The 230,686-nt window shown below is 36.3% G+C and carries 241 protein-coding genes, 2 tRNA genes, 8 pseudogenes and 8 other annotated features (2 of these 259 cut by a window edge); of the genes and pseudogenes, 191 read left to right on the top strand and 60 right to left on the bottom strand.

Annotated elements, in window-relative coordinates:
- Positions 1-3, bottom strand: the 5' portion of a protein-coding gene (locus DN389_RS18885; protein WP_000414140.1) for a PadR family transcriptional regulator. Its footprint begins 342 nt before the window's first position; 3 of the gene's 345 nt are visible here — the first part of the coding sequence; its start codon is at positions 1-3; the stop codon falls past the left edge of the window.
- Positions 4-149: 146 nt separating this feature from the next.
- Here DN389_RS18885 and DN389_RS18880 point away from each other — a divergent pair, with 146 nt between their 5' ends.
- The 5 genes from DN389_RS18880 to DN389_RS18860 all read left to right on the top strand — a co-directional run bounded on the left by DN389_RS18880 (position 150) and on the right by DN389_RS18860 (position 2,297).
- Positions 150-698, top strand: a complete 549-nt coding sequence (locus DN389_RS18880) for a GNAT family N-acetyltransferase (protein WP_060486601.1) — start codon at positions 150-152, stop codon at positions 696-698.
- On the top strand, positions 695-1,186 hold the full coding sequence (locus DN389_RS18875) for a GNAT family N-acetyltransferase (protein WP_097856820.1): 492 nt from the start codon (positions 695-697) through the stop codon (positions 1,184-1,186). Before DN389_RS18880 ends, DN389_RS18875 begins: the two co-directional genes overlap by 4 nt.
- A 77-nt stretch (positions 1,187-1,263) precedes the next feature.
- A complete protein-coding gene (locus DN389_RS18870) occupies positions 1,264-1,668 on the top strand; it encodes a PH domain-containing protein (RefSeq protein ID WP_088123540.1) in 405 nt (134 codons plus the stop codon).
- On the top strand, positions 1,665-1,847 hold the full coding sequence (locus DN389_RS18865; protein WP_088123539.1) for a hypothetical protein: 183 nt from the start codon (positions 1,665-1,667) through the stop codon (positions 1,845-1,847). The genes DN389_RS18870 and DN389_RS18865 overlap by 4 nt, the downstream gene beginning before the upstream one ends.
- Positions 1,848-1,862: 15 nt before the next feature.
- Complete coding sequence (locus tag DN389_RS18860) at positions 1,863-2,297, top strand: hypothetical protein (RefSeq protein ID WP_149237462.1); 435 nt, start codon at positions 1,863-1,865, stop codon at positions 2,295-2,297.
- Positions 2,298-2,337: 40 nt separating this feature from the next.
- Here the strand turns inward: DN389_RS18860 and DN389_RS18855 are convergent, their stop codons facing one another.
- Positions 2,338-3,453, bottom strand: a complete 1,116-nt coding sequence (locus DN389_RS18855) for an aminopeptidase (RefSeq protein WP_098190994.1) — start codon at positions 3,451-3,453, stop codon at positions 2,338-2,340.
- Between the two features lie 187 nt (positions 3,454-3,640).
- On the opposite strand from DN389_RS18855, the gene DN389_RS18850 reads away from it, so the two are divergent.
- The 5 genes and pseudogenes from DN389_RS18850 to ccpA all read left to right on the top strand — a co-directional run bounded on the left by DN389_RS18850 (position 3,641) and on the right by ccpA (position 7,198).
- Positions 3,641-4,153, top strand: coding sequence for a DUF948 domain-containing protein (locus tag DN389_RS18850; protein ID WP_001197725.1), 513 nt, complete (start codon positions 3,641-3,643; stop codon positions 4,151-4,153).
- Positions 4,153-4,479: a bacillithiol system redox-active protein YtxJ gene (ytxJ, locus tag DN389_RS18845; RefSeq protein WP_046956174.1), complete on the top strand. Its 327-nt coding sequence runs from the start codon at positions 4,153-4,155 to the stop codon at positions 4,477-4,479. Before DN389_RS18850 ends, ytxJ begins: the two co-directional genes overlap by 1 nt.
- A 117-nt stretch (positions 4,480-4,596) precedes the next feature.
- Complete coding sequence (locus DN389_RS18840; protein ID WP_088123537.1) at positions 4,597-5,613, top strand: CamS family sex pheromone protein; 1,017 nt, start codon at positions 4,597-4,599, stop codon at positions 5,611-5,613.
- A gap of 53 nt (positions 5,614-5,666) precedes the next feature.
- Positions 5,667-5,774 (top strand): annotated as a pseudogene (locus DN389_RS28860) (bifunctional 3-deoxy-7-phosphoheptulonate synthase/chorismate mutase); the annotation flags it as partial.
- A 425-nt stretch (positions 5,775-6,199) separates the two neighbouring features.
- Complete coding sequence (gene ccpA, locus DN389_RS18825) at positions 6,200-7,198, top strand: catabolite control protein A (RefSeq protein WP_098190993.1); 999 nt, start codon at positions 6,200-6,202, stop codon at positions 7,196-7,198.
- 34 nt (positions 7,199-7,232) lie between these two features.
- On the opposite strand, the gene DN389_RS18820 is transcribed toward ccpA, so the two are convergent.
- The 3 genes and pseudogenes from DN389_RS18820 to dhp61 form a co-directional block, all read right to left on the bottom strand.
- Complete coding sequence (locus DN389_RS18820) at positions 7,233-7,595, bottom strand: DUF4288 domain-containing protein (protein WP_137012498.1); 363 nt, start codon at positions 7,593-7,595, stop codon at positions 7,233-7,235.
- Position 7,596: 1 nt separating this feature from the next.
- On the bottom strand, positions 7,597-7,833 hold the full coding sequence (locus DN389_RS18815) for a DUF3949 domain-containing protein (protein WP_088064585.1): 237 nt from the start codon (positions 7,831-7,833) through the stop codon (positions 7,597-7,599).
- A gap of 79 nt (positions 7,834-7,912) precedes the next feature.
- Positions 7,913-8,211 (bottom strand): annotated as a pseudogene (dhp61, locus tag DN389_RS18810) (protein Dhp61).
- A gap of 148 nt (positions 8,212-8,359) precedes the next feature.
- On the opposite strand from dhp61, the gene DN389_RS18805 reads away from it, so the two are divergent.
- Complete coding sequence (locus tag DN389_RS18805) at positions 8,360-8,632, top strand: DUF3917 domain-containing protein (RefSeq protein WP_000636592.1); 273 nt, start codon at positions 8,360-8,362, stop codon at positions 8,630-8,632.
- Between the two features lie 48 nt (positions 8,633-8,680).
- Here the strand turns inward: DN389_RS18805 and mscL are convergent, their stop codons facing one another.
- The 4 genes and pseudogenes from mscL to DN389_RS18785 form a co-directional block, all read right to left on the bottom strand.
- Positions 8,681-9,082 carry a large conductance mechanosensitive channel protein MscL gene (mscL, locus tag DN389_RS18800; protein ID WP_000267007.1) on the bottom strand — a complete coding sequence of 134 codons (402 nt, stop codon included), beginning with the start codon at positions 9,080-9,082 and terminating at the stop codon, positions 8,681-8,683.
- Positions 9,083-9,210: 128 nt separating this feature from the next.
- Positions 9,211-10,137, bottom strand: a complete 927-nt coding sequence (locus DN389_RS18795) for a Gfo/Idh/MocA family protein (protein WP_149237461.1) — start codon at positions 10,135-10,137, stop codon at positions 9,211-9,213.
- 154 nt (positions 10,138-10,291) lie between these two features.
- Positions 10,292-11,422, bottom strand: coding sequence for an RNA-guided endonuclease InsQ/TnpB family protein (locus DN389_RS18790; protein WP_149237460.1), 1,131 nt, complete (start codon positions 11,420-11,422; stop codon positions 10,292-10,294).
- A gap of 755 nt (positions 11,423-12,177) precedes the next feature.
- Positions 12,178-12,381 (bottom strand): annotated as a pseudogene (locus DN389_RS18785) (ankyrin repeat domain-containing protein); the annotation flags it as partial.
- A 149-nt stretch (positions 12,382-12,530) separates the two neighbouring features.
- On the opposite strand from DN389_RS18785, the gene DN389_RS18780 reads away from it, so the two are divergent.
- From DN389_RS18780 to DN389_RS18770, 3 genes are all read left to right on the top strand, one after another.
- On the top strand, positions 12,531-13,985 hold the full coding sequence (locus tag DN389_RS18780; RefSeq protein WP_098803041.1) for a sensor histidine kinase: 1,455 nt from the start codon (positions 12,531-12,533) through the stop codon (positions 13,983-13,985).
- A 1-nt stretch (position 13,986) separates the two neighbouring features.
- Positions 13,987-14,676: a response regulator transcription factor gene (locus tag DN389_RS18775; protein ID WP_088123531.1), complete on the top strand. Its 690-nt coding sequence runs from the start codon at positions 13,987-13,989 to the stop codon at positions 14,674-14,676.
- A gap of 113 nt (positions 14,677-14,789) precedes the next feature.
- On the top strand, positions 14,790-15,038 hold the full coding sequence (locus DN389_RS18770) for a hypothetical protein (protein WP_149237458.1): 249 nt from the start codon (positions 14,790-14,792) through the stop codon (positions 15,036-15,038).
- Positions 15,039-15,103: 65 nt separating this feature from the next.
- On the opposite strand, the gene DN389_RS18765 is transcribed toward DN389_RS18770, so the two are convergent.
- From DN389_RS18765 to acuA, 4 genes are all read right to left on the bottom strand, one after another.
- Positions 15,104-15,964: an alpha/beta fold hydrolase gene (locus DN389_RS18765; protein ID WP_149237457.1), complete on the bottom strand. Its 861-nt coding sequence runs from the start codon at positions 15,962-15,964 to the stop codon at positions 15,104-15,106.
- 214 nt (positions 15,965-16,178) lie between these two features.
- Complete coding sequence (acuC, locus tag DN389_RS18760; RefSeq protein WP_000092828.1) at positions 16,179-17,345, bottom strand: acetoin utilization protein AcuC; 1,167 nt, start codon at positions 17,343-17,345, stop codon at positions 16,179-16,181.
- On the bottom strand, positions 17,342-17,986 hold the full coding sequence (locus DN389_RS18755) for an acetoin utilization AcuB family protein (protein ID WP_000634566.1): 645 nt from the start codon (positions 17,984-17,986) through the stop codon (positions 17,342-17,344). Before DN389_RS18755 ends, acuC begins: the two co-directional genes overlap by 4 nt.
- 17 nt (positions 17,987-18,003) lie before the next feature.
- Complete coding sequence (gene acuA / locus DN389_RS18750; protein WP_063222474.1) at positions 18,004-18,636, bottom strand: acetoin utilization protein acetyltransferase AcuA; 633 nt, start codon at positions 18,634-18,636, stop codon at positions 18,004-18,006.
- A gap of 176 nt (positions 18,637-18,812) precedes the next feature.
- Here acuA and acsA point away from each other — a divergent pair, with 176 nt between their 5' ends.
- The 6 genes from acsA (at position 18,813) to tyrS (ending at position 24,081) form a co-directional block, all read left to right on the top strand.
- Positions 18,813-20,531 (top strand): acetate--CoA ligase, encoded by a 1,719-nt coding sequence (acsA, locus tag DN389_RS18745; protein WP_046956190.1) that lies wholly within the window; start codon positions 18,813-18,815, stop codon positions 20,529-20,531.
- An 84-nt stretch (positions 20,532-20,615) separates the two neighbouring features.
- Positions 20,616-21,173, top strand: coding sequence for a maltose acetyltransferase domain-containing protein (locus DN389_RS18740; RefSeq protein WP_000845594.1), 558 nt, complete (start codon positions 20,616-20,618; stop codon positions 21,171-21,173).
- A 66-nt stretch (positions 21,174-21,239) separates the two neighbouring features.
- Positions 21,240-21,695 carry a hypothetical protein gene (locus DN389_RS18735; RefSeq protein ID WP_060486584.1) on the top strand — a complete coding sequence of 152 codons (456 nt, stop codon included), beginning with the start codon at positions 21,240-21,242 and terminating at the stop codon, positions 21,693-21,695.
- Entirely contained in the window at positions 21,676-22,221 is a 546-nt protein-coding gene (locus tag DN389_RS18730) for an RNA polymerase sigma factor (RefSeq protein WP_000057187.1), read from the top strand. The genes DN389_RS18735 and DN389_RS18730 overlap by 20 nt, the downstream gene beginning before the upstream one ends.
- Entirely contained in the window at positions 22,202-22,447 is a 246-nt protein-coding gene (locus tag DN389_RS18725; RefSeq protein ID WP_060486583.1) for a hypothetical protein, read from the top strand. Before DN389_RS18730 ends, DN389_RS18725 begins: the two co-directional genes overlap by 20 nt.
- A 77-nt stretch (positions 22,448-22,524) precedes the next feature.
- Positions 22,525-22,754, top strand: a binding site (T-box leader).
- A 70-nt stretch (positions 22,755-22,824) separates the two neighbouring features.
- Positions 22,825-24,081, top strand: coding sequence for a tyrosine--tRNA ligase (tyrS, locus tag DN389_RS18720; RefSeq protein ID WP_098190988.1), 1,257 nt, complete (start codon positions 22,825-22,827; stop codon positions 24,079-24,081).
- Positions 24,082-24,162: 81 nt separating this feature from the next.
- Here the strand turns inward: tyrS and DN389_RS18715 are convergent, their stop codons facing one another.
- Positions 24,163-24,465 carry a YjdJ family protein gene (locus tag DN389_RS18715; protein ID WP_149237456.1) on the bottom strand — a complete coding sequence of 101 codons (303 nt, stop codon included), beginning with the start codon at positions 24,463-24,465 and terminating at the stop codon, positions 24,163-24,165.
- A 150-nt stretch (positions 24,466-24,615) separates the two neighbouring features.
- Between DN389_RS18715 and DN389_RS18710 the strand changes: the two genes are divergently transcribed.
- Positions 24,616-24,744 (top strand): hypothetical protein, encoded by a 129-nt coding sequence (locus DN389_RS18710; RefSeq protein WP_000050944.1) that lies wholly within the window; start codon positions 24,616-24,618, stop codon positions 24,742-24,744.
- 66 nt (positions 24,745-24,810) lie between these two features.
- Here the strand turns inward: DN389_RS18710 and DN389_RS18705 are convergent, their stop codons facing one another.
- From DN389_RS18705 to rpsD, 5 genes are all read right to left on the bottom strand, one after another.
- Positions 24,811-25,275, bottom strand: a complete 465-nt coding sequence (locus DN389_RS18705; RefSeq protein WP_060486581.1) for a hypothetical protein — start codon at positions 25,273-25,275, stop codon at positions 24,811-24,813.
- Between the two features lie 122 nt (positions 25,276-25,397).
- On the bottom strand, positions 25,398-25,928 hold the full coding sequence (locus DN389_RS18700; RefSeq protein ID WP_075313162.1) for an SMI1/KNR4 family protein: 531 nt from the start codon (positions 25,926-25,928) through the stop codon (positions 25,398-25,400).
- 127 nt (positions 25,929-26,055) lie between these two features.
- The gene (locus tag DN389_RS18695; RefSeq protein ID WP_088123525.1) at positions 26,056-26,520 is read right to left on the bottom strand and encodes a hypothetical protein; all 465 of its coding nucleotides are present in this window, start codon (positions 26,518-26,520) and stop codon (positions 26,056-26,058) included.
- Between the two features lie 3 nt (positions 26,521-26,523).
- Positions 26,524-28,140 (bottom strand): T7SS effector LXG polymorphic toxin, encoded by a 1,617-nt coding sequence (locus tag DN389_RS18690; protein ID WP_149237455.1) that lies wholly within the window; start codon positions 28,138-28,140, stop codon positions 26,524-26,526.
- Positions 28,141-28,633: 493 nt separating this feature from the next.
- Positions 28,634-29,236 (bottom strand): 30S ribosomal protein S4, encoded by a 603-nt coding sequence (gene rpsD / locus DN389_RS18685; protein ID WP_000135322.1) that lies wholly within the window; start codon positions 29,234-29,236, stop codon positions 28,634-28,636.
- A 400-nt stretch (positions 29,237-29,636) separates the two neighbouring features.
- Here rpsD and megL point away from each other — a divergent pair, with 400 nt between their 5' ends.
- Positions 29,637-30,815 (top strand): methionine gamma-lyase, encoded by a 1,179-nt coding sequence (gene megL, locus DN389_RS18680; protein WP_098681323.1) that lies wholly within the window; start codon positions 29,637-29,639, stop codon positions 30,813-30,815.
- A gap of 62 nt (positions 30,816-30,877) precedes the next feature.
- Here megL and DN389_RS18675 read toward each other — a convergent pair whose 3' ends face one another.
- Positions 30,878-31,357, bottom strand: a complete 480-nt coding sequence (locus DN389_RS18675; protein WP_098189861.1) for a GAF domain-containing protein — start codon at positions 31,355-31,357, stop codon at positions 30,878-30,880.
- A gap of 147 nt (positions 31,358-31,504) precedes the next feature.
- On the opposite strand from DN389_RS18675, the gene refZ reads away from it, so the two are divergent.
- Positions 31,505-32,143, top strand: a complete 639-nt coding sequence (gene refZ, locus DN389_RS18670; RefSeq protein WP_087985414.1) for a forespore capture DNA-binding protein RefZ — start codon at positions 31,505-31,507, stop codon at positions 32,141-32,143.
- Between the two features lie 11 nt (positions 32,144-32,154).
- Here the strand turns inward: refZ and DN389_RS18665 are convergent, their stop codons facing one another.
- Positions 32,155-33,099 (bottom strand): DMT family transporter, encoded by a 945-nt coding sequence (locus tag DN389_RS18665; protein ID WP_087985413.1) that lies wholly within the window; start codon positions 33,097-33,099, stop codon positions 32,155-32,157.
- A 124-nt stretch (positions 33,100-33,223) separates the two neighbouring features.
- Here DN389_RS18665 and DN389_RS18660 point away from each other — a divergent pair, with 124 nt between their 5' ends.
- The 8 genes from DN389_RS18660 to DN389_RS18625 all read left to right on the top strand — a co-directional run bounded on the left by DN389_RS18660 (position 33,224) and on the right by DN389_RS18625 (position 42,811).
- Entirely contained in the window at positions 33,224-34,066 is an 843-nt protein-coding gene (locus tag DN389_RS18660; RefSeq protein ID WP_149237454.1) for a LysR family transcriptional regulator, read from the top strand.
- A gap of 207 nt (positions 34,067-34,273) precedes the next feature.
- Complete coding sequence (ezrA, locus tag DN389_RS18655; protein ID WP_075313138.1) at positions 34,274-35,986, top strand: septation ring formation regulator EzrA; 1,713 nt, start codon at positions 34,274-34,276, stop codon at positions 35,984-35,986.
- Between the two features lie 228 nt (positions 35,987-36,214).
- Positions 36,215-37,357: a cysteine desulfurase family protein gene (locus tag DN389_RS18650; RefSeq protein WP_098189858.1), complete on the top strand. Its 1,143-nt coding sequence runs from the start codon at positions 36,215-36,217 to the stop codon at positions 37,355-37,357.
- A gap of 6 nt (positions 37,358-37,363) precedes the next feature.
- The gene (thiI, locus tag DN389_RS18645) at positions 37,364-38,578 is read left to right on the top strand and encodes a tRNA uracil 4-sulfurtransferase ThiI (protein WP_060486566.1); all 1,215 of its coding nucleotides are present in this window, start codon (positions 37,364-37,366) and stop codon (positions 38,576-38,578) included.
- Positions 38,579-38,658: 80 nt separating this feature from the next.
- Positions 38,659-38,856, top strand: a complete 198-nt coding sequence (locus DN389_RS18640; protein ID WP_000091640.1) for an alpha/beta-type small acid-soluble spore protein — start codon at positions 38,659-38,661, stop codon at positions 38,854-38,856.
- A gap of 176 nt (positions 38,857-39,032) precedes the next feature.
- Positions 39,033-40,619 carry an acyl-CoA synthetase MbcS gene (mbcS, locus tag DN389_RS18635; protein ID WP_087985410.1) on the top strand — a complete coding sequence of 529 codons (1,587 nt, stop codon included), beginning with the start codon at positions 39,033-39,035 and terminating at the stop codon, positions 40,617-40,619.
- Positions 40,620-40,722: 103 nt separating this feature from the next.
- Positions 40,723-41,154, top strand: a complete 432-nt coding sequence (locus DN389_RS18630) for a VOC family protein (RefSeq protein ID WP_048544430.1) — start codon at positions 40,723-40,725, stop codon at positions 41,152-41,154.
- An 88-nt stretch (positions 41,155-41,242) separates the two neighbouring features.
- Positions 41,243-42,811, top strand: coding sequence for an amidohydrolase (locus tag DN389_RS18625; RefSeq protein ID WP_149237453.1), 1,569 nt, complete (start codon positions 41,243-41,245; stop codon positions 42,809-42,811).
- A 232-nt stretch (positions 42,812-43,043) separates the two neighbouring features.
- Here the strand turns inward: DN389_RS18625 and DN389_RS18620 are convergent, their stop codons facing one another.
- Complete coding sequence (locus DN389_RS18620) at positions 43,044-43,847, bottom strand: NAD kinase (protein ID WP_000785181.1); 804 nt, start codon at positions 43,845-43,847, stop codon at positions 43,044-43,046.
- Positions 43,848-44,051: 204 nt separating this feature from the next.
- Between DN389_RS18620 and DN389_RS18615 the strand changes: the two genes are divergently transcribed.
- From DN389_RS18615 to ackA, 5 genes are all read left to right on the top strand, one after another.
- Positions 44,052-44,690 (top strand): DUF2953 domain-containing protein, encoded by a 639-nt coding sequence (locus tag DN389_RS18615; protein ID WP_098189855.1) that lies wholly within the window; start codon positions 44,052-44,054, stop codon positions 44,688-44,690.
- A 12-nt stretch (positions 44,691-44,702) separates the two neighbouring features.
- Positions 44,703-45,098: a GerW family sporulation protein gene (gene ytfJ / locus DN389_RS18610; protein ID WP_000350005.1), complete on the top strand. Its 396-nt coding sequence runs from the start codon at positions 44,703-44,705 to the stop codon at positions 45,096-45,098.
- 134 nt (positions 45,099-45,232) lie between these two features.
- Entirely contained in the window at positions 45,233-45,733 is a 501-nt protein-coding gene (gene tpx / locus DN389_RS18605; RefSeq protein ID WP_046956210.1) for a thiol peroxidase, read from the top strand.
- A gap of 199 nt (positions 45,734-45,932) precedes the next feature.
- Positions 45,933-46,919, top strand: a complete 987-nt coding sequence (locus tag DN389_RS18600) for a class I SAM-dependent methyltransferase (RefSeq protein ID WP_000084362.1) — start codon at positions 45,933-45,935, stop codon at positions 46,917-46,919.
- 299 nt (positions 46,920-47,218) lie between these two features.
- Positions 47,219-48,412: an acetate kinase gene (ackA, locus tag DN389_RS18595; protein WP_000034572.1), complete on the top strand. Its 1,194-nt coding sequence runs from the start codon at positions 47,219-47,221 to the stop codon at positions 48,410-48,412.
- 28 nt (positions 48,413-48,440) lie between these two features.
- On the opposite strand, the gene DN389_RS18590 is transcribed toward ackA, so the two are convergent.
- Both DN389_RS18590 and DN389_RS18585 read right to left on the bottom strand, forming a co-directional pair.
- Positions 48,441-48,875, bottom strand: a complete 435-nt coding sequence (locus DN389_RS18590) for an NUDIX hydrolase (protein ID WP_000283494.1) — start codon at positions 48,873-48,875, stop codon at positions 48,441-48,443.
- Between the two features lie 71 nt (positions 48,876-48,946).
- On the bottom strand, positions 48,947-49,582 hold the full coding sequence (locus DN389_RS18585) for a DUF1796 family putative cysteine peptidase (protein ID WP_061673025.1): 636 nt from the start codon (positions 49,580-49,582) through the stop codon (positions 48,947-48,949).
- A gap of 137 nt (positions 49,583-49,719) precedes the next feature.
- Between DN389_RS18585 and DN389_RS18580 the strand changes: the two genes are divergently transcribed.
- A complete protein-coding gene (locus DN389_RS18580) occupies positions 49,720-50,553 on the top strand; it encodes an EcsC family protein (RefSeq protein WP_001256871.1) in 834 nt (277 codons plus the stop codon).
- Between the two features lie 31 nt (positions 50,554-50,584).
- On the opposite strand, the gene DN389_RS18575 is transcribed toward DN389_RS18580, so the two are convergent.
- A complete protein-coding gene (locus DN389_RS18575) occupies positions 50,585-51,247 on the bottom strand; it encodes a YitT family protein (RefSeq protein ID WP_001244523.1) in 663 nt (220 codons plus the stop codon).
- 855 nt (positions 51,248-52,102) lie between these two features.
- Here DN389_RS18575 and DN389_RS18565 point away from each other — a divergent pair.
- Entirely contained in the window at positions 52,103-52,297 is a 195-nt protein-coding gene (locus tag DN389_RS18565; RefSeq protein ID WP_000910278.1) for a hypothetical protein, read from the top strand.
- Between the two features lie 28 nt (positions 52,298-52,325).
- On the opposite strand, the gene DN389_RS18560 is transcribed toward DN389_RS18565, so the two are convergent.
- A complete protein-coding gene (locus DN389_RS18560; RefSeq protein WP_000417209.1) occupies positions 52,326-52,643 on the bottom strand; it encodes a hypothetical protein in 318 nt (105 codons plus the stop codon).
- 166 nt (positions 52,644-52,809) lie between these two features.
- Here DN389_RS18560 and DN389_RS18555 point away from each other — a divergent pair, with 166 nt between their 5' ends.
- Together DN389_RS18555 and argH are read left to right on the top strand one after the other, a co-directional pair.
- Positions 52,810-54,015 (top strand): argininosuccinate synthase, encoded by a 1,206-nt coding sequence (locus DN389_RS18555; RefSeq protein WP_000412317.1) that lies wholly within the window; start codon positions 52,810-52,812, stop codon positions 54,013-54,015.
- Positions 54,012-55,400: an argininosuccinate lyase gene (gene argH, locus DN389_RS18550; RefSeq protein WP_149237452.1), complete on the top strand. Its 1,389-nt coding sequence runs from the start codon at positions 54,012-54,014 to the stop codon at positions 55,398-55,400. The genes DN389_RS18555 and argH overlap by 4 nt, the downstream gene beginning before the upstream one ends.
- Positions 55,401-55,476: 76 nt before the next feature.
- Here the strand turns inward: argH and DN389_RS18545 are convergent, their stop codons facing one another.
- Positions 55,477-55,656: a hypothetical protein gene (locus tag DN389_RS18545; protein ID WP_046956214.1), complete on the bottom strand. Its 180-nt coding sequence runs from the start codon at positions 55,654-55,656 to the stop codon at positions 55,477-55,479.
- 94 nt (positions 55,657-55,750) lie between these two features.
- Here DN389_RS18545 and DN389_RS18540 point away from each other — a divergent pair.
- Positions 55,751-56,366 (top strand): annotated as a pseudogene (locus tag DN389_RS18540) (hypothetical protein).
- A 42-nt stretch (positions 56,367-56,408) separates the two neighbouring features.
- Here DN389_RS18540 and DN389_RS18535 read toward each other — a convergent pair.
- Entirely contained in the window at positions 56,409-56,867 is a 459-nt protein-coding gene (locus DN389_RS18535; protein ID WP_001066681.1) for a universal stress protein, read from the bottom strand.
- Positions 56,868-57,014: 147 nt separating this feature from the next.
- On the opposite strand from DN389_RS18535, the gene DN389_RS18530 reads away from it, so the two are divergent.
- Positions 57,015-57,806: an SDR family oxidoreductase gene (locus DN389_RS18530; RefSeq protein WP_098802789.1), complete on the top strand. Its 792-nt coding sequence runs from the start codon at positions 57,015-57,017 to the stop codon at positions 57,804-57,806.
- Between the two features lie 213 nt (positions 57,807-58,019).
- Complete coding sequence (gene ald, locus DN389_RS18525) at positions 58,020-59,153, top strand: alanine dehydrogenase (protein WP_001219390.1); 1,134 nt, start codon at positions 58,020-58,022, stop codon at positions 59,151-59,153.
- 51 nt (positions 59,154-59,204) lie between these two features.
- Here the strand turns inward: ald and DN389_RS18520 are convergent, their stop codons facing one another.
- Both DN389_RS18520 and DN389_RS18515 read right to left on the bottom strand, forming a co-directional pair.
- Positions 59,205-59,630 carry a hypothetical protein gene (locus DN389_RS18520; RefSeq protein ID WP_087985399.1) on the bottom strand — a complete coding sequence of 142 codons (426 nt, stop codon included), beginning with the start codon at positions 59,628-59,630 and terminating at the stop codon, positions 59,205-59,207.
- On the bottom strand, positions 59,627-59,842 hold the full coding sequence (locus DN389_RS18515) for a helix-turn-helix transcriptional regulator (RefSeq protein WP_000594566.1): 216 nt from the start codon (positions 59,840-59,842) through the stop codon (positions 59,627-59,629). Before DN389_RS18515 ends, DN389_RS18520 begins: the two co-directional genes overlap by 4 nt.
- A gap of 178 nt (positions 59,843-60,020) precedes the next feature.
- Between DN389_RS18515 and DN389_RS18510 the strand changes: the two genes are divergently transcribed.
- The 7 genes and pseudogenes from DN389_RS18510 (at position 60,021) to DN389_RS18480 (ending at position 63,085) form a co-directional block, all read left to right on the top strand.
- Complete coding sequence (locus DN389_RS18510; RefSeq protein ID WP_088064561.1) at positions 60,021-60,449, top strand: hypothetical protein; 429 nt, start codon at positions 60,021-60,023, stop codon at positions 60,447-60,449.
- Between the two features lie 44 nt (positions 60,450-60,493).
- A complete protein-coding gene (locus tag DN389_RS18505; protein WP_000450954.1) occupies positions 60,494-60,826 on the top strand; it encodes a cupin domain-containing protein in 333 nt (110 codons plus the stop codon).
- Positions 60,823-61,611: pseudogene (locus DN389_RS18500) on the top strand (GNAT family N-acetyltransferase). The gene DN389_RS18505 and the pseudogene DN389_RS18500 overlap by 4 nt, the downstream one beginning before the upstream one ends.
- A 2-nt stretch (positions 61,612-61,613) precedes the next feature.
- Positions 61,614-61,958 carry a DUF6176 family protein gene (locus tag DN389_RS18495; protein ID WP_088609296.1) on the top strand — a complete coding sequence of 115 codons (345 nt, stop codon included), beginning with the start codon at positions 61,614-61,616 and terminating at the stop codon, positions 61,956-61,958.
- Positions 61,959-62,030: 72 nt separating this feature from the next.
- Positions 62,031-62,486, top strand: coding sequence for a GNAT family N-acetyltransferase (locus DN389_RS18490; protein ID WP_149237451.1), 456 nt, complete (start codon positions 62,031-62,033; stop codon positions 62,484-62,486).
- Positions 62,487-62,624: 138 nt separating this feature from the next.
- Positions 62,625-62,815: pseudogene (locus tag DN389_RS18485) on the top strand (anti sigma factor C-terminal domain-containing protein); the annotation flags it as partial.
- 63 nt (positions 62,816-62,878) lie between these two features.
- Positions 62,879-63,085 (top strand): hypothetical protein, encoded by a 207-nt coding sequence (locus tag DN389_RS18480; RefSeq protein WP_001248904.1) that lies wholly within the window; start codon positions 62,879-62,881, stop codon positions 63,083-63,085.
- Positions 63,086-63,098: 13 nt separating this feature from the next.
- Here DN389_RS18480 and DN389_RS18475 read toward each other — a convergent pair whose 3' ends face one another.
- Entirely contained in the window at positions 63,099-63,926 is an 828-nt protein-coding gene (locus tag DN389_RS18475) for a DUF2785 domain-containing protein (RefSeq protein ID WP_149237450.1), read from the bottom strand.
- A gap of 93 nt (positions 63,927-64,019) precedes the next feature.
- Between DN389_RS18475 and DN389_RS18470 the strand changes: the two genes are divergently transcribed.
- Both DN389_RS18470 and DN389_RS18465 read left to right on the top strand, forming a co-directional pair.
- On the top strand, positions 64,020-64,394 hold the full coding sequence (locus DN389_RS18470) for a hypothetical protein (protein WP_179955899.1): 375 nt from the start codon (positions 64,020-64,022) through the stop codon (positions 64,392-64,394).
- 20 nt (positions 64,395-64,414) lie between these two features.
- Complete coding sequence (locus DN389_RS18465) at positions 64,415-64,780, top strand: DUF3221 domain-containing protein (protein WP_046958838.1); 366 nt, start codon at positions 64,415-64,417, stop codon at positions 64,778-64,780.
- A gap of 29 nt (positions 64,781-64,809) precedes the next feature.
- Here the strand turns inward: DN389_RS18465 and pepQ are convergent, their stop codons facing one another.
- A complete protein-coding gene (pepQ, locus tag DN389_RS18460) occupies positions 64,810-65,907 on the bottom strand; it encodes a Xaa-Pro dipeptidase (protein WP_000994030.1) in 1,098 nt (365 codons plus the stop codon).
- A gap of 149 nt (positions 65,908-66,056) precedes the next feature.
- Between pepQ and DN389_RS18455 the strand changes: the two genes are divergently transcribed.
- Positions 66,057-66,740: a metal-dependent hydrolase gene (locus DN389_RS18455; protein ID WP_073516700.1), complete on the top strand. Its 684-nt coding sequence runs from the start codon at positions 66,057-66,059 to the stop codon at positions 66,738-66,740.
- Between the two features lie 40 nt (positions 66,741-66,780).
- Here DN389_RS18455 and DN389_RS28480 read toward each other — a convergent pair whose 3' ends face one another.
- Positions 66,781-66,942 carry a hypothetical protein gene (locus tag DN389_RS28480; RefSeq protein ID WP_048544377.1) on the bottom strand — a complete coding sequence of 54 codons (162 nt, stop codon included), beginning with the start codon at positions 66,940-66,942 and terminating at the stop codon, positions 66,781-66,783.
- Positions 66,943-67,186: 244 nt separating this feature from the next.
- Here DN389_RS28480 and DN389_RS18450 point away from each other — a divergent pair, with 244 nt between their 5' ends.
- The 4 genes from DN389_RS18450 (at position 67,187) to DN389_RS18435 (ending at position 70,444) form a co-directional block, all read left to right on the top strand.
- Complete coding sequence (locus tag DN389_RS18450; protein WP_000201566.1) at positions 67,187-68,500, top strand: CBS domain-containing protein; 1,314 nt, start codon at positions 67,187-67,189, stop codon at positions 68,498-68,500.
- Between the two features lie 198 nt (positions 68,501-68,698).
- A complete protein-coding gene (locus DN389_RS18445; protein WP_064449248.1) occupies positions 68,699-69,022 on the top strand; it encodes a hypothetical protein in 324 nt (107 codons plus the stop codon).
- 127 nt (positions 69,023-69,149) lie between these two features.
- Positions 69,150-70,091 carry a phosphotransferase enzyme family protein gene (locus DN389_RS18440; RefSeq protein WP_149237448.1) on the top strand — a complete coding sequence of 314 codons (942 nt, stop codon included), beginning with the start codon at positions 69,150-69,152 and terminating at the stop codon, positions 70,089-70,091.
- 89 nt (positions 70,092-70,180) lie between these two features.
- Entirely contained in the window at positions 70,181-70,444 is a 264-nt protein-coding gene (locus DN389_RS18435) for a DUF3949 domain-containing protein (protein ID WP_142954177.1), read from the top strand.
- 17 nt (positions 70,445-70,461) lie between these two features.
- Here the strand turns inward: DN389_RS18435 and DN389_RS18430 are convergent, their stop codons facing one another.
- Positions 70,462-70,758, bottom strand: a complete 297-nt coding sequence (locus DN389_RS18430) for a YtpI family protein (RefSeq protein WP_149237447.1) — start codon at positions 70,756-70,758, stop codon at positions 70,462-70,464.
- Positions 70,759-70,995: 237 nt separating this feature from the next.
- On the opposite strand from DN389_RS18430, the gene DN389_RS18420 reads away from it, so the two are divergent.
- Positions 70,996-71,928: a DHH family phosphoesterase gene (locus DN389_RS18420; RefSeq protein ID WP_218943859.1), complete on the top strand. Its 933-nt coding sequence runs from the start codon at positions 70,996-70,998 to the stop codon at positions 71,926-71,928.
- A gap of 51 nt (positions 71,929-71,979) precedes the next feature.
- On the opposite strand, the gene ytrI is transcribed toward DN389_RS18420, so the two are convergent.
- Both ytrI and ytrH read right to left on the bottom strand, forming a co-directional pair.
- On the bottom strand, positions 71,980-72,483 hold the full coding sequence (gene ytrI / locus DN389_RS18415) for a sporulation membrane protein YtrI (protein WP_046958744.1): 504 nt from the start codon (positions 72,481-72,483) through the stop codon (positions 71,980-71,982).
- Positions 72,480-72,893: a sporulation membrane protein YtrH gene (gene ytrH / locus DN389_RS18410; protein ID WP_073516695.1), complete on the bottom strand. Its 414-nt coding sequence runs from the start codon at positions 72,891-72,893 to the stop codon at positions 72,480-72,482. The genes ytrI and ytrH overlap by 4 nt, the downstream gene beginning before the upstream one ends.
- Positions 72,894-72,935: 42 nt before the next feature.
- Here ytrH and dnaE point away from each other — a divergent pair, with 42 nt between their 5' ends.
- The 8 genes from dnaE (at position 72,936) to DN389_RS18370 (ending at position 83,764) form a co-directional block, all read left to right on the top strand.
- Positions 72,936-76,262, top strand: coding sequence for a DNA polymerase III subunit alpha (gene dnaE, locus DN389_RS18405; RefSeq protein ID WP_149237444.1), 3,327 nt, complete (start codon positions 72,936-72,938; stop codon positions 76,260-76,262).
- 133 nt (positions 76,263-76,395) lie between these two features.
- A complete protein-coding gene (gene ystJ / locus DN389_RS18400; protein WP_161796084.1) occupies positions 76,396-77,604 on the top strand; it encodes an NADP-dependent malic enzyme in 1,209 nt (402 codons plus the stop codon).
- Positions 77,605-77,618: 14 nt separating this feature from the next.
- Positions 77,619-78,263, top strand: a complete 645-nt coding sequence (locus DN389_RS18395; RefSeq protein WP_000204434.1) for a FadR/GntR family transcriptional regulator — start codon at positions 77,619-77,621, stop codon at positions 78,261-78,263.
- A gap of 185 nt (positions 78,264-78,448) precedes the next feature.
- Positions 78,449-79,318 carry an acetyl-CoA carboxylase, carboxyltransferase subunit beta gene (gene accD / locus DN389_RS18390; RefSeq protein WP_000942866.1) on the top strand — a complete coding sequence of 290 codons (870 nt, stop codon included), beginning with the start codon at positions 78,449-78,451 and terminating at the stop codon, positions 79,316-79,318.
- Positions 79,306-80,280, top strand: a complete 975-nt coding sequence (gene accA, locus DN389_RS18385) for an acetyl-CoA carboxylase carboxyl transferase subunit alpha (protein ID WP_000818786.1) — start codon at positions 79,306-79,308, stop codon at positions 80,278-80,280. The genes accD and accA overlap by 13 nt, the downstream gene beginning before the upstream one ends.
- Before the next feature lie 128 nt (positions 80,281-80,408).
- Complete coding sequence (gene pfkA / locus DN389_RS18380; protein ID WP_000821162.1) at positions 80,409-81,368, top strand: 6-phosphofructokinase; 960 nt, start codon at positions 80,409-80,411, stop codon at positions 81,366-81,368.
- A gap of 53 nt (positions 81,369-81,421) precedes the next feature.
- Entirely contained in the window at positions 81,422-83,179 is a 1,758-nt protein-coding gene (gene pyk, locus DN389_RS18375) for a pyruvate kinase (RefSeq protein WP_001232679.1), read from the top strand.
- A gap of 195 nt (positions 83,180-83,374) precedes the next feature.
- Positions 83,375-83,764: an FxsA family protein gene (locus tag DN389_RS18370; RefSeq protein ID WP_000871635.1), complete on the top strand. Its 390-nt coding sequence runs from the start codon at positions 83,375-83,377 to the stop codon at positions 83,762-83,764.
- 629 nt (positions 83,765-84,393) lie between these two features.
- Here the strand turns inward: DN389_RS18370 and ytvI are convergent.
- Positions 84,394-85,512 (bottom strand): sporulation integral membrane protein YtvI, encoded by a 1,119-nt coding sequence (ytvI, locus tag DN389_RS18365; RefSeq protein ID WP_149237443.1) that lies wholly within the window; start codon positions 85,510-85,512, stop codon positions 84,394-84,396.
- 419 nt (positions 85,513-85,931) lie between these two features.
- On the opposite strand from ytvI, the gene DN389_RS18360 reads away from it, so the two are divergent.
- The 5 genes from DN389_RS18360 (at position 85,932) to DN389_RS18335 (ending at position 91,030) form a co-directional block, all read left to right on the top strand.
- Positions 85,932-86,393 (top strand): DUF441 domain-containing protein, encoded by a 462-nt coding sequence (locus DN389_RS18360; protein WP_000625511.1) that lies wholly within the window; start codon positions 85,932-85,934, stop codon positions 86,391-86,393.
- Between the two features lie 387 nt (positions 86,394-86,780).
- Positions 86,781-87,929 (top strand): citrate synthase, encoded by a 1,149-nt coding sequence (citZ, locus tag DN389_RS18350; protein ID WP_000503659.1) that lies wholly within the window; start codon positions 86,781-86,783, stop codon positions 87,927-87,929.
- A 160-nt stretch (positions 87,930-88,089) separates the two neighbouring features.
- Positions 88,090-89,382, top strand: a complete 1,293-nt coding sequence (gene icd, locus DN389_RS18345) for an NADP-dependent isocitrate dehydrogenase (RefSeq protein WP_000206896.1) — start codon at positions 88,090-88,092, stop codon at positions 89,380-89,382.
- A gap of 19 nt (positions 89,383-89,401) precedes the next feature.
- Positions 89,402-90,340 carry a malate dehydrogenase gene (gene mdh, locus DN389_RS18340; RefSeq protein WP_098189835.1) on the top strand — a complete coding sequence of 313 codons (939 nt, stop codon included), beginning with the start codon at positions 89,402-89,404 and terminating at the stop codon, positions 90,338-90,340.
- Between the two features lie 216 nt (positions 90,341-90,556).
- Positions 90,557-91,030, top strand: a complete 474-nt coding sequence (locus DN389_RS18335) for a MaoC family dehydratase (protein WP_000914190.1) — start codon at positions 90,557-90,559, stop codon at positions 91,028-91,030.
- 56 nt (positions 91,031-91,086) lie between these two features.
- Here the strand turns inward: DN389_RS18335 and DN389_RS28855 are convergent, their stop codons facing one another.
- Positions 91,087-91,218, bottom strand: coding sequence for a hypothetical protein (locus tag DN389_RS28855; RefSeq protein WP_081252558.1), 132 nt, complete (start codon positions 91,216-91,218; stop codon positions 91,087-91,089).
- Between the two features lie 88 nt (positions 91,219-91,306).
- Between DN389_RS28855 and DN389_RS18330 the strand changes: the two genes are divergently transcribed.
- The 19 genes from DN389_RS18330 to DN389_RS18240 all read left to right on the top strand — a co-directional run bounded on the left by DN389_RS18330 (position 91,307) and on the right by DN389_RS18240 (position 111,524).
- Positions 91,307-91,552, top strand: a complete 246-nt coding sequence (locus DN389_RS18330) for a hypothetical protein (RefSeq protein ID WP_098189834.1) — start codon at positions 91,307-91,309, stop codon at positions 91,550-91,552.
- A 154-nt stretch (positions 91,553-91,706) separates the two neighbouring features.
- On the top strand, positions 91,707-92,426 hold the full coding sequence (gene phoP / locus DN389_RS18325) for a two-component system response regulator PhoP (protein ID WP_001065223.1): 720 nt from the start codon (positions 91,707-91,709) through the stop codon (positions 92,424-92,426).
- Positions 92,419-94,182 (top strand): sensory box histidine kinase PhoR, encoded by a 1,764-nt coding sequence (phoR, locus tag DN389_RS18320; protein ID WP_149237442.1) that lies wholly within the window; start codon positions 92,419-92,421, stop codon positions 94,180-94,182. Before phoP ends, phoR begins: the two co-directional genes overlap by 8 nt.
- Before the next feature lie 282 nt (positions 94,183-94,464).
- The gene (gene polA, locus DN389_RS18315) at positions 94,465-97,098 is read left to right on the top strand and encodes a DNA polymerase I (RefSeq protein ID WP_149237441.1); all 2,634 of its coding nucleotides are present in this window, start codon (positions 94,465-94,467) and stop codon (positions 97,096-97,098) included.
- A 12-nt stretch (positions 97,099-97,110) separates the two neighbouring features.
- On the top strand, positions 97,111-97,941 hold the full coding sequence (mutM, locus tag DN389_RS18310; protein WP_001114486.1) for a DNA-formamidopyrimidine glycosylase: 831 nt from the start codon (positions 97,111-97,113) through the stop codon (positions 97,939-97,941).
- Positions 97,942-98,013: 72 nt separating this feature from the next.
- Positions 98,014-98,646 (top strand): sporulation membrane protein YtaF, encoded by a 633-nt coding sequence (gene ytaF / locus DN389_RS18305; protein ID WP_000281738.1) that lies wholly within the window; start codon positions 98,014-98,016, stop codon positions 98,644-98,646.
- Between the two features lie 53 nt (positions 98,647-98,699).
- Positions 98,700-99,302 (top strand): dephospho-CoA kinase, encoded by a 603-nt coding sequence (gene coaE, locus DN389_RS18300; protein WP_075313676.1) that lies wholly within the window; start codon positions 98,700-98,702, stop codon positions 99,300-99,302.
- Between the two features lie 109 nt (positions 99,303-99,411).
- A complete protein-coding gene (locus DN389_RS18295) occupies positions 99,412-100,440 on the top strand; it encodes a glyceraldehyde-3-phosphate dehydrogenase (protein ID WP_000198966.1) in 1,029 nt (342 codons plus the stop codon).
- Between the two features lie 387 nt (positions 100,441-100,827).
- Complete coding sequence (speD, locus tag DN389_RS18290; RefSeq protein ID WP_002003660.1) at positions 100,828-101,211, top strand: adenosylmethionine decarboxylase; 384 nt, start codon at positions 100,828-100,830, stop codon at positions 101,209-101,211.
- A 285-nt stretch (positions 101,212-101,496) separates the two neighbouring features.
- Entirely contained in the window at positions 101,497-101,958 is a 462-nt protein-coding gene (gene nrdR, locus DN389_RS18285) for a transcriptional regulator NrdR (protein ID WP_001203687.1), read from the top strand.
- Positions 101,959-102,110: 152 nt separating this feature from the next.
- Entirely contained in the window at positions 102,111-103,517 is a 1,407-nt protein-coding gene (locus DN389_RS18280; protein WP_000415024.1) for a replication initiation and membrane attachment family protein, read from the top strand.
- 33 nt (positions 103,518-103,550) lie between these two features.
- On the top strand, positions 103,551-104,489 hold the full coding sequence (gene dnaI / locus DN389_RS18275; RefSeq protein ID WP_000400115.1) for a primosomal protein DnaI: 939 nt from the start codon (positions 103,551-103,553) through the stop codon (positions 104,487-104,489).
- A gap of 277 nt (positions 104,490-104,766) precedes the next feature.
- On the top strand, positions 104,767-105,648 hold the full coding sequence (gene ytxC / locus DN389_RS18270) for a putative sporulation protein YtxC (protein WP_000569617.1): 882 nt from the start codon (positions 104,767-104,769) through the stop codon (positions 105,646-105,648).
- Positions 105,649-105,679: 31 nt separating this feature from the next.
- Positions 105,680-105,909, top strand: a binding site (T-box leader).
- 47 nt (positions 105,910-105,956) lie between these two features.
- Entirely contained in the window at positions 105,957-107,894 is a 1,938-nt protein-coding gene (gene thrS / locus DN389_RS18265) for a threonine--tRNA ligase (protein ID WP_000786074.1), read from the top strand.
- Positions 107,895-108,104: 210 nt separating this feature from the next.
- Positions 108,105-108,225 (top strand) — a sequence feature (ribosomal protein L20 leader region).
- A gap of 62 nt (positions 108,226-108,287) precedes the next feature.
- Positions 108,288-108,791: a translation initiation factor IF-3 gene (gene infC / locus DN389_RS18260; protein ID WP_000973214.1), complete on the top strand. Its 504-nt coding sequence runs from the start codon at positions 108,288-108,290 to the stop codon at positions 108,789-108,791.
- 21 nt (positions 108,792-108,812) lie between these two features.
- Entirely contained in the window at positions 108,813-109,013 is a 201-nt protein-coding gene (gene rpmI / locus DN389_RS18255; protein ID WP_001125946.1) for a 50S ribosomal protein L35, read from the top strand.
- Between the two features lie 37 nt (positions 109,014-109,050).
- Positions 109,051-109,407: a 50S ribosomal protein L20 gene (gene rplT / locus DN389_RS18250; protein WP_001138364.1), complete on the top strand. Its 357-nt coding sequence runs from the start codon at positions 109,051-109,053 to the stop codon at positions 109,405-109,407.
- A gap of 470 nt (positions 109,408-109,877) precedes the next feature.
- Positions 109,878-110,369: a dUTP diphosphatase gene (locus DN389_RS18245; RefSeq protein ID WP_000365057.1), complete on the top strand. Its 492-nt coding sequence runs from the start codon at positions 109,878-109,880 to the stop codon at positions 110,367-110,369.
- Positions 110,370-110,438: 69 nt separating this feature from the next.
- Positions 110,439-111,524: a M42 family metallopeptidase gene (locus DN389_RS18240; RefSeq protein WP_000163550.1), complete on the top strand. Its 1,086-nt coding sequence runs from the start codon at positions 110,439-110,441 to the stop codon at positions 111,522-111,524.
- 40 nt (positions 111,525-111,564) lie between these two features.
- Here DN389_RS18240 and DN389_RS18235 read toward each other — a convergent pair whose 3' ends face one another.
- Entirely contained in the window at positions 111,565-112,182 is a 618-nt protein-coding gene (locus DN389_RS18235) for a TetR/AcrR family transcriptional regulator (protein ID WP_000023655.1), read from the bottom strand.
- A gap of 297 nt (positions 112,183-112,479) precedes the next feature.
- Between DN389_RS18235 and DN389_RS18230 the strand changes: the two genes are divergently transcribed.
- Both DN389_RS18230 and DN389_RS18225 read left to right on the top strand, forming a co-directional pair.
- A complete protein-coding gene (locus DN389_RS18230; RefSeq protein WP_001071411.1) occupies positions 112,480-113,133 on the top strand; it encodes an HlyD family secretion protein in 654 nt (217 codons plus the stop codon).
- Between the two features lie 12 nt (positions 113,134-113,145).
- Positions 113,146-114,945, top strand: a complete 1,800-nt coding sequence (locus tag DN389_RS18225; protein WP_000094768.1) for a DHA2 family efflux MFS transporter permease subunit — start codon at positions 113,146-113,148, stop codon at positions 114,943-114,945.
- 40 nt (positions 114,946-114,985) lie between these two features.
- On the opposite strand, the gene DN389_RS18220 is transcribed toward DN389_RS18225, so the two are convergent.
- Positions 114,986-115,363, bottom strand: a complete 378-nt coding sequence (locus DN389_RS18220; RefSeq protein WP_000558271.1) for a hypothetical protein — start codon at positions 115,361-115,363, stop codon at positions 114,986-114,988.
- Between the two features lie 145 nt (positions 115,364-115,508).
- On the opposite strand from DN389_RS18220, the gene DN389_RS18215 reads away from it, so the two are divergent.
- Complete coding sequence (locus tag DN389_RS18215) at positions 115,509-116,051, top strand: sigma-70 family RNA polymerase sigma factor (RefSeq protein ID WP_000704586.1); 543 nt, start codon at positions 115,509-115,511, stop codon at positions 116,049-116,051.
- Positions 116,052-116,072: 21 nt separating this feature from the next.
- On the top strand, positions 116,073-117,098 hold the full coding sequence (locus tag DN389_RS18210; RefSeq protein ID WP_149237440.1) for a DUF4179 domain-containing protein: 1,026 nt from the start codon (positions 116,073-116,075) through the stop codon (positions 117,096-117,098).
- 27 nt (positions 117,099-117,125) lie between these two features.
- Here DN389_RS18210 and DN389_RS18205 read toward each other — a convergent pair whose 3' ends face one another.
- From DN389_RS18205 to sspI, 3 genes are all read right to left on the bottom strand, one after another.
- Entirely contained in the window at positions 117,126-117,839 is a 714-nt protein-coding gene (locus DN389_RS18205; RefSeq protein WP_061673009.1) for a CPBP family intramembrane glutamic endopeptidase, read from the bottom strand.
- Between the two features lie 139 nt (positions 117,840-117,978).
- Positions 117,979-118,536 (bottom strand): HD domain-containing protein, encoded by a 558-nt coding sequence (locus tag DN389_RS18200; RefSeq protein ID WP_000554785.1) that lies wholly within the window; start codon positions 118,534-118,536, stop codon positions 117,979-117,981.
- 178 nt (positions 118,537-118,714) lie between these two features.
- Positions 118,715-118,924: a small acid-soluble spore protein SspI gene (gene sspI / locus DN389_RS18195; protein ID WP_000009511.1), complete on the bottom strand. Its 210-nt coding sequence runs from the start codon at positions 118,922-118,924 to the stop codon at positions 118,715-118,717.
- An 82-nt stretch (positions 118,925-119,006) separates the two neighbouring features.
- Between sspI and DN389_RS18190 the strand changes: the two genes are divergently transcribed.
- From DN389_RS18190 to DN389_RS18170, 5 genes are all read left to right on the top strand, one after another.
- Entirely contained in the window at positions 119,007-119,804 is a 798-nt protein-coding gene (locus tag DN389_RS18190; RefSeq protein ID WP_002107601.1) for a TrmH family RNA methyltransferase, read from the top strand.
- Positions 119,805-119,852: 48 nt separating this feature from the next.
- Positions 119,853-120,081 (top strand) — a binding site (T-box leader).
- Positions 120,082-120,124: 43 nt separating this feature from the next.
- Positions 120,125-121,159: a phenylalanine--tRNA ligase subunit alpha gene (gene pheS / locus DN389_RS18185; RefSeq protein ID WP_000388217.1), complete on the top strand. Its 1,035-nt coding sequence runs from the start codon at positions 120,125-120,127 to the stop codon at positions 121,157-121,159.
- An 18-nt stretch (positions 121,160-121,177) separates the two neighbouring features.
- Positions 121,178-123,598: a phenylalanine--tRNA ligase subunit beta gene (gene pheT / locus DN389_RS18180; protein ID WP_048565762.1), complete on the top strand. Its 2,421-nt coding sequence runs from the start codon at positions 121,178-121,180 to the stop codon at positions 123,596-123,598.
- A 184-nt stretch (positions 123,599-123,782) separates the two neighbouring features.
- Positions 123,783-124,034 (top strand) — a binding site (T-box leader).
- A 52-nt stretch (positions 124,035-124,086) separates the two neighbouring features.
- The gene (gene asnS, locus DN389_RS18175) at positions 124,087-125,478 is read left to right on the top strand and encodes an asparagine--tRNA ligase (RefSeq protein ID WP_088091796.1); all 1,392 of its coding nucleotides are present in this window, start codon (positions 124,087-124,089) and stop codon (positions 125,476-125,478) included.
- Between the two features lie 161 nt (positions 125,479-125,639).
- Entirely contained in the window at positions 125,640-125,774 is a 135-nt protein-coding gene (locus DN389_RS18170; protein ID WP_000039594.1) for a YuzL family protein, read from the top strand.
- A 44-nt stretch (positions 125,775-125,818) separates the two neighbouring features.
- Here the strand turns inward: DN389_RS18170 and DN389_RS18165 are convergent, their stop codons facing one another.
- A complete protein-coding gene (locus tag DN389_RS18165) occupies positions 125,819-126,070 on the bottom strand; it encodes a hypothetical protein (protein ID WP_000994750.1) in 252 nt (83 codons plus the stop codon).
- Positions 126,067-126,336 carry a hypothetical protein gene (locus tag DN389_RS18160; RefSeq protein WP_149237439.1) on the bottom strand — a complete coding sequence of 90 codons (270 nt, stop codon included), beginning with the start codon at positions 126,334-126,336 and terminating at the stop codon, positions 126,067-126,069. Before DN389_RS18160 ends, DN389_RS18165 begins: the two co-directional genes overlap by 4 nt.
- A gap of 458 nt (positions 126,337-126,794) precedes the next feature.
- Between DN389_RS18160 and DN389_RS18155 the strand changes: the two genes are divergently transcribed.
- The 5 genes from DN389_RS18155 (at position 126,795) to DN389_RS18135 (ending at position 133,201) form a co-directional block, all read left to right on the top strand.
- Entirely contained in the window at positions 126,795-128,195 is a 1,401-nt protein-coding gene (locus DN389_RS18155) for an AAA family ATPase (protein ID WP_255450706.1), read from the top strand.
- 117 nt (positions 128,196-128,312) lie between these two features.
- Complete coding sequence (grpE, locus tag DN389_RS18150) at positions 128,313-129,035, top strand: nucleotide exchange factor GrpE (protein ID WP_255450705.1); 723 nt, start codon at positions 128,313-128,315, stop codon at positions 129,033-129,035.
- 21 nt (positions 129,036-129,056) lie between these two features.
- The gene (locus DN389_RS18145; RefSeq protein WP_097889212.1) at positions 129,057-130,793 is read left to right on the top strand and encodes an Hsp70 family protein; all 1,737 of its coding nucleotides are present in this window, start codon (positions 129,057-129,059) and stop codon (positions 130,791-130,793) included.
- A gap of 19 nt (positions 130,794-130,812) precedes the next feature.
- The gene (locus DN389_RS18140) at positions 130,813-132,027 is read left to right on the top strand and encodes a tetratricopeptide repeat protein (RefSeq protein WP_149237437.1); all 1,215 of its coding nucleotides are present in this window, start codon (positions 130,813-130,815) and stop codon (positions 132,025-132,027) included.
- Between the two features lies 1 nt (position 132,028).
- Positions 132,029-133,201 carry a tetratricopeptide repeat protein gene (locus DN389_RS18135; protein ID WP_149237436.1) on the top strand — a complete coding sequence of 391 codons (1,173 nt, stop codon included), beginning with the start codon at positions 132,029-132,031 and terminating at the stop codon, positions 133,199-133,201.
- Positions 133,202-133,322: 121 nt separating this feature from the next.
- Here the strand turns inward: DN389_RS18135 and rnhC are convergent, their stop codons facing one another.
- Positions 133,323-134,261, bottom strand: a complete 939-nt coding sequence (rnhC, locus tag DN389_RS18130) for a ribonuclease HIII (RefSeq protein WP_149237435.1) — start codon at positions 134,259-134,261, stop codon at positions 133,323-133,325.
- Between the two features lie 124 nt (positions 134,262-134,385).
- Between rnhC and zapA the strand changes: the two genes are divergently transcribed.
- The 13 genes from zapA (at position 134,386) to srtB (ending at position 150,544) form a co-directional block, all read left to right on the top strand.
- Positions 134,386-134,655 (top strand): cell division protein ZapA, encoded by a 270-nt coding sequence (zapA, locus tag DN389_RS18125; RefSeq protein ID WP_000082701.1) that lies wholly within the window; start codon positions 134,386-134,388, stop codon positions 134,653-134,655.
- Position 134,656: 1 nt separating this feature from the next.
- Positions 134,657-135,196: a CvpA family protein gene (locus tag DN389_RS18120; RefSeq protein WP_000565411.1), complete on the top strand. Its 540-nt coding sequence runs from the start codon at positions 134,657-134,659 to the stop codon at positions 135,194-135,196.
- 55 nt (positions 135,197-135,251) lie between these two features.
- Entirely contained in the window at positions 135,252-136,970 is a 1,719-nt protein-coding gene (gene polX, locus DN389_RS18115; protein ID WP_000867527.1) for a DNA polymerase/3'-5' exonuclease PolX, read from the top strand.
- A 19-nt stretch (positions 136,971-136,989) separates the two neighbouring features.
- Positions 136,990-139,350, top strand: a complete 2,361-nt coding sequence (locus tag DN389_RS18110) for an endonuclease MutS2 (RefSeq protein ID WP_088091795.1) — start codon at positions 136,990-136,992, stop codon at positions 139,348-139,350.
- A gap of 194 nt (positions 139,351-139,544) precedes the next feature.
- Positions 139,545-140,234, top strand: a complete 690-nt coding sequence (locus tag DN389_RS18105) for a 23S rRNA pseudouridine(2604) synthase RluF (protein WP_000700742.1) — start codon at positions 139,545-139,547, stop codon at positions 140,232-140,234.
- A gap of 108 nt (positions 140,235-140,342) precedes the next feature.
- Positions 140,343-140,593: a binding site (T-box leader), on the top strand.
- A gap of 117 nt (positions 140,594-140,710) precedes the next feature.
- The gene (gene brnQ6, locus DN389_RS18100; RefSeq protein WP_149237434.1) at positions 140,711-142,036 is read left to right on the top strand and encodes a branched-chain amino acid transport system II carrier protein BrnQ6; all 1,326 of its coding nucleotides are present in this window, start codon (positions 140,711-140,713) and stop codon (positions 142,034-142,036) included.
- Between the two features lie 498 nt (positions 142,037-142,534).
- Entirely contained in the window at positions 142,535-143,245 is a 711-nt protein-coding gene (isdC, locus tag DN389_RS18095) for a heme uptake protein IsdC (RefSeq protein ID WP_149237433.1), read from the top strand.
- 23 nt (positions 143,246-143,268) lie between these two features.
- Positions 143,269-143,727, top strand: coding sequence for an NEAT domain-containing protein (locus tag DN389_RS18090; protein ID WP_149237432.1), 459 nt, complete (start codon positions 143,269-143,271; stop codon positions 143,725-143,727).
- 32 nt (positions 143,728-143,759) lie between these two features.
- Positions 143,760-147,026, top strand: coding sequence for an NEAT domain-containing protein (locus DN389_RS18085; RefSeq protein WP_149237431.1), 3,267 nt, complete (start codon positions 143,760-143,762; stop codon positions 147,024-147,026).
- A gap of 69 nt (positions 147,027-147,095) precedes the next feature.
- On the top strand, positions 147,096-147,977 hold the full coding sequence (isdE, locus tag DN389_RS18080; RefSeq protein WP_149237430.1) for a heme ABC transporter substrate-binding protein IsdE: 882 nt from the start codon (positions 147,096-147,098) through the stop codon (positions 147,975-147,977).
- A gap of 27 nt (positions 147,978-148,004) precedes the next feature.
- Positions 148,005-148,988, top strand: a complete 984-nt coding sequence (locus DN389_RS18075; protein ID WP_001036828.1) for a FecCD family ABC transporter permease — start codon at positions 148,005-148,007, stop codon at positions 148,986-148,988.
- Positions 148,978-149,748, top strand: a complete 771-nt coding sequence (locus DN389_RS18070; protein WP_000403736.1) for an ABC transporter ATP-binding protein — start codon at positions 148,978-148,980, stop codon at positions 149,746-149,748. The genes DN389_RS18075 and DN389_RS18070 overlap by 11 nt, the downstream gene beginning before the upstream one ends.
- Positions 149,749-149,779: 31 nt before the next feature.
- Positions 149,780-150,544 carry a class B sortase gene (srtB, locus tag DN389_RS18065; protein ID WP_064469304.1) on the top strand — a complete coding sequence of 255 codons (765 nt, stop codon included), beginning with the start codon at positions 149,780-149,782 and terminating at the stop codon, positions 150,542-150,544.
- A 65-nt stretch (positions 150,545-150,609) separates the two neighbouring features.
- On the opposite strand, the gene isdG is transcribed toward srtB, so the two are convergent.
- On the bottom strand, positions 150,610-150,933 hold the full coding sequence (gene isdG / locus DN389_RS18060) for a heme oxygenase (protein ID WP_000587823.1): 324 nt from the start codon (positions 150,931-150,933) through the stop codon (positions 150,610-150,612).
- 295 nt (positions 150,934-151,228) lie between these two features.
- Here isdG and DN389_RS18055 point away from each other — a divergent pair, with 295 nt between their 5' ends.
- A complete protein-coding gene (locus DN389_RS18055) occupies positions 151,229-152,428 on the top strand; it encodes a class I SAM-dependent rRNA methyltransferase (protein ID WP_048565759.1) in 1,200 nt (399 codons plus the stop codon).
- A 39-nt stretch (positions 152,429-152,467) separates the two neighbouring features.
- Here the strand turns inward: DN389_RS18055 and DN389_RS18050 are convergent, their stop codons facing one another.
- Positions 152,468-152,662 (bottom strand): YwbE family protein, encoded by a 195-nt coding sequence (locus tag DN389_RS18050; RefSeq protein WP_001014319.1) that lies wholly within the window; start codon positions 152,660-152,662, stop codon positions 152,468-152,470.
- Entirely contained in the window at positions 152,663-152,836 is a 174-nt protein-coding gene (locus DN389_RS28475) for a hypothetical protein (protein WP_001293585.1), read from the bottom strand.
- 169 nt (positions 152,837-153,005) lie between these two features.
- Between DN389_RS28475 and DN389_RS18045 the strand changes: the two genes are divergently transcribed.
- The 7 genes from DN389_RS18045 to DN389_RS18020 all read left to right on the top strand — a co-directional run bounded on the left by DN389_RS18045 (position 153,006) and on the right by DN389_RS18020 (position 158,205).
- Positions 153,006-153,698, top strand: coding sequence for a response regulator transcription factor (locus DN389_RS18045; protein WP_064056518.1), 693 nt, complete (start codon positions 153,006-153,008; stop codon positions 153,696-153,698).
- 1 nt (position 153,699) lies between these two features.
- Complete coding sequence (locus tag DN389_RS18040) at positions 153,700-154,635, top strand: HAMP domain-containing histidine kinase (RefSeq protein ID WP_060486515.1); 936 nt, start codon at positions 153,700-153,702, stop codon at positions 154,633-154,635.
- A 126-nt stretch (positions 154,636-154,761) separates the two neighbouring features.
- Positions 154,762-155,685 carry an ABC transporter ATP-binding protein gene (locus tag DN389_RS18035; RefSeq protein ID WP_000221100.1) on the top strand — a complete coding sequence of 308 codons (924 nt, stop codon included), beginning with the start codon at positions 154,762-154,764 and terminating at the stop codon, positions 155,683-155,685.
- Positions 155,678-155,839: a hypothetical protein gene (locus DN389_RS28470; RefSeq protein ID WP_000931777.1), complete on the top strand. Its 162-nt coding sequence runs from the start codon at positions 155,678-155,680 to the stop codon at positions 155,837-155,839. The genes DN389_RS18035 and DN389_RS28470 overlap by 8 nt, the downstream gene beginning before the upstream one ends.
- 34 nt (positions 155,840-155,873) lie before the next feature.
- Positions 155,874-156,578: an ABC transporter permease gene (locus DN389_RS18030; RefSeq protein ID WP_098802734.1), complete on the top strand. Its 705-nt coding sequence runs from the start codon at positions 155,874-155,876 to the stop codon at positions 156,576-156,578.
- A 37-nt stretch (positions 156,579-156,615) separates the two neighbouring features.
- Entirely contained in the window at positions 156,616-157,485 is an 870-nt protein-coding gene (locus DN389_RS18025) for a DUF4097 family beta strand repeat-containing protein (protein ID WP_088082316.1), read from the top strand.
- 24 nt (positions 157,486-157,509) lie between these two features.
- On the top strand, positions 157,510-158,205 hold the full coding sequence (locus tag DN389_RS18020; RefSeq protein ID WP_046956256.1) for an ABC transporter permease: 696 nt from the start codon (positions 157,510-157,512) through the stop codon (positions 158,203-158,205).
- A gap of 62 nt (positions 158,206-158,267) precedes the next feature.
- On the opposite strand, the gene DN389_RS18015 is transcribed toward DN389_RS18020, so the two are convergent.
- Together DN389_RS18015 and DN389_RS18010 are read right to left on the bottom strand one after the other, a co-directional pair.
- On the bottom strand, positions 158,268-158,564 hold the full coding sequence (locus DN389_RS18015) for a YfjL-like protein (protein WP_088082317.1): 297 nt from the start codon (positions 158,562-158,564) through the stop codon (positions 158,268-158,270).
- A 64-nt stretch (positions 158,565-158,628) separates the two neighbouring features.
- Entirely contained in the window at positions 158,629-159,132 is a 504-nt protein-coding gene (locus DN389_RS18010) for a DinB family protein (protein WP_098189820.1), read from the bottom strand.
- A gap of 552 nt (positions 159,133-159,684) precedes the next feature.
- Here DN389_RS18010 and DN389_RS18000 point away from each other — a divergent pair.
- The 8 genes from DN389_RS18000 (at position 159,685) to uvrC (ending at position 168,299) form a co-directional block, all read left to right on the top strand.
- A complete protein-coding gene (locus DN389_RS18000) occupies positions 159,685-160,620 on the top strand; it encodes a BclA C-terminal domain-containing protein (RefSeq protein WP_149237428.1) in 936 nt (311 codons plus the stop codon).
- Positions 160,621-160,808: 188 nt separating this feature from the next.
- Positions 160,809-162,494, top strand: coding sequence for a long-chain-fatty-acid--CoA ligase (locus tag DN389_RS17995; protein ID WP_060488184.1), 1,686 nt, complete (start codon positions 160,809-160,811; stop codon positions 162,492-162,494).
- Between the two features lie 106 nt (positions 162,495-162,600).
- Positions 162,601-163,188, top strand: coding sequence for a TetR/AcrR family transcriptional regulator (locus DN389_RS17990; RefSeq protein WP_472926201.1), 588 nt, complete (start codon positions 162,601-162,603; stop codon positions 163,186-163,188).
- Positions 163,189-163,199: 11 nt separating this feature from the next.
- Positions 163,200-163,976, top strand: a complete 777-nt coding sequence (locus DN389_RS17985) for an enoyl-CoA hydratase (RefSeq protein WP_000911294.1) — start codon at positions 163,200-163,202, stop codon at positions 163,974-163,976.
- A gap of 78 nt (positions 163,977-164,054) precedes the next feature.
- The gene (etfB, locus tag DN389_RS17980; RefSeq protein ID WP_001029035.1) at positions 164,055-164,828 is read left to right on the top strand and encodes an electron transfer flavoprotein subunit beta; all 774 of its coding nucleotides are present in this window, start codon (positions 164,055-164,057) and stop codon (positions 164,826-164,828) included.
- Positions 164,829-164,864: 36 nt separating this feature from the next.
- The gene (gene etfA / locus DN389_RS17975) at positions 164,865-165,842 is read left to right on the top strand and encodes an electron transfer flavoprotein subunit alpha (RefSeq protein WP_149237426.1); all 978 of its coding nucleotides are present in this window, start codon (positions 164,865-164,867) and stop codon (positions 165,840-165,842) included.
- A 210-nt stretch (positions 165,843-166,052) separates the two neighbouring features.
- Entirely contained in the window at positions 166,053-166,367 is a 315-nt protein-coding gene (gene trxA, locus DN389_RS17970) for a thioredoxin (RefSeq protein WP_001018944.1), read from the top strand.
- A 147-nt stretch (positions 166,368-166,514) separates the two neighbouring features.
- A complete protein-coding gene (gene uvrC, locus DN389_RS17965; RefSeq protein ID WP_000544269.1) occupies positions 166,515-168,299 on the top strand; it encodes an excinuclease ABC subunit C in 1,785 nt (594 codons plus the stop codon).
- A gap of 114 nt (positions 168,300-168,413) precedes the next feature.
- Here uvrC and DN389_RS17960 read toward each other — a convergent pair whose 3' ends face one another.
- A complete protein-coding gene (locus DN389_RS17960) occupies positions 168,414-168,863 on the bottom strand; it encodes a YslB family protein (RefSeq protein ID WP_000042225.1) in 450 nt (149 codons plus the stop codon).
- Positions 168,864-169,162: 299 nt separating this feature from the next.
- On the opposite strand from DN389_RS17960, the gene sdhC reads away from it, so the two are divergent.
- The 4 genes from sdhC (at position 169,163) to DN389_RS17940 (ending at position 172,890) form a co-directional block, all read left to right on the top strand.
- Complete coding sequence (gene sdhC / locus DN389_RS17955) at positions 169,163-169,789, top strand: succinate dehydrogenase cytochrome B558 (protein WP_000678354.1); 627 nt, start codon at positions 169,163-169,165, stop codon at positions 169,787-169,789.
- A 13-nt stretch (positions 169,790-169,802) separates the two neighbouring features.
- The gene (gene sdhA, locus DN389_RS17950; protein WP_149237425.1) at positions 169,803-171,596 is read left to right on the top strand and encodes a succinate dehydrogenase flavoprotein subunit; all 1,794 of its coding nucleotides are present in this window, start codon (positions 169,803-169,805) and stop codon (positions 171,594-171,596) included.
- Positions 171,589-172,350: a succinate dehydrogenase iron-sulfur subunit gene (sdhB, locus tag DN389_RS17945; protein ID WP_001291830.1), complete on the top strand. Its 762-nt coding sequence runs from the start codon at positions 171,589-171,591 to the stop codon at positions 172,348-172,350. The genes sdhA and sdhB overlap by 8 nt, the downstream gene beginning before the upstream one ends.
- 93 nt (positions 172,351-172,443) lie before the next feature.
- Positions 172,444-172,890, top strand: a complete 447-nt coding sequence (locus tag DN389_RS17940; RefSeq protein WP_098189815.1) for an acyl-CoA thioesterase — start codon at positions 172,444-172,446, stop codon at positions 172,888-172,890.
- Positions 172,891-172,926: 36 nt separating this feature from the next.
- Here the strand turns inward: DN389_RS17940 and DN389_RS17935 are convergent, their stop codons facing one another.
- Positions 172,927-173,706, bottom strand: coding sequence for a M15 family metallopeptidase (locus tag DN389_RS17935; RefSeq protein ID WP_000720206.1), 780 nt, complete (start codon positions 173,704-173,706; stop codon positions 172,927-172,929).
- A 264-nt stretch (positions 173,707-173,970) separates the two neighbouring features.
- Between DN389_RS17935 and motA the strand changes: the two genes are divergently transcribed.
- Both motA and motB read left to right on the top strand, forming a co-directional pair.
- The gene (motA, locus tag DN389_RS17930) at positions 173,971-174,765 is read left to right on the top strand and encodes a flagellar motor stator protein MotA (protein WP_000344855.1); all 795 of its coding nucleotides are present in this window, start codon (positions 173,971-173,973) and stop codon (positions 174,763-174,765) included.
- Positions 174,755-175,543, top strand: a complete 789-nt coding sequence (gene motB / locus DN389_RS17925) for a flagellar motor protein MotB (RefSeq protein WP_001256743.1) — start codon at positions 174,755-174,757, stop codon at positions 175,541-175,543. The genes motA and motB overlap by 11 nt, the downstream gene beginning before the upstream one ends.
- A 24-nt stretch (positions 175,544-175,567) precedes the next feature.
- Here the strand turns inward: motB and DN389_RS17920 are convergent, their stop codons facing one another.
- Positions 175,568-176,395, bottom strand: a complete 828-nt coding sequence (locus tag DN389_RS17920) for a 5'-nucleotidase, lipoprotein e(P4) family (protein WP_097856878.1) — start codon at positions 176,393-176,395, stop codon at positions 175,568-175,570.
- A 343-nt stretch (positions 176,396-176,738) separates the two neighbouring features.
- Here DN389_RS17920 and DN389_RS17915 point away from each other — a divergent pair, with 343 nt between their 5' ends.
- The 3 genes from DN389_RS17915 to DN389_RS17905 all read left to right on the top strand — a co-directional run bounded on the left by DN389_RS17915 (position 176,739) and on the right by DN389_RS17905 (position 179,396).
- Positions 176,739-177,623, top strand: a complete 885-nt coding sequence (locus DN389_RS17915; protein ID WP_060488189.1) for an ABC transporter ATP-binding protein — start codon at positions 176,739-176,741, stop codon at positions 177,621-177,623.
- A gap of 2 nt (positions 177,624-177,625) precedes the next feature.
- Positions 177,626-178,846: an ABC transporter permease gene (locus DN389_RS17910; protein WP_060488190.1), complete on the top strand. Its 1,221-nt coding sequence runs from the start codon at positions 177,626-177,628 to the stop codon at positions 178,844-178,846.
- A gap of 118 nt (positions 178,847-178,964) precedes the next feature.
- Positions 178,965-179,396, top strand: a complete 432-nt coding sequence (locus DN389_RS17905) for an Rrf2 family transcriptional regulator (protein WP_000512998.1) — start codon at positions 178,965-178,967, stop codon at positions 179,394-179,396.
- Positions 179,397-179,456: 60 nt separating this feature from the next.
- Here DN389_RS17905 and DN389_RS17900 read toward each other — a convergent pair whose 3' ends face one another.
- Complete coding sequence (locus DN389_RS17900) at positions 179,457-180,122, bottom strand: MIP/aquaporin family protein (RefSeq protein WP_000913204.1); 666 nt, start codon at positions 180,120-180,122, stop codon at positions 179,457-179,459.
- Positions 180,123-180,265: 143 nt separating this feature from the next.
- On the bottom strand, positions 180,266-181,231 hold the full coding sequence (locus DN389_RS17895; protein ID WP_088123466.1) for a DMT family transporter: 966 nt from the start codon (positions 181,229-181,231) through the stop codon (positions 180,266-180,268).
- A 100-nt stretch (positions 181,232-181,331) separates the two neighbouring features.
- On the opposite strand from DN389_RS17895, the gene DN389_RS17890 reads away from it, so the two are divergent.
- A complete protein-coding gene (locus DN389_RS17890) occupies positions 181,332-181,904 on the top strand; it encodes a helix-turn-helix domain-containing protein (RefSeq protein ID WP_046958785.1) in 573 nt (190 codons plus the stop codon).
- Between the two features lie 70 nt (positions 181,905-181,974).
- Here DN389_RS17890 and DN389_RS17885 read toward each other — a convergent pair whose 3' ends face one another.
- Positions 181,975-182,160, bottom strand: coding sequence for a PspC domain-containing protein (locus tag DN389_RS17885; protein WP_002129290.1), 186 nt, complete (start codon positions 182,158-182,160; stop codon positions 181,975-181,977).
- A gap of 339 nt (positions 182,161-182,499) precedes the next feature.
- Here DN389_RS17885 and DN389_RS17875 point away from each other — a divergent pair, with 339 nt between their 5' ends.
- The 13 genes from DN389_RS17875 to DN389_RS17815 all read left to right on the top strand — a co-directional run bounded on the left by DN389_RS17875 (position 182,500) and on the right by DN389_RS17815 (position 192,025).
- Positions 182,500-183,741 (top strand): amidohydrolase family protein, encoded by a 1,242-nt coding sequence (locus DN389_RS17875; protein ID WP_098814929.1) that lies wholly within the window; start codon positions 182,500-182,502, stop codon positions 183,739-183,741.
- 98 nt (positions 183,742-183,839) lie between these two features.
- Positions 183,840-185,135: a purine/pyrimidine permease gene (locus tag DN389_RS17870; RefSeq protein WP_060488193.1), complete on the top strand. Its 1,296-nt coding sequence runs from the start codon at positions 183,840-183,842 to the stop codon at positions 185,133-185,135.
- Between the two features lie 165 nt (positions 185,136-185,300).
- Complete coding sequence (gerE, locus tag DN389_RS17865; RefSeq protein ID WP_000659484.1) at positions 185,301-185,525, top strand: spore germination transcription factor GerE; 225 nt, start codon at positions 185,301-185,303, stop codon at positions 185,523-185,525.
- A 186-nt stretch (positions 185,526-185,711) separates the two neighbouring features.
- The gene (locus tag DN389_RS17860) at positions 185,712-185,999 is read left to right on the top strand and encodes a hypothetical protein (RefSeq protein WP_097856882.1); all 288 of its coding nucleotides are present in this window, start codon (positions 185,712-185,714) and stop codon (positions 185,997-185,999) included.
- 157 nt (positions 186,000-186,156) lie between these two features.
- The gene (locus DN389_RS17855) at positions 186,157-186,819 is read left to right on the top strand and encodes a type 1 glutamine amidotransferase domain-containing protein (RefSeq protein ID WP_149237424.1); all 663 of its coding nucleotides are present in this window, start codon (positions 186,157-186,159) and stop codon (positions 186,817-186,819) included.
- A 290-nt stretch (positions 186,820-187,109) separates the two neighbouring features.
- Positions 187,110-187,919 (top strand): glutamate racemase, encoded by an 810-nt coding sequence (racE, locus tag DN389_RS17850; RefSeq protein WP_000774000.1) that lies wholly within the window; start codon positions 187,110-187,112, stop codon positions 187,917-187,919.
- Positions 187,920-188,101: 182 nt separating this feature from the next.
- The gene (gene gerM, locus DN389_RS17845; protein ID WP_098190933.1) at positions 188,102-189,151 is read left to right on the top strand and encodes a spore germination protein GerM; all 1,050 of its coding nucleotides are present in this window, start codon (positions 188,102-188,104) and stop codon (positions 189,149-189,151) included.
- Between the two features lie 128 nt (positions 189,152-189,279).
- Positions 189,280-190,017, top strand: a complete 738-nt coding sequence (rph, locus tag DN389_RS17840; protein ID WP_001261765.1) for a ribonuclease PH — start codon at positions 189,280-189,282, stop codon at positions 190,015-190,017.
- Positions 190,018-190,028: 11 nt separating this feature from the next.
- The gene (locus DN389_RS17835; RefSeq protein ID WP_142343653.1) at positions 190,029-190,637 is read left to right on the top strand and encodes an XTP/dITP diphosphatase; all 609 of its coding nucleotides are present in this window, start codon (positions 190,029-190,031) and stop codon (positions 190,635-190,637) included.
- 13 nt (positions 190,638-190,650) lie between these two features.
- Positions 190,651-191,154 carry a metallophosphoesterase gene (locus DN389_RS17830; RefSeq protein ID WP_098190931.1) on the top strand — a complete coding sequence of 168 codons (504 nt, stop codon included), beginning with the start codon at positions 190,651-190,653 and terminating at the stop codon, positions 191,152-191,154.
- Positions 191,155-191,263: 109 nt separating this feature from the next.
- Positions 191,264-191,337: transfer RNA gene (locus tag DN389_RS17825), tRNA-Gly, on the top strand.
- A gap of 1 nt (position 191,338) precedes the next feature.
- Positions 191,339-191,412: transfer RNA gene (locus DN389_RS17820), tRNA-Arg, on the top strand.
- Positions 191,413-191,824: 412 nt separating this feature from the next.
- Entirely contained in the window at positions 191,825-192,025 is a 201-nt protein-coding gene (locus DN389_RS17815) for a hypothetical protein (protein ID WP_000124458.1), read from the top strand.
- A gap of 85 nt (positions 192,026-192,110) precedes the next feature.
- On the opposite strand, the gene DN389_RS17810 is transcribed toward DN389_RS17815, so the two are convergent.
- Positions 192,111-192,725, bottom strand: coding sequence for a PH domain-containing protein (locus DN389_RS17810; RefSeq protein ID WP_000473869.1), 615 nt, complete (start codon positions 192,723-192,725; stop codon positions 192,111-192,113).
- 518 nt (positions 192,726-193,243) lie between these two features.
- On the opposite strand from DN389_RS17810, the gene DN389_RS17805 reads away from it, so the two are divergent.
- The 7 genes from DN389_RS17805 (at position 193,244) to ysxC (ending at position 202,684) form a co-directional block, all read left to right on the top strand.
- Positions 193,244-193,492, top strand: coding sequence for a hypothetical protein (locus DN389_RS17805; RefSeq protein WP_001983650.1), 249 nt, complete (start codon positions 193,244-193,246; stop codon positions 193,490-193,492).
- Positions 193,493-193,689: 197 nt separating this feature from the next.
- A complete protein-coding gene (locus DN389_RS17800) occupies positions 193,690-194,688 on the top strand; it encodes a hypothetical protein (RefSeq protein ID WP_149237423.1) in 999 nt (332 codons plus the stop codon).
- 309 nt (positions 194,689-194,997) lie between these two features.
- Complete coding sequence (tig, locus tag DN389_RS17795) at positions 194,998-196,275, top strand: trigger factor (RefSeq protein ID WP_000729261.1); 1,278 nt, start codon at positions 194,998-195,000, stop codon at positions 196,273-196,275.
- Positions 196,276-196,539: 264 nt separating this feature from the next.
- Entirely contained in the window at positions 196,540-197,799 is a 1,260-nt protein-coding gene (clpX, locus tag DN389_RS17790) for an ATP-dependent protease ATP-binding subunit ClpX (RefSeq protein WP_000472285.1), read from the top strand.
- 106 nt (positions 197,800-197,905) lie between these two features.
- Positions 197,906-199,576 carry an ATP-dependent protease LonB gene (gene lonB / locus DN389_RS17785; protein WP_149237422.1) on the top strand — a complete coding sequence of 557 codons (1,671 nt, stop codon included), beginning with the start codon at positions 197,906-197,908 and terminating at the stop codon, positions 199,574-199,576.
- A 184-nt stretch (positions 199,577-199,760) separates the two neighbouring features.
- Positions 199,761-202,091 (top strand): endopeptidase La, encoded by a 2,331-nt coding sequence (gene lon / locus DN389_RS17780; protein ID WP_000097312.1) that lies wholly within the window; start codon positions 199,761-199,763, stop codon positions 202,089-202,091.
- Positions 202,088-202,684, top strand: a complete 597-nt coding sequence (gene ysxC, locus DN389_RS17775) for a ribosome biogenesis GTP-binding protein YsxC (protein WP_000869124.1) — start codon at positions 202,088-202,090, stop codon at positions 202,682-202,684. Before lon ends, ysxC begins: the two co-directional genes overlap by 4 nt.
- Before the next feature lie 37 nt (positions 202,685-202,721).
- On the opposite strand, the gene DN389_RS17770 is transcribed toward ysxC, so the two are convergent.
- Positions 202,722-203,138 carry an organic hydroperoxide resistance protein gene (locus DN389_RS17770; RefSeq protein ID WP_046956275.1) on the bottom strand — a complete coding sequence of 139 codons (417 nt, stop codon included), beginning with the start codon at positions 203,136-203,138 and terminating at the stop codon, positions 202,722-202,724.
- Positions 203,139-203,140: 2 nt separating this feature from the next.
- Positions 203,141-203,593, bottom strand: a complete 453-nt coding sequence (locus DN389_RS17765) for a MarR family winged helix-turn-helix transcriptional regulator (protein WP_000138543.1) — start codon at positions 203,591-203,593, stop codon at positions 203,141-203,143.
- Between the two features lie 415 nt (positions 203,594-204,008).
- On the opposite strand from DN389_RS17765, the gene hemA reads away from it, so the two are divergent.
- From hemA to obgE, 28 genes and pseudogenes are all read left to right on the top strand, one after another.
- Positions 204,009-205,343: a glutamyl-tRNA reductase gene (gene hemA, locus DN389_RS17760; RefSeq protein WP_000547847.1), complete on the top strand. Its 1,335-nt coding sequence runs from the start codon at positions 204,009-204,011 to the stop codon at positions 205,341-205,343.
- 17 nt (positions 205,344-205,360) lie between these two features.
- Complete coding sequence (locus tag DN389_RS17755; protein WP_000008998.1) at positions 205,361-206,194, top strand: cytochrome c biogenesis protein; 834 nt, start codon at positions 205,361-205,363, stop codon at positions 206,192-206,194.
- A 15-nt stretch (positions 206,195-206,209) separates the two neighbouring features.
- Complete coding sequence (hemC, locus tag DN389_RS17750; RefSeq protein WP_149237421.1) at positions 206,210-207,139, top strand: hydroxymethylbilane synthase; 930 nt, start codon at positions 206,210-206,212, stop codon at positions 207,137-207,139.
- Positions 207,140-207,141: 2 nt separating this feature from the next.
- A pseudogene (locus DN389_RS17745) lies at positions 207,142-207,741 on the top strand (uroporphyrinogen-III synthase); the annotation flags it as partial.
- A 674-nt stretch (positions 207,742-208,415) separates the two neighbouring features.
- A complete protein-coding gene (locus tag DN389_RS17740) occupies positions 208,416-209,546 on the top strand; it encodes an RNA-guided endonuclease InsQ/TnpB family protein (protein WP_149237419.1) in 1,131 nt (376 codons plus the stop codon).
- Positions 209,547-209,687: 141 nt separating this feature from the next.
- Positions 209,688-209,843 (top strand): annotated as a pseudogene (locus DN389_RS17735) (uroporphyrinogen-III synthase); the annotation flags it as partial.
- Positions 209,844-209,863: 20 nt separating this feature from the next.
- Complete coding sequence (gene hemB, locus DN389_RS17730) at positions 209,864-210,853, top strand: porphobilinogen synthase (RefSeq protein ID WP_046958800.1); 990 nt, start codon at positions 209,864-209,866, stop codon at positions 210,851-210,853.
- Complete coding sequence (gene hemL / locus DN389_RS17725; RefSeq protein ID WP_048541355.1) at positions 210,853-212,142, top strand: glutamate-1-semialdehyde 2,1-aminomutase; 1,290 nt, start codon at positions 210,853-210,855, stop codon at positions 212,140-212,142. Before hemB ends, hemL begins: the two co-directional genes overlap by 1 nt.
- 79 nt (positions 212,143-212,221) lie before the next feature.
- Positions 212,222-213,226, top strand: coding sequence for a stage VI sporulation protein D (spoVID, locus tag DN389_RS17720; protein ID WP_098092652.1), 1,005 nt, complete (start codon positions 212,222-212,224; stop codon positions 213,224-213,226).
- A gap of 49 nt (positions 213,227-213,275) precedes the next feature.
- On the top strand, positions 213,276-214,301 hold the full coding sequence (gene ysxE / locus DN389_RS17715) for a spore coat protein YsxE (RefSeq protein ID WP_048541358.1): 1,026 nt from the start codon (positions 213,276-213,278) through the stop codon (positions 214,299-214,301).
- 171 nt (positions 214,302-214,472) lie between these two features.
- Positions 214,473-214,705, top strand: a binding site (T-box leader).
- Between the two features lie 37 nt (positions 214,706-214,742).
- Positions 214,743-217,388, top strand: a complete 2,646-nt coding sequence (locus tag DN389_RS17710) for a valine--tRNA ligase (protein WP_149237418.1) — start codon at positions 214,743-214,745, stop codon at positions 217,386-217,388.
- 91 nt (positions 217,389-217,479) lie between these two features.
- Positions 217,480-218,781, top strand: coding sequence for a bifunctional folylpolyglutamate synthase/dihydrofolate synthase (locus tag DN389_RS17705; RefSeq protein ID WP_098190926.1), 1,302 nt, complete (start codon positions 217,480-217,482; stop codon positions 218,779-218,781).
- A gap of 165 nt (positions 218,782-218,946) precedes the next feature.
- Positions 218,947-219,909, top strand: coding sequence for a stage II sporulation protein B (locus tag DN389_RS17700; protein WP_098190925.1), 963 nt, complete (start codon positions 218,947-218,949; stop codon positions 219,907-219,909).
- A gap of 221 nt (positions 219,910-220,130) precedes the next feature.
- Entirely contained in the window at positions 220,131-220,706 is a 576-nt protein-coding gene (locus DN389_RS17695; protein WP_097889236.1) for a Maf family protein, read from the top strand.
- A gap of 47 nt (positions 220,707-220,753) precedes the next feature.
- Positions 220,754-221,431, top strand: coding sequence for a DNA repair protein RadC (gene radC / locus DN389_RS17690; RefSeq protein ID WP_087957065.1), 678 nt, complete (start codon positions 220,754-220,756; stop codon positions 221,429-221,431).
- A 157-nt stretch (positions 221,432-221,588) separates the two neighbouring features.
- Positions 221,589-222,608: a cell shape-determining protein MreB gene (gene mreB, locus DN389_RS17685; RefSeq protein WP_000466737.1), complete on the top strand. Its 1,020-nt coding sequence runs from the start codon at positions 221,589-221,591 to the stop codon at positions 222,606-222,608.
- 41 nt (positions 222,609-222,649) lie between these two features.
- Positions 222,650-223,501, top strand: coding sequence for a rod shape-determining protein MreC (gene mreC / locus DN389_RS17680; protein ID WP_001135496.1), 852 nt, complete (start codon positions 222,650-222,652; stop codon positions 223,499-223,501).
- Between the two features lie 14 nt (positions 223,502-223,515).
- On the top strand, positions 223,516-224,061 hold the full coding sequence (mreD, locus tag DN389_RS17675; protein ID WP_000975755.1) for a rod shape-determining protein MreD: 546 nt from the start codon (positions 223,516-223,518) through the stop codon (positions 224,059-224,061).
- 35 nt (positions 224,062-224,096) lie between these two features.
- Positions 224,097-224,783 carry a septum site-determining protein MinC gene (gene minC, locus DN389_RS17670; RefSeq protein ID WP_000391511.1) on the top strand — a complete coding sequence of 229 codons (687 nt, stop codon included), beginning with the start codon at positions 224,097-224,099 and terminating at the stop codon, positions 224,781-224,783.
- 2 nt (positions 224,784-224,785) lie between these two features.
- Complete coding sequence (gene minD, locus DN389_RS17665) at positions 224,786-225,583, top strand: septum site-determining protein MinD (protein WP_000503312.1); 798 nt, start codon at positions 224,786-224,788, stop codon at positions 225,581-225,583.
- 133 nt (positions 225,584-225,716) lie between these two features.
- Positions 225,717-226,463: a stage IV sporulation protein SpoIVFA gene (gene spoIVFA / locus DN389_RS17660; RefSeq protein ID WP_060488212.1), complete on the top strand. Its 747-nt coding sequence runs from the start codon at positions 225,717-225,719 to the stop codon at positions 226,461-226,463.
- Entirely contained in the window at positions 226,456-227,316 is an 861-nt protein-coding gene (spoIVFB, locus tag DN389_RS17655; RefSeq protein ID WP_000599080.1) for a stage IV sporulation intramembrane metalloprotease SpoIVFB, read from the top strand. Before spoIVFA ends, spoIVFB begins: the two co-directional genes overlap by 8 nt.
- Before the next feature lie 67 nt (positions 227,317-227,383).
- Complete coding sequence (locus DN389_RS17650) at positions 227,384-228,772, top strand: Rne/Rng family ribonuclease (RefSeq protein ID WP_149237417.1); 1,389 nt, start codon at positions 227,384-227,386, stop codon at positions 228,770-228,772.
- Positions 228,773-228,849: 77 nt separating this feature from the next.
- Positions 228,850-228,927, top strand: a sequence feature (ribosomal protein L21 leader region).
- Between the two features lie 14 nt (positions 228,928-228,941).
- On the top strand, positions 228,942-229,250 hold the full coding sequence (gene rplU / locus DN389_RS17645; RefSeq protein ID WP_000270907.1) for a 50S ribosomal protein L21: 309 nt from the start codon (positions 228,942-228,944) through the stop codon (positions 229,248-229,250).
- Between the two features lie 11 nt (positions 229,251-229,261).
- Positions 229,262-229,606: a ribosomal-processing cysteine protease Prp gene (locus tag DN389_RS17640; protein ID WP_002008596.1), complete on the top strand. Its 345-nt coding sequence runs from the start codon at positions 229,262-229,264 to the stop codon at positions 229,604-229,606.
- A 3-nt stretch (positions 229,607-229,609) separates the two neighbouring features.
- Positions 229,610-229,900: a 50S ribosomal protein L27 gene (gene rpmA / locus DN389_RS17635; RefSeq protein ID WP_000944957.1), complete on the top strand. Its 291-nt coding sequence runs from the start codon at positions 229,610-229,612 to the stop codon at positions 229,898-229,900.
- Positions 229,901-229,963: 63 nt separating this feature from the next.
- Entirely contained in the window at positions 229,964-230,512 is a 549-nt protein-coding gene (locus DN389_RS17630; RefSeq protein ID WP_001003576.1) for a sporulation initiation phosphotransferase B, read from the top strand.
- Positions 230,512-230,686, top strand: partial view of a GTPase ObgE gene (obgE, locus tag DN389_RS17625; RefSeq protein WP_046958810.1) — the start only. The gene runs 1,109 nt beyond the window's last position; only the first 175 of its 1,284 coding nucleotides appear in the window; it begins with the start codon at positions 230,512-230,514; its stop codon lies off the right edge, out of view. Before DN389_RS17630 ends, obgE begins: the two co-directional genes overlap by 1 nt.

Genomic DNA, 230,686 nt, shown 5'->3' with positions numbered 1-230,686 from the left:
CATACTTTAACTATATATGATTCATATCTAGATATCAATCATATATAGTTGTTATTCTTATATAAAACCGAAAAAAGTGTGAATATTTAACATTTTATACCTGGAAATGTTAGAATAATAAGAAAAATAAAAAGGGGGGACGAAAAAAAATGTTCACACTCCGAGTAGACGACGAAATCGAATTACAGTTATTAGAGAAGCATCATAAAGAGGAACTATATCAATTAATAGACCAAAACCGTAATCATTTACGAAGATGGCTTCCTTGGGTAGATGGGATGAAATCTGCTGGTGCGTATGATGAAATTTGTCCGATGTGGTTAAAGAAGTTTGCAGAGGGAGACGGTTTTGAAAGTGGTATACGTTACAAAGGAAAGCTCGTTGGGATGGTAGGTATTCATCCAGTAAGTTGGGGGAAGAAAGCGGCCAGTCTCGGATATTACCTGGCAGAAGATGCTGGTGGGACAGGTATTATGACGCGTAGCGTGAAAGCTGTACTTCACTATGCATTTGAAAATTTAAAATTAAATAAAATAGAAATTAGATGCGGTGTTGAAAATGTGAAAAGCCGCGCTATTCCAGAGCGTTTAGGTTTTAAGTTAGATGGTATTTTAAGAGATGATGAATGGCTATATGATCATTTTCACGATATCGCTGTATATAGTTTACTAGCTTCAGAGTGGAAGGAGATTCGATGAACGAGAAAATACGCATTATTCCGTATGAAAGTACGTTTCAAGATGAAGTAGTAGATCTTATCGTTCATATTCAGCAAAAAGAGTACAATGTCCCCATTACGAAAGAAGAGCAGCCAGACCTGCTTGAAATAGAAACATTTTATCAAAGGAATCATGGAAACTTTTGGGTAGCAACTTATGATGATAAAGTAGTTGGAACAGTAGCTTTATTAGATATTGAGAATCAGCAAGTAGCGTTAAGAAAAATGTTCGTAAAAAAAGAATTTCGCGGAAAAGAGTGGGGCGCATCATATAAGTTGCTCCAAACAGCAATTTCGTGGGCTGAGAATAAAAAGCTGAAAGATATTTACTTAGGAACGACAGTGAAATTTTTAGCAGCACATCGCTTTTATGAAAAGAATGGTTTTCAAAGTGTGGATATAGAAGATTTGCCAAAAAGTTTTCCAGTGTTACAGGTGGATAAGAAATTCTATAGATATATTGTTTAAGAAGGTCATGTAGAAATGGCCTTTTTTTATGAACTAAAATGGAAAAAGTGGTATAATTTGGGGTAGGGGGTGCGTGTATGAACATTCCGATTCAAAGAAGTAAATCGGTAGTAATTTTCGTTTGTCTCACGTTAGTTTTTATGTTCGTATATCCGCTTGTCATGATTATCTCAAATAAAGAGCAGTGGATGTCAGCGTTAATTGGAATGGGTTTATGTTTCCTTGTAAATGTACCACTCGTTTGGGAAGTATTTATTAAAAAGCATAAAGTAGAAAATGGTGTATTAAAGTACGGTATTTTAAATGATGATATCGTATTGAAAGAGATAAGAATCATTCGTCAAGTTGGTAAATATCTTGAAATAACGACGAATGCATACAAAGTACATATGGTGGCGATGCCGCAACATATGAATGAATTTTTGGCGCTTATTGAGAAAGAGAACCCAAAGGTAAAAATAGAAATGGTAGGTAAGATATGAAATATGTAAAACCATTGTTTTGTTTGGAAATTTTGTTTGTGCTTGTTGGCTGCACTAGAGTATATATGAAATGGGATTTGCCTCTATATGTACCAATATTAATAGGTACTATCGCAGTGGCGCTTTTATATTATTTTCATTTTCAGCAAACAAAAAACGAAAAAAGTAGCTCTATGTAATTAGGAGGATTAGAAATGAAAAAAGTCCTTATGTTATTTTTACTTCTGCTAACCGCATCCGTTCTTTTAATAGGGTGTGGTGCGAAGAAGGAAAAGGCTGATATGAACTTTGATAAGGCACAAAAGGTTGAGATTGAATTACTTACGGATTCAAGTGATAAAAAAGTAATTACTGATAAGAAAGAAATTGAAAAGCTGTTTGAAGTCATGAAAATGGATAAGTGGGAAATGCAGTCGGCTCCTTTAGATACTCCGCAAGGGAAAACATTTAAAATGTACCAAGAGGATACCAAAAAATTATCGGAGTCGAGTAATGATAAAAAAGAGTTACATGAAATTGGTACGATGACAGTATATAAAGATGTCCCTTATGTCGAAGTTGAAATGAAAAATAAGAAAATGAGTTTTAAAGTGCCAGAAGATGTGGCGAAAGATTTATTAAATTATTAATAAAAAAACGCTCGGAGAAAATTCCGAGCGTTTTTATTTATTATTTTAAGTTCTCTGGATTTAAAGCTTCTAGTTCAGATACAACGAAGCGTCCGTCTTTACGGATTAGTACGTCGTCGAAGTAAATTTCGCCGCCGCCGTATTCAGGGCGTTGGATGCATACTAGATCCCAGTGAATGTTCGAGTTGTTACCGTTCCATGCATCGTCGTAAGCTTGTCCAGGAGTGAAGTGGAAGCTGCCATCGATTTTTTCATCGAATAGGATGTCTCCCATTGGATGTAAGATGTATGGGTTTACGCCAATTGCGAACTCACCAACGAAGCGTGCGCCTTCGTCTGTATCGAAGATTTTGTTAATGCGCTCCGTATCGTTTGCAGTTGCTTCAACGATTTGACCGTTCTCAAATTTAAGTTGTACATTTTCAAATGTATAACCGTTGTAAGGAGATGGTGTGTTGTAAGAAACTGTACCGTTAACAGAATCGCGAACTGGTGCAGAGTATACTTCACCGTCTGGAATGTTTAAATGACCTGAGCATTTAATAGCTGGAATGTCTTTAATAGAGAATGTTAAGTCAGTTCCAGGTCCAGTTAGGCGAACTTTATCTGTTTTATTCATTAATGTAACAAGGCTATCCATCGCCTTATCCATTTTACCGTAGTCTAAGTTACAAACTTCGAAGTAGAAGTCTTCGAAAGCTTCTGTGCTCATTTTAGCAAGCTGCGCCATAGAAGCATTTGGGTAGCGAAGAACAACCCAACGCGTTTTCGGAACGCGGATGTCTCTATGAACTTTCTTACCAACTGTTTGACCGTGAATTTGCATTCTTTCACTTGGCACGTCAGCTTGTTCGTTAATGTTATCGCCAGAGCGAAGACCGATATAAGCGTCCATATCTTTCATTACGCGTGCTTCATATGCAGCGATTTGTTCAAAATGTTCTTCAGTAGCACCCATTAATAAAGAGCGATCTACTTGATGATCTTTTAAAGAAACGAATGGGAAACCACCAGCTGCATATGCTTCTTTTACAAGTGCAGTTACAAGTTCTTTTTGTAAGCCAAAGTTTTCAATTAATACTTTTTCCCCTTTTTGTAAGCGGATAGAGTAGTTAATCAAATTGTATGCTAACTTTTCAATGCGTGGATCTTTCATATGTAAAGCCTCCCTACTAATTATGTATCCTCTCCTATTGTAACCTACTTAGTGGAATTTGTTGAATCATTTATGTTAAAGTTAACGAATAAGTATGAAAATTCTAATGAAAAGATAGGGATTAGAACGAAACGGAAAATGATTGTATAATAGGAGAAAGTATGAAAAAGATAAAGGAAGTGATGAAATGCAAGTTCTTTTATATGTAAGTGCGGCTATTATCGCGGTTGCTTTCGCTGTATTAGTAGTATATGTATGCAGAACGTTGTTATCGGTTCAAAAGACGTTAGAAAACGTTGCAAGCACGTTAGAAGGTTTAGAAAAGCAAATGCAAGGGATTAGCGTAGAGACGGAGCAATTATTACATAAAACAAATGCGTTAGCTGATGACATTCAACAGAAGTCACAATCATTAAATAAAGTAGTATCGGGTGTAGATGGAATTGGAACGACAATCCATTCTTTAAATACGAAACTTCGTAATGTATCAGATTCTGTTACGGACGAAATTGAAAATAATGCCGATAAAGTAGCGCAAGTTGTACAGTGGAGTAGCGCAGCAATTGAAGTATACAATCATTATCGTGCGACAAGACAAGAGAAAAAGGTTGAAAAAGAAGAGCGTAAATTAGAAAGACTTGAGAAAAAAGCTGAAAAGAAAGAAAAGCGCTCTAGACTTCGTATGAGAGGTGAATCGTGATGAATATGACAAAAATTGAAGCAATTGAAGAACTTGAAGTATTAGTAGAAAAAAATGAGCCGTATGTTCTTTTTAAACATAGTACAACATGTCCGATTAGTCACGGTGCATATACAGAATTTCAAGCGTATTGTAGTGAAGAAAGAGCAGTACCAGCGTATTACTTATACGTACAAGATGCGAGAGATGTTTCGAATCGTGTTGCAGAACAGTACAGCATTAAACATGAATCTCCGCAAGTGTTATACATAAAAGATGGGATGGTAGTATGGAATACGTCTCATTGGAACATTAAAAAAGACGCTTTAGAAGAGAATATTAAGTAAAAAGAAGCAAGCTAAAGGTGCTTGCTTCTTTTTTTTGTTTTTGTTGAAATATATTTAATGGTACACTGTTAATAGTTCAAATTAAATAACTAGATTGTTGAAAGTAGGTTTTAAGTAATGAAGAAAATGGCATTATCCTTCGCGGTCGTAAGTTTATTACTGGGAGCTTGTAGTAATAATACGATTAGTAAGAAGGATGAAGTTATACAGAAGGATACGAAAGAAAAAAGCATGATCCCGAGAACTGCTGTTTCGAAAGATTATTATAGAACTGTAATTCCTTTAAAAGAACAAAAGGTTATAAATACAGCTAATATAAAAACAAATTCTAAATTAGATTTAGCAGAGTATGAAAATGGTTTAATGAATATTGCAGCGCAGCAATTTGATACAGAAAATCATGTACTACAATTAAATCAGTATATTCCAGAGAAGTTAGTTGATGAACTAGTCGCAAAAGTAGAAGCGCCAGTTTTGACGAATATTATAGAACAAGACTATTTCGGAAAACAGAATTCAAACGAACTAAGTTTATCTGGTGTTATGATCGGTTTAGCCATGTCTTCAAGTGTATCGAATGAAGAAGCTATGTCTAAGGGTACTGAAGTTGCCAAGCAACTTATTGAAGCGATTAATAAAAATGACAAGTATAATAAGTCTCCAATTACGTTTGCTATCTTTAAGCAAGAAAGTACAAGTTCTTTAAAAAATGGGACGTATATTGCTAGTGCTACCGTTCAAAAGAATGATACGAACCTTGGGAATTGGAGTACGATCGATGAACAAGCGTATTCATATCCTTCTGATGAATTTAAACAAGCACATGGAGAAGATAATACAAAAATAACTGAATTTGCTGATGCGATGAAAGGTTTTTCTACTGGAGACTTTATCCCAGTAAATGCTAAGGTTTCTTATAAGAAAAATCAAATGGATACATTAAATATGAATATTGTTATTAAATATAACGGTAAAACAGAATTAATGGCTCTTACCCAACTGGCTGCTCAAAGTATGTTAGAAAAATTACCTAAAGATGCGAAAGTACAATTGCAGATAAAGTCCGAGAGTAAAATTGAGGCAATTATTATAAAAGAGAAAAACAGCGAAAAACCGTTTGTTTCCTTCTTATAAAAAAAAGACAGTGTTTAAACTGTCTTTTTTTTATTGTAAGTGAAAAGGTACGATGGGAAGGAGCGCCGCGTAATACGCTTCCTATATCCGCTGCGCCGATTTTAAAGAAAGCAACACATTTACCTGTCGTTGCCGATGTAACGCATTCTACAGGGCGCCGCACACCTCCAAATCCAGCGCATCAAATGACTACCATTGTCGTTTTCTGTCGGTAAGTCGATATATTTAAAAAATTGCTGATATAATTGGAGTTGTGGTCGATATGTTTGGAAAATCGCCGATATAAATTTCATTTACTATCTACTATCGTATTGCTTAAAATAAGGTTTCTACGTATTGGATATCTATTTTTTTACAAAAAATGCCCTTTTTTTCATAAAAAATACGAAAATACGAGAAAAGAAGCGAATTTTTTCGAAACTTTTGCGGGAAAATATTGTATGAGCCTGCGTTTTTATCGTATCATTAGTAAAAGGAAGAACTCGGGACGATTGGTGGCATCTGCAAATAGAGTTGATGTCTTTTTTTCATTCAAGTAACCGATACATAAAAATAGATAACAAAAATAGAAGGAGTGTGCGATGAGATGAACGTAACAATTTATGATGTAGCGCGTGAAGCAAACGTTTCAATGGCTACCGTATCTCGTGTAGTGAACGGTAATCCAAATGTAAAGCCTACAACAAGAAAGAAAGTATTAGAAGCAATTGATCGTTTAGGGTACCGCCCAAATGCGGTAGCACGTGGACTAGCAAGTAAGAAGACAACTACAGTAGGTGTTATTATTCCTGATATCTCAAATACGTTTTATGCAGAACTTGCTCGTGGAATTGAAGATATCGCAACAATGTACAAATATAACATCATTTTAAGTAACTCTGACCAAAACAAAGAGAAAGAGTTCCATTTATTAAATACGATGCTTGGAAAACAAGTGGACGGAATTGTTTTCATGGGTGAAGATATTACAGACCTTCACATTGAAGAATTCAAAAAGTCTCCAGTACCAATCGTATTAGCAGCGTCATTTGATGAGCAAAATGAAACGCCATCAGTAAATATTGATTATACGCAAGCAGCTTACGACGCAATGAAGCACTTTATTGAGCAAGGGCATACGCGTATCGGTTTCGTCTCTGGTCCTTTCATTAATAAAGCGGGAAGCGCGAAGAAGTTACAAGGTTATAAAAAAGCTTTAGAAGAAGCAGGTATTTCATATGATGAAAATCTTATAATCGATGGAGATTACACATATGATTCAGGTATCGAAGCATTCGAAAAGCTTTGGAGCAGTGATGAAAAGCCAACAGCAATCTTCGTATCTTCTGACGAAATGGCACTAGGTGTAATCCATGCAGCACAAGACGCTGGATTAAACGTACCAACTGATGTAGAAGTACTTGGTTTCGATAATACACGCCTTGCATTAATGGTTCGTCCGCAACTTTCAACAGTTGTACAACCAATGTATGATATCGGTGCAGTAGCAATGCGTCTATTAACAAAGTATATGAACAAAGAAAAAGTGGAAGATCACACTGTTATCTTACCTCACCGCATCCAATTTAGAGATTCAACGAAATAAGTATAAAAAAGCTCACAGCAATTGCTGTGAGCTTTTATTCGTATTCAGGGTAGTATGTTTTAACTATTGTATCTACCGTTTCATTTTTTTTAACGTGTAAAAATCTTGCGTACAACTCTGTTCCTGTTTCAAATGAAGTATCATTTAATTCAAATACATGTAGCACTTTTCGAAACTTCCATGTGACTTGTTCACCGTACACATTATCGTACGATTCTTCAGAGTGTATAGCTATTTTTTTGCCTAATTCGTGAGCTTCCTCTAGGTCGTTTGCTTTAACGAGGATAATACTTTCTTCAAAAAGCTTATCGTGATTTTCTTCATAATGCTCATCCACTTTCGTAGGATGAGGCTCACCAGAATGAACAGATTCAAATAATAATTTTACAGCGTACATATTATGCTGCATGTTTCACCTTATAAATAATACTTGCGACAAGCGAAGCAGGTATTGTAAATACGTTGCTTTGATAATGATAGTGTATTTGGGATTCTTCATAAGACATGTTGTCATATAGTTCGTTTTGTGACACGTTCATTTTTTTCTGTTTTTTCTTTAATATCTTAATATAGTTATACTGTATTGGGACGAGAATGATGAAATAGGCTAATACGATTAGTGAAATCCAAATCATTATGAACACTCCCTTGTAAAGAATATTTATATATGGTAATTATATCGATTTATATAAAAAATATCCATTTTTTTGGTGGTCAATTTTCTTTCCAAAATGCAAAAAGTTCTTCAGGACTTCGTAAATTATGTTCCAGGCATGTTTGTGTGCAGTGCGTTTAAAACTTTGTATTAATTGTTCTAACCTAGAAGGATTATATTGTTTTACATTGCCAGCAATAATAATTCCATCTTTGTCTAAGTTAAGTGATAATTTTAGTAAAGTTATATTTGTTTCTAATTGTACAACTTTGATGTAAAAAAACTTTTTGTCTAAGTCGATTGTAATATAATCGAATCGCTCTACTTGTTTAAAGTATCCTACAATATCATCTTCCAATTGAAATCCTCCTGAGTATATGGCCTATTGGTGACTTCGCTACAAAATGGTATTGTTCCTTGTTATATGTCACATAAGTGCAAATTTAACTATTATAGGGCAATGTCATGTATAATAGAAAGAAAAGGCTTGTGAGGGGGGAGAAGAGATGATCGTTCTTTGGATAATTACGCTTTGTATGACTGCTATTTTTGCATATATGACGTTAAAACAAAATGGCTTAAAGCGATTTGTTCCAGGAAGTATTCTTGCAGGAATTGCCCTTATCACGTATGTAATTTCTATTTTTATTGAAAGTGTATCAGTGGACATGAGCACAAGTTTAATGTTCATGGGTATTACACTATTTGCAGGTAGTATTATGGTACTTATGGTTGCAGGTATTATTTTATTTATTCATATGAATTCGGAAACGTTATAGCATATAGAAAAGGCATGTCCCGAGGGGCATGCCTTTTTATCCGTTCAATTATGCTCTATCTTTAGAAGAATTTTGTTGTTTTAATAAGTCGCGAATTTCGCTAAGAAGAACTTCTTCTTTTGTTGGTTCTGGAATTTCTTCTGTCTTTTCTTCTTCTTCTCTTTTAGATGTTAGTTTGTTGAACACTTTAACGAACATAAAGATAGAAGCTGCAATAATTAAGAAATCAAAAATAGTTTGGATGAAGTTACCATACATAACAGCAGATTTACCATATCCAAAATGTAAATCTGTAAAGTTAACGCCACCTAATACCATACCAAGTAATGGTGTGATAATATCTTTTACTAAAGAACTAACGATTTTACCAAATGCAGCACCGATTACAACCCCGACAGCTAAATCGATTACATTCCCTTTGAATGCGAATTTTTTAAACTCGTTCCACATGTGTTAATCCCATCCTTTCCACGATTCAATATGAAATTTATAATTCCTATCAACATATTCTATAGAAATTTGCGAGAGAAATAAAGAGGAAATGGGAATGAAAGTAAATTCTGAAAAATGTATCCGTTTTAATTTTTGTTTACATTCTCCAGTAGAGATTGCAGCAGTTGCTGCGTTTTTAATCCTTCTAATCCATCTACAACAGGCTTTGTATCTCCTTGTACACATTCGATAAAATGATGAACAGCGTCTTCAAAACCGCGCTGTTTTAACGTTGTATCCCATGATGGAGAACCGCTTTGTGAAACAGAGTTTTCCTGCTCAACTTCAAATGTGTTCATATTTTTTACACGAATGATTTTCCCTGTCGTTACAAGTTCAATTTGTTCTAAATTTGTACCGGCATGGCGATGCATTGCGGTAGAAAGTAACAGTCCACTTGGCGTTGTATATGTGTGATGTCCGTAAAGAAGTTCATTCTTTTCATTTATTTGCATCATATTATGAACGACGTTAAGATCATCATTAGCTAACCAGCGAGCAGTATCTACAATATGTAAGTAATCATCTAACATAGTGAAGTCGTACGTATATGGCCCCACTTTATTTGTGCGGTGTTTTTCAACTCGAACCCATGAAATATTATGAGCTTGCTCTTTTGCAGCAACATACATAGGAACGAATCGGCGATTAAATCCGACCATTAACTTTCTGTTATGCTTTTCGCTCAACTCGACTAGTTGCTCAGCTTGTTCCACTGTAGCTGCTAGCGGCTTATCAACATAAACGTCAATTCCTTTTTTCAGAAGTTCAGAAACGATTTCATAATGTGTAGCAGTTGAACTATGGACGAAGATTGCATCGCATTCCGAAGCTAACGTTTCAATAGAATGAAAGTCTTGAATACGGTATTGCTGGCAAACTTGTTTCCTTTTCTCTGCGTTAGGTGTAAACGCCCCTACAAAATTCCAATCTGTTTCTTTTGTAAGTGTTGGAAGATAGGCTTTTTGCGCAATACTTCCAAGTCCAATCATCCCAATTTTAGGTTTGTTCATGTTTATTCCCACCGATACGATAAACTTAACTAAATCTATACAATTCAATCAAATTTACACAAGTTAGTGCTTCATCGTGTTCTCGCAGCCCCAAAGGGACGAGGGGTATAACACTCCACACGAGGCAGTATCGTTACCTCCTATTATCAAGCATTTATTTTACCCATCTTGATAAATTTATCGACGCATTTACATCCCTATCGTGATGGCTATTGCACCCAACACAACACCACTCACGTATTTTTAAACTCCACTGTCCTTCCGGTTGAAATGAATGGTCGTATTTTACTCCGCAACATGAACAAATCTTGCTTGAGGCGAACCATTTATCAGCTTTTACATACGCAATGCCGTACTTCTCGCACTTGTATGACAAACATTCAAAGAAGAAGTTTAATTTTTGAAAGGAAAGTGCCTTCGATAGTTTTTTGTTTTTTAACAGGTTTGAGATAGGTAAGTCTTCCACAACAATTCTCCTTGGTTTGGTTTTCACCAATTTAGCTGTTGCTTGATGGATATGGTTATTTCGGATATTCGTAATTTTCCTAGATAACCGCAGGTGCTCAGTTTTAGCTTTTTCATATCCGGCAGATTGAATTTTTACACCTTTTTTAAATCTCCTAGACATATCTCTTTGCGCTGACTTTTTCCTTCTCAAAAGTTTTTTAACCTTGGCATCTTTGTTTATATTTCGTTCTTTCGTACCATTAGAAGCTACAAACAGCTCTTTTAAACCAACATCCACACCAATCGACTCATTGGTTAGTTCTTGGGATTCAAAGTTTTCTTGGAACCCTACACTCATCCACCAGTGACGACCATCAAAGGTAACTCTTGGATTGGATGGTTTTTTGTTTCGTGGTAGTTGTTGGCTTGTTTTCACTTCTCCAATAGACTGAATATAAACTACTTTCTTTCCTATAATCAGTCTTTCATAATTGGCATAAAATCCTTGGATTAAATCTTTTTTGGATTTATAAGAAGTGTGATAACCATTTTTGTACTTTTTGAACGAATGTTTCCTCGCCGTATCAAAATCTTTTGAAGCCTGTTTAGGAACTTGTGCATTAATGTCTTTTAACCACTCATATCTCTTTCGCTTCTTGATCTTTGTAAATCGTTTCTGTAAAGCTAACTGTGAAACAGATTTTCCAAATAGCTTATAATATCTATCACTCATTCTTTTACAATAGTTATAAGCAAATCTTGCAGCACCAGCATGGTTTCTAAGCACTTGTTCTTGTTCAGGCGTTGGAATCAGTCTGACTTTCTTCGCCAATATCATCAGAATGTAACTCCTTGACTGTGCGAATATTCGAGCACTTATCTTTTAGATAACGAAAGATTGATTCTTCTGAATGGCAGCGTGTTCCACCAGCATTCTCCTGAGATTACTCGGATACAAACCTGTTAATTCCGATACTTGACTAACTCGTGAAAATTTCATTATTATTCTCACCTCATTGAATCTAACATAGCACATACGTTCGACAAGTTCAATGAAGTTTGATAGATTCAATAAAATTTATCTTGTTCAACTAAGGGCGCAATTCCTTAGCCAGTTCTCTTATGAACTTCTCATGTTTTCACATGAGCGCAGACTATATGTTTATCTCTTTAGAGATAGAGGATTTTTCCACCACCATAGGCTTGTGGTGTACTCTCGTCAGTTATACGAGATAGTCGTTGAACGTTCATCTTATCACTTTTGACTTAGATGATTCGAGGCGGAAGACCCATTGTTCTAGTGTTTAGGATTTAACCTTGCACCATCTGATTGATTTTTTCTGCTTTCGCAACATTCACGCTCACCATTTCTAGCCACGTTGTAGTTCAATCAGCTTTAGTGATTGCCCGCAGTTAACCCTCACTACTAGCCAATCACTTGACTAGCAGGGCTTACTGATATATTTAATTAACTTTGGTTATAATTTGTTAAATAAATCGTAACAGTTAGTTACCCTATTAATATTGATGTAACGGCTTAAATGTAGCATAGGATGGGAGAGGAAGGCAAAAATTAGCTTTTTACTTACGTCCTTCTAACAAAATCTTCTCTATCTCTTCAAAGTTATGAGCGCGAGCATGCTCTAACGGGGTAACACCATCGTTGCCTGGAATATTTACATCACCACCGTGTAGCGCTGTCTCCATGCTTGTCATCTCCTTTTTAACTTCTTGTTCTTGTGAGCAACCTTGTAAAAAAATTACGCAACATATCATGCTTAATGTTTTTTTGAACATGGAATTTCAACCTCCTCGTTTCAAATGTAAAAGAAGAACATTAAATTTTTATAAACTGACGCTAAAATTACTATAAAATCGCTTGAGTATTTGAACATATATTTTTATGCTTATGAATAACATGGTTTGTTAAAGTGAGGATGTAACATATGTCTATTAAAACAAGATTTTTATTCTCTTATATGGCTGTTATTCTCGTTTCCATCACGCTCATATTAGTCGCGGGATTTTTAATTGTTTTTTCTATAACAGGAGACTTGGAATCAGTGAAAAATTTCTATAAAAGTTCCTATATTCAAAAGCCGCTTACGCCAGAAGAAGAGAATACGTATATTGAATTGAAATTAGTGGCAAAGAAAAATCAATCACAACTATTAGATGAATCGTTCGTTTCATCACTTGAAAAAGAAGGGGTGAAAATAGTTGTAAGAAAGGGAGAAACCATTTCTTATGCTACAAAAATATTTGAAGGTGTATCTTTAAAAGAAGCCATTCCGAAATTTGAATCAGCAAATATTAATAGTCGTGGTACAACAGAACTAGGCGATACATTTTATCGATATGTAAAATTTGATTTTTATTTTCCCGGAGATGAAGAAGGGAGTATATTTGTACTAAAAAGGCAAAGTTCATTTGTAGATCTTACACAAAAATTATTTCCAATTTTATTCGTAGCACTTTTACTGTTAGCGATATTACTCATTGGATTAGTAAGTTATTTCGTCTCAAGAAGTGTGATAAAACCAATTTTTGTGTTGAAAGATGCGACTGGGAGAATTAAAGAAGGGAATTTAGATTTTCAAATTCCAGTTACATCCCATGATGAAATCGGGCAATTAAATCAAGGGTTTGAGGAAATGAGAAAGAAATTAAAAGAGTCGATAGAGATGCAAACGCAGTATGAAGAAAATCGAAAAGAGCTCATTTCCAATATATCTCATGATTTAAAAACACCGATCACATCTATTATCGGATATGTAGAAGGCATAAAAGATGGAGTCGCAAATACGCCAGAGAAAATGGATAAGTATTTAACGACTATTCATACGAAAGCAAGACATATGGATACACTCATTGATGAATTATTTTTATTCTCAAAGCTCGATTTGAATCGAGTTCCCTTTCAGTTTGAAACGGTTGAATTAAATATGTTTATGCAAGAATTAATAGAAGAGATGCAGATGGATTTAAGTAAAGAAGGTATAGAAGTTAACTTACAATTACACCCATCACCACTATATGTAACGGCTGATTGCGAAAAGATAAATAGAGTGATATCAAATTTAATTCATAATAGTGTGAAATACATGGATAAAGAAGAGAAGAAAATTACTGTAACAGTATTGAGTGATAACAATAAAGTTATTGTGAAAGTGATGGACAATGGGGCAGGTATAGAAGCTGATACGCTGCCGTATATATTTGAGCGGTTTTATCGTGCAGAGCAATCGCGAAATTCTAGCACAGGTGGAAGTGGACTTGGCTTAGCGATAGCGAAACAAATTGTTGAAGAACATGGCGGAGAAATTTGGGCGGAAAGTAAGCTTGGGGAAGGTACAAGTATTTTCTTCTCATTGAAAAAAGTACAGGAATGTGGTGAGTAGAATGAAGAGAATTTTACTAGTAGAAGATGAAATAAGTATTGCAGAATTACAGCGAGATTATTTAGAAATTAGTGATTTTCAAGTCGATGTAGAACATTCAGGAGAAGTAGGTCTACAAATGGCTCTTCAGGAAGACTATGATTTAATTATTTTAGATATTATGCTTCCGAAAATGAATGGTTTTGAAATTTGTAAACAAATACGTGCTATAAAAGACATTCCGATTTTACTTGTTTCAGCAAAGAAGGAAGATATAGATAAAATTCGGGGACTCGGTTTAGGAGCGGATGATTATATAACGAAACCGTTTAGCCCGAGTGAATTAGTAGCAAGAGTAAAGGCGCATATTTCTCGTTATGAAAGATTATCAGGAAATGTGAGTAAGCAACGTGATACGTTATACATTCACGGAATTTCTATTGATCAGCGAGCGAGAAAAGTTTTTATAAACAATGAAGAAATTTCGTTTACAACGAAGGAATTTGATTTATTAACATTCTTTGTAACGCATCCAAACCAAGTATTAAATAAAGAACAGTTATTTGAACGTATTTGGGGACTAGACTCAGCTGGCGATTTAGCCACTGTCGTTGTTCACATTAGAAAGCTACGTGAAAAAATTGAAAGAGATCCTGCTCACCCGCAATATATTGAAACCGTGTGGGGAGCTGGTTATCGCTTTAACGTGTAATGCACCTGCCGAGTAATTGGCAGGTTTTTTATGTTATTTGAACGAAAAGGGAATAATAGGTAATTCATGTTAAAATATAAAGAGAGATAAAACATAGGAGAGCATGAGAGGGCGTGCTACATAACAAGGCTTTAAAGATTGGAACGAATATCATACTTATCTTATTAATTATCGGTGCAATACAAATGTTTTATGATGGAGATTCTACGAATGATCATTTCGGTTGGTTATTTATGATGGTCTTTTTCGGAATTAAAATAATTTCTAGTTTTATGATAAGTTTAAAAGAAGGAGATAAAAAGGCAGTATTATTTGATGTAGGTTTAATGATTTTTTTGTTCTTCTTGTTGTTTCTAGTGTGAAATATTTCTTTTGAAAAAGCTCATAGTCTTATAGAGACTGTGAGCTTTCCTTAATAATAGCGGTACTAGTGTAACGATTTATAAAATGTTTGAGTAGTAGAAGTAAACTGAGCAGATTCTTCTAAAAAAGGATAATGGTTACTCTCCTCAAATGTCACAAAGATAGAATTACGTATACCCTCATGCATCTCGATAGAATATTGGATCGGGCACTGTACATCGTGTCTTCCGCAAATAATTAGCGTTTTTATGTTGATAGAAGGTAAGTAATTTCTTAAATCAAATGAAGGATATTCGTGAGAGAAAGCGTTCATCCGGCTAGCAGACATTGTTTTTTTGATTGGTTTACAAAAATAAGAGTTGTAGTTTTCAGGTTTATACAATGATAATTTTGTCCTCTTAGTAGATAGTTCTTTCCGTTCTTCACTTGTAAGGTGAGGGCTTTTTAAGTTTTCGACGAGCTGTTGCATATAATGAAACTGAGGATGTGCTGGGTGATAAATGCAAAATGGTGTTTCGGTATAATTACTTGCTGCAGCTCCGGCCACGACTAATGATTGTAAGGAATTTGGATATGTAATTGCATATAAAAGGCCAAGCATACCACCTGTTGAATGACCGGCGAAATGCCATGTTGGGAGTTGTAAAGCTTCTCGTATTGCTTCTAAGTCGTGAACTGTTTCAATCATACTTAATTCTTTTTCTGAATTGGCTTTTGCTGAGTTACCAGCGTTTCGTAAATTAATGAGGAATACACGATGCGTAGAAGTGAAAACATCTGCAAAGTAATCACCATTTTCATTAAATTGTGAATAGTGATGTGTAATGCAAAGCGGTTCGCCATTTCCTTTTGTAAAGATTTCAAATGTGCCACGTTTCGTGTTGATTATTTGTTGTGTCCACATAATATCACTACCTTTTCTTATACGAGTTGGGCCACTTAATTATGAAATAAAATATATCAGCGATTTTCGAAATATATCGGCGGTTATTAAAATATATCAGCGAATCTCAAGATATATCGGCGATTCTTGAAATATATCAGCGATTATCAAAATATATCGACTTACCGACAGAAACCGACAATAATAGCAAGCTATAAATAAAAGGAGGCTATTCAAAAACGAGCCTCCTTTTCGTTTAGTACAAAGATTTTGTCATATTATTCCGAATGATTTCAAGAGATTTCGTTACAGTTAATGCATTCTTTTCTTCAATTTCTGGTTTACGGGGGATCGGTTTATACATGTTGTCTGGATCTTCCCATGTGAGGGGAAGTTCTGTTTCAGCTTGTCCTTTCCAAGCGTCAATCCATTCTGGAGGGAGATAACCTGAGATGTTTTGGATGTTGTTCATTTCGAGCCAAATGAGTGCCCAAGCTCTTGGGACGACGCGCCAATGGTCATAGCCACCGCCGCCGACAGCGATCCAGCGACCTTCGCAATATTCATTAGCGATTTCGCGAGCGAGCTTCGGTATTTCACGGTAAATATTCATCGTTGCGCAAAGGTGTGTAAGTGGGTCGTAATAATGTGCGTCAGCGCCGTTTTGCGTTAAAATAATATCCGGTTTAAAGTATGCGGCAACTTCTTTTACGACAGTGCGATATGAATTTAAAAACGATTCGTCTTCTGTAAAGGCATCGAGTGGAACGTTAAAAGAATAACTATAGCCATTACCTTGTCCGCGCTCATTTACAGCGCCAGTTCCAGGGAATAAATAACGCCCAGTTTCATGTAGTGAAATGGTGCATACGTTAGGATCGTCGTAAAAAGACCACTGTACACCATCACCGTGATGAGCATCTGTATCAATATATAAAACACGTAAACCGTATTTTTTCTGTATATATTTCATTGCGATGGAACTATCGTTATAAATACAAAAGCCAGATGCCTTACCACGGAAGCCGTGATGTAAGCCGCCGCCTAAATTAAGCGCGTGTTTTACTTTTCCGGAAAGAACAGCATCGACAGCAGTTAACGTACCGCCAACGAGTAATGCGCTTGCTTCGTGCATATTTGGAAACATCGGTGTATCTTCTGTTCCGAGTCCATATGTCATCGCAATTGATTTTTCTAACTTACCTTCTCCAGCACGTTTTACCGCATTTATGTACTCCTCTGTATGAACGTAGGCGATCTCTTCATCTGTAGCCATCCGTGGTGAGATGATTTGGGAGGGAGAGATAAAACCGCCCTTTTGTAATAAATCATACGTAAGTGTGACGCGTAGTTGGTTAAAAGGATGATCAGGGCTAAACGAATAGCCCCGAAAGTCATCCGAATAAATAAACGCGCTACTCATGCTTGCATCCCCATAATGTTCGGCCATAATACGCGGTAGCCTTCTGCTTCAAGTGCATCAATCACTTTTAGCGGATTCATCGTTTGAATGCGGAAAACGAGTACTTTATCATTCTCATCTTTTGCTGGATAGACGAGAACGCTCACGATATTGATTTGCAAATCACTAAAAATAGCAACGACTTTTCCAAGAATACCAGGTTCGTTTTTTACTTGAATTTCAATTTGTGAACTTGGTTGATGTGCTCCTGTTAATTTCACTAACGTGTGCAGTACAGTAGATTCAGAAATGATTCCAACTAGCTTGCCAGCCTTTGTAACAGGGAGACAGCCAATTTTATTTTCAAAAAATAAAGTAGCAATTTCTTCAACGAAATCGAGAGGATGGCAAGTCATTACAGGATGTTTCATAATAAGTTCAAGTGGTTGCTTCAGCATATCGAGTGAAACTTGTTCATCTAAAATAGACGGACTTGCATCTCTTACATCCCGATCAGAAATAATGCCTACGACATGATTATTTTGATCGACAATTGGAATGTGCCGAATGCCTTTCGTGCGTATCGTTCGGATTGCTGTTTCGATTGTATCGTTTGGATGTAGTGTCACCACATCTTGATTCATAATTTCTTCTACAATCATTCCAGTTGCCCCCTTTATTAATACATAAAACGATTGTGAAAACGTAGACGATCAAATGCTTGAATAGAATCCGTATCAACGCGTTTACCGATGCGGACCATTAAACAGTTAGCAGGATGTGAACAAATTTCAGGATCATCTGTAGCCATCCATTGTAAGCCACCAGCATTCATCATCTTTTCCATTACTTTTCGGTACTCCCAAACATTTAAGCCTGTTTGTTTTAAATCCCAGTGCCAATAATATTCAGTCGTCAATATAATGTAATCTTCCATATAATCGTCCATCATTGAAACTTCTAATAAGTTCTTTCCGACAGCGCAACCGCGGAAGGCGGGGACAACTTCAATTGCCCCGAGTTCAATTAAGTTTTCAATCTTTCCTTCTGACCATCGTTCGAGCGGATCAGGATATAGGTATGTAACATATCCAACAATCGTTTGGTCATGTCTTGCAATAATGAGACGAGCTTCTGGTAATTTAGAAATTTCGACAATTGCTTTATATTGCTGCTCGGCAGGACGAAACGCAACTAAATCGGGATGAAATTCATACATTTCTAAGTTATGTGTAGAGACAGGACCTTCAATAATTAAAGTGCCTTTCGCTGTTTTTAAGTTTCTAGCATTATATATTTTTTTATGAATCAATGTATTACTCACCACCTTGAGGGTTTGTGAATCTATTAATATCGTACTTTATAATATATGCGATGTGAATCGAAATTTGTCATTAAAAATTTGTCTAAAAATCAACAAATATACTGAAAATTTTAAATAATATCATTATAATAGATAATAGAATACATAGGAGGGGGATGTAAAGTATGAAAGTAGAAACGCTTCCTGTCATTAAAGGAGAAAATAATTTGCCGAATTATGATGAGGCATACGCGAATTTTAACTGGGAAGAGGTTAATAAAAACTTTACTTGGAATGAAACAGGCCGAGTAAATATGGCGTATGAGGCAATTGATAAGCATGCGAAATCCGATCGTAAAAATAAAGTAGCCCTTTATTATCAAGATGGATCGCGAAAAGAGAAATATACATTTAAGGAAATGAAGGATTTTTCTAATAAAGCAGGAAACGTCCTGAAAAATTATGGCGATGTAGAAAAAGGCGATCGCGTTTTTATTTTTATGCCGCGTTCTCCAGAATTATATTTTGCACTTTTAGGTGCAGTGAAATTAGGAGCAATCGTTGGTCCGCTATTTGAAGCATTTATGGAAGGCGCAGTTCGCGATCGTTTAGAAGATAGCGAAGCGAAGGTGTTAATTACAACTCCTGAATTGTTAGAGCGCGTACCATTAAATGATTTACCTGCTTTAAAAACAGTCTTCCTTGTTGGAGATAATGTAGAAGAAGGCGGTAAAACGGTAGCGTTCAATCCTTTATTTGAACAAGCTTCAAAAGAATTACATATCGAATGGTTAGGCCGTGAAGACGGTTTGATTCTACATTACACATCTGGTTCTACTGGTAAACCAAAAGGTGTTCTTCATGCGCAGAACGCAATGGTTCAGCACTATCAAACGGCGAAATGGGTATTAGATTTAAAAGAAGATGATGTATATTGGTGTACAGCTGACCCAGGCTGGGTAACTGGAACGGCTTACGGTATTTTCGCACCGTGGTTAGTTGGAGCATCCAATGTTATTTTAGGTGGACGCTTTAGCCCAGAAGCGTGGTATGAAGCACTGCAAGATTACGGTGTAACAGTTTGGTATAGTGCACCAACAGCATTCCGTATGTTAATGGGAGCTGGACAAGACGCAATTAAAAAATATGATTTATCACAAGTTCGTCACGTATTAAGCGTTGGTGAACCGTTAAATCCAGAAGTAATTCGCTGGGGTATGAACGCATTTGGACTTCGTATTCATGATACGTGGTGGATGACAGAAACAGGTGGGCAGGTTATTTGTAACTACCCTTGTATGGAAATCCGTCCAGGTTCAATGGGTAAACCAATTCCAGGTGTGAAAGCAGCGATTGTTGATAATGAAGGAAATGAAGTTCCTCCATACACAATGGGTAACTTAGCAATTGGTAAAGGTTGGCCAGCGATGATGCGTGGAATCTGGAATAACCAGCAAAAGTATGAATCTTACTTTATGCCGGGAGATTGGTACGTATCAGGTGACTCTGCTTATATGGATGAAGATGGATACTTCTGGTTCCAAGGGCGTATTGATGATGTAATTATGACGTCAGGTGAGCGAGTTGGTCCGTTTGAAGTAGAAAGCAAATTAATCGAGCATGCTGCTGTTGCAGAGGCTGGTGTAATTGGTATTCCTGACCCAGTGCGCGGAGAAATCATTAAAGCATTTATCGCGCTTCGAGCAGGATACGAACCATCTGATGAATTAAAAGAAGAGATTCGTCAATTTGTAAAGAAAGGCCTAGCAGCACATGCAGCGCCAAGACAAATTGAATTTAGAGATAAATTACCGAAAACGAGAAGTGGTAAAATTATGCGCCGCGTATTAAAAGCGTGGGAATTAAACTTACCAACAGGTGACTTATCAACGATGGAAGATTAAGAGAGGAAGGTCTGAACGAAATAACGTTCAGACCTTTTTTTATGTTATTATAAACTTATATATATAAGTTAAAGGGGTAATAAAATGAAAACAGAAAAAGAAAAGATGATACTAGGAGAAATGTACATACCAGCTGATCCAGTTTTAGTTCAAGAGAGGGAGCAAGCTCGTATATTAACGAGAAAATTAAATGAAACGCCAGAAGTACAATTAAAAGAGCGTAGCGAAATCGTAAAAGAACTATTCGGAACGACTGGAGATAACATTCATCTTGAATCTTCTTTTAGATGTGATTATGGCTATAACATTCACGTTGGCGAAAATTTTTACGCGAACTTTGACTGTACCATTTTAGACGTATGCCCGGTGACAATCGGAGTGAACTGTATGTTAGCTCCAGGAGTTCACATTTATACAGCAACACACCCGCTTGATCCAGTAGAGCGCATAAGCGGATCAGAATACGGAAAACCAGTTACAATTGGTGATAACGTATGGATTGGCGGAAGAGCGATTATTAATCCTGGTGTAACAATTGGAGATAATGCGGTGATTGCATCTGGCGCTGTTGTAACGAAAGATGTGCCGGACAATGTAGTAGTTGGCGGAAATCCTGCGAAGATTATTAAAAAAATAAAATAATATTTGAACGAAGTGCCTTCCTCGTCTGTATACATTTATGAAAGAATAGATGAGGGAGGCTTTTTTATGTCTAATAAATTACTTCTTGCTTTTGCTTTAATTGGAATTATAGTCGTATTTTCTTGTGGTCTTTTCTTACCGATACCAATTGGATATAGAGTATCAATGCTTACAGCTGGAGTTATAATGAGTGTTATGTTTTCAATCATTATTCCATTTGATAGAAAACATATAGTAAGGAAAAATGGATATAAAATTGATTTTACAAAAACAAAAGTGTATTTTCGCTGGAATGTATTTGACACTATTTCTGTCTGCCTTGCGTTGTATGCATGCATATGTGTGCAAGCGTTAAATACTTTAGTTGCAATGGGATTTACGATTCAAAACCCATATGTTCAATTTTTTACAAATCAATCACAATTGTGGGTTTTCATTGCAATTGCATATTTAATTTCCCGTATTTCATTAACGTTAAAAGGAATAAAGGAGATCAAAAATCATGGCGCAGATTGGGATTGAGGAGGAACTCATGCTTGCGTATCAAAGTGGAGATAAACAGGCGGGAGAAAAACTATATGTTTTAATCAAACCAGCGCTATACACATTTTTGTATCGATTTAACCGAGATGAACAATTAAGTATCGACCTTGTGCAAGATACGTTTTTGACGTTAGAGCGTAAGAAACATATGTATGAACTTGAAAAAGGTAAAATAAAAACGTATTTATTTCAAATTGGTTATCGTCTTATGATTAATAAATTAAATAGAAGAAAAAAGTGGCGTACGCTTTTGCCGTTTTTAGTGCCGATCCAGGAAAAAGAATTTTCTCACGAAGATCGGCTCACAGTAAGAGAAGCAATTTTGAAAGTTCCGGAAGAGCAGCGGGCTGTCCTTATTCTTTCTTATTATCATGATATGCAGCAAAAAGAGATTGCGGAGATATTAAACATTCCGATTGGAACAGTGAAATCGAGACTCCATAACGGGATAAAGAAATTGAAACAATTGCTGGAGGTGGATGAAATTGAGCGAAAATCCCTTTAAGAGTGAATATAAATTAAGACAGCATTTAGATAGTGACCATGTAGAAGTACCGGACTTTCCAAAAACGGTAAGTCGCTTCGATCGATTAATCGGATTTCTTGGTTCTCCAGCGAAAGATCCTGTGGAGGCGACGATTGGGAATGATTTATCTGTTGTGTTTCATGTATCGTTATTAGTTGGAGTTCCAATTCTTTCTCTTATTACGATACTCTTTGCGACGTTGTAAAGGATTGGCAAGAAGAGAAACCGGGCCTCTATTTGACACGCCTATATAAATGATGGTATAAAGAAAAGTATATGAATAATTGAGCGTGGAAAGGGAGAAGTAGTGATCATTTCCCTGTTTTAGAGAGCTGATGGCCGGTGAAAATCAGCACATAGATGATCGCGAATTACGCCCCTAGAGCATCTTTTTTCGATTGAATTGTATTCAAAAGGGAAAAGACGGTGCTAAGCCGTTATGTAAATAAGGTGGTAGGCTTTTTTTTGCCTGCAACTAGGGTGGTAACGCGATAATCAAAATCGTCCCTTATTTAAAGGGGCGATTTTTTTATGTTTTCAACCTTCACGCCAGTAATGAACTTAAAGGAGAGTATGTAGGATATGGGTATTTTACAAGATCTTGAATTTCGCGGTCTAATTAATCAGCAAACAGATGCTGAGGGACTTGAGCAATTATTAGAAAAAGAAAGCGTTAAATTATACTGTGGTTTCGATCCGACAGCGGATAGCTTACACATCGGTCATATGTTACCAGTATTAATGTTACGTCGTTTCCAATTAGCTGGTCACCAACCAATCGCACTTGTTGGCGGTGGTACTGGTATGATCGGTGACCCAAGTGGTAAAAAAGCAGAGCGTACATTAAATACGAAAGATACAGTTGCTTACTATACAGAAAGCATTAAAAACCAACTTTCAAACTTCTTAGAGTTCGAAAACGTGGACAACCCAGCAACGATGGCTAATAACTATGATTGGCTTGGTAACTTAGATGTAATTTCATTCTTACGCGATATCGGTAAAAACTTTGGTTTAAACTATATGTTAGCAAAAGATACAGTAGCATCTCGTTTAGATACTGGTATTTCATTCACTGAGTTTAGTTACATGATTTTACAATCATACGACTTCTTAAACTTATACCAAAACCATAATTGCCGCTTGCAAATCGGTGGTAGTGACCAATGGGGTAACATTACAGCTGGTCTTGAATTAATCCGTAAATCAGAAGAAGATGCGAAAGCCTTCGGTTTAACAATTCCACTAGTTACGAAATCTGACGGTACGAAGTTTGGTAAAACAGAAGGCGGCGCAATTTGGTTAGACCCAGAAAAAACAACTCCTTACGAGTTCTACCAATTCTGGATTAACACAGATGACCGCGACGTTGTTAAATACTTAAAATACTTCACATTCTTATCTCATAAAGAAATTCTTGAGCTCGAGAAGCAAGTAGCTGAAGCACCAGAAAAACGTGCAGCACAAAAAGCATTAGGTGCTGAAATGACAAAACTTGTTCACGGCGAAGAAGCATTAGAGCAAGCGATTAAAATTTCAGCTGCATTATTCAGCGGTTCTGTAGCAGAACTGACTGCAAGCGAAATCGAACAAGGATTTAAAGACGTACCATCTGTAGAACGTACTGCAGAAGATACAGTATTAATCGACTTACTTGTAGAAAGCAAAATCTCTCCATCAAAACGTCAAGCACGTGAAGATGTAACGAACGGCGCAATCTACGTAAACGGTGAACGTACCCAAGCATTAGACTACGTTGTAACAGAAAACGACCGCATCGAAGGTAAATTCACAATCATTCGCCGCGGTAAAAAGAAATATTTCTTAATTCGTTACTAATCAGAAACGAATATAAAACAAATAGTACCCCGAATTGTAGGCTGAAAAGTTTTCTATGATTCGGGGTTTTTATGTATGGATTTAAATTGCCGGATCTTTTCTTTTAAATAGAATATAAAGAATTAATATGAGCATATAAAGTAAACTAATGAGCATAACGATAAATGCCACGGGATAAAATTTTGCTGCATATATAAAGAAATCGATTTGATAAATATCTTGGTAATTTGAAACGGTGCCTTTAAAGTAATTCGTAAACTTAGCGCTATATTTCCATTCATCAGGATCGTCTATCAAATTACGTCCCTGATACCAATTAATAAGCGCGGAAGTAATAAACAACATACATGCACTACCCAATTGAACCATTTGATTTATTGTCAAAATGAATTACCCTCCTATTTTATGGTTATTATAGCGTGCATTCATATTCCTGTAACCTTTTTGTTGTAATCTCCTTTTCGAGTTCATACGGAAATCACATGTAAGCGGTATGATAAATGTATAACAACTAGAAAGGAGTGGTAAAACGAAATGTCACTAGAAGCGCTCATTATTTTTTCTTTGCTAAATGCGGGTCAGCTTGCAGAGAATTCGAAGGTGGATGTACATAAAGAGCAGAAAGATGCTTATGTATATGTTCAAAAAGAGGAAAATAAATAATTTTAATATATATAAATAAAAGCTACTCGAAGTAACTGTTTTAGTTGTCTTCGGTAGCTTTTTACATTATGAATAAATAGGAATTAATTCTCGTTTAAAATCTTCGTACATTTCAAAGGCAATTTTCATGATTTCTTTGAGTTCATCGTAACTGTGGAAGCATACTGCCGGCAATCTTTCAGAACCATTGGATAATACTTTTACAAACATATCCCATGAATTCCTAACTCTAACTTCACCATTATACCTTGCAGACCAAATGAACTCAACAAGCCCATATTTTAAGCTGATATTGAATCTGAAAGTATAGAAATCCTTGTTCTTTACTTCACCAACAATAAAAAAGTTTTCTTTTTTCATAAAACGGGCTTTATAGCCAAGAGACTCAAATACTGCAATTACTTTTTCGTTTTCATAGTTTTCAAATGTATTTTCCCTATCAGAAAACTTTTCTGATAGGGCTTTATATCTCTTAATAAAATCAATTTTTGCAAGACTGGCTTGTATTTCAGGTTTTAATGAATAAGACAAAAGTTATTCCTCCTAAAATATTAAGTCTATCCTTATTTTTGGGTCATTACTTCATATATCTTTAAGGTGAAATCATGAATAAATAGGAATTAATTCTTGTGGCTCCACTTTTACTATTCATGTTAAAAGTCTAAATCTTTTTCATTACCATCATAATCTACTAGTAATGATCCTTCGTCTAAGGTATCCATTAACCATTCCACCAAACCATTCCATGATCTAGAAACGCTGTGAATCTCCCTATCCCATTGTATTACCGTTGCATCGTATCCATTGCTTGATTCTAAGTCTATACATATCGAGTCACCATAGTTTAAATCTGCGATGATTAAATACGTGTCTGGCATCTTTGTCGGTCTTCGTTCTTTTTTAAACGAATCATTTAGATAAGAGCCACCACGCTGTTTTGGACCCTGAGCAGCTGTATGAATTTCTGACAGGATTGTTCCAGGTATAAATAATTCTCCACCATTACACACTTGGAGAAAATCTTTATATATATCAGGAATTTGAATGTTAAGTTCATTTTGAAGGCTTGTTATATCTTCTAAGCTGATTCCATTATTTAGGTTATGAATACCATCTACATATTTATTAACTTCCTCAAAAAATGGTTGTAAATGATTGTTTTTTGAATAATATTTTCTTAGCATAAGACCATCTCCCTCTATTCATGTTTCCAAGGCGCAACGTCTCAAGTTTAGATACATAAAGAAATCCGGCTCTTGTGAGTCGGATTTCTTTATGTATAGGATAAGATTGCCTTTCTTATATATAAAATTATGAATAGATAGGAATTAATTCTTGTTTAAAATCTTCGTACATTTCAAAGGCGATTTTCATGATTTCTTTGAGTTCATCGTAACTGTGGAAATATAGCACGGGTACTTTTTCCGTGTCATTTGATAACAATCTTATAAATATGTCCCAAGGGTCTCCAGCTCTAACTTCACCATTATGCCATGCTTCCCAAATCAATTCAGCAACACCATATTTTAAGCTGATGTTGAATCTAAAGGTGTAGACATCTTTGTTTTTTACTTCTCCTACAATAAAAAAGTCTTCTTTTTTATTGTAACGAGCTTTATAGCCAAGAGACTTGAATACTTCAATAGCTTTTTCATTTTCATAGTTTTCAAATGTATTTGTTCTATCGGAAAATTTTTCTGATAAGGATTTATATCTTTCTACAAATTCAATTTTCTCAAGTACCTCTTTTATTTCAAGTTCTAAATCATATGCCATCAATTATTCCTCCCTAAACCTAATATCAATATCATATTTTTCTTTTGCTAATTTTATATATTCCTCTATTCGTTCAAAATTTTTATTAGATGCTGGAATCTCTAAAATTTGTTTTCCTTCTAGTGATTTTCCATCTATTCTTCTATATTTATTTGAACGAATCTTGGTTCCAATAGCATACTTATCTTTCATTTCTTTCAAATGTTTTTCAAAAGTTTTAATATCAATATCCGCTAGATCTGTAGCTTTTCTGGAAACTATTTCCCCTTTAATTGGGTCATATGAATCTAATCTTTTACCATTACTTAAATGTACCTCATTATTCGGATACCATCTATTTTTTTCTGCAGTTTGATTAAAACGATTTCCTCTTGCCATAGGTGAATCTTTTGTCCAATAATCACTTGCTTCTTTCCAGTTCAATCTATCTTTAGGTACTTTACCGTCTTTTGCTTTTCTAACGCAATATTCCGCATATTTTAATTCTAAATCAGATTCGACAAACTTACCATCTTTTAAAAGATTTTTAGAGGAACCTCCAGAAGAAGACTGAAACCTTTGCAAAGTATCAATACTATTTTGAACGGTATTATACCATACAAATGTACCATGTGTAGCAACACCTGCTCCAACGGTTGTAAGAGCTAAATCAGCTGGGATAACAATTGGTGATGCTGCCCCGAAAGTTACTCCTTCTAACAATACGGTTCCAACATTTGATCCTGTTACAATAGCTATACCGCCCAAAATTTCAAAAATAGATCCTACCCCTGATACAAAATTCCCCACAAGATTTCCGGCTTGAAAGGTTGTTTTGTTTTCTAATTCATTGCCCATTGGTAATTCCACGCCTGTAAAGTTTTCAGCAGCTGAATTACAAATTCCTTGGAAGAATTCCCAAGCGCCAATAGCTGTTTTTTGGTACCACGGTCTATTAGCTTCTTGTTCCTGCAAAGCCATTTTTTCTTCAATTTCTTTTTTTATTTCGGCTTCTTGAACTCTTTCCTCTGCAATTTTTTGAATAGAGGCTATCCATTCCATATTCAACCTTTGTGTACTAAATGTACCACTTACCGGACTAAAACCTTTCCCGCTTTGGACTTCCGCTAAACCCATAGCAATACTAGCTGCTAGTTGAAGGGCCGTGCTGTAGTTATTACTGGATGTATAATCGAATTCATGTAGACGCTCTAGTTTTTCATCATGCTTTTTTCTCATCGCAATTAAAACAGCCACAATTGAGTCTACTCCAGGCATTGGTGTAAGTACCTCTATTGCTTCTATACTTGCAATGGTTTGATTGATTTCTTGGATTTGTTCTCTTATTTCTTGTTCGATAACATCTGTAGAAGCTACCTGTGATTGAAAGTCTCTTGGAAAAGCATCATTTTGACGGATTAATTCTTCGCATAAGTAAATGATTCCTTGTGCTAACGGACGAAAGGTTTGTAAGAAATATGCTTTTGCACTACTATATGTTTGTCCTTGTAGAACAGTATCCAATGCAAAAGCGTCAATAGAATGAATAATTTGTTCCATTCCTTGAATAGTAGCGTTACAGAAAGCGTTCATACTTTCTGTTTGAGCTTGTACTTCACCGAGATACATATTTAAAGACATGAACTTTCCCTCCCCTTACAAGAAAATAATACCAATTTAAGGAAGTTGTTGTAAATGTAATATTCTGATTATTAAGCGAAAAAGTTGCTTGTTCATTAAGTTTTTAATCTCATTCGGATGCTCTGGTGATGAAGAGGTTTTTAAGGTTGAATGTAAATAGAAAAAGGAAGGTATAGATTACGTACAAATAGATACGTTGTAAAAATAATGTTAACGGAAGGAGAGTATAGCAAAGGGAAATGAGTTATGGGGTAGAATGTAGTGTTTTTAAGTGTTAGAAGAAGGGGAGGTTTTTATTAATGTGGATAAAAGATGGATGGAATTCTAGAGGGAGGGGGAAGGTTTATTAACTATAGACTTACAGTTCTTTTTTATTTTGTTACATTGTTCCGGTTCTATACATATACCGGCTATATTCAATAAAAAAAGCCCAGGCCCCTTGATAAATAAGGTTCCTAAGGCTTTTAATACTACTCTTTTCAGAGTACCGAGATTAACGAGAGTAGAACTCTACGATTAATGCTTCGTTGATTTCAGCTGCTAACTCAGAACGCTCAGCGTGACGAGTGTAAGTAGCTTCTAATTTATCAGCATCGAAAGTTAAGTATTCTGGTACGAAGTTGTTAACTTCGATCGCTTCTTTAACAACAACAAGGCTGTTAGATTTTTCGCGAACGCTGATTGTTTGACCAGGTTTTACACGGTAAGATGGGATATCTACGCGAGATCCATCAACTGTGATGTGACCGTGGTTTACTAATTGGCGAGCTGCACGACGAGTGCGAGCTAAGCCCATACGGTAAACTAAGTTGTCAAGACGAGCTTCAAGAAGGATCATGAAGTTTTCGCCGTGCTTACCAGGCATTTTACCTGCTTGGTCAAATGTGCGACGGAATTGACGCTCAGTCATGCCGTACATGTGACGAAGTTTTTGTTTCTCTTGTAATTGTAAACCGTATTCTGAAAGTTTCTTACGTTGGTTAGGACCGTGAGGACCTGGTGCGTAAGGGCGTTTTTCTAATTCTTTTCCTGTGCCGCTTAGAGAGATTCCAAGACGACGAGACAGTTTCCAAGCTGGACCTGTATAACGAGCCATAGTTGACTCCTCCTTTAAAAATGTTTTTATTTACGTAAAATAAAAACAGACGTAATCGATATTTACGGGCATTTTGTTTTCATGTACCTTCGCTCCAGCAGCAGGGAGTTACGAGATACACCTCCGTAGAGGAACAAAATACAAACGATAAACTCACATTACAAGGCTGCCTTTTTATTTTACACAAACGCTATTATATCTTTTACCCAGAGTTTCGTCAAGCCACTCCCTTTTTGTTTTATGCATATAAATTTTGGAAATTAATATAAGAAGGAATTTAAAACAATATAAAAGAAGAGATAGAAACACAAATAAAACGCTTACATAAAATGTAGTAAAAACGTTCATCAGTTTTTACTGGTGAATATGCGGCAATAAAAACATAAAAGGGGATGTTTTTATGAAAAAGAAGCATATGGAGACAGCGTTAATTCATCACGGGTATACATCTGAGGAACATAAAGGAAGTTTAACACCACCGTTATTTCAAACGTCTACATTTACATTTGAGACTGCGCAGCAAGGAGAGGCGAGTTTTGCGGGAGTGGATCCATCTTATATTTACTCAAGACTTGGAAATCCAACTGTAAAATTATTTGAAGAACGTATGGCGGTGTTAGAAGGAGGAGAAGAAGCACTTGCTTTCGGATCAGGAATGGCAGCTATTTCAGCAACGTTAATTGGCTTTCTAAAAGCTGGAGATCATATTATTTGTTCAAATGGATTATACGGGTGCACGTACGGTTTTTTAGAAGTGTTAGAAGAGAAATTTATGATTACGCATTCGTTTTGTGATATGGAGACAGAGGATGATGTCGAAAATAAAATCCGTCCAAATACAAAGGTTATTTTCGTTGAAACACCGATTAATCCAACGATGAAATTAATCGATTTAAAACAAGTTATTCGGGTTGCGAAGCGAAATGGCTTACTTGTGGTTGTTGATAATACATTCTGTTCACCGTATTTACAAAGACCGCTTGAACTTGGTTGTGACGCGGTTGTTCATAGTGCGACAAAATATATTGGCGGTCATGGTGATGTTGTGGCGGGTGTAACGATTTGTAAAACGAAAGCATTAGCTGAAAAAATTCGCCCGATGCGAAAAGATATCGGCGGTATTATGGCGCCGTTTGATGCGTGGTTATTGTTACGTGGATTAAAGACGTTAGCGGTAAGGATGGACCGTCATTGTGATAATGCAGAAAAAATTGTATCGTTCCTGAAAAATCATGATGCGGTAGAAGGTGTTTGGTATCCAGAAGGAGAGTTAGCATCTCGCCAAATGAAACGGGGCGGTGGTGTGATTTCTTTTTCAATTAAAGGCGGAAAAGAAGAGACGCAAGCGTTTATCAATGACCTTCACTTTATTACAATTGCCGTAAGTTTAGGGGATACAGAAACGTTAATTCAGCACCCAGCAACGATGACACACGCTGCGATTCCAGCTGAGCTAAGACAAGAAATGGGTATTTACGATAATTTAATACGTTTATCTGTCGGTTTAGAATCATGGGAAGATATCGTTTCTGATTTAGAACAGGCACTAAAGAAAATATCTACTGTTAGTAATCAATAAAAAAGAGTGAGCTATCGGTTTCGTACGTGATGTACGCAATCGATAACTCACTCTTTTCTTTTTTAAATATGTTTTAGGAGTGTTTCCACAAACTTTTCTAAATAGCGCTGATCTACTTCATCAAAACGATTTTTTTCAGGGCTATCAATATCAAGTACACCGATGATAGTTCCTTCTTTCACGATCGGTACAACGATTTCTGAATTCGAAGCACTGTCGCAAGCGATATGTCCTGGAAATTGGTGAACGTCTGCTACAAGCTGCGTTGTTTTTGTTTCAGCTGCAACGCCGCAAACGCCTCGTCCAAATGGAATGCGCACGCAAGCAGGCATTCCTTGGAAAGGTCCAAGAACAAGCTGATTTCCGTCTGTTACATAAAAGCCAACCCAATTCACACGATCTAAAAATTGATTTAATAATGCGGACGCATTTGATAAGTTTGCGACTAAGTTCGGTTCGCCAGTTAATAATGCATCCAGTTGTTTAATTACTGTCTCGTATTGCTCTTCACGAGAACCTGCATAACTTTCTTTTGTAAACATGGAAACAACTCCCTTTTTATCGAGATGTGTAAAATATTAGCAAAATACGATGTATTTCACATGACTTTGTCGATAGAAAATTAAAGGAATTTGTCTTAAAAGTCAAGAAATTTAAACTATAGCTGTTCAGTGAGAGGAAGTGAGCGCATGAAACAGACGAAACAAAAAGTAATTGATGCGGCAATATCGTTGTTTAACACGAAAGGTTATGATGGAACGTCGGTGCGAGAAATTGCAAAGCGAGCGGATGTGAATGTAGCGAATATTTCATATTATTTTGCTGGAAAGCAAGGTTTATTAGAACAGCTTATTACTGACTTTTTAGAAGGATATATTCATGTGATTGAAATGTCGTTCGAACAGAGAGAATATTTGTCGGCTAAAGATGTGATGGTGCAAATGGTGCGCGAGATTTTACGATATCAATTTGAAAATAGGGAACTGACACGTTTCTTCTACCGAGAGCTTTCACTTGATACGACATTAATTCGCGAAGTGATGACCATTTACTTTTCTAAAGAAAGATATTATATAGAGCAAATGATTAGACAGGGACAAATGAAGCAAGAGTTTAAAAAGGTATCTTTTACAATGTTTATGACGCAATTAAAAGGCATGATGAATATGCCGTTTTTATATCCACAATATATATCAGAAGTGCTGCATTCTTTTCCGTCTGAGACATTTTTCATAGAAATGTACACGAAAGAAATTGAACAATGGATGGAGCAAACATTATGTATAACGAATATGTACTATGAATTGCCAAGAGCTGTTCATATGTGAAAAATCCCCACCTAACGGACTGAGGTGGGGATTTTTGTGCTTTCTTTCCTTTGCCATACATTGTTGCATAATAGCGCGATAATTGTTAATGAGGCTCCGGCAATTTCAATTTTGTCGACTGTATAACCTCGAAAGATGGAACCGATAAGTGCAAGTACAGGAACTAGATTCATAAATAATATGCCGTTAATAGATGAAATATAGCGATTTCCTGTGTTCCAGCAAAATACAGCGATAACACCTGCAACAATCGACATATACAAGAGTTCAAAACGAACGCTCATAATGGTACGAAGTGACGGCATAGTAACGATGTTTGTGTACGTGAAGAAAGTGACAATAACGATGAGTGAAATGGAGCCGAATAAACAAGTTAACGTCGTATATCGAAGTGGTGACCAAGATTGAAAACGAGCACCACCGTTCGTGTAAATGACCCAGCAAGTAACGCCGCATAGCATAAGTATATTTGTTGAGAGATGACTGGCAGCTCCAAATAATAAGTGAATATTTCCTTTTGAAATGACGAGCATAACACCGAGCAATGCAACGAACATACAAAGGAATGTGTAGTTTTGTGGGCGTTTGTTTTTTGTTATCCACTGCAATAATAAAGCGATGAGTGGCATAAGAGACTGAATCATCGCAGCATGAATGGCCCCAGAAGGCCCAGCAAGTTGTTGGCCGTAAAAAATGAGAAAACCATATCCAGCGAAACCGACTGTTCCGTAAAAGAATAACGAAAGTGTTCTTTTCTCTAAGCGGAGTGAAGTTTTTCCTTCAGTAATGAATAGCAAAATAAGAAAAATAATAGCTGCTGATCCGTATCGGATAGTTGTGAAGAAGAACGGATCAATAAACTGCAGGGCATTTGCCATGACAGGAAACATAAATCCCCAAGCCGTTACGGCAAGTAAGCATAGGAGGGATCCGAGTAGCATTTGTTTTTTGTCCAAGAGTATCTTTCCCCTTTACATTTCGTTATAGTAAGTTGATGAAATAAGTATAAAGAGTAATTGTTTATAGAAGGAAATATCGATTTTTTATGACAGTTATAACTTTTTGTTAGAGGTGTGTACGATGGATTTAGAAGCAGTACGATCGTTTATTGAAGTAAAGAATACGCGAAGTTTATCAAAGGCGAGTAAGCTTTTACATATTTCTCAACCGGCGCTTAGTAAACAAATTCAAAGGTTAGAAGCGGATTTAGAGGTTACTTTACTGAAGCGTTCCGCGCAAGGAGTGGAGTTAACAGAGGCTGGAGAGTTATTTATAACAAGAATGTTACCGATTTTGGAACACATATATGAAGTGAAAGCCGAAATGAAGAATTTTCAAGAGAAGCAGAAAATTTCTATAGGCATATTGCCAAGTTTAGCAGCGCATTATATATCAAAATATAAGGATGTATTAGGTGGAGGATTCGAAGTAGAATGGAAAATTGAGCATACGAAAGTACTAATGGGACTCTTTAAAGAGCGGAAGATTGAAGCGATGTTCGTTGATTCAGTAGTAGAAGACGTTACGTGTGTAAAAGAAGTGCGAGAAGAAAAAGTTGTTTGTGTCGTTTCAAATGATCATCTTTATAAAGAGAAAACAGTAATTCGAATGGAAGATTTGCAAAATGAAAAGTTAATCGTATATCCAGAAATTTGTGATGTAAGAAAAATGATTACGAATATGTTTCATGGGATAGGTGCAAAACCAATCATTGCATTTGAAACTTCTTATGCAGAACCGATGCTTGCGATGGTCGGTGCCGGACTTGGTATTACGTTACTTCCAGAAATGTCAGTAGAGCAAGCGGTAAAGCAAGGAAATGTGCATGCGATTTCTATTGAGCCACCACTTGTGCGCAAAATTTATTTCGCATCTCATATGGAAGAGTACCTATTATTACAATCATTTGACGATGAGAGGTAATCCAAACCGAATATTGAGAAAGATTACAATTGCATTGAAAGAAACATGAAATTTTAAAAAAAACTAGGTCAAAAACATGCCATTACATGGTATGATTAGTACATTGTTAGTTGTTAAATATAGGGGAATTCCCTTTTTATACATAATGCCTTCCATTTCATAAACGGAACGGACTAAAAAAGAGATATAACTAGGAGGCTTTTTTGCATGGATTCTATCCTGACGATCGTTATCATTGTAGTAAGCTCTATTCTAGTGCTGCTCATGATAGAGCTTGTGATAAGAAATCGTTCATATAAAGATATTGAAGCACTGGAGCAGTGGAAACAAGAGATAAAAGATAAGCCTGTGGCAGATGAACTCAAACGGGTGAAAGACTTAAATATGACAGGTCAAACAGAAGAACTGTTTGGTAAATGGCGTGAAGAATGGGATGAGATTGTATCAACAACCCTTCCGAAAGCAGACAAAGATTTAGCGCAAGCGCGAAAATTCGCCTCGCAATTCTCCTTCCGAAAAGCAAAGCATGCGATGAATGAATCCATAAGTGGTTTAGATGACGCTGATAATCGTATTACAGACATTTTAAATGAATTACAGCAATTGTTAGAAAGCCATGAAAAAAATAGCTCGGAAATTGAAGGGTTACGTGATACATATCGTAGTATGAAGAAGAGTGTTCTTGCTCATAGGCATATGTATGGAGCAGCAGAGCAGAAAATCGAAGAAATGCTAGACGCTGAATCTAATAAGTTTAAAAGCTTTGAAGAGGCAACAGATAATGGCGACTACTTAAAAGCGAGAGAAATTGTTATTAGTTTAGAAGAAGGTTTAGCAAACTTAGAAATCATTATTCACCAAATTCCAGATTTACTGGTAGAGTGTCAAGCGACGTTACCAGTTCAGTTGGAAGATTTATTACACGGACATAATGATATGGTAAGACAAGGTTATGTATTAGAGTATTTGGAAGTCCCTAAAGAAGTTCGTGATATGACGACACAACTACAAACATGTTTAATGGATATACAGGAGCTGCATATAACGGAAGCAGCTGAAAAAGTAGAAAACTTAAAAACACGTTTAGATGGCTTCTATGATCAACTGGAGCAAGAGGTGCATGCGAGACATTATGTGGAGCAAAAAACACTTTCTGTTTATGAAGACTTAGAAGAAATCCGCACTGAAACGATCGAAACAAAAGCAGAAACACAACTTGTGAAACAAAGTTATCAGTTACAAGATAAGGACATTGAGTCTCAAAAAGTAATTGAAAAGCAAATGCACATTTTAACGAAACGTTTTGAAATGCTGCAATTACGCGTTGCTGAACAAGATATTGCCTTTTCTATTATTCGTGAGGAACTAGAAGAGGTTTATGAGCAATGTGAAACGTTAAAAGTACTTCATGCAGAATATAAAGAAATGCTGCAAACGATGCGTAAAGAAGAATTTGAAGCGCGTGAGAAGTTACAAGAAATGCGAAATATCATTTTTGAAACGAAACGTTTTATGCAAAAGTCGAATTTGCCAGGTCTTCCAGAAAGCATTATGGAAGATTTACAAAGAGGACAAATGGCAATGCAAGCTGTATATGAACAGTTAGAAGTGAAACCGTTAAATATGAACGCTGTAAATAGCAGTTTAGAAGAAGCGTACACAACTGTTAATGGTGTAGCTGAAATGACAGAAGAGTTAATTGGACAAGCGTATTTAGTTGAAAAATTAATTCAATACGGTAATCGTTACCGCAGTCATGATGAGAACCTTGCAGAGAGCTTAAATTATGCGGAGAAATTATTCCGTGAATATCAATACGATGCAGCTTTAGAACAAGCGGCTTCTGTACTAGAGCAACTTGAACCTGGCGTTGTTCAAAAAATAGCTGAATATGTAGACAATGAACAAACCCTTTCATAAGGGTTTGTTTTTTTGTGTAATTTTGGGGACGATGTTGCTATAATGAATAGCGGAATACAGTAAGGTTATTCGTTTTAAAATATAGTGAAACTGTAGTCAGTAGGGTCATCCTAGCTAATTATCGGCCTTCACAATCGGGATAAAATGGAACCTTTGAGTAGTCTTAGCGTAATTACACGTATTTGTGATATGATTATATGATGTGATAGCGCTGAAAGGGGAAGAACGATGATCTATTTTGATAATAGTGCGACGACGAAACCATATCCAGAAGCCCTTCAATCGTACGTAACGGTTGCTGGAAAATATTTTGGAAACCCTTCTTCTATTCATTCGCTTGGGGGAGAGGCAGAGCGTCTATTAACACAATCAAGAACGATTGCAGCGCAGCTTCTTCACGTTAAACCTTCTGAGATTATTTTCACATCAGGTGGAACGGAAGGGAATAACCTTGCGATTAAAGGAATAGCGATGAGGAATCGTTCGCGCGGTAAACATATCATTACAACAAATATTGAACACGCGTCTGTGTTTGAAGCATATAAACAATTAGAAGATCTCGGTTTTGATGTAACATATTTACCGGTTAATGAGCATGGTGTTGTATCGGTAGAGGATGTAAAACGAGCACTTCGTGAAGATACGATTCTTGTGTCAATTATTCACGTGAACAACGAGACTGGAGCAATTCAGCCTGTTGTTGAAATTGGAACGTTATTATCGAACTATCCGAAAATAAGATTCCATGTGGACCATGTGCAAGGGATAGGAAAAGTACCGCTTGATTTATATGCTTCTCATATTGATCTTTGCTCAATATCTGGACATAAATTCCACAGTGTAAAAGGAACGGGTCTACTTTATGTGCGTGATGGCGTAAGGTTAGATCCAATTTTATCAGGTGGTCAACAAGAGCTTAAGTATCGCTCTGGTACAGAAAACTTACCTGGCATTGTAGCGATGGTGAAAGCACTTCGCATGACAATGGAACAAGTGAAAGAAAAGATAGCTCATTTGCACAATTTACAAACAGAGCTTGTCCGTTTCTTGAAAGAGATGGAAGATGTAACGATTAATACGTCGCTTGCATATGCAGCACCGCACATTTTAAATGTGTCATTTGTTGGTTTAAAACCGGAAGTGGTCGTTCATGCTTTAGAAGAGCACGGTGTATATGTATCGACGAAGTCTGCTTGTTCTTCAAAAGCAAATGAAGTGAGCAGAGTGTTAGTGGCAATGGGAGTACCCCATGCCGCTGCTGCAAGTGCTATTCGCATTAGTTTGGCACCAGAAAACACGATGGAAGAAGTAAAACAATTTGAAGGTATTGTGAAAGAGACGATGCCAAAATTATATGAAGTGATGAGGTAAAGGAATATGATGACATATGAATATATTTTAGTTCGTTATGGAGAGATGACGACTAAAGGTAAAAACCGCTCTAAATTTGTAAGCACATTGAAAGATAACGTAAAGTTCAAACTGAAAAAGTTCCCAAATATTAAAATCGATGCAACGCATGACCGTATGTACATTCAATTAAATGGGGAAGACCATGAAGCAATTTCTGAAAGATTGAAAGATGTATTCGGTATTCATAAGTTTAACTTAGCGATGAAAGTACCATCAGAATTAGAAGATATTAAAAAGGGTGCATTAGCAGCTTTCTTACAAGTAAAAGATGATGTGAAAACATTTAAAATTACAGTGCACCGTTCTGATAAGCGCTTCCCAATGAAGACGATGGAGTTACTTCCAGAAATCGGTGGACACATTTTAGAAAATACAGAGGATATCACAGTAGATGTTCATAATCCAGATGTGAATGTACGTATAGAAATTCGCAGTGGTTACAGCTATATTATGTGTGGTGAGCATATGGGAGCTGGTGGTTTACCAGTTGGCGTTGGCGGAAAAGTAATGGTACTTCTTTCTGGTGGTATCGATAGCCCAGTAGCAACGTACTTAACGATGAAACGCGGCGTGTCTGTGGAAGCAGTTCATTTCCATAGCCCACCTTTCACAAGCGAGCGTGCAAAACAAAAAGTAATCGATTTAGCACAAGAGTTAACGAAGTACTGTAAACGTGTAACGCTTCACCTTGTTCCATTTACAGAAGTGCAAAAAACGATTAATAAAGAAATTCCATCTAGCTATTCAATGACAGTTATGCGCCGTATGATGATGCGTATTACAGAGCGTATCGCAGAGGAGCGTAATGCACTTGCAATTACGACTGGTGAAAGTCTTGGACAAGTAGCAAGCCAAACGTTAGATAGTATGCATACAATCAACGAGGTAACAAACTATCCGGTTATTCGTCCACTTATTACGATGGATAAATTAGAAATTATTAAAATCGCTGAAGAAATCGGCACATATGATATTTCAATTCGTCCGTACGAAGATTGCTGTACAGTATTCACACCAGCAAGCCCATCGACGAAGCCGAAGCGTGAAAAAGCGAATCGTTTTGAAGCGAAATACGATTTCACACCATTAATCGATGAAGCTGTAGCGAACAAAGAAACAATGGTATTACAAACGGTAGAAGTAGTGGCGGAAGAAGACAAATTCGAAGAACTTTTCTAAAACCATAAATTACCATATCTAAAACGTGTATGAAGTCATGTTATTTATCACACTCTATACTCACAAGGAGGTGATATAACATGTCACGTAGCACAAATAAATTAGCGGTTCCTGGTGCTGAATCAGCATTAGACCAAATGAAATACGAAATCGCTCAAGAGTTTGGTGTTCAACTTGGAGCAGATGCAACAGCTCGCGCTAACGGTTCTGTTGGTGGTGAAATCACTAAACGTCTAGTTTCACTAGCTGAGCAACAATTAGGTGGTTACCAAAAATAATCCCATATAAGATGGCTTAGAAAGAGCGGGTTTTCCCGCTCTTTCTTTTTGTTGTTTGCATCGGTATACATTCATTTCGACATAGACATAAAAAATTTGTCAAAAGAAGAGGGTTCAAAATTAACTGAAAATTCTTTATTATATAAGGGAGGCATAGAAATGGAGGAGGATATTGTATGAAGAGAGAGGAATTGTTGGCGCCACCGTCCTATAATTTAGTTTCTGAAATAGAGAAATATACAGGTGATAAAGATAAGCTTGCTTTAATTTGGCAAGATGATAAAGGGAATAGACGAGAAGTTACATACGCTGAGCTTATGAAAGGTGCGAATAAAATTGGGAACGCTTTTATAAAGAGTGGTCTGCAAAAAGGGGACAAGCTCCTCATTATGATGCCGCGCTTAATTGAAGCGTACATGACGTATATCGCTGCGATTAAAGCAGGATTTGTCGTAATTCCGAGTTCGGAAATGTTGCGCAAAAAGGATATAGAATATCGCATTGGGCACGGGGAAGTAAAAGCAATCGTAAGTTATGAGCCGTACATTGGGCAGTTTGATGATATAGAAGCGATGGAATCTCTTCAAAAATTCGTTCTGAGCGAGCAGTCAGTAGATGGATGGATTAATTTAAAAACAGCGTTAGAAACAGAAAGTGACATGTTAGAAATGGCGAAGACTGATAAAGAAGATATGGTCTTTTTATCTTACACGTCAGGAACGACAGGAAACCCAAAAGGTGTTGTTCATACGCATGCGTGGGCATACGCTCATTTGCGCACGAGCGCTCCAAATTGGCTCGGAATTGAAGAGGATGATGTTGTATGGGCGACGGCTAGTCCAGGTTGGCAAAAGTGGATTTGGAGCCCGTTTTTAGCAACTCTCGGATCAGGAGCGACAGGATTTGTATACAACGGTAAATTTGAACCAAAAACGTATTTAAACTTATTAGGTGATAATAAGGTGAATGTGCTTTGTTGTACGCCGACTGAGTATAGATTAATGGCAAAAGTAGAAGACTTAAGTGAGTACAATTTAGAAGCGTTACATAGCGCTGTATCCGCAGGTGAGCCATTAAATAGAGAAGTCATTGAAACGTTCCAAAAGCACTTTAATATTACAGTAAGAGACGGCTACGGGCAAACGGAAAATACATTGCTTGTTGGTGTAATGAAAGGGATGGATATTAGACCGGGATCAATGGGAAAACCAACGCCAGGCAACCACGTTGATATTGTAGATGAAGAAGGTATTCCGGTACAGGTAGGAGAAGTTGGTGATATCGCAGTTCACATTGAAACGCCAGCCCTCTTTAAACAATATTATAAAGACGATGAGCGCACAGCAATGCAATTCCGCGGTGATTATTATATTACCGGTGATAAAGCGAAGAAAGATGAAGACGGCTATTTCTGGTTTGAAGGGCGCGGTGATGATATTATTATTAGCTCTGGTTATACAATTGGGCCGTTTGAAGTAGAAGATGCGCTCGTAAAACATCCTTATGTAAGAGAGTGTGCGGTTGTCGCAAGCCCTGATGAAATTCGCGGAAGTGTCGTGAAGGCATTTATCGTATTAAGAGAGAATATAGACAAGAATGAAGAAACATTAATTCCAGTACTCCAACAACACGTCAAAGAACTCACTGCACCATATAAATACCCTCGCAAAATTGAATTTGTAGATGAACTACCAAAAACGATTTCCGGAAAAATTCGCCGTATTGAGCTTAGAAAACAAGAGATGGAGATTCCGTCAAAATAATTTTAAAAACAGTGAAGGAAATAGTTGAATGAAATGCCAAACAATGATAATATAAAAACGAACATAAGTTCGATTTTTATAAACTTAAAAAAGAGGTGTCCGTATGATTTTAGGTATTAATCCGTACTTAGTTTTAGATGGTAGTGGGCAAGAGGCTGTACAGTTTTATAAAGAGGCGTTAGACGCAAAAGTAGAAATCATGCAAACTTTTGGTGACATGCCTGAAAATCCAGAATACCCGATTCCAGCTGAAGCAAAAGAGCGCGTTTTACATGCTACTTTAAAAGTTGGTAATACGGACCTTATGATTTCTGATACATTCCCAGGTCAAGGGCATGCAATCGGATCTCAAGTAACAATTGCAATTCAAATTAGTAATGCAGAAAAAGCGAAAGAAGTATTCGAAAAGTTACAAGAAGGTGGAGAAGTTATTATGCCACTTCAAGAAACGTTCTGGAGCCCAGCATACGGACAACTTAAAGATAAATTTAGCATTGAATGGCAAATCACAACGAACCCTACTGAACAAAAGTAATTTTTAGAAAAGCACCATTTTTAATCGAAATGGTGCTTTTTTTATACGCTCTAATTTCGTAGACTAAAGGGAAAAGGGGGATGAGCATATGGGAGAAATTTGGTATGGCGGCACCATTTACACGATGCGAGAAGAGAATGAAAAAGTAGAAGCTATTTATGTTGAAAAGGGCATGATCGTTGATGCCGGGAGTAAGGAAGAACTAGAAAGCAAATATTCAGACGTGAAGTTGTGCGACTTAAAAGGGAAAACGATGATTCCAGGTCTCGTTGATAGTCATATGCATCTTATTGGTCATGGAGAGAGATTACTCCGTTTAGATTTATCAAACTGTACATCTTATAGCGAAGTGCTGACTCTCGTGCGGGAGCGAGTGGAAGAAGCTCCAAAGGGCTCTTGGATTATTGGAGAAGGCTGGAATGAAAATAACTTTACAGATACAAAACAAGTTCACGTACGTGATTTAGATGAAATTTCTACAGAACATCCAATTTTATTAAAGCGGGTTTGTCGCCACGTTACATGGGTGAACTCATACATATTGCAAGAAGCGAACATAACAGAAATGACGCAAGACCCGAAAGGCGGGAAAATTGGCCGGGACGCATTGAATAATGTAACAGGGCTTTTATATGAACAAGGACAAGAACTAATAAAACATGTTCAGCCTGAAATTGATGAAGCCTACTTACAAAGAGCTCTGCAAACAGCGATTAAAGATTGCTGGCAATACGGACTCGTCGGTGGGCATACGGAAGATTTAAATTATTACGGTGGTTTTAGAAAAACGCACAATGCGTTTTCTCATGTTATAAAAGAAATGTCATTTAAAGCACATTTGCTCGTTCACCATGAAGTAGCACATGAACGAAAAGAATATGAAAATGAGCACTATATTGAATTTGGTGCGATGAAAATTTTTTCTGATGGCTCTTTTGGCGGAAGAACAGCTTTATTAAGTGAACCGTATGAAGATGCGCAGGAAACAAATGGAGTTGCAATCTTCTCACGTGAAGAGCTTGCGGAGTTAGTGAAAAAAGCACGTGATTTCCATATGCCAGTTGCGATTCATACAATCGGTGATTTATCGCTTGAATATGTCATTGATGCACTTGAATTATATCCACCAGCAGAAGGTTTTCGCGATCGTATTATTCATTGTCAGTTAGCTCGTGAAGAGTTGATTGAGAGAATGCAACACTTGCCGGCTATTATCGATATTCAGCCCGTCTTTGTGTCATCGGACTTCCCATCAGTCATTGAAAAACTAGGCGAGCATCGTCTTCGATATGCATATGCTTGGAAGACGTTACTAGAAGCGGGATTACACTGCAACGGTGGGTCTGACGCGCCAATTGAACAAGTGAATCCGTTTTTAGGCATATATAGCGCTGTTACACGCAGAAGTTTTATTGACGGTTTATGCTATATGCCAGAGGAAAGATTAACGGTATATGAGGCTGTCTCTTTATTTACGACAGGAAGTGCCTATGCAATTGGAAAAGAAGCGAAGAGAGGACAAATTACAAAAGGATATGAAGCGGACTTTACGATATTAGCCCGCAATATTTTTGAAATAGAAGCACAAGAAATAAAAGAATTACAAGCAGAAATGACTGTAATTGATGGGGAGATTGTTTATAGAAAAGATGTCTAAAAGTTTGAGGAAACGGCCTGAAAATACATTTTGGTGTTGCTTCCTCTTTTTAGATAGGTTGATGATATTGTTAATTTTTGTCGGTAAATTGATATATTCGAAAAATCGTTGATATAATTTCATATACTGTTGTCCTGTTCCAAAATATTTTGTGAAACAGCGTTAAGTTGCATGTGATAAATAAATAACCCTCGAATTATGGAAATCCCATAATTCGAGGGTTATTTGATTACTATAAAAACGTTCTCTGCACTTTTTCCCAGAAGGAATTGTTTTTCAATTTAACTGTTTTAATTTGTTTATCGCTTAAGCGTACAACAGCTTTTTCTACTTGCTTAATGCTAAGCGCTTCATTATCCAGACCGATAACAGGATAATCGTTACCGTCTGGTTTTAGTTTTAAAGTTAATGTACGTTCGTGATTTAAAATGAATGGTGAACCGAGCGTACGGTATGTGTTGTTATTTAATGATGCTAGTTCGCTTACTTGGAAGCACGGAATAAGTGGGTCAACAACCGCGCCATGTAATGATTTATTGTAAGCTGTACTTCCTGTTGGGGTAGAAACAACTAAACCGTCCCCTCTAAATGTTTCGAAATATAGATCATCAACGTGAACATCTACAACGAATGTTTTAATGATACTAGAACGTAATGAGAACTCATTTAAACAATAGAAAGATGTACTGTGATCTACATCTACCTGAATTGTTGGATATTTACGCACTTCAATTTCATTTTTTGTAATTTCTTGAAGGGCTGTATCAACGTGATCAATATGGAAATCGCAGTAGAAAGAAATCTCATCTTTCGTAGAAATCCCTGCGTATAAGCAATCTTCTCTAAAACCAGTTTTACGAACGGCTTGTAAGAAAGTTGCATCATCTCCAACACTGACGATAGCGTTTGCATTTTTTGGATGATCTAATATGGTAAATCCATTCTCTTCTAAAATACGATAGATTGGTTTCATTTTTTCAACGAGCGTTGCTTTGTCATCACCATAAAAGAAAAATAAATTGCGACGATCTGCCATTATGTATCCCTCCACTGCAGTTAAATTTTCTGTTCTTTGTGCTACATATCACCCAAATACATTTTTGAAGATATGTTCAAATAATATATTTCGATATAAAATGTCAAAATACCTTTTTATTTTTAGAAAAATTTTTATTTTCAATCTTACGAAACGCTGTTTAACGATGAATAAACTTGTCGATAATGGGTACGGAGTGAAAGGATGATACGTATGAAGTGGCTTGTAATTGGAATAATAATTCTTCTCCTTGTTATTTTGCTTATACTATTGTCGAAAATAAAGCTTAAAGTGACATTTTTATATTCAGAAACGGAAAAGCAATGTTTGTTTCAAGTGAAAATATGGATGATTCGATATACGTTTGACGTATTGGAAAGAATTGAAAAACAGCAGAAAAAGACAGGAGAGAAAATCGAAAAAGCTGAAGAAGACGGCGGAATTGATAATAAAATTATGGCACAACTTGATAGTATAGGGGAACTGATAAAAAAGCTGCAAGAAGTTCATACTATCGTTAAAGATTTTCTCAAACGAGTAAAAATCAATGGTTGGAAATGGCACACCCAAATTGGAGCAGGTGATGCAGCTAGTACTGGAATTGTCACTGGATATGCATGGGGGACAAAAGGAATGGCTGCTGGAGTTGTAGGACAATATATGCATATTGTTGACGTACCAGAATTTGAAATCACCCCTGTTTTTCAAGGGAAAGGATTTGCATCAAGATGTGAGTTAACAGCATCTTTTCGTATATTTCGTGCTATAAAAACGGGTATCAAATTACTCACGTTTATGAGAAGACAAAGATCTGGTACGAATGAAAAATCAGTTCAAGCATAGGGGGGATATAAAGTGGACCATCCAATTCAAGGTTTAATGACAACCGCAATGCAGCATTTAAAACAAATGACTGATGTAAATACAATTGTTGGTGATCCGATTAAAGCGGCAGATGGAAGTGTAATTCTTACCGTTTCAAAAGTTAGTTTCGGATTCGCTGCTGGCGGAAGTGAATTTGGTAAAGTAGAACATTCAGGCCGTCATCCATTTGGCGGGGGAAGTGGTGGAGGAGTTTCTATTAATCCTGTTGCTTTTCTTGTAATAAATGGAGAAGGTGTAAAAGTGTTGCATTTAGATAAGCAAACACACGTCATCGATAAAATAATTGAATTAGCACCACAAGCTGTTGATAAAGTGAAAGAAATGATGGATAAACGAAAAGAAGACGATCCTGAATTCCAAATTTAACAAATAAAGAAGCTAATCAATGGATTAGCTTCTTTAATTTTTTTGTAAATAAAGCGATTTTATTTGCATTATCGATAGGGACAAACTATCATTTACATTGTACATATTTTGTTTAAATAAGGGAGGATTTTCAAGTGGCAAACGTAACTTTTAAAGGTAACCCAATGACTTTAGTTGGAACAGAAGTTAAAGTTGGCGATCAAGCGCCAGAATTCCAAGTATTAGCAAATGACTTATCTCCAGTAAGTTTAGAAACATACAAAGGCGAAGTAAAATTAATTAGTGTTGTACCTTCAATCGATACAGGTGTGTGTGATGCACAAACACGTCGTTTTAACCAAGATGCAGCAGGTATTGAAAACGCGAAAGTATTAACAATTAGCGCTGACTTACCATTCGCTCAAAAACGCTGGTGTGCAGCAAACGGTTTAGAAAATGTTGTTACACTTTCTGACCACCGCGATCTTTCATTCGGTGAAGCTTACGGCTTAGTAATGAAAGAGCTTCGTTTACTTGCTCGTGCAGTATTCGTAGTAGATAGCAACGACAAAGTAGTTTACGCAGAATACGTAAGCGAAGGTACAAGCCATCCAAACTATGAAGCGGCATTAGAAGCAGCTAAAGCGGCAAAATAATGAGAAAGAAATGACCTCTTATAAAGAGGTCGTTTTTTCTCATGTATTGCTGCGTAATGGTACCAATATATGAGAAAAAACGTTATATCATATATAACTTAAAGGGGAGCTCTTTGCAGGAGGTCGCTTTTTCTTTTTGGAAAAAAACACTTTGTGGTATGATATAAGTTATGTGTAAAAGAGAGAAGGAGGAATGTACGTGAGTCAGACAGTAGAAACATTATTTTCTATTTTTGATTCTTCTGCGGTAGTTTTACGTAAAGAATTAGATGTAACATATTTAGAGGCGCTTGTAGAAACAGGTGATAACTTGTTTGAAGGAGCAATTTTACAAGAGGAATTATCCGAATCAGCAATTGAAAGGCTGAATCGTGAATATAGTACGTTTAATGAAGAAACATATAAAGGTGAAGAAATTCGTAAAGCATTTCAGTTAGCCATTTTAAAAGGAATGAAAGAAGGCGTACAAGCGAATCACGAAATGACGCCTGATGCAGTTGGAATGTTCATGAGCTACTTATTCCATAAATTTATGCAAGGGCAAAACGAAATTACTGTTTTAGATCCTGCAATTGGAACAGGTAACTTAATGACTACAGTATTTAATAGCGCCAAAGAAGGACTAGCAATGAGTGGATTTGGTGTAGAAGTGGATGAAGTGTTAATTAAACTTGCTTTAGTAAATGCGAATTTACAAAAGCATGCAATCGAATTCTTCCATCAAGATGGACTAGCGCCACTTTATATCGATCCGGTTGATGCAGTCGTTTCAGACTTACCGATTGGTTATTATCCAAATGAAATCGGTGCAAGTGAATATAAGTTAAAAGCAGATGAAGGAATGTCGTATGCCCATCACCTATTTATTGAACAAAGTGTGAAACATACGAAAGAAGGCGGGTACTTATTCTTCCTAGTACCAAACTTCATTTTTGAAAGTGATCAAGCACCAAAATTACATGCATTTATTAAAGAAACATGTTTTATTCAAGGGCTATTACAGCTACCTGTTTCCATGTTTAAAAACGAGAAAAATGCAAAAAGTATATTTGTTCTCCAAAAGAAAGGTCCTAGTGTAACAATGCCAAAACAGGCGTTATTAGTGGAGTTACCTAAATTCTCCAACATGAAGGCGATGGAGAACATTATGGATCAATTAAATACTTGGTTTGCAACCCATAAATAAGGCAAGGTATATGTAACAGGGTTAGTAATTCATGTAGTACAGTTTTATATGATATGTCATATTTTTAAATATATACTAGATTAAACTGAATTTTTTTGAAATCTGTAATATATATTTTTTCTTGGTGTTACAATTTTTTCACTTGAAATATATGTCGGACGATGTTTAAATTAAAATCGTGAGTATAAAATTCACTAATGATGAAACGTTTTCATATTTAGTGAATTTGATCAGATAAAATCGAGCGGTTTGTGGACATATCCACACAACTACCAAGAGAAAAAGGGGCGAAAGACTAGATGTCAAAAATCATCGCGATTAACGCAGGAAGCTCTTCCTTGAAATTCCAATTATTTGAAATGCCAAGTGAAACAGTATTAACAAAAGGTTTAGTGGAACGTATCGGTTTAGAAGATAGTATCTTCACTATTACTGTAGATGGCGAAAAACAAAAAGAAATTACAAATATTCCAGATCATGCAGTAGCAGTAAATATGCTTCTTAAAAAATTAACTGAAAACGGAATCGTTAAGTCTCTAGATGAGATTGGCGGTATCGGTCACCGTGTTGTTCACGGCGGCGAAAAATTTGCTGACTCTGTTTTAATTACTGATGAAGTATTAGCTGATATCGAAGAGTTAAGCGATTTAGCACCACTTCATAACCCAGCAAACCTTGTTGGTATTAAAGCATTCCAAGAAGTATTACCAAACGTACCAGCAGTAGCAGTATTCGATACAGCATTCCACCAAACAATGCCGGAATCTGCATTCTTATACAGTCTACCATATGAGTACTATGAAAAATTCGGTATCCGTAAATACGGTTTCCACGGAACTTCTCATAAATACGTAACTGAGCGTGCGGCTGAATTATTAGGTCGTCCACTTGAAAGCTTAAGCTTACTTTCTTGTCACTTAGGTAACGGTGCAAGTATCGCAGCAGTAGAAGGCGGTAAATCTATCGATACTTCTATGGGCTTCACTCCACTTGCTGGTGTAACAATGGGTACACGTTCTGGTAACCTTGACCCTGCGTTAATTCCATACATCATGGAAAAAACAGGCCAAACAGTAGAAGAAGTAGTTAACGTATTAAACAAGAAGAGTGGTATGTTAGGTCTTACTGGTTACTCTAGTGACCTACGTGACATCATTGCGAAAGAAGAAGAAGGCGACCACCGTGCGAAAGTAGCACTTGATGTATTCGTAAGCCGTATCCACAAATACATCGGTTCTTACACTGCTCGTATGAAAGGTGTAGACGCAATCATCTTCACAGCTGGTGTAGGTGAAAACAGTGCAATTATTCGTGAGCGCGTATTAGAAGGCCTTGAGTACATGGGCGTATACTTTGACGTAAAACGTAATAACGTATTTGGTGAAGAAGCATTCATCAGCTTCCCACACTCTCCAGTAAAAATTATCGTAATTCCAACTGACGAAGAAGTTATGATCGCTCGTGACGTACTACGTCTTGGAGATATTGGTTAATATACTATATGAAAAGAAAGACGAGATCCTATAGGATTTCGTCTTTTTTCTTTTGTATATAATTTAAAATTCCATCTGGATATAGTACTTTCTTCTTCTGAATGAATACTGTAACGGGAATCCATTTCGCATACGATACTGTTTGCTCATCTTGTATATTCATTTTTTCCATTTCATATAGTGATGTGTCTAATAAGCGTAAAGAATATAGCTGAATGATTTCATGACCAATTCCCTCATCTAGCTGAAAGATGTTTTCTAAGCAGCCTAAATAATTGGTGATTTCCACTTCTGTATGAAGCTCTTCTTTAAATTCACGAATAACGGTATGTGCTGATTTTTCACCAAGTTCAATTGAGCCGCCAAGAGGTCGGTAATACGTTTCATCGCCTGTATGATATTCTTGTACGAGAAGGCGACCTTGATGTGTAGCAAGACCAAAAGCCTTTGCACGTGGATACATATATAATCACTCCTTATTTCTTTTGTATAAGGATGATTATAAGGCAGTGTGTAATACAAAGTATCGTGTATTTAAGCCTGCGGTCTAATCGTAATCCCATCAAATAAGTCATGCCAAAATGCTTCATTGTACTGGTATACATCCATAATAGGGCATTTTATAACGCAAATATTTTGTAATCCCCAATCTTCTTGGGCAACAGTTGGTACATCTGCAGGAAGTAGTAATAGGACAGAGAATTTATGTTTAACTATTTGAGATAAAATTTGTTCCAGAGATCGTGCTTCTTCGTATGTTCCTCCAGTTCGAATAAACAATATGGATTTTTCCATTTCAATTGTAGTTAGAAAACGAGTAATTCGATGCTCATAATTTAGCTTGATTTCTGAATAAGAAGGCCAAGAAGTTGGTGTGTTTACATCTGTTTTAAAGTCGTGACAGGAGTCGATTTCATATAGGTTGTCCCTTAGTCTTAATTTCGCATCATCATCCCAAAATGAGATAAAGGATAAGTTTTCGAAATGTAAAAAACGGTCAAATCGATTTTGTAATAATAAGTTCACTTTTCCTAATGAAGGGCTTAGCATAAAATCAATAACGCCAAAAAATGGTGATAATCCGAATTGATATAAGGCCCAAGCAGGCCAACAGTTTTGTCCTAAGCTGAATACGGCATTATATTCTTTTTTTATATTGGATAGATTCATGTGATTCATCTCATCCTTTTTGTTAATATTTTATGCCATAAAAAAATGGTATGTGAATGAAGATAGACAAGCATATTTGCAAAGAAGAAGCAGAAATATGTTACAATAGAAAAAAATCGAACGAGGTGGTTGTTACGATGCGATCGAAGCGAGAACAAGCCATTTTAGACAATATAAAAGAATGGGAATCGCAATTAGTTGAGCAAGAAGCGACCGATTTTCAAAAAATGTTTGATAAATGGGTACATACGACAATTGCGAAATTGCCTGAGAAAAAACGAAAAGATTTCTTTACGAAAGCAGATGGATGGCTCTTTCATTTGCATGCATTGATTCAAAGTTCACAATCACAGCTAGATGCGCGTAATCGTATTTTAGGAACGTCGAGATTGTTTGATGAATCGATTGAGCAACTAGAAGATTTGAAAGCATTATCTATTGATCAATTAACATACATAGCAGAGCAGCAAACAGCACGTCATCGCCTATATTCATTCGTACAAGGCGGAGCAACGGGTGCTGGAGGTTTATTATTATTAACGGCTGATTTTCCGGTTATGATTGCGTTAAATGTGAAGGCTGTCCAACTTATTGCAACATCATTTGGGCATGATGTGAACAAGCCTTATGAAATGATGCTTGCATTAAAGGTATTTCATGCGTCATTACTACCAGGAAGACTTCAGCAATACGCATGGTACAATTTATTGCAAGAGCTAGAGCAAGAAGATTCGTTCTTCTACGAAGGAGACGAAGCGGTGTTACAACCAGCTTCTACTGAAGTTGTGTTAAAACAAATTTTGAAAACATTTTCGATTTATGCTCTTCGTCGTAAATTATTCCAAGGTATTCCGGTAATTGGAATGGCAATCGGGTCTACAGTGAACTATCGTTTAACAAGAAACGTTACTGAATTTGCAAATAGATTTTATCAAGTGCGCCACATAGTTGAAAAAGAAAAGAGAGCATAAAAAAAGCGAGAGGCCGAAGCCTTTCGCTTTTTTAATTTGTTGCATGTTTTTTTGGCATTGGAACAGATACTGGTTGCTTTTCTGCTGTTTTTTCTGCTTTTGGATAATAAATTAAATCCAATGTTTTTGCCTGTACGGCAATCGAAAGAATAGTGAAAGCAATTTCTGTCCAATTTAAATAATATAATGAAAGCGCAAGAACAATCGCGTCAAAGACGAAGAAAATTTGCCCAATTGTAAAGCGAGTTCGTTTACTTAATACAATTGTTAAAATATCGTCTCCACCGGTTGCACCGCCAAATCGCAATATAAAACCGAGTCCAATACCAGCTAACGCACCGCCAACTATTGCAGCTACAAATAAATTATTTGATAAATCTACCGTAAATGGAGAATAATTTTCCATAAGAGAATAAAATACTCCGAATGAAATCGAACCTAGGAATGAATAACCAACCATTTTTCTACCTAAAAATGAAGCACACAGTAAAATAATTGGGATATCCATAATTACAGTTGAAATAGATGGTGAAATATCATAAAAATTTTGGATGAATAGTGCAATACCTACAAAGCCACCTTCTGTTAAGTGGTTTTGGAAGTGAATGTGATATAGCGCTGCTGCTAAAATAAATGAACCGATTAAAACCATAAAAACTTCTTTAATAATTTGTCGACTTTGGATGTTCCTCATCGTTATTCCTTCTTTCCGTAGTTAGTAGTCCTTTTTGTGTTGTAAACTAACTACGAGCTCACATGTAGCTTCAGTTAGTTTACTAAAAAAACTAACTACGCTATATGTCGCTGAAGAAATAACGAATAATCCTCTCGTCCATCAATTCTCCCTACCTTCGTTTTAGTTTAAGTCTTAAAACGACTAAACAAAACGTGGAGTAGGATTCTTCATTTAGCAATCCTGCTCTTCTTTGTTTTGTTTAGCTAGTAACAATTAAGTCCTAAACAAAACGCTATGTGTAAGAAGAGTCTTTTTTTTGCCAAATTATCCTTCGGGCAATCATAATTTCCCCACTCTCGTATTTTTTTCGCTAGACTAAAGTATCTAAGCTGAAAAATACGCTACGTGTATGATTCGTCAATACGATGCCACATGCTCCTTCGAGCGATCATGATATCAAAATCCCTTCCTTCAAGATTTATATTATTATATCATACTTTCAAAAAATGTATGCGGATGGAAACCGACAATAAACGGAGGGAATCTACAAAAATTGTTATGTTTAAATATTTTTGTAGAAAAGCCTAAGTTATTTTGCAGAATTGGACAGTTTTTAACGGTTTGTCCAATAAGTAAGAAAGAGATGGTGTTTATTCAGTTGTATCTTTCTGGTCACCTTTATCTTTAAAAAACGCATCCCAGCTAATCACACTTAAAAAAGTTAAAGCAATAATAACGAAAGCGCGCATAAATTTTAGACCTCCTTTTGTACATAGTATATGAATCGTTCACTTTGGAATGTGTCATTTTTTTACAAGTCTTAACTATTATGAGAGTATATTAATATAGATAGATGAGAGGGAGAGTGAAGATATGCTAAAAGACATGTTCAAAAGAAAAGAATTAATATGTGTTTCATGTCAGAAAAAGATTCAATATGAAGAAGAGCTAGTTGCGTTTGTAAAGTTGCCGAAAGAAAGAAGTATATTAGTTGGTCCGTTTGATGTGTGTTTGGCGAAAACAGCACAAGAAATATATTGTAAATCGTGTTACGACAAAAAAGCATGACCCAAAGTAATTGAGGGGCATGCTTTTTTCATTGGTGTGCTTTCCCCTCAGATACATTTTGAGTGAGTCGATACCAAAGCCAAAGGTCATTAATGATGGAAGCGAGATCGGCAATTTCTGAATTAAGTTTGCAAGAAATTTCGAAGTTTTCTTCGTTATTTAAATGATGCTGTTTTGCATTAATAGAGTGCTCGAGTTCTTTTATACGATCAGGAATCTTTCCGCGAACTTGTTCCCATTTTAATAAAATAGCATGCTGTATTTTTTCGGGGATATTTTCCCAATCTTCTTGTAAATACGGAATTTCAATTCCTAGATGATCGTCGTATAAGAAATACTTTTCCATAGGTTCACCCCCGTTTTCCTGCTTATATTGTACATGAAAACAGAAAGAAGCTCGACGAAATTGTTTGAAAAAATTTGAAAATGACTCTTGATACATTTTGTGAAAGGTGTTAAAGTGTGTATTATTATAAAAGAAAATGAATATTTATTCTTTAGGGGGATGCAAAATGGAGAAGAAAAAAGTGGTATTAGCATATTCTGGAGGTCTTGATACTTCCGTTGCAATTAAATGGTTACAAGAGAAAAATTATGATATTATCGCGCTTTGTTTAGACTTAGGGGAAGGTAAAGACTTAGCATTCGTAAAAGAAAAGGCACTTTCAGTAGGTGCAATTAAATCATATATGATTGATGTTCAAGAGGAATTTGCAAATGAATATGCATTGATGGCTATGCAAGCACACACGTTATACGAAGGGAAATACCCTCTCGTTTCTGCATTATCTCGTCCACTTATCGCTAAGAAATTAGTAGAAATTGCAGAACAAGAAGGGGCGACTGCAGTTGCACACGGATGTACAGGGAAAGGGAATGATCAAGTTCGTTTTGAAGTTTCTATTCAAGCGTTAAATCCTTACTTAGAAGTGATTGCGCCTGTACGTGAATGGAAATGGTCACGTGAAGAAGAAATTGCATATGCAAAAGAAAACGATGTTCCAATTCCTATTAATTTAGATAGCCCATTTTCAATCGATCAAAATTTATGGGGACGCAGCAACGAATGTGGAATTTTAGAAGATCCATGGGCAGCGCCGCCAGAAGATGCATATGAGATGACATTGGCATTAGAAGATACACCGAATAAACCAGAGTTTGTAGAAATCGGCTTTGAAGCAGGCGTACCGACTACTTTAAATGGCACTGCATATTCACTTTCAGAATTAATTAAAACATTAAATGCCCTTGCTGGAAAACATGGCGTTGGACGTATCGATCACGTAGAAAATCGTCTTGTTGGTATTAAATCGCGTGAAGTATACGAATGTCCAGCGGCAATGACGTTAATCACAGCACATAAAGAGCTGGAAGATTTAACGCACGTAAAAGAAGTAGCACATTTTAAACCGGTGATTGAGCAGAAAATAACAGAACTTATTTATAACGGTTTATGGTTCTCTCCTTTAAAACAAGCGCTTCATGCTTTCTTACAAGAAACGCAAAAGAATGTAACAGGTACAGTTCGTGTGAAATTATTTAAAGGCCATGCAATTGTAGAAGGACGTAAATCTGAGTACTCTTTATATGACGAAAAATTAGCAACATATACTGCTCAGGACGAATTTAATCATGATGCAGCAGTTGGATTCATTTCATTATTCGGTTTACCGACGAAAGTATACAGCCAAGTGAATCAAAAGAAGGTGGAAGCGTGAGCAAACTTTGGGGCGGACGTTTTACAGAAGAAGCGGAAGCGTGGGTTGAAGAGTTTGGAGCATCCATCTCCTTCGATCAACAATTAGTAAATCAAGATATAAAGGGAAGTATTGCACACGTAACGATGCTTGCAAAGCAAGGCATCGTTACGAAAGAAGAAGCCGAGAAAATCGAGGTAGGTCTTCAATATTTATTAGAAGAAGCGAAGCAAAATAAATTGCATTTTTCGGTCGAAGCAGAAGATATTCATTTAAACATTGAAAAAATGTTAATTGAACAAATCGGTGAAGTAGGAGGGAAACTTCATACAGGACGAAGTCGTAATGATCAAGTAGCGACTGATATGCATTTATATTTGAAAGAAAAAGTAGAACATATTATAAAAGCTACAAAACAATTGCAAACTGTTCTTGTTCATCAAGCAGAAAATAATATTGAAACCATTATGCCTGGTTATACGCATTTGCAGCGTGCGCAGCCAATTTCATTTGCTCATCATATTCTCGCTTACTTTTGGATGTTAGAGCGTGATGTGAATCGTTATGAAGATTCATTAAAGCGCATTAACATTTCACCATTAGGAGCAGGAGCGTTAGCTGGGACAACATTCCCGATTGACCGAGAATATAGTGCGGAGCTTCTTGGATTTAATGGACTCTATGAAAATAGTTTAGATGCAGTAAGCGATCGTGATTTCATACTGGAGTTCCTAAGTAACTCATCTATGCTCATGATGCACTTATCACGCTTCTGCGAAGAACTTATTTTATGGAGTAGCCAAGAGTTTCAATTTATTGAAATGAGCGATCAATACGCAACGGGAAGCAGCATTATGCCACAAAAGAAAAATCCGGATATGGCGGAACTTATTCGTGGTAAAACAGGCAGAGTATATGGTAATTTATTTAGTTTACTTACAGTCATGAAAGGATTACCGCTCGCTTACAATAAAGACTTGCAAGAAGATAAAGAAGGAATGTTTGATACAGTAAAAACAGTAGAAGGCTGCCTTCATATTATGGCAGGCATGCTAGAAACGATGACTGTCAACAAAGAAAAGATGGGGCAAGCTGTAACGCAAGATTTCTCAAACGCAACAGAAATTGCCGACTATTTAGCAAGTAAAGGACTACCATTCCGTCAAGCTCATGAAATTGTCGGGAAGCTAGTGCTACACTGCACACAAAAAGGAATTTACTTAGTAGATGTACCACTTGCAACATATAAAGAAATGAGCTCATTATTTGAAGAAGATTTGTATGAAGTTCTTTCACCATATGCAGCTGTAAAGCGTCGTAACAGTGCTGGCGGGACAGGATTTGAGCAAATTGAGAAAGCTTTGGAGAAGGCGAAGGGATTAGTTGGAGAGTTTGTTGGAAGTTGATTGATTTATAGGGCAGAAGGTACGCGAATCTTAGTAGAGAGAAGCGTACCTTTTTTGTGATTTTTATTGCTTAAAGTTAATCATACTTATGTCGATCTTCCGTAATTCGAATATACTCAATATCCATCAAATCTCTAAGTAATGCACCATTACTTAGTTCCACACCATGTTTTTCTTTAAAATGTGTACGGATTGTATCTAACATTTCGAGCTCTTTCCCGTTCACATCTAAAATAATACGTTCAGAATCATTCATATAGCATCCTCCTTTTTTAACATATATATTTTGTCCGTCTATTTCTAAAAAATGTATGTTAACCTAAAGTTAGGAAATAAGAAAGGAATGGAAAATGAGACGTATTTATTTTATAGGGATAATTTTGTACACGCTAATTGTATTACATGTTGCATTCCCAAATATCTTTTCATTTGAGGATGTAGAAACAGTACACGTTGGGATATTTATCTTTATTCTATTTGTAGTAGATTGCTGTATTTCGATATGGCTTTCGAAAAGAAAATATGTACAAGATAAAAAAGAAATGGAACGGAAAAAGAGAAAACGTTCATTTTGGATTTGGAGCGTTCGTATTTGCATACTATTTTTTCGTGCACTTTCTTCCTTATATGAAAGAAAAGCGAGGAGAAGAGGAAAATCCGCTTGTAGAAGAAGCGAGAGAGCAAGAGCATAAGAGAATAGAAGAAGATATACAGAAGCTCGGGGAACAAAAATGGTATTTGAAATCTAAAATTATATATGCTCTTTGCTTTATTACGCCGCCAATCGGTTATTTGTATGTATTCTTGCTTCGTAAAAAAATGACAGAAGATGCAAAGCAAACGTACTTAACGGTTGCGACGATCATGATGGCATTATGGTCTTTGAAGTTCCTACCGCCTTATGTGTTGGCGATCGTCATTGTTGTAGTGGTTTGTTTTGTGTTTATAGTGAAGTATGTGAAATGAAAAAACACCAAGCCCATGTGGACTTGATGTTTTATTTATGAATTAAAGCTCACCTTGCTCCTCATCACCACGAACAACAAGGACATCGCATTTCGCATAGCGAATAATATGTTCAGAGACGCTACCAATTAGGAAACGCTCAACAGCATTTAAACCAGTTGCACCACACATAATTAAATCTACTTTATGGTTTGGAGCGATTTCTTTTGAAATTTTAGATTTAGGATTACCAAATTCTAATACAGTTTCAATTTTTTCAAGGCCAGCTTCAAGCGCAGTTTTTTTGTAGTCTTCTAATAAGTCTTCTGCAAATAGATTTGCACGTTCAGCAATTGCGCGGCTATAAGCTTCTACTGCTGAGTATGCTTTTACATCAACGATATGAGCAATTGTTAATGTTGCATTGTTGCGTTTTGCGACTTGAATTGCTTTTTTAAAAGCTCTTTCTGCTTCTTTAGAACCATCCACCGCGATTAAAATATTTGTATATGTATTATTCATAGTAAATTCCTCCCAATCATTTTTATTACCGTTTACAACTTTATTATAAAACAAATTTTGGTAATGTGCTTGCCGGAAACGTTACAGAATTTTGAAAACTTTGCTTTAATTCATTTTAGTTGTAATTGGGGCGAGAACTTGTTACATATGAAGTATAGCAATTTAAAAGGAGGCATGTTTGTGAGACACGCGCTCATTACAGCCGGTACGAAAGGTTTAGGAAAGCAAGTAACAGAAAAGTTATTGGCTAAAGGGTATTCAGTAACAGTAACATATCATAGCGATATAACTGCTATGGAAACGATGAAAGAAACATATAAAAATATGGAAGAGCGTCTACAATTCGTGCAAGCGGATGTCACGAAAAAGGAAGATTTACATAAAATAGTAGAAGAAGCGATAAGCCGTTTTGGTAAAATTGACTTTTTAATTAATAATGCTGGTCCATATGTATTTGAACGAAAAAAGTTAGTCGATTATGAAGAAGACGAATGGAATGAAATGATTCAGGGTAATTTAACAGCGGTATTTCATTTATTAAAACTTGTCGTTCCGGTTATGAGAAAACAGAACTTTGGCCGTATTATTAATTACGGATTCCAAGGGGCAGATAGCGCACCGGGATGGATTTATCGTTCAGCTTTTGCAGCAGCGAAAGTAGGACTTGTTTCATTAACGAAAACAATTGCTTACGAAGAAGCAGAATATGGTATTACTGCAAATATGGTATGTCCTGGTGATATTATTGGTGAAATGAAAGAAGCGACAATTCAAGAAGCACGTCAATTGAAAGAACATAAAACACCAATTGGTAGATCTGGAACAGGTGAAGATATCGCAAGAACGATTTCGTTTTTATGTGAAGAAGATTCCGATATGATTACCGGTACAATTATTGAAGTAACTGGTGCAGTAGATGTTATTCATAGACATCGATAGAGCGAAATAAGGTGAAGTTTTGAATAATTGGACAGTTTATCCTTTACGCTGAGAGGTGCGGATAATACTGTCCTTTAATGTAAGATTAAATCTATCGGAAAACTTGTATTATTTTTTGTCAAATATTGAGATATTATGTTAAAATATAAGAGCGTAGAAAGCGCTTTAAAAAATGATTCAGGGGTCATTTCATAACTCAAGGGGGAACTAATAATGCGTATCGGTATTCCAACAGAAATTAAAAACAATGAAAACCGTGTGGCGATGACGCCAGCGGGAGCTGTACATTTAGTACAAAATGGTCATGAAGTTTTTGTTCAAAAAGGAGCAGGTATAGGATCAGGCTTTACAGATGAAGAATACGTACAAGCTGGTGCGAAACTTGTTGAAACTGCTGAAGAAGCATGGAATCAAGATATGGTTATGAAGGTAAAAGAGCCAGTTGCAAGTGAATACGGCTATTTCCGCGAAGGTTTAATTTTATTCACATACTTACACTTAGCTCCAGAACCAGAATTAACGAAAGCATTAATTGATAACAAAGTTGTATCAATTGCATACGAAACAGTGCAATTAGACAATCGTTCTTTACCATTACTTGCACCTATGAGTGAAGTAGCTGGTCGTATGTCTGCACAAATCGGTGCACAATTCCTTGAGAAAAACAAAGGCGGTAAAGGTATTTTACTTGCAGGCGTTCCAGGGGTAAAACGTGGCAAAGTAACAATTATCGGCGGTGGTCAAGCTGGTACAAACGCAGCTAAGATTGCAGTAGGTTTAGGTGCAGATGTAACAATCATCGACTTAAGTGCAGAGCGTCTTCGTCAACTAGATGATATTTTCGGTAACCAAGTAAAAACGTTAATGTCTAATCCATACAACATTGCAGAAGCTGTAAAAGAATCTGACCTTGTTATTGGTGCGGTATTAATTCCAGGTGCAAAAGCGCCAAAACTTGTAACAGAAGAAATGATTCAATCAATGGAACCAGGTTCTGTCGTTGTAGATATCGCGATTGACCAAGGTGGTATTTTCGAAACAACTGACCGTATTACAACTCACGACAACCCAACTTACGAAAAACATGGCGTTGTTCATTATGCAGTTGCTAATATGCCAGGTGCGGTTCCACGTACATCAACTCTTGCATTAACAAACGTAACAGTACCATATGCAGTACAAATTGCGAACAAAGGTTACAAAGATGCTTGCTTAGGCAACACTGCATTATTAAAAGGTATTAACACATTAGACGGATATGTAACATTCGAAGCAGTTGCAGAAGCACACGGTTTACAATATGCTGATGCGAAAGAGCTTCTTGAAAAAGCTCCTGCTTTATCATAATAGAAATACATGTAAGCCCCTCCTTTTGTAAGGAGGGGCTTTTTGCTTGGATTAATTGTCTAGTTTCTTTACAATTTTCAATCCGAACATCATTGTAAAGAAAAGAATGCCGAATAAGTAATACAAGGCATACTCAACTCGTATCATCGAATTTTTGTCAGTGATATATAAAATAAATAGTATCGCAGAACCGATTAAATGAGAGAGACCAAAAATTTGCGCCATAAGTTTTAAACTCATCTTCTCGATTCTTTCATCCATCTCAGGTAATGGATATTTTTCGGGATCGCTCTTTTTTTTCTTAAAGAATATTTGTTTCACTACGAATAGTATCGAGTCTAAGAGTATAAATACGCCAGCGAATAGAAGGACAGAAGTAATTTTTTCTTCATCATTACTAGTGAAATAAAGAAAAGTTGAACCTAACAATAAAAAGGTAAGATGCGAAATGAACTTTTGATTAAAAGGGTTTTTCATTCTTTTTCCTCCCCAGTTTTATCTAATTGAAATAAATCTTCTACTTTACAGTTGAAAAACTCACATAATTTCAATGCTAATTCTAAACTCGGGTTGTATTTATTCTTCTCGATAGCGATGAGGGATTGTCTAGTGATTTGAACAGAGGAAGCTAATTGTTCTTGGGTGATGTCTCTAATGACGCGGAATTGTTTCACCTTATTTTTAATCAAATATACAAAGTCTCCTTTTTGTAAATTTGTTACATTTATTATATCCATTTTTAGGTAATAAGTAAATAAAACTTTACAAAAAGTAAACAAAACTTTACGTGAAATATAGCTTGTTATAATGTTATTTTTTGTGATAATTTGGAATTAAATGAAAAAAGAAGTCGGAAGAGGAGATTCAATGGGGAGTAAAAAGAGGAAGAAAAGGCAAGTTAAAAGACAAAAGTATATGAAGAAAAAACAGGAACAGAACATACCTCTATCACAAAAAATAGTCATTATGATAGAGAAAACATTTCGGTATATTTGTATGGCTCTGTATGTAATTTTGTGTCTTTATTCAGCTAGGGTGTTTTACAGTTTTGGGATAACACCCAATATTATTGAGAATGTTTTTGGGTATCTCCTTGTCGCAATAGAGCTAGTCTTATTCTTTATATTATTTAATAAAGTGTGGCCTAGTTATGAAAGTAAGAACGATAAGCAAAGAAAAATGAGAAAAAAATCTTCAGATGCTTCAAGCTCATCAAGTGGATTCGGTGACTACAGTAGTAACGATTGTAGCAGCTCAAGTGATAGTGGAGGAGATTGCGGAGGTGGTGGAGACTAAGTTGTTTTTGCAGAAGAACGACTAATGAAAGGGTGGGACGAAATATGGAGACTGTGAATTTATTAGAATTAACGAAGGGCATTCAAGATCAACATAAAAACTTCGTCGTTTCAAATGTAAATAGTCATTGCTTACGAATCGCTGTATTTACTGGTGAATATGATTGGCACTATCATTCTAATTCGGATGAATTATTTATTGTGTTAGAGGGAGAATTACTTATCGATTTTGAAGATGGAGAAACGGCGGTTTTAAAGCCAAATGATTCTATCTTAATTCCAGTATGCACGATTCATAGAACGAGAGCGTTAAAGAGAACAGTAAATCTTTGTTTTGAAAATATAGAAGCTGATACGATTAAAGTGGAGCAGTTATGAAGAAATTATCTGTAGCCGAGTATAAAAAAATCCTTCCGATTTTAGAAAGTAATACAACAACGACGACGTTTGCTTATGCGGTATGTGACCAAATGATAGATGGCGAGATTTTTGCCAACGAGAAGTTAACAGCAGGATTAATTCGTACAGCTAACGGTATCTATTATTTATTTGGTGATACGGATGATCACAATTATAACGAAGATTTATTTGCGTATTTAAAAATGGCCATTGAAAAAACAGAGAAGAGATTTACACTCTTCACTTCAATTGAAGAGTGGGAAATGATGATTGAAGGGCGTTTTAGTAATGCACTTCGGGACATGCCTCGAATGAAATTTCAATGAGAAATTTTTGAAGAGAGAAAACAAGATGCAAACAAAAATACATATGAAGTGAAGCGTATTGATAAAAGAGATATAGAACGAAGCAATGAATTTACAGAGGTGTATTATAAAGAATATTGGGGATCAACTGAAGCATTTTTAAATAATGGCTTTGGATTTTGTATAGAACAAGATGGGAGGATTGTAGCTGAATGTGTTTCGATATTTAATGGGAATGGATTTGCTGAAATTGATATTGTGACGCATGAATCATATCAAGGAAAAGGATTAGCACAAGCTGTTGCAACGCGGTTCATTGAACATTGCATGCAAAATGATATTACACCGTGCTGGGATTGTTATGTAGACAATATTCCTTCGCAAAAACTAGCTAGTAAATTAAGTTTTAATCATCCAATAGAATATAGATTGTTTGTACGCAAGAAAACGGGGGAATAAAAATGAATGTAGAGTTAACGAGATTCAAAGTGAAACAAGGTAAAAGTCAGTGTGTAGATGCATGGATGCAGCTTCTTAATGACAATATGAAAGAAGTGCTTTTGACACTAAACGACGAAAAGATGTACGTTGAGACAATTTTCCGGGAAATAAGAGATGGAGAAGAATACTTATATTGGTATTCTGTGCAAGGAGAAGGCGGGGCTCTTGTCGAAAATTCTCATCATGAAATTGATAAAAAGCACTTAGAATTTTGGCATGAATGTATTGATGAAGAAGCACCATCTGTTGATATGAAAACAGAGGTTGTTATGATTCAAGATGTTGTGAAGGACGTGATGAAATAATAGATTGGTATTTTATAACCGTAAAAAGTTCTTCTTTTTTGTTGGAATATATATTATTGGAGATGCTGTAGGATGAGAATTAGTAATAAATATATCACTCTCGATGAAATAGAAATAATAAGAGAACCCTTAAATAAATTGCATGAATATCATAATAATAAATCAAAACATTTTTCTGGTGATTATCCAAGAATGACATTTGAGGAACGTATTGAAAATTATAAACAGAATTCAAAGTACGGAGAATATAGAATTGAATTATTAGTTGAGGCGGAAACAGCTGATATATTAGGGTTTTGTATAGCGTATAGTAAAAGTGTAAGCGGAAAGATTGAAGTTTTATTCGTTGATGAAAAATACCGAAGAAACGGATTTGGTTTAAAATTAATGAATAGTGCAGTGGAATGGTTTAAAGCGAAGAAGATAGATGAAATTGAATTAACAGTAGTGTACGGAAATGAAGCTGTATCGTTTTATGAAAAGCTGGGGTTTTATCCTCGTTCAATTATTATGGCAACTAAGTCATAACGATAGTTTGGGGAGAGATGAGTGGGAGTCTTTGTTTCAAAAAAATGATTCATATGTTACTAAAGTATATGTGTAGAGCACATCAAAATAGATGTGCTTTTTATTATAATAAACATTTAGAAAAGCTGTATTTGGATATCTTTAAGTGAAAATAAAAGAGGATATCACGAATCTTTTAGGACAAACTATAAAGAAATAAAAACATAAAACCAAAAGACCTACCAATATACGGTGTAGTTGTAACAGGAAAAACAGAGGATTTACAAAGTTTACAAGGAGCACCGTATATTAAGGCTGCTGTTAGAGGTGTAACAGTTGAGAAATATTGATCACAAGAGATTAATGTGAATAATCAGAAAATTTATGTTATAATATGGGAAAAGGAGGTTAATATGAGGCAAATACATGGAGCAATTTATATTTACATAACAATGTTTTTCGTGGCGATATCTTATGGATTAGGGCACGTGTATTCGCATCCTATACTAACTTTTTTAAGCGGAGCATGTATGGCGTTTGCGATTCTTGTCCACCTTTTCTCAGTTTGGATCGTGAAATTTCAATTAAATATTAGTGAAATAGAAGAAGGCACTTTTTGAGTGGCCTTCTTTTTTAATAATATTTTGGAAGCTCTCGTAGCAATTTTTCAATTTCGCATTCGGTTTCTTCACATATAGAAAGTGTACGTAGTCTGAAAAATAAGCTGCGTAGGAAAGATTTTATATTTCCGTATAGAAACTCGTATGATTCAATATGTAGTGTTTGTTTTTGGACTGGTAATTGAGCTACTAAGTCATGAAGGGCTAATATGAGTACGTCTTCCTTTAGACTATTTTGTAGCATTGAGACAATCGGATAAACGAGTCGCTCGTCTTCTTCATATTTGTAGTAAATAGAATGGACACAAACTTTGTTTAATAAAGTTTGTAATATTTCTTCGTAATGTAAAGTTTCCAGTTTAGGACTACGAACAAGCGCTTCAAATGTATCAGAAGCATGAGCGATACTATGTGCCCAGCCACGGTCTTGAACATATCCACGGAAATCATGTTCTTTGTTCATATATAGAATTAATTGATCTTTCACATTTAAAATATCATTCTGTGATAAGAAATTATATTTTGTATCAGCATCAATAATGAGCGCAAGTAATAATGTCGTAAATGCGCGGGTAAATACAGCATCTTCGTCATCCGAATGAATTTTATACAATAAATATTTTTCACTAATGCTTTCTAATAATAGTTTCTCTAATTGTGTGTGTGAAATGTAGTCCTTTTTGATGAGATGATAAAAAGTAGAGTAGATGAGCTTGTCTCTTAAATAGCTATCGGTAACACCGATATGCTCAAGCATATTGGAACTTAAAGAATCAATGTTAAGTGTTTTATTCAGTATGTAATTATTATTACGAATTTCTTCTAACTGTTGTTGTAACATATAAACCTCCTGTTTTAGAAAATTCTGTATTTTTATAATATAATAAGAGGAAGAAATAGACAATAAATAAGTGCTTTTGAATGGAGGGGCATTATGAAGAGAGCATTATTCTTTTTTATTAGTATTTTCTTTTTAGGAAGTTGTTCGATTTCGTATGTTACTTTTTCTAGTGAGAGCAAAAGTTGGACGGGGCAATATAAAGGATATATTAAGGATGACAGTGAAGATGGAATGTTTACGTTTCAGTATAAGGGCGGGGATGGGAATACAGAATTTAAAAATTTAGAGATTGCTATTAATGGATCCTTTAGCACAATGACACAAACGTTAGAAAATCATAAAGGAGCAAAGGTTGAAATGAAGTCTTCTTGTGTCAGTTGTACGCCCCTATCCAAAGATGAACCGATAGCGGTTGTGATTAAATGGGATGATAAGTATGAGGAGAAGATGGTGTTAAATTTGAAATAGCCTAGAGTAAGGAGTTAAAAATGAATAGGCGTATGAAAAACTTTATGTTTTTAAGTGTATTTCTAATCATATTATCAGCGTGTGATATAAAACAAGTAGAGCAAGTAGCGGTAAAAAAAGTACCTGAAGAGGGGTATGTCATAGTAAGGAATGACACGGTATTTTTTGTCGATGATAAAACGTTTAATACAAAAGTAGAATTGCAACATTATATGGAACAACAAATAAATAAAGAGCATCCATCACATATAGTTTTGAGCTTTAAAGATAAAGGCGCATATAAACAGTTAAAAACAGGGGATAAAATAAAAGTATGGTTTTCTCAAATGCTTGAAAGCTATCCAGCAAAAATGATTGTAGAGAAATTTGAAATAGTAGAGAAATAAAAAAGGCAGCAATCACGCTGCCTTTTTTATTATTTCACAAATTGTAATTCTTTCGGGAATTTCGTTAAAATTTCTGATCCGTCTTTTGTGATGTAAATATCATCTTCAATACGAACGCCACCTACGTTTGGTACGTAAATACCTGGTTCGATTGTGAAGACCATACCTTCTTTTAATGGAGACTCGTTACCAGCTTTTACATCTGGATATTCGTGTACGCTAATTCCAAGTCCGTGACCAAGGCGGTGTGGGAAGAAGTCCCCGTAACCTGCATCTGCGATAACAGAACGAGCAGCGTTGTCGATTGCACCAAGTGTAACACCTGGTTTACATGCTTCAACTGCTTGTAGTTGTCCAGCAAGTACAGTGTTATAAATACGAGTTTGTTCTTCAGAAATTTCACCGAATGCTACTGTACGTGTAATGTCAGAGCAATAACCTTCAATGATTACGCCTAAATCAAATAGTACGAAATCGCCGCGTTTCATTTTATTTGCACCTGGAATACCGTGTGGAAGAGCAGAGTTTGCACCTGCTAATACCATCGTATCAAATGACATTTTATGTATGCCTTTTGTTTTTAATTCGTGTTCAATAATTGCTAATACTTCTAGCTCACTACGATCTTCTTTAATTGCATTTACACCAACTTCAACAGCGTAGTCCGCCATTTTAGCTGCTTCGCGTAAAATAGAAAGTTCTTTTTCATCTTTAATTAAGCGAAGTTCACGAACTTTTTCCTCAGCTGATTTGAAAGCTGCATTTGGGAATAACTTTGTTAATTCTTCGTAGCGCTCTACGTTTAAATGTTCTTTTTCAATTGCAACTGCATTTGCATTGATGCCGCGGTCTTTAATTGCTTTTGCAATCATATCCCATGGTCTGTCAGTATCAGTAAATCCGATAATTTCATGTGCCCAGCCAGCGTTACGCGCTTGACCTTCTTCCATTTTAGGGCAAATTAAAATAGGCTCTTTTTCTTGGAATACAAACATACCAAGAAGTCTTTCATGTGGTTCACAGTGGAAGTTTGTCATGTAGAAGACGTTCGGTGTAGAAGTTAAGAACGCAGCTTCTACGTTTTTTTCTTTTAGCCATTGCATTAAATTTTCTAATCTAGCATTCATCGATTGGCACCCCCGAGATATTTAATTACAAATATAACTTTACATCGGAAGAAAGCGTTATGACAAGTAAATAGATGTTAGAAAAGACAGGGAATTGAAAAATCATGTAGAATAAAAAATGAGAATGTGAATAGGGGAGGAATGTAGTAATGAAAGTATCTTATCACGGGCATTCAGTTGTAAAGATTGAAACGAATGGAAAAGTGATTTTAATTGATCCATTTTTAACTGGAAATCCGACAACGGATTTAAAGGCTGAAGATGTCAAAGTAGATGCAATTCTTTTATCGCATGGACATGGTGATCATGTTGGAGATACAGTAGAGCTTGCGAAGAAAAATAATGCAGTTGTTGTGGCACCATTTGAACTAGCGACATTTTTAAGTTGGCAAGGTGTAAATACACATCCGATGCATATTGGTGGTTCGCATGAATTTGACTTCGGAAAAGTGAAGTTTACACAAGCATTCCACGGTTCTAGTTATATTGATGAAGAAAATAAGACGATTACATATACAGGTATGCCAGCAGGTATTTTATTTACAGCAGAAGAGAAAACTGTATACCATGCAGGAGATACCGCTCTATTCTCTGATATGAAATTAATTGGGGAACTGAATAACATTGATATAGCATTTTTACCAATTGGCGATAATTTCACAATGGGGCCAGAAGATGCTGTTTTAGCAGCAAAATGGGTTCAGGCGAAAACTGTTGTGCCGATGCATTACAATACGTTCCCAGTAATTGAACAAGACCCATATCAATTTGTAGAAAAGCTACAAAATTGTACAGGAAAAGTATTAGAAGCTGGAGAAAGTATTACACTATAGAAAAGAAACCCTTCATTTGAAAAGACAAGTGAAGGGTTTTTTACGTGTGTAGGACAGCTTTTAAAGGTTGTACTTGTTTTGATGATTTTTTTCTTTTTGGAAGTGGTTGTTCAGGTGCTTCATTCAATTCCATTGCAACTTTTTTTCCATCTACGAAAGCTAAAAATACAGCACCTACAACTTCTAATAATTTTTTCATCATATATCCGCTCCTTTGTTTCATTTCTTGTCTTCATTGTATATTGAAGCGGCTGGACAAACTATCGAACGAGATGACAATACCATTACATTGTTGTAATAGAAGAAGTAGTGTAATGTAAGGCGTATTTTGTTATAAAAAAAATAGTACAGATATATAAAGAGAGAGTGTAACAGTTTTGAAAATATAGTATACTGAAAATACAACACATGAAGAATTTAGGGAAAAGAAAGTATGGTGAAACCATTTGGCTACCAAGCATAACCAAATTTTAGAACATATTAATGGCCTGCCAGTAGGGCATAAAATTTCTGTAAGGCAAATTGCGAAAGATTTGAGTGTAAGTGAAGGGACAGCTTACCGTGCAATTAAAGATGCAGAAAATAAAGGATATGTTAGTACGATTGAACGTGTCGGAACAATTCGAATTGAACAAAAGAAGAAAGAGAATATTGAAAAGCTGACATATGCAGAAGTCGTTAACATTGTCGATGGTCAAGTACTTGGGGGCAGAGAGGGCCTACATAAAACGTTAAATAAATTCGTAATCGGGGCAATGAAATTAGAAGCGATGATGCGCTATACAGAAGCTGGAAACTTACTTATTATCGGTAACCGTACGAACGCACATCAATTAGCGTTAGAAGCCGGAGCTGCGGTATTAATTACGGGCGGATTTGATACGGAAGATCATGTGAAGAAATTAGCAGACGAATTAAAACTGCCGATTATTTCAAGTAGTTACGATACATTTACAGTTGCGACGTTAATTAACCGTGCAATTTACGATCAGCTTATTAAGAAAGAAATTGTCCTCGTTGAAGATATTTTAACGCCAATTGAAGAGACGTTATATTTAAAGCCGAATGATACAGTGCAGCAATGGCATGCGTACAATGAAGAAACGATGCATGGACGTTATCCAATTGTTGATGAAAATAAAAAGGTGTTAGGTATCGTAACTTCAAAAGATATGATTGGTGTCGTGAAAGAAACACCAATTGATAAAGTGATGACAAAGCATCCAATTACGGTAAACGGTAAAATGTCTGTCGCAGCTGCAGCACGTATGATGGTGTGGGAAGGTATTGAGTTACTTCCAGTTGTTGATGAAGGAAATAAACTGCAAGGAATTATTAGTCGTCAAGATGTACTTCAGGCGCTGCAAATGATTCAGCGTCAACCACAAGTCGGCGAAACAATCGATGATATTGTAACGAATCAATTTATGACGCCGAAAGAAGCGAAAAATGAACATTTATATCAATTTTCAGTGACGCCGCAAATGACGAATTCAATCGGAACGTTATCTTACGGTGTATTCACAACAATTGTGACGGAAGCAACGAATCGCGTTATTCGTGCGCAAAAGAAGAGTGATTTAATTGTTGAGAACTTAACAATTTATTTCGTAAAACCAGTTCAAATTGACAATGTTGTATCGGTTCATCCGAAAGTATTAGAAATTGGACGTAAATTTGGTAAGGTTGATGTAGAAGTACATCATGAAGGTAATGTCGTCGGGAAAGCATTACTTATGGTGCAGTTGATCGATAAATAAAAAGATGGAGCAGACCGCTTTGGTTTGTTCCATTTTTTTTAGAACGCTACATGAGGGAGTTTTAAAATGTAGTTAGCAACTGAATCTAGCATGCTTTGAATTGCGAAAGAGAAAAATAAATCACGTTCTGTTTCATATTTATAAATAGGAACATGTAATCACTTGAAGATGCTTGAACAATAATTGTGGAGGTGTCGAATGGGAGTAATAGTTCTCTTTTTAGGTGTAGTATTTGCAATAACTTTTTATGTGTTAACACATAGAAGAATGGATTCAAATAAAAAGAAATTGTATGTAGTAAGTTTGATTTTCGCTATTATTTGTTCCTTTGCCCCTACAACTGGAGAAAATAATAGCGATTTTCTTTACTTTGGTATACCAGCAGAAAATTTCATTTATTATGGTGGATGGGAAATTTCGTTTAATCCATTAGGCTTTTTCTTTAACTTTATATTGTTTTATTGGATTTTGAAGCTATTACTTAAGTTCAGTGGGCGTTTTAGTAGAGAAGTGAAAAAATAGAAGGATATGTATCAATGTGGATAGAAAATTGGTTGTTAGTCGATTACGCTACTAATCATTAAAAGATAAGAATAGTGTAATTGGATAGGGGAAACGATGCTTCACTATATGAACTAGGGGGAGAAGAATGGATTTTTACATTAAAGAGCAGTTATGTAAGCAATATAATTTAAATAGTCTTACGAAAGTTTCATTGTTACATGGGGGAGAAAATCAAACATATATATTCGAATCGGATAAAAATAAATTTGTGGTTAGGCAGTATAGAGAAGGACGTTATACAGCCGAGCAAATAGAAGCTGAAATACATTGGTTAATAGCGATACAAAAACAAATGTTAGTACCAGAAGTAATTGTCAATAAAAGTGGTGATTTGATTACACCTATTATGAAAGATGAAGGAAATATCCAGTATTTTGTCGTCTTTAGGTTTATAAATGGAAGTGAAATTATAAAACCAAAGGATAAAGATTATGAAAAACTTGGAGCATTAATGCGAATGTTTCATGAAAAAACAAATGGAGTGCTTAAAAGAGTGTCGCAAACTTGGAGAGGTTATGAAAGACCTATATATAGCGAGCAAAAGATGATTCATGAGCCTTTACAATGTTTATTAAATACTTCTTTTTTATCTTATGAGGATAAAAATAAATGCTTGAGAATTGCAGAAAGAATACAAGAACTTACAAACTCAATTCAATTGGGAGAAAAACAATTTGTTCACGGAGATATGCATTTTGGAAATATTCTTGTAGACAAAGAGGATTGGTATTTACTCGATTTTGATGAATGTGGATTTGGCTATAAAGAGTTTGATATTGGTGTTCCGAGATTACATTTAATTGCTTCGGGACAGTTAGAAGTTGTATGGGGGAATTTCATGATGGGATATGGGGAAAATATTTCGGAAACAGCTATTCGACTTGGGACTGCTTCGAGAATTTTTTATATGGCGGGAAAGATTCCGTTAAGGCTTGATATCGAGCCTATTAGAAAAGATCCCAGTGCTTTTATTAGGCGATATGTTCAGTATGCTGAAGAGGAATTATGTGGTGAGACAATTGTATAACTAAAAAACAGAATATTAATTCAATTGGAGTTTATACTATGTTACAATTTAATTGTAAGAAAATGGATTTCGGGAAGGTGGTATGCATTATGTCATCAGAAGTGCTCTTTTTTGGTGGGATCGCACTATTTTACTTTCTTGTGATGATACCGCTTCAATATTTATATTTACAAGGTTTACATGAAAAAAAGAAACGAACAGGATTATCTCAGCGAGAACTATATGAAAAAATGTCTTTTGAAGAAGAACAATTACATTTTCACGTACAAGGCAACCCCTTTAATATACCATCCGCGTTTGTTGCATATATGATTTTGAAAGTTAAGGGACGTAAAAAAGCATCACAACGTTGATGCTTTTTTGCACTGCTTCAGACAGATTCAGCTTCTTCAACTGCTAATGGTAAGAAATGTTTGTATTGGCGAAATCCATTAAATACACTTGCACTACCAAATAGAACAAATAAAACACCAACGATAATTCGAGCGGTTGAAAGTTCTAAAAAGAATTGGTTTAGCCCAAAGAATAAGACGAATGAACCAAGTGCCATTGCGGATTTTCCTGAGAGCCAACCTTTCTCCATTGGGCGGTTTGTACGAAAGTATTTTGTTTTGTAGAAGAGGTACAACATAAATGAGACGATAATACAGAAGACTAATACTGGCATCATGCACACTCCCATCGCTTTGTGAAAAATAATAGTAGAGAAAAAGAAATATGTAAACTTTCTAACTTTTATTATAAAGCAATTGTTCGCATGTATGAAATACTTTCCGTTATAATGGAGGATAAAGTGAAACTTTAATTAGTGTGAGGATGTTTCTACGCTAATGATTTGCCCGCACCAATCGGGCTTTTACTGCACGTTAAAGTGAAGAAGTTGAGTGAAAAGGAGATTATACATATGCATGAGCAAATTTTAAGAGCAATTAAAGAGTTTGATACAATTATTATTCATCGTCATGTGCGTCCAGATCCAGATGCATTAGGTTCACAGGGAGGTCTTGGTACAATTCTACAAGAATCGTTTCCAGAGAAAAATATTTATACGGTTGGGTACAATGAACCGTCACTAGAATATTTACGAGTAATGGATGATATTGAAGATAGTGTATATGAAAATGCACTTGTTATCGTATGTGATACTGCGAACCAAGAACGTGTTGACGATCAACGCTATGCAAAAGGGAAGATGTTAATTAAAATCGATCATCATCCGAATGAAGATCCGTACGGAGATATTACGTGGGTAGATACGACAGCAAGTTCTACAAGTGAAATGATTTATGAGTTTTACAGTTATGGAAAAGATAAAGGATTACAGATAACGAAAGAAGCAGCTCGTCTTATTTTAGCGGGTATTGTTGGGGATACAGGTCGTTTCTTATTCCCGAATACAACAGCGAAAACACTTTGTTACGTGAGTGAGCTTGTTGATATGGATGTGAAGTTCACAGATTTATACAATGAAATGTATAAGACGAAAGAAAAGATTGCTCGTTTAAACGGCTATATTTTACAAAACTTTACGATGGTAGAAGAAGGAGCAGCTTACATTAAATTAACGAAAGAAGTGTTAGAAAAGTTTGATGTACTTCCTTCTGAGGCATCAGGTGTTGTTGGAGCACTTGGTAATATTGATGGATTAAAGTCTTGGGTTCTATTTTTAGAGGAAGACGATGTGATTCGTGTTCGTCTTCGCTCAAAAGGACCAGTGATAAATAAATTAGCAATGCAATATAATGGCGGAGGGCATCCGATGGCTTCTGGTGCAAAAGCATCTTCTTGGGAAGAAGCGGATCGTCTTTTTGCTGATTTACGTGAGCTGTGTAGATAAGAGATTATATATGAAAACGAAAAGAAGGAGCGGCGGTAAAGCCCTCCTTCTTTATTTTTCTTTCTCTATCGTAATGCTAATTTCAAGCACTGTATCAAAAGATATCGTATCGACTTTGAAACGATATAGCCGATCGTAATGTTTGTACGTTTTGTTTTCGATTACCTTTTTGAGTAGGTCTTTATTTTTTGCTATACTTTGAATGTTTTTCGTTAAAAGATGTTGGAGGTCATTATGGATAGACGTAGTCATATTTTCGAGTGTAAGGTTGTCTAAATCGTATTTTTCTCGATTTATAAGTTTTATTTTAATCTCTTGAATAGTTAAGAGCCGTTTATTTTCTGTATTCAATTTTTCTTGATCTTCGAGAAGGACGTGGAGCTTTGCTTCTTGTTTTTCTATAATTTCTCGTTGCTCTGCTATTTTACTAGCTTGTTCTTCTTGAAAAACACCGTATATGTACAAAAAAACAAACCAGCTTAACACGCCTCCAACAGCAGCACCAGCTAAAACTAAATACCATTTTTTTGCTGTATTGGCACTTGGTACTCTCATACATGTTCCTGCGTTAGCCATTTAATAATAGTAAGACCTGTTTGCATACCACCCGTTGCGAAAAAGATAAGGAGAATTTGTTTTACGATATCTTTCATATCTCCGCCAAAGAAACTTCTTTCAAAGCTATAAAAAGTATCAAATGTTCCGCCAATTGCTGCAACGAGTGCCCAAATTCTTAAATTTTGGGCGAATTGATTAATGTAAGTTAGAGTTGGTTTTCCGATAAGAAATGCACCAAATCCACCAATTAATGAACCACCAAGTATAACCCCAAAGGCAATAAAATAACTAATAATAAGCAGAGAGAAAAAAGTATGTTCTCTTACATCCATCGTCATTCCCCTTTCTTCTTCATATATATGGACAAAGTATAAGAAGTATGTTTTGATTTCCGCTTTCCTCATCACCTATAATAAAAGTAGTCAGATTGGTAAAGAGAGGGTACAACAGTGAAGTTTGTGCATTTACAATGTCAAACCGTTTTTAGTTTATTAAAAAGTGCTTGTAAAATTGATGAGCTTGTAGTCAGGGCGAAAGAACTTGGTTTTTCGTCACTCGCTATTACGGACGAAAATGTTATGTATGGCGTTATTCCGTTTTATAAAGCATGTAAGAAACATGGTATACAGCCTATTATCGGCTTAACAGCTTCTATTTTTAGTGAAGAAGAGGAAAAATCTTATCCGCTTGTTTTACTTGCTGAAAATGAAATGGGCTATCAAAATTTATTAAAGATTTCTAGTAGCATTATGACGAAGTCAAAAGAAGGTATTCCGAAAAAGTGGCTTGCCCATTATGCGAAAGGATTAATTGCTATTTCACCAGGTAAAGATGGGGAAATTGAACAATTATTATTAGAAGACAAAGAGAGTCAAGCTGAAGAAGTAGCTCGCATGTATCAAAGTATGTTCGACAATTTTTATATGAGTTTGCAGCATCATGCGATTCAAGATGAACTGCTCCTGCAAGAGAAATTACCTGCATTTATGAGTAGGATAAATGTTCCAGTCGTTGCAACAAACGATGTACGCTACATCAATCAAAGTGACGCACTCGTTCATGAGTGCTTATTATCTGTTGAAAGTGGAACGAAAATGACTGATCCAGATAGACCAAGGTTGAAAACGGATCAATATTATTTAAAATCATCAGATGAAATGGAAGCACTATTTTCTCACGTAGAAGAAGCGATTTATAACACAGTAGAAATTGCAGAACGTTGCAGAGTAGAAATACCGTTTCATATAAATCAATTACCGAAATTTCCTGTTCCAGCTAACGAGACGAATGATATGTATTTACGCCGCGTTTGTGAAGAAGGCTTGCAGAAACGATATGGTACGCCGAAAGAAGTACATATAAAGCGTTTGAATCATGAATTAAACGTTATTTCTAGTATGGGGTTTAGTGATTATTTCCTCATCGTGTGGGATTTTATGAAGTATGCGCATGAAAATCATATTTTAACAGGACCAGGACGTGGATCGGCAGCCGGCTCACTCGTTTCTTACGTATTAGAAATTACAGATATTGATCCGATTGAATACGATCTATTATTTGAAAGATTTTTAAACCCTGAACGTGTGACACTTCCAGATATTGATATCGATTTTCCAGATATAAGACGTGATGAGATGATTCGATATGTGAAAGATAAATATGGTCAGCTGCGTGTTGCACAAATTGTAACGTTCGGGACGCTTGCAGCGAAAGCGGCAATTAGAGATATTGCGCGTGTAATGGGGCTTCCGCCGCGAGACATTGACATATTCTCAAAACTTATCCCATCAAAGCTTGGTATAACGTTAAAAGATGCATATGAGGAATCGCAATCACTCCGTGAGTTTATACAAGGGAATCTGTTACATGAGCGTGTGTTTGAAATTGCAAAACGTGTAGAAGGCTTACCACGTCATACGTCTATTCATGCAGCTGGCGTTATTATGAGCCAAGAGCCGTTAACCGGAAGTGTTGCAATACAAGAAGGGCATAACGATGTGTATGTTACGCAATACCCAGCTGATGCATTAGAAGAACTTGGTTTGTTAAAGATGGATTTTTTAGGATTACGTAATTTAACGTTACTTGAAAATATTATAAAGTTTATCGTGAAAAAGACGGGGACAAAAATTGATTTAAGAAATTTACCACTTCAAGATGAAAAGACGTTCCAATTGTTAGGTAGAGGGGATACAACAGGTGTATTCCAGTTTGAATCAGGTGGTATGCGAAATGTACTTCGCGGGTTAAAACCGAATGAATTTGAAGATATTGTCGCTGTTAACTCGTTATATAGACCAGGACCAATGGAACAAATTCCAACCTTTATTGAATCAAAGCACGGAAAAAGAAAAATTGAATATTTACATCCGGATTTAAAGCCGATTTTAGAAAGAACATACGGTGTAATTGTATACCAAGAACAAATTATGCAAATTGCGTCGAAGTTGGCGGGATTTTCGCTCGGAGAAGCAGATTTATTACGCCGTGCAGTGAGTAAAAAAAATCGTGATATTTTAGATCAGGAGCGTAAGCATTTTGTACAAGGCTGTTTACAAAATGGTTATGACGAGACATCCGCAGAGAAAATTTACGATTTAATTGTAAGATTTGCGAATTACGGTTTTAACCGAAGTCATGCTGTAGCCTACAGTATGATTGGATATCAGCTTGCTTACTTAAAAGCGAATTATACGCTGGAATTTATGACAGCATTATTATCAAGTGCAATTGGAAATGAAGATAAGATTGTGCAGTATATACGAGAAACGAAGCGGAAAGGTTTTCACGTTTTGCCGCCGTCTCTTCAGAGAAGTGGTTACAATTTCCAAATAGAAGGTAATGCGATACGTTACAGCTTACTTTCAATTCGAAACATCGGAATGGCTACAGTGACAGCATTACTCGAAGAACGAGAGAAAAAAGTATTTGAAGATTTATTTGAATTTTGTCTTCGCATGCCATCAAAGTTTGTAACAGAGCGAAATTTAGAGGCGTTCGTCTGGTCTGGGTGTTTTGACGATTTTGGTGTTTCGAGAACAAATTTATGGAAAAGCCTTAAAGGAGCGTTAGAGTACGCAAATCTTGCACGTGATTTAGGAGATGCTGTTCCAAAATCAAAATACGTGCAAGGAGAAGAGCTCTCTTTTATTGAACAATTAAATAAAGAGAAGGAAGCACTAGGTTTTTATTTATCAAGCTATCCGACAGCGCAGTATGTGAAGTTAGCGAAAGAATTAGAAATTCCATCTCTTGCTCAGGCAATGCGACATAAGAAAAAAGTACAAAGGGCTATCGTGTATATAACAAGCGTGAGAGTGATTCGTACGAAAAAGTTGCAAAAGATGGCGTTTATTACATTTTGTGATCAAAACGATGAAATGGAAGCAGTTCTTTTCCCTGAAACATATATACATTTCTCAGATAAGTTACAAGAAGGAGCAATTGTTTTAGTTGACGGCATGATTGAGCTTAGAAATCATAAGTTGCAATGGATTGTAAATGGACTATATCCGTTAGAAGAAATGGATGTGTATGAAGAAAAGAAAGATGCATCTGTTTACGTGAAATTGTCGTCTCAGTATGAGAAAAAGCTTTTAAATCAGGTTACTAAAGTATTGTTTGACTATTCAGGTTTTGCGAAAGTACTAATTTATTATGAAAAGGAACATAAAATGGTACAATTGTCTCGAAGTTTATCGATTCATCCAAGTGAAGAATGTTTAGGAGCACTTCGTGAAATTGTCGGGGAAGAAAATGTAGTTGTGAAAATATAATGGACAATTTCCCTACACTTCGATTATTATAGTAGTAGTGTTCGTGGTCAGACCACTTGGAGAAATTGATATCAGCTAGAATAATTTGAGGAGAGTGGATAGTTTGTCAACACTTCGTGAAGAAGCACTTCACATGCATAAAGTGCATCAAGGAAAATTAGAAACTGTATCAAAAGTAAAAGTAGAAAATGCAAAAGATTTAAGTCTTGCATATTCTCCAGGGGTTGCAGAACCTTGTAAGGAAATTTATGACGATAAAAGTAAGGTATATGAATATACGATGAAGGGAAATATGGTAGCAGTTGTGACAGATGGAACGGCTGTACTTGGTCTTGGTAACATTGGACCTGAAGCATCTCTTCCAGTAATGGAAGGTAAAGCTGTATTATTCAAGAGCTTTGCTGGTGTAGATGCATTCCCAATTGCCTTAAATACAAACGATGTAGATAAAATTGTTGAAACTGTAAAATTAATGGAGCCAACTTTTGGCGGCGTTAACTTAGAGGATATCGCAGCACCAAACTGCTTCATTATTGAAGAACGTTTGAAAAAAGAAACAAATATTCCTATCTTCCATGATGATCAACACGGAACAGCTATCGTAACAGTAGCAGGTCTTGTGAACGCGCTAAAATTAGTTGGAAAGAAAATGTCTGACATTAAAGTTGTCGCAAATGGTGCAGGTGCAGCAGGTATTGCAATTATTAAACTTTTATATCGCTATGGTGTACGTGACATTATTATGTGTGACCGTAAAGGCGCAATCTATGATGGTCGTCCTACAGGGATGAATCCGGTGAAGGATGAAGTTGCAAAATATACAAATAAGAATCGTATCGAAGGTTCTTTAGCTGACGTTGTACAAGGTGCGGACGTATTCATTGGTGTATCTGCAGAAGGTGCATTAACAGAAGAGATGGTTCGTACAATGAATGACGATGCAATTATTTTTGCAATGGCGAATCCAGTTCCAGAAATTATGCCAGAATTGGCAAAAGCAGCGGGCGCAGCTGTTGTTGGAACGGGTCGTTCTGACTTCGCGAACCAAGTAAATAATGTACTAGCGTTCCCTGGTATTTTCCGTGGTGCACTTGACGTACATGCGACACAAATTAACGAAGAAATGAAGATGGCAGCTGTACAGGCTATTGCTGAGCTTGTAGCAGAAGATGAGTTGAATGCAGACTATATCATTCCGGCACCGTTTGACGCGCGTGTAGCGCCTCAAGTGGCAGCTTACGTTGCGAAAGCTGCAATGGAGACAGGAGTAGCTCGCCGTCAAGTAGATCCAAATGAGATTGCTGAGAAAACAAAACAATTAGCGCTGATTGGTAAAGAATAAGCGAGGAATTTCCATTGACATCATCAAATACAAAAGTATATCTCGAAATTGTAAAAAAAATCCGTTCCATTATGGAAGAAGATGGATTGGTGGCGGGGGATCGTTTGCCGTCTGAGCGTGAGTTAAGTTCACGTTTAAACGTAGGGCGTTCCTCTGTAAGAGAAGCATTGCGTGCTTTAGAACTGGTAGGATTGATTGAAACGAGACGTGGTGAAGGGACGTTTATTCGAAACTTTTACGATAACGGTCTTGTACAATTGATTGCGCCGTTCTTGCTGCAAGATGAGAAAACAATTCGTGATTTATTACAAACAAAACGATTGCTCGAGAAAGATATGATTCGAATTGTATGTAATTTGCCGAAAGAAACGTTTTCTAAAGTGCTAAGAAAATTAAATCAAGTGCTTGAAGAAAATGAAAACTCAATTCCGATGCTTCATCAAACGTTCTTTAAAACACTCATTGAACAAGTCGATAATTATTTACTATATCGCATTTGGATGATCGTAAATGATTACGTATCAACTCTTTCTTGTGAAGTTTCAGGAGATTCTATCGATATGTATAGAAAGCTTTATGCTACTTTGGAAGAAAAACAAGAAAATGATGCACTAAAAATTTACGATGAATTAGTAGAGAATATACAGTTTCACTCGTAATGTATAAAATTTGTCGAAATGACCATGACACGTTATGACAAACATTCTATCGCGTAGCGGTTAAAGTTAAACGTAAAGAGTGAGGTTATTAGACAGATTGAGAAGATAAGGCTAACATCAAACTTTGGTGTTAGCCCAATTTTCTTCTTGCGCTAACCTTAGCTCTCAATGAAGGGGGTCAAATTGTGCTAAGAGATTTATTCGTGAAAAAGAAAAAGTACGCTGCAATACCTTCAGAACAAGTACGAAAAGATGTACCAGATGGCGTTATGACAAAATGTCCGAAATGTAAAAAAATCATGTATACGAAAGAGCTTCTAAAAAATTTAAAAGTATGTGTGAATTGTGGATATCATCATCCTATGAATGCATGGGAACGTCTTGATAGTATATTGGACGAAGGGTCATTCCGTGAGTATGACAAAGAAATGGTTTCATTAAATCCACTCGAGTTTCCAGGATACGAAGAGAAACTAGAGAGCGATCGTAAGAAGACTAAATTGAACGAAGCGGTTGTAACTGGTGAAGGAACAATTGATGACATGCTTGTTGTTGTTGCAGTAATGGATTCTCGTTTTCGAATGGGCAGCATGGGCTCTGTTGTAGGAGAGAAAATTGCCCGTGCAGTTGAAAAAGCATACGACTTACAAGTTCCATTTATTATCTTTACTGCGTCGGGTGGTGCCCGTATGCAAGAAGGGATATTAAGTTTAATGCAAATGGCAAAAACAAGCGTAGCTTTGAAAAAGCATAGTAATGCAGGAGGGTTATTTATTTCTGTTATGACTCACCCAACGACGGGCGGGGTTTCAGCGAGTTTCGCTTCACTTGGTGATTACAATCTTGCAGAGCCAGGTGCACTTATCGGATTTGCTGGTAGACGTGTAATTGAACAAACAGTGCGTGAAAAACTACCGGAAGATTTCCAAACGGCAGAATTTTTATTAGAGCACGGTCAATTAGATGCGGTTGTGCATCGTGATGATATGAGAGAATCGCTCCGTAAGATTTTAGAAGTTCATCAAGGAGGGGAAATGGCTGTATGGCAGAGCTAGAATTTGAGAAACCAGTTGTTGAGCTAAGAAATAAGATTCGTGAACTGAAAGACTATACGAAAAACAGCCAGATGGACTTCAGTGAGGAGATTCGTATTTTGGAAGACAAGCTAGAAAAATTAGAGGAAGATATATACGGCAATATGAAAGTATGGGACCGTGTTCAAATTGCTCGTCATGCAGAACGACCGACAACGCTCGATTATATTGAGCACTTATTTACTAATTTTTTTGAATGTCATGGAGATCGCCTATTTGGCGACGATGCAGCGATTGTCGGCGGCATTGCGAAATATAAGGGGATGCCTGTAACTGTAATTGGGCACCAACGCGGAAAAGATACGAAAGAAAATATTCGTCGTAATTTTGGGATGCCTCATCCAGAAGGATATCGAAAAGCACTGCGTCTCATGAAACAAGCGGAAAAGTTTAATCGTCCTATTATTTGTTTCATCGATACGAAGGGAGCCTATCCTGGTAAAGCAGCTGAAGAACGTGGACAAAGTGAGGCGATTGCCCGTAATTTATTTGAAATGGCGGGTTTAACGGTACCTGTTATTTGTATTGTTATCGGTGAAGGTGGTAGTGGTGGTGCGTTAGGTCTTGGAGTAGGAGATTACATTCATATGCTGGAAAATTCCACGTATTCTGTTATTACACCAGAGGGTGCGGCGGCAATTCTTTGGAAAGACGCTGGTAAAGCAAAAGAAGCTGCAGAAGCGATGAAAATTACAGCATTAGATTTGAAAGAATTAGGTGTAATTGACGAAATTATTCCAGAGGCAAAAGGTGGAGCGCATCGTAATATTTTAAAACAATCAGAAAATATAGATTTAATGCTTAAGAAAACTTTTGAACAATTAAGCGGAATTTCGAAAGATGAATTAATCGAAAAACGTTATGAAAAATATATGAAAATTGGGCAAGTTTCGTTTTCAAACGCTTCCATTGGGATAAAATAATAAAAGCGTGCGTTCCTCTTCGCGAATGCACGTTTTTATTATGAAAAGACACATCTTCTCCATTGTGTTTTTATATTTTTTCGTGTTATTTTATTATAAGGCAAATAATCTTTATGAGGTGAGTACAAATGAAACGTATTGGTGTATTAACAAGTGGTGGAGATTCACCTGGTATGAATGCTGCCATTCGTGCAGTTGTTCGTAAAGCGATTTTCCATGATATTGAAGTATATGGTATTTACCATGGATACGCGGGTTTAATTTCTGGTCATATTGAAAAATTAGAACTTGGTTCTGTTGGCGATATTATCCACCGTGGTGGTACGAAATTATATACAGCAAGATGTCCTGAGTTTAAAGATCCAGAAGTACGACTAAAAGGTATCGAGCAATTAAAGAAACACGGTATCGAAGGACTTGTTGTTATTGGTGGAGATGGCTCTTACCAAGGTGCTAAAAAATTAACTGAACAAGGATTCCCATGTGTTGGTGTACCAGGTACAATCGACAATGATATTCCTGGAACAGACTTCACAATTGGTTTCGATACAGCTTTAAATACTGTTATTGATGCAATTGATAAAATTCGTGACACAGCTACATCTCATGAACGTACATATGTTATCGAAGTAATGGGACGTCATGCTGGAGATATCGCATTATGGGCTGGTTTAGCTGATGGTGCCGAAACAATCTTAATTCCAGAAGAAGAGTATGACATGGAAGATGTTATTGCTCGTCTGAAGCGTGGTAGTGAACGTGGTAAAAAACACAGTATTATCATTGTGGCTGAAGGTGTTGGAAGTGCAATTGACATCGGTAAGCACATTGAAGAAGCAACAAACTTTGATACTCGTGTAACTGTATTAGGTCACGTACAACGTGGTGGATCACCAAGTGCACAAGATCGTGTATTAGCAAGTCGTCTTGGCGCAAGAGCAGTTGAATTATTAATTGCTGGTAGAGGTGGACGTTGTGTAGGTATTCAAGATAATAAACTTGTTGATCATGATATTATCGAAGCGTTAGCTCAAAAGCATACAATCGATAAAGATATGTATCAATTATCTAAAGAATTATCCATCTAATCGGCTTAGTGTCGGATATTTGGGAACGGTTTCATAATTTTCGGAGGTGCAATATGCGTAAAACTAAAATTGTATGTACTATAGGTCCTGCTAGTGAAAGTATTGAGAAATTAGAACAATTAATCGAAGCGGGTATGAACGTTGCTCGTTTAAACTTCTCTCATGGTAGCCATGAAGAGCACGGCGCTCGTATTAAAAACATTCGTGAAGCTTCAAAGAAAACTGGTAAAACAGTTGGTATCTTACTTGATACAAAAGGTCCAGAAATCCGTACTCACGACTTCGTAGACGGACAAGCTGAGCTTGTAACAGGTGCAGAAGTAGTTCTTTCTACTGAGCAAGTATTAGGTACTGCAGAGAAGTTCTCTGTATCTTATGCTGGTCTTTATGACGATGTAGACCCAGGTTCTCGTATTCTAATCGATGACGGTCTTATCGAACTAGAAGTAATCGAAAAAGCTGACGGAAACATCCGTACAAAAGTTTTAAACAGCGGAACTGTAAAAAATAAAAAAGGTGTTAACGTACCAAACGTAAGCATTAAGCTTCCTGGTATCACTGAAAAAGACGTAAAAGATATCGTTTTCGGTATCGAGCAAAAAGTTGATTTCATCGCAGCTTCATTCGTACGTAAAGCATCTGATGTATTAGAAATCCGTGAATTATTAGAAGGGCATAACGCTCAATACATCCAAATCGTACCAAAAATCGAAAACCAAGAGGGTATCGATAACATCGATTCAATCTTAGAAGTTTCTGACGGTTTAATGGTAGCTCGTGGTGATATGGGTGTAGAAATTCCACCAGAAGAAGTACCATTAGTACAAAAACGTCTAATCAAAAAATGTAACGTGTTAGGTAAACCGGTTATTACTGCGACACAAATGTTAGATTCTATGCAACGTAACCCACGCCCAACTCGTGCGGAAGCAAGTGACGTAGCTAACGCAATCTTCGATGGTACAGATGCAATCATGCTTTCAGGTGAAACAGCTGCTGGTCAATACCCAGTAGAAGCAGTAACAATGATGGCTAACATTGCAGTACGTGTTGAAAAATCATTACAATATGAAGATATGTTCAAAAAACGTATTAAAGAGTTCACTCCAACGATTACAGATGCAATTAGCCAATCTGTTGCGCATACAGCACTTGCTCTTGATGTAGCTGCAATCGTAGCTCCAACAGAAAGTGGACATACTGCGAAAATGATCTCTAAATACCGTCCGAAATCTCCAATCGTAGCTGTAACATCTGACGAGCAAGTAGGACGTCGTCTTGCACTTGTTTGGGGTGTACAAGCATTTATGGCTGGAAAACGTGCAGCGTCTACTGACGAAATGTTAGATACTGCAATTCAAACAGGTATGGATGCAGGTCTAATTGGACTTGGAGACACTGTAGTAATCACTGCTGGTGTTCCAGTTGCTGAAACTGGTACAACAAACTTAATGAAAATCCATGTTGTTGGTGAAGAAGTTGCGAAAGGACAAGGAATCGGTCGTAAAGCTGCAAAAGGTAAAGTAGTTGTAGCGAAAACAGCTGCTGAAGCTGTAGCGAACGTAAACAAAGGTGATATCCTTGTTACAACAAGCACTGATAAAGATATGATTCCTGCAATCGAAAAAGCTGCTGCTCTAGTTGTAGAAGAAGGCGGTCTTACAAGCCATGCGGCTGTTGTAGGTGTATCAATCGGTATTCCTGTTATCGTTGGTGTAAACGGCGTAACAGCAACTTTAAAAAATGGCCAAGAAGTAACAGTTGATGCAGCACGCGGAATTGTTTATAATGGACATGCGGAAGTGCTATAAGTAATACGAAGAGAAGGATCGGAGTCCTTCTCTTTTTTTTACACAAAAACGAGGCGGAATCAGCTTGAAACGCCCAGAATTGCGTTTAAAATCCGTTTGTTACGAGGTTCAATAGGGAAAGGTGTTTAGTTTCTGTGTAGCGTATACGGGCGCTCTGGGTTCTTTTAGAGTGATGCGTGAGAGGAGTGTAGAACTATGAAGTGGTTACTATTCTTGTTTATTTTAATACCGGCGATTGAGATTACAGTTTTAATTGGATCGAGTCATGTAATAGGTTTATGGTCTACGTTCGCTATGATTGTATTTACGGGTGTTGTAGGTGTCTATTTGGCGAAAAGACAAGGATTTAAAGTGCTTGGAGAGATTCAATCTAAGTTGAATAGAGGAGAAATGCCAGGAGGAGCGGTACTGGATGGTATTTTTATCTTTGTAGGAGGTATTCTTTTGGTACTTCCTGGATATGTAACGGATATAATAGGTTTTATCTTTGTTCTCCCTATGACGAGGACTTTGTTGAAGCCATTTGTTATGAAGTGGATGGAATGGAAGTTTAGAAAGAGTTCTACTATTATTGTGCAGAAATAGTGCTTAGATTATAGCGATCTAAGTACTATTTTTTTGCCCGCAAAAGGATGGGAGATGGATGAAGCTCTGTTAATTAAAGTTTTGCTGTATCATGCCTTAAAATTTGGTGAATGCGAAGGAGTTAAGTGGAAATCAGGCTGCTCATACAAGTCCGGTTGGTGAAAGTTAATAATCGGTGGTGGACAAAATCCTTACGAATCGTAGTTTTGCCTTATTATATTGGCTGTGTATTTTTCGATTGGATATGTAGGTGGTTCTTAATGAGTGTGTTGTAGGGAAATTCATAGGAACTCAAGCTGGTTTTTGTATATAAAAAGAATTAATTGGTATGGAAAAGTTAGATGCGAACAGGAAAATTGTTAGTTTAAGTCTCATTTTATACCGTTTTGTATATTTATTCATTTACATAAAAAGTAATAAATGTAAGTAATAATTATATAAAAAATAGAATAAATATGTAAAAATACCTCGAAATATGCGTTTTCAATGCAAAAAACAAGAGTATTATCCTTTTTGTGGGAAATCCTCTTGTTGCATGTAATGAGTGTGAAAAATAAGTACAAGGAATAATCAGTGGGAAATTCCCACTGATTACATGTAAGTTTTTGTTGTATATGAATTAGAAACTATTATTTTGAAGGTGAGCCTTTAATATATTTCCACAAATCATGGAATACACGAGCTTTGTGCAATGTATTAAGTAGTACTAAGATGACTGGACCGATGATTAATCCTAAAAAGCCAAAAAGCTTAAAGCCGACAAATAGAGCAATCAGTGTTGCTAATGGATCAAGACCGATATTGGAGGAAAGTACTTTAGGTTCCATAATTTGTCTTTGGACAATCACGACGATGTATAAGATGAGAAGACCGATGGCGAAAGCAGTGTCGCCGGTGAAAAATACGTATATAACCCAAGGAACGAAGACGGCGCCTGTTCCTAAATACGGGAGTAAATCTACAACCCCTGTAATAATTGCGATAGTAATGGAGTATGGTACGCGTAATATTAAAAGTCCGATTAGTACAATAACAGTTGTCATAGATACGAGTGTAAGTTGCGCTTTAACAAAACCAAATAAAGCTTTTCTTAAATCGACAAAAATAGTTTTTCCATAGCCATGAACACGATTCGGCAAAAATTTTCTTACTTTCTGAGCAAGACGGTGCCAATCGTAACTAATGAAGAAAGTGGCTAATAAAACGAATACAAGGACAGTTAAAGTTGTTGGTAATGCACTAATGAAATTTGTTAATCCGCTTATAATAGCAGTTAAAAGTTCTTTCATTTGCGTCGTTGCTTCGGTTCCTAAGTTTTGAATGTTTTGTGTAATCGTATAGCGCTGTGGTTCACCAAGATGATTAAATTTAGAAATTAAATCATCATAGAGAGGCATAATATGATTAAGTGCAAATTGCTCTGCGAATTTAACGATATCCGGAAACTTTACTGTAACAAGTTGTAGTAAGTATGTTGTGGCAGATATTGCTTCCGTTACAAGATATGTAACGAGTCCGACGATAGCTCCGAATACGAGAATTAAGCTAACGAGTACTGCTAGTGCGCGAGGAAATTGTAGTTTTTGATTAAGGAAATTGACGACGGGATTAATCAAATAAGCAAATGCGAAAGCGATAATAAAAGGGTAGATAAGTCCTGATATATATAGTAATGCATAGAACCCGGCTACCGTTGCTACAATGACAAATATGAGTCGCAATATCATATATAGTAAGTTTCGGTTCAAAGATGTATACCTCCCATTCCAATTTGGATTATCCTAATTCGTTCAACTTATAACGAGTGTGCTCCGCTGATTAAAGTTTCACTTTATGTTATAGTGGAATGATGGATTTTCCTGCTTTTTCAGTACATGAGTGACTGTAAAAGCTTGGTGTTGATGCTTCTACTATATGGTAAAAACTTCATTTTCTCTTCTTTTTATTTTACCTGTTTCTTATTAGAAAAGAAAGGAGAGACAATCGTTTTCAAAAATGTATACATGCTTAAATTTTTGATGATGAAAGTCTCATTTTAGCATTTTAAAATACATAAAAAATGAAGTGGTTATTGTTGAATATACATCGATATAGCATGTATAACGATAGGTTTAAAGGTATTTTTGTTTGGAAATGAGTTCATTATTTTCAGAAAGGAAGTGTAAACATGATTAGTCAGTCAACGTTATTTTTATTCATACTACTTATTATAGGACTTGTTGCTAAAAACCAATCGCTTACTGTAGCTATTGGTGTGTTATTTTTATTGAAATTTACGTTTCTAGGAGATAAAGTCTTTCCTTATCTACAAACGAAAGGGATTAACCTCGGTGTAACGGTTATTACAATAGCAGTACTCGTACCGATTGCAACGGGGGAAATAGGTTTTAAACAACTTGGAGAAGCGGCGAAATCGTATTATGCATGGATTGCTTTAGCTTCAGGGGTAGCGGTTGCTTTGTTAGCGAAAGGCGGCGTACAATTATTGACGACGGATCCTCATATTACAACTGCGCTCGTTTTCGGGACAATTATAGCGGTTGCTTTATTTAATGGAGTTGCTGTAGGTCCATTAATTGGGGCTGGAATTGCCTATGCAGTTATGAGTATTATACAGATGTTTAAATAAGGAATTTTATAGTAATATAAAATTTTTGAATTCTTTCTGTTCACAAAAGTCAGATAATTGTTTATAATAGGATTAGAAACTTTGAAAAGTTACATAACAGCAGAGACTTTACACCAGATAAAATAAAAACAACATAAAACAATTTTATAATGATATTGTTTTATGTTGTTTTTATCATAAAACTCTTCGGGATTAATTTTCCTCACTAACTTGTTGTTTTGAGCGTGAGGATTCGGGGAGACATTCACGCTCATGCTTTCCATGTAAACAATGGACAATAAGAGGGGAACATCGCAACAAATTTGCATGATCGTGCATTTTGCTTGCCTAAAGAGTGAACGGGCGTTCATAATTCAAAAGGGAAGCAAATAGATATAAGGAGCAAGGTTGGGAGAATTTTCAGGAAAAGGAGAGAATGTCATGACTGTTATTCGAGGTTTAGAAGGGGTAGTAGCAACAACATCATCTGTGAGCTCTATTATTGATGATACATTAACTTATGTTGGGTATAATATTGATGATTTAGCTGAGAATGCTACATTTGAAGAAGTAGTGTACTTATTATGGCATCGCAAGCTTCCTAATGAACAAGAACTAGCGAAATTTAAAGAGATTGTATCGGAATACTATAAAGTTCCAGGTGAGATTTTAACATATTTGAAACAAGTAGATTTAAAAATCGCACATCCGATGTCTGTTTTACGAACTGCAATTTCCATGCTATCATTATACGATGAGAGCGCTGAAATTATGGATGAAAACTCCAATTATTTGAAAGCGGTTAAATTGCAGGCTCAAGTGGGAACTTTAGTTGCTGCTTATGCAAGAATTCGTAAAGGTTTAGATGTTGTTGAGCCTAGAAACGATTTATCATTAGCTGCAAACTTCTTGTACATGTTAAATGATCGCGAGCCAAATGAAGTTGAAATTGAAGCTTTTGATAAGGCGCTTGTACTTCACGCAGATCATGAGTTAAACGCTTCTACATTTACTGCACGCGTTTGTGTAGCTACACTTTCAGATGTATATTCTGGTATTACAGCAGCAATCGGTGCGTTAAAAGGTCCTCTTCACGGCGGGGCAAACGAAAATGTAATGAAGATGCTAACTGAAATTGGCGAAGAAGAAAATGTTGAATCATATATTCATAATGCTCTTCAAAATAAAGTGAAAATCATGGGCTTTGGCCACCGTGTATATGAGCAGGGTGATCCGCGTGCAAAACATTTACGCGAAATGTCTAAGAGATTATGCGTGCTTTTAGGAGAAGACAAATGGTATAATATGTCTATCAAAATTGAAGACATTGTAACAAAAGAAAAAGGTCTTCCACCAAATGTTGATTTCTATTCAGCTTCTGTATACCATTGTTTAGGAATTGACCATGACTTATTTACACCTATTTTTGCAATTAGCCGTATGTCAGGCTGGTTAGCTCATATTCTAGAACAATATGAAAACAACCGTTTAATCCGTCCGCGTGCTGATTATAATGGACCAACACATCAAGTGTACGTTCCAATTGCACAACGATAAGCGAAAAACACTATTTTGATAGTGAAAATACGCTTTCAAAAGTCTGATTTTTTCGGAAAGACGTAATGATTAGAATATTTTAATTTAAATAACGGTTTGAACTGAGGGGTTATTCCCTCAGTTTCATACATATGAAATTTCAAACATGGGGGTTATCACATTGACGACAGGTGAAAAAATTACTGTAACTAATGGTGTTATGAATGTACCAAACAATCCGATTATTCCATTTATCGAAGGAGATGGAATTGGTCCTGATATTTGGGCAGCTGCATCTCGTGTACTAGAAGCAGCAGTTGAAAAAGCTTATGATGGTGAGAAGAAAATCGTTTGGAAAGAAGTGCTTGCAGGGGAAAAAGCATTCAACCAAACAGGCGAGTGGTTACCAGAAGAAACTTTAAATTTAATCCGTGAATATTTAATCGCGATTAAAGGTCCACTTACAACTCCAGTTGGCGGTGGTATTCGTTCTCTAAACGTAGCACTTCGTCAAGAATTAGATTTATATGTATGTCTACGTCCAGTTCGTTATTTTGATGGTGTTCCTTCACCTGTAAAACGTCCGGAAGATACTGATATGGTTATTTTCCGTGAGAATACAGAAGACATTTATGCTGGAATTGAATATGCACAAGGATCTCCAGAAGCAGAAAAAGTCCTTGCTTTCTTAAAAGAAGCAATGGGTGTTAATAAAATCCGCTTCCCAGAAACATCTGGTATTGGTATTAAACCAATCTCAGAAGAAGGGACAAAGCGTCTTGTTCGTGCTGCAATTCAATATGCAATTAACGAAAAACGTTCTTCTGTTACATTAGTTCATAAAGGAAACATTATGAAATTTACAGAAGGTGCTTTCAAAAACTGGGGTTACGAAGTAGCGGAACAAGAATTCGGCGATAAAGTATTTACTTGGGCTGAATATGACCGTATCGTTGAGAAAGATGGTAAAGATGCAGCGAATAAAGCGATGGCAGACGCTGAAGTGGCTGGGAAAATCATCGTAAAAGATTCTATTGCAGACATCTTCTTACAACAGATTTTAACTCGTCCACGTGAGTTCGATGTTGTTGCAACAATGAACTTAAACGGAGACTACATCTCTGATGCACTTGCTGCACAAGTAGGTGGAATTGGTATTGCACCTGGTGCAAACATTAACTATGTGACTGGACATGCTATCTTTGAAGCTACACATGGTACAGCTCCAAAATATGCAGGTTTAGACAAAGTAAACCCATCTTCGGTTCTTCTTTCTGGTGTATTATTATTAGAGCACTTAGGATGGAACGAAGCTGCGAAATTAGTAACTGATTCAGTTGAGAAAACAATTGCTTCAAAAGTAGTAACTTATGATTTCGCACGCTTAATGGAAGGTGCAACAGAAGTGAAATGTTCTGAGTTCGCTAATGAACTTATTAAAAACATGGATGTAGCGATAATCAAAAACGCATAATTAAAGCGGGGGGTAAATTATGACAATCAAACGCAAGAAAGTTTCAGTCATCGGTGCAGGATTTACAGGAGCAACAACAGCATTCTTATTAGCACAAAAAGAACTTGCAGATGTTGTATTAGTGGACATTCCACAACTGGAAAATCCAACAAAAGGGAAAGCGTTAGATATGTTAGAAGCGAGCCCAGTACAAGGTTTTGATGCTAACATTATTGGAACATCTGATTACGCAGATACTGCTGATTCTGACGTTGTCGTTATTACAGCAGGTATTGCACGTAAGCCTGGTATGAGCCGTGATGACTTAGTAGCAACAAACTCTAAAATTATGAAAAGTATTACGCGCGACATTGCAAAACATTCACCAAATGCGATTATTCTTGTATTAACAAATCCAGTTGATGCAATGACATATTCTGTATTTAAAGAAGCAGGATTCCCGAAAGAGCGTGTTATCGGTCAATCGGGCGTATTAGATACAGCTCGTTTCCGTACATTTATTGCACAAGAATTAAATCTTTCTGTGAAAGACATTACAGGATTTGTTCTTGGTGGACACGGTGACGATATGGTACCTCTTGTACGTTATTCTTATGCAGGTGGCATTCCGTTAGAAACGTTAATTCCGAAAGAGCGTTTAGAAGCAATCGTAGAACGTACCCGTAAAGGTGGCGGCGAGATTGTAGGCTTATTAGGAAACGGTAGTGCATATTACGCACCAGCTGCTTCTTTAGTTGAAATGACAGAAGCAATCTTAAAAGATCAACGCCGTGTATTACCAGCTATTGCGTACCTTGAAGGTGAATATGGTTATAGCGACCTTTACTTAGGCGTACCAGTAATTCTAGGTGGTAACGGAATTGAAAAAATTATTGAGTTAGAACTTCTTACAGATGAAAGAGAAGCGTTAGATCGCTCTGTAGAATCTGTACGTAATGTAATGAAGGTTCTTGTTTAATAATTAAATATAAGTAGAAAAAGATTCGGGGCCCCGAATCTTTTTCTACTATTTATTCAAATGTTTTTTTGAAATAATATGAAAACGCTATCATTTGGTGTATCCTATAATGAAACTATAGATTTATACTATACATTGCCCTCATCATAGTAAATTTCGGATCAGGTATCGCTATTAGTAGGATAATAAGGTGAAAAAATCGGAGGGGGTTGTAACATGTTAAAGAAAAAAGTTCAAATTGGTCGTAGAATGGATGAAATTACAGTAGGAGAGAAATTATCTATCACTGAAAAAATTGAGGATAAAGATTTGTTATTGTACTTAGGGTTAACGAATGATGCCAATCCATTATATATTCAGCATGATTACGCATCCCAAACTCCGTATGAAAAGCCGATTGTACCAAGCATTATGCTAACGGGAATGATTACAACGGCAGTTACGAAATATTTACCAGGTCCAGGCAGTCATATTACTAGGAAGGACCTTACGTTCGTGAAGCATGTTCATCATTATGAAACGTTACAAATCCATTTTGAAGTTGTGGCTGTTTCTGAGGAGGAACATACAATTGATATGCTTGTATCTGCTCATGATGAAAAAGGAGAAACGGTTGTAAAGGGTTCTTTAACAGTAACGCCGCCTTTTAAATCAGTTTCTATTATGGAAAAAGCATTAGATAATTTTTAAAACATGAAAATATGAATAGCGCTAGCATACCTTACTATAAGGGGCTAGCGCTATTTTTAGTTGAAAAATCCTTCTTTAAACCCTTCGGAAAATTCTGAGCAACCTGTTTTAATCGTATCCCAGCTTGGTACGTTAAAAGTAAGGAAACATGTTACTACTAAAGTTAAAATAGGTAGTAATACTCGCATAATAGCCTCCTGAATCGTATTTATTTATATATTTAAATTAATAATATATTTATTGGTAATTGAAGTCAATGAAAGGGGTGTTTTTAAGGTGAAGTGGAAGAGAGAAGACATTATTTTTGAAACGATAAGAGAAGCTGAAGTGTGGGCAGAGGGGGTCGCGAATGAAATGTATGGAAGACTATTTGATGGATATGAAACACTGGACTATAAAATAGCGTATGCTCTTTCGTTTTTCCTAGCGCAGGAGAGGGGATTTATGGTTCATAAGGAAAAATACTTTGAAAAAGGTAGGTTTATCTACCGAATTTGGATAGTGGAGAGGGAGAGAGAATGAAGTTTTAATTGCTTTTATTTTCGAAGTATTAGTAGAAACGAGCTCCATGTATAGACAATTATATTGAGAGGTACCTTATTTTCTAGTATGATGAGAATAACGGGGAAAATACTAGGATGAAGAAGGTTTCAAGTCTATAACTTGGAGGAAAAGAATGAACAATCGTATTTTAGTAGTTGATGATGAGGAGTTTATCTTAACTTTAATTGAATTTAATCTACAACAAGCTGGGTTTGAAGTGATAACAGCGATGGATGGAGAAATGGCGCTTCAAAAAGCGACAACAGAACGCCCAGATTTAATTATATTAGATTTAATGCTTCCAAAAATGGATGGTATGGAAGTGTGTAAAGAATTACGATTGCAGCGCGTTATGACGCCGATTTTAATGTTAACAGCAAAAGATGATGAATTTGATAAGGTGCTAGGTCTTGAACTTGGGGCAGATGATTATATGACGAAGCCATTTAGCCCAAGAGAAGTTGTTGCGCGTGTGAAGGCAATTTTGCGCCGCACGAAATTACAACAAGAAGAACAAGTGAAAGAAGCGTCAGATGAAGAGAGCATCACACTTGCTGAACTTAAAATTTTGCCGGAATTTTATGAGGCTTATTTCCAAGGAAGAAAGCTTGAATTAACACCAAAAGAATTTGAACTACTTGTTTATCTTGCGAAAAATAAAAGTCGCGTGTTGACACGTGATCAATTATTAAGTGCTGTATGGAACTATGATTTTGCTGGTGATACACGAATTGTTGACGTTCACATTAGCCATTTGCGCGATAAAATTGAACAAAATACGAAAAAACCGACGTACATTAAAACGATACGTGGTTTAGGATATAAATTAGAGGAGCCAAAAGGGGATGAATAAATTTCGTTCCAGGCTTCTTTTTACATTTGTTTCTCTTATTGTATTTATTTTAGTTGGACTAGGTTTATTACTGGAAACCGTGTTTGAAAACTACTATATAGATCATGCCAAAGAGAGAATGGTAAAAGAAACAGAGTATGTTGCGGTATTAGCAGAAGAACAGGGTTTTGATGATGTTTTAAAAAATCCATATGTATTTGAAAAGTTAGAAGAAAAAATACAGGCTTCTATTGCATTTGTAGATGAAAAAAAGAAAGTTCAATATAGCGGAGGAGAACAGTCTGCTTTTAGTCAAGGGATGATTAAAGAACTTTCTTCTGAAACAACAAAACAAAGAAACAAAGTCATTACGAAAGAAACAGATCAGAATAATGAATTTTACCATGCGGTATTCGTTCAAGATGTAGCAGGAAAACAAGGGTACATTTTGGTGAAAAGTACAATTGAGCCTTTGAAATCTGTTCATCAAAAAACGTGGGGATTATTAATTATCGGATTTGTTATCGCTTGTCTCGTAGTCGTATTTTTAGGTATGAAAATTACAGGGCAATATATTAGGCCGATTGAATCCGTTACGAAAGTTGCTATCGAATTAGCGAAGGGAAATTATAAAGCACGCGCTTATGAGAGTCATTCGGATGAAACGGGAATGTTGAGTAAAGCGATTAATATTTTAGCCCGTAATTTACAAGAGATGACACTTGAGCAAGAAATGCAACAAGATCGTCTGCATACGTTAATTGAAAATATGGGAAGCGGAATGATTTTAATTGATAGCCGCGGTTATATAAACCTTGTAAACCGTTCGTATAAGGAGACTTTCCACGTAACAGATGAAGAATATTTAGATCGTTTATATTATGAGTCGTTTCATCATACAGAAATTATAGAGCTCGTGGAAGAAATCTTTATGACAGAAGTGAAAGTGCGTAAACAAATGTTATTGCCGCTTGGAATTGAGCGAAAGCATTTCGAAGTATATGGAGCACCGATTATTGGGACGAACCATGAATGGAAAGGGATTGTCCTTGTATTCCATGACATTACTGAGCTAAAGAAATTAGAACAAATGAGAAAAGACTTTTTAGCGAATGTTTCTCATGAACTAAAGACACCGATTACTTCTATTAAAGGTTTTTCAGAAACGCTCTTGGATGGAGCGATGGATAATAAAAAATTCTGCGAACATTTCTTGCACATTATTTTAAAAGAAAGTGAACGCATGCAAGGGTTAATTGAAGATTTATTAGATTTATCAAAGATTGAGCAACAAGGATTTAAATTGAGTATGGGGACCGTTGATATGAAGGGACTTCTTGAAGACATTCATATGGTGCTTGATAACAAAGCAGGAGAAAAAGAAATTTCTTTACAAGTAAATGCGCTAAAAGGAGTCTCGGTCATTGGAGATCCAAGTCGTTTGAAGCAAATCTTTATTAATTTAATGAATAACGCAATCGTATATACGCCGGCTGGAGGCGTTGTTTCTGTGGAATTAGCAGAAGATAAATATAATGCTTATATAAAAGTATCGGATACCGGAATTGGTATTAGTAAAGATGAAATTCCACGTATTTTTGAACGCTTTTACCGAGTGGATAAAGCGAGAAGTAGAAATACTGGTGGTACAGGCCTTGGATTATCGATTGTAAAGCATTTAGTTGAGGCACATCACGGTACGATTACAGTGGATAGTGAAGTTGGGGAAGGGACAACATTTACAGTTGTTTTACCAAAATCAGCAACTGAAAAATAGGATGAAGGATGTTTACAATATATTAACAATGGCTTAATTAAATATTAATAAAGGTCTGTTAATATAATACATGAAAACCCCTTCATCCAAGGAGTAATTTTGGACGAGAATAGTTATGCTGTTCTCGTCACTTCCCTTTTATGTTAGTAAACGTTTGTATATATGATAGAAAATAGCCGTTATTTTTCTTCTCTCTATTAGTCATGTTAATATAGAGAGAGGAAAGGAACGGTTTTTTCTGTGAAAAAAATCATTTCAAATTTGTATGGGGAGGTTTCTGGTTTGGAAAAAAAGGTCGTATTAGTAGATGGTAATAATATCGCGTATCGTGCTTTCTTTGCACTACCGCTTTTAAATAACGACAAAGGTATACATACGAACGCAATTTACGGTTTTACAATGATGTTAATGAGAATATTAGAGGAAGAAAAACCAACGCATATGTTAGTAGCGTTTGATGCGGGTAAAACGACATTCCGTCATAAAACGTATAGTGAGTATAAAGGAGGACGTCAAAAGACTCCACCTGAATTATCAGAGCAATTCCCGTTTATTCGTGAGATGCTTGATGCATTCAACGTACCGCGTTATGAATTAGAAAATTATGAAGCGGATGACATTATGGGGACGTTAGCGAAAGAAGCGAGTGAACAAGGGTTTCATGTAAAAGTTATTTCAGGAGATAAAGACTTACTGCAACTTGTTTCAGATAATACACTCGTATGTATTCCTCGCAAAGGGATTACAGAAGTGGATGAATATACGAAAGAAGCTTTATTTGAGAAATATAGCTTATCACCAAAGCAAATTATCGATATGAAAGGTTTAATGGGAGACCAGTCAGATAATATTCCAGGTGTACCAGGAGTTGGTGAAAAAACTGCGATTAAATTGTTAACACAGTTTGAAACGGTCGAGGCAGTGTATGAAAATATAGATCAAGTAAGCGGGAAGAAATTAAAAGAAAAGCTAGAAGCAAATAAAGACCAAGCTCTTATGAGTAAAGATCTTGCAACTATTATTACAGATGCACCGATTACAGTGCATGTGGATGATATGGAGTATAAAGGGTATGAAGCAAGTGATGTGATTCCAATGTTCGAGAATTTAGGATTTACATCCCTTTTAAATAAATTAGGTGTTACGCCAGAAGAAACGACTCCAGCTGAATTAGATGATATTACATTTGATATTGTGGAAGAAATTACAGAAGAAATGCTTCAGCAAGATAGTGCGCTTATTGTTGAAGTACAAGAAGATAACTATCACAGAGCGGACATTCAAGGTTTTGGTATTCAAAATGAAAATGGCTGTTACTTTATTCAAACAGACATTGCTCTTAAGTCAGACGCTTTTAAAGAGTGGCTTGCAGATGGAGAAATAAGAAAGCATACATTTGATGCGAAGCGTGCAATCGTTGCACTTAAATGGAACGGGATAGATATGCAAGGGATTGACTTTGATCTATTAATCGCTGCTTATTTACTTGACCCGGCGGATACGGATAAAGATTTCCGTACTGTAGCAAAAATGAAAGAAACACATGCTGTGAAATCCGATGAAGAAGTTTACGGAAAAGGTGCGAAGCGTGCTGTTCCAGAGCTAGAAGTAGTAGCGGAGCATGTAGCTCGTAAAGTGCACGTATTATATGATGTAAAGCAAACATTCGTAGAAGAGTTACAAAAGAATGAGCAATATGAACTGTTTACAGAGTTAGAATTACCACTTGCGCGTGTATTAGCTGATATGGAAGTAAAAGGTGTAAAAGTTGATACGGAGCGTCTTCGTAATATGGGAGAAGAACTTGCAGGTAGATTAAAGGAAATGGAACAGGAAATTTATAAGCTTGCGGGAACAGAATTTAATATTAATTCACCGAAGCAGCTTGGTGTTATTCTGTTTGAAAACTTAAACTTACCAGTTATTAAAAAGACGAAAACAGGTTATTCTACGTCAGCTGATGTACTAGAAAAGCTTATGGATCGCCATGAAATTATTCCAAACATTTTACATTATCGTCAATTAGGGAAACTAAATTCAACTTATATTGAAGGTTTATTAAAAGTTGTACATGAAGATTCATCTAAAATCCATACTCGTTTCAATCAAGTATTAACGCAAACAGGTCGATTAAGTTCAACGGATCCGAACTTGCAAAATATCCCGATTCGATTAGAAGAAGGAAGAAAGATTCGTCAGGCATTTGTTCCATCAGAAGAAGGATGGATTATGTACGCGGCAGATTATTCACAAATTGAACTTCGCGTATTAGCTCATATTGCAAATGATAAAGGGCTAGTTGAAGCGTTCCAACATGATATGGATATTCATACGAAAACAGCGATGGATGTATTTGGCGTTGAAAAAGATGAAGTAACTTCGAATATGAGACGACAAGCGAAAGCTGTCAATTTCGGAATTGTATATGGTATTAGTGATTACGGTCTTTCACAAAACTTAGGAATTACAAGAAAAGCAGCAGCGGAATTTATTGAAAAGTATTTAGAAAGTTTCCCTGGTGTACAAGAATACATGAGTGACATCGTAAAAGATGCGAAACAAAAAGGGTATGTGGCTACATTATTAAATCGCCGTCGTTATATTCCGGAAATTACGAGTCGTAATTTCAATTTACGTAGCTTTGCTGAGCGTACGGCTATGAATACACCAATTCAAGGGACTGCGGCAGATATTATTAAAAAAGCAATGATTATTATGGCAGACCGTCTAGAAGAAGAAGGATTACAGGCGCGTCTACTTCTGCAAGTACACGATGAATTGATATTTGAAGCGCCAAAAGAAGAAATTGAAAAATTAGAGAAGCTTGTACCAGAAGTAATGGAGCATGCAATTGAACTCGCAGTTCCGTTGAAAGTTGATTATTCTTACGGTCCAACTTGGTACGACGCAAAATAAGGAAGTGATGAAATGCCTGAATTACCAGAGGTTGAAAACGTCAGACGGACACTTGAAAATCTTGTGACAGGAAAAACAATTGAAGATGTCATTGTTACCTATCCAAAAATAGTAAAACGTCCGGATGATGCAGAAATCTTTAAAGAAATGCTAAGAGGCGAGAAGATTGAAAATATAAAGCGAAGAGGAAAGTTTTTGCTTTTATATGTAACGAATTATGTTATTGTTTCACATTTGCGTATGGAAGGTAAGTTTTTACTGCATCAAGAGGACGAGCCAATTGATAAGCATACACACGTCCGTTTCTTATTTACAGATGGAACTGAACTACATTATAAAGATGTGAGAAAGTTTGGTACGATGCATCTCTTTAAGAAAGGTGAAGAATTGAATCAAATGCCTCTTGCTGACTTAGGTCCGGAGCCGTTTGATGCTGAATTGACACCGCAGTATTTACAAGAAAGATTGCAAAAGACCAATCGTAAAATAAAAGTCGTATTATTAGACCAACGTCTTTTAGTAGGGCTTGGAAATATATATGTAGATGAAGTTTTATTCCGTTCTCAAATTCATCCGGAACGAGAAGCTTCGTCTTTAACAGCAGAAGAAATTGAACGAATTTACGAGGCGACTGTTACAACGTTAGGTGAAGCAGTGAAGCGAGGCGGAAGTACAATTCGAACGTATATGAATTCGCAAGGGCAAATTGGCTCATTCCAAGAACTTCTAAATGTATACGGAAAAAAAGGAGAACCGTGTGTTACTTGCGGTACGATATTAGAAAAAACAGTTGTCGGCGGAAGAGGAACGCATTACTGCCCGATTTGTCAGCCGAGAATATAGAAAAGAGATAACATCGGATAGGCATTTGTCATATACATACAGCAGGGCTATGTATAAGGGAGGAGCTTACCGATGTACCTTTATTTATCTCTTATTTTATTAGCTTTTACATTAAGCTTAGATAGCTGTAGTGTAGGGCTAACATATGGTTTAAGAAGCGTAAGAATTCCACTAAGATCAATTATAATTATCGGAATGTGTTCAGCGGCTGTTATGCTTGTTTCAATGGGAATTGGACATATGATCGCGAAAATATTTTCACCTGTTATCGCAACGCGTATCGGTGGGCTTGTTCTTATTGGAATAGGAATTTGGGTATTATACCAATTTTTTCGAAGTGAGAAAAAAGAAGAACCAAAGAAAGAGGAGAAGGTTTGGAAATTAGAAATTGCTTCGCTCGGGCTAGTGATTCAAATTTTACGGAAACCGACTGTTGCAGATTTTGATAAATCAGGCACCATTTCTGCAGGAGAAGCATTGCTTCTTGGTATCGCTCTTTCTATAGATTCGTTCGGTGCTGGAATTGGTGCATCTTTATTAGGGTATGCGCCCGCTATGATGGCGATATTAGTTGCGGTTATGAGTTCTTTGTTTTTATTTATTGGAATGAAACTTGGAACGGTTTTATCAAATATGAAATGGTTACAAAAATTTACATTCCTGCCTGGGGTATTACTCATTATTATTGGAATTTGGAAAATGTAAGTATGGGCGTGGAACATTAGTTTCGCGCCTTTTATATTGTGAGGAGGGTTATGATGACAGTAGTAATTGGATTAACGGGAGGCATTGCAAGCGGAAAAAGTACAGTGTCTCAAATGTTTCGTGAACTGAGTATACCAGTTATTGATGCAGATATTATTGCAAGAGAAGTTGTAGAGCGAGGAAAACCAGCATATAACAAAATTGTAGAAGTGTTTGGAACGGAAGTATTACAAGAAGATGGAGAACTGGATCGGCCGAAATTAGGAAGTGTCGTTTTCTATAATGAAGAAAAACGATTGCAGTTAAATAAAATTGTTCATCCTGCAGTGCGTGAGGAAATGAATACGCAAAAGGAAATGTACATAAAAGAAGGGGCGCAAGCGGTTGTGTTAGATATCCCTCTTTTGTTTGAGAGTAAATTAACAAGTCTCGTTGATCGTGTTTTAGTTGTAGCAGTTACACCGAAAATACAATTAGAACGTTTAATGAAACGAAATAATTTTTCAGAAGAAGAAGCAAGAGCTCGCATTCAATCTCAAATGCCGTTAGAAGAAAAAGTGAAGAATGCAGATGAAGTGATAAATAATGATGGCACAATTATGGGAACGAAAACACAATTACAGGTGATTTTAAAGAATTGGAACATTATTGACTAAAAAATTGTGAAATTAATGAAAATGCTTAGTGACATATCCCCTTTTTGTGTTATACTATTATTGGGATTGGAGATAAATAGTATAACGCATTCAAGGGGGATAACATATTATGACTCGTGTGGCAATTAATGGATTTGGACGTATTGGGAGAATGGTATTTCGTCAGGCAATAAAAGAAAGCGCATTCGAAATTGTAGCAATCAATGCAAGCTATCCATCTGAAACGTTAGCACATTTAATTAAATATGATACAGTTCACGGCAAGTTTGACGGAACAGTAGAAGCATTTGAAGATCACTTATTAGTTGATGGGAAAATGATTCGCCTTTTAAACAACCGCGATCCAAAGGAATTGCCTTGGACAGATCTAGGTGTTGAAGTTGTAATTGAAGCAACTGGTAAATTTAATTCAAAAGAAAAAGCAATTCTACATGTTGAAGCTGGAGCGAAAAAAGTTATTTTAACAGCGCCTGGTAAAAATGAAGATGTAACAATTGTAGTTGGTGTGAACGAAGACAAATTAGATATTACAAAACATACTGTTATTTCAAATGCATCTTGCACAACAAACTGTTTAGCGCCTGTTGTTAAGGTGTTAGATGAGCAGTTTGGAATTGAAAACGGTTTAATGACAACTGTTCACGCTTATACAAATGACCAAAAAAATATTGATAACCCACATAAAGATTTAAGAAGAGCACGTGCTTGCGGACAATCAATCATTCCGACAACGACAGGTGCCGCGAAAGCGCTTGCAAAAGTTCTTCCACACTTAAACGGAAAACTTCATGGTATGGCACTTCGTGTACCAACACCAAACGTGTCTCTTGTTGACTTAGTAGTAGATGTAAAGCGTGATGTGACAGTTGAAGCTATTAATGAAGCATTCAAAACTGTTGCAAACGGTGCGTTAAAAGGCATTGTAGAATTCAGCGAAGAGCCTTTAGTATCTATTGACTTTAATACAAATACACACTCAGCTATTATTGATGGTTTATCTACAATGGTAATGGGTGATCGTAAAGTGAAAGTACTTGCTTGGTATGATAACGAGTGGGGCTACTCTCGTCGTGTTGTAGATCTTGTAACGTTAGTTGTTGACGAATTAGCGAAACAAAAAAATGTGCAACATATTTAAGTGAATAAGGGAGAGGGCAAGTGAATATTTGCCCTCTTTTTTTATTTTTTTCTGAAAAGGAAAAAAATTATATAAGTATATTTTTTAAAGTGGACATACCACGAAACGTTGTGATTACTGTATTTGTGAATCGTTTATTTTTTTTAGGGAAAAGTAAAGAGGAAAATATGACAGAAAATCGAAAAAACTGTTGTTGCAAAATGAAAATAAACAAAGTATACTAACACTCGTAAACTTAAGAGCTGAGGTACGTAGTCACTACTTAAAGGGTTAGGACCTCTCTGGACTAACTTTCCCCCGTGGTAGTGGAGCAAGCCAAATTGCAAATTAGTTTTCAATTCGAACAGTTAGAATAAATTTACAAGGGGGAACTGTAGAATGGATACTATGGATACGATGGGTCGTCACGTAATCGCTGAACTTTGGGATTGCGATTTCGACAAGCTTAATGACATGCCGTATATTGAACAATTATTTGTGGATGCAGCACTGAGAGCTGGTGCTGAAGTGCGTGAGGTTGCTTTCCATAAATTTGCACCACAAGGTGTAAGTGGAGTAGTAATTATCTCGGAATCACATTTAACAATTCATAGCTTTCCGGAGCACGGTTACGCAAGTATTGATGTTTATACTTGTGGGGATCGTATTGATCCAAATGTTGCTGCAGAATATATTGCAGAAGGTTTAAACGCGAAAACGCGTGAGAGCATCGAGCTTCCTCGAGGCACTGGTAGCTTCGAAATTAAGCAGAGAGAAACAAAAGCTCTTTAAAAAAGAACATAATTGATTTAAAATGTAAAGAGGTGTATAATGCACCTCTTTTTTAGTTTATAAAAAAGGGAAAATATAACGTACTCGTTAGTGAGATAAATTGAGCTCTTACGAATAAGTTAGCACCCCATCTACCATCTTATTTTTGAAAACGAGATGATAAAATAATGTGCTTAAACTTAAAGTGGTAAGAGAGTTAGAATGAGTTATATAATATTGTATATATATTGTCAGATGAAGTAAGTAGAGAAAAAATAAAGAGTATAGTGTAAAGGAGTGAATATATTGCGTTGTCCATCCTGTTCGCATAATGGTACAAGAGTGTTAGATTCGCGTCCGGTAGACGAGGGGCGCTCTATTCGAAGAAGGAGAGAGTGTGAAAGTTGTTTAAGTCGCTTTACGACATTTGAAAGAGTAGAAGAGTCACCTCTTATCGTTGTAAAAAAAGAAGGCACACGAGAAGAGTTTAATAAAGAAAAGATTTTGCGCGGCTTAATTAAAGCGTGCGAAAAAAGACCAGTATCTTTAAGACAATTAGAAGAAGTAACTCAAAGTGTGGAACGTGAACTTCGTAATTTAGGTATATCAGAAGTGAAAAGTGATATGATTGGTGAAATTGTTATGGAAGAACTGCGTGATATTGATGATGTTGCTTACGTGCGTTTTGCTTCTGTATATCGCCAATTTAAAGATTTAAATGTATTTATTGAAGAATTAAAAGATATACTGCAAAAAGAAAGAGAGTAGAAGTTGTATTTTATTCTCTTTACATACCGTAAGTAATGAGATAAGAGAGCTAGAAGCGAAAGCTAATAGCTCTTTTTCGCTAAGAAATTATATAATGAAGATAGAACGAATGAAGTAGAGGATAGATTGGATGAGAGAAAGGAAAAGCAAGAATGGAAAAACAGTCATGGATGGAGCTATTGCCAATTGATCGTTATAAAGTAAGTGCGAAAGGGTTACTGCATAATTACGACCGAAAAGTGTTAACGATGTTGTATCAGCCGTTAATAGGTAGTAGAGCTTTTAGCTTGTACATGACACTATGGGGAGAGTTAGAGCAAGATCGTGTGTTTGGAAAAGAGAATACACATCATTCCCTTATGGTGACCATGCAAATGCAGCTTCCCGAAATATATGAGGAACGAGTAAAGTTAGAAGCAATTGGGCTTTTGAAGGTATATATTAAGAAAGAAAAAGATATTCGAATGTTTATATACGAATTGCAACCACCTTTATCTCCGAAGCAGTTTTTTGATGATATTGTGTTAAGCATCTTTTTATACAATCGATTGAGTCGGACAAAATATAATCAAGTAAAGCAATATTTCTTAGAAGAAGAATTTGATTTTGCTTCTTATGAAAATGTTACGCGTTCTTTCAATGATGTGTTTGGTTCGTTTAATCCAGGACAGCTTGAGCATGCGCAAGAAGATCTTCGTATTCCAAAAACGACAGCTATGCCAAGTAACGAGAAGGGAGACTCTCCAAAAGTTTGGAATGATTTCTTTGATTTCTCCTTATTTGTAGATGGCTTGTCCGCTCTTGTCCCTAAAAAGGCGATTACAGATCAAGTGCGAGAATGTGTCAGTACACTTGCTTACGTGTACGATGTAGATGTGTTATCGATGCAAAATATCGTTCTTGGTACGGTGACAGAGATGCAGACAATTGATATCGAAAGGCTTAGAAAAGGAGCGCGTGATTGGTATCAGTTCGAAAACGGTCAAGCGTTACCTGTATTAAGTGAAAGAGTACAACCTCACGCTGCACGTATGATGGAAGGGAAAGAGCCTTCTACGCAAGAAGAGATGTTAATAAAACAGTTAGAGGAAATCTCACCAAAACAACTATTAAAAGAAATCTCTGGTGGTGCAGAGGCGACAAAGGCTGACTTGCAGATCGTTGAAGATGTAATGATCAATCAAAAATTAACGCCAGGTGTTGTGAATGTACTTATTTATTACGTTATGCTACGCTCAGATATGAAGCTTGCGAAAACGTATGTGGAGAAAATTGCTGGGCATTGGGCACGTAAAAAGGTCGGTACAGTAGCTGAAGCAATGGCGTTAGCGAAAGAAGAAAATCGTCAATATCAAGAATGGGCTGAGACGAAGAAAAAAGGCCGTACGTCGAAGAAAACGATAAGAAAAGAAATGGTACCAGATTGGCTGAAAGAAGAGCCGAAAGAACAAGAGAAAGAAACAGTGAAGAAAGATGTAAGTAAGAAAAAAGATGCAAGTACGTTAGATGATGAACGAAAACGACTAGAAGAAGTGTTAAAAAAATATAAGCGTGATTAATAGAAGAGAATGAACGCTCTTTGAGGTGAGAAAATGGAGCATATTCAAAATTCATTTGCAAAGTTAATGGAAAATAAAAATTTTAAAAATAGATATGAAGTATTAAAGGCGGAAGTAATGGCACATCCGCGTGTGAAAGAATTTATAGACGAACATCAAGGTGAAGTAACAACTTCTATGATTGAGCGCAGCCTTGTGAAGTTATACGAATATATTGGACAAAGTGTAGGTTGCGTAGATTGTCCGGATCTAGGTTCGTGTAAAAACATGCTGCAAGGATATGAGCCGAAGCTCGTTATCCAAGGGAAGATGATTGATATTCAATACGATCGTTGCGTTAGAAAAGTAGCATATGACGAGAGAAAGAAATATGAAAAACTCGTTCAAAGTGTATATATGCCAACTGACATTTTACAGGCAACGATGGAAAACTTAGATCCTTCAGATTTAGATGCGCGTATTGATGCAATTGGTGCTGCCAATGAATTTTTAAGTGCATATGAACCTGGTAAAAAAGTACAAGGTTTATATTTGTACGGTAAATTTGGTGTAGGGAAAACGTATTTGTTAGGAGCAATGGCGAATGAGCTTGCTCAAAAGAAAATAAGTTCGATGCTCGTATACTTCCCTGAATTTCTACGTGAAATTAAAAGTTCGATTCAAGATAACTCGATTGGGGAAAAGATTGATGCAGTGAAACGCGTACAAGTTTTAATGCTAGATGATATCGGAGCAGAAGCGATGTCAAGCTTTGTGCGTGACGATGTGCTTGGTGCAATTTTGCAATTCCGTATGTTAGAAAACTTACCGACGTTCTTTACGTCTAACTTTGATTTCAAGGAATTGGAACATCATTTAACGTATACACAGCGTGGTGAAGCAGAACAAATGAAAGCAGCACGTATTATGGAACGAATTAAATATTTAGCGAAGCCAATTCCGATTGGCGGGAAAAACCGACGTCATAAGTAAAGAGTAAGCTGAAAAGCTTGCTCTTTTTTCGTTTTGAACACTTTTCAGAATAGGTGAATTGTAAAACGAAAAACTTCTTATAGAAAATTCATTGTAGCTTGTATCATTTTTTTCTCCCTCCCTTAATATATATAAAATTAGCAAGCCATATTGAGTGGATTTTCTAACGATAGGAAATGTAATTCTACTAAGAGTGAACTTCCACGGGACGGACTCTTATAGGATTTGTAACGTATAGATACAATCCTTTAGAGCAGGGATAAAAGGGGGGACAAAAGTGATTGAAATTTGCTTCGAAGAAAAAAATGATGCTATGCATGTATATAGACAACTATTGAAAAGAGCGGAACTGTTATATAAGGAAACGAGTGTGTATTTACAGGAACAAAAAGTGGTGATTCATATACCAGTATGTGAATCGAATTATATTGAAAAGATTTTATTGCCGGTAATGGTATATTTCATTGTGAATGTAAAGCAAAATGAGTGGATTTATACAATCTTAAAAGAGAAGTTTTTTTATGAAGAAGAGGAAGAGTGTCATCAAATATTGCATATGGCACAAGAGATTTTAAAGGGAAGAAGAAAAGAGATTGCTCGAGAATTAACACGTCACACATTTGAATCATATATTAAATCCTCTTTAAATAACTGGCTTTGTGATCCGCTTTCGTTCTCGTTTTCATCATATGTTCGTTTTCGCCTTCGTACATATAGGGAAATGGTAGCTAAGCTTGCTGAAGTGTCGATTGATGAGTATAAGTTGGAACAAGAATATCAAATGTTTATTGAGACACTAAGGCAACAAGTGCGTAGCCGAAAATCACGTTTGTCCTGTGTGCATCTTGTTTTTGATGAAAGCTTTATTTTCTATGATGATAAAGGTAGACGTTTAAAACAGGAGAAATTGGTCCAATATATAGATGAGGAATTATTGAAGCAAAAGGATGTATATATTGATACGAAAGTAATTGCACCACTTCTTTCTATTTCGCCGAAAAAAATTTATTTATATACGAAAGAACAAGACCATAATATGATTATTACTTTGCGAAATGTATTTCAAGAACGGGTTCAATTACACGGATTACATGAGTTTGAGCGCAATGTGAAAAATTTAAAAAATAAAGGTAACGCCCTTGATTTTCTAAGTTTTTGAGCATATAATTACCTACATAAATGAAATATATTGAAATGTCATGATGAGGACATGAGTAGTTTTCTACGATTTTCAGAGAGGGAAGCCTTAGGGTGTGAGCTTCCTAATACGGGATTATTACTTACCACCTCTAAACTTTAGCAGTGAACGGTTTTTTCTAGTAATTGCTAACGGACAACACCGTTATGTTGAACTTGAGCAATTAACAATAATGTTAATTGGAACAAGGGTGGAACCACGAATTCAACACTCGTCCCTTTTTACGGGATGAGTGTTTTTTATTTTGAAAAAAAGAGGAGTGACCAGTGATGGCAGATGTAGTTAAAATTACTTTCCCTGATGGAGCTGTGAAGGAGTTTCCAAAAGGCGTAACAACTGAAGAAATCGCAGCTTCTATTAGCCCAGGCTTAAAGAAAAAAGCTGTGGCTGGAAAATTAAACGATGAGATGATCGATCTTGTTACACCAATCGAAGAAGATGGTGCAGTTTCTATTATTACATTAGATTCTGAAGATGGCTTATACATTTTACGCCATTCAACAGCCCACCTATTAGCACAAGCGTTAAAACGTTTATATAAAGATGCTAAGCTGGAGCTTGGCATTGGTCCAGTAATTGAAAATGGCTTCTACTATGATATTGATATGGAAGAAGCAATTACAGTTGAAGACTTCAAGAAAATCGAAAAAGAAATGCAAAAAATTGTGAACGAGAACTTAGAAATCGTTCGTCATGAAGTGCCACGTGCAGAAGCACTTCGTCGCTTTGAAGAAATCGGCGATGAGTTAAAATTAGATTTAATTAACGATCTTCCAGAAGATGCAGTTATTTCAATCTATGAGCAAGGCGAATTCTTCGACCTTTGCCGTGGTGTTCACCTTCCATCTACAGGGAAAATTAAAGTATTTAAATTATTAAGCGTTGCAGGTGCTTACTGGCGCGGCGATAGCAATAATAAAATGCTACAACGTATTTACGGTACTGCATTCGTTAAGAAAGCAGAATTAGATGAGCACTTACGTATGCTTGAAGAAGCGAAAGAGCGTGATCACCGTAAATTAGGTAAAGAATTAAAACTATTTACTAATAGCCAAAAAGTAGGACAAGGTTTACCACTTTGGTTACCAAAAGGTGCAACTATCCGCCGCATTATCGAGCGTTACATCGTTGATAAAGAAGCAAGCTTAGGCTATGATCACGTATACACTCCAGTACTAGGAAGCAGAGAGCTTTATGAAACTTCTGGTCACTGGAATCACTACCGTGATGGTATGTTCCCATCAATGGAAATGGATAATGAAGAGTTAGTTCTTCGTCCGATGAACTGCCCTCACCACATGATGGTTTATAAAAATGATATTCACAGCTACCGTGAATTACCAATCCGTATTGCGGAACTTGGAACAATGCACCGCTATGAAATGTCTGGAGCATTATCTGGATTACAACGTGTACGCGGAATGACTTTAAACGATGCGCACATTTTCGTTCGCCCAGATCAAATTAAAGAAGAGTTAAAACGTGTTGTAAACTTAACTCTAGAAGTGTACAAAGATTTCGGTTTAGAGAACTATTCATTCCGTCTATCTTATCGTGACCCAGCTGATACTAAAAAGTACTATGCTGATGATGAGATGTGGGAAAAAGCACAAGGTATGTTAAAAGAAGCTATGGATGAAATGGGTCTTGATTACTATGAAGCTGAAGGTGAAGCGGCATTCTACGGTCCAAAACTTGACGTTCAAGTTCGTACTGCTCTTGGAAAAGACGAAACACTTTCAACTGTACAATTAGACTTCTTACTTCCAGAACGCTTTGAATTATCTTACGTTGGTGAAGACGGTAAACAACATCGTCCAGTTGTAATTCACCGTGGTGTTGTATCAACTATGGAACGTTTCGTAGCCTTCTTAATTGAAGAATACAAAGGTGCATTCCCAACTTGGTTAGCTCCAGTTCAAGCGCAAGTAATTCCAGTTTCTCCGCAAGTACATTTAGACTATGCGAAGAAAGTACAAGATGAATTACGTCGTGCTGGTATCCGTGTTGAATTAGATACTCGTGAAGAGAAAATTGGTTACAAAATCCGTGAAGCACAAATGCAAAAAATTCCGTACATGCTTGTAGTAGGTGACAATGAAGTAACTGAAAACGGCGTAAACGTACGTAAATATGGTGAACAAAAATCAGAAACAATTGCATTAGATGCTTTTGTTGATATGATTAAAGTAGAAGGAAAACGATAAGACAGAGCCGCGGTATACCGCGGCTTTCTTATGTATTAGAAAAAAGAAAAACTAGAAAAAATAACCAAACAATACTTATCATAAAAAAGTATTGCAAGTATGTTAGTTGTTTGTTACAATATTTCTTGTTGTTAGTAAAACACATCGCGTCTTCTTGACAGACGTCATGTCCTATGATAAACTCATCAAGGATAATAGAATATTGTTTTGTGGAACAAGTAGAAGCACCCGCTTCTCACCTGATGGACGCATTCGCAGTTTACAGGTAAATGTATTTCTTACTTAAGAATTTACAAGTGTGGGTGTCGTATGCCCGCACTTTTTTTGTCGGGTTCTATGACTACAAAAGATGTTCTGAAAAAACCTTGGAGGTGGCTTACTATTAGCAAGGATATGATGATTAACGAGCAAATTCGTGCACGTGAAGTACGTTTAGTTGGTGCAAATGGCGATCAACTTGGAATCAAGTCTCGTAATGACGCTTTAGACTTAGCTGCAAATCTTAATCTTGATTTAGTATTAGTTGCTCCAAATGCGAAACCGCCAGTATGCCGCATTATGGACTACGGTAAATTCCGCTTTGAGCAACAGAAGAAAGAAAAAGAACAGCGCAAAAATCAAAAAGTAATTAGCATGAAAGAAGTTCGTTTAAGTCCAACAATTGATGAACACGACTTTAACACAAAACTTCGTAATGCTATCAAGTTTTTAGAGAAAGGCGACAAGGTTAAAGCGTCAATTCGCTTTAAAGGACGTGCCATTACTCATAAAGAAATCGGTCAACGTGTTTTAGATCGCTTCTCAGAAGCTTGTGCTGAAGTTAGTACAATTGAATCTAAGCCTAAAATGGAAGGACGTAGTATGTTCTTAGTTTTAGCACCGAAAAACGATAAGTAATAGATAGAGGAGGAAATACCTATGCCTAAACAAAAAACTCATCGCGGCTCTGCAAAGCGTTTCAAAAAGACTGGATCAGGTAAACTGAAACGTTCTCACGCTTACACAAGCCATTTATTCGCTAACAAATCTACAAAAGCTAAACGTAAACTACGTAAAGCTGGTGTAGTAAGCGCTGGTGACTTCAAACGCATTCGTCAAATGCTTGACAACTTAAAATAAGTTCGGCTGATATATAGAACAATTAGGAGGTAATATTATGCCAAGAGTAAAAGGTGGTACAGTTACTCGTCAACGTCGTAAAAAAGTTATAAAATTAGCAAAAGGTTACTACGGTTCTAAGAGTACATTATTCAAGGTTGCTAACCAACAGGTTATGAAATCTCTAATGTATGCATTCCGTGACCGTCGTCAAAAGAAACGTGACTTCCGTAAATTATGGATTACACGTATCAACGCAGCAGCTCGTATGAATGGTCTTTCTTACAGCCGCTTAATGCACGGTCTTAAAAATGCTGGCATCGAAGTTAACCGCAAGATGCTTGCTGACTTAGCTGTTCATGACGAAAAAGCTTTCGCTGAATTAGCAACAGTTGCAAAAAACAACATTAACTAATTAATTAGTTGAAACCTTAGAAGATTTTTCTTCTAAGGTTTTTTTATTTGTATGCAAAGAGAAGTATGTCGTTATCGATATGACAAAATCAATATAAAAGCTATAGTGATATAGAAGAATATATATATGAAGCCAGGAGAATTCTCCTGGCTTTTTTCAATTATCCCCCTTTGGAAAGAAGAGTATCTTTCCTACCTGAAACGACACTGCTATAATGGAAAGATGATATGGAACTTTCATCAGATAAAATAAATTTTTTATCAGTGGACAATCCCCGGATAATGATTAACTATCACCAATCGGAGTGAACAATCTAATAGTGATGATTGAAACGTATTTGTAAATTAAGGACAAGCTATTTTGTAAAGAGATAAATGGCTGACTTATTAATAAGAAACGAAAAATAATAATGAACTTTGAGATGAAACAACATTGTTGCGTAAAATGCGATGTTGGAGGAGGACAATAGAATGGACTTACTACAACTATTTAAATTACAAAAAGAATTAGATGACCGTATTGTGAAAGAGCATGATTTACAACCGAAAAAGTTGTTAAAAGAAAAAATGTTAGCTCTTCTTGTAGAAATTGGAGAACTTGCAAATGAAACACGTTGTTTTAAATATTGGAGCAACAAACCAGCATCAGAACGTGAAGTAATATTAGAAGAATACGTAGATGGCTTGCATTTTATTTTATCAATCGGAATTGATTTAGGTATTGATAAAAACTTCCTATTCTATAAATGTGCACAAACGAATAAAACACAAGTAGAAATTTTCTTAGACACATATGCCAAAGTAATTCGTTTTACAGATCAACCATCTATTACGAACTATATTGAATTATTTACAAGCTATCTTCGACTTGGACAAGCGCTAGAGTTTGAGCAAGAAGAGATTGAAAAGGCATATTTAGATAAAAATGAAGTAAATCATCAGCGTCAAACACAAGGATACTGATTTAATTTTTGAATATTTCAATTTCCTTTTGTATAATGAAGTGACTGAAGAAAAAGGAGGGTGTTGGCAATGACAAAATTAGACGCGACATTGACAATGCTAAAAGAATTAACAGATGCACGTGGTATTGCGGGTAACGAGCGTGAACCACGCGAAGTAATGAAGAAATATATTGAGCCGTTTGCGGACGAACTTTCTACTGATAATTTAGGAAGCTTAGTTGCGAAAAAAGTAGGGGAAGAAAACGGCCCGAAAATTATGGTTGCAGGTCATTTAGATGAAGTCGGCTTTATGATCACGCAAATTGATGACAAAGGTTTCCTTCGTTTCCAAACGGTTGGTGGCTGGTGGTCACAAGTTATGCTTGCGCAGCGCGTGACAATTGTAACGCGTAAAGGAGATGTAACAGGTGTAATTGGTTCAAAACCACCGCACATCTTACCTCCAGAAGCGCGTAAAAAGCCAGTTGAAATTAAAGACATGTTCATCGATATTGGTGCTTCTAGCCAAGAAGAGGCAATGGAGTGGGGCGTACGACCAGGAGATCAAGTTGTACCTTACTTTGAATTCCAAGTGATGAAAAATGAAAAAATGTTACTTGCAAAAGCATGGGATAACCGAATTGGTTGTGCAATTGCAATTGACGTATTAAAGCAGTTAAAAGATGAAAAGCATCCAAACGTTGTATACGGCGTAGGGACTGTACAAGAAGAAGTTGGCCTTCGTGGCGCGAAAACATCTGCGAATTATATTAAACCAGATATCGCGTTCGCAGTAGATGTTGGCATCGCTGGAGATACGCCAGGTGTAACGGCAAAAGAAGCGCAAAGTAAAATGGGCGATGGACCACAGATTATTTTATATGATGCGTCTGTTATTGGTCATACTGGTTTACGTGACTTTGTAGTTGATGTTGCTGACGAATTAGAAATTCCGTATCAATATGATTCAGTAGCGGGCGGAGGAACGGATGCAGGTGCCATTCATATTGCTGTAAATGGTATTCCGTCTATGGCAATTACGATTGCAACGCGCTACATTCATTCTCATGCGGCAATGTTACACCGTGATGACTATGAAAATGCAGTGAAGTTAATTGTAGAAGTTATTAAACGTCTTGATAAAGAGGCTGTACATAACATTACATTTAATTAATAGAAAAAGCGAAGGAGATTTTCCTTCGCTTTTTTATGTTTTAAAAAGGTCGTTCTAATCCTGCAGCAGTATGAGCTCCTAAAATAATTAAACGAGTTAATTGCATGGCCATAAAATGCGGGGTATAAATCATCCCTCTTTTTAACCATGACATAATCATCCCGATATGAGCTCCTGTCACATAACTAATTAAAATATCACGAGGAACCATAAGATCTTTATCATCTGGCTGTGAAATAGACAAGCTTAATGTTAAATGTGTTTGTATTGTTTTCATCATTTTATAAGAGTAGTTTCCAGCGGCTTTATCACCAAGCATAACGTTATAGAAGTTCACATTTTCTGCGATATGTTCGAACAAAGCCAAAAATGTCGGATGTGGTGAATCAAATGTAAGTTGAAACTCTTCTTTATTTCTATTTTTCGGCTTAATAACTTCTGTTAACTTCTCTAACATTTCTTCAATGCTTTTGTCTAATAGGTCATATTTATCATGGTAATGGCTATAAAACGTAGCGCGATTTACAGGAGCACGTTCTGCAATATGTTGAACAGTTACATCATCAAATCCTTTTTCGCCTACTAAAGCGACAAAAGCATCCTGTATGAGTTGTCTCGTCCGCTTTACACGTGGATCATTTGTATTTTTAATAGACATTTTTACTTCCCCTCGTTTAATTTTCTATACTTAAACAACATATAGGTATTATATTGTTGTTTAAGCGACATTTCATGCGTAAATTGTCGGTTGTAGATTCAAAATAATTATTTATAATTATAAACGATAGTCCTTCAGAAATCAGCACCGCTCGCAGGTAGATAAATTTCAATTTACACCGCAGATGGTGTGATTTTTTTGTTTAAAAGTTAATATAATTAACAATTAAACAATCTAAACAATAAGGACGTAAATAGTTTAGAAAAAAATTATATGCGATATAAGGAGAGGAATGCAATGAATCAGTTTCGAAGAATGGTGATTATCAACATTATCACATTAATTGTACTAGTTGGCGGCGGTATTGGCGGTTATTACTATTACAATCAAGCGGAAAATTATTTAAAAACAGAAAATGCAAAAATTGATGGAAAGGTAATTCCGATTGCATCACCAGTAGCAGGTAAATTAACTGACTGGAAAGCTGAAGTAGGAAAGAATTACAATGAAAATGATAAATTAGGTGCTGTTACTGTAGCGGCAGCAAATGGAGAACAAACAGTAGATGTAACAATTCCACAAAATGCAACAATTGTACAATCAAATGCAACGACAAATGCTTTCGTTGGAGCAGGTAGCCCAATTGCTTATGCATTTGATATGAACAACTTATGGGTAACAGCAAACATTGAAGAAACAGATGTTGACGATGTACAAAAAGGTCAAGATGTAGATGTGTATGTAGATGCATACCCAGATACAACGTTATCAGGAAAAGTAGAGCAAGTTGGATTAACAACAGCGAATACATTCTCTATGTTACCATCAAGCAACGCAACAGCGAACTATACGAAAGTAACACAAGTAGTACCAGTTAAAATTTCTTTAGATCATAGTAAATCAGTAAATATTGTTCCTGGAATGAATGTGTCAGTTCGTATTCATAAGTAAGGGGGAGATGAGATGTCCTCAATTGCAATTGCAGGATATGCACTATTTTGTATAATCGTCTTCTTCCTTGTAAATCGTCTTTTACGAAAGAAAAAAACGAACGTGGGAGAAGAACAAGTCCCAGCCGTAAATAAAATAGAAGTAAGTAAGGTAGAAACAGAAGAGAAAGAAATTGAACGAAAGCAAGAAGCAGAAATTTCTAATGTAGTTGAGTTAGAAACAGGAAAGCAAGAAGAAGTAAAACAAGAAAAAGAAGTGCGGAAAAAACAAATGTCTACGCCTGTAGAAAATGTGAACGTAAAAGCAGTTGTAGCTGTATTAATTCTCGGCATGTTCGTTTCTATTTTAAACCAAACAATTATTAACGTTGCATTGCCTCCGTTAATGAATGAATTTAACGTATCAACTTCAACAGCACAATGGTTAATTACAGGCTTCATGCTTGTAAATGGTATTTTAGTACCGATTAGTGCCTTTTTAGTTTCACGATTTACGTATCGTAAATTATTCGTAGCGGCAATGTTATTCTTCACGGTAGGATCTATCATTTGTGCTATTTCAGGAAACTTTACAATGATGATGACGGGCCGCGTTATTCAGGCGGTGGGTGCAGGTATTTTAATGCCGGTTGGTATGAATATTTTCATGACATTATTCCCGCCTCATAAGCGCGGAGCAGCGATGGGATTACTAGGTGTAGCGATGATTTTAGCACCAGCTATCGGACCAACTGTAACGGGCTGGGTGATTGAAAACTATAGCTGGAACTTAATGTTCTATGCGATGTTTATCATCGGTTTAATTATTACATTCCTATCTTTAAAATTCTTTACACTAGCTCAGCCAGTATCTAAAACGAAGTTAGATGTATTCGGTGTTGTTAGTTCAAGTATTGGACTAGGTAGCTTATTGTACGGATTTAGTGAAGCAGGAAATAATAGTTGGACTAGTGCAGAGGTTGTTATTTCACTTATCATTGGTGTAGTAGGTATTGCGGTATTTATTTGGAGAGAGCTAACAACGGACAATAAAATGCTTGATTTACAAGTATTTAAATACCCAGTATTTACTTTTACTTTAGTAATTAATGCAATTGTTACGATGGCATTATTCGGAGGTATGTTATTACTTCCGGTATATCTGCAAAACATTCGCGGTTTCACACCGATAGAATCAGGTTTATTACTACTGCCAGGATCATTAATTATGGGGATCATGGGACCTATTGCAGGTAAACTATTTGATAAGTATGGTATTCGTCCGTTAGCAATTGTCGGTTTAGCCATTACAACGTTTGCGACATATGAATTCACAACGTTATCGATGGATACACCGTATAGCGTTATTATGACGGATTATATTATACGTTCGATTGGTATGTCATTCATTATGATGCCAATTATGACAGCAGGTATGAACGCACTGCCGATGAAATTAATTTCTCACGGTACAGCAACGCAAAATACGTCAAGACAAGTAGCTGGTTCAATTGGAACAGCGATATTAATTACACTTATGACGCAACAAACGACTGCTCACGTAGCAGATTACGGCAACATGTTAACAACGTCAAACCCAATTTTAGTTGATAAAGTACACGGCATGGGGCAAAGTTTAGCAGCTATTGCTGGATCAGCGCAAGCAGGAGATGCGATGAGCACGCAACTATTATTTGGACAAATTTCAAAGCTATCTGCAATTAACGGTATTAACGATGCCTTCTTAATTGCAACGATACTCGCAGGGATTGCTTGGGTGTTATCATTCTTCTTACCGTCAGGCAATAAATCAAATAGAAAAGCAGGGAATTAATTTCCCTGCTTTTTTTGTGCTTTTTATAAAAGGAATTCAACTAAATATAGAATGAATCCCCTGCAGACATGAGTCCCCAAAAAATAACCCCTAATATTCCTGCAATAAAAATAATGAATCCCATATTGCGTATACTTTTAATTTTTGCTTTTAACCCAATGAATCCCGCTAATAATCCAGTTAAAGAAAAAAGGATCCAGTATAGAGAAGTTGGAATAGGAAGGATTGTATCACCATTAATCCCCATGCTCCAAAAAACATAAGGTAGCAAGGTAAAGGATAGGCTGAGTATCCCTGTTAAACAAATGAGCAATTTGCGATGTTTAATTCCTGCAATAATTAAAAAAATACCGCCAAAAAGCCCACATAGAGTAAGAAGTGGTACATAGAAAATCCAAAGTAAGCTCAAAACGTGCATATATAATCTCCCTCTAGTTAATGAGTTATATTTTACTGCATAAGGTTTATTTTGGATATTATTAATGAATATGTATAAATTGATAGAAATGAGTAGTACCGATACGAATTAATAGATGTAGAGTAAGTTAGAGAGGAGGGGGCTCGTGAAAATTACAGAAGAGAACGTTGTGAATCAGCTAAGGAAAAGGAACGAAAAAGCATTATATTTTATTATCGACCAGTACGGCGGACTTATAAAAAGTATTATTCAGAAGCATTTAGCTTCGTTCGAAGATGTGCAAGAGGAATGTATGGATGATGTGTTATTGGCGATTTGGAATCATATTGAAAAGTATGATGAAGAGAAAAATACTTTGAAAAATTGGATTGCGGCTATTACAAAATATAAATCTATCGATTATGCGAGAAAATATGCGAAGGCAGTAAATGAAAAAGGGATAGATCACATAGATGAAATAGCGGTACATACCGATACGACTAAAAGAGAAATTAGTAATGATATGGAACATATATTAAATCATTTAAAGAAGAACGATAAAGAAATCTTTATGAAGCATTACGTGGAAGAAGATAGTGTAGAAGATATTGCGGAGAAAATGGGAGTGAAAACTTCTTTTATATACAATCGTCTATCAAGAGGTCGAAAGAAGTTAAGGGCATTATTTTTACATAACCGGATGAAATAAATAAGAGAAGAGGTGAAGGGAATGAAAGACCCATATGAAATGTTAAATGATATAAAAATGGATGAGAATGAATATGAAGAGATTAACTTAACTCATATAGAGAAACAGAAAATAAAAAAGCGAGTTCGTAAAAAAATAAACAAGAACAAAGCTCATACGAAACGGAATGTAGCGATTATAACATCTGCTGCGGCATTATTTATCATAATGATGACTGTAGATATGAGAAGAATGATTGCAGATATACCGTTAATCGGAAGTAAAATGGAAGACTACGTAAACAGTAGAGGCGAACCTTTAAAAGAATATAAAACGACAATAGGACAAACAGTTTATGATAACGGTGTAGAAGTACGGTTAGATGAAGTGATGATAGATGAAGGGCAGATTATTGTTAATAGTACGTTTAAGTCTAGTCGAATCAATTTAGAGGGTTCTTATCCTAGACCTGATATTTATATAAATGGAAAACAGTTAAATGGCAGTGGTAGTGGTGGAGACAAGAAAATAAATGAGTACACGTATACATTTTTTTCAAATATAGATTTAAAAGATGATGAAATGAATCCTCTAGAAATTCGTGGAGAATGTGATGTACAAGTTGTATATAGGGATATTTCTTTAAAAGAGGGCAATTCAACATGGAAAGGAGAATGGGGCTTTTCCTTCAAAGCGTCTGGAGACAAAATAAAAGCTGAAACGAAAACAATCCCAATCCATAAGCATTTTAAATTAGAAAATGGTCAAAAAATAGAAGTGGAAGATTTAAAAGTTTCTCCTATATCTGCGAAGTTGAACTATAAGATGTTGAATGGAACAAAATTAGAGGTGAAATTTATCGCGAAAGATCAAGATGGAAAAGAGTTAATACCACATTCAGGCCTTACACTATCGAAAAATAGTTATTGGCGATTTGAAAAACTAGAAGATCGTGTAACGAAAATTGTTCTGACGCCTGTTCTAACTTCTGGTGAAGAGAGAGAAAAGAAAACGAATTATCGAAAAGTGTTAACGGAAGAAGAGTTTGAAGTTGTGATAAAAGAGTGAAAAGAGGTATCGCGATGATACCTCTTTCTAACTTAAGAATGCCAACATATTATTCATAATATGAAATAACATAGCTGGAATAATGGATTTTGTTTTTTTACATAAAATCGCCATTAATAATCCCATGAAGAAAGTAATGACCATTACTCCAAGTGAGTATGTATGAGCGATACCGAAGAAGAAGCTTGTTAAGATCGCTGCAATCCAAAATGGAAAGCGCTCTGAGAAGAAGCGAAGTATAAAGCCACGGAAAATAAGTTCTTCAAAAATTGGTGTAAGTATAGCGAAACCGAGAAGTAATAATATTTGATACTGCTTAAAAACGTCTAAGTTTAGTGCGGAAGATTGCTGCTTTGTTGCGTCTTGGAACATATAATTTAATAAGATGTAATTGAGTAAAATGTTTATAGCGAAGAAAAGAAGTAAGTATACGTATGTACGCCATTCTTTCAGTGCTTTAAAGTTAAATGATTTTAGTAGTAATTTTTTTGCGGGTTCGAATTTAAAAATGAAGAATAACAACACGGCTAGTTGTAATACGGTACTTGCGGTATTTACGATAGATTCATACAGGGCAATTTGTTTTTTATCTGTAAGACCTGCTGTATAAATTGTTAAGGGCATTGCGAGGAACACAGTAATAAGTCCGGTTCCGAAAAAAGCGAATAAAACGGAGCTAATAAATTGTCCCCATGACATAGAGTATTTCTGTTCATTAGAAAGTTGTGTAGCGGGTTGCATTTATAAAATCACCTCTTTATATTTGTATATTTAATTATAAAACATTTCGTTTTCGGGTGTAATGTTTAAATATTACATACAAAGGTGTATTTTCCATAAAATAATAAAAGAGGTATCACCCTATAGTGATGCCTCTTTCTTATTGATAACTATGTTCTGCCTTGTTATTCGATTTTGATTGCTCTATTTGTAATTCACGTTCTACCAATCGGTCTAACTGCTGAATAGCTTTAAGTGCTTTTTCATAAGAAATCGTTCTATAATGGTGCGCTCCGCCCGGTTCTTCATCTGCTTCATCTGCCCATTTAATAATGTTTTGAAGAGATGTCCTTTCAATTTCTTGCTGTACTAAGAAAGAATCTGTATGAAGAAGAATCGCGATAGAAATTTCTTTTGCTAGTTTCGGATGTTCTCCTAATCTAATAAGTAATTTATGAGCTCTTTCTGCTCCTTTAATTGCATGGATATCATTCTTTTTATACAAGTCATAATCCCATTCTCCCTCACTGTACCATGTGTGATGTCCGATATCATGAAGGAAACCAGCTTTTGTTGCAGCATCGACTGAGGCGTGATGCTTTTTAGCTAAGTGAAACGCATGGTAAGCGACAGCAATCGCGTGGACCATCCCAGAACGATTTACGTATTTTTGTGTAATATGGTGTTTGAAAATTTGTTCAAGCGTAATACGGTGCATAAAACATTCACTCCTTTTTATCTAATGGTGTCTATAAAGAAAATCGATCGGTTTAAATGTATTTTGAATATTGTACTCCATCTGTGTAGCGTTAGTAAAGTAGAAATGTTTAGGAGAAGAAAAATTTTATAGACATAAAAGGTCACCTTAGTTTTTTTCTAAGGTGACCTTTTATTGTTTATTTTTTTAATCCTTGCTCCAGTGTTCCTAACATTTCGTGTTTTTCATTTTCATCAGCATTTTTCCAAATGACTTCGAATAAAACGCCAAGACCTGGAAGCATTTTTTCTTCACCGCTTTGAATTGCATCGACAATCGTTTCTTGTAATTGATCTTGTGAATTTCCAGATACATTCGCTAGTACAGCACCGCGTAAATTAAAACTCATTGCTTTCACCTCTTCTTCAGAATTGAAACTGACGTTAGTTTTTGTTCTTTTTTATGTAAATATGTATGAAAAATAGGCTATAATGATAAGACAAGAAGAGAGGGAAATACATATTATGAAAAACATTGATTCAGTGCAAAATCCGCGTGTGAAGCAGTGGAAAAAGCTGCAGACGAAAAAAGAGCGCGATAAAAAAGGTTTATTTTTTGTAGAAGGATTCCACTTAGTGGAAGAAGCTTTAAAAGCAGGAGTTGTAACAGAACTTATCGTTTCTGATCAGACAGATCTTCCGAAAGATTGGACAGTTAATGATGTGGAAATGTATATCGTACCTGAAGCAATCGTAAAAGTACTTCGTGAAACAGAAACGACGCAAGGCGTATTTGCTGTTTGTGAGAAACACGAGAGTGAAGTAGCTCTTGCTGATGGGAAGTTTCTTTTATTAGATGGCCTTCAAGACCCAGGTAACTTAGGGACAATTATTCGTACAGCTGATGCAGCTGGTATTCATGCTGTTGTGCTTGGAGAAGGATGCGTTGATGCATATAATAGTAAAGTGCTTCGTTCTACACAAGGTTCTATTTTCCATTTACCAGTTGTAAAAGGGAACTTAGAAGAGTGGATAGACAAGTTAAAAGAAAATAACGTTCCTGTATATGGAACCGCTCTTGAAAATGGAGTTCCATATGGTGAAGTAACACCAGCTGGTAGTTTTGCATTAATTGTAGGAAATGAAGGAAGTGGCGTAAGCGAAGAAATTCTTGCAAAAAGTGATCAAAACTTGTATATTCCGATTTACGGCGGGGCAGAATCATTAAATGTTGCGGTTGCAGCAGGGATTTTAACGTATTATTTGCAAAGCCCAGTTGCGAACAAATAAAAAACTTCTTATAATAAGTTGAAGTATATTATATTAAAAGTTAAATAACGAAAAACGTTGATAGAGAAGAGTAACTTACAAAATCGCCATAAAGGGAGAGAATGCCTTAGACTGAAAGTATTCTTATGGTAGACGGAAGTGAATTCACCTCTGGAGTTGACGCCAGGACCATATATATGTAAAGGCGTTCCGGTCAGAATTGATCGTTATAACTAATGAGTGGGCAGACCTGGTCTGTCAATTTAGGGTGGTACCGCGAATTTACCTCGTCCCTTTTTGGGAGCGAGGTTTTTTTATTTTTAAAATTAGGAGGGTTCCAAATGGAAGCACGTTTAAAAGAGCTAAAGCAAAAAGCGTTAGAGCTTATTGAAGAAGCGAAAGAGCTAAAGGGCTTAAACGACGTACGCGTAGCGTATTTAGGGAAAAAAGGTCCAATTACAGAAGTATTACGCGGCATGGGAAAATTATCAGCAGAAGAGCGTCCACGTATGGGAGCATTAGTAAATGAAGTACGTGAAGCGATTCAAACGCGTCTAGACGACAAAATTGGTAACTTAGAAAAAGCAGTAATTGAAGCAAAATTAGCTACTGAAACAATTGATGTTACACTACCAGGTCGTCCTGTTGAAACAGGTTGTCACCATCCGTTAACAGCTGTTGTTGAACAAATTGAAGATGTATTCATCGGTATGGGTTATGAAGTAGCTGAAGGAACAGAAGTAGAAAAAGACTACTACAACTTCGAAGCATTAAACTTACCGAAAGATCACCCAGCGCGTGATATGCAAGATACATTCTACATTACAGAAGAAACGTTACTACGTACACATACATCTTCTGTGCAAGCACGTACGATGGAAAATAATAAAGAAAAAGGCCCGATTAAAATTATTTGTCCTGGTAAAGTGTATCGCCGCGATGACGATGATGCGACGCATTCACACCAGTTCATGCAAATTGAAGGTCTTGTAATTGATAAAAACATTCGCATGAGTGACTTAAAAGGTACACTGCAAGTATTCGTGAAAAAGATGTTCGGTGAAGATCGTGAAATCCGTCTTCGTCCAAGTTTCTTCCCATTCACAGAGCCATCTGTAGAGATGGATATTTCTTGTATGATGTGTCACGGCAAAGGTTGCGGCACTTGTAAAGGAACTGGCTGGATCGAAATTTTAGGCGCAGGTATGGTTCACCCGAACGTACTTGAAATGGCTGGTTATGACTCAAAAGAATATCAAGGTTTCGCATTCGGTATGGGCGCAGAGCGTATCGCAATGTTGAAATACGGCGTAGATGACATTCGTCATTTCTATACAAATGATGTACGTTTCTTACAACAATTCAAACGAGCGTAAGGGAAGGAGAGGATAAGTATGTTCGTATCATATCGTTGGTTACAAGAGTATGTAGATATTAAAGATGTAACAGCACAAGAACTAGCAGACAAAATCACGAAAAGTGGTATTGAAGTAGAAGGTGTTGAAGTATTAAATAAAGGTGTAAAAGGTGTTGTAGTTGGTCACGTATTAGAATGTGAAAAACACCCAGAAGCTGATAAATTAAGCAAATGCTTAATCGATATCGGTGAAGAAGAGCCAGTTCAAATTATTTGTGGAGCTGCTAACATTGCAAAAGGTTTAAAAGTACCAGTTGCAAAAGTTGGAGCTGTACTTCCTGGCAACTTCAAAATTAAAAAAGCAAAACTACGTGGTGAAGCTTCTCACGGTATGGTTTGTGCTCTTCAAGAGCTTGGTATTGATGGGAAACTAGTTGCGAAAGAATACGCAGACGGTATCTTCATCTTCCCAAGTGACGCTGAAGTTGGTGCAGATGCACTTGAAATTTTAAACTTACATGATGAAGTACTTGAGCTTGGTTTAACACCAAACCGTGCAGATTGCTTAAACATGTTAGGTGTTGCATATGAAGTCGCTGCTATTTACGGCCGTGAAGTAAAACTTCCAGCTATCAACTTACAAGAAACAGCAGAAAAAACTGCTGATTACATTTCTGTAAGTGTAGAAGCGAAAGAAGAAAATCCGTTATATATTGCGAAAATGGTAAAGAACGTAAAGATTGGTCCATCACCAATGTGGATGCAAACGCGCCTTATGGCAGCTGGCATTCGTCCAATTAGCAACGTAGTTGATATTACAAACTACATTTTAATGGAATACGGTCAACCGTTACATGCATTCGATTACGATAAATTAGGTTCAAAAGAAATCGTTGTTCGTCTTGCAAAAGAAGGCGAAAAAATTGAAACGTTAGATGATCAAGAGCGTACGTTACAAGATCACCATCTTGTAATTACAAACGGAACAAAAGCTTTAGCTGTTGCTGGTGTAATGGGCGGAGCGGATTCTGAAGTTACAAACGAGACAGTAAACGTTTTAATTGAGTCTGCATACTTTGCAGGTCAAACAGTACGCCGTACATCAAAAGACTTAGGTCTTCGTAGTGAATCAAGTGCACGTTTTGAAAAAGGAATCGATCCAACACGTACATTTGAAGCAATTCAACACGCAGCTGCTTTAATGGCGAAATACGCTGGCGGAGAAGCACTTGAAGGTGTAGTAGAAGCTGACAACTTACAAGTACAAGAGCGTACAGTATCTGTTACTGCTGAAAAAGTAAACCGTGTATTAGGTACAAATATTTCTGCAAGTGAAATGGGTACAATGTTCACAAACTTGAAATTCCCATTCACAGAAGTAGAAGGAACATTCCATGTGAATGTACCAGCACGTCGTCCTGATATTACAATTTCAGAAGACTTAGTAGAAGAAGTGGGTCGTCTATACGGTTATGACCACATTCCAGTTACATTACCTTCTGGAACAATGACTCGTGGTAAATTAACATCAGCACAAACGAAACGTCGTAAAGTACGTCGATTCCTAGAGGGTGCTGGTTTATATGAAGCTATCACATATTCATTAACAAGCGCTGATAAAGCGAAGCAATATATGGTTGAGCCAAATGAAAAAGCTCCTGTAAACCTTGCACTTCCAATGAGTGAAGAGCGTAGCCAACTTCGTTTAAGTTTAGTACCGCAATTACTAGAAGCTGTTTCATATAATGTGGCACGTAAAAACGATAGTGTTGCTTTATACGAAGTAGGTTCTGTCTTCTTACCAACAGAAGCAGGAGAACTTCCGAAAGAAGAACAACATCTTGCAGGTGTTATGACAGGACTTGCTCTTCACCATGCATGGCAAGGTGAGAAGAAAGTAGTAGACTTCTTCGTTGTGAAAGGTGTACTAGAAGGATTATTCGACGTACTTGGCGTTGCAAACCAAATCACTTATGCACCAGCAAAACGTGAAGGTATGCACCCAGGTCGTACAGCTGACATCGTATTAGATGGCGAAGTAATTGGTTTCATCGGTCAATTGCACCCAGAAGCAGAAAAACAATTAGATGTGAAAAATACATTCGTATTCGAATTATCTCTTGTAAAAGTATTTGGTGCAGACGCAGAAGAAACTTACTACGCAGCAATTCCACGTTTCCCATCTATGACACGTGATATGGCTGTTGTCGTAACAAAAGAAACAAAAGCTGGCGAAATGAAGCAAGTCATTGCTGAAGCTGGCGGAGAACTTCTGAAAGACGTAACGTTATTCGACTTATACGAAGGTGAAAAAATGGAAGAAGGCAAGAAGTCACTTGCATTCTCTATGACCTACTTCGATGCAGAACGTACGTTAACAGACGAAGAAGTAACAGAAGCACATAACCGTGTATTAACAACGGTAGAAGAGAAATTTGGTGCGGAGTTACGTAAGTAATAAAAGATTGCCGGATTAAGTCCGGCAATTTTTTTTATGGCACGATTGTCGGAAAATCGATATATTACAAAAATCGCTGATATATTTGGAGTTACGATCGATATATTGCGAAAATCGCTGATATATTTTTTGGTATCTTGCATCTTTCTCTCGAATGTAGTACATTAATTTTAGTTTAACAAAATGAAAGACGATGATAAGGAAAAGTAGTATATACTATAATCCAAAGCGAGTCGGGGACGGTGAGAGCCTGATGAGGCGGTATATGTGAAGAACACCTTGGAGTTGCTAACCGAAATTGAATCTTGTATTCAAGAGTAGACTTAGACGGGAATCCGGCCTGTTACAAACCGGGAAGTATGTATTACATACGAGTTAAAGTTGGTCTTTATGACAAATTGGGTGGTACCGCGAAGTTTAACCTTTCGTCCCTTTATGGATGAAAGGTTTTTTTGTATTTAAATATATGTGCAAAGGAGAATTTCACTATGGAAAACACATTAGTAAAAAGTCTGTATAGAGATACAGATAAATACGCAGGTCAAACAGTACAAGTATCAGGGTGGATTCGTAACTTACGTGATTCAAAAGCATTTGGTTTCATCGAATTAAACGACGGTAGCTTTTTCAAAAGCGTTCAAATCGTTTTCGATACAGAGTTAGAGAACTTCAAAGAAATTGCAAAACTTCCACTTAGCTCTTCAGTTAAAGTAGAAGGTACAGTAATTGCAACGCCTGGAGCGAAGCAACCATTTGAAATTAAAGCAGAAACAATTGATATCGAGGGCTTATCAGATTCTGATTACCCACTTCAAAAGAAACGTCACACGTTTGAATACTTACGTACAATCGCTCACTTACGTCCAAGAACAAATGCATTCTCTGCAACGTTCCGTGTACGTTCTGTCGCAGCATTTGCGATTCACCAGTTCTTCCAAGAGCGTGGATTCGTACATGTTCACACACCAATCATCACTGGTAGTGATACAGAAGGTGCAGGCGAAATGTTCCGCGTAACAACGCAAGATTTAAACAACGTACCAAAAGGTGAAGACGGACAAGTTGATGAATCAAAAGACTTCTTCGGCAAAGAAACAAACTTAACAGTAAGTGGACAGCTGAACGCTGAAGCTTATGCATTAGCATTCCGTGACGTATACACATTCGGACCTACATTCCGTGCGGAAAACTCAAACACAACTCGCCACGCTGCTGAATTCTGGATGGTTGAGCCGGAGATTGCATTCGCTGAATTAGGCGACGTAATGGATCTTACAGAAGATATGCTGAAATATGCAATGAAATACGTACTAGAGCATGCACCAGAAGAAATGGAATTCTTCAACAGCTTCGTTGATAAAACAGTTCTTGAGCGCATGAACAACGTAATCAACTCTGACTTTGGTCGTATCACATATACAGAAGCAATTAAAGTGCTTCAAGAGTCAGGTGCTGACTTCAAATATCCAGTAGAATGGGGTATTGACTTACAAACAGAGCACGAAAGATACTTATCAGAAGAAATTTTCAAACGCCCTGTATTCGTAACTGACTATCCAAAAGACATTAAAGCGTTCTACATGCGTATGAATGAAGATGGAAAAACAGTAGCTGCTACTGACCTTCTAGTTCCTGGCATCGGCGAATTAATCGGCGGAAGCCAACGTGAAGAAAGAATGGACGTTTTAGTAGACAGAATTAAAGAATTAGGTATGAACGAAGAGGACTACTGGTGGTACTTAGAACTTAGAAAATACGGCGGTACAAAACACGCTGGATTCGGTCTAGGTTTTGAGCGCTTCTTAATGTACATCACTGGCATGGCTAACATCCGTGACGTAATTCCATTCCCAAGAACTCCAGGTTCTTCTGAGTTTTAAGATATGAAAAAGCGAGAGGGTTTCCTCTCGCTTTTTTCCTTTTCGGCAAGAAGAATCCATCTGATTTGTGTTACGGGTGAAATCCAACAATTCAGGTGGAGATGAATTGTTGCATAGTTTATTACCTCGTAGCAAAAAGTAACGCGAAGGGGTGAATATAAATGAGTAAAAAAGTAAAAAAAGATCATTCAAGATCAAGCCTAGGTTCTCCAGAAGTAGAAGGACAAGGAACGACGACACATGAAACAGGTTCTCATAAAGTATCTTCATCAAATAAGAAGCAGAAAAGAAGCTAACATAAAAAAGGAGAGTCTTGGCGGCTCTCCTTTTTTTATATGCATTACACCTTATTATCATTAATTTCTTTTGTAATTTTATCTACATCTTTGTCTAATCGATCTAAATAGAAATACCACAGTAAGCTCATGAACACGTAATAGATGGCCATAACGCCAAGGTTATCAGATATGTTTTCGAATGTGGATTTAGTAGTGAACAAAACTCCCCAAATGGTAGAAATAATGAAGTAAGAAAGCGGGCCTACGAGGTGTACGAAAACATATAATAACTTTTTAACTTTTACAGCGTTCATATGAAAGACCTCCTTTTTCTAATCATAGATTCAAGTTCCTCACAGAAGTGTTGTAGTTTTGTTGGATTGTGTATTAACAAGCGGGCATCGTGTTTCCCGATAAATCTTCGAATCCGAAAGTTTAATAAGAAAGAACGGCCGTAACGCTCTATTAAATCGTTGAACTCTCGTTGCTCACTTAGTAGCTGAATGTTTTCTCTAATTTCAAACTGTCTTTCGTGTGGATCGCCTAGTAAAATATTTAGAATCATTTGTAGAAGTAGCAATGGGAACTTCCTTCTATGTTAGAATAATCTGTATATTTTAAGTGTAACAAAAATAAAAGGACAATAGTATAGTGAAACAAAAAACAGGAGTTTGTAGGAGAAGGTTAAAAAACTTCCATTTGTTCCTCTTTTCTTTGAAGTACTCAATTATCTGAAATAATATGCTCTTTGTTTATAGTCATATAGGTTTTATATCCAAAGAAGAAAAAGTTATCGTAATCTTACGGAAATACAATTTATCCTTGATGATATTATGTAGTTTCTTTCATATTTTGATATTCATGAATGGGCTTTTCTTTTTTTAATTATTAAAATTCGAATATAAGGATTTGGAGAATAGAATTTTATAGAAGAAAATGTAATGTTTTGTTAAAATTAAGAGTGTTGAGCAGGGTGTTTTAAGGTTTGTGGCGCTGCATATTTCTTTTTTGTAAATTAAAATATAAAGATGATAAAAGGTGAACGTATTGAATGTTGGGAAAAGGGAATTTGTTTTAGAGTCTTTTGAAGATATAAAGAGACAAATGGAAATTGCTTTAGTGAGCGAAGATTTAGAAACCACTTCATACTTATTTATAAGATCGTTTAGGCTTTTATATAAAGTTGAAAATGATTTATTTCCTTTGAAGAAAGATATGAGTAAGGAAATAGGTAGGTGGTATGAAAAACTAGCATATTTGCACGAAAAAAAAGGTGAAGATGATAAGGCTGAACAATTTTGGCTGTCGGCGTTATCATTTACACAAGATAATGCAAGTTATTATATACAATATGGGCACGCTGTTTTGCGAAGAAAGCATTTATATATTCATAAAGAACTAGTAGATAATTTAAAACAGTTGAACCCTTATAATGTTAAAGAAGTAAAACAAGCAATACAACGAGCACGATTTTCTTTTCGAACGGCTTTACAATACGACAATCTTCAACAAGAAAGTCAAGAGTGTTTGAATGTTATAGCAGAATTAGAAGGCGAGATAGAGAGGAATCCTTTGTTTGCTAAACAGTTGTTAGAAAAGAAAGAAATCGTTTCAGTTGAAAAGACGATGGCAGAATTAGATGAATTAATTGGTTTACAAAGTGTAAAACAAAAAGTGAAAGAAATATATAATTTAGTTATTTTTAATCAGATGCGTAAAGAGCAAGGAATGAAGACAGACAATTTAAGTCTTCACATGGTATTCACTGGAAATCCAGGTACAGGGAAAACGACAGTCGCTAGATTGGTCGCAAAAATTTTTAAAGCTTTAGGAGTATTGTCGAAAGGACATCTAGTTGAAACTGATCGTTCGGAACTAGTTGGAGAATTTGTTGGACATACTGCTCCTAAGACAATGAAGAAAATTAAAGAAGCGCTAGGTGGCGTTTTATTTGTTGATGAAGCTTATTCTTTAACACGAAGCGGCAGTACAAATGACTTTGGAATGGAGGCAATCGACACGCTTGTGAAAGCGATGGAAGATAATCGGGAAAATTTGATTGTTATTCTTGCTGGATATCCTAATGAAATGAATGAATTTATTGAGTCTAATCCAGGACTTCGCTCAAGATTTAATATTTATGTCGATTTTCCAGATTACACAGTGGACGAATTATTATTAATACAAGATTTAATGTTTGATAAAAAGGAATATAAAATTACATCAGGTGCGAAAGAAAGAGTCCGCTATATTTTAAATAAGAAAATAGAACTGAATCCCAAAAGTCATGGGAATGGTAGGTTAATGAGAAATCTTGTAGAGGAAATTATTCTACAAAAAGCTTATTATGCAGTTTCGCAAGGGCAAAAAAAAGAATTGGATAGCATTGATGAAGAGATTATTAATAGAGTAGAGAGAACGACTAAAATTCTTTATTAAGGGGTTAAAAGGGTGCGAGAGGAACAATGTGAATATACTTTTTCACACATACTCAAATTCTTTATTGGTCATAGTGCAAACTTATATCAGTTATATATTCAAGGGTGTTTTGAAGAGATGAAGTTTGTGTTATATACAGATCAGAATTATGAAGACAAGTGGAGCCGTTTTGTAGCCACAACAGAAAGTCGTTTTAAGCAATTGTTCTTTGATTTTTTACTTCATGATATGAAGGGAGAGTTTTATTTGGGTGACACTTATATGGAAATGATAGAAAACGATATTGCAGGTTTAACTTTTTTAGAAGAAACAGCATTTGAAATATATGAACCACAAGATTATTCGGATTTACAACCAGCAGTAGATACACTGCGTGATGAAATTAAAAAAGGAAATCGTGCCTTTTTTAAAATTGCACAAGAGTTACAATCAACGATGGAAGAATATGTACAAGAAAAAGGCACGGTTGAAGAAAAAACTAGTTTAGTAGAATTTGAGAAAAAACAAAAAAAGTTAGCTTTACTTGTTATTAGTATGTTCGATTTGCTGGATAATGTTTATAACATTTCTAAGCAAGTAGAAGGAAATAGCTGGGGAGATAGCCTGGAAACAACGCTTAAAAAAGCGTTATTTCTACTTGAAAAAGAAGAAATTGAAGAGATTTCTGTTCAAGGGGAATTGTTTGATGGGACTGTAATGGAAGGGGTTGGAACGGTTCCTTTAAATGAAGTTCCAGAAGGTTATGAAAAATATCAAGTATATACAGTAAATAAACGAGGTTTTCGCAATGCTGTTACAGGAGAAATTTTAAGAAAAGCATACGTGATCACTGTCTATTAATCATATTAGGAGGAATTATTTATGGCTATTGTAGGAATCGATTTGGGGACAACCAATTCTGCTATTGCGTACTTAAAGAATGGAAAACCGGAGATTATTGAAAATAAAAAAGGAAGCCGCACAACACCTTCGGTTGTACAAAAGGATTTAAAAGGCGAAATTATTATTGGTGAAGATGCGAAATCGGGAATTAAAAGTTTGCCGGATCGTACTGTTCTTGAAGTAAAACGATTAATGGGAACGGAAGAAAGGGTTTCGATTGGAGAAAAGGAACTGCGTCCAGAAGAAGTATCGGCTCTTATATTAAAGTATTTAAAAGAAAGTGTAGAAGAGAGACTAGGAGAGGCAGTAACAGAAGCTGTTATTACAGTTCCTGCGTATTTCTCCGATTCACAGAGGAAAGCGACACAAAAGGCCGGAGAGATTGCAGGGCTAAAAGTGGAACGTATTATTAATGAGCCGACTGCAGCTGCTATTGCATACGGATTCGAGAATTCGGACCAAAACCAACATATTCTAGTCTATGATTTAGGTGGTGGTACTTTCGATGTTTCAATTATTGAAATTTTTGAAGGTGTAGTAGAAGTAAAAGCTAGTGCTGGTAATAATAAGCTAGGTGGTATGGATTTTGATAATGCAATTGTAGATTGGGTAGTAAAGGAATATGAAATGATTCATGGTATTCATTTATATCAAATCGAAGGTAAATCGGAGCAAGAAGTTCGATTGTTATTAAAAGAAGAAGCTGAGCGAGTTAAAAAATCTTTATCGACTCAAATGTCAGTACGATTTATGGTTCCATTTGTAGGTATTCATAATGGTGCGCCTGTCACGATTGATATGGAACTATCTCGCGGGCAGTTTGAGCAATTGATTCAAAAATTAGCAGCTTCCACATTACATGAGGTAGATACAGCATTAAAAGAAAGTAATTTATCATTAACGAGTATTGATCAAATTTTATTAGTGGGCGGGTCTACACGTATTCCTTATATCCAAAAAATTGTAGAAGAAAAATTACAACGTCCAATTCGTAAGGATATTAATCCTGATGAAGTAGTGGCTTTGGGAGCTGCAGTACAAGCGGGAATTAAAAGTGGAGCAATTGATTCAACAGATGGATTAATGGTTCTTGATATTTGTTCGTATACATTAGGAACAGATATTGTGAAAAATGTTGGCGGACAATTTATAGGTGGATACTTTGATCCAATTATTAATAAAGGTGCAAAAGTTCCAGTTACAGAAAAAAAGACATACTATACAATGAGTGATTATCAAGATCAAGTTATTATTCAAGTATATCAAGGAGAAAATGAAAAAGTTTTTGAGAATACAAAGTTGAATAAAGATGACATTATTCTGGAGGGAATTCCAAAGCAGTTAGCAGGACACGAAGAAATTGAAATCCAGTTTACTTATGACATTAATGGTATTTTACAAATTGAAGCGACGATTGTGAGTACAGGAAAGAAAATTACAGAAGTCATTAATTCTCAAGTGGGTGTTATGGACGAACGTGAAATGACGCAAGCGAAAGTACGCTTGGAAAAAGATTGGGCTGAATCAGAGTATTTTGAAGATGTTAAAAAGACATTATATCGTGCAGAAAAATTAATGCAAGACGTAGGAGAACAAGAAAAGCAAAAATTACAAGAAACTGTATCAAATTTAAAAGTGGCTTTAAGTCGTAATGATCGTATTTCAATTCAGAAATATGATGAAGAGTTAACTGATTTATTAATTGAATTTGTGTAAAAAGATAGAGGAGACGATTATGGAACATATAGCAAATCAATATAATCAGTGTATCCGACTTGTTCAGCAAGGACGTATTCTGCAAGCGAAAGAGTTAATCCTTTCGCTTGCAGCTCTTTTACCAGGAGATTCACGAATTAATTGGCTGTTAGGGTTACTTGAAGTATATACGGGATATCCTCAAAAAGGGATTGTTTTATGGAAGGCCCAGCGTAATATAAATGCGTCGCAAAGACAAACGATGAAAAAAGTAGAAGCGGTATTGCCTAAATATGAAGAGTTATATCGCTCGTATAATAAGTCTGTAGTTTTGATGAAAAAAGGGAAATATGCAGAAGCAAAGGGCTTATTGGGAACAGTTTTGGAGAAGAGAGAAACATACCCACTACCTGCAAAGGTGTATTATGCATATTTACTTTGTCTTCTAGCGGTAGAGAGTGTAGACCTGACTCTGAAAGAGTTTGAACGATTTCCTAAATATGTAAAGGACGAGCAATCCATTTTAATCTTGCAGAAGAAGTATAAGTTATTTGAGGTAACGGAGCCTGCGGTACAGGAGAAAAAAGGTTGGATTCTTCATACACTCTATACTTCAGTAATTGTGCTGTCCCTATTTGCTGGAGGGTATCTTATACAACATATGAAAGAGTCTTATCAAAAGGAAGTTGCTGCAAAAACGGTAAATGAAAAAAAGCAAGAGCAACAGCATAAGAAAGCCGAAAAATCATTACAAGAAAAAAATACTGCTTTAGAGAAACAGATTAAAGAGAATCAAAAACAGTCATCCCAAGAAACAGCAATTTTAGAGTCTAGTCTCATGCAAAATGAAGCATTAAAGTATAAGGCTTCTTGGGAATTATACAAAGATGGAAGGTCTTTATATAAACAAGGAAATTATGAAAAAGCAAAAACGGTATTTACTAATGCTAGAAAACTGCTAAGTGATTCGGATATAGCGGATGATGCACTATACTTTACCATTCTATCTAAAATAGAAATGAAAGATTATACAGGGATAGAAAAACTATATGATGAATTTTTAAATAATTCTAGTTCTAACTTTAAAAATTCTGATTATGCGGATGCTGTTCTTTTATCGAAGGCGACATACTTTATGGATACAGGTAAAAAAGATGAAGCGGTTACTATACTGAAAAAAATAGACAAAGAGTATGCAGATAAATGGACAGGACAAAAGGCAAGGAAATTACTGGGGACATTGTTAGGAGAGTAATATGAATAATCTTACATATTATGAATTGTTAGAGATAGAACAAAGCGCTTCACAAGATGAAATTAAAAAAGCTTACTTTCGTAAGATTAGGATGTATTCAAATGAGAAATATCCTGAAGAATTTAAGCAGTTAACAAAAGCATATGAAGAATTAATGAATGAAGAGCAACGAATAGCATATGATAGAAGTCTTCAAAATGGTGGAGAATATGAACGCTTGTTAAATCAAGCAAATGATTATATTAATCGAGATATGTATACAGATGCAGTGATTATTCTGAAAGACTTAATAGAGGATTATCCAGATGATGCAGAGGCTCTTTATTATTTAGCACATTGCTATTATGAGATGGATTTAATTAGTAATGCTAAGAAGGTTGCGCAGCAATTAGTGTTAGAGCATCCATCAAATATGGATTATCAATTTCTATTGTATAAAATTTACAAAACGAAAAAAGAATATTCAAAAGCTATTAGTCAAGCAAATAAAATAATAAAATTGGATCCAAATAAGTCGTATGGATATATCCATTTATCAAATATATATCTAGATTTAGAACAATGGGACAATGCTATTCAAGCACTGGAACGAAGGTTGAATAGTTGCACACCAGGAATTGAAGACATGTTCCTCTTACTTGATTTACTCTACTTAACAAATGCACAAGAAAGAATAGCGTACTGTGAAAGGATTGGGGAAATAATTAAAAGAGTTCCTCAAAATGATGAAGAAAAGCAAGCTGTAATTAATATGTTATTAGATCAGACGGACGAAATTGATATAACGCATTCTTGTTTGCCGCGAATTGTAAGAATAATTCAGGATATGAATCAAAATGAGAATGTGGAAATAAGTAATTATTTACGAGATTTAGAACAGAGAATGGAAATGGATGGTTATAACGAGGTGGAGCGTACAAACTATAATAATAGTGAGGTAGCTGCAAATGTAGTTCATGAAAATAACACCAACTACAATGCAAGTTATGCGAGCAGAGGTAGTATTGTTATGGCAATTATTGTAGGCATAATTTTTTCGTTTATTGGAACACCAGTTTTAGGGATTATTGCTGGATTCATTTATTATTTCTTTGCTGAGGCGATATGGAACATGATAGGTTGTGTAGTTGCTATTATTGTTGTAATTGCTATTGCAGGAGCTATATTCTTTTAAATATATGCAAGTGTTGTAATATGAATAGCCAAAAATCATATATCATCCATAAAAGGCGAAAAGAATCCAATTCTTTTCGCCTTGTTTAGTTCATGCAAATCATGTCGATACTAAAAAGTAGTTATTTTTTCAATAAGCGAAACGCCTTCTCCCTATTAGCAAAATGCATTTTTACAAACTCAGGTAATCTTTCTTTACCAAGCTTTTGAATTAATTTAGCGGCTGCAATATCAACTTGTTTACCAGCACCTTTTGGAAGTGGCATGCCAGCTTTTTTGCTTAGTTCGTTAAACTGTTTTACGAATGAGTAACGAGCTAAAATAGAAGCAGCGGCTACTGCTAAATGGACGCTTTCGCCTTTCGTCGCGAAGTAAACATTTTCACGCTGTACCTGCTTTTGCTTTACTAAATATTTGTAGTATGTATCAGGTTGTGTGAATTGATCGATTAAGACGCCTTCAGGTTTTGTAGGTGCAATTTTAGCTAATAAGTTTGTAATAGCTTTATTATGCAGTAAAGCTTTTAACTTACCTTGGTTGTTTCCTTTATCAAATAGCTCGTTATATTTTTCATTATGAAGGACAAGAGAGCTGTAAGGAACAACGTGTAGAAGTTGTTTTGCAATGGCAGTAATTTGATCGTCATTTAAGTTTTTAGAGTCTTTTACACCAAGTTCTTTTAACAGTGGGATTTGCTTAGCATCCACATATACAGCAACTACTGTCATCGGTCCGAAGAAATCACCAGTACCAACTTCATCTGACCCTACGATAGACATTGTACCGATGGAAGTAGGGGGTGCATAACGGTGTGAATCGGCAGATTTTTTTACAGCTGTTTTCGGTGTTTGAGAGACAGTTTGCCAACGAGAAGCTTCTGCTTCAGCACGGCCACCTTGGAACATTACTTTTCCAGATTTATAAGCTGTAATCGTGCAAGACGGCACCTTTGCCATGAAGATTCCGCCTTGTGGGGTTTTTGGGCTAAGTGCCTGTTTGTATTGTTGTTTCATGTCTTCAATTACTGTAGAATTTGTTTGAATTACGATAGAATTTGACATAGTGGTCGCCCCTTTTTTTATATTGTTATTTTTATCATATCGGATTGTTCTTTCTGTTTCCATAATATGATGGTTCATGGTATGATAAACTTTAGGATTCTGTACGTGATTGGAGGCCGGTGAGTTGTCACAACAAAAGGGAAAGAAAAGTCGAATTAATGTAGAAATCTATGGTCAACAATATTCAGTTGTTGGCGATGAAAGTACAAGTCATATCCGCATGGTAGCAGCGATTGTGGATGATAAAATGCGCGAACTCAATGCCAAGAATCCTTCGCTTGACACGAGTAGACTAGCGGTATTGACGGCGGTAAACGTCATACACGATTACATAAAATTAAAAGAAGAACATGAGAAATTGAAAGAAAGTATGACAAAAAAAGGAATGGAATAACATGATTGATATTATTATCATTTTACTGCTTGTTATGGGATTTTTCCTCGGCTTACGCAGAGGGTTTATTCTGCAACTTGTAAAGTTAACAAGCTTTATTATCGCATACCTTGTTGCATACTGGTACTGTAAAGATTTAGCGCCAGCACTTGCGAAATTTATTCCGTATCCATTTGATAAAAACGTATCTGTTCCAGAATGGATTGATGCAAATAATATTGAGACAGTATTTTATCAAGCGCTTGCGTTTATCATATTGTTTATTATTACAAAAATTGCACTTTCATTACTTGGTAATTTGTTAAATATGTTTGCAGAAATACCGGTTTTAAAGCAAGTCAATGCGTTTGCGGGGGCAATCCTCGGATTTTTAGAAGTATATATTATTTTGTTTGTTTTAATTATCGTTGGAAACATTCTTCCAATTGAACAAATACAAACACCATTACAAAAATCATCAATTAGCAAAATAATTGTAGACGATACACCGATTCTTTCTGAAAAGGTGAAGGAACTATGGCAGACAGGTAGCAGAGTATAACTTCTCTTTTTTCGGAAAGAGGAGTTTTTTTCTATGAAAGAAAGGCGGGGCAATGATGAAGGTAAATAAAAAACAAGTTATTAAATTATTAGAGACAATCGGTCTGTTTATGGAACTAAAGGGCGCGAATCCATTTAAAATATCTGCATTTCGTAAGGCGGCGGCAGCGTTAGAAAGTGATGATCGCAGTCTTTCTGAAATTGAAGATTTCACGAAGATTCCGGGCATTGGAAAAGGAACAGCGGCAGTTATTCAAGAATATATAGAATCGGGAACATCTGAAGTATTACAAGAGCTTGAGAAAGAAGTGCCAAGTAGCTTATTACCGTTATTAAAATTGCCAGGACTTGGTGGTAAAAAGGTGGCTAAGTTATATAAAGAACTTGGTGTTGTTGATATGGAATCGCTAAAAGCGGTTTGTGAGGAAAATAAAGTACAAGCTTTAGCAGGTTTCGGTAAGAAGACAGAAGAGAAAATATTAGAAGCAATCGATCAAGTAGGATCTCGTCCAGAGCGTTTACCAATCGCAATGGTATTGCCTATTGCCGGGGAAATAGAGGAGAAATTGTCGAATATTGCTGAAGTAATTCGTTTCTCTCGCGCTGGTAGTTTGCGCCGAGTTCGTGAAACAGTGAAAGATTTAGACTTTATCATTGCAACGTCAGAACCAGCTACAGTACGTGAGCATTTACTGCAATTCGATAATATGATTGAAGTAATCGCAAGTGGAGATACGAAAGTTTCTGTTCGTCTTCAATATGAATATGATATTTCAATCGATTTCCGTTTAGTAAAACCTGAAGAATTTATTACAACTCTTCATCATTTCACAGGATCAAAAGACCATAACGTAAAAATGCGCCAAATCGCGAAAGATAGAGGCGAGAAAATTAGTGAGTACGGTGTAGAAAACTTAGAAACAGGTGAAGTGAGAACATTTGAAACAGAAGAGGAGTTCTTCTCTCATTTCGGTCTTCCATTCATTCCACCAGAAGTGCGTGAAGATGGAAAAGAAATTGAATTAATTAAAGAGTATCCGAACTTAATTCAATTCTCTGATATACAAGGTGATTTACATATGCATACAACGTGGAGTGACGGTGCCTTTTCGATTGAGGAAATGGTACAGGCATGTCGTGCTCGTGGTTATAAATTTATGGCAATTACCGACCATTCACAATACTTAAAAGTAGCGAATGGTTTAACGAAAGAGCGCCTTTGTGAACAAGCGAAAGAAATTGAACGTATGAACGAAAAGTATCCAGACATTACAATTTTACGCGGAATTGAAATGGACATTTTACCAGATGCAACACTTGATTTTGATGATGAAGTATTAGCAGAATTAGATTATGTCATTGGAGCGATTCACTCTAGCTTCTCACAAGACCGTGAAACGATTATGAAACGTCTTCGTGCTGCGCTGGAGAATAAGCATGTCACAATGATTGCCCATCCGACAGGACGCCTTCTTGGGCGTCGTGAGGGTTACGATGTAGATACAGATTTATTAATTGAACTCGCAAAAGAGACAAATACAGTTTTAGAATTAAATGCGAATCCAAATCGTCTAGATTTAAGCGCGAAATTATTAAAACAAGCACAAGATGCTGGTGTAAAAGTAGCGATTAATACGGATGCTCATACGCTTGAAATGTTAGAAGATATGGAAACAGGTGTAGCGGCAGCACGTAAAGGTTGGATTCAAAAAGATAACGTGATTAACACGTGGGATATCGAACGTTTATTAGACTATATTAAACGTAATAAGTAACACAAGGGGGACCTGCAACATGTTAGAAAGAACGTTGCGTGTATTAGAATACAATAAAGTAAAAGAACAATTACTTGAACATACAGCCTCTTCACTTGGCCGTGACAAAGTGAAGCATTTAGTGCCAAGCACTGATTTTGAAGAAATTGTAGAAATGCAAGATACAACGGATGAAGCAGCGAAAGTCATTCGTTTAAAAGGTAGTGCACCATTAGGTGGTATTACGGATATTCGCTCAAATGTGAAGCGTGCAAAGATTGGGAGTATGTTAAGTCCAAATGAACTACTTGATATTGCAAATACAATGTACGGTAGTCGTAATATGAAACGTTTCATCGAAGATATGGTTGATAATGGTGTGGAGCTTCCAATTTTAGAAACTCATGTCGCTCAAATTGTATCTTTATATGATTTAGAAAAGAAAATTACAAATTGTATCGGTGATGGCGGTGAAGTAGTCGATAGCGCAAGTGATAAACTGCGTGGTATTCGTACTCAAATTCGTACTGCGGAAAGTCGTATTCGTGAAAAGTTAGAAAACATGACGCGTTCTTCCAACGCGCAAAAGATGTTGTCTGACGCGATTGTAACGATTCGTAACGAACGTTACGTAATCCCAGTAAAACAAGAATACCGCGGTGTATATGGCGGTATTGTCCACGATCAATCAGCTTCTGGGCAAACGTTATTTATTGAACCACAAGTCATTGTAGAGTTAAATAACGCGCTTCAAGAAGCACGAGTGAAAGAAAAACAAGAAATCGAACGCATCTTATTGATGTTAACAGAAGAAGTGGCAGTAGAAGCGGATATCGTTTTATCTAACGTAGAAATAGTTGCGAATCTTGACTTCATCTTTGCGAAAGCTTTTTATGCGAAGCGAATTAAAGCAACGAAGCCAATTGTAAATAACGAGCGCTATATGGATTTAAGACAAGCACGTCATCCGCTTATTGATCCAGAAATTATCGTGCCAAATAACATTATGTTAGGTAAAGATTTCACGACAATTGTTATTACAGGACCGAATACAGGTGGTAAAACAGTTACGCTGAAAACAGTTGGTATTTGTGTATTAATGGCGCAATCTGGCCTTCACATTCCAGTAATGGATGAGTCAGAGATTTGTGTATTTAAAAATATCTTTGCCGATATCGGTGATGAGCAATCGATTGAACAAAGTTTAAGTACGTTCTCCTCACATATGGTGAACATTGTTGATATTTTAGAAAAAGCTGATTTTGAAAGCTTAGTTCTATTCGATGAATTAGGTGCTGGAACAGACCCGCAAGAAGGGGCTGCATTAGCAATTTCAATTTTAGATGAAGTATGTAATCGTGGTGCTCGCGTTGTTGCTACGACGCATTACCCAGAATTAAAAGCATACGGATATAACCGTGAGAAAGTTATTAATGCGAGCGTTGAGTTCGACGTGAATACATTAAGCCCAACGTATAAATTATTAATCGGTGTACCAGGACGTAGTAATGCCTTTGAAATTTCGAAGCGCCTTGGATTATCTGATCGCGTGATTGATCAAGCTCGTAACCACATTAGTACAGATACAAACAAAATTGAAAATATGATTGCGAAGTTAGAAGAAAGTCAAAAGAATGCAGAGCGTGACTGGAACGAAGCAGAAGCACTTCGCAAGCAATCTGAAAAACTGCATCGCGAATTACAGCGTCAAATTATTGAATTTAATGATGAGCGCGATGAAAAATTATTAAAAGCGCAAAAAGAAGGGGAAGAAAAAGTCGAAGCTGCAAAGAAAGAAGCAGAAGGCATTATTCGAGAACTTCGTCAATTGCGTAAAGCACAGCTTATAAACGTGAAAGACCATGAGCTTATTGAAGCGAAGAGCCGTCTAGAAGGTACGGCGCCAGAGCTTGTGAAGAAACAAAAAGTAAACGTGAAAAACACAGCGCCAAAACAACAATTACGCGCAGGTGATGAAGTAAAAGTGTTAACGTTTGGTCAAAAAGGTCAATTACTTGAAAAGGTAAGTGATACAGAGTGGAGCGTACAAATTGGTATTCTGAAGATGAAAGTGAAAGAATCCAATATGGAATACATTAATACACCGAAGCAAACTGAGAAAAAAGCGGTCGCAAGTGTGAAGGGTAGAGATTATCACGTTTCGTTAGAGCTTGATCTTCGCGGTGAACGTTATGAAGATGCAATGATGCGCGTTGAAAAATATTTAGATGATGCACAGCTTGCAAGCTATCCTCGCGTATCAATTATTCACGGTAAAGGAACAGGAGCGCTTCGACAAGGTGTACAAGATTACTTGAAGAAGCATCGCGGTGTGAAAAACTACCGCTACGGTGACATGGGCGAGGGAGGCCTAGGCGTAACAGTTGTCGAATTAAAATAGCAAACAACGAAACAAAGGGGAACCATTATATGTTTATGGACAAACTTGCAAAAGTATTGTTAGCTTGTTGCGGAATATTTTTGGTGATTGGGGTTATTTATTTAGTTGTTTTTGCGAAGTAAACGAGCGTCAATCGTGGCAGAGTGATATTGCCATAGATTGACGCTTTTAATATATAGGAAAAGGAATAAGCTATGAAAATCAACCAATACATAAGCGAAGCAAAATCTTGCTCAAGACGCGAAACAGACCGTCTCATTAAAGCAGGACGCGTGGCTATTAACGGCGAAATATGTACGCACGGTGCACTCGTGAGCGATGGTGATGTGGTAACGATTGATGGACAGGTTATTGCAAAAGAAGAGAAGGAAAAGGTGTATATTGCCTTTCATAAACCAGTTGGTATTACTTGTACAGCAGCCGAGCATATTGAAGATAATATTATCGATTATATCAATTACCCAGAGCGTATCTTTCCTGTTGGGCGATTAGATAAAGCGTCGGAAGGACTAATCTTATTAACGAATGACGGTGGGATTGCAAATCAAATTTTACACGGTGATCATGAGCACGAGAAAGAATACATCGTTACGGTTGATAAGCCGTTTACAGATTGGTTTATTGATGAGATGTCCAGCGGTGTAAAGATTAAAGATGGAATGACGAAGCCTTGTAAAGTGACAAGAATGGATCAATCTACATTTCGCATCGTTTTAACGCAAGGAATGAACAGACAAATTCGTAGAATGAGCCGTGCTTTCGGGTTTACTGTAACAAAGCTAAAGCGGGTTCGTATTCTGAATATAGAGCTAGACGATCTTGAAGTGGGAAAATGGCGGAGCGTTACATCTGAGGAATTAGACATTTTAATAAATCAGTTATAGGGAGGAAAAATTTTCTCCCTATATTTTTTTGTCAGAAAAAATAAAACTATTGATTTTTTAAAAAATAGCCCATATAATAAAAAACAACAAGTTTCGACAAGATATTTTATAAAAGTAATGATGAGGACATGAGTTGTTTTTGACGATTCTCAGAGAGGGAAGCCTAGGCTGTGAGCTTCCTAATACGGAAAGACAAACTTACCACCTCTAAACTTCAAGAGTGAACTGCATGATGCATTGTAATTCTTGGCGGATAAAACCGTTATCAATTTACACGAGCTATAAAATGAGCTTATTTTGTTATAAATTCATTTTATTAGAATAAGGGTGGAACCACGATTTCAACACTCGTCCCTTTGTTAGGGACGGGTGTTTTTTGCGTTCTTTTACGGGGAAGTATGCTTGAAAGAGGATATGTGACGGCCTTTAATTCAGAATATTTTGTCAATATAAAAATATGTAGGAGGTTAGTAGAAATGAAATCATCTTTAAAGTTTTCTGAGATGTTTGCAATAAGTTTAATGTTGTTTGCACTATTTTTCGGTGCAGGTAATATGATTTTCCCGCCGGCTTTAGGGCAAGGTGCTGGAACAGACGTATGGATCGCGTTATTTGGCTTTATCGTAACAGGTGTTGGATTACCTTTATTAGGGGTAATTGTTATAGCTCTAAAGGGAGATATTAATGAGCTAGCGGGACGTGTACACCCTGTATTCGCACTTGTTTTTATCACTGCAATTTATTTATGTTTAGGCGTATTCGTAAGTGTTCCACGTACAGGAACAGTTGCTTATGAAATGAGTGTTGCACCATTTTTACCAAGTGAGATAGCTGGTCAATCGTATCCACTTGTTATCTTTACATTCATTTTCTTTGCAGTAACTTTCTATTTAGCTTTAAACCCATCGAAATTAGTGGGCCGCATCGGTAAAGTATTAACTCCGATTTTGTTAGCTGTTATAGCAATTATCGTAGGTAAAGCAATTATTACACCAATTGGAGAATTTGGTGCACCGACAGAAGCGTATAATGCTCCGCTCTTTAAAGGTTTTATTGATGGATATTTAACTTTAGATGGACTTGCAGCACTTGTTTTCGGAAATGTTGTTATTAATGCCTTAAAAGCAAAAGGCGTTACAAATAAGAACAGCATTGCAAAAGTAACAATCTTTGCAGGATTTATTGCAGCGCTCGGTTTACTACTTGTTTATTTAGCACTTGCTTATCTGGGAGCTTCTAGTGTGTCTCTTGGAATGGGAGCAAACGGAGGGATTATTTTAACAAACGTTGTAAATCATTTATTTGGTAGTTACGGAACTTTATTATTAGGGATCGCAATTACAGCGGCATGTTTAACAACTTCTGTAGGTATTGTTGCAGCTTGTGGGGAATATTTTTCTTCCTTATTACCAAAGTTTTCTTATCAAAAGATTGTTTTCATCTTCTGTGTATTAGCATTTATGGTAGCAAACCTTGGGTTAACTCAGTTAAACGCATTAGCATTACCGATTTTAATTGCAATTTACCCAATTGGTATCGTACTGATTGTATTATCACTTGTTGAAAACTATATTCGTCTTCCATTAGCTATGTATGTAGGCGGTATTGTAGGTTCATTTGCAATTAGCTTCTTTGATGGATTGCATAATGCAAATCTTCAAGTAGCGGCCCTTGCTCCTATCTTAGATAAAATTCCACTATATAGTGTAGGGATTGGTTGGCTAGTTCCGGGTATCATTGGAATTGTAATTGGATATGTAGTTTCTTTATTTCAAAAGCAAGAAGTTGCTGTAGAAAAATAGTGAAAAGAGGCTTTCTATGAAAGAAAGTCTCTTTTTTTGTAGATAAAATTGCATATAGGGAAATTTAGATATTAAAAATTTTATACGTAATATAGTTGACAAAAAAATTAGCATTAGGCTAAGATTGACTTAGTTGTGGAAATATTTGAAGGAAAGTGAGGAGTGAAAGGTATAAGGTTTTCTATAACGATATCATTTTGTAGATAGAGGTGATAGAGTAGGAGAATGGTGGTTTTATTTTTTTTGACCTTCATTGAGAATGATAATCATCAAAAGAAATAGGGACTTATGTTAAAATGTAAATCGCTCTTTATAAGGAATAGGGAGGGATATTATTTTTAACACGTAGTGAGAATGATAATCAATAGTATCTACATTACATAAATAAATTACAATTAAATAATGATAGAGGATTATTATTTTTTTCTTATAAATTGAGAATAATTATCATTTTCAAAAAAGTATGGATGAAAGATAAACAAGGAGGAAGTAAGCCAAATGAGAAAGATTTCTGTATTACCCGCTTTTATTATAACGTTCGTATGTATGCTAGCTTTTCTTGTCATGCCATATGGGAAAGTTTCAGCACAACTAGCTGACGGTACTTATGATATTAACTATGTCATTCAAAAAGCGGAAAATGATTCAGCTTCAATGGCAAATGATTATTTTGAAAAACCAGCTAAGTTAGTTGTAAAAAATGGTGAGATGAGAGTACAAATTCCGATGAATCATAGTGCTTGGATTACAGAATTTAAAGCACCTGAAAACGGGAATTTTGTTGATGCAAAAGTTGTTAGTAAAGATGAATCAGCAGATAAAAGAACTGTAGAGTTTAAAATAGACGATTTATCTAAGCCAGCAGCTGCAAAAATTCATGTTGTTGTACCGAACGTAAATTATGACCATAACTACACAATTCGCTTTGCGTTTGATGCAAATGTAAAAGCGGTAGGTGGAGAAAATAAAGCAACTACTGTAACAAAGAATAATGATCAAACAAAAACAGATACACAAGTAAAAGAAGAAGTGAAGAAAGAAGAGAGTAAAGAAGCAAATATAGAGGCAAGCAAAGGAACAAATGAAAGCGGTAAAGCTGAAAAAACAGATAATCCAAAAACAGGCGATGAAGCACGCATCGGATTATTTGCAGCGTTAATTCTTATTTCAGGTGTTTTCTTAATTCGTAAAGTGAAGTTAAGTAAATAAATCTTTTGAAGGGCGATGAATATATGTTTAAACAATTAAAAATAATTATTGGTGTATTTGCTGTTTTATTTACGTTTATCGCAACACTAGGTTTACAAGATGCAGAGGCTGCTACAAAACTAGCTGATGGAAAATATAATATTGCTTTTACTGTATGGAAAGGCGATAAAGATGAATCATCTAGAATGAATAGTTATTTTGAAAGCCCAGCAACATTAACAGTAAAAAATGGAAAACAATATGTTTCATTTAAAGTGAAAGATAGTGCTTCTATTAAAAGTTTACAAGTAGAAAAAGATGGTCAATTTGTAGAAACAATCGTGTTAAGTGAAAACAAAAAAGATAATACTAGAGTTGTAGAATTTGAAGTTGCTGACTTGTCAAAAAAACTAAATGGCAAGGTGAAAATTAATATCCCAATTATTAATTATAATGCTTCATATGATATTCGTTTTGTATTTGATGGGAACAGTATTAAATAATTAAAAAATTTCCAAAAGGGAGAGTCGTTCCATTGAACAGGTATGTAAAAATTATTGTTGCTATGTTTTTAATGGCATTTACATTCGTATCAACATTACAACCGCTTGCAGTTCAAGCAGCAAGCCAACTAGCTGACGGTGAATATTCAATCGGTTTCAAAGTTCTTAAGGATACATCAGATGAAGAATCTATGATGAATCAATACTCTGTAAGTCCAGGAACTTTAAAAGTGAAGGATGGGAAGAAGAAGGTATCCTTTACGTTAGAACATAGTTCATGGATTACGAAGTTTGAAACAGAAAAAAATGGCCAGTTTGTTGCGACAAATGTAATTAGTGAAGATAAAGAAAAAGATACACGAGTAGTAGAATTTGAAGTGGACGATGTAGAGAAAGTATTAAATGCGAAAGTAAAAGTGGACATAGACTTTTTAAATTATCATCATGACTATGATGTGCGTATTGCATTTGATCAAAATAGTATTACACCGATTCATGTAGAAAAACCAAATGAAAAAGAGGATCCAGCAAATAAGCCAGATCCAAATGAAAAACCGGATCCAAGTCAGAAGCCCGACCAAAAGCCTGACCCAGATCAACAACCCAATTCTAACACAATTAACGATGGGAATTATAGTATTCCATTTAAAGTGTTAAAAGATCAAACAGATGAAGAATCTAAGATGAATACTTACATGGTAAATCCAGGAGTATTAAAAGTAGAAAACGGTAAGAAAAAGGCAATTGTAACACTAACAAGTAGCTCATTAATTAAAAATTTTCAAACGGAAAAAGATGGCGCATTTGTTGATGCAAAAGTAGTGAGTGAAGATAAAGAAAAAGATACAAGAGTAGTAGAGTTTGAAGTGGACGATTTATCAAAAAAACTAAATACAAAAGTATTTATTGAAGTGGCATCACAAGGTTACAAGCAAACACATAGTGTACAACTTCAATTTAATCAAGACAAACTTGAACAAATTAAAGACGAAGAGAAACAACCGGAAGTAGAAAAACCAAATGTTGAAACAATTAAAGATGGAGAGTACAGCATTCCATTTAAAGTGTTAAAAGATCAAACAGATGAAGAATCTAAGATGAATACTTACATGGTAAATCCAGGAGTATTAAAAGTAGAAAATGGTAAGAAAAAAGCAATTGTAACACTAACAAGTAGCTCATTAATTAAAAATTTCCAAACGGAAAAAGATGGCGTATTTGCTGATGCAAAAGTAGTGAGTGAAGATAAAGAAAAAGATACAAGAGTAGTAGAGTTTGAAGTGGATGATTTATCAAAAAAATTAAATACAAAAGTATTTATCGAAATGGCATCAAGAAACTATAAGCAAACACATGATGTGCAACTTTTATTTGAACAAGATAAACTTGAGCCAATCAAGAACGAAGAAAAGCAACCAGACGGTGATAAAAAGCCAGAAGTAGAAAAACCAGATGGAAACAAGAATCCAGATGCTGACACAATTAAAGACGGTGAATACAGCATCAATTTCAAAGCCTTAAAAGATCAAACAGAAGAAATTTCAATGATGAACACGTATACGAAGAGTCCGGGCGTATTAAAGGTGAAAGATGGTAAAAAATATGTATCATTTACATTAACGAATAGTGCATGGATTACAAAGTTTGAATTTGAGAAAAATGGTTCGTTCGTTGATGCGAGTGTATTAAGTGAAGATAAAAAAGCTGATACACGCGTAGTGGAAGTAGAAGTAGATGATTTATCTAAAAAGTTAAATGCAAAAGTAAAAGTAGATATCGATTCAATGAATTATCATCATTTCTACGACATTCAATTCGCATTTGATAAAGATAGCGTTAAACCGTTAGACAATCAAGGCGGAAACGATAATCAAGGTGGAAACGATAATCAAGGTGGAAACGACAACCAAGGCGGAAACGACAACCAAGGTGGAAACGACAACCAAGGTGGAAACAATAACCAAGGCGGAAATGACAACCAAGGCGGAAACGACAACCAAGGCGGAAACGATAACCAAGGCGGGAACAATAACCAAGGTGGGAACAATAACCAAGGTGGGAACAATAACCAAGGTGGAAACAACAACCAAGGTAATAACACAACCATTGATCCAAAAGCCCTTAAAGATGGTGAATACAGCATTGTCTTTAAAGTTCTAAAAGATAAAACAGAAGAAATCTCAATGATGAACACATATACAAAAAGTCCAGCTGTACTAAAAGTGAAAGATGGTAAGAAGTATGTATCGTTTACATTAACGAACAGTACATGGATTACAAAATTTGAGTTTGAAAAGAATGGTTCTTTTGTTAACGCAAAAGTGTTAAGTGAGAATAAAGAGCAAAATACAAAAGTAGTAGAGTTAGAAGTAGATGATTTATCTAAAAAATTAAACGCAAAAGTAAAAGTAGATATTGATGCGATGAATTATCACCATTTCTACGATGTTCAATTTGTATTTGATCAAGGTAGTATAAAAGTTTTAGGTAATCAAGGCGGAAACGACAACCAAGGTGGAAATGACAACCAAGGTGGAAATGACAACCAAGGCGGAAACGATAACCAAGGTGGAAACGACAACCAAGGCGGAAACGACAACCAAGGTGGAAACGATAACCAAGGCGGAAATAATCAACCAAAAGTAATAGTTGATCCGGAAAATTTAGTGGATGGTCAATATGATATTCCATTTAAAGTGTTAAAAGATAAAACAAATGAGCTTTCAAAGATGCATGACTATACTGTACACCCAGCAAAATTAATCGTTAAAGATGGTAAAAAGTACATTGAGATGACGTTGAAAAATAGTGCATGGATTACAAAATTCCAAACGGAAAATAACAGTCTTTTTGCTGATGCGAAAGTAGTAAGCGAAGATAAAAATGCAAATACGAGAGTAGTGCAATTTGAAGTAAGTGATTTATTTGCAAAATTAAATGCAAAAGTAAAAGTTGATATCAATGAAATGAACTACCATCATTTCTACGATGTCCAAATTCAATTTGATACAAATAATATTGGTGCGTTAGGCACGATTAAAGAGGATCCAAAAAAAGATCCGAAAAATGATCCGGACAATCCAGTGATTACACCGAAAGTAGATAATGTGAAAAAAGTAGATAATCCTGATTTTAACCGAAATGCAGATGATAAGAAGAAAAAAGAAGATCAAAAAAATGATTCAAAAAAAGAGAAAAACTCAAAAACGGCAGATACAGCACAACTAGGTTTATACATGGTGCTATTGCTTGGGTCACTTGCTTTACTAGTTCGTAAATATAGAGCAGGAAGATTGTAATTTTTGGAGTCTTGATGCATGTTCGTATGCATCAAGACTTGTTTCATATTGTTTGGAAAGGAGTGGTGATTGAGAGTGAAGAAAATTGCTAGTGTACTAATGGCTATCATTCTATTAGTGAGTATAGCTGGATGCTCGGCGCCCAAAAAAGAAGCAGCAAAACAGGTCAAGAGTGAGAGTAAAGAAAGAATTGTTGCAACGACAGTTGCTGTTACTGAAATTATGGATGCATTAGAAGTAGATTTAGTTGGTGTTCCAACAAGTACGAAAGATTTACCAAAGAGATATAAAGGTTTACCTGAAGTCGGGAATCCGATGAGTCCTGATATGGAAAAGGTAAAATCGTTAAAGTCGTCAGAAGTATTATCCGTGACAACACTTGAATATGAATTAAAGCCAGTTTTTGATGGTGTGGGCATGAAAGCAAACTTTTTAGATTTAACAAGCTTGAAAAATATGCAAAATTCCATTAGCGATTTAGGTAAGCAATATGGACGTGAAAAGCAGGCTGAAGCAGTTGTAACGAAGTTAGATAACAAGGTTGCAGAGATTAAAAAAGCAGTAAAGGGAAAGAAAGAACCGACAGTGCTTATTTTATTAGGTGTACCAGGGAGTTATTTAGTAGCAACAGAGCATTCTTATATTGGAGATTTAGTGAAACAACTAGGTGGTAAAAATATTGTGCAAGGTGAACAAGTAGAGTATTTAGCTTCTAATACAGAGTATTTAAAAAAAGCTGATCCAGATATTATTTTACGAGCAGCTCATGGTATGCCTGATGAAGTTGTGAAAATGTTTGATAAAGAATTTAAAACAAATGATATTTGGAAACATTTCGCTGCAGTTAAAAATAACCGTGTTTACGATTTAGAAGAGCGCTTATTTGGGACGACAGGTAATTTAGCAGCAATTGAAGCGTTAGATGAATTGAAAAAAATGATGTATCCGTGATGCATTTTAATATAAAGGAAGAGTGGAATGAATAAAAAAACTTGGAGTTTCCTCATTGTTACTGCATTGCTTATTGTTATGACATCATTGTCAGCGATGAAAGGGAGTTTAGAAATAGGTATTGTTGAGCTTGTGCAAGGGATATTTACAGGGGGGAATGAAGATGTTGAAGTGATTAAAGATTTACGTTTCCCACGTATTATTATTGCACTATTTACTGGAGCAGCTCTGGCCGTTTCAGGTGTGCTTTTTCAAGCTGTTATGAAAAATCCACTTGCTGATGCTGGGGTAATCGGGATATCTTCTGGAGCAAGTTTTATGACACTTGTTATTATTACGTTATTCCCGCAATTCTTTTTCTGGACACCAGTATTCGCCTTTTTAGGTGGTGCGTTTGCATGTTATCTCGTTTATGCATTTTCATGGAAGTCAGGGTTAAGTCCGCTTCGCATTATTTTAGTTGGTATAGCTATTAATGCAATGTTCACTGGATTAAATGAATCGTTCATTACGATTTGCGGATACTTCATTAAGAGTATTAAGCAAACGACGACTTCTAACATAACGATGAAGACGTGGGGCGATGTAGAAATAATGGTTACATATGGAACAATTGGTCTTATTCTTGCTCTGTTTGTAGGAGCTTGGTGTAACTTATTATCGCTACAAGATAAGACTGCGAAAAACTTAGGTTTGCACGTGACGAGAGTTCGTCTTATTATTTCTGCTATTGCAGTACTTTTAGCAGCAGTATCAACAGCAATTGCAGGTGTAATTGCTTTCGTAGGATTACTCGTTCCGCACATTTCAAGACAACTAGTCGGTTCGGATCATAAAGTATTAATTCCATTTTCTGCTCTTGCAGGAGCGTTATTAATTTTGACGGCGGATACGATTGGAAGGTTAATTGTGCCACCTAACGAAATTCCAGCAGCGACGATTATGGCAGTGATTGGTGGACCATTCTTAATATTCTTGCTTAGAAAGAGTGATAAAGTTCATGGAAATTAAAAATGTAACCTTTTCGTATGATAATGTAACGGATCGATTAAAGTCGGTTAGTAGTGAAATAGAAATTGGTAAAATTACAACAATTATTGGTCCAAACGGTTGCGGGAAATCGACATTACTTGGTGTGATGTCAAGAAATCACGACCCTCGTAGCGGAGAGATAATACTCGATGGGAAGGCGATTAGTCAATATAAACCGAAAGAGTTTGCTAGAAAGTTAGCCGTTGTCCATCAACAAAATGAAGCACCGGCAGACATGACGGTAGAGAAATTAACAAGTTATGGTCGTATGCCTCATAAAAATATTTTTTCCTCGCAAACTGATGAAGATAGAGAAGCAATCGAAAGGGCTTTAGCATGTACGAATTTGCTAAGTAAACGTGATAAAGAGATTCACGCCTTATCTGGTGGAGAAAGACAACGTGTTTGGATTGCCATGACGTTAGCTCAGAAAACACCAATGCTCTTTTTAGATGAACCGACAACATATTTAGATATTTATTATCAACTTGAAATATTAGAGCTAGTAAAAGAGTTAAATGAAGTACATGGATTGACGATCGTTATGGTATTACATGATATCAATCAGGCGATTCGCTATAGTGATCATATCATCGTTATGAAAGACGGCGAAATTGTTACGAAAGGTAAGCCGAATGATGTTGTGACAGAAAGTATGATAAAGACGATATACGGTGTAGATGTCGTTGTAAAGCAAGATGAAGATACAGGGTTGTATATGGTCCCAATGGGTATTTAAATATGCGAACAATCCGTTTTGAGGTGATAATTTGAGTAGTAAAAAAGAACGGAAGAAGAATTCTTTTTTTCAACGAATACTTACAGTTGTTTTTTTAGGTACCTTTTTCTATTCAGTATATGAATTAGGTGATATTTTCATGGATTACTATGAAAATCGTAAAGTAATGGCCGAAGCACAAAACATTTATGAAAAGAGTCCGATGGAAGAGCAATCACAAGACGGGGAAGTACGTAAACAGTTCAAAGCTCTGCAGCAAATTAACCAAGAAATAGTTGGATGGATTACGATGGACGATACACAAATTAATTATCCAATCGTTCAGGCGAAAGACAATGATTACTATTTATTTCGTAATTATAAAGGTGAAGATATGAGAGCAGGCAGCATTTTTATGGACTATCGTAATGATGTGAAATCTCAAAATCGAAATACTATTTTATATGGTCACCGTATGAAAGATGGTTCTATGTTTGGAAGTTTAAAGAAAATGTTAGATGAAGAGTTCTTTATGTCGCATCGTAAATTATATTACGATACATTATTTGAAGGATATGATCTTGAAGTATTCTCGGTGTATACAACAACAACTGATTTTTATTACATTGAAACGGATTTTAGCAATGATACGGAATACACATCATTTTTGGAGAAAATTCAAGAAAAGTCGCTGTACAAAACGGATACAAAATTGACAGCAAATGATCAAATCGTAACACTTTCGACGTGTGACTATGCACTTGATCCGGAAGCAGGAAGGTTAGTCGTGCATGCGAAACTAGTAAAGAGACAGTAAAAAAAGTATAGAATATGAGAAGTGGTAACGCTTCTCATATTCTATACTTAAAAAAAGAAATATGTTTACTGTGCTGCAGCCATTGGCATACGTACAACTTCAACATTGTAGTAAGTGATTTTATTATCAAGAATATATTCTGGCATCCCGCCTTGATGTGAGTGAGCATCTTTAAATGCTGAGCTCTTCGTCCAACCTTGGAAATCTTCTTTTGCATTCCAGCGTGTGCTAATTGTTACTTCATCATGATCAACTGTATTTTGCGTTAAAAGAACTTCTAATCCTAAAAAGCCTGGCATCGTTTCGACTTGACCTACTTTATTAAAACGCTCAATTAATTTATGCCCATTTCCCTTTGTAATTTTAGCTGTATTTGTAACAATAATCATGTTTTATTCCTCCTATAAATGTAGCCTTTATTTTCGAGAACTCATATACATTAAATGATAATGAAAATCATTATCATTGTCAATGGTAAATGTGAAATAAATAAGTTCTTTTATTATTTTGGCCAGTAAGATTTCCATTTCAAAATGTAGTAAATATGTGGCGGTTAAGTGAGAGAATGAGCGAGTTGTACTAGAAAAGCAATAATATGGTATAGTGAAACGAGGCTGTTTTTTCAGGCTCGTTTTTTAAATGCTTCCTATAGAGAAAGCATGCAAATGGAAAGGAAGTTATTATATGCGATCAGAAGTAACTGTAAAAATAAAACCGAAATTTATAAAAGAAATTAAAAGTGGATATCCGCTTATTTTAAAAGATGCGATTCAAAATTTAAATGATGTTCAGGAAGAAGGAACAATCATTAAAGTAGTAGATGAGAAGAACAATTTTGTCGGAAAAGGTTATTATGGAAAACAAAATAAAGGATACGGCTGGATTTTAACGAGAAAAGAGAGTGAACAAATTAATCAATCTTTCTTTGAAAGTAAAATAAAATCTGCCTTACATAAACGAAAGCAATTTTACAAATCAAGTGATACGACAGCATTCCGTGCCCTAAATGGTGAAGGTGATGGTCTTGGAGGCTTAATTATCGATTATTATGACGGCTATTATGTAGTCAGTTGGTATAGTGAAGGGATTTATACTTTCAGAGATGAGATTATAGCAGCTCTTCAAAAAGTAGCAAACTTTAAAGGGATTTATGAGAAAAAGCGTTTTGATACGAAAGGGAAATACATTGAAGGCGATGATTTCGTAGCAGGAGTACGCGGTGAGTTCCCGCTTATCGTAAAAGAGAACGGTGTGAACTTTGCTGTTTATTTAAATGACGGAGCGATGGTTGGTGTATTTTTAGATCAGCGTAACGTTCGAAAACAAATTCGTGATAAATATGCAAAGGGGAGAACAGTATTAAATATGTTCTCTTATACGGGTGCTTTCTCTGTATTTGCAGCGCTTGGCGGAGCGAGTAAAACGACGAGTGTCGACCTTGCAAATCGTAGTTTAAGTAAAACGATTGAGCAATTTAGTGTAAATGAAGTTGATTATGAAGCGCAAGATATTATTGTAGAAGATGTATTTCTTTACTTCAAATATGCAGCTAAGAAAAAGATGAAATTTGATATGGTTGTACTTGATCCGCCAAGCTTTGCACGCTCAAAAAAATATACATTTAGTGCAGCGAAAGATTATAAAAACTTACTAAAAGAAACAATTGCGATTACAGAAAATAATGGGATTATCGTTGCTTCTACAAATTGTAGTGCATTCGATATGAAAAAGTTTAAAGGCTTTATCGATACAGCATTTAAAGAAATGAATGGCAAATACAAAATATTAGAAGAACATTCTTTACCAGAAGATTTTCGTACCATTGATCAATTTAAAGAAGGAGACTATTTAAAAGTAGTTTTCATTGAGAAAATTAAAGGTTAATAAAGAAAAAGGAGCTCGAGTTTACTTGAGCTCCTTTTCTTATTGAACGATATTTTGTACTCTACCGACTTGCCCATCCTGCAATCGCACTTTAATGCCATGCGGATGAGAAGGGGAGTTAGTTAAAATATCTTTTACAATTCCACGTGTTAATTTACCGGTGCGTTGATCTTGTTTTAAGACAATGTCAACTTCAAGACCGGGTGCGATATTAGTACGTTTTTGTCCGTTCATTTATACACCTGTACGTCTACGTTGGTTGTTTGTTTTCTTCGTTTGTTGGTTTTGTAATTTTTTCGTTTCTTGGCTTTGATTTGTATTATTTGAACCATTTCCATTTCCTTGCTTTTTCTTTGCAAGTTGTTCACGCATTAAATCAGCTAAGCTTACTTTTTTGTTTTCTGACATGATAAGTCTCCTTTATATAAAGTTAATTATGAACAATAGTAGTGAATTTTATCATATCATTGTTAGGGAAGGAAGGGAAGTTGGTTTGAAAATTCATATAATTCTTTCCAGTATTCATTCGTTACGATACAATTGAAATGTTAATGTTTGTGAAAAAGGGGATAGACATATGTCACATCATATTTTATTAGTTGAAGATGATATCTCAATTCAAGAGATGGTGGAAAAGTATTTAATAAAGGAAGGTTTTCAAGTTACAATCGCGTCTGACGGAGAAGAAGGGGTGCAAGCATTTTTTAAATCATCCTTTGATTTAGTTATTCTCGACATTATGATGCCAAAGCTAGATGGCTTAGAGGTCGTGCGAATTATTCGAGAAAAAAGTGCTGTTCCGATTTTAATGATGTCGGCAAAAGATACAGATGTTGATAAAGCTGTTGGATTAGGACTTGGAGCAGATGATTACATTTGTAAGCCATTTTCTATGATTGAATTGGCTGCACGTGTAAAAGCGGGTATTCGGAGGTCTACGAAATATTCGGCTACAGAAACAACAGAAAAGATGATTCAAATTGGTGATTTAACAATTAATCCAATTAATTTTACGGTTGAAAAAAACGGGAAGCCCCTCAAACTTACTTTAAAAGAATTTGAGATTTTAAAGCTATTCGTAAAGAATCAAAATCGTGTATTTACGAAAGCGCAAATATATACGTTAGTTTGGAACGAAGAGTATTACGGTGATGATAACGTTATTAATGTTCATATGAGAAGGTTGCGCGAGAAAATTGAAAGTGATCCATCTAATCCAGAATATATTAAAACGTTATGGGGCATCGGCTATAAGTTGGAAGTGATGTAATATGGTCAATTTGTTAATAGGTATTATTTTTATATTGTTATGTGTCATTTACATACAATATAAAATGAGAAAAAATAGTAGTAAAAATTTGCGATACACATATGAAAAGTTAGAAAGTATTGTAAATGTACAAACAGGCGAGAAGTTACTCGTTATGACAGATGATCGAGAATTGCAAAAATTATTAGTGGCAATTAATCAATTATTAGATGCAAAACAGAAAACAAATGCAGATCATGCGAAAGTAGAAATTTCGATGAGAAAAATGCTTTCAAATATTTCACATGACTTGAAAACACCGCTAACAGTTATTCTTGGATATACAGAAATGTTAAATAAGGATAAAACAATGAATAAAGAAGAACAACAAATATTACTTGAAAAGGTGCATGTGAAAACACTAGAAGTAATGGAACTAATTCATAAGTTTTTTGACTTAGCAAAATTAGAATCTGGTGACAAAGCAATCAAGATGACAAAAGTGAATATGAATGAAGTTTGTCGTGAGAAGATTTTATCTTTTTATGATTTAGTGACGTCGAAAGGTTTTCATGTTCATATTGATATACCAGAAAGAAATATATATGCACTTGGAAATGTAGAAGTATTAGGTAGAGTATTGAATAATTTAATATCAAATGCAATTACATATGGAGACGATGGAAAGATACTGGGTATGACGTTAAGAGATGATGAAACGAATGTGTATATAGACGTATGGGATAAAGGAAAAGGGATTGATGAATCTCATATTGATAAAGTGTTTGAGCGTATGTACACACTTGAAGATTCGAGAAATAGATTGTACCAAGGAAGCGGTTTAGGGTTAACGATTACGAAAAGACTGGTGGAAGCGATGGATGGAAAAATTCATCTTTCTAGTAAGCCGTATGAAAAAACAATTTTTACAGTTGCATTAAAAAAGATGCAGTTTTAGCTTGTAGAGAAGTAGATTCTACAAGCTTTTTTTTCAGCGTAAGGAATTTGTAAGAAACGGGTAAGAAAAAAGAGATTTCCGTTGTCTATTATAAAAATATAAAGTAGTGCGAAAGGGGAAAGTGACATGACCTATATATTAAAAACGAATCAGTTAACGAAAGTGTTTAAAGGGAAAGAAGTTATTTCTAGCGTTAACATGCATGTGAAAAAAGGAGAGATATACGGTTTCTTAGGACCGAATGGTGCTGGTAAAACAACGATTATGAAAATGATTACAAATTTAATAAAACCGACGAGCGGTGAGATTGAAATTTTAGGTGAGAAGTTAACAGACACATCTTATGAAGTATTAAAAAGAATGGGGACAATTATTGAATACCCAATCTTTTATGATAAATTAACGGCGAAAGAAAATTTAGAATTACATTGTGAATATATGGGCTATTACGATAAAAACGCAATTGACCATGCATTACATTTAGTGAAACTGCAAGGGATAGATAATAAAAAAGTAAAAGATTTTTCATTGGGAATGAAGCAACGACTTGGTATTGCAAGGGCAATCGTGACAAAGCCAGAATTGCTCATTTTAGACGAACCCATAAACGGTTTAGATCCAATTGGTATTAAAGAGTTACGAGACTTATTTAAAATGCTCTGCAAAGAATATGGCATTACATTATTAGTTTCTAGTCATATTTTAGGTGAGATGGAATTAATGGCGGATACAATTGGTGTAATTCAAAATGGAAAACTAATAAAAGAAGTTTCAATGAAGAGTATTAACGGAAAACAAACAGAGTACATTGAAATTACTGTTCCTGATGTGAAGCGTGCAGCTTATATTTTAGAAGATAAACTTGGTATAAAAAATTATAAAATAATGAGCGGAAATATGATTCGTGTGTATGATACGGCAGTGTCTCAGCAAGCCATTTCAAAAGCACTTATTATGAATGATGTAGAAATTGAAAGTATTAATAAAAAACATAGTTCCTTAGAAGAATATTTCTTAAATGTAATGGATGGAGAGGGCATTCATGCTTAATGGATTGTTAGTGAATCTAGTAAGTGGATTGGTCGTAATGTTCATAAGTGGGATTTTATATTATAGAAAACCAGAGCGGAAATGGTTGTTAATTCTACTAGTGATAGGAATGTTAAGTGTAGTTACTGCTGGAATTAGAATGTTAGTAGTGTAGAGACAGTTATATAAAGAATGGAGGCGTGGTTTGAATGTTTAGATTAATGAAGCTCGAGTGGAAGAAACATCAATTATCTAGTTATTTTAAAGGAGTAGCGATTGGTATTATAGCAATTTTTGCTGCGGTAAGTCTTATGGCATGGGCATCTAAAGTAGAGGATGAGTTGATGTTCTCTAGCTATATGGAATACATGTCTTTAGCAAATATTTTTATTAGAATTACATTTGTTATTTTTGCATCGGTTATTTTATCACGTTTAGTGATTGATGAATACAAGAACAAAACAATACAGCTACTATTTATGTACCCACTGCAAAGGAAAATGCTAATGAGAGCGAAATTAGCAATTGTTTTTAGTTTTTGCTTTGTGAGCACGATAATCGCAACATTTATTATTAGTTTGCTCATATTCTGTATGAATCCAATAATAGGAATACTTGAAACGCCTGTTATGATGGGGGAAATAATAGCTACCGTTCCAACTACTATTATAAGTGCATTTATGATATCTGGTATAAGTTTAATTCCTTTATTTTTTGGAATGAGAAAGAAATCGACACCGACAACGATTACTTCAGCAGTAATAATTGGTATGCTGATTAATGGTAACGTTGGTCCTGGAAATGGTCAAGTAAGTATGTTTGATTTTATAGCTATCCCAATCGTGCTCTGTTTATTAGGAATTTTCATTAGTTATCTATCGTATCGAAAAATCGACAAGATTGATGTGGCGTGAAGCAAGCATAAAACAAAAACGAACTGGGGTATGACTGGTGAAAAAAATAATAGTAATTGCAATATTAGTCATTACAATTGCTAGTGCGGTTTTGGGTTTTAAGGTATTTCAGGTGAAAGATTTTAAGCAAGAAAGGTCTTTTGAAATCAATAATATAAAAGAAATAGAAGTAGACAATGAAAACTGGAATATTGAATTTAAAAGTACAGACGCTAATAAAATAGTAATTTCCGCTCAAGGTCAACAAGTAGATAAAAAGATAGATCCCGTCAAAATAGAAAATGACGAAAATAAAATTGTGATTAAGCAAAAACAAAAGGTGACCAAATTTTTTAATGGTTTTACGTTTAGGAAGAAAAATAGTATATGTATAGCTATTCCGAAGAAAGAAATAGACAAAATTGTAGTAAATAATAAATCGGGTGATGTGAAAATAAGCAATATAGTAGTAAAAAATATCGTGACAAAAGGCAAGTCTGGAGATGAAATGATTACAGGACTATCGGCAGAGAAGGGTGAGTTCACATCCGAAAGTGGAGATTTAATGTTAAAAGATAGTTCATTACAAGAAGTAAATATAACTTCTACTACTGGCGATAATTATGTGAAAAATGTAAAAAACGAAAATATGAACATCACTTCAACATCTGGGGAAGTATTACTAAAAGATATGACAGAAGGAAAATCATTATTTATAGAAACAAAATCGGGAGACATTGGCGTACGGTATAAAGGTGTCCCGGTATCATTGAAACTTACGGCTAAAAGTAATTCGACTGACATAATTGTGGATTTAAAAGAGCTTAAGAAAGATAAAAATACAGAAAAAATAAAAGAGGGAACTATTGGTGATGCAAAAAACGAAGTGAAGATTTTAAGTAAAACAGGAGCGATTTATATCGATTAAAATGTAAATGAAAGGAGGACTATTATGCTACATCTTATGAAGCTAGAATTGAAAAAGTTTAAGCTTGGATGGTATGTAAGGGGAGCGATTATTGCAAATATCGCTATACTGGCATTAATGATCTTTACGAGCATCGTTGCTCAAGTAGAAGGTGATCCGGAAATAAGGGATCCGCAGATGATGTTGTTAACGGCTAGTACATTAGTAAGAGCAACATTTATTATTTTTGGTAGTGTATTAATCGCAAGGTTAATAATTGGTGAATATAAAAACAAAACAATATTACTCATGTTTTCTTATCCAATTAACCGAAAGAAAATGATGATTAGTAAGTTGGTTATTACAGCAACATTAACATTTATAACAGTTATTTTATCTAACATTTTAGTAGTAGGAGTTTTCTTTGGGATAGATAGCTATTTTTCAATTCTTCCTAATTCATTCACAATAGATCAATTGAAGCAAGAAGGGATAAACCTTGTTCCTTTAGCCATTGCAACTGCGGGAATAAGTTTAATCCCTCTATATTTCGGAATGCGTAAACGTTCGGTGCCAACTACAATTGTTTCATCTCTGATTGTTGTATCAATTGCAATTAATAACACTCCTATGTTTTCTACAGCAACTTTTCTTCCCCTTCAACTAGTACTTGCTGCAATTGGAGTTGCGATTGCATATTACGGAATTAAAAATATAGAGAAGGAAGATATAACTGTATGACAAGAATAAGAAAAAAGAGTTGGCGTTACACCAACTCTTTTTTGTATATGTATGCTTCGTTACTACTCTGTAAATTTGGAGTGTTTGCTTAAATACTCTTGCACTCCTGGAGAAATATTAAAGTTATTAGGACTTTTATATTCGATAGTAAACTCTCCATCTCTACTTGTCTCAAAGGAGATTGCATAGTTATTCATTTTAGCATCGTAAGAAGTATTTTTGACTTCCGCATCTAGATCAAAGTATTTTGTAATATATTCTTTTGTTTCCGTAATTGCTGTTTGTTTTCCCCAAGGGGTACCATAACTTGTGAAATAAAGAGATACGCTGATAACTCCAATAATAGAAGTTAGTAAAATAGTTTCACATGAAACAAGTTACAGAAAAAGACAAGATGTGTAAACACCTTGTCTTTTTTTGTTGTTACATTTTAGGAGCTTCTATTCCAGCCACAGCCCATTCTTCTTTTGCAGGACCATATACGCCAGGAACTGTTAAGCCGGCTTGTCGCATTAAAACTGTCATTTGCCCGCGATGGTGATTTTGATGATTAATAAGTGTCATTAAAAATATAGAATTCGGCATAGGGCGACCAAAGAAGTCATTAATAGTAGTTAAATCCTTATCAGTCCATTCGCTTTGAAGTGCTTCAACAAAAGCCGCATTCACTTTACGATACCCATCTGCAATTGTTTTAGCTGAAGTTGGAACAGGATAATCTTTCGTTTCCCCTTCAAACTTAAGCCCCGTACCAGATAGCATAACTGGAATTGCCGTCACGATATGCCAAGCAACTCTGCCTAATGTCCAGTGCCCATGTGCAATTTCTTGTGACAAAGACTCATCTGTTAATGCATCGAGCATCTTTTGAGTAGACTCAGCCTCGTATGTCCATGATTGCAAGAAGCCTTCAATAGTTTGGTACATGTTATCCCTCCTCGTTATGTTCATAGGTTAAATTCGTGAAAAAAAGATAGTTTCCTTTTGATCTTATAAGAATGAATAAAAAAGGAGACTTCCAAGAAGCTCCTTTTTAACTTTCTTCCAACTCTTCCTCGCCAACCATAAGAAATAAGGTGCTCCAAGTACAGCAACGTTCAAATTTGCGCTAACGATAAAGAGTTGAATAATTGTTGAGCCGAGAGCTGAAATACCGATTTCTATTAAAGCAAGGGTTGTTGAGCTAAACCCTAATTTCCATGAAAAAAGGACAATTTTAACTGCAAGTAGTCCGCCGATGAATACACCAATTGGATTGAAGTTTATATGTATATGCAGAATAGAGAAAAAGAATTTCGTTTGAGCAAGAAGGCGAAAGTACAAGCAAAAAGAGAGCAAATCGCATGTAATAATTACTAGAATGTATGGAATAAATCTGTGTTTATCCCCACTAGGTAAAGTGTTTTTTTGTTATTTAGATAGGTGTTTTCTAACTTGGTGATTTTACTTAAAAGATCGAACGTAAAGGAAGTGATCAACATGTCTTCATGGAGCAATAATATAAATGGATATTGTGGGTGTAATAATCAAAATGGTGTACATGTTGATTCATGCTGTTTTAGTTGTGATGGGACAGTTCCTAAGCTGGGTCCAACAGGTGACACAGGCCCAACGGGAGCAACGGGCCCAACAGGTGACACAGGTCCAACGGGAGCGACGGGAATAACAGGTTCAACGGGTCCGACGGGAGCAACAGGAGCAACAGGAATAACAGGGGCAACAGGTCCAACAGGAGCGACGGGAATAACAGGGGCAACAGGTCCAACGGGAGCAACAGGAGCAACGGGAGCAACAGGAGCAACGGGAACAACAGGAACAACAGGGGCAACAGGTACAGCGGGACCGGCTGGAACGGGAGCAACAGGAGCAACGGGAGCAACAGGAGCAACGGGAGCAACAGGAATAACAGGGGCAACAGGTTCAACGGGTCCGACGGGAGCAACAGGAGCAACAGGAGCAACAGGAATAACAGGAATAACAGGAGACACGGGGGCAACTGGCACAAGTATAACTGCAACATACGCTTTTGCAAATAATACATCGGGAACAGCGATATCGGTACTTCTTGGTGGAACGAATGTCCCGCTTCCAAATAATCAAAATATTGGTCCAGGTATTACTGTTTCTGGGGGGAATACAGTATTTACGGCTGCAAATGCGGGGAATTATTATATTTCATATACGATTAATATAACGGCTTCATTATTAGTCAGTTCGCGGATTACAATTAATGGTGCACCTCTTGCTGGAACGATCAATTCTCCTGCGTTAGCAACTACATCATTTAGTGCAACAATTATTACGACTCTTGCGGCTGGAAGTGCCATTAGTTTGCAACTATTTGGTTTGTTAGCTGTTGCAACATTATCAACAACTACACCAGGAGCTGTGTTAACGATAATAAGGTTAAGCTAAATAATAACTCTCTTATTCTTTTAAGATTAGGAGAGTTTATACATATAATAAGAAGTTAATGGAGTGAAGCATAGTTATATAAAAGTCAGAATATTATGATTGTAACGTTATGGCGACTATAATATAATGAAAACAACCATCATGAATGAACATTCATTTATTTTTATGTATTTGAAGGGGGAATGAAGGTGGAAAAACCATGGTTGAAAAGTTATCCAGAAGAAATTCCAAGTACGATTTCTTATGATATTCAGCCGCTTCATGGATATGTGGAACAGGTGGCTTCACGTTATCCAGAAAAGAAAGCGCTTCACTTTTTAGGGAAGGATATTACATTTTCAGACTTCCACGATAAGGTGAAGAGGTTTGCAAATTATCTTCAAAAACTCGGTGTGGAAAAGGGTGATCGAGTTGCTATTATGTTGCCAAACTGTCCGCAATCTGTAATTGGTTATTATGGTACATTACTTGCGGGAGGTATCGTAGTACAAACAAATCCACTATATACAGAAAGAGAATTAGAATACCAGCTTCATGATTCGGGAGCAAAAGTAATTCTTTGTCTCGATTTAGTGTTTCCAAGAGTAACGAATGTTCAATCTGCTACAAAAATTGAACATATTATCGTAACTCGGATTGCGGACTTTTTACCCTTCCCTAAAAATTTACTTTATCCATTTGTACAAAAAAAGCAGGCAAATCTTGTTGTGGATGTGTCGGAAAGCGAAACGATTCATCTATGGAAATCAGTAGAACGAGAAAGTAATGTTAATGTTGAAGTGCCTTGTGATCCTGAAAATGATCTAGCTCTTTTACAGTACACTGGAGGAACAACTGGATTTCCGAAAGGCGTTATGTTGACGCATAAAAACCTTGTTTCGAACACTTTAATGGGAGCTCATTGGCTATATAATTGTAAAGAAGGGGCAGAAGTAATTCTTGGTGTCCTTCCGTTCTTTCATGTGTATGGGATGACAGCTGTAATGAATTTAAGTATTATGCAAGGATATAAAATGGTGCTGATTCCGAAGTTTGATATGAAAATGGTTTTTGAAGCGATAAAAAAACATAAAGTCACACTATTTCCAGGGGCACCGACCATTTATATTGCTCTATTAAATAGTCCCCTCTTAAAAGAATATGATATTTCTTCTATTCAAGCTTGTATTAGTGGATCTGCCCCGCTTCCTGTAGAAGTACAGGAAGAGTTTGAGAGAGTTACAGGTGGGAAATTGGTAGAAGGTTATGGATTAACGGAGTCGTCGCCAGTTACACATGGGAATTTTTTGTGGGAAAAACGCGTGCCAGGAAGTATTGGTGTGCCGTGGCCAGATACAGAGGCAAACATTATGTCACTTGAAACTGGAGAGGCTTTACCTCCGGGTGAAATTGGTGAAATTGTTGTAAAGGGTCCTCAAATTATGAAAGGGTATTGGAATAAGCCAGAAGAAACAGCAGCTGTATTACAAGACGGATGGCTTCATACAGGGGATGTTGGTTACATGGATGAAGATGGATTTTTCTATGTGAAAGATCGTAAGAAAGATATGATTGTTGCGAGTGGATTTAATGTGTATCCTCGCGAAGTAGAAGAAGTATTATATGAGCATGAAAAAGTGCAAGAAGTAGTGACGATTGGAGTTCCCGATCCGTACCGGGGAGAGACAGTTAAAGCATTTGTTGTGTTAAAAGAAGGTGCGGAGTGTTCTGAGGAAGAATTAAACCAGTTTGCGCGTAAATATTTAGCGGCTTATAAAGTGCCGAAAGTATATGAGTTTAGAGATGAACTGCCGAAAACGACAGTCGGAAAAATTTTACGCCGTGTCCTAATAGATGAAGAGAAAAGAAAAAATGAGGATGAGCAAACGGGCTAAGGCCCTTTCTTTTTGAAAAAATAGGATTGACACTTTTCTAAATAGTCAGTATTATAAGAATATGAATGACTATTCATTCAGTCATCTTCTTGAAGGGGACAGTAAAGTGAAGAAAAATAGACCAAAATACAATCAAATTATTGATGCGGCAGTCATTGTGATTGCGGAGAATGGGTACCACCAAGCGCAAGTTTCTAAAATAGCAAAGCAAGCTGGGGTAGCTGATGGCACGATTTATTTATATTTTAAAAATAAAGAAGATATATTAATATCCTTATTCCAAGATAAGATGGGAGATTTTGTCGAAACAATTCGTCAAAAAACAGCAGGAATTGAAAGCGCTGTATCGAAGTTATTCATGTTGGTAGAAACGCACTTCTTGCTGTTATCACAAAATGATCCTCTTGCTATCGTTACGCAATTAGAGCTAAGACAGTCCAATCAAGACTTACGCCTGAAAATAAATGAAGTATTAAAAGGCTACTTACAAGTTATGGATGAGATTTTGGAGACAGGTATAAAGCAAGGTGAATTCCAAGCGGATTTAAATGTTCGCGTGGCAAGACAAATGATCTTTGGAACAGTAGATGAAGTTGTGACCAATTGGGTAATGAGCGATCATAAGTATGATCTGGTCGCACTTTCAAAAACGGTACATGGGCTACTTATTGCAGCTTGTGGTTATCGTCAATAATGGGAGGGATCATGTTGAAATTCCTATCTGTAAGAGTTGAAGATCATATCGCGGTGGCGACGTTAAATCATGCGCCGGCAAACGCGATGTCTTCACAAGTTATGCATGACGTTACTGAATTAATTGATCAAGTGGAGAAGGATGATAACATTCGTGTTGTTGTTATTCACGGTGAAGGGCGCTTTTTCTCGGCGGGAGCAGATATTAAAGAATTTACATCTGTTACTGAAGCGAAGCAAGCGACAGAATTAGCGCAGCTTGGACAAGTTACGTTTGAGCGTGTTGAAAAATGTTCAAAACCAGTTATCGCGGCAATTCATGGAGCGGCACTTGGCGGCGGCCTTGAGTTTGCTATGTCTTGCCACATGCGCTTTGCAACTGAAAGTGCAAAACTTGGTTTACCTGAATTAACACTTGGATTAATTCCTGGATTTGCAGGTACACAGCGATTACCACGTTATGTTGGGAAAGCGAAAGCTTGTGAAATGATGTTAACAAGTACACCGATTACTGGTGCAGAAGCATTAAAATGGGGACTTGTTAACGGAGTTTTTGCTGAAGAAACATTTTTAGATGATACGCTTAAAGTTGCAAAACAGATTGCTGGAAAAAGCCCAGCGACGACTCGTGCTGTACTAGAGTTATTGCAAACGACGAAATCGTCTCATTATTATGAAGGTGTACAACGCGAAGCTCAAATCTTTGGTGAAGTATTTACGGGTGAAGATGGAAGAGAAGGTGTAGCAGCGTTTTTAGAAAAACGTAAGCCTTCATTTAGTGGCAGGTAGTTCAATTATTTTTTTAATATAAATTAACAGAAAATTAAAATTGATAGAATCTTTCTGAAAAACAAGGGGGTAAATGGAATGAACATCTACGTACTCATGAAACGAACATTTGATACAGAAGAAAAAATCGTAATTAAAAACGGTGCAATTTACGATGGCGAAGCGGAATTCATCATCAACCCTTACGACGAATATGCGATTGAAGAAGCAATTCAAGTAAGAGACGCACAAGGTGGCGAAGTTACTGTTGTAACAGTCGGTGGCGAAGATAGTGAGAAAGAACTTCGTACGGCATTAGCGATGGGCTGCGATAAAGCGGTATTAATTAATATTGAAGATGATGTGGAAAATGGTGACCAATTCACGACAGCAAAAGTACTTGCTGAATATTTAAAAGATAAAGATGTAGATTTAATTTTAGGCGGGAACGTTGCAATTGATGGTGCATCTGGACAAGTTGGTCCACGCGTAGCAGAAGCGTTAAATATTCCGTACGTAACGACAATTACAAAACTTGAAATTGACGGTACAAACGTGAAGATTGAGCGTGATGTTGAAGGTGATACGGAAGTGATTGAAACTTCATTACCAGTTTTAGTAACAGCACAACAAGGTTTAAATGAACCTCGCTATCCATCGCTTCCAGGTATTATGAAAGCGAAGAAAAAGCCACTAGAAGAAGTAGAATTAGATGATTTAGATTTAGAAGAAGATGATGTGGAAGCAAAGACAAAAACAATTGAAATCTATTTGCCTCCTAAGAAAGATGCAGGAAAAGTGTTACAAGGCGAGCTGCAAGATCAAGTAAAAGAACTTGTATCGTTGCTCCATACAGAAGCGAAAGTAATCTAATAAAATACGAAATTATATATGCAGGAGGGAAAATCTATGGCTCGTAAAGTATTAGTAATGGGTGAGGTTCGTGATGGATCGCTACGTAACGTTTCGTTTGAAGCGGTAGCAGCAGCAAAAACAATTGCAGAAGGCGGTGAAGTAGTAGGTCTTCTAGTTGGAGATAGCGTTGCCTCTTTTGCAAATGAATTGATTCATTACGGTGCAGATCGCGTTGTGACAGTTGAAAATGATAAATTAAAATCATATACATCTGATGGTTATGCACAAGCATTTTCAGCTGTATATGCTGAAGAAAAGCCAGAAGGTATTGTATTTGGACATACAGCACTGGGTAAAGATTTATCACCAAAATTAGCAGCGAAGCTTGAAGCTGGTCTAGTTTCTGACGTAACTGCTTTAGATGTTGAAGGTGGAAATGTTATCTTTACTCGTCCAATTTACTCTGGTAAAGCGTTTGAGAAGAAGATTGTAACAGACGGTATGTTATTTGCGACAGTGCGTCCAAATAACATTGCGACGCTTGAAAAAGATGAGTCTCGCAGTGGTGACGTGTCTTCTATTACAGTAGATGTGAAAGATTTACGTACAATTATTCAAGATGTCGTCCGTAAGACGGCAGAAGGTGTTGACCTTTCTGAAGCGAAAGTTATTATCGCTGGTGGACGCGGTGTGAAGAGTGAAGAAGGATTCAAGCCATTAAAAGAGTTAGCTGACGTATTAGGCGGCGCTGTTGGAGCATCTCGTGGTGCTTGTGACGCTGAGTATTGCGATTACTCATTACAAATTGGTCAAACTGGTAAAGTTGTTACGCCAGACTTATACATTGCATGCGGTATTTCTGGTGCGATTCAGCATTTAGCTGGTATGTCTAACTCAAAAATAATCGTTGCGATTAATAAAGACCCAGAAGCAAGTATCTTCAAAGTAGCTGACTATGGTATTGTTGGCGATCTATTTGAAGTCTTACCTCTTTTAACAGAAGAGTTTAAAAAGTTAAAAGTACATTCATGATTTGAGTACCCTTGAGTTCCAAGTGAAGTACCCCTATATATAGAAAAGGTGAGAGATCCCCTGTCTCTCATCTTTTTAGTATTTAATCCGTATTTTTATATAGTATAAAGGAACACTTTTTTGTTACAATACATAACGATACATATTATTCGCCACGTATATAAGTTAATGATATACTCTTGGTAGAATATACTTGAAGGAGGAAATAAAATGGCAATTGTAAATGCAAATGACCAAAGCTTCGCAGCTGAAACTAGCGAAGGTGTTGTATTATTAGATTTCTGGGCACCTTGGTGTGGACCTTGTAAAATGATCGCTCCTGTATTAGAGGAAATTGATGCAGAATTAGGCGAAAAAGTAAAAGTAGTAAAAGTAGACGTGGATGAAAACCAAGAAACTGCTCGTCAATTCGAAGTAATGAGCATTCCAGCTCTTTTCGTATTAAAAGACGGTAAAGTAGTTGATCAAACGTTAGGTTACAAACCGAAAGAAGCGTTAGTAGAATTAGTTTCTAAACACTTCTAAAATAAAGGGCTACCATTTGGTAGCCTTTTTTATTTTCCTTTTTTACACCTTTCCGTTACAATAAAAGAACGTATGTTGGGTGTTTTGGCATAGTATGTTTTCATGTGAAAATAAAGATGCTAAGCATGTAGAAATGGAGGGTAACGAGTGCACGAACATTTAAAAGAAAAATTGGCTATTTTACCAGATCAACCTGGTTGTTATTTAATGAAAGATAAGCAAGGAACGGTTATATATGTCGGAAAGGCAAAAGTGCTTAAAAATCGTGTGCGCTCGTACTTTACTGGTTCACATGATGGAAAAACACTACGGCTTGTAGGAGAAATTGTAGATTTTGAATATATTGTAACCTCCTCAAATCTAGAGGCTCTCATTTTAGAGTTAAACTTAATAAAAAAACATGATCCAAAATATAATATTCAATTAAAAGATGATAAAACATATCCTTTTATTAAAATTACAGCTGAGAAACAGCCGCGATTACTTATTACGCGAAATGTAAAAAAGGATAAGGGAAAGTATTTTGGCCCTTATCCGAATGCACAATCAGCTCATGAAACGAAAAAGCTGCTAGATCGTATGTATCCGCTTCGTAAGTGCTCAAATATGCCAGATAAAGTTTGTTTATATTATCATATGGGTCAATGTTTAGCGCCTTGTGTGAAAGAAGTGACGGAAGAACAAAACAAAGAAATTGTAGATGAAATTATTAAGTTTTTAAATGGTGGACATAAAGAAGTTCGTTCAGAATTAGAAACAAAGATGTATGAAGCTTCAGAGAAACTAGAATTTGAACGTGCAAAAGAGTTACGTGATCAAATTGCTCATATCGATGCGATTATGGAAAAACAAAAGATGATTATGAGTGACTTAGTGGATCGTGATGTGTTTGGGTATGCAGTTGATAAAGGATGGATGTGTGTTCAAGTTTTCTTCGTTCGAAAAGGAAAGCTAATTGAACGTGATGTTTCTATGTTTCCAATCTACGATGAACCAGAAGAGGGATTTTTAACGTTTATCGGTCAATTTTATGAGAACAGCAGTCATTTTAAGCCGAAGGAAATTGTCGTTCCAGGAAGTATAGACTCAGAGTTAGTAGAGCGCTTTTTAGAAGTTGAAGCGACACAGCCGAAACGTGGTAAGAAAAAAGATCTTGTAGAATTAGCAAATAAAAATGCGAAGATTGCTCTTGAAGAGAAATTCTACTTAATTGAACGTGATGAAGAGCGAACGATTAAGGCGGTAGATCATTTAGGGAAGCAGCTCGGGATTGAAACACCTTATCGTATTGAGGCGTTTGATAACTCAAATATTCAAGGGACAAATCCTGTTTCTGCAATGATTGCTTTTATCGATGGGAAACCAGCTAAAAAAGAATATAGGAAATATAAAATTAAAACGGTTCAAGGACCAGATGATTATGAGTCTATGAGAGAAGTTGTGAGACGCCGTTATACAAGGGCGCTGAAAGAGAGTTTGCCTTTACCAGATTTAATCATTATTGATGGTGGAAAAGGGCATCTGGCAGCTGTAAGTGATGTTCTAGAAAACGAACTCGGTTTATATATTCCGATGGCAGGGCTTGTAAAAGATGACAAACATAAAACTTCCCATTTAATTATTGGAGATCCACCTGAACCTGTGATGCTTGAGCGAAATAGCCAAGAATTTTATTTATTGCAGCGCATTCAAGATGAAGTGCATCGATTTGCGATTACATTCCATCGTCAATTACACGGGAAATCTGTCATTCAATCAGCACTGGATGATATTCCTGGAATTGGAGATAAACGAAAAAAGATATTGTTGAAACATTTTGGGTCGCTAAAAAAGATGAAAGAAGCTTCTGTAACGGAATTTGTCGAAGCGGGTATGCCGAAAAATGTCGCAGAGACGATTTATACTTATTTAGCGGATAAGAAGACGTTGTAGTTTACAACGTCTTCTATTTTTTGGTATAATTTCTGAAGATTTAAAATAAACCTAACTGAATGAAAACACAAAAAAGTCAACTAAACTTATATGTCTAGTTGACTGTAGGTAATGCTACACTTCAATGAGATCTTTTATATCCCATTTCACAAGAAATGTAATAGAGTCTGAACGTTTTTTCTTTTCTTCATAGGACTCTGCAACGACGTTTCGTTGCTTTTGAATTTGTTCAGCGATGAATCCAGCTTCTAATTGATAAGAAGAATGTCTGTTTTGTTTTTGACGTTCAGCGATGAGTGTGCCTTTAAGTTGGAACTGCATTTCACGACGCTTATGTTCAATAATACTTAAAGTGCCCCAGCCAGCTTTTTCAAAGAACTGAATGACTTCTTCAATTGTTTCTAGTGGATATTTTCTTGCAAGGTTTCTACCAGACCAGTATAAAATACCATCTAAATCGTTACCGATTAAATCAGGTAGTAATTCTTCACGTAGCAATTCATAAGCGAAGGCGTTCAATGAAACATCTTCTAAAGATGTTGTATCGATTGTATTTTTACTCACAATATTCCCCTCTTTCTATAGGGATTATTATATAACATTTCTCATTTATAAAAACAGATTTTTCTTTAGGAAAATCTGAATATATAAGAAGGGAAAAAGAATTGGCAAATTATATGCAAATTATGTATACGTTTTCTTGACGCTTCGACAAAAATAGGGGTAAAATGAACTTGTTATCAAATTATGCTGAAATATTTCGAATAATTTTTTCAGTTTTTCTTATGCCAATAGTGAAAAAACATTATTGTTGTAAATTAATCTGAAAACAGCAGTCAAACATTCAAGGGGGTAATGGGGACATGAAAGGCCGCGAGTATACGTTTCGTAAGTGGCACTCATTAATGGGGGTCATCCCGGTTGGTGTCTTTTTGACGCAACATCTAATTGTAAACAACTTTGCAACAAGAGGAGCAGAGGCTTTTAACAAAGCTGCAGGCTTTATGGAGCTCCTTCCATTCCGGTATGCGCTAGAGATTTTCATCATCTTTTTACCGATACTGTACCATGCTATATATGGCTTATATATTGCATTTACAGCTAAGAACAATGCGGTTTCTTACGGTTATTTCCGTAACTGGATGTTCGTCTTCCAAAGAATTTCAGGTATCGTTACACTGATTTTCATTTCTTGGCACGTCTGGGAAACTCGTATTCAAGCAATGCTAGGTAAAGAGGTAAACTATGATATGATGGCAGATATTTTAAACAATCCAGCTATGTTTGCATTCTACTTAGTTGGTGTTGTTTCAACAATTTTCCACTTTGCAAATGGACTATGGACATTCTGCATAAGCTGGGGAATTACAGTATCTCCACGTTCACAAAGAATCTCTACTTATGTAACATTAGCTATTTTCTTAGGTCTATCTTATGTAGGTGTGAGTGCATTATTAGCGTTCATCGATCCACAGCTAGCAAACCAGTAAGGAGTGGGAGAGCATGAAAGGGAAACTTATAGTAGTCGGCGGTGGCTTGGCCGGCTTAATGGCAACGATTAAAGCGGCGGAAGCAGGAGTAAATGTTGAACTATTTTCTTTAGTACCAGTAAAACGTTCACATTCTGTATGTGCCCAAGGTGGAATTAACGGTGCCGTAAATACGAAAGGTGAAGGGGATTCTCCATGGATCCACTTTGACGATACAATTTATGGTGGGGACTTCTTAGCGAACCAACCGCCAGTTAAAGCAATGTGTGAAGCAGCACCTGGTATCATTCATTTAATGGACCGTATGGGTGTTATGTTCAACCGTACGGAAGAAGGGCTTCTTGATTTCCGTCGTTTTGGTGGAACACAACATCACCGTACAGCATTTGCTGGTGCAACTACTGGACAGCAATTACTATACGCATTAGATGAGCAAGTACGTCGTCACGAAGTAGCAGGACTTGTAACGAAATATGAAGGTTGGGATTTCTTACGAGCTGTTGTTGATAACGAAGGTGTGTGCCGAGGAATCGTTGCACAAGACTTACAAACAATGGAGATTAAAAGTTTCCAAGCTGATGCCGTGATTATGGCAACAGGGGGCCCTGGTATCATCTTTGGAAAATCAACTAACTCTATTATTAATACAGGTACAGCAGCTTCTGCTGTATATCAACAAGGCGCATATTATGCAAACGGCGAGTTCATTCAAATTCATCCAACGGCAATTCCTGGAGACGATAAATTACGTCTTATGAGTGAATCGGCACGTGGTGAAGGTGGTCGTGTTTGGACATATAAAGATGGTAAACCATGGTACTTCCTAGAAGAAAAATATCCGGCTTACGGAAACCTTGTACCTCGTGATATTGCAACGCGTGAAATCTTTGACGTTTGCGTAGAGCAAAAACTAGGTATTAACGGTGAAAACATGGTGTACTTAGATCTTTCTCATAAAGATCCGAAAGAACTAGATATTAAACTTGGTGGAATTATTGAAATCTATGAGAAGTTTACAGGTGATGATCCTCGTAAACTACCAATGAAAATCTTCCCAGCAGTTCACTATTCAATGGGCGGACTATGGGTTGATTATAAGCAGATGACAAGTATTCCAGGTTTATTTGCAGCAGGTGAGTGTGATTATTCTATGCACGGTGGAAACCGCCTTGGTGCGAACTCACTATTATCAGCAATTTACGGTGGTATGGTAGCAGGACCGAACGCGATTGAGTATATGAAAGGTCTTTCTAAATCGTCTGATGCTGTTTCATCTACTGTATATGAGCAAAATGAATTAATCGAAACAGAGAAATTTAACAATATTTTAACGCTTGATGGTAACGAAAATTCATATGTTCTTCATAAAGAGCTTGGAGAATGGATGACAGATAACGTTACAGTAGTTCGTGAAAATAAAAAGCTACTAGAAACTGATGCGAAAATTGAAGAGTTAATGGCGCGTTACAAACGCATTAACATTAACGATACAGCGAGATGGAGTAACCAAGGTGCTTCATTTACACGCCAACTTGCAAATATGTTTGAGTTAGCACGTGTTATTACAATTGGCGCATATAACCGTAATGAGAGCCGCGGGGCGCATTACAAACCTGAATTCCCAAATCGTGATGATGCAAACTTCTTAAAAACTACGATGGCGAAATTTGAAGGAGAAGGAAATGCACCAGCATTCCATTACGAAGAAGTGGATGTTTCATTAATTAAACCACGTAAACGTGACTATTCTTCAAAACATGATGTAGCTGCTAAGGGTGAAGAGAAGGGGGATAAGCAACATGTCTGAGAAAACAATCCGCCTCATCATTACGAGACAAGATGGACCAGATGCACAAGAGTTTGACCAAGAGTTTGAAATTCCATATCGTCCAAATATGAACATTATTTCGGCACTGATGGAAATTCGTCGTAATCCTGTTGATTCAAAAGGAAACCAAACGACTCCGATTGCATGGGATATGAACTGTTTAGAGGAAGTATGTGGCGCATGTTCGATGGTGATTAACGGAAAACCACGTCAATCATGTACAGCTCTTATTGATCAGTTAGAACAACCAATTCGCTTAAAACCAATGAAGACATTCCCAGTTGTACGTGACTTACAAGTTGACCGTAGTCGCATGTTTAACGCTCTAAAACGCGTTAAAGCTTGGATTCCAATTGATGGTACGTATGACTTAGGACCAGGACCAAGAATGCCTGAGAAGAAACGTCAATGGGCTTATGAGCTTTCAAAATGTATGACATGTGGTGTTTGCTTAGAATCATGTCCAAACGTAAATAGTAAATCTGACTTTATTGGACCAGCACCGTTATCACAAGCTCGTTTATTCAACTCACATCCGACGGGTGAAATGCATAAAGCAGATCGCTTACGTGCAATTATGGGAGATGGAGGACTTGCAAACTGTGGTAACTCTCAAAACTGTGTGCAATCATGTCCAAAGGGTATTCCATTAACAACTTCAATTGCGGCATTAAACCGTGATACAACAATTCAATCGTTTAAAGATTTCTTTGGTAGCGACAATAACTATTAATAAATATTGCCTCTTCATGTTGAAGAGGCAATATTTATAACTTTATTTTTCTGTTTATTCTGTTTATTTTGAAGGCGAAAAGGAGAGGAAATAATGAAGAGGATTTCTTATATTGAAGACTTTGAGCGATGGGAAAGTGGTTTTTCATTTTACAATCCTGTAAAAGTTCGTTTTGGTGAAGTAGATATGTTTGGGCATGTAAATAATGTCGTTGCCTTTACCTATTTTGAAGAAGCACGTATCGCATTGTTTAAAGAACTTGGATTTATGCAAGAATGGACGCATGAATCTTCAGAAACGATGATCGTTGTTGCAGATTTACAATGTAATTTTATTAAGCAAATATATTTTGATGAACAGTTGAAGGTGTATGTAAAAGCGGGATCGGTTGGGAATTCTTCTTTAGATTTGCATTACATGGTGAAGAATACGGCAGGAGAAGTTTGTTTAGTTGGTCGTGGAATGATGGTTCAAGCATCGAAAAAAACGGGAAGAGGCGAACCGTGGCCTGAAGAATGGAAGGGAAAATTACTACAATGATAGAGTGAAAGAAAAATAAGAGAGCAATTTGCTCTCTTATTTTTTGTCTTCCATCGCTTCTTCTAATGTTAAATGATGTTTATATATGTATGTAGCATACGGGTTTCCAACGTAGCGCAAATGCCACGGTTCATATGAATATTCTGTTGTTTCTGTTTTATCTTCTAAATAACGAATGACAAAGCCAAATTCATGGGCGTGTTTTGCAACCCATTTTCCTTCGGCTGTCTCTCCAAAAATAGGCTCTAATTGGAATTTAGCAGATTTTGAACTAATATCCATTGCTAAACCAGTTTGATGTTCACTCGTACCAGGAATGGCACTTACTGAATCAGCTTCAGCTTTTCCTTGACGTCTAACGTATGTATCATGTAATGATTTTTGGCGTTTGTATGAACGATAACCAGATACAGCTGTAAGTTCAAGTCCTTCTTTCTTTGCCGCTACAAACATATTTTCAAGCGCATCTGCAGCATCTTTGCGCAGTAGCGTTTTTTCTTTATCTTTTGGACTAGTAAATGGTACGTTTGGTCTTGTTAAATCTTCAGGTATGTATCCGTCTGGTAGTTTTCGATGTTTATTCACTAAGACAAGATTAGACTCTGGATTTGTTACAACGGAAAAATCATTGTCTAGCTTCTTTGCATTATGATCAGCTTTCGGAAAAGCAGGAATCTCTTCTTTTTGGTGATTACTATGCTGTTGACTTTCGACAGCTTTTGCCCCATTTTGTAGTGGTGATTTAGAACTAAAGTAAGCGAAAGAAGTGATACCGATTACAATAGTAGTGGCAGAAATAATGATTATCTTTTTCATGATGCCTTGTAATCACAGTCCTTTCTTAATAAAATATGTATTGTTTTTATTATAAGTCTAGTTTGTTGAAAAAGAAATATAAGAGTCGTAACGTAATAGAAATGCAAAGAAAATGTCAGAAAATGTGTGAAATTGTAGTATTTTTTCATTTAATTCATTTCTTATCTTTCATGAAATGAATTTTTTATGTAATATATATACATAAGAAGATGTAGCGATTATCGAGAATAAAGAACTTCTTGTATAGACTAGGAGTGAATGGGAATGGATTTTGCAACAATTATTGGACTTATTTTAGGATTTGTAGCAGTGGTAGTAGGGATGGTCGTCAAGGGCGCTGACGTAAATTCCTTATTAAATCCTGCCGCAGCATTAATTATTTTTATCGGTACATTTGCTGCAGTATGTATCGCATTTCCGATGAATCAACTAAAAAGGGTTCCAAAATTATTTAAAGTTCTTTTTGGTTCAAATAAAAAGGATTTAAGTTATGAACAGTTGCTAGAATTATTTGTTCATTGGACATCAGAAAGTAGAAAATACGGTATTTTGTCTTTAGAGCAACAATTAGACAAAATTCAAGATGAATTTCTTTTGCGTGGTATGAAATTTGTGATTGATGGCGTATCCGCAGAAGATTTAGAGCAAATTTTAGAAGCTGAATTAGAAGCGATTGAAGAAAGGCATGCAAAAGGAGCGGCAATTTTTTCTCAAGCTGGTACATATGCACCGACATTAGGGGTTTTAGGTGCTGTTATTGGTCTTGTAGCTGCACTTGGCAATTTAACTGATATTGAAAAGTTAGGTCACGCTATTTCGGGTGCATTTATTGCAACGATTTTTGGTATTTTTTCAGGTTATGTATTATGGCATCCATTTGCAAATAAACTAAAGCAAAAATCTGCAGCTGAATTAGAAAAAAAACGTTTAATTATTGATTGTTTATTAATGTTACAAGAAGGTACATATCCGTTTATTATGAAGAACCGCATTTTAGGTGCACTTTCTGCAACTGAGCGTAAAAAGCTTGAAAAAGGGGCAGAAAAAAATGCGGAGTAAAAAAAATAGAAGAGGCAAAAAGAAAAAACACGAAGAACATATCGATGAAACTTGGTTAATCCCTTATTCTGATATGTTAACGTTGTTATTTGCATTGTTCATCGTTTTATTTGCGATGAGTAGTATAGATGCTGCGAAGTTCAAACAGATGGCAGTAGCATTTCGAAGCGAATTAGCAGGTGGAACAGGAAATAAAGAGTTTTTAAGTGATCAGAAGCCAAATGATGAAAAGGAATTATCAGCAAGTAGCCTTGAGGCAGAACAAGCAAAAAAACAAGAAGAAGCTAGAGAAAAAGAAAAAAAAGAAATGGATGAATTAAAAGCATTACAAAAAAAGATTGATCAATATATTAATGAGAAACAATTATCCTCTTCTTTTCAAACTAAATTAACTGAAAAGGGATTAATGGTGACAATATTAGAGAATGTGCTGTTTGATTCGGGGAAAGCAGATGTGAAGTTAGAATCACTAGGGATTGCAAAAGAGATGTCTAGCTTACTTGTTTCAGCGTCACCTCGTGAGATTACAGTATCTGGTCATACGGATAATGTCCCTATTGCCAATGCGCAGTTTGCATCGAACTGGGAATTAAGTACGCAGCGTGCAGTTAATTTTATGCAAGTATTACTCCAAAATAAAGAATTACAACCAGAAAAATTTAGTGCGATTGGTTACGGAGAATACCGTTCAATTGCTCCAAACGATACACAAGAAGGAAAGGCAAAGAATAGGCGTGTGGAAGTGTTTATCTTGCCTTTAACAGAGAAGGGAAAATAAAGAGGATGGCGAATGCCATCCTCTTTATTTTGCATCAAATGATTTTAAGTTGTCGCGACGGATTTTATCTTTTTCTGTATCTGATTTTTTGAAATCATAATCATATAAAGCGCCTTCCCAATCACCATACATTGGATTCGGGAAAATAATAAATTTCTCACCAAATTGTGCTTTCGAATCTGATACTGTTTGATTGCGATCTTTTACAGATTTCCCATCAAAACCAGTGAAATCAGATAAGTTATCACCGAAGAATAAGACGATATCATGTGTTTGCGAAACGAGTTCACGGCGTTTTTCTTTTCCTTTTTCTTTCGGATCTTGTAGTAATATATGTTCTTTCGTTGCTTGAGGAGCACCTACACGCTCAAGATTTTTAATTGTTGCATCTAGTTGGTTCGTTTTACGATTTGAGATGTAGTAAATATCTACACCTTTAGATTCTGTATATTTTAAGAAATCAATTGCGCCTGGAAGGGCTTCAGCTTCAGCCTTATTAATCCAGTCATCCCATTTATACGGATAGCCTTTTCCTGTTTTTACGCTCATTGCTTGATGAGGACTGTTGTCTAAAACCGTTTCATCTAAATCAAGTACGATAGCAGGTTTTTTCTCTGTCCCTTTTGCAAGAGCTGCATCAAGCTTCAATTGACCGATATTGTATCCTTGGTAGTAAAGTGCTTTCGTTTCACCGGCTGTTTGATACCATAAATCAGCCATTAATTGCTGTTCTGTTAATTTTACTTTTTCTTCTTTTGCCACTGTTTTCTCTGGTGTTCCTGAACATGCTACAAGCGATGTAGATAGAACCGCTACAGATAATAAAGTGGTAATACCCCTCTTCATCTTCATATGTATCCTCCTTGATGTTAGAAAATCATCTTATATTATATATTAAAATATAAAAATTTTTTTATGAACATTTGCATATTGTCTTTTGTATATATAGTAGTATGTCCTATATTAGAAAGATGAGAAAAATGGTGGGAATTATTTTGTCAATTATAATTGTCTAAATGACAATTATAATTGACAAATGAAATGATATTATTTACAATTTTAACTAAATAGAACAAATGATGGATTAAGGAGATGTTACATACTAAGAGGATGAAGTGTAGTGCTATATTTTATCCTGAATAAACATAGTCTTTGAAAGAGAGTATGAATGATATTAAAGGGGAGGCTTTATACTTTGAGTTTACAAATTCAAAACTTAACGAAGCAATTTGGGGAATCAAAAGCAGTTAATGGCTTGCAAATTTCGTTACCAAAAGGTGAAGTGCTAGGATTACTTGGACGAAATGGTGCAGGAAAAACAACGACAATCAAAATGCTTCTCGGATTATTAACGCCTAATGAAGGATCTATTACATGGGATGGAAAATCATTTGGGACTAGTGGGGTAACGATTGGGTATTTACCAGAAGAAAGAGGTTTATATACAAAAAGTAGAGTAATAGACCAGTTGCGATATTTTGGTAGATTAGAAGGAATGTCGAAAAAAGAAGTAGATCTTGCTATTGATTACTGGTTAGAGCGATTAGCGATACCGGAATATAAATTTAAAACGGCAGGAGAGCTTTCAAAAGGGAACCAGCAAAAAATCCAATTAATTGCTGCCCTTCTTCATAATCCTGAACTTCTCATTTTAGATGAACCATTTAGCGGACTAGATCCAGTTAATGCTGGAATGTTAGCTAGCATTATTGAAGAACAAGTACAGAGCGGAAAGACCATTATTTTATCTAGTCATCGTATGGAACAAGTAGAGGCTTTTTGCCAACATGTATGTATTTTGAAAAAAGGCGAAGCAGTCGTAAAAGGCCAGTTAAGTGATATTAAAAAAGAGTACGGTTTCCGTAATTTGACGATTGAAGATACAGAAGAGAATGCGAAGGGATTAGAAGCTATTCATGTATCCTATGAAAAACAACAAGGCCTTCTTTATGTGCAAGTACAAGATGATGCAGAAGCTCTAAAGATTTTACAACAATTGCAAGAACAAGGTGTTACCTTACGACAATTTAAAATGTTAGAGCCGACGTTAAACGAAATCTTTGTAGAGAGGGCGAAATAACGATGCGTAAATTTTCTCACGTATTTTCATTTTATTTCAGGGAAGCGTTTTTATCTAAAAAATCATTAATTACGAGTGCGATTTTATTTTTAGTTGTGTTTGGACTTTTCGCATTTAATCATTTCACTGCTGATAACGATAAAGGAAAAGATAAAATTGCTGTAGTAACGGAAAGCGATACTTATAAAGTGCAAGAAAGTGATGTAAAAAAGTTACTTCCGTCTGCTAAAGTAACTGTAGAAAATAAGGATAAGTTTAATGAGCTACGTAAGCAAGTGGAAGATGGGGATTTAGATGGCTTATTCCGTATTACAGAAAAGAATGGTATTCCGGAAGTGACGTATATGTATAGTGGTTTTCCGAGTCAATCAACAGCTACACTTATGGCAAGTTATTTAAAGGAACAGTATACAGCGGTAATGATTGAAAAAAATAATGTATCTGCCGAAGTAGCAAAACAGTTACAGATGGAAATTCCGTTAAAACAAGAGGCAGTAAAGGATCATGCATCTTCCTTTGGAATTGGTTATGTTTTCTCGTTTGCTTTATATATGTTTATTATTGTGTTTGGAACTGCAATTGGGACGACGATAGCATCTGAAAAATCATCCCGTGTTATGGAGTTAATGCTTCCGAAAGTAAAACCATTAACAATGCTACATGCTAAAATTTTAGCAATTGTTTCTAGTGCTTTACTATTACTAGTTATTGCTTCCTTCGGTTTTCTTGTACCATATTTATTAGGGTGGGTAGATTTAGAAAACGCATCTTTAATAGGACTTACACTAGACTTTTCTAAATTGGATGCGGTAGTAATTAGTATGTTCGTTGTATATTTTGTTACGGGCTACTTACTATATGCAATGTTATATGCAGCGGTTGGGGCTGTTGTATCAAAAATTGAGGATGTGCAATCTCTTTCGTTCCCAATTACAATGTTAGGTATAGCAGCATTTTTCATTAGTATTAAATCATTATTTGATCCTAATAGTACATTAGCTGTAGTTAGTTCATATATTCCATTCTTTACACCTATGGTTACATTTTCAAGACTTGTAGCTGGTGAAGCAGGCGCTGTAGAAATTGGTGTGACGTTAGTAATTTTATTGGTGACTATCGTTATCATCAATATGCTTGCAAGTCGCATTTACGTAAATGGCGTAATGAATTACTCAGATAAAGTGAAATTTAAAGATTTAGCGAAGTTTATAAAGCGTCAATAATGAGAGAAAAGTATGATTTCCTATTGGAATCATGCTTTTTCTTTATGTATAAATTAAAAATAGTATATAATAATAAGAGTCGTCTTTTAATAGAATGAATACAAAGGAGGGTGTGCAGATGGGGATTAGTAGTCGTTTTACAGTAGGTGTTCATATGTTAACGTTACTTGCGATAGATCGAAACTCTCGCTGTACCTCTGAATGGATTGCTGGTAGTGTGAATACAAATCCAGTTGTGATTCGTCGCATTACAGGAATGTTGAAGAGAGCAGGACTTGTTGATGTACAAGCTGGTAAAGGTGGTACGACACTTGCTCGTGATTTAGAAGAAATTACATTACTTGATGTATATAAAGCAGTGGAAGTTGTAGAAGAAGGACAACTATTTTCCTTCCATGAAAATCCCAACATTGAATGTCCAGTAGGAGCTAATATTCAATCAGTATTAGAAATTATTTTAATGCAAGCGCAAGAAGCGATGGAAAACGTACTTGCAAATGTAACGGTAGATCAATTAGTTACAAACTTAAAGTCTAAAATGAAAGAGTAAAAAAAGCGAGCAACCTCATAATGAGGGCTCGCCTTTTTTTATTCAGAAATATTGAAAATTCTATTTTTCAGTATTTAAAATGAATTTACCAACAATAGCTGCTACGATACCACCAAGAATTGGTGCTACGATGAATACCCATAGTTGAGAAAGTGCTTCTCCGCCAGCGAATAGAGCTGGTGCGATACTACGAGCTGGGTTAACAGAAGTTCCAGTTAACGGAATTCCTAATAAGTGAACTAAAACTAATGTGAAACCAATTACTAATCCTGCTAGAGAAGAACTTCCTTTTTTACCTGTTACAGCAACGATAACTAAAATGAATACGAAAGTTAAAATAAATTCAACTAGAAATGCTCCAGATAAACCAAGAGTTCCAAAACCATTTTGTCCTAAATTATCTAAAGGTGTTTTAGCAGAGCGTAAAATCGTTACTAACGTTGCAGTTCCTAATAAACCACCTAAAATTTGAGCTAATACATAATAACAAAGTTCCATAGCGTTCATTCTTTTGTTGATGAACATAGCTACTGATACTGCTGGGTTAATGTGACATCCAGAAATTGTTCCGATGCTATATGCCATAGCCACAATAGATAGACCGAAAGCCATAGCGATTCCTAATGTTCCAATTCCTTCAATTCCGCCGCCAATGACAGCTACTCCAGTTCCGAATAATACAAGTACAAATGTACCAATAAATTCAGCGATTGCTTTTTTTAACATAATTTACCTCCTAATATTGCGCATGAAACGTATTATAACATAGGTTTTAGTATAAATAGCTAATGAAATACTATTCTGATAAGACGAAATAGGGGGACAATAAAAAAAGAGTATAGTTCTTTGTTAGAGAACTATACTCTTTTTTATGCAGTTTTTTTCTGCCTAACGACTGGAGCAGAACGGTTTAAAACGCTATTTGCAACCATTCCTAACATAATAATAATCATTCCTAGTAGGGAAAGACCACCAGGAAATGAACCATTCAAGAAAACAATTTCGCCAAGCACGGTAAAGACCATCGTTCCAGCTTGCGTTGCTTCAACAGCTCCAAGTAGAGAGAGGTTATCTTTGGCTAAGTCAGTAGCAAAGAAAAATGTCATCGTCGCAATCACGCCAGAACATAAGGCTAACAAAAATCCTTGCAACATTTGGCTGGATGTTGGAATACCGGTAGTAGAAAATCCATATATACCAAGTAAAATTGTTATAGGTAGACTTCCTATTGCCATTCCTAATACACGTTGGAACGTATCAAGACGTCCGCCAACAAGTTCCATCATTTTTCGGTTGCCGAATGGATATAAGAAGGCTGCTACTACGACAGGTAAAAAACCTGAAATGAACTGAGTCATTGTAATATGACCTGCTGCAGTCGCTTGCATACAAATTACACCAAGTAAAATAAATAATGCAACATATAAACTACGAAGTGGAATTTTCCCCCGTACAAGTTTTGTACCTGATTTCGTTTCTATTTTAACGAAGAATAATGGCGATAAAAGTAAACCTGCTAATATAGTAACTTGCCAAGTTCCAGCAACGAGCCACGCTGGAGAAAAGACAGCAGAGAAACTTAATAAAGAATAGAAACCAATACCAGCGACGGACCCCCATCCGATCCACGCTAATGGATGTTTCTTTAATTCTTCCCATAAACCCCTTAAGTTTTTGCGAAATAAAACAATAAGGAATAAAATAGGGAGAGCAAATAAAAAACGGAAGGAAGCTGTCCAGGCCCAGCTCGTTCCAGATACATTCATCGCTCGATTAATAATAAAGGTTGCGGAAAAAAAGGCTGATGATAAAAGGCCTAATAAAATTGCGCGCATGAAGTATAGCACTCCTTTCGGAATTCGATGATTATGTATAGTATAATATACTTAAAAACGATAAAAGTAAACTATTTTATACTTTAAGGTGGTTTTATAGATGAAAGAACATGAAGATATGCAAACGAAAGAAGTCATTCAGCAAGTAGGTCAGCTGTTAAGACAAATTCGAAATGAACAAAAATTAAGTTTAGAAGAATTAGCTCAAAAAACAGGGGTTAGTAAATTAACATTAGGAAAGATTGAAAGAGGCGAAACGAATCCGACGTTAGCTGTCATTTGGAAAATAACGAAAGGGTTATCGATTCCTTTATCGAGATTGATGGTTGTTGGAGAACCTGTAGCTGTGGCGCGCTGCGGAGAAGGATTTGCAGTAGATGTAGGACAAGCATGGCATTTAGAAACGATGTTCCGCTATACGAAAGAAACGGGGATGGAAATGCACCGTGCTTGTTTAAAATCGAATAGTATATATGAACCAGAAGCTCATCATGAAGGTGCTATTGAGCTTGTAACAGTAATGAAAGGGAAAGTATCGATTCAAGTAGAAAGCGATGTATACGAATTAAATGAGTTTGACTCTATTCAATTTGAAGCGAATAAAAAACATAGTTATAGAAATGAAGAAGATGAAGTAGCAGTATTACATTTAACGATGAAATATTCTTCATGAAAAAATCCCCTATAGAAAAATCTATAGGGGATTTTTTATATGCTGTGCTCAAATAGATGAAAGAATGTTATTAGTAAGAGCGTGGCATAAGTAATAAACAAATAAAATAAACTAAAAACCCCGTCCCAAAACATAAAATAGCAATGACCCAAAGTATGCGAATGAGAGTAGAGCTAATATCAAAATATTCCCCTAAACCACCGCATATACCAAATAGCATTTTATCAGTTTCGGATTTATATAATCTTTTTGACATCTTCCAATCCACTCCTTTTTGTCCCGCTTTAACGAGCAGTAAGACCTCCACCTAAAAATTCAGCGAAAGCAAAGAAGTTAGGTGGGGATTAACTGCCCGTAAAAGCCCGATTGGTTTAACTAATGATCAGTGGGGGGATGAACACCCCCCCACTGATCAAAGTTTCACTTTATAACAAGCTATATACTTCTATTCTATATGGAACTTTATGAGAAGACTATGAGGTTGTATGACATTTTTTTAGGGGACAGTCATATTAATTGTCTTAATTTTCAGTTGATATTACACTTATAGTAAGGGATATAAGGTAACTTTTAATAAAGGGTGGGGGAAATAGAGATGACAGTATATTGGTTGACTAATGTAATGCTTGAATCAGGGTATACATATGAAGAGGGGAGAATTTCCCAAACAGAAACAGAGTTATGTAGTTTACTCATTGAAGATGGACGAATTAAAAAAATGATAGCAGGGGCTGTTCAAGAGGAAGGAGTATTAATTCTGGATGCTAAGCGTTTATTGATTTTGCCAGCTTTCGAAGAGATGCATATTCATATTGATAAGACGTATTATAGTGGCCCTTGGAAAGCTTGTATGCCAGCAGAGAATATTTTTACGCGTTTTAATGAAGAAGAAAAAATTCTGCCCAAGCAATTAGCAACTGCTCAAGATAGGGCGGAAAATATGTTAGCGTTATTGCTTCGAAATGGTGCAACGAATATAAGAACGCATTGTAATGTTGATCCGATTATTGGTCTTGGTAATTTGGAGGCGACGTTAGCGGCGTTGGAAACATATAAAAATCAAGTTTCTGGTAGAATTGTTGCTTTTCCGCAACATGGATTATTGCGTAGTAATTCTGTACAACTTGTGAAAGATGCGATGCGTATGGGTGCGCATCTAGTCGGTGGAGTGGATCCAGCTACAGTGGATAATGATATTGAAAAATCATTACATACCATTATGGATATCGCAGTAGAATTTAATGCGGATGTTGATATTCATCTGCATGATGCGAATAATCTTGGGACGTTTACGATGAAGCGATTGGCAAGTTTAACAGAAGAAGCGGGATGGCAAGGTCGCGTAACAATTAGTCATGCACTTGGACTTGGTGGTGTTACGGATAAAGAAGTTGAAGAAGTGGCGGAAAGACTAGCTGCTTTAAATATTGATATTACTTCAACGGTGCCAATTGGGAAACAAGTAATCCCAATTCCGTTATTAGATAAAAAAGGTGTGAAAGTTTCATTAGGAAATGATAGTATTACTGATCATTGGTCACCGTTTGGCACAGGTGATATGCTGCAAAAGGCAAATCGATTAGCGGAACGTTTTGGATGGAGTGACGAAAGGTCTTTAGGAAAAGCTTTTCGCTTTATTACGGGAGGAAAAGAAACGTTAAACAATGAAGGGAAGCGAGCATGGCCGAATGTAGGAGATGAAGCGAGTTTTGTTTTGACGAATGCAACATGTACTGCTGAAGCGGTAGCGCGTCAAACAGAGAAACGTTTAGTCGTGCATAAAGGGAATATTGTTGTTGGAAGTTTAAATGAGGTGGAATTAAATAATCTTGTGTAAAAGAATCGTGTGAATGTTTTGAGGAGGGTTCTAATTGTGAGTGTAGAACCCTTCTTTGTTATGCTTGCCATATATTTCTTATAGGGAAGCTAGAAAGGATGAAGAATTTGGACAATCAACATAACCAAAATCATATTATGGGAACTTTGCAATGGTTTATATTTTTATTAGCGAATTCAATCGCACTACCAATTGTCGTTGGCGGATTATTTCATCTTACGACGGAAGAAATATTTTATTTAATGCAGCGTACGTTTTTTGTAGTTGGTATATCTTCTTTTTTACAAGGGTGGCTTGGACATAGACTGCCAATTGCGGATGGACCAGCTGGATCGTGGGTTGGAGTATTTACCGTACTTGCTTATGCAACGGCCGGGCAAGATCAATTACATAGTACGTTGCAAATTTTAGAATTAGGAATGATAATTTCCGGTGTTATTTTAATCGGATTAGGAGTCACTGGTTTTATCGGACGTATTTTATTTTTATTCACGCCGCTTGTGACAGGGACGTTTTTACTTTTATTATGTTTACAATTAAGCGGTGTATTTCTAAAAGGAATGCTAGGAATTACTGCTACTGTTTCTCAAATCGATGGATTTACAGCGATAATTGCGTTTAGCATATTTCTTTTCGTTATTATACTATCTAACTTCGGAAAAGGTTTTGTCAAAAGTTATGCGGTTTTAATAGGATTAATTAGTGGGTGGATTCTTTTTCTCATTGCAGGAAAAATGACGATTCCATCTCAAGTAACTCATTTTGTGCAACTTCCGCAAATATTTGCTTGGGGACTTCCAAAGTGGAATACAGGTATGGCTGTATCCAGTTTCGTTATGGTATGTATTTTAGTTTCAAATACAGTGGCAGCTATTATAGCAATTAATCAAGCTACCATTCAAAAGGGGACTATTGAACAAAAACAGTTGAAGGGTGGTACGTGGGTTGGAGGGATTTCGCATATCATTTCTTCTGTATTTTCAACTGTAGGTGTCGTGCCGTTACCAGCAACGGCAGGATTTATACGTTTAACGAAACAAAAATATATACGATCGTTCTTACTAGCATGTTTGTTACTAGTCGTAATGTCGTTGTTTCCAAATATTATTCGTTACTTAGCATCGTTACCACCCGCTGTCGCATCTGCGGTTTTAATGGCTTCGTTCGTACAGTTAATTGGAATTGGGTTTCATAATATAAAACAAGTGCCAATGAGCGAAAGGAATGTCACGGTTTTAGGAGTTTCTGTATTATTTGGAAGCGGTGTTATGTTTTTAACGTCTGGAGCACTCCAATCACTGCCGTCTGTTATGCAATATATATTCGGAAATGGTTTGTTCGTAGGTACAGTTGTCAGCATATTACTAGAACAAATATGGCGTAATGAAAAGTGAGTGGATACAAAGAGTGTCTGCACTGTATAAAAGTCTAAAATAACATGTGAAATAAAGCCTATTTTCATTCACCACCCGCACATTTCGTTCATACAATATCTTGACTAAATAAACACCCAACTTACACATACACGGCTCTGGCTTAAGCAAGGAGGTTTATACCAGTTGAAGGAAAAAGCGTATCAATCTAAACCGTTACTCACAAAGAGAGAGAGAGAAGTATTTGAATTACTGGTTCAAGATAAAACAACGAAGGAAATTGCAGGTGAACTTTTTATCAGTGAAAAAACAGTACGCAACCACATCTCAAACGCAATGCAAAAGCTAGGAGTTAAAGGACGTTCACAAGCAGTTGTTGAGCTTCTTCGCATGGGAGAGCTCGAACTATAAAAAGAAAGCCGACTTTTATATGAAGAGTCGGCTATTTTTTTGCTTATATTTTGAATTTAAAAAGGTATCTCAGACTTTGAGAGGGAAGGTATGTTTCAGGAAGAAATGTTAAAAGTAACTGTTTTAGAACATGATGAGGTATTCAGGATAGGTATCTTTGTCATCTATAAATAAGAAGGTGCAAATATGAAGTTGTGTTTTAAGGATATGGAGATAGGTGAAATTAAAGATGTTTTTGGAGACATGCCATGGATGTATGGAACAATTCGTCTATTCGAGAATAGTAAACCGTTCCAAAAATATTTTCGTGAGATGGTAGACGAAGATAGTGGATTTGATTTTGAAAGCATAGACCCTGAATTTTCATATGAAGAAAATTGGTCTATTTTTGATGAGGGTGATCAGCGATATTTAGGGATTAATATACCTGCTATTCATATGGAGGATAACACGATTGCGTGGCGTTGGAGATAAAAGTTATAAGGTTGTGAAAATCTTCGTACGAAAGAATTCAAACGATAACAGCAAGTTGACTTTTATACAAAAGGTCAGCTTGTTGTTATCGTTTTTTTCCGCTTGCTATATGAATGATAAGAACATTCCATACATAAATAGGTAGTAAGGAGGGGATATGTTGAAAAGGATATTGTTAGTTTCAACAAGCGCTCATGATATGAATGGACACCCGACTGGTTTGTGGCTGGAAGAGCTCGCAGCTCCTTATAATGTATTTAAAAAAGCTAAGTTCGATGTTGATATTGTGTCGATAAAGGGCGGTAAAGTACCTATTGATAGAGTGTCTATTCCGAACGGGATACCTCGTGAATTTAAGTATGTGGCTTCTTTATTGCAAAATACGAAGCCGATCTCAAATGTTCATTTTTCGGATTATGATGTAGTTTTATTTGGTGGTGGGCACGGAGCGATTGTAGATTTTCCAGGTAATCCATATGTTGCAAATTTGATTGAGAATATGTACAACAATAACCGGATTGTAGCGGCTGTTTGTCACGGAGTAAGTTCTTTAGTCGGTGTGAAAAATAAAGATGGCTCGTTTTTTGTTGCCGGTAAGCGTATAACAGGTTATACAAACGATGAGGAAAAAGCTGTGCATTTAGAAAAGCGAGTGCCGTTTTTATTAGAAAGTAAATTGAAAGAAGAAGGAGCTTTGTTTTATGTTGCTCCAAATTTCACACCGCATGTAGTAGTAGATGGGCGTTTAATTACAGGGCAAAACCCGCAGTCTAGTATGGAAATAGGGAAAGCTATAAGAAGAGCTGTAAATAAATTATAGAAAAAATGCTCGCTTTAATTTCTGTTCATTTCTTCTTATTAATAGGAATGTCCTCTTTCCAAAAAAAGATGGAGCGATAAATACGCATTTTATATAGAAGAAACCGACTTTCATATAGAAGGTCGGTTATTTTTCTGTCTTGCAAATTATGAAAAAAAGGAGCAAAATAAAAAAGGTCCTAGTCTATACAGGTACAAATGAAAATTTTCATACAGAAGCAGTTTAAGTTAGCGAACTTAAAGTGTGTAAAATATAATGATAAAATAAGATGATGAATGAGAAAACGGGTGATGAAGTTGAATAGAGCAATCGGTGTTATCGATTCAGGAGTTGGCGGTTTAACAGTAGCGAAGGAATTAATTCGTCAGTTGCCGAAAGAGCGTATTATATATTTAGGGGATACGGCACGTTGCCCTTATGGTCCACGTTCTCGAGAAGAAGTGCGTCAATTTACGTGGGAAATGACGGAGCATTTACTAGATTTAAATATCAAAATGTTAGTTATTGCGTGTAATACAGCAACTGCGGTTGTATTAGAAGAGATGCAGAAACAATTACCAATTCCAGTGGTAGGAGTTATTCACCCAGGATCACGTACAGCTTTAAAAGTGACAAATACGTATCATGTTGGGATTATTGGAACGATTGGAACGGTGAAAAGTGGTGCATACGAAGAAGCGCTAAAGTCTATTAATAACCGTGTTATGGTAGAAAGTTTAGCGTGTCCGCCCTTCGTTGAGCTTGTAGAGAGTGGGAATTTTGAAAGTGAAATGGCGTATGAAGTTGTACGAGAAACGTTGCAACCGCTGAAAAATACTGATATTGATACACTTATTTTAGGTTGTACACATTATCCAATTTTAGGACCTGTTATTAAAAAAGTAATGGGAGATAAAGTACAACTAATTAGTTCAGGTGATGAAACAGCGCGCGAAGTAAGTACGATTTTATACCATAGTAAAATGTTGAATGAGGGAGAGGAACAAAGTGATCATCTCTTCTTAACGACAGGAAAAATAGGCCTATTTAAAGAAATTGCATCAAAATGGTTCGGTCAACCGATTGAAAATGTGAAACATATTCATTTAGAAAAAGAATAATAGTAGAATCGATATAAGTGAGCTCCTGAGAAATCAGGAGTTTTTTTGTTTATCCTGCTATTTGCCGGGCAGTAAGAACACCATTGATTAAAGTTTCACTTTATAAGAAGCACAGCGAGTTCTAAAACATGAAACAGCTCGTATACATAATAGTACAAACTTAGATTTTAGGGGGGAATGGCATGCCTAAATCCACTTTTAAATGGGTTGTTGGTGCTACTGTGAGCGCTGTTTTACTAACAGGGTGTGGCTTTATAAATCAGGAGAAAGCAACGGAACAAATTGATCCGCCAAAACAAGTTACGTATACAGAGGGTGGAAAGAAAGAAGTAGCTAAGAAAGATAAGCAAGGACAAACGGTGAATAGAGAACTATACCTTGTTGATAAAAATGGTTATGTTGTACCGCAAACGTTAGCTATACCTACTCCGAAAGCAAATGGGGTCATTCAGCAAACGTTAGAGTACCTTGTGAAAGATGGACCGGTAACGAATTTATTACCGAATGGGTTCCGTGCAGTCATTCCAGCGAATACATCGATGACACTAAATTTGAAAAAAGATGGGACGGCAGTCATTGATTTCTCTAAAGAAATGAAAAACTATGCAAAAGAGGAAGAGCGTCAGATGGTTGAGTCAATAGCCTGGACGTTGACGCAATTTAAAGAAATAAAACAAGTGCAGTTCCAAATAAATGGTGAGAAATTGGCAAAGATGCCTGTTGGTGGTACACCGATTGGTGAAGGGGTGAGCCGTGCTAATGGTATCAACTTCGATGATGAACAAGTAGCGGATGTAACAAATACAAAACCGGTTACACTTTATTTTATGGCACAAAATAATAATAAGCAGCAATACTACGTACCAGTAACACGCCGCGTTGTAGAAGGAAAAGAAAATGATTATGCAGCAATTATAGATGAACTTGTAAAAGGACCGATTCATCAATCGCTTCTGAATGATTTTAATCCAGGAGTTAAGTTGATTACGAATCCGAAGTTACAAGATGGAAATCTTACATTAAACTTTAATGAAAATATATTTATAAACCCAGATAAAAATATGATTTCAAATTACGTATTGAAGTCGTTAGTTTTATCTTTAACAGAAAAGAAAGGTGTGAAAAGTGTTTCTATTGAAGTAAATGGTAAAGCGAATCTTATAGATGAAAAGGGCGGAAAGTTAATAAAACCTGTCGATCGTCCAGAAAACGTGAATACAGGTAGTTTTTAATCTTCAATAATTTGATATACTTAAGTAAGAAAGGGGAATTGCTTTTTGGGTTCCTCTTCTTTTATTGTATACATATCATACATTTAAATTTGGCTATACTAACAAGTAGTTATGAGGAGGTTATTTTTATGCGAGTAGATGGTAGAGAGAAAACAGAATTACGCCATATACATATTCATACGAATTATTTAAAACATCCAGAGGGATCAGTATTAATTGAGGTTGGGGATACAAAGGTAATTTGCTCAGCGACAATTGAAGAGCGTGTCCCACCGTTTATGCGTGGAGAAGGAAAGGGCTGGGTAACAGCTGAATATGCGATGATTCCACGTGCAACAGAACAACGTACAATTAGGGAATCAAGTAAAGGGAAAGTAACAGGACGTACAATGGAAATCCAGCGCTTAATTGGACGAGCATTACGTGCGGTAGTTGACTTAGAAGCACTTGGTGAGAGAACGGTTTGGATTGATTGTGATGTTATTCAAGCGGATGGTGGAACGAGAACTGCTTCTATTACAGGTGCATATGTAGCAATGGTATTAGCGTTTGAGAAGTTATTACAAGCAGAAAAAGTATCTAAAATTCCAGTAAAAGATTATTTAGCAGCAACGTCAGTAGGAATTGTTGAAGAGCAAGGTGTTGTTTTAGATTTAAACTACGCAGAAGATTCTAAAGCAGACGTTGATATGAACGTAATTATGACTGGAAAAGGTCAGTTTGTTGAAGTGCAAGGAACTGGAGAAGAGGCGACGTTTAGCAGAGCGCAGTTAAATGAATTACTTGATGCTGCGGAACAAGGTATCTTCCAACTGATTGACATGCAAAAAGAAGCGTTAGGTGACATCGTATCTCATATAGAGTAGAGGTGGAAAGTATGAAACAAGTTGTTGTAGCGACAAAAAATATGGGGAAAGTACGTGAATTTGCTGAGTTATTTAAGCGATTTGATTTAGAAGTAAAATCATTGCACGATTTTCCTCATATTGAAGAAGTCGAAGAAACTGGTGAAACATTTGAAGAAAATGCGATCTTAAAAGCGGATAGTCTGAGTAGACAGCTGAATGCGATCGTAATCGCGGATGATTCAGGTCTTATTGTAGATGCTTTAAATGGAAAACCAGGCGTGTATTCAGCTCGTTTTGCTGGAGAGCCGAAAGATGATCAAGCGAATATTGATAAAGTGTTACAAGAATTAAATGAAATAGCGTTTGAAAAGCGTAAAGCTCGTTTCTACTGTGCATTAGCAGTGGCTTTCCCTGAAGGGGATAAAAAGCCTGTCATTGTAAACGGGACATGTGAAGGCTTTATTTTAGAACAACGCCGCGGGGAAAACGGCTTTGGATATGATCCGATTTTTTATGTGGAAGAATATAAAAGAGCGATGGCGGAACTAAGTTCAGATGAGAAAAATGCCATTAGTCACCGTGGACGTGCTCTTCGTAAATTAGAAGAAAAAATCCCTGAATGGTTTTTAGGAGAATAAGGGAGAGAGATTGATGAAAGCTTTAATCGTAAGCGATAGTCATAGCTCTGTGAAGGAATTACAGCAGTTGAAAGAGAACTATGAAGGAAAAGTAGATGTCATGATTCATTGCGGTGATTCAGAGCTAACGCCTGCTCATGAAGAGCTGCAAGGTTTCCATGTTGTAAAAGGGAACTGTGATTATGCTAACTTTCAAGATGAAATTGTAACTGATGTAGATGGCATTCGTGTCGTCGTTGTGCACGGACATCGTCATAACGTGAAAATGACATTACAAACATTAGCGTACCACGCAGAAGAGGTAGGGGCGCAAGTTGCATGCTTCGGACACTCTCACGTATTAGGTGCGGAATTAATCGACCGCGTTTTATTTATTAATCCAGGCAGTATTTTATTGCCACGTCAGCGTGTAGAAAAGACATTTGCTTTATTAGAAATGGATGAAAACCAAATGGAAGTTCGTTTTGAAACATTAGACGGACAACTAGTTGAACAAGCAGTTTTTAAAAGAGGATAAGAAAAATTATCCTCTTTTAAAAAAGGTGTTGACTTTATGTATGGTTATACATATAATAAATATTGTCGATAGGGCAACAGCGCTAACGAAGAAAAATAAAATAACATATGCGGGTGTAGTTTAGTGGTAAAACAAGAGCCTTCCAAGCTCTGGTCGAGAGTTCGATTCTCTTCACCCGCTCCATGTCCCAGTAGCTCAGCCGGATAGAGCATACGCCTTCTAAGCGTACGGTCGGGAGTTCGAATCTCTCCTGGGACGCTAAAAAAACCTTGTTATCTTTTGATAACAAGGTTTTTTGTTTGTTTAAAAATTGATGTATGTGCAAGAGGTGTAAAAAATATAAAGTAACATATGATAATTATTATATACAACAGATTAAAGTGCATTAAGAAAAGAGCGCTATTTATGCGCCCTATTTCTCTTGTTTAATTTAAAGAATCAATAGGCTTATGATGAAACTTAAATCCATATCTATATTATCCCAATTGTTCACTTAGAATATTATAAAACTTTTTACCATTCTAGTACGATTAAGCAGCCGTTATCGGAACTTATCCCCGACATTGTGTTACAATTAATAGAAGCGGAAAACGAGAATCTCCAATTGACTGGACGTGTGATTGGTTGGACAGTTTAAGAAGGTTGTATAAAAAAGGGAGATGGCGCAAAGATGGCTAGATCAAATGAGAATGATTTAACGGAGAAATTGGCAGAAGGTCACCGGAAATATGGTGATGGCAACTTTACAGTACAGAACATCGGTGATGAAACTAACCCAGATTGGACTGTCGTAAAAAATGTGAGGAAGGGATCGGCAGGCATTCGTGAAGGAGAAGATATATTAAGACTGCGATCAAAATATATAAAATAGTACGGAAATGGGCGGAGTGGGAGTTCAAATCTCTCCTGGGATGCTAAGAAACCCTTGTTATCTTTTGATAACAAGGGTTTCTTGTTTAGTTATTAATAAACTTCTCAAATACAAAACCATAATCTTTCACGTTATATTGTTTCTTCGTATCAACGAGCCAGTTAAAGGCGATCTCGTTCATTTCTTTAAATTGTTCTGCTAAATTTACTTGTGCGTTTGAAATACGGCTGAAAGCGTTAGATGCCATATCTAGACTTTTATGTGCATACTGTAATGTAATATCGTTGTCGTATGAAATTTCTTCTATTTTAAGTAAAGCCTTATATAAATCTTTTAATTCTTCAATATGTTTTTTATGAACATCAATTGAATAATGCTCATCCCCCATCTGGAACTTAATTTCTACGTCTAAATCAATCGTTCCTGCAGTTTCAAGTGCTACGTTTTTAATTTGATACTTACTATAACTAAAGCGGCGTAGTGTACGTTTTTTACTTGTTGCACTTGTACCATCTAGGTGGATTAATCCTTTGTTTGTGAAACAATATTCATCTGATTTTGATTTGATTAAAAAATAAATTTTCTCCCCATCTTCATGCATCACGTAATCATCAGCATCAACTTTATCGTAATCTTTCGGTGTAATGACAGAACCTACATCGCTTAGCCCTAATACATCTGCAGCCATTTTTTTAAACATACATAATCCCCCTTTTAAATTAAATTCTTAAGTGTATAAAAATATATTAACACGATTTCAATAAAGTGTTTTCTTATAATTAAAAACATTTGAAGGTAAGTTAAGAAAAGTAACAAATAATTATTTCAACCCTAAGTTATTTAGTAAATCTATCAGTTTAAGAGTGGATTCTCCGAAAAATAACCAGGAGAAAAAGTTAATTTTGCAAGTAATTATAGAGAAATTCCGTGAAAACCTCTCAAGTAATATGAGGTTTTTTTCTATCCATTTTGAAATCTTACAATTCTGTAAGGTAACTGTAAGGAAGTTCGATGGTAACAAATTGCTAATCCCCTATAATAAAGGTAACAACGATAAAACGAGGAGGAAGAAATGATGAAAGGATTAATTGTAACGGGTTTAACAGTTGCTTTTGGATTTGTAGCGTATGAGAAATTAACGTATGTAGTTGATGTTGTAAAACATTTAATCGCTTAGTAAAAAAACTGCCATGAGAGGGAAAGGGAATGAGTGAATGAATGGAATGGTTATTTGGAATTATAGGTACTTGTAGTGTAGTGTTATTGTTCTTTGTCCCGAGTGGTATACTTAGTTCGACAACGAGTTTGTTCTTCTTAAGTTTGTTTGCTTGTACGATGCTTATTATTATGTTTTTAATGAAGCGAAGTAAACCAATCTTCTATTTTAGCATGATTGTTATGGCAATTATTGTTCTCCAAATTATTACCCTTGTTATATACCCCACTATTATAAAAGCTTTCCATTAATGATGAATCCTCTGCTTTAATTGCTGAGGATTTTTATTTGTAAATTTTTAATTTTTAGTAAGGATTTGTTTATATCGAAATATAAAAATTAAATATTTCCATATTTCAAACAAAGGGTTTTGGGATGTTGTGTTCTTATTACTCATTTGATATATTTACTTTAAAGATAATTAAAATCTAGAAAAAGAGGCGGACGTATGGATAAAAAAGAAAATACGGTCGTATTGTTTCCACAACTATCAGAGCGATATATTGATGAAGGTTTTTTAGCACTGAAAGAGCGGAAATTCGAAGATGCATTGCGCTGCTTTGAAATATTACGTCAGTATAATGCAGAAACGGAACAAACGGAACTCGCTTCTGTTATTTGTTTGTTAGAATTAAAACATATGGAAGAAGCGAAAGACAAATGTGAACAGTTACTTGAAACAGGAGCTGTATTATTTGGTGATATTCTTGAAACATATGTGACGATTTTAGTTCAAACAAATGATTATGAAGGTGTCATTGAAATCGTTGAAAAGGTTTTGCAAACGAAAGATGTAATGCCTGAGCAAAAGGAAAAATTAGCACAGCTCGCTTTATTTGCAGAAGGTATGTTAAGTGAAGTAGATACGTCACTAGTCGATTCGAATTTTGAATTGGATGAGTTTACTAATGAAATGTTTGGAGAAAACTTTGGACAAAAGCTAAGAGCGATTCAGCAACTTTCGTTAAAAGACTTGGATCTTGCATTACCTATTTTAAAGAAATTTTTAATAGACGAAAAACAGCACCCTTATTTGAAAACTTCTATTTTATATAAAATGATAGAAAATCAAATAGAAGAAGAGATAGAGGTAGAAAAGTTTGGGAATACGATTAAGGTGATTCCAGCATTTACAGGTCATAATGAGGAGCAATCCGATAACATTGTACATACATTATCAAGCCGATTAGAGCAAAATTATCCCGATATATTTGATGCGATGGTTACATATTGGAAAGAATTGCGAATTAGCGTTTTCCCATTCGCTCTATTAATGGATAAAGTGGAGATTTGGGCTGCTGTTTTAGAGAGAATTGGAAGAAAGCGTTTCGGATTGACTATTGATGAAGAAGAGCTTATGACAGCGTATAATATTGAATTAGAAGAGTTTCATATTGCCTATCAATGGTTATTACGTGTTGAAAGAGAAGGATATTTGCCCGTATAATTATGAAAAAGAATCGTTCGGTTCTTGAAACGAGCATATTCTATGTTATAATGTAAGGGTTGCAAAAGGCAGAAATCTGCCTGTTTGTAAGAGAAGAGAAGTGTAAATCTCTTACTTAATATGTTTCATATTATTCTCGAACAAAATATACCGTAGTTGTCTTTTAGACAATTAGTAGATTGGAACATTATATCTGAAAGCTTTTGCTAGAGGATTATTTGTACTTTTGTTATTTCAAAAAAGAGATAATGAAGATTTTAATCTATAGAGGTATGTGCATACATTATTATAGTTGGAGGGAAAGAATAAATGGCTGCAAAATGGGAAAAATTAGAAGGTAACGTAGGCGTTTTAACAATCGAAGTTGATGCTAAAGAAGTAAACAACTCTATCGACGCTGCGTTCAAAAAAGTAGTACAAACAATTAACGTACCAGGTTTCCGTAAAGGGAAAATGCCTCGTCCGTTATTCGAACAACGCTTTGGTATCGAATCTTTATACCAAGATGCTTTAGATATCATCTTACCAAAAGCATACGGTGAAGCGATCGATGAAGCTGGTATCTTCCCAGTTGATCATCCTGAAATCAACATCGAGAAGTTCGAAAAAAATGCTAACCTTATCTTCACTGCAAAAGTTACAGTGAAACCTGAAGTTAAATTAGGTGAGTACAAAGGTTTAGCAGTAGAAAAAGTTGAAACAACTGTAACTGACGAAGATGTAGAGAACGAATTGAAATCTTTACAAGAGCGTCAAGCTGAACTAGTTGTTAAAGAAGAAGGAACTGTTGAAAACGGTGATACAGCTGTAATCGACTTCGAAGGTTTCGTTGATGGCGAAGCATTTGAAGGCGGAAAAGGCGAAAACTATTCTCTTGCAATCGGTTCTGGTACTTTCATCCCTGGTTTCGAAGAGCAAGTAATTGGTCTTAAATCTGGTGATTCTAAAGAAGTTGAAGTATCATTCCCAGAAGAGTACCACGCTGCTGAATTAGCTGGTAAACCAGCTACATTCAAAGTAACAATTCACGAAATCAAAACAAAAGAACTTCCTGAGTTAAACGACGAGTTCGCTAAAGAAGCTGACGAAGAAGTTGCAACCCTTGATGAATTAAAAACAAAACTTCGCACAAACTTAGAAGAAGGCAAAAAGCACGAAGCTGAGCACAAAGTACGTGACGAAGTAGTAGAATTAGCTGCTGCTAACGCTGAAATCGAGATTCCAGAAGCTATGATCGACACTGAGTTAGATCGTATGGTTCGTGAATTCGAGCAACGTTTAAGCCAACAAGGTATGAACCTTGAGCTTTACTACCAATTCACAGGTACTGACGCTGACAAGTTAAAAGAGCAAATGAAAGAAGACGCTCAAAAACGCGTAAGAATCAATCTTGTTCTTGAAGCTATCATTGAAGCTGAAAACATCGAAGTTACTGAAGAAGAAGTAACTGCAGAAGTTGAAAAAATGGCTGAAATGTACGGTATGCCAGTAGACGCTATCAAGCAAGCTCTTGGAAGCGTAGACGCTTTATCTGAAGACCTTAAAGTGCGTAAAGCTGTAGACTTCTTAGTAGACAACGCTGCATAATAAAATAACAAGGCGCGATTTTAATCGTGCCTTGTTTTATAAATATAGAAATATATTTATAAAACTTTTCGATGAAGAAGGAAAACTTCCTTTACAAGTCGAATATACATATTTCAAAAGTTTTAAAATTTTTTTATTTGTACATAACTAGTCATATTATTTGTATTTCTCGCCACGTAGTGACATAATATGTATTTACATACGATACATTTATCGTGTACATACGAAGGCAAGAGGTTAGCACTTTGTAAGGGGTGTGAAAATATGTTTAAATTTAATGATGAAAAAGGTCAATTAAAATGTTCTTTCTGTGGTAAAACACAAACGCAAGTTCGAAAGTTAGTTGCAGGTCCAGGTGTTTACATTTGTGACGAGTGTATCGAACTTTGTACTGAAATTGTACAAGAGGAGCTTGCGAAGGACGAAGAAGTAGAATTCAAAGATGTACCGAAACCGGTAGAAATTCGTGAAATCTTAGATGAGTATGTCATCGGACAAGATAACGCGAAAAAAGCACTAGCGGTAGCGGTATATAACCATTACAAACGCATTAATTCTAACAGTAAAATTGATGATGTAGAATTAGCGAAGAGTAATATTTCACTTATTGGGCCAACTGGTAGTGGTAAAACATTATTGGCACAAACATTAGCGCGTATTTTAAATGTTCCATTTGCAATCGCGGACGCAACATCTTTAACAGAAGCTGGTTATGTAGGGGAAGATGTAGAAAACATCTTACTAAAATTAATCCAAGCAGCTGATTATGATGTAGAGAAAGCGGAAAAAGGAATCATTTATATTGATGAGATTGATAAAGTGGCACGTAAGTCCGAAAATCCATCAATTACACGTGATGTATCTGGTGAAGGTGTACAGCAGGCACTTCTGAAAATTTTAGAAGGTACTGTAGCGAGCGTTCCACCTCAAGGTGGTCGTAAGCATCCGCATCAAGAGTTCATTCAAATTGATACAACGAACATCCTATTCATTTGTGGTGGAGCGTTTGATGGCATTGAGCCAATTATTAAACGTCGACTTGGTGAGAAAGTAATTGGATTTGGTGCTGAGAAGAAAAATGCTGATGTAAATGAGAAGCATGTTTTATCTCACGTTTTACCAGAGGATCTTTTAAGATTCGGTTTAATTCCGGAGTTTATCGGTCGTCTTCCAGTTATTGCGAACCTAGAGCCGCTTGATGAAGATGCTCTTGTAGATATTTTAACGAAACCGAAAAATGCACTTGTTAAGCAATTCCAAAAATTATTGGAGCTTGACGATGTTGAGTTAGAGTTTGAAGAAGGTGCACTAGTTGAGATTGCGAAAAAAGCAATTGAACGTAAAACAGGTGCTCGTGGACTTCGTTCTATTATTGAAGGCTTAATGCTTGATGTAATGTTCGAACTTCCATCTCGCAAAGATATCGAGAAGTGTATTCTGACGAAAGAAACAGTAGCTGATAATGAACCGCCGAAATTGGTGTTACAAGACGGTACTGTACTTGATACAAAAACATCTGCATAGTGCGAAGAAGAAACAGCAATTTTTATAATTGCTGTTTTTCTTTATGTTTAGCTATGTTCCTCCGCGGAAATACTAAGTGATAAAACATTGCGGGAGGAAATAAATTATGAGCTGGACAAATATATTTTTACTTGTTCAACTTGTTTTTGGTGTAATTGTCGGATTGTATTTTTGGCATTTACTTCGAAATCAGCGAACACAAAAAGTTTCAATTGATCGAGAATCGAAAAAAGAATTAGAACAGCTTCGTAAAATGCGTGAGATTTCTTTAACAGAGCCGCTTGCGGAGAAGGTACGTCCTACATCCTTTTTAGATATTGTAGGGCAAGAGGACGGGATTAAGTCGTTAAAAGCGGCTCTTTGTGGTCCGAATCCGCAACATGTAATTATATATGGTCCGCCAGGTATCGGGAAGACAGCGGCAGCACGTCTTGTATTGGAAGAAGCGAAACGCAATCCGAAATCTCCATTTCGTACGAATGCAACATTTATCGAACTTGATGCGACGACAGCAAGATTTGATGAACGTGGTATTGCAGACCCATTAATTGGTTCAGTCCATGATCCGATTTATCAAGGGGCAGGTGCAATGGGGCAAGCTGGTATCCCACAGCCGAAAAAAGGGGCTGTAACAGATGCGCATGGTGGTATTTTGTTCATTGATGAGATTGGCGAATTACATCCAATTCAAATGAACAAAATGTTAAAGGTGTTAGAAGATCGGAAAGTATTTTTGGAAAGTGCGTACTATAGTGAAGAAAATTCGATGATTCCAACGTATATACATGATATTTTTCAAAAAGGTTTGCCAGCCGATTTTCGCTTAGTTGGGGCGACGACACGTTCGCCAGAGGAGATTCCTCCTGCTATTCGGTCACGCTGTTTAGAAGTGTTTTTCCGTGAGTTAGATACAGAAGAGATTCAAAAAGTAGCGAAGAATGCAGCTGATAAAGTGGAAATGCAAATAGGTGAAAATGGTATTGAAATGATAGGGATGTATGCAAGAAATGGACGAGAAGCGATTAACCTTGTACAAATTTCTGCTGGTATGGCAATAAATGAAGAACGTTCTTTCATTAAAGATGAAGATATAGAGTGGGTTGTTCACTTTAGTCAACTTACACCGAAATATGAAAAACGTATTTATCCTATTCCGAGAATCGGTCTTGTAAATGGACTTGCTGTATACGGACCAAATACAGGCGCGTTATTAGAAATTGAAGTAACAGCAATCAAGGCGAAAGATAAAGGGTCGGTAAATGTTACCGGGATTGTGGAAGAGGAAAGTATTGGTAGTCAAACGAAATCCATTCGCCGTAAAAGTATGGCGAAAGGTTCTGTAGATAATGTATTAACAGTACTTCGTTCTCTAGATGTGTTGCCAGAAGGGTACGATATACATATTAATTTTCCAGGTGGTATCCCAATTGATGGGCCTTCGGCAGGTATTGCTATGGCAACAGGTGTATATTCAGCAGTGCATCGTACGTATGTGAGTAATGAAGTAGCGATGACCGGTGAGATAAGTATACACGGGGAAGTGAAACCTATTGGTGGTGTGTACGCAAAAATAAAAGCCGCGAAAAGAGCAGGTGCTAAGAAAGTCATCATTCCTGCTGAAAACATGCAACCGTTTTTGTATACAATAAAAGGAATTGAAATCATTCCTGTTCGTAAGTTAAAAGAAGTATTTGAGCTAACATTTATGCAGGAAAATATACATCGAGACCTTGATATACATACTACTGTAGACGAAACAGATGCACAATCAATGTGAGAATGAACGATAATAAAATTTGCCAGACTTCGTTTAAGTTTGTATGCTTAAGCGGAGTCTTTTTTCCTTTTTAAAAGGGAGAAAAAACGAGGGATTTACAATTGCGGAAAATCTCTGCAATTGCATCTAGATGTATTGTAATATAAAATAGTTGAACAGGAGTTTAATTTATTATGGAGGTGCTATGTCTAGTATGAATACGAATGAAAGAATCGTACCCCTCCTACCATTAAGAGGCGTTCTCGTATATCCAACGATGGTTCTGCATCTTGATGTAGGACGTGATAAATCGATACAAGCACTAGAGCAGGCGGCAATGGATGAAAATATCATCTTTTTAGCGATGCAAAAAGAAATGAATATCGATGATCCGAAAGAAGATGACATATATAGTGTAGGTACAGTGGCGAAAGTGAAGCAAATGTTAAAATTGCCGAACGGTACGCTTCGTGTCCTTGTAGAGGGTTTACATAGAGCTGAAGTAGTAGAGTTTATCGAAGAAGAGAATGTAGTGCAGGTTTCTATCAAAACGGTAACTGAAGAAGTGGAAGATGATCTAGAAGAGAAAGCTCTTATGCGTACATTACTGGAGCATTTCGAACAATATATTAAAGTTTCGAAAAAAGTTTCAAATGAAACATTTGCAACGGTAGCTGATGTAGAAGAGCCAGGAAGATTAGCTGATTTAATTGCTTCTCACTTGCCGATTAAAACGAAGCAGAAACAAGAAATCTTAGAGATTGTATCTGTGAAGGAACGATTACATACACTTATTTCAATTATTCAAGATGAACAAGAGTTACTTAGTTTAGAAAAGAAAATTGGACAAAAAGTGAAACGTTCAATGGAGCGCACGCAAAAAGAGTATTTCTTACGTGAGCAAATGAAGGCGATTCAAACTGAACTTGGTGATAAAGAAGGTAAGGGCGGGGAAGTTGAAGAACTTCGTGAGAAAATTGAACAATCAGGAATGCCTGAAGAAACAATGAAGGCTGCACTGAAAGAATTAGACCGTTATGAAAAGTTACCAGCAAGTTCTGCGGAGAGCGGTGTTATTCGTAATTATATGGATTGGTTATTAGCACTTCCGTGGACAGAAGCGACAGAAGATATGATTGATCTTGCTCATTCTGAAGAAATTTTGAACAAAGATCATTACGGGCTTGAGAAAGTGAAAGAGCGCGTACTTGAATATTTAGCTGTGCAGAAGTTAACGAATTCATTAAAAGGACCTATCCTTTGCTTAGTAGGACCTCCTGGGGTCGGGAAAACATCGTTAGCGCGTTCGATTGCAACATCATTAAATCGTAATTTTGTCCGTGTATCCCTTGGTGGTGTACGTGATGAATCTGAAATCCGTGGTCACCGTCGTACGTATGTTGGAGCGATGCCAGGACGCATTATTCAAGGTATGAAAAAGGCGAAAACAGTTAATCCAGTCTTTTTATTAGATGAGATTGATAAAATGTCTAACGACTTCCGTGGAGATCCATCAGCGGCATTACTTGAAGTGTTAGACCCAGAACAAAACCATAACTTCAGTGATCATTACATTGAAGAACCGTATGATCTATCGAAAGTTATGTTTGTAGCAACTGCGAATACACTTTCAAGTGTTCCAGGTCCGCTGCTTGATCGTATGGAAATTATTTCGATTGCTGGCTATACAGAACTTGAAAAAGTTCACATTGCCCGTGAACATTTATTGCCGAAACAATTAAAAGAGCATGGCTTACGAAAAGGTAATTTACAAGTACGTGATGAAGCACTTCTTGAAATTATTCGTTATTATACACGTGAGGCCGGTGTTCGTACGCTAGAGCGTCAAATCGCAAAAGTTTGTCGTAAAGCAGCAAAAATTATCGTTACAGCAGAACGCAAGCGTATTGTAGTAACAGAGAAAAACATTGTTGATTTACTTGGTAAGCACATATTCCGTTATGGGCAAGCTGAAAAAACAGACCAAGTTGGTATGGCAACAGGATTAGCGTATACAGCAGCAGGCGGTGATACACTTGCGATTGAAGTGTCTGTAGCGCCAGGTAAAGGGAAATTAATTTTAACAGGGAAACTTGGGGATGTTATGAAAGAATCCGCACAAGCAGCGTTTAGCTATATTCGTTCTCGTGCAGAAGAGCTTCAGATTGATCCGAATTTCCATGAGAAAAATGATATTCATATTCATGTTCCAGAAGGAGCAGTTCCAAAAGATGGACCGTCAGCAGGTATTACGATGGCAACGGCACTTATTTCTGCACTAACAGGTATTCCTGTAAGTAAAGAAGTGGGGATGACAGGTGAAATTACACTTCGTGGTCGTGTATTACCAATTGGTGGTTTAAAAGAAAAAACATTAAGTGCTCACCGCGCAGGCTTAACAAAAATTATTTTGCCGGCAGAAAACGAGAAAGATTTAGATGATATTCCAGAAAGCGTAAAAGAAAACCTTACGTTTGTGCTTGCATCTCATTTAGATGAAGTATTGGAGCACGCATTAGTAGGAGTGAAACAATGAAAGTAACAAAAGCAGATATTGTAATTAGTGCTGTTAAACCAGAACAATATCCAGACAGTGATTTACCAGAAATTGCATTAGCAGGTCGTTCAAATGTCGGGAAGTCTTCCTTTATTAATAAAATTTTAAATCGTAAAAAGTTAGTACGTATTTCTTCTAAACCAGGAAAAACGCAAACGTTGAACTTTTTCTTAATCAATGAGATGATGCATTTTGTTGACGTTCCAGGTTATGGCTATGCGAAAGTATCTAAAACAGAGCGCGCAGCATGGGGCAAGATGATTGAGACTTACTTTACAACACGTGAGCAATTAGACGCAGCTGTATTAGTAGTTGATTTACGTCACCAACCAACAAATGATGACGTGATGATGTATGATTTCTTAAAGCATTATGAAATCCCAACAATTATTATTGCGACGAAAGCCGATAAAATTCCGAAAGGGAAATGGCAAAAGCATTTAAAAGTTGTAAAAGAAACGCTTGCTGTTGAAATTGGCGATGAAATCGTTCTATTCTCTTCTGAAACAGGACTTGGAAAAGAAGAAGCGTGGAAGGCAATTCATAGAATGACAAAAACAAAAAACGCGTGACGAATGTCGCGCGTTTTTTTTTATTTACTAAATTTTTTTATCGTACGTTTAATATAACCTCAATATTACCTCTTGTTGCTTTCGAATAAGGACATACACCGTGAGCGGCTTCTACAAGTTCTTGTGCTTCGTCATGAGAGACGCCAGCAACATGTACATCAAGTACAGCAGATAGGCCGAAACCACCATCTGTATCTTTTCCGATAGAAACGTGAGCAGTTACTTCTGTACTTTCTACTTTCACACGTTTTGTACGAATGACAAGCTGTAATGCACTATCAAAACAAGCGGCATAACCAGCAGCAAATAGTTGTTCTGGATTCGTTGCCTCTCCGCCTGCACCACCTAGTGCTTTCGGCATTTTTACATCAAGATTTAATATGCCATCATCTGAAATTACTTTTCCGTTTCTTCCACCTGTAGCAGTTACTGAAGCAGTATATAATTTATCCATGTTTATTCCCCTTTTCTATCATTAATTGTTTTCATTGTTTCAATTAGTTTATTTAATTGAATTAATAAAGATCGATATTCTTGTTCTGTAATTCCTAAATTTGTTGCCATTGTTGTTGGCAATGAACAAGCCTTTTCTTTTAAATCTTTACCTTGTTCTGTTAATTTAATACAAACTTTGCGCTCATCTTCTTTGGAACGAACGCGTTTTACAAGTTTTAATGATTCCATTCGTTTTAACATAGGTGTTAACGTACCGGAATCTAAAAATAGACGTTCTCCAATTTCTTTTACTGTTAGTCCATCTTGCTCCCATAGTACGAGTAAAGTAATGTACTGAGGATACGTAATACCCATCTCTTCTAAATATGGTCGATAAAAGCGGGTAACTTCTTTAGAACAGGCGTAAATAGAAAAACAAAGTTGGTTATCTAGATGTAAAGAATTCTCTGTCATACATAACTCCCTTCTAATTAAGTTGTGCACAATTTAATTTTGTAAAATCAATATAACGAAAAAGAAATACAATGTCAAATACATTGTATTGAGAAAGTTTGTGCTACGATTTGGAACAATCATACATATTTTCCTGCATGATGAAAGAAGATAGGAAAGATGATGTTATAATTCATATGGAATAGTTTCCATCACTTGATTATGAGTGCTTTTTTTGGTAACGTACAAATAGAGTTATTAATTTATAATCATTATAAAGTAGAAAGTCTTTATTAGTTTTACTGAATCTCCTTTATTACATACGGAGAATAAATAAAAAATAATCGGTTGTTCACACGATTGTCAGATTCATAAGAGGAAAGTTGTATTATGATAGTAGATAAAGTGATAAAACGGGTGAAGGGGGACATGCTGCGTGCATATTCTTGTTGTTAGTGTAAATTATCGAACAGCCCCTGTAGAATTTCGTGAGAAACTCACATTTCAGGCAGCAGAGCTAGAGCAAGCAATGACTACATTACAAAATCAAAAGAGCGTGTTAGAGAATGTCATTGTATCAACTTGTAATCGCACTGAGATTTATGCTGTTGTCGATCAATTACACACGGGACGGTATTATATTAAGAAGTTTTTAGCTGATTGGTTTCAGCTTGAAATAGAAGAAGTCGCACCATATTTAACTATTTTTGAACAAGACGGTGCAATAGATCATTTATTCCGCGTGACGTGCGGTTTAGATTCTATGGTAGTTGGAGAAACACAGATTTTAGGCCAAATAAAAGATAGCTTTTTAGAAGCGCAACAAGTAAAAGCGACAGGCACAATTTTTAATGAGTTGTTTAAGCAGGTGGTTACGTTAGCGAAACGTGCGCACTCAGAAACGACGATTGGTGAAAGTGCGATGTCTGTTAGCTATGCTGCTGTTGAGCTCGGAAAGAAAATATTTGGTGAGTTAACAGATTGTCATGTGCTTATTCTTGGTGCTGGTAAGATGGGTGAACTGGCACTGCAAAACTTATATGGAAGCGGTGCTCGAAAAGTAACAGTCATGAATAGGACTTTTACGAAAGCGGAAGTAATGGCTGAGAAATATATGGGACATGCAAAGCCTTTAAGTGAATTGCAATGTGCATTATTAGAAGCAGATATTTTAATTAGTTCAACTGGTGCATCTGAATATGTCATCACGAAAGAGATGATGACAAAGGTAGAGAAAATGCGCTCTGGTCGTCCGTTATTTATGGTGGATATTGCAGTGCCACGTGATATTGATCCAGCGATTGATGAACTAGAAGGTTCTTTCTTATATGACATTGATGATTTGCAAGGAGTAGTGGAAGCAAACCGTGCTGAGCGTTTGAAAGAAGCAGAGAAAATTCAATTTATGATTGAAGAGGAAATTGTTTTATTTAAAACGTGGTTAAGTACACTTGGTGTTGTTCCGTTAATAGCAGCTCTTCGTGATAAGGCACTTGCTATTCAAAGTGAAACGATGGAAAGCTTGGAACGAAAAATACCGAATCTTAGTGATCGTGAGAGAAAAGTAATTAGTAAGCATACGAAAAGTATTATTAATCAATTATTAAAAGACCCAATTTTAGTAGCGAAAGAAATAGCTGCTGAAGAGGGAGCAGACGAAAAATTAGCGTTATTTGCAAAGATTTTCGACTTAGAAATGGAAGATGTAGAGAGTTGTGCGGAAGAAGTAGAACATAAAAGAGCGTGGACACCATCCGTTCCATCTTTATAATTTGGAAGGATGATCGGATGAGTTTTTTAAATAACAGTATTATTTATCATATTGCAATTATTTTATATGCTTGTAGCATTAGTTTATATTTTATAGATTATTTCCAAAGTAACCGAAAGGCGAACCGATTTGCTTTTTGGTTACTTTCGATTGTATGGGTTCTGCAGTCTATCTTTATGTTACTTAGGGCTACAGATTCAGAAACGAACCCTATATTAACTTTATTATCAGGGATTTATTTTTATGTTTGGCTATTGATTACGATGTCGTTAGTCATTAATCGATTTATGAGAATTGACTTTCTAGTCTTTTTTACAAATGTTGTCGCATTTGGCGTAAGCGCTTTTTCTATTTTTACACCGCTCGGAAAGATGTCGCCGGTACTGGCAGAGCAATTAGTTTCAGAACTTGTATATGTACATGTCGGTATGGCTATTATTTCTTATGCAACTTTCACTGTATCGTTCATTTTTTCTATTATGTATTTATTGCAATATCGCCTATTAAAAAAGAAAAAATGGAATGCGAGATTAAGAAGGTTAGGGAATTTGCCGAAGCTAGAATCGATGTCTTACGGATTAAATTTATTTTCTGTTCCATTTTTCTTATTAGCTATTTTATTAGGATGCATATGGGGATATACGAAATTGGACAATTTCCATTGGTATGATACGAAAGTGATCGGGTCTTTTGTCGTTCTATTTGTATATTGTGCTGGCCTATATTTACGAGTGGCAGATGTGTTGCAAGGGAAGAAAATCGTGCAGTGGAACATCGGAGCATTTCTCGTAATGCTAATCAATATTTTTCTATTAAGCAGTTTATCCAACTTCCACTTTTGGTATTTATAATGAGGAGAGAGAATTATGCGCAAAATTATTGTAGGGTCACGAAAGAGTAAATTAGCATTAACGCAAACAAACTGGTTTATTGATCAGTTAAAAGCACTAGGTTTACCATATGAATTTGAAGTGAAAGAAATCGTCACAAAAGGTGATGTTATTTTAGATGTTACTCTTTCAAAAGTAGGCGGAAAAGGCTTGTTTGTTAAAGAGATTGAACATGCGTTACTTACGAAAGAAATTGATATGGCTGTACATAGTATGAAAGATATGCCGGCCGTACTTCCAGAAGGATTAATGATTGGTTGTACACCGAAGCGTGTTGACCCTCGTGATGCTTTTATCTCAAAAAGCGGAGCATCGTTTAAAGAGTTAGCAGAAGGCGCTATTTTAGGTACGAGTAGTTTAAGACGCAGTGCACAATTATTAGCTGCGAGACCAGATTTACAAGTGAAGTGGATTCGAGGAAATATCGATACACGTTTACGTAAATTACAAGAAGAAGATTACGATGCAATCATTTTAGCAACAGCTGGATTACAAAGAATGGGCTGGGATAATGAAGTTATTACAGAACATTTAGATGAGACGTTATGTGTACCTGCTGTAGGACAAGGTGCATTAGCGATTGAATGCCGTGAGGATGATAAGGATTTACTAAAGTTGTTAGCGCATATGAATGATGCAGTAACAGAAAGAACAGTGGCGGCAGAACGAGTATTTCTTCATAAACTTGAAGGTGGCTGCCAAGTTCCGATCGCTGGATATGCAACTCTTACAGAAAATGATGCAATCGAATTAACAGCTCTTGTCGGTTCTATGGACGGTTCTATTTTATTGAAAGAGACAGTAGCAGGAACTAATCCAGAGGAAGTAGGATTAGAGGCTGCGGACCGTTTAATTAAACAAGGCGCAAAAGAACTCATTCTTGCTGCAAATAAGGGGCAACAATAAATATGAACGCTCTCGCTGGCAAAACGGTATTAATTACACGTGCCCAGCATCAAGCGAAACAAATGAGTGTAGCGGTGAAAGAAAAGAGCGGAATTCCATTGGAAATTCCGCTTTTGCGTATGGAAGGTATGTCTCATAGGCAAATTCAACATATAGCAGGGCAGCTGCATTCGTATGACTGGGTTATTTTCACGAGTAAAAATGGGGTAGCTTTTTTTCTAGATAGTTTGAGAAAGAAGCTACCCGCAAAGACTAAAATTGCTGCAGTAGGCGTGAAAACAAGGTTAGAGTTAGAAAAGCGGGGCTATCAAGTGGACTTCGTTCCAACTTCATTTGTTGCAGAAGTATTTGCAGAAGAGTTTGTAAAAAGACTAAGTGGAAACGAGTGCATTTTATTTCCGAAAGGGAATTTAGCAAGAGATGTAATTCCAGTTGCACTTCGCGAAATTGGTGTTTCTCTAGAGGAGCTAATCGTATATGGTACGGAAGAGAATGTAGAGAAAAGGCAAGAGCTTATAGTAGCGTTAGAAGTAGGGAAAGTAGACATTATTACATTTACGAGCCCTTCAACTGTTACTAGTTTTGTTCGTTTACTTGAGGGTAACTAACTGTTACGATTTATTTAACCAATTATAACCAAAGTTAATTAAATATATCAGTAAGCCCTGCTAGTCAAGTGATTGGCTAGTAGTGAGGGTTAACTGCGGGCAATCCCTAAAGCTGATTGAACTACAACGTGGCTAGAAATGGTGAGCGTGAATGTTGCGAAAGCAGAAAAAATCAATCAGATGGTGCAAGGTTAAATCCTAAACACTAGAACAATGGGTCTTCCGCCTCGAATCATCTAAGTCAAAATGGATAAGATGAACGTTCAACGACTATCTCGTATAACTGACGAGAGTACATCACAAGCCTATGGTGGTGGAAAAATCCTCTATCTCTAAAGAGATAAACATATAGTCTGCGCTCATGTGAAAACATGAGAAGTTCATAAGAGAACTGGCTAAGGAATTGCGCCCTTAGTTGAACGAGATAAATTTAATTAAATCTATCAAACTTTATTGAAAATATCGAACATACGTGCTATGTTAGGTTCAATGAGGTGAGAATAATAATGGAATTTTCACGAGTTAGTCAAGTATCAGAATTAACAGGTTTGCATCCGAGTAGTCTCAGGAGAATGCTGATGGAACACGCTACTATTCAGAAGAACAAATCTTTCAGTATCTGAAAGGTGAGTGCCTGAATAATCGCATAGTAAAGGAGTAGGCTTCTGATGATATTGGCGAAGAAAGTTAGACTGATTCCAACGTCTGAACAAGAAAAAGTGCTTAGAAACCATGCTGGTGCTGCAAGATTCGCTTATAACTATTGCAAAAGAATGAGTGATAGATATTATAAGCTATTTGGAAAATCTGTTTCACAGTTAGCTTTACAGAAACGATTTACAAAGATCAAGAAGCGAAAGAGATATGAGTGGTTACAAGACATCAATGCACAAGTTCCTAAACAGGCTTCAAAAGATTTTGATACGGCCAGAAAAAATTCGTTCAAAAAGTACAAAAATGGTTATCACACTTCTTATAAATCCAAAAAAGATTTAATCCAAGGATTTTATGCCAATTATGAAAGACTGATTATAGGAAAGAAAGTAGTTCATATACAGTCTATTGGAGAAGTGAAAACAAGCCAACAACTACCAAGAAACAAAAAACCATCCAATCCAAGAGTTACCTTTGATGGTCGTCACTGGTGGATGAGTGTAGGGTTCCAAGAAGACTTTGAATCACAAGAACTAACCAATGAGTCGATTGGTGTGGATGTTGGTTTAAAAGAGCTGTGTGTAGCTTCTAATGGTATGAAAGAACGAAATATAAACAAAGATGCCAAGGTTAAAAAACTTTTGAAAAGGAAAAAGTCAGCTCAAAGAGATATGTCTAGGAGATTTAAAAAAGGTGTAAAAGTTCAATCTGCCGGATATGAAAAAGCTAAAGCTGAGCACCTGCGGTTATCTAGGAAAATTACGAATATCCGAAATAACCATATCCATCAAGCAACAGCTAAATTGGTGAAAACCAAACCAATGAGGATTGTTGTGGAAGACTTATCTATCTCAAACCTGTTAAAAAACAAAAAACTATCGAAAGCATTTTCCTTTCAAAAATTAAACTTCTTCTTTCAATGTTTATCATACAAGTGTGAGAAGTACGGCATTGCGTATGTAAAAGCTGATAAATGGTTCGCCTCAAGCAAGATTTGTTCATGTTGCGGAGTTAAATACGACCATTCAGTTCAACCAGAAGGACAGTGGAGTTTAAAGATTCGTGAATGGTGTTGTGTTGGGTGCAATAGCCATCACGATAGGGATGTAAATGCTGCGATAAACTTATCAAGATGGGTAAAATAAATGCTTGATAATAGGAGGTAACGATACTGCCTCGTGTGGAGTGTTATACCCCTCGTCCCTTCGGGGTTGCGAGAACATGATGAAGCACTAACTCGTGTAAATTTGATTGAATTGTATAGATTTAGTTAAGTTTATCGTATCGGTACAAACTGGAGAGAATGGACAAAAAAATGTACAATTGCTTGTATAGGGCCTATTACGGAAAAAGAGGCGAGCCTTTATTTTCCGCATGTTATTATGCCGAAAGAGTACACTGTAGAAGCATTACTACAATGCATTTGTGAATCTATAAAATAAAAGAATGGGGATAGAAATCTATGAACTCTTTACAATTTAATCGTCATCGTCGCTTAAGACAAAGTGGTAATATGCGTGCGCTTGTGCGTGAAACGTTTTTACATACGGAAGATTTTATTTACCCTATTTTTGTATTAGAAGGAGAAAATGTTCGTAATGAAGTGCCTTCTATGCCAGGCGTATATCAAATATCTTTAGATTTATTGCAAGCTGAGATGCAAGAGGTTGTTGATTTAGGTATTCGTTCTGTTATTGTATTTGGTTTACCTGCTGAAAAAGATGAAGTTGGATCATCAGCATATTGTGATCATGGAATTGTGCAACGTGCAATTAAGCAAATTAAAGGTGAATTCCCTGAGCTAGTAGTAGTTGCAGATACATGTTTATGTCAATTCACAAGCCATGGTCATTGCGGTGTAATTGAAGATGGTATTATTTTAAATGACGAGTCTCTTGCAGTTCTTGCGAAAACAGCTGTAAGCCAAGCGAAAGCAGGAGCGGACATTATTGCGCCATCAAACATGATGGACGGATTCGTAACAGCAATTCGCCATGCATTAGATGAAAATGGTTTTGGACACGTACCAGTAATGTCGTACGCTGTGAAATATTCATCAGCATTTTACGGACCATTCCGTGATGCGGCGCACGGTGCTCCGCAATTTGGTGATCGTAAAACATATCAAATGGATCCAGCGAACCGTATGGAAGCATTCCGTGAAGCAGAATCAGATGTAATGGAAGGGGCAGATTTCTTAATTGTAAAGCCAGCTCTTTCTTACTTAGATATCATTCGTGATGTGAAAAATAACTTTAATTTACCAGTCGTTGCTTATAACGTAAGTGGTGAATATTCGATGATTAAAGCAGCAGCGCAAAATGGTTGGATTAATGAAAAAGAAGTTGTACTTGAAAAATTAATTAGCATGAAACGTGCAGGAGCAGATTTAATTATTACGTATCATGCAAAAGATGCAGCAAGATGGTTACAAGAAGGAGGCGCTAAATAATGAAAAAGTTTGATAAGTCGATTGCGGCGTTTGAAGAGGCGCAAGATTTAATGCCTGGTGGCGTAAATAGCCCTGTTCGTGCTTTTAAGTCTGTTGGTATGAATCCGTTGTTTATGGAGCGCGGAAAAGGCTCTAAAGTATATGATATCGATGGAAATGAATACATCGATTACGTATTATCATGGGGTCCTTTAATTCATGGTCATGCGAATGATCGTGTTGTTGAAGCTTTAAAATCTGTTGCTGAAAGAGGAACAAGCTTCGGTGCCCCAACGGAAATTGAGAATAAATTAGCGAAACTTGTTATTGAGCGCGTACCATCAATTGAGATTGTACGTATGGTTAACTCTGGAACAGAAGCGACAATGAGTGCGCTACGTTTAGCTCGTGGTTATACAGGACGTAATAAAATTTTGAAATTCATCGGTTGTTACCACGGTCATGGTGATTCGTTATTAATTAAAGCGGGTTCTGGTGTGGCGACGCTAGGTTTACCAGATAGCCCAGGTGTACCAGAAGGTGTAGCGAAAAATACGATTACCGTAGCGTATAACGATTTAGAAAGTGTGAAATACGCTTTCGAACAATTTGGTGATGATATTGCTTGTATAATTGTAGAACCAGTAGCAGGAAATATGGGTGTTGTTCCTCCGCAACCAGGATTTTTAGAAGGTCTTCGTGAAGTAACAGAGCAAAATGGTGCATTGCTTATTTTTGATGAAGTCATGACAGGATTCCGAGTTGCTTATAATTGCGGACAAGGTTATTACGGTGTAACACCTGATTTAACTTGTTTAGGTAAAGTAATCGGTGGTGGCTTACCAGTAGGAGCATACGGTGGTAAAGCAGAAATTATGCGCCAAGTTGCACCGAGCGGACCGATTTACCAAGCGGGTACTTTATCAGGTAACCCACTTGCAATGGCAGCAGGTTATGAAACGTTAGTACAGTTAACGCCAGAATCATATGTAGAATTTGAGCGTAAAGCTGAAATGTTAGAAGCTGGCTTACGTAAAGCGGCTGAAAAACATGGCATTCCGCATCATATTAACCGTGCGGGTTCTATGATTGGTATCTTCTTTACAGATGAACAAGTTATTAATTACGATGCAGCAAAATCTTCAAACTTAGAATTCTTTGCGGCTTACTATCGTGAAATGGTAGAACAAGGTGTATTCTTGCCACCATCTCAATTCGAAGGTCTATTCTTATCGACAGCACATAGTGATGCAGATATTGAAGCGACGATTGCAGCAGCTGAAATTGCAATGTCAAAATTAAAAGCTTAATTTTTGAAAGAAAATCGCTCTCCATAAGGGGAGCGATTTTTTTTATTCATAAAGTCAGCTTTCCATACATAAATCTGTAATGACATATAGTTTGGGAGGGGGAAAAGAAGTGGCAACAGATCATTCATTACGTTTTTCATTAAAAGAATCTGTTTGGTTCCAAAAAGGACAGGAAGTCGAAGAACTTTTGTCAATTTCGTTAGATCCAGACGTTGAGATAGAAGAGCTTGATCATGAAGTTATCGTGAGAGGGCAATTAGATTTAACGGGAGAGTATGTTGCGCGGCAAGATGATTCGGCTTATTCATTAAGAGATTTATCGCCAGCGAAGTCGATTGATTATGTAGAAACAAGGGAAGATGGGGTTAATGAACTTGTTCATTCCTTTCCACTTGAAATATCAATTCCGAGAAACCGTGTGAAAGTAATTGAAGAACTATATGTATCTATTGAGGAATTTGATTATGAATTAAAGGAAAATGGTTGCTTACAATTATTAGCGGATATATCTATCACTGGTTTATGTGATGAAGAAAGAATCGAGGATGAAGAGGAAGAAACAGCGTATGCTGAGTTAGAGGCTGATTCCGCACAAGAAGATGAAAATAGACCTGCCATGCACGTAGAAGAACCAGTCTATAAGGAATCAGATGAGTGGGAAGATTACGCATTTGAACCGTTTCAACTAGAGCAAAGAAAAGAGCAGGAAGTAGAGGAAGAGGAAATAGAAGAACATGAATTTGTGGAGCGTGAAGAGGAGAAAGAATCAACGCCACAATTTGAATTGTTCGGAAGAAAAGATTTCAAGAAAGAAAAAGCGAAAAAACAAGAAGAGCAAGAAGAAACGTATTCACAGCGAGATGAAAATGCACTTTATTTAACGAAAATATTTACGAAAGAACCGGAAGAAGAATTTACAAAGTTAAGAATGTATTTCGTGCAAGAAGGGGATACAATCGAATCTGTTGCAGACCGTTATGAAACGTCTGTACAAAACTTATATCGTGTCAATCAAACAGAAGATATATATTTAACTGCGGGACAAATTATTTATATTCCTGTTTCAAGGGCAAAAGCGAAATAAGTGAGTGTTTTCACTAAAGGCTATGTTTTGAATAGAAAGGGTTATTCGTATGGATATTGAATTACGAAATCGCTATGAACCCATTGTAAGGCAATATAGATTGGATACACAGCATATGGAAGAGCACGGAAGTGTAACGAAAATTTACACGAATCAAGGTCCGTATGCGCTCAAGAAAATAGAAGACGGGAAGTTAGAGCGGAATAACTTTTTGCACCATATTCAATATTTGAAGGAGAACGGTTTTTCAAATTATGTACCTATATACCATGCGACGGATGGAAATTATATTTTAAGTGACGGGACGTATAATTATTATTTAATGCCTTGGTTAGAACGTGCGGAAGGCAATGGCGAGGATAATGATCAATACCATAAAATGTTTCAAACTCTCGGGACGTTACATCAAAAAACGGTGAAAGAAGAAACGTATACAGAAGAAGATTTAGAAAAACATTATACAAATATATCCGATCGCTGGGAGAATGATGGTGAGATGTTAGAAGAGTTTCTCGTAGAATCTGAAGCGAAGTGGTATATGTCTCCGTTTGAATTGCAATATTGTACGTACTATCATCATGTAATGAGGGCGCGTGAGTTTGCAATGAAGCAATTAACTGAGTGGAACGATGCGATGAAAGAAAAAGAAAAAACACGTATTACTTTTGTACATGGTAACGTATCGCTTAATCATTTCTTATTTGATTATGAACGGAATGGCTATTTTATTAGTTTAGAAAAATCGAAGTTTGCCACACCGGTGCAAGATATAGTAGGGTTTTATTCTCGGTCTTTAAATACGTATCCAATTGCGCGAAGTGATCGGTTTGAATGGTATCAAATGTACCAAAAAAATTTCCCTTTTACGAAAGAAGAGCAACTACTCATGTTTGCGTATATGACGTATCCATCGCAATTTATTCGGCAAATCCAGTCTTATAAGAAAAGAAGAGGGAGTCGCAATAAGGAAAATGAACTTCTCGGAGTAAAGAGCTTACAACAATCGCATTGGCTCGTTAGCAATATAGAATATTTCCTTTCGCAATTACAAGCTGCCCAGCAAGGGAACGGATAAAGTGAAACTTTAATCAGTGGGGGTCTTACTGCCCGCAAATAGCGGGATAAAGAAGATAAGTAGAGGATGCTACTTATCTTCTTTTTTTGCCCAAAAAGCCGTAGTATTAAATTTATCTTGACGAATAGGGTTTCGTTTTTTACACTATTGTATATAATAATTAACAATCATATAAATGCCTTGAAGGGGAAGAGTATAACAAGAAACGTCTTCAGAGAGGAGAATCATTAGCTGGGAGATTCTCTAGATAGTTATGTTAGAAGGTAGCCCTGGAGCATCTTTTCTGAACGGAATAGTTCTCATTAGGAAAAGACGGATTTGTCCGTTATCAAATTAAGAGTATAAGCAAATTTCTGAATTTGTTTGTAAATAAAGGTGGTACCGCGATGTCCCTCGTCCTTTTTGGATGAGGGGCATTTTTTATTTTAAGGAGGGAAAATAATGTCAAATACGGAAAAGAATTTACCAACTAAATATGATCATATGTCCGTTGAAGAAGGCCTTTATCAATGGTGGCTTGAAGGCAAATATTTCGAAGCAACAGGAGATGAGAAGAAACAACCATACACAATTGTAATTCCACCTCCGAACGTAACTGGTAAGTTACACTTAGGTCATGCTTGGGATACAACTCTTCAAGATATTTTAACTCGTACGAAGCGTATGCAAGGTTACGATGTATTATGGCTTCCAGGAATGGACCATGCGGGTATCGCAACACAAGCGAAAGTAGAAGGAAAACTTCGTGAAGAAGGTATTTCACGTTACGATCTTGGCCGTGAGAAATTCCTTGAAAAAGCTTGGGAATGGAAAGAGGAATACGCGTCTCACATTCGTCAACAATGGGGGAAAGTTGGTTTAGGACTAGACTATTCTCGTGAACGTTTCACATTAGACGAAGGTTTATCTGATGCGGTTAATAAAGTATTCGTTCAATTATACGAAAAAGGCTTAATTTACCGCGGTGAATATATTATCAACTGGGACCCAGCAACACGCACAGCTCTTTCTGATATTGAAGTAATTCATAAAGAAGTTCAAGGTGCATTCTACCATATGAACTATCCATTAACAGATGGCTCTGGTCATATTCGTCTTGCGACTACTCGTCCAGAAACGATGCTTGGTGATACAGCAGTAGCAGTTCATCCAGAAGACGATCGTTACAAACATTTAATCGGGAAAACAGTTACACTTCCAATCGTAGGCCGTGAGATTCCGATTATTGCTGATGAGTACGTAGAAAAAGATTTCGGAACAGGCGTTGTAAAAATTACACCAGCTCATGACCCGAATGACTTTGAAGTAGGTAATCGTCATGACTTACCACGTATCTTAGTAATGAACGAAGACGGATCAATGAACGAAAAAGCTGGTAAGTATAACGGTATGGATCGTTTCGAATGCCGTAAAGCGTTAGTGAAGGACTTACAAGAAGCGGGCGTATTAGTAGAAATCGAGCCTCATATGCATTCAGTAGGTCATAGTGAGCGTAGTGGTGCAGTTGTTGAGCCTTACTTATCAACACAATGGTTCGTAAAAATGGCTCCACTTGCTGAGAAGGCGGTAGAGCTTCAACAAAAAGAAGAAGAGAAAGTAACGTTCGTACCAGAACGTTTTGAAAACACATACTTACGCTGGATGGAAAACATTCACGACTGGTGTATTTCTCGTCAATTATGGTGGGGACACCGCATTCCAGCTTGGTATCATAAAGAAACTGGTGAAGTATACGTAGGTACAGAAGAGCCAGCAGATATTGAAAACTGGAATCAAGATAACGACGTACTGGATACATGGTTCAGTTCAGCGTTATGGCCATTCTCAACACTTGGTTGGCCTAATGAAGATGCAGCAGACTTCAAACGTTACTATTCAACAGATGCACTAGTAACGGGTTATGACATCATCTTCTTCTGGGTATCTCGTATGATTTTCCAAGGTTTAGAGTTTACAGGGGAGCGTCCATTTAAAGATGTATTAATTCACGGTTTAGTTCGTGATGAGCAAGGACGTAAAATGAGTAAATCTCTTGGTAACGGTATTGATCCAATGGATGTTATCGAGAAGTACGGTGCAGATGCAATGCGCTATTTCTTATCAACAGGAAGCGCACCAGGTCAAGATCTACGTTTCAGTATGGAAAAAGTAGAGTCTACTTGGAACTTCATTAATAAAATTTGGAACGCATCACGTTTCGTATTAATGAACATGGATGATATGAAGTATGAAGAAATCGATTTAACTGGTGAAAAATCAGTTGCGGATAAGTGGATTTTAACTCGCTTAAACGAAACAATCGAAAGCGTAACGCGTAACATGGATAAATATGAGTTCGGTGAAGCTGGTCGTTCATTATACAACTTCATTTGGGATGATTTCTGTGACTGGTACATTGAAATGGCGAAACTTCCACTATATGGTGAAGATGAAGCAGCTAAGAAAACAACTCGTTCTATTTTAGCTTACGTATTAGACCAAACAATGCGTCTATTACATCCATTCATGCCATTCGTAACAGAGAAGATTTGGCAACATTTACCGCATGAAGGCGAATCTATTACAGTAGCAGCATGGCCAACAGTTCGCGAAGATTTACAAGATACAGAAGCTGCGGCAGAAATGCACCTTCTAGTTGATATCATTCGCTCTGTTCGTAATATCCGTGCAGAAGTTAATACGCCGATGAGCAAAAAAGTTCAAATGCAAATTAAAGCAAAAGATGAGGCTGTACTTGCTCAACTTACAAAAAACAGCTCTTACATTGAGCGTTTCTGTAACCCAAGCGAATTAATAATTCAAACGGATTTACAAGCACCAGAAAAAGCAATGACTGCAATCGTATCAGGTGCAGAGTTATTCTTACCGTTAGCTGATCTTATCAATCTTGATGAAGAGAGAGCACGTCTTGAGAAAGAATTTGAGAAGTTCGACAAAGAAGTAGAACGTGTACAGAAGAAACTTTCAAACCAAGGTTTCGTAGCGAAAGCTCCTGCAGCAGTTATTGACGGAGAGCGTGCGAAAGAGCAAGACTACCTAGAAAAACGTGAAGCAGTTCGCCAACGTCTAGCAGATCTTGAAAAGTAAAATATTTTTTAGAGGCTCACTATATTGGTGAGTCTCTTTTCTTTGCGTATAATAGGAGTATGAAGGTTGTCTTTTGAAAGGGGAAGCATACGTGATACATACATACGAAGAAGCGATAGGGTGGATTCATAGCCGATTGAAGTTTGGTATTAAACCGGGATTAGAAAGAATGAAATGGATGCTAGAAGAGCTCGGAAATCCAGAGCGTCACATAAAATGTGTTCATCTTGCTGGTACAAATGGAAAAGGTTCAACGTTAACATATATGCGCTACATGTTAGAAGATGCAAAATATAAGGTAGGAACATTTACCTCTCCATATATTGAAACATTTAACGAACGTATTAGTGTGAACGGGACACCAATTGCAGATGAAGAGATTACTGAACTTGTAAAGATGGTAAAGCCAGTCGTTGAAAAACTAGATGGGACGGATTTAGGGGAAGCGACTGAGTTTGAAATTATTACTGTTATGGCAATTTGTTATTTCGGTAAAGTTAATTTCTGTGATGTTGTTTTATTTGAAACAGGGCTTGGAGGGCGCTTTGATTCTACGAATGTTATTCATCCTGTTCTCACGATTATTACAAATATCGGCCACGATCATATGCATATTTTAGGGAATACACTAGGAGAAATTGCATATGAAAAGGCGGGGATTATTAAGTCTGGTGTTCCGGTTATTACTGGTGTACAAGATGAGGAAGCATTGCAAGTCATTCAAAAAGTTGCAAAGGAAAATCATGCAAACTTATACGAGATGGGCAAGCATTTTACAGCGTTACATAAACAGTCTGGCGAAGATGGAGAACGGTTCGATTTCACTTGTCCTTTCGCCACTTTTGAAGATGTGCGAATCTCAATGAAAGGTGTTCACCAAGTAGGAAACGCAGCACTTGCACTTATGGCAGTCATGTATGTCAAAACATACTTATCATTTTTAATCGAGGAAAAAGAAATAAGAACTGGATTACAGGAAGCGTATTGGATTGGGCGCTTTGAAAAACTGCAAAGCAATCCAGATATTATTATAGATGGTGCCCATAACCCAGAAGGTATCGAAAGTCTTGTGAAAACAGTAGAATCACATTACAAAGATAAAAATGTAATAGTTTTATTTACTGCCCTAGGTGATAAACAATTGCATAATATGGTAGATCAATTAGAAACCATTGCCGATGAAATTATTTTTACAACATTCGCCTTTGATCGTGCTATTTCTGCTGACAAGCTTGCATCGTATTCAAAGAAAGAGTCAAAACTAGTTTTTGAAAATTGGAAAGAGGCAATTGATACGAAGGTTGAAATGATTGGAGAAAATGATGTTTTTATCATAACAGGTTCTCTTTATTTCATTTCGGAAGTTCGAAAATATATTCGCGAGAAAAACTAGATAGTCTTTGCTATCTAGTTTTTTTGTTCTACAAATGAAGTCAAATGCATACATATAAGATAAATATATAGGGTTATTTGGCGAATTCCTCTGACAAATATCTCGTTTTTTTGTGAAATGAATATGATATGATGCGGACAACGATAAGAGGTGAGGTGTGAGTGTATGGACAAGCAATCACGAACGATCTCAGTGAAAGTGAATGGAACAGAAGCGAAGTATGAGGAGAAGAAGAAAGATGAATTTGAATGGATGGTAGTAGAAAGTGAAAGGCCAAAAAATGTTGTTCCGTTTCAAAAAGCGAAATTAGCTTCTACGGAAAAAAAACGGAAGAAGTGGAGCAATACGTTAATTGCAATCGTTGCAACGGCGATTATTATTGGTACGGCGTTTGGAATGGGAATGCTACAGTTACTTAAAGGACAAGGTGCGACAGGGGGAAGCGAAGTAACGGCTTCGAAGCAGATGCGAAATGAAGAATCAAAGGTGAGTGGAACATCAGAACAAACACCAGCACAAAAAGAGGAAAAACAAAAAGCACAGACAGGAACGTCATTAAATCCAATGAAATTATTTTTTGTTCAGGGAGGAATTTATTCTTCTGAAGAAAAGGGACAGGCTGCTCTTGAAGAGTGGAAAAGTAATGGAGGCGTTGCAGCTTTAAAACCGAGCGGTGATAAGTATGCATTAGTTGTTGGTATTGCTAGCGATGAACAAGGCATAAACCAATTAATGACGCAGTATAAAAATGATAATGTCTCCGTATTGAAAAAGGACTGGGATATAACAGATAAAGCATTACTGAAAGATGATAAAGAAGTTGGGGCATTTTTAACAAAAGTACAGCCATTATATACTCATTTAGCAAAATATGCTTCCAGCGTACAAGCTAGTGGAAAAAGTAATGCAAAAGATATAGGTGCGATTGAAAAAGAGTGGAAAGCGATTGAAAAAGAAGGGAAAAGTATGAAGCAAGAAGAAGCGAAGAAATTGTATATGTATACGTCAGTAGCTGTGCAAACAGTGAAGGACGGAAAAGATGATAAGGAATCTTTGGCAAAACTAAATCAAGTTATTATTGATGGTATGCTTTCGTATGAAAAAATTGTTTCACAAAAGGCGAAATAATAGGATAATGAAATGATGAGGGAAGAAGTGTAGGTACTTCTTTCTTTTCTTTTGAATTTATAGTAAAGTGCTTTCTCTATGGCAGAAATATAATTGTATGTTAGTAAAGAGGTATTATTTTATATAGAGAAGATAATATTTCTTTCATTTGTGGACAAACTATTCCTTTGATACGATTGTTGTAAATGATTCTGCTTCATGTGAGAAAGGAAGGAGAAAATATGAAAAAAATTATTTTAGCTTCAGGGTCACCTCGCAGGAAGGAATTACTTGAGTTAGCTGGTGTGCCATTTGAAATTATTGTAAGTGAAGTAGAAGAAAAGATTGGTGCGTATTCATCACCTTCTGATATTGTTATGTCACTTGCTTTGCAAAAAGCATCTGCGGTAGCAGAAACGAATAGTGATCACATTGTGTTAGGTGCAGACACAATTGTTACATATGAGTCGCGTATACTTGGAAAGCCTTCTAATGAGGCTGAGGCGAAAGAAATGTTGCAATTATTATCAGGGAAAACACATGAGGTGTATACGGGTGTTGCAATTATAGCGAAAGACAAAACAGTCACTTTTTACGAGCGTACAGAAGTTACGTTTTGGGAATTAACAGAAGAAGAAATTGACGCATATGTTGCATCGAAAGAGCCTCTTGATAAAGCAGGAAGTTATGGGATTCAAGGTAAAGGGTCTATTTTTGTTCAACATATTCAAGGGGACTACTATAGTGTAGTCGGGTTACCAATTTCCCGTCTTGTTCGGGAATTAAAACAATTCAATATTGATGTAACCCATGCGTAAAATTGCATGGGATTTTCTTTGAGAGAACAAATAAAAGGGGTGGAGAAATGAACGGTATTCGTGATGTTGTCAAAGAAGAACAGCCACGGGAGCGTTTATTGTTAGAAGGAGCTGGAAGTTTATCGAATCGGGAGCTTCTTGCAGTGTTACTCAGAACAGGTTCTAAAGAAGAAACAGTTTTAAAGTTATCAGATAAAATTTTACATCACTTTGACGGTTTACGTATGTTGAAAGATGCAACGTTAGAAGAGCTTGTCAGTATACATGGTGTTGGGGTTGCGAAGGCAACCCAGCTTATAGCTGCTTTTGAACTCGGTAGAAGAATGGTGCGTTTAGAATATCAAAATAGATATAGCATTCGAAGCCCAGAAGATTGCGCGAGATATATGATGGAAGAAATGCGTTTCCTGCAGCAGGAGCATTTTGTATGTTTATATTTAAATACAAAAAATCAAGTTATACATAGGCAAACAATTTTCATTGGAAGCTTAAACACATCAATTGTACATCCAAGGGAAGTATTTAAAGAAGCGTTCCGCCGTGCAGCAGCCTCTATCATATGTCTTCATAACCATCCCTCAGGAGACCCCACGCCGAGCCGAGAAGATATTGAAGTAACAAAACGCTTAGTAGAATGCGGCCGAATTATCGGAATTGAAGTGCTTGACCATATTATAATAGGCGACCATAAATTCGTGAGTTTAAAGGAAAAAGGTCATATTTAAGACTATGCTTTTTACTTATTTTGTTTTATAATGTGATTTATGAGTTTTTTGTAGAAATTTATCTACAAAAAGGATAAAGATATAAAAAACGTACTGTTTTTATAATATAAAGTAAGAAAAAATGAGTCCGTGAAAACAAGAAAGGAAGATAAATAATATGTTTGGATTTGGTGGCTTTACTCGCGATCTTGGAATAGATTTAGGAACTGCGAACACGCTTGTATATGTAAAAGGAAAAGGTGTAGTTTTACGTGAACCTTCAGTAGTAGCGTTACAAACTGATACGAAACAAATCGTTGCTGTAGGTAGCGATGCAAAACAAATGATTGGTCGTACACCAGGAAACGTTGTGGCACTTCGCCCGATGAAAGACGGTGTAATTGCTGATTACGAAACGACAGCAACAATGATGAAATATTACATTCAACAAGCTCAAAAATCAAATGGATTCTTCTCACGTAAGCCTTACGTAATGGTATGTGTACCGTCTGGTATTACAGCTGTAGAAAGACGTGCAGTAATCGATGCGACTCGTCAAGCGGGTGCTCGTGATGCTTATCCAATCGAAGAACCATTTGCAGCAGCAATTGGTGCGAACTTACCTGTTTGGGAACCAACTGGTAGTATGGTTGTTGATATCGGTGGCGGTACAACAGAAGTTGCAATCATTTCTTTAGGTGGTATTGTAACAAGTCAATCAGTTCGTGTTGCTGGTGATGATATGGACGATTCAATCATTCAGTACATTAAGAAAAGCTATAACTTAATGATTGGTGAAAGAACGGCTGAAGCATTAAAATTAGAAATTGGTTCTGCAGGCGAGCCAGAAGGTATCGAGCCTATGGAAATTCGCGGTCGTGATTTAGTAAGTGGTTTACCAAAAACAGTACTAATTCAGCCAGAAGAAATTGCAGATGCATTAAAAGATACAGTAGATGCAATTGTAGAATCTGTTAAAAATACGTTAGAGAAAACTCCACCTGAATTAGCGGCAGACATTATGGACCGTGGTATCGTATTAACAGGCGGCGGAGCATTACTACGTAACTTAGATAAAGTGATTAGTGAAGAAACAAATATGCCAGTTCTTGTTGCGGAAGATCCATTAGATTGCGTAGCAATTGGAACGGGTAAAGCATTAGACAATATCGATCTTTTCAAAACTGCTGCTCGATAATATTGCAAAATAAAAATCAATGAAATTAAGAGGGTGTGAACGTGCCACAGTTTTTCTTAAACAAAAGATTAATTGTTTTGTTAGTTAGTATTATTCTTCTCGTGGCATTGATTGGAATCTCATTGAAAGAACGGAACAGTTTAACATGGCCAGAGCAGTTTGTTAAAGACACTGTCGGTGTTGTAGAACGTGTATTCCAAAAGCCAGCGAAATACGTAGCTGGATTCTTCGAAAATGTAGAGGATGTAAAGCGCACGTATGAAGAGAATAAAGAATTAAAAGCAAAATTAGATAATTATGCAGGTCTATCAGGGAAAGTAAAACAATTAGAAGATGATAACAAGAAGCTACAAGAGTTAACGGGTAAAAAAGAGTTGAATAGCCAATATACTGAAATTCCATCTACTGTTGTTTCTCGTAATCCAGATAAATGGTACGATTTAATCGGAATTGATAAAGGAGCACAGCAAGGAATTAAAAAAGATATGGCTGTAGTAACTTCACAAGGTCTAGTTGGACGAGTGAAAAGTGTATCCCAGTTTACATCATCAGTAGAATTGCTAAGCTCTATGAGCCGAACAAATCGTGTTTCTGCTATCGTACAAGGTGATGAGAAAATCTTCGGATTGATTGAAGGTTACGACAAAGAAAAGCACTTACTTCTTTTCACAAAGATTGGCTCTGATGCTCAGGTAGCGAAAGATCAATTAGTTGTAACATCTGGACTTGGTGATATTTTCCCAAAAGGTCTTGTAATTGGAACAATCGTTGATGTTCAGCCAGATCCATACGGCTTAACAAAAACAGCTTATGTAAAACCGGCCGCTGACTTGAATGACGTAGAGCATATTATGGTTGCTAAACGTGCAACGCCTTCAGCGCCATTAGAATAGGAGGGGGAGAAGAGATGATGAAGATTTTAAAAAGAGCAGCTCTTCCTCTTTTGCTCCTTTTTGTTTTTCTATTTGAAAATATGTTTGCTACTATTGTTCCAACAGAGGTTTTTTGGAAAGACGGTATAGCAGCACCTCATTTCTTTATAATTGTGTTATGTTTTATTACTGTGTACTATAGTCCGGTCCAAGGGATTTATTACGGACTCTTATTTGGTTTCTTATTTGATACCGTATACACAGAACTTGTCGGTATATATATATTTGCGTATCCGATTTTAGCTTATTTAGTTTATAGTGTGATGAAGATACTACAATTGAATTTATTTATTGTTGCTTCTATTGTACTAGCTAGCATTGTAGCACTAGAGTATTATGTGTATGGATTTTTAACTTTGTTAGGACGTACTCATATGTCAGCGTATGTCTTTTTCACAGATCGTCTCCTGTCTACTTTATTGCTAAATGCAATTTTCTTATTGATAGTTTGTTTCCCACTGAGACGATATTTAGTGCGTCTTTCAAAAGCGATGGAAGAAAAAGAAAAAAGGATTTTCTAATTTTATGTCGAATTGAATCGGTGGGGTGAACTTTAGTGGAAGAAAAAAAGCAACAAAATGTAACAATAAAAGGGACAAAAGACGGAATAACGCTTCATTTAGATGATTGTTGTTCATTCTCTGAATTACTGGAGGAACTGGATGAAAAGCTTTCTACACATTACTATGATGGTGATGGGCGCTCTTTAATTGAAGTGCATGTGAAAGTGGGAAATCGTTATTTAACAGAAGTCCAACAAGAAGAGATTCGTACGTTAATTCGTAATAAAAAGAATCTTGTTGTGGATTCAATTGAAAGTGATGTTATAACGAAAGCAGAAGCAATAGCTTGGAAAGAAGAAACAGAAATTGTCCCTATTTCCAAAATTGTTCGCTCTGGACAAGTTTTACATGTAAAAGGAAATTTATTGTTAATTGGTGATGTTAATCCAGGCGGAACGGTTATCGCTGGGGGGAATATTTTTGTCGTAGGATCATTAAGAGGAATTGCGCATGCTGGGTATTATGGGGATTCGGATGCCGTAATCGCTGCATCTGATATGAACCCGATGCAACTTCGAATTAGTGATGTGGCAATGCGGGCTCCGGAAGAGAAAGAAGACGGAGCGGAGGCGGCAGAATGTGCGTATATTAATGAGAACAATCACATTGTTGTCGATCGACTGCAACTTCTCACTCATCTTAGACCTAATTTAACAAAGTTAGAAAGGGGAATTGTATAGCTGTGGGAGAGGCAATAGTAATTACATCTGGAAAAGGCGGAGTAGGTAAAACTACAACGTCTGCGAACATTGGTACAGCCCTGGCGTTATCTGGAAAGAAAGTGTGCTTAATTGACACAGATATCGGTCTTCGAAACTTAGACGTAGTAATGGGGCTGGAAAATCGTATTGTATTTGATCTTGTTGATGTCGTTGAAGGGCGTTGCCGTTTACCTCAGGCGCTTATTAAAGATAAGCGTTTTGATGATCTTTATTTATTACCTGCAGCACAAACGAGTGATAAATCAGCGGTAACACCTGAACAAATGGATGAATTAATACAAGTATTACGTCAAGATTATGATTACATATTAATTGATTGTCCTGCGGGGATTGAGCAGGGATTTAAAAATGCGGTAGCTGGTGCGGATAAAGCAATCGTTGTTACGACGCCAGAAGTATCCTCAATGCGCGATGCGGATCGTATTATCGGGCTTTTAGAAAAAGAGGATATTGAACCACCAAAACTTGTTATTAATCGTGTGCGTAGTCATATGCTTCATGAGCAGGATATGTTAGATGTTGATGAAATCGTACGTACATTGTCAATCGAGCTTCTTGGTGTTGTCGAGGATGATGATGAAGTTATTCGTGCTACAAATACAGGTGAACCTGTAGCGTTGCAACCGAGCGGAAAAGCAGCGTTAGCTTATCGTAATATTGCAAGACGCTTGTTGGGTGAGAATGTACCATTGCAAGCATTTGGACAAGAAAAGGTATCGGTATTTACAAAGATGAAAAACTTCTTTGGAATCCGTTAAAAGCACTTCGCACATATGCGAAGTGCTTTCTTTTTTCTTCACACGAATATCTTCCTTTCTTAGCTCATACATATGTACAAACTGTATACAACTGTTTCTATTTAAATTAGCTTAACGAAAGAAAGGAGACAGTATGAAAAATAGTCGTGTAGAAGAAATTAAAAAACGGATTGCGAAAAGGAAGGCAGAGCAAGAAAAGATGGAGGAAGAGCAGTATTTTGCTGGAGGGAATTTTGATAGTGAAACAGTATTTATTGAAGAAGGAGAAAAGGAAATTCATCCTTTATTTCGAAAAGAAGTATTTTTCTTCAAATTTTTGTTATCAGCAATATTAGTTCTTTCTGTCGCTATCTTATATAAGAATGCACCCCCTTCTTTCGACGGTGCTAAAGCTGTTACAGAAAAAGTGATGAAAGAAGAATTTCAGTTTGCTACTGTAGCGAAATGGTACGAAAAGCAGTTTGGAAAACCGCTCGTATTTTATTCACCTACTGAGAAAAAAGAAGGAACTATTCAGCAAAAAGATTATGCTATCCCTGCTTCTGGAAAGGTGATGCAAGGGTTTCAAAAAAATGGCCAAGGTGTATTTGTTCAAACAGCTATAAATGCAACTGTTGAGTCAGTGAATGAAGGGCTAGTTGTTTTTGCAGGCAAGAAAGAGGAACTTGGTAATACGGTTCAAATTCAGCATGCAGATGGAACAGAATCGTGGTATGCGAATTTAAATGACATGACAGTGAAATTATATGATTACGTTTCAAAGAAACAAAAAATTGGAACGGTGAATAATGATGCGAATAATAAAAATGGTAAGTTTTATTTCGCGATAAAAAAGAATGAAAAATTTATTGACCCGATTCAGGTGATTTCATTTGATTAAATATAGAGAAGTTTTAACGAAGATTTCAGTACATCCGTTGTTTTGGGTTATTATTGTCATTGGCATTTTTACGGCACGTTTTAAAGAGTTACTACTGTTATTTTGTATCGTTCTTATCCATGAACTTGGGCATGCCTTTGCGGCGGCACACTACAATTGGCGTATTAAAAAGATTCAACTTTTACCGTTTGGTGGTGTGGCTGAGCTTGAGGAGCATGGGAATAAGTCATTGAAAGAGGAGCTTGTTGTTGTAATTGCAGGGCCTATACAACATATTTGGATGATGGTGGTAGGTTATATAGTGTTTGAAGCTGGTTGGCTGGGTGCGGATTTATATTATTTCTTTATATGGAATAATATAATTATTTTAGCATTTAATTTACTACCTATTTGGCCGCTTGATGGTGGAAAAGTATTGTTTAACGTATTATCATATCGTTTTCCTTATTTACAAGCACATGAAAAGATGATGAAATTATCATGTGTTTTTTTTAGTGTAATACTAGTGTGGCAGTTACTTTGGAATAGTAACAATATTATGATGTGGGTACTACTCATATTTTTAGCGGTGTCGTTATATCAAGAGTGGAAACAAAGACAGTATGCCTTTATGCGTTTTTTATTGGAACGTTATTATGGGAACAAAAGAGGAATTGAAAAGATTGCACCTATTGAAGTGCAATCAGAAGATCATTTATATAAGATATTCACAAAATTTCGTAGAGGGTATAAGCACTCTATTATCGTCCATGGAAAATATAAAGAACATTATACATTGGATGAAAATGAATTACTCTATGCGTATTTTACTGAAAAACGAACAACTTCATCTGTTGAAGAATTAATCGGTTAGTGTTGACGATAGCACTAACCTTTTATTATTGTAAAAGCAAAGAAGATTATAAAGTGAGGAAAGAATTTTGAAAACGTTATATATGAACTATGCAGGATCGGAAAAACGCGTTGCAATTGAAGAGAAGAAAAAAATTGTTGAGTTTTTATGGAAACGAAATGAAGAACAAGAGATTGTTGGGCATATTTATGTTGGACGTATCGTAAGAACGATTGCTGGAATGAACGCAGCTTTTGTAAACATCGGTTTAGAAAAACATGCGTACCTTTCATACGATGATGTACCATCTTCTTATCGTATACATGAAGGGCAAGCAGTACTCGTGCAAGTTGTGAAAGAGGCAATTGATACGAAAGGGCCGAAATTGACGGCGAACGTAGAATTTACCGGGAAATATGTCGTTTATATGCCATATGATGAAATGCGTGCGGTTTCTCGGAAAATAAAAAACAATAAAAGAAGGCAACAGCTACTCCAAATTGAGGTAGAAGGGACAGGAGGTTATATTTTCCGCTCTGCTTCTGAAAAAGGAGAAATTGAAGAAATAGAAGCTGAAATGCAAAGGTTACAGCAGTTATATGAAGAGCTAAAAAGAAAAGAGGGCCAAGGAAAGGCACCGTTACTACTTCATCGACCGGCGACCTTTTTAGATCGTGTATTCCAAGAGAATCCGATTGAAACGATTGAAAAAGTAGTTGTAGATACAAGAAGTATAGTAAAAGAATTAGAAGAAAAGATCGGAAAAGAAAAAGTATCTTTTTATAATGAAAAATCTTCAATTTTTAACCATTTTGGAATAGAGCGTGAGATCGAAAAAGCACTTCAAAAAATTGTGTGGCTCCCGAATGGTGCCTATTTAATTGTGGAACAAATGGAGACGATGACTGTAATTGATGTGAATACAGGCAAGTTTACTGGAAAACAGAATTTACAAGATACAGTCCTTCGTACAAATGAAGTGGCAGCTGAAGAGATTGCACGTCAATTAAGACTGCGTGATATCGGTGGTATGATATTAATTGATTTTATTAATATGAAAAGAAGAGAAGATAAAGAAAAGGTAAGAGAATGTCTGATGGCTGCTATGCAAAATGATCGCACATATACAAGAGTTCTCGGTTTTACAGAGTTAGGGATTTTGGAGATGACACGTAAACGTAAGAAACATTCTTTACGCGACGTATTACTAGAAGAGTGTGTATCTTGCAAAGCGACGGGGTATGTAATGTCATATGAAACAATTGCGTATGAGTTAGAGAGAGAGCTAATTACATATGGCAATATAGAGGATGAGGCAGTATTAATCGCTGCACCTAGAGAATTGCAAAAACAATTTTTGCAAAAAGAATTACAAAAAAATATTCCATTTGAAATTTGTTTCAAAGATGATATGATCGAAAAGTATGCAATTGTCCGTTTTGGAAGTAAAACAGAAATTGTAGAACGGAAAAAATAGTTAGTAGAACATTTATTGACAACCGTCTATGATTCATGATAACATCTTTATGTTATAGTTTATAGCACCTAAACGGCTATATGCTACAACCGCACAAGACAGGTTCCCTAAAGACATTTATGTCTACCTCGTTTTTGGCGAGTCTTAGTAATTAAGAGGAGGTGCAAGTATGTACGCAATTATCGAAACAGGTGGAAAACAAATTAAAGTTGAAGCTGGTCAAGCAATCTACATTGAAAAATTAGATGTTGAAGCTGGTGAAACTGTTACTTTTGACAAAGTTCTTTTCGTTGGTGGCGAAAACGTTAAAGTTGGTAGCCCAGTTGTAGAAGGTGCAACAGTTACTGCGAAAGTTGAAAAACAAGGTCGCGCTAAGAAAATCATCGTTTTCAAATACAAAGCGAAAAAGAACAATCGTAAGAAACAAGGTCATCGTCAACCTTACACTAAGCTAGTTGTTGAAGCTATCAACGCTTAATTCAGGTTAACATGATTAAAATTACGATAAGTCGCACGAAATTAGGAAGTATCCAATCATTTAAAATGACTGGACATGCCAATTATGCGCCACATGGACAAGATCTTGTCTGTGCTGGAACTACAGCGGTTGTGTTTGGTTCTATAAATGCAGTGGAAGAACTTTGTAATGTGCAAGCAACTATTGAACTCGGAAGTGATGGTGGATTCTTAACGTATGAATTGCCTAATGATTTAGACGTTCATACAGCAGAAAAAGCACAGATACTTTTAGAAGGATTGGTTGTTTCGCTTAAGACGATCGAACTTGATTACGGAAAGTATATCCGTTTAATAGAAAAAGTGCAGGAGGTGTAACGTATGTTAAGATTAGATCTTCAGTTTTTCGCATCTAAGAAAGGTGTAGGTAGTACAAAGAACGGTCGTGACTCTCAGTCAAAACGTCTTGGTGCTAAACGCGCAGATGGTCAAACGGTTTCAGGTGGTTCAATTCTTTACCGTCAACGCGGTACAAAAATTTATCCAGGTGTTAACGTTGGTCGTGGTGGCGATGACACTTTATACGCGAAAGTTGACGGCGTAGTACGCTTTGAGCGTCTTGGCCGTGACCGCAAACAAGTGAGCGTATATCCTGTTGCTCAAGAAGCATAAGAACTCACGGAAAACTCTAACCTGAGTGCAGGTTAGAGTTTTTCTATATTAAGGGGTATCTAAATGAATGAAAAATGGACAATTATAGATGCATTGCGTCATTCAAGACATGATTGGCTCAATCGTATGCAGATGGTGAAAGGAAACCTTTCCCTTGGAAAAGTGGAAGAAATTCATAGTCTCATCGATCGTTTTGTCCAAGAAGCGAGACAAGAATCCAATCTGATAGGGTTATCAATGCCTTTATTTTCAGAGTGGATTTTAACATATAATTGGAAACAGCAGCCGTGCTTATTGGAGTACGAAGTATTAGGGAAATTACATAACTTATCTCACTTAGATGAGATTGTATGTACATGGACGAATCAATTTTTCTCAATACTTCAGCATAGTTTAGACGTATATGTTGAAAATTATGTTTGTATCACAATTGAATGTGACGCGGAGAATGCTCGTTTCTTTTTTGATTTTCGTGGTAAGCTAACGAGTGTAGAAGAACTACAGAATTGGCTTGCGAACCAAAACAATAAATGGTATTCCATTTCTTATACAGTACGAGACGAAGAAGTCTCAGTTATATTACAACTAATCGAAAAAAGTGTGGTGAAATAATGTTTGTAGATCAGGTCAAGATATATGTAAAAGGCGGCGACGGTGGTAACGGAATGGTTGCGTATCGTCGTGAGAAGTATGTACCTAAAGGTGGCCCAGCAGGTGGCGACGGTGGTAAAGGTGCAGATGTTGTTTTTGTTGTTGAGGAAGGCTTACGTACATTAATGGACTTCC

This window comes from Bacillus sp. AY3-1 (assembly GCF_008368785.1).
GTDB classification, from domain to species: Bacteria; Bacillota; Bacilli; order Bacillales; family Bacillaceae_G; genus Bacillus_A; species Bacillus_A wiedmannii.
Note: the sequence above shows the minus strand (reverse complement) of the source record. Positions and strands in the feature narration are given on the sequence as shown.

Coding starts and splice junctions, on each gene's coding strand:
- DN389_RS18880 (WP_060486601.1), top strand. CDS start 150: ATGTTCACACTCCGAGTAGACGACGAAATCGAATTACAGTTATTAGAG.
- DN389_RS18875 (WP_097856820.1), top strand. CDS start 695: ATGAACGAGAAAATACGCATTATTCCGTATGAAAGTACGTTTCAAGAT.
- DN389_RS18870 (WP_088123540.1), top strand. CDS start 1,264: ATGAACATTCCGATTCAAAGAAGTAAATCGGTAGTAATTTTCGTTTGT.
- DN389_RS18865 (WP_088123539.1), top strand. CDS start 1,665: ATGAAATATGTAAAACCATTGTTTTGTTTGGAAATTTTGTTTGTGCTT.
- DN389_RS18860 (WP_149237462.1), top strand. CDS start 1,863: ATGAAAAAAGTCCTTATGTTATTTTTACTTCTGCTAACCGCATCCGTT.
- DN389_RS18855 (WP_098190994.1), bottom strand. CDS start 3,453: ATGAAAGATCCACGCATTGAAAAGTTAGCATACAATTTGATTAACTAC.
- DN389_RS18850 (WP_001197725.1), top strand. CDS start 3,641: ATGCAAGTTCTTTTATATGTAAGTGCGGCTATTATCGCGGTTGCTTTC.
- ytxJ (WP_046956174.1), top strand. CDS start 4,153: ATGAATATGACAAAAATTGAAGCAATTGAAGAACTTGAAGTATTAGTA.
- DN389_RS18840 (WP_088123537.1), top strand. CDS start 4,597: ATGAAGAAAATGGCATTATCCTTCGCGGTCGTAAGTTTATTACTGGGA.
- ccpA (WP_098190993.1), top strand. CDS start 6,200: ATGAACGTAACAATTTATGATGTAGCGCGTGAAGCAAACGTTTCAATG.
- DN389_RS18820 (WP_137012498.1), bottom strand. CDS start 7,595: ATGTACGCTGTAAAATTATTATTTGAATCTGTTCATTCTGGTGAGCCT.
- DN389_RS18815 (WP_088064585.1), bottom strand. CDS start 7,833: ATGATTTGGATTTCACTAATCGTATTAGCCTATTTCATCATTCTCGTC.
- DN389_RS18805 (WP_000636592.1), top strand. CDS start 8,360: ATGATCGTTCTTTGGATAATTACGCTTTGTATGACTGCTATTTTTGCA.
- mscL (WP_000267007.1), bottom strand. CDS start 9,082: ATGTGGAACGAGTTTAAAAAATTCGCATTCAAAGGGAATGTAATCGAT.
- DN389_RS18795 (WP_149237461.1), bottom strand. CDS start 10,137: ATGAACAAACCTAAAATTGGGATGATTGGACTTGGAAGTATTGCGCAA.
- DN389_RS18790 (WP_149237460.1), bottom strand. CDS start 11,422: ATGATATTGGCGAAGAAAGTCAGACTGATTCCAACGCCTGAACAAGAA.
- DN389_RS18780 (WP_098803041.1), top strand. CDS start 12,531: ATGTCTATTAAAACAAGATTTTTATTCTCTTATATGGCTGTTATTCTC.
- DN389_RS18775 (WP_088123531.1), top strand. CDS start 13,987: ATGAAGAGAATTTTACTAGTAGAAGATGAAATAAGTATTGCAGAATTA.
- acuC (WP_000092828.1), bottom strand. CDS start 17,345: ATGAGTAGCGCGTTTATTTATTCGGATGACTTTCGGGGCTATTCGTTT.
- DN389_RS18755 (WP_000634566.1), bottom strand. CDS start 17,986: ATGATTGTAGAAGAAATTATGAATCAAGATGTGGTGACACTACATCCA.
- acsA (WP_046956190.1), top strand. CDS start 18,813: ATGAAAGTAGAAACGCTTCCTGTCATTAAAGGAGAAAATAATTTGCCG.
- DN389_RS18740 (WP_000845594.1), top strand. CDS start 20,616: ATGAAAACAGAAAAAGAAAAGATGATACTAGGAGAAATGTACATACCA.
- DN389_RS18735 (WP_060486584.1), top strand. CDS start 21,240: ATGTCTAATAAATTACTTCTTGCTTTTGCTTTAATTGGAATTATAGTC.
- DN389_RS18730 (WP_000057187.1), top strand. CDS start 21,676: ATGGCGCAGATTGGGATTGAGGAGGAACTCATGCTTGCGTATCAAAGT.
- tyrS (WP_098190988.1), top strand. CDS start 22,825: ATGGGTATTTTACAAGATCTTGAATTTCGCGGTCTAATTAATCAGCAA.
- DN389_RS18710 (WP_000050944.1), top strand. CDS start 24,616: ATGTCACTAGAAGCGCTCATTATTTTTTCTTTGCTAAATGCGGGTCAG.
- DN389_RS18700 (WP_075313162.1), bottom strand. CDS start 25,928: ATGCTAAGAAAATATTATTCAAAAAACAATCATTTACAACCATTTTTT.
- DN389_RS18695 (WP_088123525.1), bottom strand. CDS start 26,520: ATGGCATATGATTTAGAACTTGAAATAAAAGAGGTACTTGAGAAAATT.
- DN389_RS18690 (WP_149237455.1), bottom strand. CDS start 28,140: ATGTCTTTAAATATGTATCTCGGTGAAGTACAAGCTCAAACAGAAAGT.
- rpsD (WP_000135322.1), bottom strand. CDS start 29,236: ATGGCTCGTTATACAGGTCCAGCTTGGAAACTGTCTCGTCGTCTTGGA.
- megL (WP_098681323.1), top strand. CDS start 29,637: ATGAAAAAGAAGCATATGGAGACAGCGTTAATTCATCACGGGTATACA.
- DN389_RS18675 (WP_098189861.1), bottom strand. CDS start 31,357: ATGTTTACAAAAGAAAGTTATGCAGGTTCTCGTGAAGAGCAATACGAG.
- refZ (WP_087985414.1), top strand. CDS start 31,505: ATGAAACAGACGAAACAAAAAGTAATTGATGCGGCAATATCGTTGTTT.
- DN389_RS18660 (WP_149237454.1), top strand. CDS start 33,224: ATGGATTTAGAAGCAGTACGATCGTTTATTGAAGTAAAGAATACGCGA.
- ezrA (WP_075313138.1), top strand. CDS start 34,274: ATGGATTCTATCCTGACGATCGTTATCATTGTAGTAAGCTCTATTCTA.
- DN389_RS18650 (WP_098189858.1), top strand. CDS start 36,215: ATGATCTATTTTGATAATAGTGCGACGACGAAACCATATCCAGAAGCC.
- thiI (WP_060486566.1), top strand. CDS start 37,364: ATGATGACATATGAATATATTTTAGTTCGTTATGGAGAGATGACGACT.
- DN389_RS18640 (WP_000091640.1), top strand. CDS start 38,659: ATGTCACGTAGCACAAATAAATTAGCGGTTCCTGGTGCTGAATCAGCA.
- mbcS (WP_087985410.1), top strand. CDS start 39,033: ATGAAGAGAGAGGAATTGTTGGCGCCACCGTCCTATAATTTAGTTTCT.
- DN389_RS18630 (WP_048544430.1), top strand. CDS start 40,723: ATGATTTTAGGTATTAATCCGTACTTAGTTTTAGATGGTAGTGGGCAA.
- DN389_RS18625 (WP_149237453.1), top strand. CDS start 41,243: ATGGGAGAAATTTGGTATGGCGGCACCATTTACACGATGCGAGAAGAG.
- DN389_RS18620 (WP_000785181.1), bottom strand. CDS start 43,847: ATGGCAGATCGTCGCAATTTATTTTTCTTTTATGGTGATGACAAAGCA.
- DN389_RS18615 (WP_098189855.1), top strand. CDS start 44,052: ATGATACGTATGAAGTGGCTTGTAATTGGAATAATAATTCTTCTCCTT.
- ackA (WP_000034572.1), top strand. CDS start 47,219: ATGTCAAAAATCATCGCGATTAACGCAGGAAGCTCTTCCTTGAAATTC.
- DN389_RS18590 (WP_000283494.1), bottom strand. CDS start 48,875: ATGTATCCACGTGCAAAGGCTTTTGGTCTTGCTACACATCAAGGTCGC.
- DN389_RS18585 (WP_061673025.1), bottom strand. CDS start 49,582: ATGAATCTATCCAATATAAAAAAAGAATATAATGCCGTATTCAGCTTA.
- DN389_RS18580 (WP_001256871.1), top strand. CDS start 49,720: ATGCGATCGAAGCGAGAACAAGCCATTTTAGACAATATAAAAGAATGG.
- DN389_RS18575 (WP_001244523.1), bottom strand. CDS start 51,247: ATGAGGAACATCCAAAGTCGACAAATTATTAAAGAAGTTTTTATGGTT.
- DN389_RS18565 (WP_000910278.1), top strand. CDS start 52,103: ATGCTAAAAGACATGTTCAAAAGAAAAGAATTAATATGTGTTTCATGT.
- DN389_RS18560 (WP_000417209.1), bottom strand. CDS start 52,643: ATGGAAAAGTATTTCTTATACGACGATCATCTAGGAATTGAAATTCCG.
- DN389_RS18555 (WP_000412317.1), top strand. CDS start 52,810: ATGGAGAAGAAAAAAGTGGTATTAGCATATTCTGGAGGTCTTGATACT.
- DN389_RS18545 (WP_046956214.1), bottom strand. CDS start 55,656: ATGAATGATTCTGAACGTATTATTTTAGATGTGAACGGGAAAGAGCTC.
- DN389_RS18535 (WP_001066681.1), bottom strand. CDS start 56,867: ATGAATAATACATATACAAATATTTTAATCGCGGTGGATGGTTCTAAA.
- DN389_RS18530 (WP_098802789.1), top strand. CDS start 57,015: ATGAAGTATAGCAATTTAAAAGGAGGCATGTTTGTGAGACACGCGCTC.
- ald (WP_001219390.1), top strand. CDS start 58,020: ATGCGTATCGGTATTCCAACAGAAATTAAAAACAATGAAAACCGTGTG.
- DN389_RS18520 (WP_087985399.1), bottom strand. CDS start 59,630: ATGAAAAACCCTTTTAATCAAAAGTTCATTTCGCATCTTACCTTTTTA.
- DN389_RS18510 (WP_088064561.1), top strand. CDS start 60,021: ATGGGGAGTAAAAAGAGGAAGAAAAGGCAAGTTAAAAGACAAAAGTAT.
- DN389_RS18505 (WP_000450954.1), top strand. CDS start 60,494: ATGGAGACTGTGAATTTATTAGAATTAACGAAGGGCATTCAAGATCAA.
- DN389_RS18495 (WP_088609296.1), top strand. CDS start 61,614: ATGAATGTAGAGTTAACGAGATTCAAAGTGAAACAAGGTAAAAGTCAG.
- DN389_RS18490 (WP_149237451.1), top strand. CDS start 62,031: ATGAGAATTAGTAATAAATATATCACTCTCGATGAAATAGAAATAATA.
- DN389_RS18480 (WP_001248904.1), top strand. CDS start 62,879: ATGAGGCAAATACATGGAGCAATTTATATTTACATAACAATGTTTTTC.
- DN389_RS18475 (WP_149237450.1), bottom strand. CDS start 63,926: ATGTTACAACAACAGTTAGAAGAAATTCGTAATAATAATTACATACTG.
- DN389_RS18470 (WP_179955899.1), top strand. CDS start 64,020: ATGAAGAGAGCATTATTCTTTTTTATTAGTATTTTCTTTTTAGGAAGT.
- DN389_RS18465 (WP_046958838.1), top strand. CDS start 64,415: ATGAATAGGCGTATGAAAAACTTTATGTTTTTAAGTGTATTTCTAATC.
- pepQ (WP_000994030.1), bottom strand. CDS start 65,907: ATGAATGCTAGATTAGAAAATTTAATGCAATGGCTAAAAGAAAAAAAC.
- DN389_RS18455 (WP_073516700.1), top strand. CDS start 66,057: ATGAAAGTATCTTATCACGGGCATTCAGTTGTAAAGATTGAAACGAAT.
- DN389_RS28480 (WP_048544377.1), bottom strand. CDS start 66,942: ATGATGAAAAAATTATTAGAAGTTGTAGGTGCTGTATTTTTAGCTTTC.
- DN389_RS18445 (WP_064449248.1), top strand. CDS start 68,699: ATGGGAGTAATAGTTCTCTTTTTAGGTGTAGTATTTGCAATAACTTTT.
- DN389_RS18440 (WP_149237448.1), top strand. CDS start 69,150: ATGGATTTTTACATTAAAGAGCAGTTATGTAAGCAATATAATTTAAAT.
- DN389_RS18435 (WP_142954177.1), top strand. CDS start 70,181: ATGTCATCAGAAGTGCTCTTTTTTGGTGGGATCGCACTATTTTACTTT.
- DN389_RS18430 (WP_149237447.1), bottom strand. CDS start 70,758: ATGCCAGTATTAGTCTTCTGTATTATCGTCTCATTTATGTTGTACCTC.
- DN389_RS18420 (WP_218943859.1), top strand. CDS start 70,996: ATGCATGAGCAAATTTTAAGAGCAATTAAAGAGTTTGATACAATTATT.
- ytrI (WP_046958744.1), bottom strand. CDS start 72,483: ATGAGAGTACCAAGTGCCAATACAGCAAAAAAATGGTATTTAGTTTTA.
- ystJ (WP_161796084.1), top strand. CDS start 76,396: ATGCATAAAGTGCATCAAGGAAAATTAGAAACTGTATCAAAAGTAAAA.
- accA (WP_000818786.1), top strand. CDS start 79,306: ATGGCAGAGCTAGAATTTGAGAAACCAGTTGTTGAGCTAAGAAATAAG.
- pfkA (WP_000821162.1), top strand. CDS start 80,409: ATGAAACGTATTGGTGTATTAACAAGTGGTGGAGATTCACCTGGTATG.
- pyk (WP_001232679.1), top strand. CDS start 81,422: ATGCGTAAAACTAAAATTGTATGTACTATAGGTCCTGCTAGTGAAAGT.
- DN389_RS18370 (WP_000871635.1), top strand. CDS start 83,375: ATGAAGTGGTTACTATTCTTGTTTATTTTAATACCGGCGATTGAGATT.
- DN389_RS18360 (WP_000625511.1), top strand. CDS start 85,932: ATGATTAGTCAGTCAACGTTATTTTTATTCATACTACTTATTATAGGA.
- mdh (WP_098189835.1), top strand. CDS start 89,402: ATGACAATCAAACGCAAGAAAGTTTCAGTCATCGGTGCAGGATTTACA.
- DN389_RS18335 (WP_000914190.1), top strand. CDS start 90,557: ATGTTAAAGAAAAAAGTTCAAATTGGTCGTAGAATGGATGAAATTACA.
- DN389_RS28855 (WP_081252558.1), bottom strand. CDS start 91,218: ATGCGAGTATTACTACCTATTTTAACTTTAGTAGTAACATGTTTCCTT.
- phoP (WP_001065223.1), top strand. CDS start 91,707: ATGAACAATCGTATTTTAGTAGTTGATGATGAGGAGTTTATCTTAACT.
- phoR (WP_149237442.1), top strand. CDS start 92,419: ATGAATAAATTTCGTTCCAGGCTTCTTTTTACATTTGTTTCTCTTATT.
- mutM (WP_001114486.1), top strand. CDS start 97,111: ATGCCTGAATTACCAGAGGTTGAAAACGTCAGACGGACACTTGAAAAT.
- ytaF (WP_000281738.1), top strand. CDS start 98,014: ATGTACCTTTATTTATCTCTTATTTTATTAGCTTTTACATTAAGCTTA.
- coaE (WP_075313676.1), top strand. CDS start 98,700: ATGACAGTAGTAATTGGATTAACGGGAGGCATTGCAAGCGGAAAAAGT.
- DN389_RS18295 (WP_000198966.1), top strand. CDS start 99,412: ATGACTCGTGTGGCAATTAATGGATTTGGACGTATTGGGAGAATGGTA.
- speD (WP_002003660.1), top strand. CDS start 100,828: ATGGATACGATGGGTCGTCACGTAATCGCTGAACTTTGGGATTGCGAT.
- DN389_RS18280 (WP_000415024.1), top strand. CDS start 102,111: ATGGAAAAACAGTCATGGATGGAGCTATTGCCAATTGATCGTTATAAA.
- dnaI (WP_000400115.1), top strand. CDS start 103,551: ATGGAGCATATTCAAAATTCATTTGCAAAGTTAATGGAAAATAAAAAT.
- thrS (WP_000786074.1), top strand. CDS start 105,957: ATGGCAGATGTAGTTAAAATTACTTTCCCTGATGGAGCTGTGAAGGAG.
- infC (WP_000973214.1), top strand. CDS start 108,288: ATGATGATTAACGAGCAAATTCGTGCACGTGAAGTACGTTTAGTTGGT.
- rpmI (WP_001125946.1), top strand. CDS start 108,813: ATGCCTAAACAAAAAACTCATCGCGGCTCTGCAAAGCGTTTCAAAAAG.
- rplT (WP_001138364.1), top strand. CDS start 109,051: ATGCCAAGAGTAAAAGGTGGTACAGTTACTCGTCAACGTCGTAAAAAA.
- DN389_RS18245 (WP_000365057.1), top strand. CDS start 109,878: ATGGACTTACTACAACTATTTAAATTACAAAAAGAATTAGATGACCGT.
- DN389_RS18240 (WP_000163550.1), top strand. CDS start 110,439: ATGACAAAATTAGACGCGACATTGACAATGCTAAAAGAATTAACAGAT.
- DN389_RS18235 (WP_000023655.1), bottom strand. CDS start 112,182: ATGTCTATTAAAAATACAAATGATCCACGTGTAAAGCGGACGAGACAA.
- DN389_RS18230 (WP_001071411.1), top strand. CDS start 112,480: ATGAATCAGTTTCGAAGAATGGTGATTATCAACATTATCACATTAATT.
- DN389_RS18225 (WP_000094768.1), top strand. CDS start 113,146: ATGTCCTCAATTGCAATTGCAGGATATGCACTATTTTGTATAATCGTC.
- DN389_RS18220 (WP_000558271.1), bottom strand. CDS start 115,363: ATGCACGTTTTGAGCTTACTTTGGATTTTCTATGTACCACTTCTTACT.
- DN389_RS18210 (WP_149237440.1), top strand. CDS start 116,073: ATGAAAGACCCATATGAAATGTTAAATGATATAAAAATGGATGAGAAT.
- DN389_RS18205 (WP_061673009.1), bottom strand. CDS start 117,839: ATGCAACCCGCTACACAACTTTCTAATGAACAGAAATACTCTATGTCA.
- DN389_RS18200 (WP_000554785.1), bottom strand. CDS start 118,536: ATGCACCGTATTACGCTTGAACAAATTTTCAAACACCATATTACACAA.
- sspI (WP_000009511.1), bottom strand. CDS start 118,924: ATGAGTTTTAATTTACGCGGTGCTGTACTAGCGAATGTATCTGGAAAT.
- DN389_RS18190 (WP_002107601.1), top strand. CDS start 119,007: ATGATAAGACAAGAAGAGAGGGAAATACATATTATGAAAAACATTGAT.
- pheS (WP_000388217.1), top strand. CDS start 120,125: ATGGAAGCACGTTTAAAAGAGCTAAAGCAAAAAGCGTTAGAGCTTATT.
- pheT (WP_048565762.1), top strand. CDS start 121,178: ATGTTCGTATCATATCGTTGGTTACAAGAGTATGTAGATATTAAAGAT.
- asnS (WP_088091796.1), top strand. CDS start 124,087: ATGGAAAACACATTAGTAAAAAGTCTGTATAGAGATACAGATAAATAC.
- DN389_RS18170 (WP_000039594.1), top strand. CDS start 125,640: ATGAGTAAAAAAGTAAAAAAAGATCATTCAAGATCAAGCCTAGGTTCT.
- DN389_RS18165 (WP_000994750.1), bottom strand. CDS start 126,070: ATGAACGCTGTAAAAGTTAAAAAGTTATTATATGTTTTCGTACACCTC.
- grpE (WP_255450705.1), top strand. CDS start 128,313: ATGAAGTTTGTGTTATATACAGATCAGAATTATGAAGACAAGTGGAGC.
- DN389_RS18145 (WP_097889212.1), top strand. CDS start 129,057: ATGGCTATTGTAGGAATCGATTTGGGGACAACCAATTCTGCTATTGCG.
- DN389_RS18140 (WP_149237437.1), top strand. CDS start 130,813: ATGGAACATATAGCAAATCAATATAATCAGTGTATCCGACTTGTTCAG.
- DN389_RS18135 (WP_149237436.1), top strand. CDS start 132,029: ATGAATAATCTTACATATTATGAATTGTTAGAGATAGAACAAAGCGCT.
- rnhC (WP_149237435.1), bottom strand. CDS start 134,261: ATGTCAAATTCTATCGTAATTCAAACAAATTCTACAGTAATTGAAGAC.
- DN389_RS18120 (WP_000565411.1), top strand. CDS start 134,657: ATGATTGATATTATTATCATTTTACTGCTTGTTATGGGATTTTTCCTC.
- polX (WP_000867527.1), top strand. CDS start 135,252: ATGAAGGTAAATAAAAAACAAGTTATTAAATTATTAGAGACAATCGGT.
- DN389_RS18110 (WP_088091795.1), top strand. CDS start 136,990: ATGTTAGAAAGAACGTTGCGTGTATTAGAATACAATAAAGTAAAAGAA.
- DN389_RS18105 (WP_000700742.1), top strand. CDS start 139,545: ATGAAAATCAACCAATACATAAGCGAAGCAAAATCTTGCTCAAGACGC.
- brnQ6 (WP_149237434.1), top strand. CDS start 140,711: ATGAAATCATCTTTAAAGTTTTCTGAGATGTTTGCAATAAGTTTAATG.
- isdC (WP_149237433.1), top strand. CDS start 142,535: ATGAGAAAGATTTCTGTATTACCCGCTTTTATTATAACGTTCGTATGT.
- DN389_RS18090 (WP_149237432.1), top strand. CDS start 143,269: ATGTTTAAACAATTAAAAATAATTATTGGTGTATTTGCTGTTTTATTT.
- DN389_RS18075 (WP_001036828.1), top strand. CDS start 148,005: ATGAATAAAAAAACTTGGAGTTTCCTCATTGTTACTGCATTGCTTATT.
- DN389_RS18070 (WP_000403736.1), top strand. CDS start 148,978: ATGGAAATTAAAAATGTAACCTTTTCGTATGATAATGTAACGGATCGA.
- isdG (WP_000587823.1), bottom strand. CDS start 150,933: ATGATTATTGTTACAAATACAGCTAAAATTACAAAGGGAAATGGGCAT.
- DN389_RS18055 (WP_048565759.1), top strand. CDS start 151,229: ATGCGATCAGAAGTAACTGTAAAAATAAAACCGAAATTTATAAAAGAA.
- DN389_RS18050 (WP_001014319.1), bottom strand. CDS start 152,662: ATGAACGGACAAAAACGTACTAATATCGCACCCGGTCTTGAAGTTGAC.
- DN389_RS28475 (WP_001293585.1), bottom strand. CDS start 152,836: ATGTCAGAAAACAAAAAAGTAAGCTTAGCTGATTTAATGCGTGAACAA.
- DN389_RS18045 (WP_064056518.1), top strand. CDS start 153,006: ATGTCACATCATATTTTATTAGTTGAAGATGATATCTCAATTCAAGAG.
- DN389_RS18040 (WP_060486515.1), top strand. CDS start 153,700: ATGGTCAATTTGTTAATAGGTATTATTTTTATATTGTTATGTGTCATT.
- DN389_RS18035 (WP_000221100.1), top strand. CDS start 154,762: ATGACCTATATATTAAAAACGAATCAGTTAACGAAAGTGTTTAAAGGG.
- DN389_RS28470 (WP_000931777.1), top strand. CDS start 155,678: ATGCTTAATGGATTGTTAGTGAATCTAGTAAGTGGATTGGTCGTAATG.
- DN389_RS18030 (WP_098802734.1), top strand. CDS start 155,874: ATGTTTAGATTAATGAAGCTCGAGTGGAAGAAACATCAATTATCTAGT.
- DN389_RS18020 (WP_046956256.1), top strand. CDS start 157,510: ATGCTACATCTTATGAAGCTAGAATTGAAAAAGTTTAAGCTTGGATGG.
- DN389_RS18010 (WP_098189820.1), bottom strand. CDS start 159,132: ATGTACCAAACTATTGAAGGCTTCTTGCAATCATGGACATACGAGGCT.
- DN389_RS18000 (WP_149237428.1), top strand. CDS start 159,685: ATGTCTTCATGGAGCAATAATATAAATGGATATTGTGGGTGTAATAAT.
- DN389_RS17985 (WP_000911294.1), top strand. CDS start 163,200: ATGTTGAAATTCCTATCTGTAAGAGTTGAAGATCATATCGCGGTGGCG.
- etfB (WP_001029035.1), top strand. CDS start 164,055: ATGAACATCTACGTACTCATGAAACGAACATTTGATACAGAAGAAAAA.
- etfA (WP_149237426.1), top strand. CDS start 164,865: ATGGCTCGTAAAGTATTAGTAATGGGTGAGGTTCGTGATGGATCGCTA.
- trxA (WP_001018944.1), top strand. CDS start 166,053: ATGGCAATTGTAAATGCAAATGACCAAAGCTTCGCAGCTGAAACTAGC.
- sdhC (WP_000678354.1), top strand. CDS start 169,163: ATGAAAGGCCGCGAGTATACGTTTCGTAAGTGGCACTCATTAATGGGG.
- sdhA (WP_149237425.1), top strand. CDS start 169,803: ATGAAAGGGAAACTTATAGTAGTCGGCGGTGGCTTGGCCGGCTTAATG.
- sdhB (WP_001291830.1), top strand. CDS start 171,589: ATGTCTGAGAAAACAATCCGCCTCATCATTACGAGACAAGATGGACCA.
- DN389_RS17940 (WP_098189815.1), top strand. CDS start 172,444: ATGAAGAGGATTTCTTATATTGAAGACTTTGAGCGATGGGAAAGTGGT.
- DN389_RS17935 (WP_000720206.1), bottom strand. CDS start 173,706: ATGAAAAAGATAATCATTATTTCTGCCACTACTATTGTAATCGGTATC.
- motA (WP_000344855.1), top strand. CDS start 173,971: ATGGATTTTGCAACAATTATTGGACTTATTTTAGGATTTGTAGCAGTG.
- motB (WP_001256743.1), top strand. CDS start 174,755: ATGCGGAGTAAAAAAAATAGAAGAGGCAAAAAGAAAAAACACGAAGAA.
- DN389_RS17920 (WP_097856878.1), bottom strand. CDS start 176,395: ATGAAGATGAAGAGGGGTATTACCACTTTATTATCTGTAGCGGTTCTA.
- DN389_RS17910 (WP_060488190.1), top strand. CDS start 177,626: ATGCGTAAATTTTCTCACGTATTTTCATTTTATTTCAGGGAAGCGTTT.
- DN389_RS17905 (WP_000512998.1), top strand. CDS start 178,965: ATGGGGATTAGTAGTCGTTTTACAGTAGGTGTTCATATGTTAACGTTA.
- DN389_RS17900 (WP_000913204.1), bottom strand. CDS start 180,122: ATGTTAAAAAAAGCAATCGCTGAATTTATTGGTACATTTGTACTTGTA.
- DN389_RS17895 (WP_088123466.1), bottom strand. CDS start 181,231: ATGCGCGCAATTTTATTAGGCCTTTTATCATCAGCCTTTTTTTCCGCA.
- DN389_RS17890 (WP_046958785.1), top strand. CDS start 181,332: ATGAAAGAACATGAAGATATGCAAACGAAAGAAGTCATTCAGCAAGTA.
- DN389_RS17885 (WP_002129290.1), bottom strand. CDS start 182,160: ATGTCAAAAAGATTATATAAATCCGAAACTGATAAAATGCTATTTGGT.
- DN389_RS17875 (WP_098814929.1), top strand. CDS start 182,500: ATGACAGTATATTGGTTGACTAATGTAATGCTTGAATCAGGGTATACA.
- DN389_RS17870 (WP_060488193.1), top strand. CDS start 183,840: ATGAAGAATTTGGACAATCAACATAACCAAAATCATATTATGGGAACT.
- DN389_RS17860 (WP_097856882.1), top strand. CDS start 185,712: ATGAAGTTGTGTTTTAAGGATATGGAGATAGGTGAAATTAAAGATGTT.
- DN389_RS17855 (WP_149237424.1), top strand. CDS start 186,157: ATGTTGAAAAGGATATTGTTAGTTTCAACAAGCGCTCATGATATGAAT.
- racE (WP_000774000.1), top strand. CDS start 187,110: ATGAAGTTGAATAGAGCAATCGGTGTTATCGATTCAGGAGTTGGCGGT.
- gerM (WP_098190933.1), top strand. CDS start 188,102: ATGCCTAAATCCACTTTTAAATGGGTTGTTGGTGCTACTGTGAGCGCT.
- rph (WP_001261765.1), top strand. CDS start 189,280: ATGCGAGTAGATGGTAGAGAGAAAACAGAATTACGCCATATACATATT.
- DN389_RS17835 (WP_142343653.1), top strand. CDS start 190,029: ATGAAACAAGTTGTTGTAGCGACAAAAAATATGGGGAAAGTACGTGAA.
- DN389_RS17830 (WP_098190931.1), top strand. CDS start 190,651: ATGAAAGCTTTAATCGTAAGCGATAGTCATAGCTCTGTGAAGGAATTA.
- DN389_RS17815 (WP_000124458.1), top strand. CDS start 191,825: ATGGCTAGATCAAATGAGAATGATTTAACGGAGAAATTGGCAGAAGGT.
- DN389_RS17810 (WP_000473869.1), bottom strand. CDS start 192,725: ATGTTTAAAAAAATGGCTGCAGATGTATTAGGGCTAAGCGATGTAGGT.
- DN389_RS17805 (WP_001983650.1), top strand. CDS start 193,244: ATGGAATGGTTATTTGGAATTATAGGTACTTGTAGTGTAGTGTTATTG.
- DN389_RS17800 (WP_149237423.1), top strand. CDS start 193,690: ATGGATAAAAAAGAAAATACGGTCGTATTGTTTCCACAACTATCAGAG.
- tig (WP_000729261.1), top strand. CDS start 194,998: ATGGCTGCAAAATGGGAAAAATTAGAAGGTAACGTAGGCGTTTTAACA.
- clpX (WP_000472285.1), top strand. CDS start 196,540: ATGTTTAAATTTAATGATGAAAAAGGTCAATTAAAATGTTCTTTCTGT.
- lonB (WP_149237422.1), top strand. CDS start 197,906: ATGAGCTGGACAAATATATTTTTACTTGTTCAACTTGTTTTTGGTGTA.
- lon (WP_000097312.1), top strand. CDS start 199,761: ATGTCTAGTATGAATACGAATGAAAGAATCGTACCCCTCCTACCATTA.
- ysxC (WP_000869124.1), top strand. CDS start 202,088: ATGAAAGTAACAAAAGCAGATATTGTAATTAGTGCTGTTAAACCAGAA.
- DN389_RS17770 (WP_046956275.1), bottom strand. CDS start 203,138: ATGGATAAATTATATACTGCTTCAGTAACTGCTACAGGTGGAAGAAAC.
- DN389_RS17765 (WP_000138543.1), bottom strand. CDS start 203,593: ATGACAGAGAATTCTTTACATCTAGATAACCAACTTTGTTTTTCTATT.
- DN389_RS17755 (WP_000008998.1), top strand. CDS start 205,361: ATGAGTTTTTTAAATAACAGTATTATTTATCATATTGCAATTATTTTA.
- hemC (WP_149237421.1), top strand. CDS start 206,210: ATGCGCAAAATTATTGTAGGGTCACGAAAGAGTAAATTAGCATTAACG.
- DN389_RS17740 (WP_149237419.1), top strand. CDS start 208,416: ATGATATTGGCGAAGAAAGTTAGACTGATTCCAACGTCTGAACAAGAA.
- hemB (WP_046958800.1), top strand. CDS start 209,864: ATGAACTCTTTACAATTTAATCGTCATCGTCGCTTAAGACAAAGTGGT.
- hemL (WP_048541355.1), top strand. CDS start 210,853: ATGAAAAAGTTTGATAAGTCGATTGCGGCGTTTGAAGAGGCGCAAGAT.
- spoVID (WP_098092652.1), top strand. CDS start 212,222: ATGACATATAGTTTGGGAGGGGGAAAAGAAGTGGCAACAGATCATTCA.
- ysxE (WP_048541358.1), top strand. CDS start 213,276: ATGGATATTGAATTACGAAATCGCTATGAACCCATTGTAAGGCAATAT.
- DN389_RS17710 (WP_149237418.1), top strand. CDS start 214,743: ATGTCAAATACGGAAAAGAATTTACCAACTAAATATGATCATATGTCC.
- DN389_RS17700 (WP_098190925.1), top strand. CDS start 218,947: ATGGACAAGCAATCACGAACGATCTCAGTGAAAGTGAATGGAACAGAA.
- DN389_RS17695 (WP_097889236.1), top strand. CDS start 220,131: ATGAAAAAAATTATTTTAGCTTCAGGGTCACCTCGCAGGAAGGAATTA.
- radC (WP_087957065.1), top strand. CDS start 220,754: ATGAACGGTATTCGTGATGTTGTCAAAGAAGAACAGCCACGGGAGCGT.
- mreB (WP_000466737.1), top strand. CDS start 221,589: ATGTTTGGATTTGGTGGCTTTACTCGCGATCTTGGAATAGATTTAGGA.
- mreD (WP_000975755.1), top strand. CDS start 223,516: ATGATGAAGATTTTAAAAAGAGCAGCTCTTCCTCTTTTGCTCCTTTTT.
- spoIVFA (WP_060488212.1), top strand. CDS start 225,717: ATGAAAAATAGTCGTGTAGAAGAAATTAAAAAACGGATTGCGAAAAGG.
- rplU (WP_000270907.1), top strand. CDS start 228,942: ATGTACGCAATTATCGAAACAGGTGGAAAACAAATTAAAGTTGAAGCT.
- DN389_RS17640 (WP_002008596.1), top strand. CDS start 229,262: ATGATTAAAATTACGATAAGTCGCACGAAATTAGGAAGTATCCAATCA.
- rpmA (WP_000944957.1), top strand. CDS start 229,610: ATGTTAAGATTAGATCTTCAGTTTTTCGCATCTAAGAAAGGTGTAGGT.
- DN389_RS17630 (WP_001003576.1), top strand. CDS start 229,964: ATGAATGAAAAATGGACAATTATAGATGCATTGCGTCATTCAAGACAT.